Here is a 226,906-nt window from a genome sequence, read left to right as displayed (position 1 = left end):
TCGGGTCCCGCGCCGTCGTCGGGCGGGGTGTCGGGGACGGTGGCGAGCCGGTCCGCGAGCCCGTCGAGCAGCAGCACGGGCGCGTCGGACGCGGTCAGCAGCGACCGCCGTACGGAGGTGGTGACGAGGGCGACCGGCGCGGAGTCGGTCAGCATGTGGGCGAGGCGTTCGCGGGGCTGTTCGGGGTCGAGCGGTACGTACGCGGCACCGGACTTCAGCACGGCGAGCAGACAGACGGCCTGGTCGAGGCCCTGGTCGAGACAGACGCCGACGAGCCGGTCGGGTCCGGCGCCCGCCGTGCGCAGCAGCCGGGCCAGCCGGTTGGCCCGGCGGTCGAGTTCGGCGTAGGTGAGGGTGTGGTCCTCGTGGACCAGGGCGACCGCGTCGGGGGTTCGGGCGGCCTGCGCCGTGACGGCCTCGGCGAGGGTCTCGGCGGCCGGGTGGGCGGTGCCGGAGTCGTTCCACCCGTACAGCACCTGGTCGCGTTCGCCGGGGGTGAGGAGGTCGAGGGCGCCGACGGGGGTGTGCGGCTCGGCGGAGGCCCGGTCCAGGACGCGCTGCCAGTGCCCGGCGAGACGGGCGACGGTGCCGGCGTCCCAGAGGTCGGTGCGGTAGGTGACGAAGGCGTCGAGGCCGTCCTCGGTCTCGGTGCAGTACAGCCCGAGGTCGAGGTGGACGCCGCTGCCGTCGAAGGGGAAGGTCCGCCACTCCAGGTCGTGGGGGCGGACGGTCTGGGCGCGGTGGTTCTGGAGCGCGAAGGAGACCTGGAAGAGGGGCGGACGGCCGAGGTCGCGCGGCAGGTCCAGGGCCTCGACCAGCCGCTCGAACGGGGTCTCGCGGTGTTGCTGGGCACCGAGGGCGGCGGTGCGGACGCGGTCGAGGACCGTGGCGAAGTCGGGTCCGGCACCGTCGTCGGAGACCGCCCCGGCCTCCGCCCCCGCTCCCGGCGCGGACGCGTGAGGGGGCCCGGACTCGGGCTCGGGCGTCGTGAGATCGGCCCGGATCGGCAGCATCGTGCTGAACAGACCGATCAGGCCCTCGGTCGCCTCGGTGGGGCGGCCGGCGAACGGGGTGCCGACGGCGAAGTCCCGCTGCCCCGACCAGCGGCCGAGCACCACCTGGAAGGCGGCGAGCAGGGTCATGAAGAGGGTCGCGCCCCGGGCCCGGGAGAGCGCGCGGACGGCCCGGTACGTGTCGGCGTCGAGCCGGAAGGCGTGGGTCGCTCCGCCGGGGCCGGGCAGGACGGGGCGCGGCCGGTCGGTGGGCAGGTCCAGCGGCGGGACCCCGGCCATGGCCTCGCACCAGTACCGCAGCTCGTCGGTGGCCCGGGGCAGGTTCTGGCGCTCGCGCTGCCAGTGGGCGAAGTCGCCGTAGCGGACGGGCAGCGGGGGCGGGGCGGGGGTGGTGCCCCGGGCCAGTTCCCCGTAACCCGTGAGGAGTTCGTCCAGGAGCAGCCCGGCGGACCAGCCGTCCCCGACGAGGTGGTGCTGGCAGACCACCAGGACGTGGTCGTCGTCGGCGAGGCGCAGCAGCAGGGCCCGCAGCAGGGGCCCGTCCGTGAGGTCGAAGGGGCGCGCCACCTCGGCCTCGACGGCGGCACGGGCGGCGGCCTCCCGCTCCCCGGCCGGAACCTCCGTCAGGTCGCGGGTGCGCCAGGGCACGGTGAAACCGCCCGCGGGCGCGACGCGCACCCGGGGCGCGCCGTCCTCGTCGACGGGGAAGGAACTGCGGAGGGTCTCGTGGCGGACGGCGATCAGGCGCAGCGCCTCGGTGAGCGGTCCGGCCAGGAGCGGTCCGCGCAGCCGTCCGGCGGTGGGCAGGACGTAGGCGGCGGTGCCGGGGGTCAGCTGTTCGACGAACCAGAGGCGCTCCTGCGCGAGCGAGAGCGGCGGGGGCACGTCGTCCGGGCGCACCGGAATGCCGGTGGGCCGGGCGGCGGAGCGTTCCCGCAGTCGCCGGGCGAGCAGGGCACGTTGGTCACCGCTGAGCGCCCGCCGGGGCGCTCGCTCGGCCGACCCGGGCGGCGTGATGGCCGCGGGGGCGGGAACCGTGGCGGCGGGGGGCGGCGGTGGGGTCGCCGTCCGTACGGAGGCGAGGGGCGCGGGTCCGGGCGGGACGAGGTTCGTGGACGCGGGTCCCGTCGGCGCGGGCTCCGTCGGCGCGGAGAGGGGCGGGAACGCCGCGGCGGCCGTGGGCGCGAGGGGTCCCGGGGCGGTGTGCGCCCCCGGGGCGGGGGAGTGCAGGGGGTCCATCACGCCTCCTCCGCCAGCAGTTCGCGCACGACCTCGTCGGTCACCGTGGCCACCGTGGTGGGCTCCTCGTAGAAGACGTGCAGGGGTACGTCGACCCCCAGGCGGTCCCGGATGCGGGCGGCGACCTGGGTGATGGTCAGGGAGTGGGCGCCGAGGTCGACGACGTCGTCGTGCCGGCCGACGGCGGGCAGGTCCAGCACCTCGCACCAGATGGCGGCGATCTCGTCGGCCAGCTCCTCCCATCCGTCGTCCGCGGCCGTGGCGTCGTGCGGGGCCGCGCTCTCCGGGGTGCCCCGGGCCGGCTCGGGCAGGGCCGCGCGGTCCGTCTTGCCGTTGGGGGTGAGCGGGAGCGCCGGGAGCGGGTGGACGACGCCGGGGACCATCGCGTCCGGAAGGGTCCGGGCGAGGAAGGCGCGCAGTGCGGCGCCGGTCGGCACGGCGGCCTCCGGGCGCCAGACCGGGTACGCGACGAGCATCCGGCCGACCGGGTCGCCGTCGTCGCCCCGGACGGCGACGGCGGCGGCCGTCACGGCGGGGTGTTCCTGGAGACGGGCCTCGATCTCGCCGAGCTCGATCCGGTGGCCGCGCAGCTTGATCTGGTCGTCGTGGCGGCCGAGGCAGTCGAGCGCGCCGTCGGACCGGACCCGGGCGAGGTCGCCGGTGCGGTAGTGGCGGGCGCCGGTGACCGGGTCGGTCACGAAGCGTTCGGCGGTGCGTTCGGGCAGGCCGCGGTAGCCCCGGGCGAGTCCCGCGCCGCCGAGGGCGAGTTCGCCGACGACCCCGTGCGGTACGGGGTGTCCCGCCGGGTCGACCACGAGCGCGGTGGTGCCCGCGATGGGGCGGCCGACGGTGACCTCGTCCGGCGCGGGCGGCACCTCGGCGGCGGTGGACCAGATGGTGGTCTCGGTCGGCCCGTAGACGTTCCAGAGCCGGGCGACGCGTGCGCGCAGCCGGCGGGCGAGGGCCAGCGGCAGGGCCTCGCCGCCGGTGAGGGCGGTGAGGGCGGGCGCCGCGAGTCCGCCGTCCAGCATGAGCCGCCAGCCCGAGGGGGTGGCCTGCGCGTGGGTGACGCCGTGCCGTTCCACCAGGGCGGCGAGGGCGCGGCCGTCGCGGGTCTCCGTCTCGCGCGCGATCACCACCCGGCCGCCGGTGACGAGCGGCAGCAGCAGTTCGAGGGCGGAGATGTCGAAGGCCAGGGAGGTGACGGCCAGCCAGACGTCGTCGGGGCCGGCGGCCAGGGTGTCGCGGAAGGCCAGCAGGAGGTGGGCGAGGGCGCCGTGGGGGACTTCGACGCCCTTGGGACGTCCGGTGGAGCCGGAGGTGTAGATGAGATAGGCGAGGTCGTCGGGGGCGGGCAGGGGCAGCGGTGCGCCGTCGGCCCCGCCGGTCGCCTCCCCGGTGAGGAGGTCGTCGAGCAGGAGGACGCGGCCGTGGCCCTCGACCAGGTGGGCGGTGCTCCGCTGGGCGAGCGCGAACGGGGTCCCGGCGTCCGCGAGCACCAGGGAGACGCGCTCCGCCGGATAGGACGGGTCGACGGGCAGGTAGGCGCCTCCGGCGAGGGTGACGGCGAGCACGGCGGCCACCATCTCGGCGGAGCGCTCCGCGCAGACGGCGACCACGGTGCCGGGGGTGACCCCGGCGGCGGTGAGCCGCCGGGCGAGGCCGGTGGCGGCGGTGGCCAGTGCCGCGTAGTCCAGGGTCCGTTCGCCGTCCGTGACCGCGGGCCGTGCGGCGTGCGCGGCGAAGGAGCGGGCGAGCAGCGCGGGGAGCGTGGCGGTGGCGGCGTCGGGGGCGGGCTCGGGTCCGCGCAGCGGGGCGCGTTCCGCCTCGTCCAGGAACGGCAGGTCCGCGAGGGCGGTGCCGGGGGCGGCGGCGATCGAGGCGAGCAGTCGGCGCAGATGGGCACCGACCCGGTCGGCCCGGACGGGGGAGGGCAGGTCCGTACGGTGCGTGAGCAGGACGCGGAGCCGGTCCGGGCCGTCGAGGACGTGGAACCGGAGGGCACCGCGCGCGGTGCCGGGGAAGAGCGTCCAGTCGATGGTGGCCCGTACGCCCGGGAAGGTGACCGGGGCGATCCGGCTGCGGTAGGTCACGATGACGGGCGCGAGGGAGAGGCCGGGCCGCATACCGGGGACGGCGCGGGACAGCGGGACGCGGCGGTGGACCGAGCAGCCGCGGATTTCGGCGCGGACCGCGCGGGCGAACTCGGCGAAGGGCGTGTCCGGTGCGGGGGCGGTGACCACGGGCAGCTCGTTGGCGTGCATGCCGATCCGGTCGGTGGTGCCGAGGGCGCGGGTGCCGAGGCCGATGGTGACGGCGGGGCGCTCGTTCCCGTACCGCAGCAGGAGGGTGTGCACGGCGGTGAGGAGCAGTTCGAAGAACGTGACGCCGAGTTCCCCCGCCGTGTCGGCGAGTTCGGCGCGGAGCGCGGGGTCGAGGTCGAAGTCCACGGCCGCGCCCGGGCCGGCGCCGTCGGCGCCGCCGGGGCCGGCGTCGAGACCGGGCAGCAGCACCGTGGGGTCGGGCAGCGGGCGGCCGGCCCAGTGGGCGGACGCCGCCGCGACCGCGTCGGCGTCGGGTCCGGGAAGGTCGGCGGCGTGGTGGAGGGAGGGCCCGTCGGGGGCGGCCGGGGCCGGTGCGCCGCCGGTGCGGTGGGCGTAGCAGGCCGCGAGGTCGGTCAGGAGCACATCGGTGGAGGTGCCGTCGAAGGCGATGTGGTGCGCGACGACCAGCAGGGTGGCGTGGGTCGGGTCCGTGCGCAGCAGCGTGAACCGTACGGGGGGTCCGGCGGCGAGGTCGAACGGCTCCGCGCTCCCGGCGGCCAGTTCGTCGGCCAGCCGTTCCGGTCTGGTGTCGCGTACCGACAGGGAGGGAGCCGGGCCGGGGGCGAGGAGGGGGACGCCGTCCTCCTCCCCGACGGTCAGGGTCAGGGCCGGATGGCGCTCGGCCACGTCGGCGCAGGCGGCGGCGAGCGCGGTGGTGTCCAGGGGGCCTTCGAAGTGGACGGCGAAGGGCATGTGATGGACGGAGCCGAGCGGCGCGATCCGCTCGTTGATCCAGATGCCCTGCTGGGCGGCGCTGGCGGGGGTGCTGGTCACGGGTCTTCCTCGGTCTGGTCGGCGCCGGGAGGCGTGGCGCGGGTGGCACGGGAGAGCGGGTGGCACGGGGGAGCGGGTGGAACGCGAGAACGGTGGTGCGGTGAACCCGGTGGTGCGGGCACCCGGTGGTGCGGTGGAGGGGTGAACGCGGTGAACCGGTGGGCGGTGAAGCCGTGGAGCTGTGGCGCGCGCGGGAGCGTGGTGGGGCTTCCGCTCCTGCCGGGCGCGGATCGACGCGGGCGGGCAGGACGGGACGGCGGCACGGGGACGGGACCCGGCGTCGGCGCTGACGGCGGGCGGGGTGCGGCGGAGGTGGGCCGCGTCCGTGGGTGGGTGCCGGGTCTTCGGTGTGCGGTGGCCGGTGCCAGGACGGGGGATGTGCCGGGTCTTCGGTGTGCGGTGGCCGGTGGCAGGACGGGGGATGTGCCGGGTGGTGGTCAGCGCGGGGCGCTGGGCATGGCGGGTGTCAGGGGGCGGTGGCCGTGGTGAGGGCCGCGCGGAAGTCGTCGGCCAGTGAGGTGATCACCGGCTCCTCGAAGGCGAGCGCGTTGTACTGGATCCAGCAGTTCAGCGAGCCGTCCGGCTGCTCGACCACGGTCAGTTCGGGCACCCCGAGGTCCCCGCCGGGCAGCGGCCAGGGAACGGTGGTGCCGCGCGGCAGGTCCCACGGCTCGCAGCGCACTCCGGGCAGATGGGCGGCGGCCGCCCAGCTCTCGTACCGCAGCCAGGCCGGGAACGCCACGACGTGCGGCGTGAACTCGGCGTACGGGTAAATCTGGTGGTCCAGCGCGCCGGTGGTGGCCCGGCGGACCCGCTCGGCCAGTTCGGCGAAGCCGGGGCCGCCGGAGCAGTCCACGCGTACCAGCAGGGACTGCACGAGACAGCCGACGGCCTGTTGTGCCTCGGCCCTCGTCCGGCCCGGCACCGGGGTCATGAGGACCAGGTCCGAGCGGTCCGCGCGGGCCGTGAGCAGTCCGCTCCACAGGGCGGCGACGGCCATGAACGGGGTGACGCCCAGCGCGTGCGCCCGCTCCCGCAGCCGTCCGGCGGGACCGGACGCGACGGTGAAGGGGTGCGCGACGGTGTGCACGCGGTCGACGGCACGCCGGCCCGGGAAGGGGTCGAGTGCGGACGGGGCTCCCTCGAGCGCGGTGGTGAAGTGCCGCCGGCCGCTCTCCCACCGGTCGTTGGCCCAGCGCACCAGCTCCGGGTAGGACAGGTCCGGGTCGGGCAGCCGGGGGGCGCGGCCCCGGCGCAGCGCGTCGTAGGCGAGGCCGAGTTCGCGCAGCAGGACGCCGATCGACCAGCCGTCGGCGACCATGTGGTGCACGGCGAGCAGGACGACGTGGTCCTCGGGCCCGCGGGAGACGACGAGCAGCCGCGCCGTCGGGTCGACCGCCAGGTCGGTGAGACGGTCGCGCTCCTCGACGAGCAGGGCGTTCACCTCCTCGTCGGTGGCGCCGGGGGCGTCCCGCAGGGTGACTCGGGCGCGTGGCTCCTCGTCGAGGACGGTGCGGGCGAGGCCGCGTACGCCGACGGGAACGGGGACGAACCGGGTGCGCAGGGCGAGGTGGCGGGCCACGAGCGCGGACAGGGCGCGGCCGAGCGCGGGGCGGTCCAGGGGGCCGGTGACGCGGAAGAGGGCGGTGACGGCGCCGACGTCGCGGCCGTCCTCCTCGGCCATCCAGGCGAGGAAGTTCTCCTGCTGGCTGGTGAGCGGGACCTCGTGGTCCTGGGCCCGCAGGGCGCGCAGATAGGGCGGGAGCTCCGGGCCGGGCGCGCGGCCCCCGGCGGTGAGGTCCTCGGGGGCGCGGGGGGCCCGGTCCCGTCGCCGGGCCGTCTCCTCGTCCAGCCAGGCCGCCTGGGCCCGCAGCGACGGGCGGCCGAAGACGAGGTCGACGCCGGCGTCGACGCCGAACCGGCCGGCCACGGCGCCGGCGAGGTGCACCGCGCGGAAGGAGTCGCCGCCGAGGGCGAAGAACTCGTCGGCCGCGTCCCGCACCGGGCGGCCCAGCACCTCCTGCCAGACGGCGGCGAGGCGCAGTTCGGTGGGTGTGCCGGGGGGCCGGACGACGGCCGGGTCCCCGGCGGCCGTGCCCGCCGCGGGTTCCTGGTCCGTCGCGAAGAGCGGGCGCAGCCGGTGCTTGACCACCTTGCCGGAGGCGTTGCGCGGCAGGTCGTCGGCGAGCAGGACGCGCACGGGCAGTTCGGCGCGGGCGAGGCGGGTGCTGAGGAAGAGCCGGAGCGCGTCGAGGTCCAGACCACTGGCGGCGGGGACCACGACGGCGACCGGCACGGCCCCCATGACCGGGTGCGGCACACCCAGCGCGGCCGCGTCCGCGACGTCCGGGTGCTCGTGCAGCGCGTCCTCGATCCGGAGGGTGGAGACCTTGAGAGCACCGGACTTGATGACATCGCTCTCCCGGTCCACCAGGTGCAGATAGCCGTCCCGGTCGAGCCGTCCGAGGTCTCCCATCCGCACCCAGCCGTCGCGGAAGACCGTGGTGCCGGCGGCCTGGTCACCGGCGTAGGAGCGCGGGGGCCCGGGCTGGCGCAGCCAGATCTCGCCCGTCTCGCCGGTCGCTACGGGGGCGCCGTCCGGGGTGAGGACGCGCAGGTCCCGAGGGTCGGTGGGGCGGCCCACCGCGCCGGGCGGGGCCTGGCCGACGACGGCGGAGAGCTGCGCGGGAGCGGCCTCGGACGAGGTGTAGACGTTGACCACGGTGGCCTTCGGCAGTGCCTCGGTGAGGGCTCGTGCGACGGGGGCGGGGAGGGCGGCGGCGGAGGAGCTGAGCAGCAGGACGCCGGACAGGTCGTACCGGTCGGGCGCACCGGAGTTGAGCAGTTCGATCGCCATCGACGGGACGAGGAAGACGGTGCCGACGCCCAGTTCCTCGATGGCCCGGCCGAACGCGTCGGCGTCGAAACGGGGGAGGACCACGGTGGTGGGGGCGCCGGTGAGCGCGCTGATGAGCATCACCTGACCGGCATTGGTGCCGATGGGGAAGGAGTGCAGCGCATGACGCGAGTGGGCGTAGGGCCGGGGGCGGGGGTTGAGGCTCAGGCCCGCCGTGAGGTTGGCGTGGGAGGCGCGTACGCCCTTGGGGTCGCCGGTGGTGCCTGAGGTGCCCACGACCTGGGCGAGGTCGTCGGGGGCGGGGCCCGTACGCCTGCGGTCGAGCGCCCCGCCGGATGCCGCCCCGGCTGTCTCGACCTCGGCGAGTGACAGGTCCGTCCCGCCCAGGGCGGCTCCCAGCGGCGGCAGTTCGGCCCCGCGCAGCACCGTGGTGGCCCCGCAGATCCCGGCGAGCCGTACGGCCTCCGATGCGGCCAGGTCGGCACGGAGCGGCAGCGCCGCGGCCCCGGCGTGGTGGACGGCGAGGATCGCGACCGCGTAGCCGTCCCACTCCCGGTCGGTGAACCGCAGGGCCACGAGTTCGCCGGGCCTGACTCCCGCGTCCACCAGCCCCCGGGCGGCCCGGACGGCCCGCTCGCGCCAGTCCCCGTAGGTGAGCGAGCCGCCGCCGCGCACCTTGATCGCGACGCGGTCGGGCTGTTTCGCGGCCCGGGCGTCGAGAAGGTCGGGAACGGTCAACGGTGCGGGCTGGGCGTTGATGGTGTCCTCCAAGAGCGTTGTCCCCGGGGGAAGTTGGTCTGGGGATGTGATGGCACAGGAGACGTTCACGGGCATGGCGCGCGATTGTTGCCCTTGGGTATGGTCTGGACCATCGGCGGGGCATGCGAACAATAGCGCGCCTCTGTCGTACTTGTGTCGCAATGATGGAGAGTTCGTGGACATCGGTGGGGATCGGGCGCCTTGGCCGGGCCCCACCGGGACCTGAGCGCGGCACGAAACCCCTCGTCAGGGGGGTGGGGCGGTCAACTCGGCCAGATGGGAAGACCAGTTGATCCTGGTGCGGCTCCGGCTCCCGCCCTCCGCGATACGGAGTCCCTCCGCCCCTCCGCGGTACGGAGAACCCGGCCCAGCGGGAACGGGAACCCCACCGCGCCCGCCCGCGACGGCGCTCCACACCCACCCGTCCGCGCGAGCGGCCCCGGACCCGTCGGCACGCCCGTCCGTCCCACCCCCGTCCCGAGGAGAAGAACCCATGCTGTACGCGGGAATCGCCTGGTCAGCCGATGGCTACGACGTGGAGGTCATCGACACCGACGGGAACCGGGCGGCGGCCCCGACCCACTGGGGCGCGGAGCGCGTACCGGAGCTGGCCGCCTGGCTCGGAGCGCCCGGCCCGTCGACCGGACCACCCCGCGCCGTCGTCGTGGAGAGCACCAACGGCCTCGTGGACGGCCTCCTCACGGCGGCCGGCCTCACGGTCTACCGGGCCGACCCCTGGGTCCTTCCCGAGCGGCCCGACTTCGGCTCCGTACCGGCGCGGGCCCTCGCCGAACGGGCCAGAACCGACCTCGCGTCCCTCTCCCCGCTGACGGCGGAGGGCGGCGGCCAGACCGGCCGCGACGACGACTACCACGGCGGCATCGGACGCAGCGCCGCGCACGAGGCCGAACTCGCCCGGGCGAGGCGCTGGTTCCGCCACGGGCCGCGCGACCGCCACGAGATCGCTCTGACCTTCGACGACGGTCCCGACCCGGTCTTCACCGGCCAGGTGCTCGACATCCTGGCCCGGTACGGCGTGCACGCCACCTTCTTCTGTGTGGGCCTCCACGTGCACGCGCTCCCCGACGAGGTGCGGCGGATCGTGGGCGCGGGACACAGCCTCGGCAATCACACCTGGTCGCACCCGTTCCTGCCGGACCTGAGCCCTCGCCAGTTCCGGCTCCAACTGGAGCGGACCGACGAGGCGTTCGACCGCGCGGTGGGTCGGGTCCCGGCGGTCTTCCGCCCTCCGTACGGCGCGCGCACCCCGGAGGCCCTGGGCGAGCTGCTGCTCGGCGGGCCCGCCCTGGCCCTGTGGGACGTCGACTCCTGGGACTGGGCCAGGCCCGGCCCCGAGAAGATCGCCCGGACGGTGCTGGACCACGCCGGGCCGGGCTCCCTGATCCTGATGCACGACGGCGGCGGTGACCGCCGCCAGAGCGTGGCGGCCCTGCCGGCCGTGATCGAGGGCCTGCTGGAGCGGAACCTGCGCTTCGTGGCGGCGGACGCGCTGGGTGAGCCGGTCGGCGGACGGGCCGGGTAGGCCGGCCGGCTGACGCGGGTGCCCAGCGGGTGAGTTGTCCCGGCGGGCTCCGGTGCTCAGCCGTCCTGTCGGTCCGGCCGGCAGCCGGTGCTCGGCGGTCCTGAGGTTCGGCGGGCTCCGGTGCTCAGCGGTTGAGCCGGTTCGGCCAGTCCTGCGGGACGCGGTCGGCGGGTCCGGGGGCGGGCTGGTCGGCGGGGTGGCTCGTCGGCGGGGCCAGTTCGGGGCCCGCGTCGTACAGGGCGTCGGTGGCGTAGTTCCAGAACCACGCCTCGCCCGGCTCGAAGCTCTGCACGAGGGGGTGCCCGGAGGACTTCCAGTGGGCGGTGGCGTGCTGGGCAGGCGAGGAGTCACAGCAGCCGACGTGGCCGCACTGGGCGCAGCGCCGCAGGTGGAACCACCAGCCGCCGGCCGTGTCGCACTCCGTGCAGCCGGTGCCGCTGGGCGCGGTGCGGGGGTCGATCCCGTCGATGTCGGTCATGTGGGCTCCTCGGCGGTCGTGGTCGTGGTCGTGGGCGACGACGTTGATCGCGTCGACGGCCGCGTCCGTGTCGGCGTAGGCGGTGAGCAGCACGCGGCGCGCCCCCGGGTAGGCGGAGTCGCCGGACTCGGCCCGCACGATTCCGGTACTCGCTGCCGTAGCGGCGCCGAAGGTCACGGGCGATCGCCCGGGAGACTCCCGGCTCCCGGGTCGTCGTCCACCGTCAGGATGACGGTCCGCGTCGCGTCGGTGGCCGGTGCCATGTCCCTCCGCCCTGCGTGGTCGGGGCGACCGGCACGACGGGCTGCTCGCACCGGCTCCCGTCCATCGTAGGTTCGATCGCGGACGACCGCCCCGGCGCGCGGCTGCCGGGGCGGGGGCGGCGGGCACCGGCCCCGCTCCCCGGACCCGTCCTGTTGCCGCGCCCCAGGCCTGTCCTGTATGAGCGTTTCCGCACCGTTTGCGCGTGAGGCGGACCACTCTCTGCAAGGCATTGCGCATGCATCCCGGGGCCCAGGGCATGCGGCCGAACCGCCGGTACTCCCGGCAGGGGGATTCAAGGAACGAAGGGCCGTGCACGACGTGACCGCAGTACAACAGACCATCCATGTCGGCGGAGAGTGGCGCGAGGCCCTCTCCGGCGCCACGCGCGAGATCATCGACCCCGTCGACGCGACCGCCTTCGCGGTCGTGGCGGAGGGCGGTGTCCAGGACACCGACGAGGCCGTGGCCGCCGCGCGCGCCGCGTTCGACGACGGCACCTGGCCGCGTACCCCGATCGCCGAGCGGGCCGCCCTGCTGCGGCGGGTCGCCGACCTCCTGGAGCGCGACCGCGAGCGGATCGGGGCCCTGGAGAGCCAGGACGCGGGCAAGACGCTGGAGGAGGGCCGCGTCGACGTCGACTGCGTCCGCGACGCCTTCCTCTACTTCGCCGACCTCGTGGAGAAGGAGAGCGGCGACCGGGTCGTCGACGCCGGTTCGGACGAGATCCGCAGCGTCGTCGTGCACGAGCCGGTCGGAGTCTGCGCCCTCATCACGCCGTGGAACTACCCTCTGCTCCAGGCCAGTTGGAAGATCGCGCCCGCACTCGCCGCAGGCAACACGTTCGTGGTCAAGCCCAGCGAGATCACCCCGCTGACCACCGTCGTACTCGTCGAACTCCTCCTGGAGGCGGGCCTGCCGCTCGGCGCGGCCAACATCGTCACCGGTCCCGGCGACACCGTCGGCGCCCGGCTCGCCGAACACCCCGACGTGGACCTCGTCTCGTTCACGGGCGGTCTCGTCAGCGGCCGGAAGGTCGCCAGGGCGGCCGTCGACAGCGTGAAGAAGATCGCCCTCGAACTGGGCGGCAAGAACCCCAACGTCGTCTTCGCCGACGCCTGTTCGACGCCCGAGGGCTTCGACACCGCCGTCGACCAGGCGCTCAACGCCGCGTTCATCCACAGCGGGCAGGTCTGCTCCGCGGGCTCCCGCCTCATCGTCGAGGAGTCGCTCCGCGAGCGCTTCGTCGCCGAACTCGCCCGCCGGGCCGGACGGATCCGCCTCGGCCGCGGCACCGACGCGGGCGTCGAGTGCGGTCCGCTGGTCTCCGCGGCCCAACTGGCCCGGACCGAGCGGTACGTGGCCTCCGCCCTCGGGGAGGGCGCCGTCCTGCGGGCGGGCGGCGAGCGGCCGGCCGGCCCCGGCTACTTCTACCGGCCCACGGTCCTGGACCGCTGCCACCGCCGCATGCGCGTCGTCCGCGAGGAGATCTTCGGCCCCGTCCTCACCGTCGAGACCTTCCGCACCGAGGAGGAGGCCGTCACCCTCGCCAACGACACCGAGTACGGCCTCGCCGGAGCGGTCTGGAGCTCTGACGAGGCACGGGCCCGGCGGGTCGCGGCCCGGCTGCGCCACGGCACCGTCTGGATCAACGACTTCCACCCCTATCTGCCGCAGGCCGAATGGGGCGGCTTCGGCAAGTCCGGCATCGGCCGCGAACTGGGCCCCACGGGGCTCGCCGAGTACCGCGAGGCCAAGCACATCTACCAGAACCTCGCTCCGCGCCCGGTGCGCTGGTTCGCGGGCGCCACGGAGCAGGGGGACCGGGCATGAGCGACGAGCGCGTGTACGACTACGTCGTCGTCGGCGGTGGCACCGCGGGCTCCGTGATCGCCTCCCGGCTGACCGAGGACCCGGACGTCTCCGTCGCCGTCATCGAGGGCGGCCCCAGCGACGTCGGCCGCGACGACGTCCTCACCCTGCGCCGCTGGATGGGCCTGCTCGGCGGTGAACTCGACTACGACTACCCCACCACCGAGCAGCCCCGGGGCAACTCGCACATCCGGCACAGCCGGGCACGCGTCCTCGGCGGCTGTTCCTCGCACAACACCCTCATCGCGTTCAAGCCCCTGCCCTCCGACTGGGACGAGTGGGCCGAGGCCGGTGCCGAGGGGTGGGACGCGGCGGCGATGGACCCCTACTTCGCCCGGCTGCGCAACAACATCGTGCCCGTCGCCGAGACCGACCGGAACGCGATCGCCCGGGACTTCGTCGACGCCGCGCAGAGCGCGCTCGGCGTCCCGCGCGTCGAGGGGTTCAACCGACAGCCCTTCCACGAGGGCGTCGGCTTCTTCGACCTCGCCTACCACCCGGAGAACAACAAGCGGTCATCCGCCTCCGTCGCGTATCTGCACCCGTTCCTGGACCGGCCGAACCTGCACATCGCCCTGGAGACCTGGGCGTACCGGCTGGAACTTGAGGGCACCCGCGCCACCGGCGTGCACATCCGCACCAAGGAGGGCACGGAGCACGTCGTACGCGCACGGCGAGAGATCCTCGTGTGCGCGGGCGCGGTGGACACCCCCCGCCTGCTGCTGCACTCCGGCATCGGGCCCCGGGCCGACCTGGAGAAGCTCGGCATCCCCGTCGCGCACGACCTGCCGGGCGTCGGCGAGAACCTCCTCGACCACCCCGAGTCGGTCATCGTGTGGGAGACCCACGGCCCGATCCCCGAGAACTCCGCGATGGACTCCGACGCCGGGCTCTTCGTCCGCCGGGACCCGGAGGCCGAGGGGCCGGACCTGATGTTCCACTTCTACCAGATCCCCTTCACCGACAACCCCGAGCGCCTGGGCTACGAACGGCCCGCGCACGGCGTGTCGATGACCCCGAACATCCCCAAGCCGCGCAGCCGCGGCCGGCTCTACCTGACGAGCGCCGACCCCGAGGTCAAGCCCGCACTCGACTTCCGGTACTTCACCGACGAGGACGACTACGACGGCCGGACCCTGGTCGACGGCATCCGCATCGCCCGCGAGATCGCGGCGAGCGAACCGCTGGCCGGATGGCTGAAGCGCGAGGTGTGCCCGGGGCCGGAGGTGACCTCCGACGAGGAGCTCAGCGCCTACGCCCGCCATGTCGCCCACACCGTCTACCACCCGGCCGGCACCTGCCGGATGGGGGCCGACGACGACGAACTCGCCGTCGTCTCACCCGATCTGAGGATTCGCGGCCTCGACGGCATCCGGATCGCCGACGCGTCCGTCTTCCCGACCATGACCGCCGTCAACCCGATGATCGGCGTCCTCATGGTCGGCGAGAAATGCGTGGACCTGCTGGGAGGCAGCCGACGATGAACGACTCGACGCGGGACCCCGCCGAGACCGTCTTCTCCGTACGCGAACTCTGGAAGGTCTTCGGACCGAAGGCCCGGCGCGTGCCCGCCGACCCGGAACTCCGCACCCTCGACGCCGCCGGGCTGCGCGAGCGCACCGGCTGCACCGCCGCCGTCCGTGACGTCTCCTTCGACGTCCGCAAGGGCGAGGTCTTCGTCGTCATGGGCCTCTCCGGCTCGGGCAAGTCGACGCTCGTCCGCTGCCTGACCCGGCTCATCGAGCCCACCTCGGGCACCCTCACCATCGACGGCGAGGACGTCCTGTCCATGGACACCGGCCGGCTCCGCGAGCTGCGCCGGCACCGCGCGGCCATGGTCTTCCAGCACTTCGGGCTGCTGCCGCACCGGACCGTGCTCGACAACATCGCCTACGGTCTGGAGATCCAGGGCGTGGGACGCCGCGAACGACGCGAACGGGCGGCCCGGTTCGTCACCAAGGTCGGCCTCGAAGGCCTCGAACACCGCAGGCCGAGCCAGCTGTCCGGTGGCCAGCAGCAGCGGGTCGGACTCGCCCGCGCGCTCGCCGTCGACCCCGAGGTCCTGCTGTTCGACGAACCGTTCAGCGCGCTCGACCCGCTCATCCGCCGCGACATGCAGGAGGAGGTCGTCCGTCTCCACCGGGAGGAGGGGCGCACGATGGTCTTCATCACCCACGACCTGAGCGAGGCGCTGAAGCTCGGCGACCGCATCGCGCTGATGCGCGACGGCCGCATCGTGCAGCTCGGCACGCCCGAGGAGATCGTCGGCGCGCCCGCCGACGACTACGTCAGGGACTTCGTCCGGGACGTGCCGCGCGCACAGGTGCTGACCGTCCGCTCCGCCATGCGCCCCGCGCAGGCCGACGAGAGCGAGTCCGGCGCCGCCCTCGCCCCGGGCGCCACCGTCCACGAGGCGATCGACGCGGTCGCCCGTACGGGCGAGCACGTACGGGTCGTCGAGGGCGGCCGGTGCCTCGGCGTGGTCGACCACGCCGGACTCCTCGGCGTCGTCGCCGGGATCCAGGCGGCTCCGGCCGTGACGCGGAAGGCGGTGGCCTGATGTACTCCCACACCACGTGGCCGCCGCCGGGCGGCACGCACGCGGCCGGTACCGACGCCCGGTCCGGTGACGATGCCCGTACCCGGTCCGGTCTCGATGCCCGTACCCGGTCCGGTGTCGACTCCCGTATCCGGTCCGGTGCCGAAGCCGCAGCCCCGAGGCGGTGGGGCCGGTGACCGCCACCGTCACCCCCGCTCCTCCCGGCCGTACGGCCGCCGTCGACGCGGGGCCCCGTGCGCGGCGCGCCCTCGCGCGCCACCGCTCCCGCGTGATCGGCGCGGGCGTCGTCCTCGCGCTCGTCCTCGGCGCCGTGCTCCTGGGCGGCGGCTCCTGGCCGGCGTCGTTCGCCGTCGACCTGTCCGGGCCGCTCGGCCGCACCAGCGACTGGATCATCGACAACCGCGACGGCCACCCGCTGTTCCTCTACTTCCTCGGGCACGTCAGCAACGTCGTGGTCGTCTCCGTCCGCGCGGTGTACCTCGCCCTCCTCGCCCTCGGCTGGGCCGGTGTCACCGCGGCCGCCGGCCTGGTGGCCTGGCGCGTCGCGGGCGTCCGGCTCGCGCTGACCTCCGTCGCCGCCTTCGCCGTGTGCGGAGTGCTCGGCATGTGGGTGCCCACCCTGCAGACGCTCGCCCTGATGGTGGTCGCCGTCGCCGCGTCCGTACTGCTCGGTGGCCTCCTCGGGCTCGCCGCCGGTCTCTCCGACCGGACGCACCGGATCCTGCGCCCGGTCCTCGACACCATGCAGGTGCTGCCGGCCTTCGCCTACCTCCTGCCCGTCGTCCTCGTCTTCGGCATCGGCGTGCCCGCGGCCGTCCTCGCCACCGTCGTCTACGCCGCCCCGCCCATGGCCCGGCTCACCGCCCTCGGACTGCGCGGCGCGGACGCCGGCGTCCTGGAGGCCGTGGCCTCCCTCGGCGCCACCGGCAGGCAGCGGCTGCTGACGGCCCGGCTGCCGCTGGCCCGCAAGGAGCTGCTGCTCGGGGTCAACCAGTCGATCATGATGGCGCTCGGCATGGCCGTGATCGCGTCCGTCATCGGCGCGGGCGGCCTCGGCGACCGCGTCTACCAGGCGCTGGCCTCCGTCGACGTCGGGGCCGCCCTCGCCGCCGGTGTGCCCATCGTGCTGCTCGCCGTTGTCCTCGACCGGGTCACCGCCGCGGCGGGCGCGCGCGTCGGCGCGGCTCCGGCCCGCCGGGCCCGGCTCGGCTGGGCCGTCGCCCTGGGGGTGACCGCCGCCGTCGCCGTGGCCGGCCGGCTGTCCGACCGGCTCACCTGGCCCGCCGGGTGGACCGTCGACTTCGCCGAGCCCGTCAACCGGGCCGTCGACTGGATGACCGCCCACCTCTACTCCGGCGTGCCCCTCGTCGGCGGCACCGCCGACTGGGCCGCCCGCTTCACCACCTGGGTCCTCAACCCCCTGCGCGACGGACTGCAGTGGCTGCCCTGGTGGACGGTCCTGCTGGCCGTCGGCGCGCTCGCCCTGCTCATCGGCACCTGGCGCACCGCCGCGACCGCCGTGCTCGCGACGGCCGCGATCGGCGTGCTCGGCGTGTGGGACCCGGCGCTCGACACGCTGTCCCAGGTCCTGGCCGCCGTCGCCGTGACGCTGCTGATCGGCGTCGCCCTCGGGGTCGCCTCGGCCCGCAGCACCCGCCTGGGGCGAGCGCTGCGACCGGTGCTCGACGTCTTCCAGACGATGCCGCAGTTCGTGTACCTGATTCCCGTCGTGGCCCTCTTCGGCGTGGGGCGCGCCCCGGCGGTCGCGGCCGCCGTGGTCTACGCGCTGCCCGCCGTCGTACGGATCACGGACCAGGGCGTACGCGCGGTGGACCCGGCCGCGACGGAGTCCGCGCGCTCGCTCGGCGCGACCGGGCGGCAGCAGCTCCTCCAGGTCCAACTGCCGCTCGCGCGGCCCGCGCTGCTCCTCGCCGTCAACCAGGGTGTGGTGCTCGTCCTCGCCGTCGTCGTCATCGGCGGCCTCGTGGGCGGTGGCGCGCTCGGATACGACGCGGTCTTCGGCCTCGCCCAGGGCGACCTCGCGACCGGTCTGGTCGCCGGTGCCGCGATCGTCTGCCTCGGCCTGATGCTCGACCGCGTCACCCAGCCGACGGAACGCCGCGACCCCGCCGGAAAGGGGGCCTGAGATGGCTCGTACCCGCTTCGCCGCACTCGCGGCCGCCGTCGCCCTGACGGTCCTCACGGGCTGCGGCGCCGCCGACATGACCCGCCAGGCCTCCCCGTACGCCGACGCGAAGGGCTCCCGCACGGTGACCCTCTCCGTACAGTCGTGGGTGGGCGCGCAGGCCAACGTCGCCGTCGCCCGGTACCTGCTGGAGCACGAGCTCGGCTACCGGGTGGACACCGTCCAGATCGACGAGGTCCCCGCCTGGGACGCGCTCAGCCAGGGCCGGGTCGACGCCATCCTGGAGGACTGGGGCCACCCGGACCAGGAGCGGCGGTACATCGACGACAAGGGGACGATCACCCGGGGCGGCGACCTCGGGGTGACGGGCCACATCGGCTGGTTCGTCCCGACGTACTTCGCCGAGAAGCACCCGGACGTCACCGACTGGAGGAACCTCAACAAGTACGCCGACGCGCTCCGCACGGCGGAGAGCGGCGGCAAGGGGCAGCTGCTGGACGGCTCCCCGTCCTACGTCACCAACGACAAGGCGCTCGTGGACAACCTCGACCTCGACTACCAGGTCGTGTTCGCGGGCTCCGAGGCGGCGCAGATCACGCAGATCAAGCAGTTCGCCAAGGAGCGCAAGCCGTTCCTCAGCTACTGGTACAAGCCCCAGTGGCTCTTCGAGAAGGTCCCGATGACGGAGGTGAAGCTGCCCGCCTACACGGAGGGCTGCGACGCCGACCCGGAGAAGGTGGCCTGCGCCTACCCGCACACCCCGCTGCAGAAGTTCCTCAACACCCGCTTCGCGGACGGCGGAGGCGACGCCGCCGCCTTCCTGAAGAGGTTCCGCTGGACGACGGAGATGCAGAACGACGTCGCCCTGATGATCGCGGAGCAGAAGCTGTCGCCGCAGGAGGCGGCCGGCCGCTGGGTGAAGGAGAACGAGGCCACCTGGCGGACCTGGCTCCCGTCCTGACCTCCCGGCCGGGTACGGCGGGCCGGTGAGAGGGGGGCGGATCGGGCGCGCGCCTGATCCGCCCCCCTCACTCCGCGCCCCGGGGCTCAGGGGCGGTGCGCCGGTGGCGGGCGTAGAGCCGGCCGACGGGCTCGCCGCTCAGGCCGTGCAGCACGATGCTGACCATGACGGTGATCACCATCACCCGGGAGACGAAGTCGCCGCCGCCGGCGGCGGGCAGCTCGATCGCCGCGAGGAGGCCGAAGACCACCGAGGTCACGCCCCGGGGCCCCATCCACCCCAGGAACAGCCGGTCGGACAGCGACAGATCCGTACCGACGAGCGCGAGCAGCACGGGCACCAGGCGCACCAGGGTGACGGCGAGGAGGGCGTACAGGACGACGGAGAGGTGGAAGCCGTCCCAGAACTCGTCGCCGACCAGTTGGCCGAAGAGGAACCACAGGCCGAGCGTCAGCAGGGTGACCAGGTCGTCGGTCATCGTCACGGTGCCCTCCGGCAGCTGCCGCAGCGCCGGGGCGACGCAGACACCGGCGACGAAGGAGGCGACGAAGCCGTTGCCGCCCAGCGCCCCGGACAGGGTATACGCGGCGATGGGCACGCTCAGTACCGCGAGCCTGGTCGCGGCGGGCAGCGTCCAGCCCCTCGCCCACGAACGGCGCAGCACCCGGCCGGTCGCCCAGCCGACGAACGCTCCGGCGCCGACGGCCCAGCCCGCCGCGCCGACGGCGTCGAGGAGGGCCTCGGCGTAGTCGTCGCCCGGCGTGTGGGACTGGGCGGCGGCCGCGACGCAGAGCAGGAACACCGGAGAGACGATGCCGTCGCTCAGGCCGCCCTCGACGTTGAGCACCTCCCGGAGACGCGCCGGGATCCGCCTGTCCCGTACGACGGCCGCGGCGGGCGCCAGATCGAGGGGGACGACGACGGTCGCCAGCACCGCCAGGACCCATCCGGGCCGGTCGGGGAAGAAGACGAGCGCGGCCAGGAACGCGGCGGCCAGGGTCAGCGGCAGCGCCAGGCCCAGGAGGCGGGCGACGACGCGCCGCTCCCGCCGGATGACCCCTGACGGGACCTCGGTCGCGTCGACGAAGAGGAGCAGGGCGAGGACGACCTCCACCGAGCGTTCGAAGCCCGCCAGGTCGCCGAGGTCGAAGACGAGCGGCGGGTCCGAGCCACTGGTGAGGGCGAGGCCCGCCACCATCATGGCGATCGGCGCGGTGACGCTCCACAGCGCGAGCCGGCGCGACAGGACGCACCAGGTGAACAGAATGCCCGCGATGACGGTGACGGCAAGCAAGACCAACCGCGCTTTCGGAGGGTTCCCGGAAAGACGCAGCGTAGGACGCGTGCCGTGCCGACCCGTGCGAGCACGCCGACAGCGGCCCTTCCCCTCACTCCCCGACGCCACCGGGAGCCCGTACCGGGGCCCCGGCCTCCCTCCGCGGGGAGGCCGGGGCGCGAGCGGATCGAGGACCGGGGCCTCCGGGTCGGTCCGCCGGGCCGGCTCGGCCCGGAGGACGCCCGGGTGCGTCAGACCAGGTACACCGGCAGGTCGAACAGGTCGTTCTGCGTGACGACCGGCTTGTTGCGGAGCTCCTCGCGCGGCACCGCGAGACGGAGCTCCGGGAAGCGCGCGTACAGCGCGGGCAGGGCCACCGCCGCCTCAAGCCGGGACAGCGCCGCCCCCGGGCAGACGTGCGGGCCGTGACCGAAGGAGATGTGACGGTTCGGCGTGCGGGTCACGTCGAACGCGCCCGCGCTCGGGCCGTGCTGGGCCTCGTCGCGGCCGATCGCGCCGAACGACACGATCAGGGCGTCGCCCTTGGGCAGGATCCGGTCGCCGACCTCGATGTCCTCGGCCGCGAACCGGATCAGCACGTGCGAGGTCGGAGTCGACCAGCGCAGGGTCTCCTCGACGACGTTCTCCCACGGCACCTCGCCCTTGAGCACGAGGGCGCGCTGCTCGGGGTGGGTCTCCAGGGCGACGACGGCGTTGACGATCAGGCTGATCGTCGTCTCGTGGCCCGCCGCGACCATCAGCTGGAGGGTGTTGGTGATCTCCTCCGTGCTGAGCCGGTCGTCGTCCTCGGCGGCCTCGATCAGGGCGCTGGTGAGGTCGTCGCCCGGGTTCTCCTTCTTGCCCGCCACGATCCCGGCGAACAGGGTGCCCAGGTCCGCCATCATCTGCGGCACCTCCTCGGGCGGCGTCTGCGTCGAGAAGAACTTGTCGAACAGTGCCTTCATCCGGGGATGGTCGGCCTTGTCGACACCCATCAGCTCGCTGACCACGTTCATCGGCAGCGGGTAGGCGAACTCCGCCTTCAGGTCGACGACCTCGCCGGCCGGGCGCTCCGCCGCGACGTTCTGCGTGGGGGTGTCCTCCCACAGGACCTCGTTCATCGCCTCGCCGACGCTGTGCCGGCCGCCGGAGAGGGAGGCCGCGAACCGGTCGTCGGTGAGCATGAGGCGGAGCGAGTTGCCGATCCAGTCGGCGGTGGGCTGGTGGCCGGCCGCCAGCATCACCATGAGGTCCTGGGCGACCTCCTCGACGGTGAAGCCGGCGGTGTTGGCGATCATCCGCGAGGCGACGTCGTCGCCGGGGTTCTCCGCCTTGGCCGCGAGCAGCGCGAACATCGACTCGCCCAGGTGGCGCTGGCCCTCCAGCGCCCCCTCCTGGCCGTTGATCATGTCGTTCAGGGCGGTCACCAGGCCCGGGCCCTGCTCGTCGGCGAATCCGTAGACGCTGGCGAGGACCCTTACCGGCAGCAGCATCGCGTACTCGGCGATGATGTCGCAGGAGCCCCTGGAGCAGAGGGCGTCGATGAGTTCGTCGGCGAAGCGCTCGGCCCGCTCCTTGAGGACGAACGGGTCGACGGCGTCGAGCGCGTCGGAGATGACCCCGGCCCGCTCCCGGTGGCGCTCGCCCACGGTGTACAGGATCGACGGCTGCCTGCGGCCGATCATCGGCAGCAGCGGCCAGTCCGCCGGGATCGCGTCCCACTGGTTCCACAGTTCGGAGTCGCGCGAGAAGAGGACCGGGTCGCTGGTGACCTGGTGCAGTTCGCGGTAGCCGAGGACCAGCCAGGCGGGGATGTCGCCGTCGAGCAGCACCGGGGCGACGGAGCCGTGCTCGCGCCGGATCCGCCGGTACAGCTCGGAGGGGTCGGTCTGGAACAGGGGGCCGCTCAGCGGGACCGGCTGGGGCGCGGGGTGGGTCACGGGGTGTGCTCCGGAATCGGCTGCGGATCCGAGGCGACGAGGGTCTGCAGGTGTTCGACGAGCGAGATGAGGACCTGCTTGCTGGACTCGCGCGACCGGGCGTCGCAGAAGACCAGGGGGACCTCGTCGGCGAGGTCGAGTGCCTCGCGGATCTGGGCGGGGGTGTGGGCGGGCCCGCCGAAGTCGTTGCAGGCGACGACGAACGGGGTGCCGTGGTGTTCCAGTCGGTCGACGGCGTACCAGGAGTCGGCGAGCCGTCGGGTGTCGACGAGGACGACGGCGCCGAGGGTCCCGGAGAAGAGCCGGTCCCACAGGAACCAGAACCGCTCCTGGCCGGGGGCGCCGAACAGGTAGAGGACGTTGTGCGTGTCGAGGGAGATCCGGCCGAAGTCGAACGCCACGGTGGTGGCGGTCTTCGCGGCGACGCCGACGGTGTCGTCGATTCCCTCGCCCGCCTGCGTCATCGTCTCCTCGGTGTTCAGCGGACGGATCTCGCTGACCGAGCGGACGAGGGTGGTCTTGCCGACTCCGAACCCGCCGACGACGACGATCTTCAGTCCGTTGTCGGCGGTGCTGTGCAGGGTCTGGCGCTGTTCAGAGGCTACGGAGTCCAACGAGCACCTGCTCCAGGATGTCGTGATCGGGAAGGCGGTACGTGGGGCGCGGGTGGCGCGCGCTGATCCGGCCGGTGGCCTGCATGTCGGCGAGGAGGATCCGGGTGATCGACACGGGCAGGCCGAGCCCGGCCGCGATTTCGACCACGGCCGTGGGGAAACGGCACATGCGCAGGATCGCGGCGTGCTCGGACTGCATGCCGGGGACGGGGTCGCTCTCGGAGACCACCAGCGTCACCAGGTCGAAGGAGTCGGACCCGGCACGGCTGCGACCGCCGGTCACCGTGTAGAGGCGGTCGGGGGAGTCGTCGCGGCCCGGCCTGGCCCGGCTCATCCCCGGGGCCTGGCGACGAGGTGCTCGCCCAACTGCTCGACCAGTTCCGTCATGTTGTGGCCGACGAGTCCGGCGTCGGCGTCCTCGTCGGCGACCAGGGCGAGATGGGCACCGTCCCCGGCCTCCACGATGAAGAGGATGCCGCCGTAGAACTCCGCCATCGCGGAGCGGACCCCGCCGGTGCCGTCGCCGAACTCCATGGACGCGCCGTGCGACAGGCTCTGGATGCCCGCGGCGATCGCGGCGAGCTGGTCGGCCTGGTCGACGGAGAGTCCGGGGGTACGGCAGAGCTTGAGGCCGTCGCGGGAGAGCACGAGCGCGTGACGGGCGGCCGGGGTGCGTTCCAGCAGGCCCTCCAGGAGCCAGCTGAGCTTCTCGTCGGTGGTGGAGCCGGTCATCGCGGATTGCCTTCCGAATACGGGGAGTTCGAGGACGGCGACGTGTGCGGTGCGGTCGCCCGGTCCTGGGGGTGGGACGGTACGGGGGTCTCGGCGGGGGTGCCGGTGGTCGCGGGTGCGTCGGCGTCTTCGCCGTCGCCGGCGGTCGCGGGTCCGCCCTCCGGCCGGGTGCCCGTCCCGCGTACGGCCCGGTGGAAGCTGCCGAAGCGCGGCGGGGTGGCGGGGGCCGCCTCGGTCCGCGGAGCCGTCCGGCTCTCCTTCGCGGGTGCGTCCGTGGCCTTGAGCTGGGAGGCCAGGGTCTCTCCGCGACGGCGGCGCGGGAGGACGATCGCGTCCGTCTCCGGCTCCGGTGCGCCGGGGCCGGACGCGGGGGTGGGGGCGGACGCGCGCACGGGCAGGGCCACGGGCTCGGGTTCCGGCTTCCGGGGCCCAGGAAGGGTGGCGGCGGGGGCGGTCACACCGCGGCCGGACACGGGGAGCGGCGGTTCGCCGGGCGCGTCGACGGGCTTCTCGGCGGCGTGGCTGATCAGTTCCTGGGGCAGCATGAGCAGGGCGCCGGTCCCTCCGCGCGCGGACGGGCGGAAGGACACGGTCAGGCCGTGCTTGCGGGCCAGCCGGCCGACCACGTGCAGGCCGAGACGGGTCCCGGAGAGTCCGGCGAGGTCCTGGGTCGCCGAGCCGACGGCGGCCTGGGCGCGCCGCAGCTGCACCTCGCTCATGGCCAGACCGCTGTCCTCGACGGTGATGACGATGCCCGCCGGGACCTCCTCCACGTAGACGTGCACCTCGGCGCTCGGCGGGGAGAAGTTCGCGGCGTTGTCCAGGAGTTCGGCCAGCGCGTGCATGACGCCCTCGGCGGCGTGGCCGGCTACGGCCGCCTCGCTGCCGGAGTGGAGCCGCACCCGCTGGTAGCCGCCGATCCGGCCCATCGCGCCGCGCAGGATCGACTCCATGACGATCGGGCGTGCCCAGCGCCGGCCGGAGCGGGCTCCGGTCAGCACGGCGACGGAGTCGGCGAGCCGCCCCGCCTGCGCGGTGCGGTGGTCCAGGTGGAGGAGGTCGGTGAGGACGTCCTCGTCGGCGTGCCGGTGCTCCATCTCACGGAGGTCGGCCATCATGCTCGTGGCCAGGGCCTGCATGCGTCCGGCGGCGTTGGCCGCGGCGGCCAACGCCGCCGACCGGCCGGACTCGGCACGGCGCAGCCGGCTCTCCAGGTCCTTGACGTCGGCGGCCCGTGCCTCGACGAGCCGGGTCGTCTCCGCCTCGTGGGCGCGGACGAGCTCCTCGGTCCGCGCCGTGTGGCCGGCGGCGGCGGCGGTGGCCTCCGCCTCGTGACGTTCTCTCAGCGCGGCGGTCTCGGCCTCGTGACGCTCCTTCAGGGCGAAGGCCTCGCGCTCGGCGGTGGCCTTGAACCGGCCGATGTAGGCCTCGCGGGAGGCGAGTTCGGCGGCGAGGGTCTCGGCCCGGCCGCCGTGCGTCCGCGCGGTGCGCGCGTACCAGGTGACGGAGAAGGCCGCGGCGGACAGCAACAGGACTCCGCAGACGGCGAACCAGCCGAGCGCGGGGCGTACCCCGGCCGGTGCCGCGGCGATCGCCGCCGCGGTGAGCGCACCGGTGGCGGCGGCCGTCAGGAGCGCGGCGATCAGGGCAGGACGGAACGGGGTGGGTGATGCCGACATCAACCAGACTCTCGGGTGCGGGCACGGAAGAAGGAGACGGAGGAAAGTGGTCGCAACGACGGAACTATAGATGCGTTCTTGATCAGTTCGGAACGCTCGTGAGGGGATTGATATGCATACAGAGCATGAATCTTCCAGTCCCGTGCCCAGGAAAGTCGGATTTCAGATGGTCTCTGACCGGTTCTCCGTCCGTCGGTCGTTCCCGCGAAGCGGGGCGCCGGGAGTCGCCGGGAGTCGCCGGGCGGCTCAGTGGCCGTAGCGGCCGGTGTCGATCTCCCAGCGGTGGTAGCCGCCGATCCAGGCCGCGAGGCCCTCGACGTACCGGTGGGCGGCCTCGCGGCCGGCCGGGTCGAGCCCCAGCAGATCGCTGATCCCGGGCACCTGGGACGAGAGCTCCGCGAAGCGGTCGACCATCGCCTGCGCCTCCCGCATCACCTCGACGGCCGCCTCCTCGGGGGTGCCGCCGTGCTCCTCGCGGACGATCATCACCAGGTTGGCGACATCGCCCCGGGCGAGTTCCTGGGCGTAGGAGTGCACGTCGTTGGTGAACGACGGTATGTCGGCGGCGAGCTGGCGCATCCTGCGGAAGGCGGGGTGGTGCAGCACCTCCTGCGGCAGCTCGAACCGGTTGAGCCGCTCGACCATGTCGAAGAGTGTCTCCATGGCGGCCGTGCCCCGGCGGAGCGCCAGGTACTCCTCCCGGTCGGGGAGCCGACCGGAGAGACGGCCCGCGGCCTCGGCGGGATGGCAGGCGAAGTACCACTCCCAGTGGTAGGCGGACCGGGCCCGCCAGCGGGCGGACATGCCGTGCAGGCTGCGCTCCCAGAGGTCGGCGAACGCCCGCTCGACGGGGGTGCGGGCGCCGGGCTCGGGTCCGTCCCCGTGCAGGAGGGACGTCAGGCGGGTGCAGAGCCGCGCCACCTGCGCCGGGGCGCGGCCGAGACCGGTGTCGAACCGGTCGTCGAAGAGGAAGTAGAAGCTGAGCAGGTCGGCGGCGAGGGTGAGGTCGCCGGTGTCGCAGTCGGGGCTGGTGAGCGCGGCGAGACGGGGGACGTCCCACTTGGCGTAGGCCGTCGGGTGGATGGCCCCGGACAGCCCTTCGTGACGGAGGAGCCACCCCTCGTGAGCGCGGGCGATGGAACGCTGGTTCGGGTTGCTGCGGAGTGGAAACGGCAGATCGAGCACTGCGGCGTTGAACACGGGCCCCCCAGGTCTTGATCCCGGGTGATCTTCAAACGCTCCCCGGCGCGACCGAAGAGTACTTGACGTGATCATCAACTGTCAGGAACGTCCAGAAAGTTACTTGTGAGTTGACGGATGATCAGTACCCGGGTCCCCCGCCGCAAAACCCCCCGGGCTCCGCGCCACCGGAGCCCCCGGCGCGGTCCGGAGCGCGCGCCCCGGCCCGCGAGCCCAGGCCCGCGACCGCGCGCGTATCGGTGGAACGACCGATGTGCGGGGAGCGGGCACGCCGCCATAGTCCTCGGGAGATCGTCTCCGGGCGGCCGAGCGCGCCCGGACCCTTCGAAAGGACCCCTCTGTGGACACGTACGCGGACCTGGTGTTTCTCGACGGGCGGGTGGTCACGGTCGACGCCGAGTCCACCGTCGCCTCGGCCCTCGCGGTGACCGGCGGGATCATCACCGCCGTCGGCGGGCGCGGCGACGTGGAGCCCCTCGTCGGTCCCGGCACCCGCGTCGTCGACCTCCGGGGAGCGACGCTGCTTCCCGGCATCAACGACTCCCATCTGCACGGCTGCGCCTTCGGCATGTCGACGCCGCCGCTCTCCCTCGAACTCGGCCATCCCGCCGTGGCCTCCCTCGCGGACGTGGCCGGAGCCGTACGGGAGGCCGTCGGGCGGGTTCCGGCCGGACAGTGGATCACCGGGCACGGCTGGGACACCGGCTACCTCGACGAGTGCGTGGCCGATCCGGCGCGGCTGCCCTCGCGGCACGACCTCGACGCCGTGAGCCCGGACCACCCGGTCGTCCTGTACTCCTTCTCCGGGCACGCCACCTGGGTCAACTCCCGGGCCCTCGCGCTCATGGGGATCGACCGCCACACCGTCGCGCCGCCCGGCGGCGCCGTGGTCGTGGACGAGGACGGCGAACCGACCGGGCTCCTCCACGAGGGGGCCCAGGCCCTCGTCCAGAACGCGCTGCCGCCGCTCAGCCGCCAGGAGCGGACCGACGCGATCAGGTCCACCCTCGCCACCCTCGCCCGGCTCGGCGTCACCAGCTACACCGAGCCCGGGCTCGGCCCCGGCGGCGACGGCATCATGCGGGGCGCGCTCGGCGCGGAGACCCTCGACGTCTACCGCGAACTGCTGGCCGGGGGCGAACTGACCGCCCGCCTCGGTGTCCTCTTCCTGCCCACCGGAATGACCAGCACCGCCGAGGAGTTCGCCGAGGGCCTCACCGCCCTCGGCCGGTCCGGCGTCACGTCCGCATCCGGGGCGGGTGACGTCGATCCGCGCCGCCTCGCGATCCACGGCGTCAAGATCTTCGCCGACGGCATCGTCCCCAACAGGACCGCCTGGATGCACGAGCCGTACGTCGGCGGCGGCTGCGGCTCCCTGTGCGTCGGCGGCGCGACCGACGCCGAGCGGACCGCCGGGATCGACGCCATGATCCGGCACGCCCACGCCGCCGGACACCAGCTGGGCGTCCACGTCACCGGCGACCGGGCCTGCGACGCCGTCGCGGATGCCTTCGCCGCGGCCCTCGCCGCACACCCGAGGCCGGACGCCCGCCACTACGTCATCCACGGCGACTTCCTCACCCCGCACAGCATGAAGGTGCTCGCCGCGCACGGCCTCGGCGTCAACATGAACCCCACCATCAAGTGGACCGTCGCCGACATGGAGGAGGACTTCGTCGGCGCCGAACGGGCCGCGTACGCCTGGCCCTACCGCGATGCCATCGACGCCGGAGTACGGGTCGCCAGCGGGTCCGACGCCCCCGTCACCTTCCCGGACTGGCGGCAGGGCGTCGCCACCATGGTGCTGCGCGAGTCGAAGGCCGCCGGGCGGGTCAGCGGCCCCGAGCAGCGCATCGGCGTGGCCGAGGCCATCCGTACGTACACCATCGAAGCGGCCTGGCAGGACTTCGCCGACGACTGGAAGGGCTCCCTGGAGCCGGGCAAGGTCGCCGACCTCTGCGTGCTCGACGGGGACCTGCTCGGCTCCGACCCCCACGACATTCCGGGGATGCCCGTCGTCCTCACCGTCGTGGACGGAAAGGTCGTGCACGACACCCTCCGTCTTTGACGTACGGCGGACACGTGATCATCCTGGGGGGATGGCAGCGGAACGGAGCACGGCGGACGTCCTGGACGCGGCCCTCCACGTCCGCGAGGCCGCCAGGAGCGCCACGAGCGGCGCGGCCGGCGTCGACGCGGTCCTGGCGGCGCTCTCCCGGGTGATGGAGTACGACCACGCCTCCCTGGTCCGGTGGGATCCGCTGCGCCGGCGCCACACCACGCTCGCCGGAAGCTACCCGGACGACGCCACGGCCTACATCGAGACCCGCCTCCACCGCGACCCGATGTTCCCTGTGCTGCACAGCCCGGCCCGAGGAGGCGTCTGGCTCAGGGACGCCCCCCGGCGGCTCCTGGCCGCCTCCCCGGGGTACCAGGACGTGCTGTCACCCCTCGGCATCGAGGACGGGGTGGCCCAGTGCCTGTTCGCCGCCGACGGCCGGTACGTCGGCATGCTGAACGTCAGCACCCGCCGGCCCCTGCGCACGCCCGACCCGGCGCGCGCCGTGGTCACCCTGCTCACCGAGGCCCTCGCCGCGGCCGTCGACCCCGGCCCCGCCCCGCACCCCGCTCCAGCCCCCGCCGAGGACGAGCGGGGAGCGGCCGGGGGCCGACGGCCCGGCGGCCTCTCCCCGCGGGAACTCCAGGTGCTGGCCGAGCTGACCGCCGGCCGCACCAACCGCGAGATCGCCGAGCGGCTGTACATCACGCCGCGCACCGTGGGGACCCACATCGAGCACATCCTCGCCAAGCTCGTCCTCCCCAACCGCGCGGCCGCCGCCGCCCGGGCCGTCGCATGGGGCATCGAACCCACCGCTTGACTGCGGACCGCCGGCGGCCGGAGCCCCCGGGCCTGACCCGGCCCGGCCGTCACAGGGCCATCACCGTCACCTCGGTCGCCTTCACGCCGGTCCACACGGACACCCCGTCGGCGAGGCCGAGTTCGGCGGCGGCCCCCGGGGTGATCTCGGCGACCAGGTCGGGCGCCCGGTCGGAGGTCACGAGCACCCGCAACCTGCTGCCACTGGCCGTGATCTCGCGGACGGTGCCGGGCCAGACGTTACGGGGGCTTCCGCCGGGCCTCTCGCGGTGGACGGCCACGGCCTCCGGCGCGATGACGGCGAGCGCCTCGGTGCCGGGCGGCAGCGGCTCGGCGGTGATGAGGGTGCCGCCGCCGAGGAGGGCGAGGCCGTCGGCCGTGGCGGTGCCGGCCCAGGCGTTGCCGCCCAGCATCCGGGCGACCCAGGGGGAGCGGGGGTGCCGGGTGACCTCGGCGGGCGTCGCGTCCTGGAGGGCCCGGCCCTCGTCGAGGACCAGCACCCGGTCGGCGAGCGAGACGGCTTCGACGGGGTCGTGGGTGACGATGAGGCAGACACCGCCGAAGCCGGCGAGGTGGGTGCGCAGGGTGTGGCGTACACGGGCGCGGGTGGTCTGGTCGAGCGCGGCGAGCGGCTCGTCGAGGACGAGCAGCCGGGGCCGGGCGGCCAGGGCCCGCGCCAGGGCCACGCGTTGGGCCTGGCCGCCGGACAGCTGGGCCGGCCTGCGCTGAGCCAGGTGCCCCACGCCGAGCCGGTCGAGCCAGGACCGGGCCTCCCGGCGGGCCTCGGCGCGTCCGACACCCTGGGCGCGCAGCCCGTACGCGGTGTTGGCGAGCGCCGTCATGTGGGGGAACAGGGCGCCGTCCTGCGGGACCCAGGCGACCCGGCGCCGGTGCGGCGGAAGGCCGGTGACGTCGGTGTCCCCGAGCGTGAGCTCGGCATGGGCGCGGGGGGTGAGTCCGAGGAGGGCGCGGAGCAGGGTCGTCTTGCCGGCGCCGTTGGGGCCGACGACGGCGATGGTCGTACCCGGCGCGGCGTCGAGGGTGAGGCGGGTGAAGCCGGTGACCTCGGCGTGCAGGGACCAGCGTTCCTCGGCGGGGGCGGGGGCGGGCGGCCGCGCGGCACGGGCCGGTGCCTCCGTCGCGCCCGGGTCCGTCGCGCCCGCGTCCTCGACGGCCGCGTCCGCCGCCAGGGGGACCGAGGGGGGCGTGCTGTCCGCCGCGACCCCGTCCGTCCTCCCCTCCGGGGCCGTGGGCCGAGCCCGGTCCGTCGGGGTGCCCGTCCATCGGCCGCGCAGGGCGACGAGGACGGCCATCGCGATGGCGAGCAGCAGCAGGGAGACGGAGGTGGCGGCCTCGGGTTCGTCCTGGAGGAGCAGATAGACCTGGAGGGGCAGGGTCTGCGTGGTGCCGGGGAGGTTGCCGGCGAAGGTGATCGTGGCGCCGAACTCGCCCAGCGCCCGCGCCCAGGTGAGGGCCGCGCCCGCGACGACGCCGGGCGCCACCATCGGCAGGGTGACGGTGAGGAAGACCCGGACGGGCGAGGCGCCGAGCGAGGCGGCCGTCTCCTCGTAGCGGGGCCGGAGGCCGCCGAGGGCGCCCTCCAGACTGATGACGAGGAACGGCATGGCGACGAAGGTCGCCGCGACGACGGCCCCCGAGGTGTGGAACGGCAGGGTGATGCCGAAGGTGTCCTCCAGCCACGGCCCGAGGAGGCCGCGCCGGCCGAAGGCGAGGAGCAGGGCCACGCCGCCGACGGTCGGGGGGAGCACCATCGGCAGCAGCACGAGGGAGCGGACGAACGCCTTGCCGGGGAAGGACACCCGGGCGAGCAGCCAGGCGAGCGGGACGCCGAGGAGCAGGGAGAGCCCCAGGGCCCAGAAGGAGACGAGGAGCGACAGCTTCAGCGCCTGGACGGTGCCCGGTGAGCTCAGGTGGTCGGAGAGTTCGCCCCACTCGGTCCGTACGAGGATGCCGACGAGCGGCAGCGCCAGGAAGGCCACCGCCGCCAGCGCGGGCAGCGCCAGGGCGAGGGGCGGACGGGCGCCGGTCCTGCGTACGCCTGCTCGTTTCATCGATGACCCCGAAGAGATGACGGCAAGAGGAGAAGGACTGTCCGTACCCCCGAGACGGACAGCCCCCACGATCCGGGTGATCCGGTTCGGTCAGGGCTTCTGGAAGCCCGCGTCCTGGAGGATCTTCTGGCCCTCGGGAGAGGAGAGCCAGGCGACGAAGGCGGCCGCGGCCTCGGCGTTCCTGGAGTCCTTGATCGTAGCGGCCGGGTACTTCGCGATGGCGTTCCGGTCGTCCGGGATCTCGACGGCGTCGACCTTGTCCTTCGCGCTCTCGGCGTCGGTCTTGTAGACGAGGCCGGCGTCGGCCTCGCCCAGCTCGACCTTGCTCAGGACGGCGCGGACGTTGGGCTCCTGGGAGACCGGCTTCACCGTGATCTTCTGGGCGTCCAGGATCTGCTTGCTGTACTTGCCGGCCGGGACCTCGGGCGCGGCCAGGACGACCTTCAGTCTGGTGTCGGCCAGGTCCTTCAGGTCGTCGACCCCGAGCGGGTTGCCCTCGCCGGTGGCGATGACGAGCCGGTTCCTCGCGATGATGCCCGGGGTGCCCGTCTCGGCCTTCACCTTGTCCATGCTCTTGGTGTCGGCGGTGACCAGGACGTCGGCGGGCGCGCCCTGCGAGACCTGGGCGACGAGTTCCTGCGAACCGGCGAAGGAGAAGGTGAGCTTGGTACCGGGGTGGGACTTCTCGTACGCGGCGCCCGCGGTCTTGAAGACGTCGGTGAGCGAGGCGGCGGCGAGGACCGTCAGGTTCGCCCGGGGCGCGGCGCTCGCGGAGCCGGAGGGGGTGGAGCCGCCGGTGTCCTTCTGGGTGTCCTCGTTGCCGCAGGCGGCGAGCGGGACGAGCAGGGCCGCGGTGAGGGCGGCCGTGGCAGCGCGGCGTCCGGTGAGGGTGAGGGACATGGGGCGAACTCCTTGGGGACGAACGGAAGGTGCGGAGTCAGGGGCCGGCCGCGCCGACGGCCGAGGTGTTTCGGTCGTGCGTGAGGGGTGGTCAGGTGCGCTCGATGTGCACGCTGGTCGACTTCACGCGGGCGGTGGCCTGCATGCCGACTTCCCGTCCCGGTTCCTCCCCGGCCCCGCGGGCCGGGGAGGGAGACGATGCGGTCCGCCCCGGATCGCGCACCGTTCCGCGAGTCACCGAGCGTGGTCGCGGTGGCGAGGGCCGGTGCCCGGCAGGCGTGCGGGCCGGCCGGTCGAGTGGGACTGCATGTGCGACACCGTAGGTCGCCTGGCCTCTTATCTGCAAGAAACATGTGGGACTGTCCATCGCGGATGCGAGGGAGCTTGGAGGAACGGACAAGCTCCGCCTCGACCGCCGCGAAGCGGTTCCTGAGGGGCTTCGCCGACGGCGCCGGGGTCGCGTACGGACGGTCGACCGTCCGGCGCCGGGGGTCAGGCGGGTCAGGCGGGTCGCGGGCCGGCTGAGCGGAGCGCCCGTCCGCCACCTGGGAGCCGGGCACCGGATCTCCCTGCGCCTCGCCCGCGGCGGGGCCCGGAACCCGGAGGGGGACGCCAGGATCGTGACGAACGACAGGGCGGGCGAAGGCCTCCAGGCCGGGCGCGGTCGGTGGAGTGGGCCGACGGTCAGGCGGTGACGCGGGCCAGCCAGGCGAGCAGGTCGCCCACGACCTCGTCGCGGTTGGTCTCGTTGAACAGCTCGTGCCGGGCCCCGGGGTAGCTGCGGTACGTGACGTCGGTGAGCCCGGCGTCCCGGTAGCGGGAGACCGCCAGGTCGCTGAGGGAGAGGCCCTGGTTGAGCGGGTCGCGGTCGCCTACCAGCACGTATACGGGCAGGTCGGCCGGGAGGCCCCCGGGGGAGGCGAGACGGGTGGCGGCGGCGGCGAGCCCGGCCATGGACGCCGCGTCGAGGGTGAAGCCGCACAGCGGGTCGGCGAGGTACAGGTCGACCTGGGCCTCGTCCCGGCTGAGCCAGTCGGCGTCCGTACGGGCCGGCCGGAACTCCGCGTTGAAGGCGCCCATGACGTCACCGCCGGCCGCGGCGAGGAAGGCGAACAGCTCGTCCACGGCGCTCGTTCCGCACAGGGCGACCGCGTCGGCGAGGCCGGGGTGGTCGAGCACGTACTGCTGGGCGGCGAACGATCCGAGGCTGTGCCCGAGCAGGACGACCGGGATGTCCGGATGGCGGTCGGCGATGACGCCGGTGAGCGTCGCCAGGTCGTCGACGAGCAGGTTCCAGCCGTCCTCGCCGAGCACGCCGGGCAGCCCCGGGAGCATGGTCAGACCGTGGCCGCGGTGGTCGTCGGCGTACACGGCGTAGCCCTCGGCGGCGAGCCGTTCGGCGAGGGGCGCGTAGCGGGCGCCGTGCTCGCCCATGCCGTGGGCTATCTGGACGACGGCGCGCGGCGGTCCGTCCGGAAGCCAGGAACGCGCATGGACGGTCAGGCCGTCCTTGCCGGTGAAGGTGAACATCGTCTCTCCTGAAGTCGGTCGGTCGGTCGGTGGGTCCGTCGGTCGGTTGTTCGGTTGCTCGGTCGCTCGGGCCGCGATGTCGCGCGCCGCCTCCCGCTCCTCGACGAGCGGACTCGGGTGTGACAAGGCCGGCCCATCGAAACACGCCGTCCCCGCCCGGACCATCGTCGGATCTCCGGCCGTTCCTCCCCCACGGGTGCGGTCGGAGGCACGCGGTGTGGTCCGCTTGACCTTGACACGGTGACAAGGTCTTCACTGACGGCCGAGGAGGTGGTCCCGATGACCATGCCGAAACAGGACACGGACCCGACACGCGCTCTCCAGGGCCTGGCGGACGACCGTTCGTCGGTACGGCTGCGGGCGGCGCTCGCGGTCGGCTCGGCCCCGGACCCGCGGTTCGTCGACAAGCTCATCGAGCGGTGCGCGGTCGAGCCCGATTTCTCCGTCCGTGAGACGCTCACCTGGGCGCTCACCCGCCACCCGGCACCGGAGACGGTCCCGGGGCTGCTGCGGGAGCTCCGCTCGGAGGAGGCCCAGGCACGCAGCCAGGCGCTGCACACGCTGTCCAAGATCGGGGACCGGCAGGCGTGGCCGGCGCTCACCCGGGCGCTGCTGGCCGACGCCGACGACGAGGTGGCGCGGAGCGCGTGGCGGGCGGCGGTCGTGCTCGTACCCGAGGGTGAGGAGTCCGCGCTGGCCGGAGCGCTGGCGACACAGCTGGGGCGCGGCGGGCGGGAGACGCAGCTGAGCCTCAGCCGGGCCCTGATCGCGCTGGGCGAGGCCGTGACGCCGGCCCTGAGTAGCGCGATGACGGACCCCGACCCCGCCGTACGGGCCCACGCGACGGCCACGGAGCGGCTGTCGCGTGACCCGGACGCCGGGTTCGAGTTCGCGATCGAGGAGGCGAAGCGCGTGGTGGCCCTCGGCGGGAACGGGGAGGCGGGGTAACCGTGCTGATCGGAGACGTGGCGCGGCGGTCCGGGGTCAGCGCCCGCATGCTCCGGCACTACGAGGCGCTCGGCCTGGTGCGGCCGACGGGTCGCAGCGGCGCCGGCTACCGCGAGTACGCCGACGAGGACATCCGGCGGATCTTCCACATCGAGAGCCTGCGCTCCCTGGGCCTGTCGCTGCGGGAGGTCGGGAGCGCCCTGGACGATCCGGGCTTCGCGCCCTCGGCGCTCGTCGACGACCTCATCCGCCAGACACAGGACCGCATCGCGCGGGAGACCGCGCTGCTCACGCGGCTCCGCCGGATCGGCGCGGCGGAACCCGCCGACTGGGAGGACGTCCTCCAGACCGTCGCCCTCCTCCAGGCCCTGGGCTCGAAGAGCGCGGGGACCCGTCAGCGCGCGGCCCTGTCCTCCGTGGTCGAGGAGGTTCCGGTGCCGGTGGAGGCGCTGGTCGAGGCCGCGCTGTGCGAGCGGGACCCGCACGTCGCCGGAGCCCTTCGCTGGGCTCTGGCGCGTGCGGGCGACGGTGGGGAGGCGCTCCTCGCGGAGGGCCTCGGCTCGCCCCTGGCCGCGGTCCGCAGACGGGCCGTCCAAGCGCTCGCCGAGCTGACGAGCGGCGAGGCGACCGCGCGACTGCGGGACGCCCTCACCCACTCCGACGTCGCGGTCCGCCGGTGTGCGGCCCTGGCGCTGGGGGGCCGGGGAGCGGCCGACGCGGTTCCGACGCTCCTCGACATGATCGTCGAGGAGGCGAACGACGTCGACGCGGCCGACGCCCTGGGCGCGCTCGCGAGCGATCGCGCGTCGGCGGACCGGATCGCCGCCGGGCTCGTCGAGCGTCTCGCCCGCGCCACCGCCGACGTGCGGGCGCGCCGACGGCTGACGCAGGCGCTCGCGGACATCCCGGGCGCCACGGCGTCGCGCGCCCTCGCGGAGCTGGCACAGGACGAGGACCGTGCCGTCGCCCTGACCGCGACGTACATCCTCACCCTGCGCGAGTCCGCCGACCCCCGGACCTAGAGGGGCGGTCCGTCCCCGTGCCCAGGCGATCGCGGTGAAGGCGGGTGGGCGGGCCGGGGGAGCCGTGCGGTCAGGAGCCGGTCGGCCGGTCGATCCGGTAGACGTAGTGCAGACGGTCGTCGATCGGGTTGTCGGGCTCCAGTTCACCCTCGGCGACCCGTACGAGCCCCGCCTTCTCCAGCGCCCGCCACGACGCCTGGTTCGCGGCCACCACCGGGATGACGACGCACGGGGTACCGGGGTGGTCGAGCCAGGTGCGTTCGATCATGGCGCGGATCATGAGGGGTCCGACGCCCCGGCCGGTGAGCGCCGGATCGCCGACGAGATAGTCGATGGTCGCCGCGGCTCCCGGGACCTCCAGCACCGGCGCGATCTCCGTCAGGTACTCCGGATAGTCGCCCCACAGGCACCGCTGGACCAGCCCCACCGGTACGCCGTCGAGCAGGGCGAGCCAGTCCTCGGCGGGCTCCTCGCCGCGGGCGACCGGGCCGAAGTCGCGGGCCACGGCCGCCGCTTCCGTCTCGTGGTTCCACCAGCGGGCGACGTGCGGCTGGGAGAGCCACCGCCGGAGCAGAGGGAAGTCGTCCTCGGTGACCCGACGCCAGGTGATCATGAACGCTCCTCGGAGGGTGTCGCGGTGCGGCGACGCCAGTCTCCCCGACCCCCCGCGGGTCGTCACCCGTGATGTTCGCCGTGGGTGTGGTCGGTGTCGTGCGGCGGGGTGGGCGTCCGGCTGGGCGACCCCGTCGGCGTCGGCTCCCGTCCCGGCCGGCCGTCGTCCCCCGGGCCGCCCGGTCCGACGGCCGCTCCGAGCCCGTACGCCCCGGCGAAGACGAGCGCCAGGAGCAGGAGGTACCCGCACAGGGTCGCCCGTGGGGAGCGGGTCCGCGGCGCGGCACGCAGCCTCGCGCCCACCCGTGACGAGGACGCTCGGGGTGTGTCCATCGGCCGCCCCTCCGGAGCATCGCGTTCCGCGCCGCTCGGATCGGGCGCGTCCGCCGGAGGAGTCGGATCGGAGGGTCGTCCGGTTCCCCGGTCACGTCCGACGGCAGGAGCGGGGTTGGCGACGGGGCGGGGACGGTGGTGGCGACGGGACTGGGAAGGTGGTGGCGACGGGGCGGGAACGATGGTGGCGACGGGGCGGGAACGGTGGTGGCGACGTCCGGTGGGGGGCCCGGGGCGCCCCGCGAGCCCGCCACCGTCGTCCTGTGACACGGGAGGTCGACCGTCATCCCCCGTGTCCCCTGAGGTCAGGCCAGGGCCGGAGCCCGGGTGAACCTGCTCCGGGGCGCGGACCCCTCGTCGGAGGGGGACGCCGGCCGGGGCGTCTCCTCGCCCCGCAGCAGGTCGACCAGCGAGGCGCGGGCCCGAGCCACGCGCGAGCGGACCGTGCCGACGGGACAGCCGATGGTCTCGGCGGCCTCGGCGTAGGGCAGACCGAGGAGTTGGGTGAGGACGAACGCCTCCTTCCGCTCGGCCGGGATCGCGGCCAGGAGTTCGGCGAGGGCGATGCCGTCCTCGAAGCCGGGAAGCCCCCGGGGCTGGGTGTGTTCGGCCTCCGCCTGCCAGTCGTCCCGGTCGGAGAGCCGGGGCCGGGCGGCCGCGTGCCGCAGGCTGTCGACCACGGTCCTCCGGGCTATGGACAGCAACCAGGTACGGGCCGAGGACCGCCCCTCGAACCGGGGCAGCGCCGGGAGCGCCCGGAGGAAGACCTCCTGCGCGAGGTCGTCGGCCGCCTGGCGGTCGGCGCTGAGGTAGGCCACGTACCGCCAGACGTCGGGGTGCAGGGCGCGTACGAAGAGATCGGTCTTGACGGGATCGCCGTCCCTGGCGGCCAGTGCGAGCAGCGTCGTCGCCGCGTCCGTATCGGCCGAACGCGCCGGGCGGGGCGTGCTCGCCGGCCGCCGGGGGGAGGTGTCGTGGGCAGGAGTCATCGCCACAAGTCCTTACGGGGCAGGGGGAATCCGGCGGCGCGCGAAGGGCGGCGCCGGTGACGGGTACGGCCGGCCGGAAGGGCCTGGCCGATGCCCGAGCGACGGATCGGTGCCGTCGAGCTCGGGGAGCCGGCTGTCAGAGGACAGCGAACACCCGTGGGGGACCCCGGGAGATGACGGAATGGGTGAGCAGGAGGCGTCGCGGAACGCGCTCGTCACCCGCGCGGACCGGCCGGAGAGCGGGCCGCCGCGCCGGTACGGGGACGACGGCGGCGATCAGGAGGCGCAGCGGCCGGAAGAGCCCCAGGGGCAGGGCCCGCAGCAGGCGGAACGCGGCCCGCTCCCCGTACGCCAGCCAGAGCCCGCTGAGGAGCGCGGCCAGCAGGTGCGCCGACAGCATGCCCCACGACGAGGCGATGTCCGTCATGTCGTGGGCGACGGGTGCCTCGGCGATGCCCCGGACGACGTTCGCGCCCGCGCCGACGTTCGCGTCGGCGGCCGGGACGGCCGCTCCGTGGCCCATGGCCGCGTGGGACAGCATGCCGTGGCCCGTGTGCGCGTGGTCCGTCACGGTCCGCGCCGCCGGTGCGGGTACGGCGACGGGTGGCCGGGCCCAGGAGAACACCGTGTGCAGCAGGCCCTGGACGGCCACGGTCGCCGCCGTGACGGCCCACGGACCGCGCTCCCGACCGGCGAGCGCCCAGGCCACCGCCACGGTGCCCGCGAGAGCGAGGAGGAGCGTCCAACCGGGCACGCCCCGGCCCGACATGACGACGTGACCGGTGGCCGCGAGCAGCACACAGACGACCGCGAACATCGCGGCCCGCAGCCCTCGCGAACATCGGCCTGGTGTCATGGCGCGCCCATCCCTGCACCCTCTCCGGAGGCGTGAAGGCGGGAGCGGACCTGCTGAGGCCGCCCCCCTCGACCCTGTCGGGTCATGCCTACGCGACTGTGGCGCGCCCCACAAGAGTGTCTCGGGAACTCAACGGTTCCACGGCACGACTTCTGGATGTCGGCGGTGACGGACCGTCCGACGCCGACGCACGTACGCCGGGAAGGCGGCGGCGCGCGTACGCCGGGAAGGCGGCGGCGCGCGTACGGCGGGAAGGCGGCGGCGCGCGTACGCGGGGTAGGCGGCGGCGCCCCACCGACGGACGCGGTCGGCGAGGGCGGACCGCCTGGCCGATCGCGGCACGGGAAAGGGAGCACCGGGTGAGAACCGAGGGAACGACGGAGACCGGCCCGGCCGATGCCGGACACGGCACGCCGCGCGGGCTGACCGCGCTGCTGACGACCGCGATGGCCTTCTCGATGATGCAGCTCTTCCTGATCGGCGCCCTCGGCCCGCGTCTCGTCGACCGGCTCGGAATCCCTGAGACGGTGCTGGGCCTGACCACCACGGTGGGGTTCGGCACGGCGACCGTCCTCTCGCCCGTCGGCGGCCGGATCGTGGACCGGATCGGCCCCCGGCGCGCGCTGGTGGCGCTGCTCGCGGTGTCCGCGGTGGCGCTCGCGCTCATCGGCGCCGCCCCGGGGGCCGCCCTGCTCCTCGCGGCCGTCGCGCTCGGCGGGCTGCCGCAGGCGCTCGCCAATCCGGCCACCAACAAGGCGATCCTGGCGGCCGTCCCGGCTCCGAGGCGGGGCGCGGTCACCGGTGCCAAGCAGTCCGGGGTCCAGCTGGGCGCGTTCGTCGCCGGGCTGCCCCTCGCGACGGCGGCCGGCCTCCTCGGTTGGCGGGGCGCGGTGTGGGTGGCCGCCGCAGCGGCGCTGCTCGCGGCCGGATGGGCGTGGCGGGTGCTGCCGGCCGACGCGCCGCCGCAGGGCGGCGCCGTCGTCCGTACGCCGTCCCGCCCCGACGGCTCCGTGCCCTGGCTCGCGGCCTTCTCGCTCTTCCTGGGCGCGGGGATCGCCTCCGTCAACACCTACCTCGCCCTGTTCGGCGTCCAACGCCTCGGCTTGGGGCCCGCGGTGGCGGGCGCGCTGGTGGCCGTCCTGGGTGTCGCGGGGATCGCCGGCCGGGTCGGCTGGTCCCGGGCCGCCACGCCCGGCCGGGCCCCCTGGTTTCCGGGTCTGCTGGCGGGTGGGGCGGTGGGAGCGGCTCTGCTCCTGTCCCTGACCGTCCACGTCGAGGCGCTGGTGTGGGTCGCGGCCGTGGCGGTGGGCGTCTTCGCCGTGTCCGGCAACGCGGTCTCGATGGTGCTGGTGATGCAGCGGTCCGCGCCCGGCCGCGCCGGGCAGGACTCGGCGCTGGTCGCGGCGGGCTTCTTCGCCGGATTCGCCCTGGGGCCACCCCTGTTCGGCGTGCTGGCGGAACGCGGCCGGTACGGCCAGGGCTGGCTCCTGGTCGCGGCCGAGTTCGCGGTCGCGGGGGCCGTCGCCCTGGTCTGGGCGCTGCGGGACCGCCGTACGAGGGCGGGCGGTACGGCGTGAACCCCGGGCACTGGGCCGAGGAACCGCTCGAACGACTGCTCCGACGCGTCGGGGAGACGGCCGAACAGGTGGGCACCCGCTTCCCGCTGTACGCGGACCCGGCCGACGGCCGCTGGACGACCACCGGACGAGGATCATGGACCGGCGGCTTCTGGGCGGGACTCCTGTGGCTGCGCGCCCTGCACACCGAGGGCGCCGCGCCCGGCCCGGCGGTGCCCGTCGGCACACGCGACGGCCGCGCCTGCCGCTCGGTGGCGGTGGCCGCGAGGGAGCGGCTCGCTTCCTGGGTCGACGCCGACACCGCGACCCGCGGGCTCATCCTCTGGTACGGCACGGCCCCGGCCGTCGGCGAGGAGGGCGCCGAGGCGCTGCGCGAGCGCGCGGCGACCGCCGTCCTCGCCGCCTGGGACCCGGGCCTCGGGCTCGTCCCGTGGGGCGCGGCGCTCGGCGGTCCCCGGCTGCGGGCGCGTGCGGACGGTGTCCCCGGCCTCGTGCCGCTGCTCGCCTCCGCCGGACCCGAGGGGCGCGCGGCCGCCGCCGCGCACCTCCACCGGCACCTGGACCTGTGTCTGCCGCGGGAGCCCGCAGCGCGGCCCCGCCCGGCCTGGCGCTGGGACGGGACGGGCGGCTGGACGGCCGGAGCGGAACCGGCGTCCGGCTGGACCCGGGGGGAGTCCTGGCTCCTCCTGTCCGTCGCGGACGGGCTCCTGCACCTGGAAGGCGACCCGGACCGTCTGACCGACGCGGCCGAACTGCTCCTCGACCGCTGCGAGTTCCTCACCGGACCGCTCGTCCCACCGGCCGACACCCGCCACCCCGAAGGCCCCCTGGACACCTCCGCCGGGGCCATCGCGGCGGTCGCCCTGCTGAAGCTCGCGCTCCTCCCCGGGGCCGCGTGGGCGTCCGCGTGCGCGCACCGGGCGGAGGCGGTCCTGCGCCGGCTCACCCACGCCCATCTCACCCCACGGGGAGGCCCCCGCCCGCCGGGCATGCTCCTCGACGGCTGCTACGACGCGCACAGCGGGACCGCCGTCCGGCACGAGCTGATCTGGGGCGACTTCTTCCTGGCCCTGGGCCTCTCCGCGCTCCTCGGGCGGGTCGACCTCAGGCGGGTGTGACGCCCGTGCCCGGCGTGCCGCGCAGCACGCGCCGGGCCACCGAGGAGACGTGCTGCTCGTCGGGCCCGTCGAGGATCCGGGCCGTCCGCCCCGTGCGGAACAGCGCGGGCAGCGGTGTGTCCGGGCCGAGCCCGGCGGCGCCGAAGACCTGGACGGCACGGTCCGCGACCTCCTGGAGGGTGCGGGCCGCCGCCGTCTTCGCCAGGCCCACCTCCACCTGGGCGTCGCGCCCCTCCGCGACCAGCGCCATCGTCTCGTACACCAGCGGCCGTGTCGTCCGCAGTGACAACAGCGCCTCGAAGACGTGCTGTTGGACGAGCTGCCGGTCCGCCAGGGGTCCGCGCGCGCCCTGTCGTGCGGTGGCGCGCGCGCACATCAGGTCGAAGGCCCGCTGGGCCTGGCCCACCCAGCGCAACGCCCGCAGGGTGCGCCCGAGTTGGAGCCGTTCACCGGCCACGGCGAGCGCGCGGCCGGGCTCGCCGACGAGCAGGTCCTCGTCGACCTCGACGTGGTCGAACTCGATCTCGTACTGACCGGTCGCGCCGAGGACAGGCAGCTCGCGCACGACCCGGAAGCCGGGGGAGCCGGTGGGCACCAGGAACAGGGACAGCCCCTCGCGGTCCCCGGCCCATCCGCCGGTGCGGGCGAGCACGGTCACCAGGTCCGCGTCCGCCGCGTGCGACACGAACCACTTCCGGCCCGTGACGCTCCAGCCGCCGCCGGCCCGTCGCTCCGCCCGGGTCGAGCAGAGCGTCGGCTCGGTGCCCGGCGTGTCCGGCTCCGTCATCGCGAAACACGTGCGGAGGTCGCCGGAGACCAGGCGCGGAAGGTGTGCGGAACGCACGCCCGGTGAGCCGTGCCGGGCCAGCATGGTCACGTCGAGGAGAGGCGCCGAGCCCACGGCGGCCGGCCCGTGGTCGCTGGCGCCCTCCGCCTCGGCGAGCGCCGCGTACGCGCTCAACGCGACCCCGCCGCCGCCCAGTTCGGCCGGGAGGGGCAGCGCCCACAGTCCGGCCTCACGCGCTTCCGTACGCAGCCGCTCCCGTCGCTCCCTGGCGGCCGGCCCACCGGCGTCGAGCAGCGGCTCGCACGGGAACACCCGGTCGTGGACGAACGCGGTCAGTCGCTTCCGCAGCGGATCGACATCGGCCGCGCCATGATCCTTTACGTCATGATCCGTCATGGTTTCCTCCCTCTTCCGGGAACTCGACAGAACACGCGTCCGACTGCCTGCCCGTGGAAGTGGTCGGACGCACCGGCCCGCCGGTTCCCGCAACCGAGAGAGTCCCCGCGCGCCGGCCACCGCCGCGCCAGGAGAGGAGAGGCATGGCGTCCCCAGCGACCACGCACACCGCGGTCCGCCGCCCGCTCGAACCAGCCCGTCCCCTCGACGCGTTGCGCTGTCACGTCAACGGGCCTCCGGCCGTGACCGCGGTCGTGGCCGACCACCTCCGGCGCCTGGGCGCCCGGCCCTCGGACGGGGACGGGCAGGCCCGGGGAGCCGGCGGGATCACGCTCCACGGCGGCGGGTTCGCGCCCGTCACGGCCCGTACCGCCTGGGGCGCGCGCGGCTCCGGCATCGAGGACGAGGCCACCGCGCAGGCCGCCACCGGCGTGATGGCCGTGCACGGCCGTCGCCACGGGGCCCCGCGCGGCCTCGGCGTCGACTACCTGGCCACCGCCACCGGCGTCCTCACCGTCCAGGGCCTGCTCGCCGCGCTGGTCGGCCAGGCCCGGGGCGGCCGGACCCCTGCGGGTCCGCCCCGGGGCCCCGGCGGTCCGGCGGCCCACGTGAGCACGGCCGTCGACCGTACCGGCCTGCTCACCGTCTCCCAGTACCTCGCCGCCACCGGCGCCGACGAGCCGGAGGCGGTCGAACCCGCCCCCGGCGGACCGCCGTTCACCTCGGCCGACGGCGTCCTCTTCGAGCTGGAGACCCTCGACCCGGGGGAGTGGGCGGCCTTCTGGCGAGCCCTGGAGGCCCCCGCCGACGCGCTACGGGCGGGCTGGCGGCCCTTCCAGTTCCGGTACGCCACCGCCTGCGCGCCCTTCCCCGTCGTGCTCCACGAGGTGACCCGGCTCCACCCGTGGGAGCGGATCCGGCAGGCGGCCGGAGCCTCCGGTGCCGAGGTGTGCCGGCTGCGCACGCTCGCCGAGCGGGCCGGGGAGTCCGACGGCGCCGACCCGTGGACCCTCGCCCCCCTGGGGGCGGGCCACGCGGCGACGACCCCCGTCCCCGCGCCGGGGCGGCCGCTCACCGGCCTGACCGTCCTGGAGGCGGGCCGCCGCATCCAGGCACCCCTCGCCGCGCACCTCCTGGGCCTCCTCGGGGCGCGGGTGATCCGGATCGAGCCGCCGGGCGGCGACCCCCTGCGCGGGATGCCGCCCGCCTGCGACGGGGTCTCCGCCCGCTGGCTCGCGCTCAACCGGGGCAAGGAGGCCGTCGAGATCGACATCAAGTCGCCCGTCGGCCGGAGCGGCCTGCGCGAACTCGCCGCCGAGGCCGACGTGTTCCTGCACAACTGGGCCCCGGGCAAGGCGGCGGAGCTACACCTCGACGCCGAGCACCTGGCCGTCGTGAACCCGTCCCTCGTGTACGCCTACACCGGCGGCTGGGCCGACCGGATCGCCGACCCCCCGATGGGCACCGACTTCATGGTGCAGGCCCGCACCGGCGTCGGCGAGGCCGTCCACCCGGCCGACGAACCGCCCGTACCGTCCCTGATGACCCTCCTCGACCTGATGGGCGGCCTGCACGGAACCGAGGCGGTGCTCGCCGGGCTGCTCCTGCGCGAGCGCACCGGCCACGGCGTACGGGTCGAATCCTCGCTGCTCGGAGCGGCGGACACCCTGCTCGCACCGGCCCTGCGGCGGGCCGCCCGGGGCGAGGACCCGCGCCGCCCGGCCGGCTTCCGCCACCCCCTGCGGACCTCGGACGGCTGGATCGCCCCCAGCGACGCGAGCGCGACGGCCGCCGCCGCGTACGACGTACGGGGGATGTGTACGGAGGACGCCCTCGACCAGCTGCGTTCCCACGGGCTGACGGCCACCTCGGTCACCACCGACCTGTCCGACCTCCACCACGACCCGCGCCTGTCCGGCCCGATCGGCCGGGACGCGCACGGCGCCCCCGCCGTTCCCGACCCCTGGAGCTTCGCGTGACCGTCACCCTGACCGACCTGCTGCCCGCCCGGCTCCGCCGTTCCTGGGCGGTCGACGGCACCTGCCCGGACCTCGACCTGTACAGCCTGTTCCGGGCCCGGCGGATCGCCGACCCGCACCGGACGGCCGTCGTCGACGCCAGGGGCAAGCTCTGTTACACGGCCCTCGACCGCAAGGTCCGATGTCTCGCCGGGGGCCTTCGGGCCCTCGGGGTCGGGGCCGGGGACGTCGTCGCCGTACAACTCCCCAACAACCGCGACGCCGTCGTCGCGGACCTCGCCCTCGCCGCCCTCGGCGCCGTGGCCCTGCCCTTCCCGGTGGGTCGCGGGGTCGCCGAGGCCGAATGCCTCCTTCGCAGGTCCGAGGCCGTGGCGGTGGTCGCCGCCACCGAGCACCGGGGCCAGAGCCACGCGGCCGACCTCGCCGCGCTGGCGTCCGCGCTGCCCGCCCTGCGGCACGTGATCTCCGCCGGACCCGGCAGCGCCCCCGAGGAAACGGTTCCCCTCGCCCGGCTGCTCCGCACCGACCCCCATGGATTCGTCCCGGCCCGGCCGGATCCCGACAGCGCGGCGCGCATCCTCGTCTCCTCCGGGTCGGAGGCGGAGCCGAAGATGGTCGCGTACTCCCACAACGCCCTGGCCGGCGGCCGCGGCAACTTCCTCGCCTCCCTCATGCCCGACGACACCCCGCCCCGGTGTCTCTTCCTCGTCCCGCTCGGCTCGGCCTTCGGCTCGAACGGCACGGCCGTCACCCTCGCGCGCCACGGCGGCACCCTCGTCCTGCTCGACCACTTCACCCCCGAGGCGGCCCTCACCGCCGTACGCGAACACGCCCCGACCCACATCCTCGGCGTCCCCACCATGATCCGGATGATGCTGGAGGCCATGGAGTCGGTGGCCTCGGAGACGCCGACGGAGGTCGGGCCGGCGAAGACGGGGGCGGCGGAGGGAGAGGGTTCCGCGCCGGCGGCTCCCACCGCGCTCGTCCTGGGCGGCGCTCCCCTCGACGAGGTCACCGCGAAGGCGGCGGCGGAGGCGTTCGGCTGCCCCGTCGTCAACCTGTACGGGTCGGCCGACGGCGTCAACTGCCATACCGGACTGGGGAACACCGTCCCGCCCACCGACCGCTCCGGTGTCGTCGCGGGCAGGCCCGACCCCAGGGTCGCCGACATCCGCATCGCCGACCCCGACACCCACGAGCGGCTGCCCGACGGACGGATCGGCGAGATCGTCTCGCGCGGCCCGATGACCCCGCTCTGCTACGTCGCGTCCCCGGAACTCGACGCCCGGTACCGCACGGCGGAGGGCTGGGTCCGCACCGGCGACCTCGGCTTCCTCGACGAGGAGGGCGTCCTGCACGTCGTCGGCCGCCTCAAGGACGTGGTGATACGCGGCGGCGCCAACATCAGCCCCGCCGAGGTCGAACGCGGACTCGTCACCCACCCGCGGGTCCGGGACGTGGTGTGCGTGGGGGTGCCCGACGAGCGGATGGGGGAGCGGCTGGCGGCCTGCCTGGTGGTCAAGGGGCCGGGGGCCCCCACCCTGACCGACCTCGGCCGGCATCTGTCCGAGCGGGGTCTCGACCGGCACAAGCACCCCGAGCACCTGCTCGTGCTGCCGGAACTGCCGCTGACCGCCGCCGGCAAACCCGACCGTGCCGAGCTGCGGCGCCGGGTCGAGGCGGAGCGGGGCGCGGTCGCCCTGGCCCAGGCGTGACGGAGGGGGAGGGACGCGCTCCGCGTCCCTCCCCCTCGTCCTGTCTTCCTCCCCCTCGTCCCGTCTCCGCCCGCCGTCGGCTCAGGCTCCGCGCATGGCCTTCCCGAGTTCGGCCGCGGCGTTCCGGTACACCGCCAGCAGGTCCAGGTCCTCACCCGGGTAGTTGACGATCTTCACCTGCTTCGCGCCCGAGTCCGGCAGCACCTCGCCCGTCGACATGTGCGCGTTGTCGAGCACGTACGCGGGCTTCTTCGCGGAGAGGGCGGCCAGTTGGGCGGGGGTGACGGGCTCGGGGCCGTACGTCCCCACCGTCGTGGCGCCCGCGAGGCCGGCCGCCCAGCCGGTGAAGACCTGCGAGACGACGGCCGGGCTCCTCCCGCCCGGCCAGGCCGACCTGAGCTCGCCGTTCAGCTTCGTGACCTCGGCGTCGAGGCCCTTCTTCCACCGGGCGGCGGCGTCCTTCGTGCCGAACAGGGCGCCGAGGCGGGCGACTTCGGCACCCGCCTTCGCCGGGTCGTTGTCGAGGTTCACCTCGACCAGCCTCGCCTTGGAGCCGGCCGCCTCCTTGATCTTCGCCGCGTACGGCTCGAACGGCGCGTACAGCACGAAGTCCGCCCTCGCGACGGCCGCCAGGTCCGAGGGCTTCGGGTCGTAGTCCGGCGCGTGGTGCACCGACTGCGGCACGATCACCGTGACGTCCTCGGCCCCCGCCGCCTTGGCGAAGGCCCCCTCCCAGGTGGTGGTGGCGACCACCACCGGCCTGTGACCGGCCGCATCGGGACCGGCCGCGCCGGAGGAGGAGGTGTCCTCGCCCCCGCAACCGGTGGCGAGCGGAAGGACCGCGCTCAGTGCGAGGAGGGAAGTGATGCGGGCGGTACGGACGCGGGTGCGCGCCATGAGCTGTTTCTCCGTTCGGGGACGAGATGCGCGGCGAGGACGACAGCCCCCGCCGTGAGGACGAGGACCGGGCCGGGAGGCCAGTCCAGCCACAGGGCCAGAAGGAAGCCCGTCAGGTTGACGGCGACGCCGATGCCGACCGCCCACAGGGTGATCGACCACAGCGAACGCCCCAGGCGCCGCGCGGCCAGGGCGGGCAGCAGGGTCAGGGCGTCGACGAGGAGCGCACCGGTCAGCTTGATCGCCCCCGCGACCGCGACGGCGACCAGCACGAGCAGCGCGGTGGTGAGGAACCGGACCGGTACGCCCGAGCACTGGGCGAGCTCGCGGTCGTACAGGAGCAGCGCCACGTCTCGGCGCCGCCACCAGAACAGGGAGGGGACCACCACGGCGAGCACCGCGAGGACCACGAGGTCGGTGGTGCCGACCGAGAGGATCGACCCCCACAGGAGCGCGAACGCCCCGGAGGCGTTGACGCCGGAGACGGCGAGGACGAGCAGCGCGGCGGCGATCGCCAGGCTCATCAACAGGCCCATCGCACCGGACAGTCCGTCCGGCGTCCGGGCCAGCGGGGCGATTCCCGCCCCGGACAGGGCGCAGGCGACGAGCGCGCAGAGCATCGGGTCGAGCCCGGTCAGGAGCCCGACGGCGATGCCGAGGAGCGCCACGTGCATCATCGCGAACCGGACCGGCATGATGTCCAGGCCGACGATGACCACGCCGATCACCGGCAGTCCGACGGCCGCGAGGAGCAGGGCCACTCCGGCCCTCTGCACGGGGACGAGTTGGAGGACGGCGCCGAGGTCGGCGGCCGCGAGCGCGTTCACCGCACCTCCCGCAGCCGGCCGGCGGCCATCTCCAGGACCCGGTCGCACCGTTCGGCGAGCGCCCGGTCGTGGGTCACGACGACGAGCGTGACCGGCAGCGCGGTCAGGACCTCGGCGGCCTCCTCCTGACCCTCGAAGTCGAGTGCGGCGGTCGGCTCGTCGGCCAGCAGGACCTGGGCCCCGGCAGCGACGCAACCGAGGGCCCGCGCCAGGTACACGCGCTGCAACTGCCCGCCGGACAGGGTGCCCACGGGTCTCGGCGTCAGGGCGCCGACGCCGAGCCGCTCGGCGGCCTCGGCCGCCTCGACCGGTGCCCCGCTGCTCGCCAGGAGCTCGTCGCCGCGCAACGGGAACCGCCCGGCGGCCGGCTTCTGTGGGATCCACGCGCAGGACCGGCGCCGCACCGCCCACTCGGCCGCCGAGCGGGCGCTGCGTCCGCCGACCTCGATGGTGCCGGTCGACTGCCGGTGCAGCCCGAGGACCGCACGGAGCAGCGTCGTCTTCCCCGAGCCGTTCGTGCCGGTCAGCGCAACGCGTTCACCTGCGGCGATCTCCAGGTCCACACCCACGACCGCCTCGCTGCGGCCGTGCCGACAGGCGACTCCGCGCATGCGTATGTCCAGTCCGCCCATCCTCTGCCCTTCGCCGCTGCCGTGCCGGTGCGGTGAAGAAGTCGGACGGAACACCCGCCGGGTTCCCACGACCCGGCGCGTACCTCAGGACGGTGAGTGCGCGGCGGCGGGCCGGGGCGGCGCGGCCGGCCTGACGGGGCCGACGACGGTCAGGGGAGTGCGCAGGCCCTCGCACAGCCGACGGGCCAGGGCGAGCACGCTGAGCGAGGCGGGTGAGGGGTCCGCCGTGGGCAGCTGGATGCGGACGTGGCGCGGCCGGTCGGCGACCAGCAGCATCTCGATCTGCAGGGCGGCCGCCGCGCGGCTCGCGACGTCGAGATCACGCAGGAGCGTCACGTGCAGGACCCGATCTTCGAGAACGTGCCTGATGAGCATGATCCCTCCCGTCTTCACGGCGGGCCACCCGTCCCGAGGGCGGGTGTGCCAGGCGGATCTTCGGTGCTGGGACGACGCCGTGGCCTGCGGTCCTTCCTTGAGAAGCCCGTCGGGGGCGACGTACGAAGAGGTTATGCGTCGTCCGAACAGGTTATGCAGAGGTGGCCGGTGATCGCATGCTTCGGCGGGCGACGGGGTCCTCGGGCGGGACGCGAGCCGAGCCCGCCGCGCGATGGGGCCCGGTCGCGTGCATGGAACCGGCTGCCCGGGGCAGGGGCCGCGTGGGTGCGCACCCGAAAAGCCGCCGCTCGGCCTTCCCCCCCCGCCGGGTGGCGGCGCCGCGCGGGCCCCCGCACAGTGGCGACGCCGGGGGCCGGTCGGCGAGGCGGCGGCACGTACCCGAACCGGCGCCGGCCGGGCGCCGGACCGGGGGCGCGCGGGCGGTCGTCAGCGGCCCAGGACGCCGTCCAGCCACTTCTCGACCTCGGGGGTCACCGGGTCGGTGATGTCGGCGAACTCCCCGTGCTTCGTCAGGAACTTCGCCACGTAGGGGCAGATCGGCACGATCCGCATCCCGGAGGCGCGCACGTCCGTCAGGGCCTGCTCGACGAGGACGGAGGCGAGACCCCGGCCGGCGTAGGCGTCGTCGATCTCCGTGTGGAAGAAGACGCGCCGGTCCTCACGGTCGCGGTACGCGGTGAGGCCGGCGCGCCGGCCGTCGACCAGGATCTCGTAGCGGTGGCGGTCGTCGACGCGCCGGACGACGGGAGTGGATTCCTGCTCGCTCATGGGGGCCTCTCTGGTGAGGTCGGTGCGGTGGGTGAGGTAGGACGACGGGGTGCGGCGTGGGGGCGTCGCGTCAGGCCCGGGGAGGGTTTCGGCGGGGGGCGAGGGTGGCGTTCGGGAGGGCCGGGGCGGGGAGGCGGTCGCCGGGGTAACCGTCGACGTGACCGAAGCGCTCCGAGGCCCGCTCCCACTCCTCCCTGGCCTCGACGATGTCCTGGTGACGGCGGCCGATGAAGTTCCACCACATGACGATCTCCTCGTCGAAGGGCGTACCGCCGAGGAGGACCGTTCGCGCGGGGCTGTCGGACTCGTTCGTCAGGGTCAGGGTGGAGTGTCCGGTTCCGGCGTAGCCCAGTTCGGCCGGGCGCAGGAGCGTTCCCGCCAGTCGGACGTCTCCCGCGTCGACGAGCAGGCCGTGCTCGAAGGCGGGGTCGACGGGGAGGGTGACCGTGGCACCGGCGTCGAGGAGGAGTTCGGCGCCGAGGAGGGGGGTGAAGGTGGGCACGGGGGAGGTCTCGCCCGCGAGCGTGCCGAGGAACACCCGGAGTTCCGCGCCGTCGAGCCGTACGGGCTTCGGGGCGTGGTGCTGGAAGTCGCGTGCGGTGTGGCGGTGTCGCTCGGGCAGCGCCACCCATAGCTGCACTCCGTGGAGGACGGTGGTTCCGGGCGAGGAGACCTCGGTGTGGCTGATCCCGTGGCCGCCGGTCATGAGGTTGAGCTCGCCGGGCCGTACGAAGGCGTGGCTGCCCAGGCTGTCGCGGTGCTCGATCTCCCCGGCGAAGAGCCAGCTCACCGTCTGCAGGCCGGTGTGCGGGTGGGGGGCGACGTCCATCCCGCCGGACGAGGCGACCTCGTCGGGGCCGTAGTGGTCGGCGAAACACCAGGCCCCGATGAGCGTCCGGGACCGCTGGGGCAGGGTGCGCCGCACGGTCATGGCGCGCGGGCCGCCCAGCGGGACGTCCCGGGCGGTGAGGACCTCGACCTCCGTGTCGTCCATGTCCGACCCCTTTCACACCTGGTGGCGAAATGTAGTTGTGATTTCAACTACTGTGATGATCATAGCCTCACGAACCGGCGCGCGCACGGGGCCCGGCGTCCGCGCCGACGCGCTCCGCCGTCAGCCGCTGGAAACGGTAGCGAGCATGAGCGGCCGCGGCGGCGCGTGGGTCGCCCTTCGGCGGAGCCAGCGTGTGGGCCGCGTCGACCAGCAGCTCGCGCGTCCTCGGACGCTCCATGCGTGACGGGGAGGGGGTGCCCCCGGACCCGCCGTCCCCCGGACGCCCCACGGGCGGCGGGCGTCGCGGACAGGGACACGTACCACCCCGTCGCGGTCGGTCCCCCGTGTCGCCACGCGGTGCGGTGGCCGCCGGTCCCGCCCCAGGATGCCGCCCGGCCACCACAGGGGGACGGCCGGCCACCTCGGCGGCGCGCAGGAGCCGCCCGGTGCCGACACCCGTGCGCTATCCCCCTTGGTGGTGCTTTCAGGCGGTGTGGGTGGGGGAGTGGCCGTGTCCGTCGGCGCGGCGGGCCGTTGTGAGGGTGTGACCTCTACACGACGCATCTCCTCGGTCCTCGCCGTCGCCGCCGCCTTCACGTGCCTCGGCGCGTCGGCGCAGGCCGTCGCCGCCACCAGCCCGATCGGCCCGCCGATCAACCCGATCAACCCGATCAGCGAACTCGACGCCCTCACCACCACGGGGATTCCCGAGGAGTCCCGCGCGCAGTTCCCCGGCATCGCCGGTCAGCTGGGCGGACTCAACCGGCTGAACGACCTCCACCAGATCCACCAGCTCACCGACCTCGCCGCCCCGGCCACCGGGCTGCTCCCCGAGATCTCCTGACCGGTCGCGAGTCCTTCCCGCCGGGCTTTCGGGCGGACCCGGCCGGCACCGTGCGCGCGGCGCGGTGCCGGCTTTCTCATGCGCGGCGCAGGTCCCGCGCGCGGTTGTCCTGCGTACGGTGGTCCCGGGCGCGGCGGTCCGGCGCGGGACGGTCCGCCGTGCGGTGGTCCCGGGCGCCGTCCGGGGCGCGGCGGTCCGGGGTCACCAGCCGAAGCGGCGGTCGACGAGGGCGGCGAACTCCTCGAACGACAGGACGCGGTCGCCGTTCTGGTCGGCCGCGTCGAACAGGGCCGAGGCGTCGTCGGCGGTCCCCACGCCCCAGAACGGGATCACTCCCCGCGCGGCCAGGGTCGGGCCCTCGGCCCGCAGGGCGTTGATGACCTCGACGCGCGTCAGGGTGCCGTCGTGGTCGAGGTCGAGGGCGTCGAAGAGAGTGCGGGCCTTGTCGCTCATAGATGTGTCCTGTCCCCTGTGGCCGTGGCGGCCGGTGTGTCCCTGTGAGGGAGGACGCCTGGTTCGCTCCGCAGGTTGCCTCAAGCCTGTCACCGGGCCGGGCCGGGTCGTGCGGGGCGGAACGGAGTCGGTGGGAGGTTTTCCACAGGTCTTCCCGGTGCGGCCGGGGTGTCGGCGGGGGCCGATAGGGTGGGTGAATGGTCCTTTCCGACGGTTCCGCCGTGATCTCCGAAGCCACGAGCTCCGAGGCTGCGCAGGTGCTCCACCGCGTCTTCGGCTACAGCTCCTTCCGAGGCGAGCAGCAGGAGATCATCGAGCAGGTCGTCGACGGCGGCGACGCCCTCGTCCTGATGCCGACCGGCGGCGGAAAGTCCCTGTGCTACCAGATCCCGGCCCTGGTCAGAGACGGCACGGGCGTCGTGATCTCACCGCTCATCGCCCTGATGCAGGACCAGGTGGACGCGCTCAGGGCCCTCGGGGTGCGGGCCGGCTTCCTCAACTCGACGCAGGACCCGTACGAGCGGCAGGCCGTCGAGCAGGCCTTCCTCGCCGACGAGCTCGACCTGCTCTACCTGGCCCCCGAGCGCCTGCGGACCGAGGGCACCCAGCGGCTCCTCGACCGGGGCACGGTGTCGCTCTTCGCGATCGACGAGGCCCACTGCGTCGCCCAGTGGGGCCACGACTTCCGGCCCGACTACCTCGCTCTCTCGATGCTCCACGAGCGCTGGCCGAAGGTGCCCCGGATCGCGCTGACCGCGACGGCCACCGAGGCCACCCACAAGGAGATCGCCGCGCGGCTCGGCCTGGAGGACGCCCGGCACTTCGTCGCCGGCTTCGACCGGCCGAACATCCAGTACCGCATCGTCCCGAAGAACAGCCCGCACAAGCAGCTCCTCGAACTGATCAGGACCGAGCACGAGGGGGACGCGGGGGTCGTCTACTGCCTCTCCCGCGCCTCGGTGGAGAAGACCGCGGCCCTCCTCGTGGAGAACGGCGTCGACGCCGTGCCGTACCACGCGGGCATGGACGCCCGGACGCGCGCGGCGAACCAGTCCCGCTTCCTGCGGGAGGACGGCGTCGTCGTGGTGGCGACCATCGCCTTCGGCATGGGCATCGACAAGCCGGACGTCCGCTTCGTGGCCCACCTCGACCTGCCGAAGTCGGTCGAGGGCTACTACCAGGAGACCGGCCGCGCGGGCCGCGACGGGGAACCGGCCACGGCCTGGCTGGCGTACGGCCTGCAGGACGTGGTCCAGCAGCGCAAGATGATCGACGGCTCCGAGGGCGACGAGCAGCACCGGCGCGCCCTCGCCATGCACCTGGAGGCCATGCTCGCGCTCTGCGAGACGGTCGACTGCCGCCGGGTGCGCCTCCTCGCGTACTTCGGTCAGTCCGGCCTTCCGTGCGGCAACTGCGACACCTGCCTGACCCCGGCCGAGTCCTGGGACGGGACGGTCGCCGCGCAGAAGCTCCTGTCCACCGTGTGGCGGCTGGCCAAGGAGCGGCGCCAGAAGTTCGGCGCCGGCCAGATCATCGACATCCTGCAGGGCAAGAAGACGGCGAAGGTCATCCAGTTCGACCACGACGGGCTCTCCGTGTTCGGCGTCGGTGCGGAGCTGGGGACGGCGGAGTGGCGCGGGGTCGTGCGTCAGCTCCTCGCGCTGGGGCTCCTCGCGGTGGAGGGCGACTACGGGACCCTCGTGCTCACGGAGGAGAGCGGCGAGGTGCTCGGCGGACGCCGCACCGTCACCCTCCGGAAGGAGAAGGCGCCGGCCGCCGCCTCCCGCAAGGAGTCCGGGGCGCGCTCCGGGAAGGGCGCCCGTGTGCCGGTCGATCTGCCGGCGGCGGCCGTGCCGGTCTTCGAGGCGCTGCGCGCCTGGCGGGCGGCGACCGCCCGCGAGCAAGGCGTACCGGCGTACGTCGTCTTCCACGACGCCACGCTGCGGGAGATCGCGACGCGGCTCCCGGGCACGGTCGAGGAGCTCGGCACCATCGGTGGCGTCGGAGAGGCCAAGCTCACCAAGTACGCCGAGGGCGTCCTCGAAGCGCTGGCGGAGTCCGGCGCGGCGGGTGACAGCGCGGCCCCCGCTCCGGACGCCGGTCCGGGTCCCGCTTCGGACGCCGGTCCCGCTTCGGACGCCGGTCCCGCTTCGGCCTCGCGCTCCGGCTCCGCCTCGCGCTCCGGCTCCGCCTCGCGCTCCGGCTCCGGTCGTGCGGCGGCCCCCGCCCGCGCCGCCGCGCCGGTCTCCGTACCGGAGCACGCCGCGCCGTACGACGAGGAGCCGCCCTACGACCTGGACGAGATGGAGGAGCCGCCGCCCTTCGACGACTGGCGGTAGTCCGGACTTCCGGTGTCGGGACGGGTCACGCGGGCTGCGGCGTGAGGCGGCGCAGGCCCCTGCGGTCGTAGTAGTGGGTCATGGCGAAGCCGAACGCCACGGCGGCGGCCATGCCGACCGCGATCATGATCCAGCCGCGGGCCAGGCCGGCGTCGGCGCGGGCGTCGAAGTACAGGATGGACCGCACCCCGGCGCTGAGCTGGTGCATCGGCTCGAAGACGCCCAGGAAGCGGTAGAAGCCGGGGGTGGCCTCCAGGGGGACGGTCGCGCCGGAGGAGGGGAGGGCGAGGGCGATGAAGACGAACATCGACACGAGCTGGCCGATGCCGCCGAAGGCCGCGTTGATGGCCTGGACGCCCAGACCGACGGCGACGGTCGCGCAGTAGGAGAAGAGCCACAGCATCGGCAGGTGCGAGGCGTCCATGCCGAGGACGGTGATCGTGGCCAGCATGACGAGGCTGGTGGTGAGGAGCGAGATGCCCGCCGTCATGAGCATTTTCAGGAGAAGCGTCTGGGTACGGCTGATGGGCACCGCCGGGTGGCGGGAGTGCCAGGGGCCGATCTCGCTGTCGGCGTAGCCGAGCGCGGTGTCGACGCCGCTGTTGACGAGGTTGCCGCCGATGAAGCCGCCGAGGACGAGCAGCAGGGTGTAGTAGAAGGCGGTCAGGCCCAGGCCGCTGTGCCGGCCGATCGGGTGGCCGACCCGGGTGGTGACGGCCACCGGGTCGGTGAGGAGCAGCCGGGTCGTCGGGACGGCGGTGGAGGCCGCGAGCTGCTTGCCGATCGTGAGCGAGGCCCGGTGGGCCGCGCTCTGGTTGATCTGCGCGGTCAGGGAGGAACCGAGGCTGCCGACGCCGGGATTGGTGAGCACGGTGAGCGTCGGCCGTTCCGTGGCCCGGTTCGTGGTCAGGGCCGCGACGGACGCGGTGAAGTCCGCCGGGACGACCAGGGCGCCGAAGACCTTGCCCGACGCCAGGGCGTCCTGGGCCGCCGCGCGGTCGAGCCGCCGCCAGTCGACGTCGGTCCTCGACGAGCCGTCGGAGACGATCGCGTCGGTGATCTGCTTCCCGAGGTTCTCCCGCTGCCCGGGCAGCGGGGCGCCCCGGTCCTCGTCGACCAGGGCGACGGGCAGCCTGTGCAGGTTGTCGGTCGGGTTGAGGATGCCGCCCATGTAGAGGAGCGAGAGTCCCACGGCGACCAGGGCGCTCAGCACGGCCGGTACGAGCCACAGCTTGGGGTTCCGGACGAGGGCCCCGGCGCGGAGCTGGGGGCCGGGGGTGTTCGGGGGGATCGCGGACGTCATGGTGTCATCGTCGGCGCGAGCGCCGCCGTGGCGGGGATTGCGACCCGTAAGGGGAGGGGGCGTGTCGGCCCGGGGGAGGGGGGTGCGCCGTCCGTTCCGCCGGGCCCCGGTGCGCGATTCCGCGGGGTCGGGCTGCCCGCACCGCCGGCCCCCGGCACGTGCTTTCGTGGGGTCGGACTCCGGATTCCTTGGGGCCGGCCCGCCGCTTCTGTGGGGTCGGACTCCGGATTCCTCGGGGTCGGGCCGCTGCTTCCGTGGGGTCCGACTCCGGTTGCGGAGCCATGTCCGTCACGTTTGAGTGGGAATGCCCCCTCATGCGTCTCTGGAGCTGACATGTCGATGGCGTTCGGTTCACCGTTCGGTTCGTCCGATCCGTTCAGTGACATGCTGAATCGATTCTTCGGAATGTCGCCGGCGTCGTCGCCCCCAGCGGTGCAGCGCGTCCCCATCGGGCGCCTGCTGACCGAGTCCTCGCACGAACTCCTCAACCTGGCGGCCCGCAAGGCGGTCGAGGACGGCACCCCCGACCTCGACACGGAACACCTCCTGTGGGCGGCGACCCAGGTCGACCCCTCGCGCCGTCTGCTGTCCCAGGTCGGGGTGGACCCCGAGGCGCTCGCGGCCCAGCTCGACGAGGTGCTGCCCCGGGAGGCCGGCGAGCCCTCCTCGGAGCCCGGGCTCACCCCCGCCGCCAAGCGCACCCTGGCCGCCGCCTACGGCCGCTCGCAGCAGGCGGGTGTCTCGTACATCGGCCCCGAGCACATCCTCGCGGCGCTCCTCGACGACGCCGACTCGGGCGCCACCCGGCTCATGCGCGCCGACGACATGGACGTCAGGAAGCTGCGCGGCCTCACGGACCAGGCGGCACGCTCCGACGGGGACGCTCCGGCCGCCGGGAAGCAACAGAAGCAGCCGGCCACCACCCTGGACGAGTTCGGGCGGGACCTGACGGACGAGGCGAAGGCCGGCAGGCTCGACCCGGTGGTCGGCCGCGCGGACGAGATCGAGCAGACCATCGAGATCCTCTCCCGGCGCTCCAAGAACAACCCCGTGCTCATCGGCGAACCCGGCGTCGGCAAGACCGCCATCGTCGAGGGCCTCGCCCAGCGCATCGTCGCCGGGGAGGTGCCCGACACCCTGAAGGACAAGCGGGTCGTCTCCCTCGACCTGTCGGGCATGGTGGCCGGCGCGCAGTACCGGGGCCAGTTCGAGGAACGCCTCAAGAAGGTCATCGAGGACGTCCAGCAGGCCGGTGGCGAGATCATCCTGTTCATCGACGAACTCCACACGGTCGTCGGCGCGGGCGCGACGGGCGAGGGCTCCATGGACGCGGGCAACATGCTCAAGCCCGCCCTCGCGCGCGGCGAGCTGCACGTCGTGGGAGCCACGACGATCGACGAGTACCGCAAGCACATCGAGAAGGACGCCGCCCTCGAACGCCGCTTCCAGCCCGTCCTCATCCCGGAGCCCACGGTCGAGGAGACCGTGCAGATCCTCGAAGGACTCCGCGACGCCTACGAGGCCCACCACCAGGTCCGGTTCGCCGACGGCGCCCTCACGGCGGCCGCCGTGCTCTCCGACCGGTACATCAGCGACCGTTTCCTTCCCGACAAGGCCATCGACCTGATGGACCAGGCGGGCGCGCGCGTACGGCTGCGCAGCGCCAACCGCTCCACCGAGGTCGTCAGCCGCGAGGACAGCCTCGCCAAGCTGCGCCGCGAGAAGGACCAGGCCGTCTCCGCCGAGCAGTTCGAGAAGGCCTCGGACCTCAAGCGGCAGATCGCCGAGGCGGAGGGCGAACTCGCCGGCATCGAGGAGCGTCGCGAGGGCGTCGTCTCCGTCACCGCCTCCGACATCGCCGACATCGTCTCGCGCCGCACCGGCATCCCGGTCTCCCAGCTCACCGCCAGCGAGAAGGAGAAGCTCCTCAGACTGGAGGAGGAGATGCACGCCCGGATCGTCGGCCAGGACGAGGCCGTCACGGCGGTCTCCGAGGCCGTGCGCCGCAGCCGCGCCGGCATGGGCGACCCGAACCGGCCCGTCGGCTCGTTCCTCTTCCTGGGGCCCACGGGCGTGGGCAAGACCGAACTCGCCAAGACCCTCGCCGACCTGCTGTTCGGCGACGAGGACCGGATGATCCGGTTCGACATGAGCGAGTTCCAGGAGAAGCACACGGTCGCCCGGCTCGTCGGCGCGCCTCCCGGGTACGTCGGGTACGAGGAGGCCGGTCAGCTCACCGAGAAGGTCCGGCGCAACCCGTACAGCGTGGTGCTGTTCGACGAGGTGGAGAAGGCGCACCCCGACGTCTTCAACACCCTGCTCCAGATCCTCGACGACGGGCGGCTCACCGACGGACAGGGCCGCACGGTCGACTTCCGGCACTGCGTCATCATCATGACGTCCAACATCGGCGCCCATCGCATCCTCGCCCACCAGGGCGACGCGGCGGAGCTCAAGGAAGAGCTGATGGAGGATCTGCGCGGCCGCTTCCTGCCCGAGTTCCTCAACCGCATCGACGACATCATCGTCTTCCACAGCCTCACCGAGGCGGACCTGTCGGAGATCGTCGACCACCTCCTGGACCGCAGCAAGCACCGGGTGCACGCGCAGGGCCTGACCCTGGAGGTCACGGACGCGGCGAAGAAGCTGCTCGTGGCCCACGGCTACCAGCCGGAGTTCGGTGCCCGCCCGCTGCGCCGCACGATCCAGACCGAACTCGACAACCGCGTCGCCTCCCTGCTGCTCGGCGGAGAGGCCGACCCCGGGGACACGATCGTCGCCGACGTGATCGACGACTCCCTGCACTGCACGATCCGCAAGGGCGACGGCGGCGGGACCCCCGCGGCGCCCGCCGCCCCCGAAGGCGAGGAGTGACCGATGGCCCATCACCACCACAAGTCGAACGAAGAGGTCGAGGGCGACCCCGACACCGGCCACGGCCGTGGGATGCCCCGCCGCCCGGACGAGGAGGAGGTCGAGGAGCGCCTGGAGGAGGACCGCGAGGACGTGGGCCTTCCCCCGGACGGGGAGAGGCAGGCGGACTAGCCCGGGTCCTCGGAACAGGACGGTCCGGCCGGTCCCGGCCGGCCCGTTCCTCGGGCAGCCGCTCCAGGGCGGCGGCCACATCGGTCCGGCCCGGGATCCCACGGAGAGCGCGGGTACCGTCCGGAAGGTGTCAGGCCACGGGCACCGGGACCGGCTCCGTCCGGAGAGGTCAGGCCACCGGCACCGGGAGCAGCCGCTCGTCACCCGAGTACACGTTCATCGAGGAACCGCGCAGGAAACCGACCAGGGTCAGACCGCTCTCCGCGGCGAGGTCGACCGCGAGCGAGGACGGCGCCGAGACGGCCGCGAGCAGCGGGATGCCGGCCATCACCGCCTTCTGCACCAGCTCGAACGAGGCCCGCCCGCTCACCATCAGGACCGAACCGCGCAGCGGCAGGAGCCCCTCCCGCAGGGCGTGGCCGACGACCTTGTCGACGGCGTTGTGCCGCCCGACGTCCTCCCGGAGGCACACCAGCTCGCCGTCGGCCGTGAAGAGCCCCGCCGCGTGCAGACCGCCGGTGCTGTCGAACACCTTCTGGGCCGCGCGCAGCCGGTCGGGGAGGGCGGCCAGCGCGTCCGTCCCGATCCGCAGCGGGTCCTCGGCGACCGACCAGGCGGCCGTGGTGCGCACCGCGTCCAGGCTGGCCTTGCCGCACAGGCCGCACGAGGACGTCGTGTAGAAGTTCCGCTCGAGGGACGCGTCCGGGGCCGCCACCCCGGGTGCCAGACCGACGTCCACCACGTTGTACGTGTTGCCGCCGTCGGCGGTGGCGCCCGCGCAGTAGCGGATGCCGGCCACGTCCTCGGCCCGGTGGACCACGCCCTCGCTCACCAGGAAGCCGACCGCGAGGTCGAAGTCGTCCCCCGGCGTGCGCATGGTCACCGTCAGCGGGCGCCCGCCGACCCGGATCTCCATCGGTTCCTCGGCGGCCAGGGTGTCCGGGCGGTAGGAGGAGTCACCCTCCCGCACGCGCAGGACGCGCCGCCGTACGGTCACTCGTCCCATGGTTCGCTCCTCTCCTCGGAGCGCCGCTCCGACGGTGTGGTGGTGGTCGTGCCTCTCCGGGCGGCCGTGTACGACTCTGTCACGGGGGCCGTGTGAGGCGGAGTCACGGGTGCGTTCGAGGCGGACCACGGGTCCACGTACCTGCTCCCGGAGCGGCCTCCCGGTCGCGGTCACCGCGACCGGGAGGCCCGGACGGCCCGACCGCCGTGACCGCACGCTGTACGGGAAGGGCCGGGCGCGCGGTCAGGCGGCGGCCGGCTCGATGGTCACCTTGACGTGCTTCATGATCGGCTGGTCGCTCTGGGTGCTGTAGTCGACGAGCGCGCACAGCACGTTCATCTCGGGCATGTACCCGGCCGCGCAGCCGCGGGGGATGTCGTACGGGATCGCGAGGTAGCCGTTCAGGTGCCTCTCGCTCCCGTCCTTCGCGGTCGACGTGATGTCGACCGGTGCCATGTCGGCGATCCCGCGCTCCCGCATGTCGGCCCGGTTCATGAAGACCAGGGTGCGCAGGTTCTTGACGCCCCGGTAGCGGTCGTTGTCCGAGTAGATCGTGGTGTTCCACTGGTCGTGGGAGCGCATGGTGCCCAGGGCCAGGGTGCCGGGCTCGGGCACGACGTCGGGCAGCGGGGCGCTGGAGAACTCGGCGCGCCCGGACGGGGTGAGGAAGACCAGCTCGCGGGCCGGCTGCTTGATGCGGAAGCCGAGCGGCAGGCGCACCCGCCGGTTGAAGTCCTCGAAGCCGTCGAGGGCCTTGGCCATGGTGTCCCGGATGCGGTCGTAGTCCTCGATGTACCACTCCCAGGGCGTGGCGCTGTCGGGGAGCGCGGCACGCGCCATGCCGGCCACGATGGCCGGCTCGGACAGGAGCTGCGTCGACGCCGGGCGCTTCATACCGATCGACAGGTGCACCATGCTCATCGAGTCCTCGACGGAGGTGCTCTGGATCCCCTTGCGCTGGTGGTCCTTCTCGGTGCGGCCGAGGCACGGCAGGATGAGGGCCCGAGCGCCGTGGACGATGTGGCTGCGGTTGAGCTTGGTGCTCACCTGGACGGTGAGGTCGCAGGTGCGCAGCGCCGCGTAGGTGAGCGGGGTGTCGGGGGCCGCGAGGGCGAAGTTGCCCCCCATGCCGACGAACACCTTGATCTCGCCCCGCACCATCGCCTCGATGGTGCGGACGGTGTCCAGGCCGTGCTCGCGCGGCGGCTCGATCTGGCAGACCTCGGCGAGCCGGTCGAGGAACGCGTCGCCCGGACGGTGGTCGATGCCGCAGGTGCGGTTGCCCTGGACGTTGCTGTGTCCGCGGACGGGGGAGGGGCCGGCGCCCTCACGGCCCAGGTTGCCGCGGAGCAGCAGCAGGTTGACGATCTCGCGGACGGTGTCGACCCCGTGCTCGTGCTGGGTGAGGCCCAGACACCAGCTGACGATGGAGCGGTCGGCCTCGCCGTACACCTGGGCGGCCTTGAGGACGTCGGCGCGGCTCAGCCCGGACTGCCGCTCGATCTCCTCCCACGGGGTGGCCTCGCACACCGCGCGGTACGCGTCGAATCCGGCCGTGTGCCGGTCGACGAACTCCCGGTCGAGCGCCTTGGGGTCGGTCGTGGACCGCTCCAGGATCGCCTTGGCCATGCCGCGGACCAGCGCCATGTCGCCGCCGATGCGGGGCTGGAGGTTCAGCGTGCTGGTCTTCGTCGCCTTGAAGAGGGCCATGTCCGTGAAGTCGTGCGGGACGATGGTGCGGGTGGCGGCTGCCTCGACGAGCGGGTTGACGTGCACGATCTGGGCGCCGCGGTGGTGGGCCTCGGCGAGGGCGGTCAGCATCCGGGGCGCGTTGGAGGCGGCGTTCACCCCGAAGATGAACAGCGCGTCGGCGGTCTCCCAGTCCTGGAGGTCGACGGTGCCCTTGCCCGTCCCCAGGGAGGCCTGGAGGGCGCGGCCGCTGGCCTCGTGGCACATGTTGGAGCAGTCGGGCAGGTTGTTGGTGCCCAGTTCGCGGGCCATCAGCTGGTAGAGGAAGGTGGCCTCGTTGCCGAGGCGTCCGGAGGTGTAGAACGACGCCTCGTTCGGGTCGTCGAGGCCGCGCAGGGCCCGGCCGACCACCTCGAACGCGTCCTTCCACGTGACGGGCACGTAGTGGTCGGAGTCCGGGTCGTAGACCATCGGCTCGGTCAGCCGGCCCTCGTTCTCGAGGTCGTAGTCGCTCCACCCGGCCAGCTCGGACACCGAGTGCGCCGCGAAGAACTCGCGGCCGACCCGCTTGCGGGTCATCTCCCAGGTGACGTGCTTGATCCCGTTCTCGCAGATGTCCAGGTGCAGCCCCTTGGTGTCGTCGGGCCACGCGCAGCCGGGACAGTCGAAACCGGTGTTCTCGTGGTTCATCCGCATGATCGCGCGCGGGCCGTCCACCAGGGCCCTCTCGCGTACGAGGAAGCCGGTGACGCCCTTGGCCGCGCCCCAGCCGGCGGCGGGGTGGTGATAGGGGTGGAACTCGGGATCGCCCTCAGGGGTGGGGCCCACCCTGGGCTCCAGGGGTTCCGGCGCGTCCTGGGGGGTCGGGGCTTCCTGGTCGGTGCTCAAGGCGTTCACCCTCTCCCCACGCGGAAGCATGGGACGTGACGGAACGAAAAGGCCCCTTCGGGCAGGCTATGCCCGCCTCACCACCCGTGCCATTCGGTCGGGGCGGGGGTGCGTGACCTGTGCCGTCCGGTCTCGGCGGGGGCGCGCGCCGGGCTGCGTACCGGATCACGCGCGCCTACGCTGACGCTGTCCTTTTCTGCCGTTCTCGGTGTGTACGGGGGAGCCCCATGGTCGTCGTCCAGCCCGTCGTCGCCCCACCCTCGCGGGCGGCCGTGTCCCTGGTGGCCACCGTCAACCCCGGTGGTGAGGCCGAGGTGCGGGAGGTGCTCAAGGACGTGACGGGCCTGACCCGTTCGGTGTCCTTCCGTTCCCCCGACTCCGGCCTGACCTGTGTCGCCGGGATCGGTTCCGAGGGCTGGGACCGGCTCTTCGGCGGCCCCCGCCCCCGCGAACTCCACCCCTTCCCCGCCCTGCGGGGGCCCCGCCACCGCGCCCCGGCCACCCCCGGTGACCTGCTCTTCCATCTGCGCGCCACGCGCATGGACCTCTGCTTCGAGCTGGCCCGGCAGGTCGTGGAGAGGCTGGGCGCCTCGGTGACCGTCGTCGACGAGGTGCACGGCTTCTCGTTCTTCGACGAGCGCGACCTCCTCGGCTTCGTCGACGGCAGCGAGAACCCCGGCGGCCAGGTGGCGCTCGACGCGGTCCACATCGGCGACGAGGACCCCGACTTCCGGGGCGGCAGCTACGTCATGGTGCAGAAGTACCTCCACGACATGCCGGCCTGGGACGGCCTCACCGTCGAGCAGCAGGAACACGTCATCGGACGCGCCAAGGCGTCCAACGTGGAGATGCCCGACGACGTGAAGCCGGCGGACTCGCACGTCGCCCTGAACACGATCGTCGACGAGGACGGCACCGAGCGGCAGATCTTCCGCGCGAACATGCCGTTCGGGCAGATCGGCGACGCGGAGTTCGGCACGTACTTCATCGGGTACGCGCGGACCCCCGACGTCACCGAACGGATGCTCCGCAACATGTTCCTGGGCGACCCGCCGGGCATCACGGACCGCATTCTCGACTTCTCCAGGGCCGTCACCGGCGGCCTCTTCTTCGTGCCGAGCGCCGACCTCCTCGACGACCCGCCCGCCGCGCCGCCGGCCACCGCCCGCCGGGGGGAGTCCCTCGGCATCGGCGGCCTGAAAGGAGCCTGAGCCCCATGACGAACCCCGATGACACGAGCACCCCGCACCGCGGAGGCGGCACGGACAACCTGCACCGCGAACTCGCCCCGATCACCCCCGCGGCCTGGGCCGAGATCGAGGAGGAGGCCCGCCGCACCTTCCGGCGCAACGTGGCGGGCCGACGCGTCGTCGACGTCCCCGACCCGGCGGGGCCGGAACTCGCCGCCGTCGGTACGGGACACCTCAGCGCCATGCACGCCCCCGCCCCCGGGGTCACCGCCCGGCTCCGCGACGCGCGGCCCCTCTTCGAGCTCAGGGTGCCGTTCACCGTCGACCGGGCAGCCGTGGACGACGTCGAGCGCGGCGCGAAGGACTCCGACTGGCAACCCGTCAAGGACGCGGCGCGCGCCATGGCGTTCGCCGAGGACCGCACGATCTTCGACGGCTACGAGGCGGCGGGCGTCGACGGTCTGCGCGCCCGGTCCTCCAACCCCGTCGTCCAGCTGCCCGCCGAGGCGCGCGACTACCCCGACGCCGTCAGCCGTGCGCTCACCGCGCTGCGCCTCGCCGGTGTCGACGGACCGTACGCGCTGCTGCTCGGCCCCGACGAGTACCGGGCGGTCAGCGAGACCTCCGACCACGGCTACCCGATCGCGGCGCACCTGGGCCGCATGCTCGACGGCTCCCCGATCTGGGCGCCGGCCCTCCGGGGCGGCTTCGTCCTCTCCACGCGCGGCGGCGACTTCGAACTCGTCCTCGGCCAGGACCTGGCGATCGGCTACACAGGGCACGACGCGAACAGCGTCCAGCTGTACTTCCAGGAGACGCTGACCTTCCGGGCGTACACCGACGAGGCGGTCGTCGTCCTGGAGGCCTGACCCCCGGCCCGGGCCCCCTGGAGTGCCCGGCCCGGACTCCCTGGAGCGCCCGCCCGGCCTCCTGGGGCGCCGGTCCCCACCCGCGGAGCGCCCGCCGACTCCGGAGCCCCTGGAGCGCCAGCCCCCCACCCGCGCAGCGCCCGCCGACCCCGGACCCCTGGAGTGCCCGCCGTGAACCGTCCGCCGCTGCTCGCCGCCGTACCCCGTCTCGCCGCCTCGGCGGTCGTGGGGGCGGCGGCCGGCGCCCTGGTCGCCGCTCTCACCCACGTGCCCCTGGGGGTCCTCTCCGGGATCGCCGTGGCGGAGACGCTGTTCGTCGTCGCCGGGTGGATCGTCCTGTGGCCGATGGACGCCGCCACCACCCACCGCAACGCACGCCGCGAGGAGTTCCGCCCCGTCGTGGAGGAGCTGGTCGTCGTCGCGACCGCGGTGAGCGGCCTCGTCGGCATCGTGGTGCTGCTCCTGGTCGGCAGGTCGGACCTGAGCCACGCCGCCGCCGCGACGGCGCTCGGCGGGGTCTTCATGTCCTGGGCGGCCCTGCACATGATGTACGCCACCCGGTACGCGTACATCTTCTACCGGGAACCGAGCGGCGGGATCGACTTCAACTCGCAGGCGCCGCCCAGGTACAGCGACTTCCTCTACTTCAGCTACAACCTCGGCATGACCTACCAGGTCTCCGACACCAACGTCTCCAGCACGACGATCCGCTCGGTCGCCCTCCGTCACTGCCTGCTGTCGTACGTCTTCGGCGCCAGCATCCTCGCCACCACCATCAACCTCGTCACCGGGATCGTCACGGGCTGAGGGGCCGGGGCGGCGCGACGGCCGGCGGCGGGCTAGTCGCCGAGGGACAGTACGACCGCGGTCGTCCGTCCTTCGGGAGTCACATACGTGACGGTGTCGCCCACGTGGTGGCCGAGCAGCGCGCTGCCGAGCGGGCTGTCGGCGGTGACCATGGTCCGGTCGAGCACCGCCGCGACCTCGCCGATCTGGACGGTCGTCTCGGTGCCGTCCTCGAACCGCACCTTCACCGTGCTGCCCACGCCGACCGCGTCGGTGGGGGGAGCGCCGGCGGCGTCCGCCTCGCGCAGCCGCCCGTCGATCTCGTCGATACGGCGGTCCAGCCGGGTGAGTTCCGTGGCGCGCTCCAGCTCGTCGGCCTGGTCGGCCCGGTCGCCGGTCTGGTCGCCGCCGCCGCCGCGCAGGGTGACGGCGACGGCTTCGCGTTCGGTGCGCAGGTCGTCGAGCTCCCGCTCCAGTGCCTTGCGGGCGACGGCGCTGATGGGCTCGGGTCCACCGGTCATTCCTGCTCCCGTGGTGCGGCGGCACGGTGACGTGTCGCAGGGCAAATGCGGCATTTCTGACATTATCAGCCCGGTGGTCGCCGTGAGGCCGGAGCGTGCCGGGAGAGCGGCGTGCCCGGACGCCGGCCGGTTCTCGCTCGGGCGCCCCCGGCGGGGTCTGTTACGTTGCGGGCTGCCCGGATCGCGTACGAGAGGGAGACCCGCACGATGGCCGTCGTCCACCGCACCACCCTGCAGCCCACCAAGCTCGAACTGCTCGCCGCGTGGCTCCCCACCCGGGCGTGGTACACCGGCGGCGAGCCGCGGCCCGTGAGGGTCGGCGGGTTCCGGCTCGACGACCCGGCGGGCGAGGTCGGCATCGAGTTCATGGTGGTCGCCGACGGCGAGGGCGACGAGGCCGCCGCCTACCTCGTCCCCATGACGTACCGCGCCGGCCCCCTGGAGGGCGCGGACGAGGCCCTCATCGGCACCTCCGAGCACGGCGTCCTCGGGAAGCGCTGGATCTACGACGGCACCCACGACCCGGTGCTCGTCGCGCGGTTGTACGCGCTCCACACCGGCCGCGCCGAGGCCCAGCACCAGTCCCTGACCGACACCCCCGACCCGACGGTCGCCGTCTCGCCCGCCGCCGGGGCGGGCGCGGCCGACGCGGAGCTCGTACGGGTCACGGAAGGCCCCGACCACTCCGACGTGGTGGTACGCACACCCGGCGCGCCCGCGCCCCTGACCCTGCGCGTCCGGCGCGTCCGGCGCGTGCTCCGCGCGGAGACGGACGCGGACGCGGCCCCGGACGCCGGGGGCCGCGTCACCGCCGAGTGGCGGCGTCCCGACGGGACCACCGCCCGAGGCGTGTACACCGCAGTCCTGACGGAGCGATAACCCGGTGGCGGGACCGTACCGTTCCGGACGATCATGCGACCCATGAGTGACGAAGTGGAGCGGTGGACCCGGGCGACCGTCTACCCCGACATGTGGGCCGACCCCGACGACGACCCCCGTAACAAGAACGGGTCCCCGCCGGACGGCGAGCGCCCGACGCTGGAGGAGTTCCTGAAGGACTACCGGCTGACCCTGAGGATGAAGTGCGACGGCCTGGACCCGGAGCAACTGGCCCGCCGCTCCGTGCCGCCGTCGACGATGTCGCTGCTCGGCCTCGTCCGGCACCTCGCCGAGGTGGAGCGGGACTGGCGCAACTGGCTCGGCGACGCCGACCCGCTGCCGAAGCTGTACGGCACGCGCGACGCGGACTTCGACGGAGCCGTCGCCGAACAGGACGTCGTCGACGCCGCGTTCGCCGACCTGGAGCGCGAACAGGCGGCGACCGACGCCGCCCTCGACGGGTTCCCGGACCTCGGCGCCCGGGTGGGGAGGGACGAGGTCGTGATCCGGGAGCTGCTGGTGCACCGGATCGACGAGTACGCCCGGCACTGCGGGCACGCGGACCTGTTGCGCGAGTGCGTCGACGGCCGAGTGGGCCAGTGACGGGAGCCGGGCGGGTCCCGGCGACGCCCGTCCGGCCGCCCGGCTGAAGGGTCCGGCGCGGTCAGGGGTGCAGCACGATGTCCCCGTACGACTCCAGGCGACGCCACCGTTCCTCGGGCGCCCGCGTCGCCGGCATCACGTCGACGTCCGGCAGCGGCCCGAGCTCCAGCTCCGTGATCTCCGCGACGTCCGCGACCGGCACCTGGTACGTGCGGAACGGACCGAGCGGCGGCGGTGCACCCGACGTCGCCCCCGCGAGCGCCCGCTCCGCGTCCCGGCCCAGGTCGGGACTCTGGTCGAGGACGAACGCGGCGGCGGTGAGCACCCCGTCCCGGAGGAACGCGGCCACCTTCCAGAAGCGCATCGGCACCTGGATCCCCCGGTAGGGCGGGTCGGAGTCCTGGAGCACCGGGCCGGTGAGGACCGCGAGCCGCAGGTCGTCCGCGGCGGCGTGGTCGAGCAGGTGGTGCTCCAGGCCCTGCCAGAGCTGCTTGCCCGCGTTGAAGCCGTCGCCCTGGGGAGCGGCGTTGGTGAAGCGGTGGGTGTCCCCGTTGGCGCGGACCGCCACGGCCGGGGCTCCCCAGACCGGGTCGAGCCGCCGGACGAGATGGCCGCGGTCGAGACTGTTGTTCCGGTAGACCTCCTCGCCCGCCTGCTGCTCCTCGGGCAGCCGGGGGTCGAACTCCCAGACACCGTCCCGGGGTACGTCCTCGTGGAGCTCCCGTCCCTCGACGCACACGGCCGTCGCCGCCGCCAGACGCCGGTCGGGACGGAAGACCACGGTGAAGTGCGTGTACGGCAGGATCACCGTACGGACCGATGCCCGGGCCGGGAGCGGCAGCGGGACGACCGGGCCGAGAAAGGCCTCGTCGTAGCCGGCGCGGTCGGCGAGCGTGTCCGCGCCCGGAGGGGGCGGGGGATCGGAAGGGTTCATACGAGGTAGGTACCGCGCGGACCGGCCTGCGCTCGGCACCCGGGCGCAGGCCACTCGATCAGCCGCTCTCCTCCGCCGCTCGGGCCGATCGCTCGGGCCGATCGCTCAGGCTGACCGCTGGGGCCGATCGCCCGGTCGAATCCTGGGGCCGGCCGTCCGGCTCGGTCGCCCGGTCTGACGCCCCGGCCGCCCGGCCGCCCGGCTACGGCCTGAGCGCCGTCGCCAGCTGGGCCCGTGAACGCACGTCGAGCTTCTGGTAGATCCGGGTCAGCCGCGCCTCGACCGTCTTCACGCTCAGGTACAGCTTCGCCGCCGCCTCCTGGTTGCTGGCGCCCTGGCCCACCAGGCGGGCGAGCCGCAACTCGGCCTCCGTCAGCGAGGAGAGCGCGGGCGGCGACTCCTCGCCCGCCGAACCGCTCCCGGGGTTCTCGCCGGTCACCCCCGCCGGGGTCTCGCCCGCGAGGGCCAGCCAGGGGGCCGCCCCGGCCCGCTCGAACACCGAGGCCGCCGCCTGCAGCGCGCTCTGCGCCGCCGACCGGCGCCGTCTGCGGCGCTCCACCCGGGCGAGGGCGATCAGCGCCCGGCCCCGTTCGAGGGGCAGCCCGGCCCGTCCGAAGGCCTCGGCCGTGCGGGTCAGCAGCTCCGCCGCCTCGTCCGTCCGCCCCTCCGCCGCGAGCCACAGGGCGTACGCCCGGTCGCAGCCCAGCAGGACGGTGGCCCGGCCGAGCCGGGCCGCGACCGGCCGTACCTCTTCCAGGAGTGCCAGGGCCTCGTCGCCCGCGTCGTGGGCGAGCAGCGCCTCGGCCAGCTCCTCGTGCCAGCGCAGCATCGACGGGTCCACGGTCGACTGGGCGCGCTCGTCGGCCTGGACGCGCCGCAGCGTCTCCAGGGCGGCGGCCACGTCGCCGTTGATCAGCTGGACCCGGCCGAGCGCGTACCGGCTGCGGGAGAGGAAGACGCGGTCGCCCTCCTCCTCCGAGGCCTGGACGCTGCGCCGGGCGTAGCTCGCCGCCCGTGCGAAGCTGCCGCCCGCCGTCTCCGCGAGGGCGAGCGCGTACCAGGCGGGGCCGGGGGAGAGGCCCGCCTCCAGGGTGAGCGCGAGGGACTGACCCGCGTGCGCGAGCGCGGCGGAGCAGGGGCCGATGCGGGACTCGACCTCGGCGAGGGTGCGGAAGAGCTCGATCGCGTCCTCGACGGAGCCGCGTCGCTGCACCAGCGGGAGGAGCGCGCCCAGTTCGTCCCGGGCGTCCGTGAGCCGGTCGTCGAAGAGGGCGTGCCGGATCGTCAGGATCTGTGCGGCGTTGCGGATGCCGAGCGGACGCTCGGCCAGCTCCAGGGCGCGGGCCTGCGCGAGCACGGCGTCGGCGTCCGGTGAGCCGAGGGCCCGTTCCATCCGGGCCTGGACGGTCAGGGCCTGCGCCGCCGTGCGCGGATCGCCCATGGAGGCGGCGAGCGCCGCCGATTCGACGGCCGCCGTCCGCGAACGCTGCGGATCGCCGTCCGCCAGCACGTACTTGACGGCGAGCCTGAGCTGTACGGCGGCCCGCAGCGCGGTGTCGCCCTCCGAGTCCTCCATGGCGTGGACGTACATCTCGTCGAGCCCGGTCAGCCCCTGGCCGGCCGTGTCGAGCACGGCGAGCCGCGCCCTGACCCGGTCGGCGGGGGCCGCGTCCCGGGCGAGCAGATCGGTGGCGGCCCGCATCGCCAGGTCGGCGCGGGCCGCCCGGGCGGCCTCCTCCGCGGCGTCGACGAGCCGTGCGATCCGGCGGGTGCCGTGCCGGCCCGGCGTCGACTCGGCTGCGAGGAGGGCCAGTTCGGCGGCGAGCGCGCTGTTCCCGCGCCGCCGGGCCAGGTCGGCGGCGGCCGCGACCTCGGCGGCGAGGTCCTCGTCCGGGCTGTCGGTGGCGAGCGCCCGGTGCCGTACCGCCTCCACGGTGTCGTCCACGACCTCCGCGAGGGCCGCGTGTCCGGCGCTCCGCTCGGCCCAGCAGGCGTCGTGGACCAGGGTGGAGGGCAGCAGTCCCGCGGTGAAGGTCACGGAGCCGTCCTCGGCCAGCGAGACGAGCCCGGCCCGCTCGGCCGCCGCGAGGTCCGCCTCGGCGTTGGGCCGTCCGGCCCGCCGTACCAGCGTCGACGAGGGGCGCAGCGCGAGGGCCGCGAGCAGCAGGGTCTCGCGTACGGCGAGGGGCGCGGCGCCCAGGAGCTGCCGGGCGAGGTCGCGGGCCCGCCCGGAGAGCGTCAGGGCCTCAGCGTGGTGCACCGGGGTCCGCGCGTCGGCGAGGGAGCGGCCGACGGCGAGCGCGAGCCGCGGGTTGCCGCCGCTGGCGCGGTGGATGCGGCCGGCCATCCGGGAGGGGAGGCGGTGGTGGATGAGGAGTTCGGCGATCTCGTCGGCGTGCAGCGGGGGGACGAGCAGCACGTCCGCCTCGGACGGCACCCAGAGGTGGGCGGCCTGCGGGTCCTCGGGGCGGTGGGGTGCGCGGTGGGGCGCGCCCGCCTCGCCGTACGGCTCCGGGGTCTCGACGGCCACCACCCGCAGGGCGGGCGGTGCCAGGTGGAGGGCGAACCGCAGCAGGTCCGCGCTGTCCGGGTCGACGTGCTGCACGCCGTCGACGACGAGGAGGACGGGGCCCCGGCAGGTCAGGGTGCGCAGGATCTGGGCGATGCCGAGCCGGAGCGCGATCGGGTCCCAGCCGCCCGCGTCGATCGGTGCCTCGCGGCAGAGCATGGCGACGGCGGTGCGCTGGGGTCCGGGCAGCTCGTCGAAGACCCAGGACGTCTCCTGCCCGGTGGTGACCGGTCCCGGCCAGGTCACGGTCGCCGCGACCGAGGCCACGAGCGCGGCGGCCGACGCGCCGGGTATCTCGCGGTCGGACGGGAGGGTCGCCAGCCACAGCACGGTCTCGCCGCGCGCCTCGGCGCGGTTCGCCTCGGCGAGCGCGACCTCGGTCTTGCCGACGCCGGCGGGTCCGGTGAGCAGTGCGCGGCCCCGGGTGCCGAGGGCGCGTTCGAGCCGGGCGAGGAGTTCCTCGCGGCCCACCGGCGCGGGGGGACCCCCCATGCCCGCGGGACGCAGGCCGAGGTACGGAGCTGTCGTCACTGTCCACCACCTCCGGCGCTCGGGCCCCCGGCCCATGAGCCCCGTGGGCAGAGAATACGGAGCCCACCGGCGGAGTCCAGGCCCCTTGTCCGGCATACGGACAGCGAGCCCCGCCGGATCGGCTCGCCACCACGCCAGGACGCGCCCGTGGTGTAGACCACGAGCGCGTCGCTGACCAGCAATGATGCTGATGTGGGGGGTGGGTCAGAGGTGGATCAGTGGTGCGTCAGAAGGTGAGGCTCCACGTGTTGATGTAGCCGGTGTCACCCGAGGCCACATCGCGGACCTGGAGCTTCCAGGTGCCGTTGGCGACCTCGCTCGACGCGTCGACCGTGTACGTGGTCACGACGTTGTCGGCGCTGTCCGAGGAAGAGGACGCCTTGAGGTTGCGCACCGTACCGTCCGGGGCGACCAGGTCGATGACCAGGTCCCCGCGCCAGGTGTGCTTGATGTCCACGCCGACCTTGAGGGCGGCGGGGGCGTTGCCGGTGCGGCCTGTGACGGCGATCGAGGACGACACGGTGGCGTTGTCGGCGATCGTGACGTCGGTCGCGTTGGTGAAGACGGTGCCGGTCGGCGGGTTGGTGGTGCCGGTGACGGCGTCCACGGTCTTCGCGGTGTCGGCGATACCGGTGCCGCAGCCGCCGGTGCAGGTGCCGGGCAGCGGGCGGGCGTTGGTCTTGATCGCGGTCTCGATCTCGGCCGGGGTGAGGGTGCTCTTGGCCGACTTCAGCAGGGCGGCGAGGCCGGCGATGTGCGGCGCCGCCATCGAGGTGCCCTGGTAGGGCTTGAAGTTCTCGGCCGACGGGGTCGTCGTGCCCGCGTTCAGCGTGGAGTAGATGCCGTTCTCGGGGGTGGTGACGGTACCGGGCGTGTCGGTGGAGCGACGGGTCTCGCCGCCGGGCGCGGCCACGTCCACGATGGTGCCGAAGTTGGAGTAGTACGACCGGTTGCCCTCACGGCTGGTCGACGCCACGTTGATGACGTTCGCGCAGTTCGCGGGGGTGAAGCCGGAGGCGTTGGCGTTGCTGTTGCCCGCCGCGACGACGACGGTGGTGCCACGCGAGACGGCGCCGTTGATGGCGGTCTGGTAGACGCTCGGGCAGGTGGAGCTGGCGCCGCCCAGGCTCAGGTTGACGACCTTGGACGGGTTCGGGTTGGCGGGGACGCCCGGGACGGTGCCGCCGGAGGCCCAGGTGATGGCGTCGGCGATGTCGGAGGACGAGCCGCCGCACTTGCCGAGCACCCGCACGGGCTGGATCTTCGCGTTGTACGCGATGCCCGCGATGCCCTTGGTGTTGTTCGTGACGGCGCCGATGGTGCCGGCCACGTGGGTGCCGTGCCAGGAGGAGTTGGACGCCTTGGAGCCGAGACCGCACTCGTTGTCGGTGGCGTTCCAGTCGCCCTCGTCCTTCGGGTCCGCGTCGCGGCCGTTGCCGTCGCGGGCGTCTGCGGAGGTCGAGATGAAGTCGTACCCGGAGACGACGTTGGCCGCCAGGTCCGTGTGGGCGGCGTAGCCGGTGTCGATGACGGCGACGGTGACGCCCGAGCCGGTCGTCTTGTCCCAGGCCGCAGGAACGTTCATGCCACCGGTGGGCTCGAAGAGGTCCCACTGCTTGGCGTAGTCGGTGTCGTTCGGCGTGACCGCCATCGCGTAGGCGCGGATGTCGGGCTCGACGGAGGCGACGGACGGGTCGGCGCGGAACGCGTCCATGACCTCCGTCAGGTCCTGCTTGGTGGCGCTGTCGCCCAGGTCGACCAGGGCGCCACCGCCGGCGAGGCGACGCTCGAAGGAGAGCTTCTCGCCCGTCTTCGCGGCCTTCTCGGCCGTGTCGCCCTTCGCGGCGGTGTTGGAGCCGGCCTCGGCCGCCTGGCTCTTGTAGGTGACGATGACCTTCTCGACCGGGGCGCTGGGGAGCGCCCGCATGGTCTGCGAAGCCGGTGCGGGCTTCGGGGTGGCAGCGCCCGGGGCGGCGGCGATCGCCCCGGTCGTGGCAGCGGCGCCGAGGATCGCGGCGCTCGCGACCACGGATATGACTCTCCGCCTGGAACCGTTCAAGGTGTGGCCCTTTCGAGTACGACGTAACTGCGGAGCAGTGGCGGCGGCGCGGGACACACGGGGCGAAGTGGGGTCGCGGTCCGGCAGTCCCTGGGCTTGGGGGGCCCGTGCGCCGCCACCGGCGCGACGGCCCGGGTCAAGGCCGTCACCGGCGGACGCCACCCTCCTCATGCACCTGTCAGGGTGCGTTCGGGGGATGATATCTGCCGGTGCGGAGGACAGTAGGGAACGGGGGGGTGAACCCGATACGGGGAAAACCCTTGTCACCCCTCACAGGGCGGTGGGGGGTCGGTGAGGGGAGGTCCGACCGCGGCGCGCGGAACGGAGGGTTCAGCCCAGTTCGAGCGTCGTCACACCGAAGACGCGCTCGTGCGGCACCGGCCGGACCGGGCCCGTGTACATCCGTGCCGTCTCGAACGTCGGCTCGAGCCCCCGCTCCTCGGCCAGCCGGGCCGCCGCCGGGTTCGACTCCGGCATGTCGACCGCGATCCGGGCCGAGCCGAACTCCCGCGCCTCCGCGGCGAGCGCGTCGAGCAGGGCGGCCGCGTCGGCCGGGGAGTCCGCGAACAGTGGCCCGACCCGCGCCTCGTCCCGCGCGGGGCGGACCACCCCGTATCCGGTCGGCCGCCCGTCCACGACCCTGACCAGCGCGCGGTGGCCGGGCGTGGTCAGCCAGGCGGAGAGGAACCGCGGCCGGTCGGCGTGGTGGCAGGCGCTGTCGTACGCGGCGAGGGCGGCCGGGTCCACCGACGCGGCGGCCACCACACCGGCCGGCGGGCCGTCCGGAGCCGGGACCCCGCCCACGTACCGCGCCGTGCGGTACGCCGTCGCGAAGCCGGAGCGCCGGTAGTTGTCCTGCTGCGCGGGCACCCCGTCGAGCCCGACGGACCGGTCGCCCGCGTGGGCGAGCGCGGCCCGCCAGGTCGCCAGACCGTGACCGAGACCGCGGAGTTCCGGGCGCACGAGGTAGAAGCCGAGGAAGGCGTACGCGTCGTCGTAGGTGACGACGGAGATGGCGGAGACCGGCTCCCCGTCGACCCGGCCGAGGAAGAACCCCCGGGGGTCCTGCGCGAAGAACGCCGGCGCGTCCGAGAGCCCGGGGTTCCACCCTTCCTCGGCGGCCCAGGACCGCACCAGCTCCCACTCCCGTGCCGTGGCGGGGGAGACGGAGAGCGAGCCGGAGGAGACGGAGGCCATGGGGTTCCCTTCGACAGCCGGGAGCGGGCGGGCGCCTGGACGGACAACGGGCCGCGCCCGGACCGAAAACCGGGCAAAGCGCGCCGAGCATAGCGCCGCGCGCGTCCCGGCCCGCCCACGGCCGATCGATTCCGGCCGCGCTCACCGGCGGGCGTGCCGGCCCCGGCGGCGGGGCCAGAGGCCCCGTGCCCTCAGTGGACGAGACGCAGGCGCGGTCCGGCGACCGTGAGGCGGACGGTCTGGCCCCACGTCAGCTCCAGCGCGTCCGACTCGACGCCGTCCCCGAACGCGACCAACCGGTCCGACTCGACGGTCAGGCGCAGACCCTGGCCCGGGTCGAGGAGGCCCTCGACCCGGCTGGTGCCGGTCGTCGGCGAGGGCCAGGCCTCACGGACGAACCAGGCGAGCCGGGCGTCCGCGGGCGCGGGCAGGGCGAGGGAGCTGGAGCGCTGCTCCCACAGGGACCGAAGCCACCCCGTGGCCCCCGTGCCGGTGCCGACGAGCACGCCCGAGGAGGCCTGGGGCTCGGGCGACACCTCCGTCGCGTCCAGCTCCAGCGTGTAGCGCGCCGTCTGGTGCCCGGGCGGCCCGACGTAGATCTCGTTCAGGGCGAGGAGCCGCTGGGCGTCGTCGGTGACGGCCTCCACCATGGTCAGTTCGTCGACCGTGGCCCCGGCCCCCGCCGCGTACGGCAGCAGCCGGCGCGCCCGGTCCGCGCGGTGGCGGACCAGAACGCCCGGATTGCGCCCCGGGTCGGCGTCGATCCCGATGACGGGCTGCCCGGTCAGGTACTTCGCCGCGTTGGCGACGAGACCGTCCTGACCGACCACGACCACCACGTCCTCGGGGCCGAACAGGAACCGGTCCAGGTCGGCCCGCTCGACCCTGGTCTGCCGCCACGTCAGCGGCACCGCGCCCGCCACCTCGGCGAGCGCCCGGCGGGTGCGCTCGTGCCGCTCGCGCACGGCGTCGACCGAGCGGCCGCGCGCGGAGAGGAAGAACGCGGCCTGGCCGTGCGTCCCGTGCCGGGCGAGCAGCTCCTCGTACTCCGTGGTCCGGTGCACGAGCACCGCGCGCGGCGCGAGGCTCACGGTCGCGCACCGCCCTCGCCGAGCCTGGCGAGTAGCCCGGTCAGCACGTCCGGCGAGAGCGTCAGGTGCTCGATCCTCGGGAGGTTCTCGGCCGCGCGGGTCACCGCGAGGGCGTGCAGGGTGGCGGGTTCCACCTCGGTGTGCGCCCGCAGCCACGCGGACTGCGCCCCGGCGCGCGCCTCGCCGACCTCGCGCGCCGCCTCCGCCTCGGCCCGCGCGAGGCGCACCGTGCGCACGGCCTCCGCCTCGGCGCGTACCGCGTCGGCGGCGGCGTTCTCCTCGGCCTCGCGGCGCGCGTTGGTGCCGCGCTGCTCGACGAGCCGCTCCTCCTGCCGGGCCAGCTCGATCTTGCTGGCGAGCTCGTTCTCCGCGATGGCGCGTTCACGTTCGACGGCGACCGCGCGGCGTTCGTACGTCGCCCGGTCGGCCTCCTGCTGGATCTGCTCGCGGGCGGGGGTCCGCAGCGCGCGTTCGACCTCGGGTTCGGGGCGGATGGCCACCACGCGGACGGCGACGACCTCGATGCCGGTGGCGGGCAGGCGCGGCTCGTCCGCGAGTCCCTCCGTGACGCGGTCCCGGACCGCCGCCACCCCGTCGACGAGCGCCTCGGCCAGCGCGGTGCGGGCGAGGACGTGGAGGGCGTGCTGCTGCGCGGTCTCGGTGAGCAGGGTGGCGATCTGCTCCAGCGGGGCGCCGCGCCACGCGCCCGTGTCGGGGTCGATGGAGAAGTCGAGCCGGGTGGCCGCGGCGGCCGGGTCGCCGATCCGGTAGGTGACGGTGGACTGGACGCTGACGTCCTGGAAGTCGGCGGTGCGGGCGTGGAAGGCCATCGCCAGTTCGCGGTCGTTCACCGGGACCTCGGAGAGGGCGGCGGTGAGCGGCCGGAACCAGAAGCTCAGCCCCTCGCCGTCGTGCACGAGACGGCCCCGGCGCTGGAGGCGGATGTGTGCGGTGGGCGCGGAGCGCAGATGGCGCCAGCCGGCCCGCCGGGTGATGTCGGCCATGAGGAATCCCCCTTGTCGTCAGGTTGACGATAGTGGGCTTCCCGGGTTGTCGTCAAGATGACGAATTCAAGGTCATCTCGGCCTCGCGGCCCCTCGGTCCGAGTTCGGCGACCCGGGGCGCCGGTACCGTCCGCACCCCCCAGTGGGCACGCGCGCGGAGGGAGCCCCGGCCGACGGCCTCCGGCGCCGTGGCCGTCGCGGACGGAGCCGGCTCCGGTTCCCTCGCGGGCTCGGCGGGTGCGCCCTTCGTCAGCAGGACTACGCCCCGTGCCGCGACCAGCGAGGCGCCGGCCGCCACCAGCCAGCCCCACGCGCCCGCGCGGAAGGTCTCGCCGAGCAGCGCCACCCCGATGATCGCGGCGGCCGCCGGGTTGGAGAGGTTGACGACGGCGAGCGGCGCCGCGAGGCCACCCCGGTAGGCGGCCTGCGAGAGGAGCAGTCCGCCCGTCGCGAAGCCCGAGATGAGGACCGCGAGCAGCGCGGTCTGCCACCAGACCGGCTGGCGGCCCGGAAGTTCGAGCGCGAGCGCGGCCGTCAGCGTCTGGGTGAGCGCGGAGGCGACGCCCGAGGCGATCCCGGAGGCCGTGGCGTGGCCGAGCCCGCGGGAGGCCCGGCCGCCGGCCCCGTCCGGACCCGCCCCGCGCGCACCGCCGTGCTCGCGTCCGTGCAGCCGTCCCGAGGCGAGCGCGGCGATGAGCAGCGCCGTCGCCGCCGCGACGACCAGGGCCTCGCGCAGGCTGAGCGCCTCGCCCGGTGCGGCCGGTCCGGTCACGGCGACCAGACCGACGAGACCGGCCAGGGTCCACAGCGCCCCGCGCCACTCGGTGCGGGTCACGCGCCGGCGTGCGGCGTAGGCGCCCAGCGGCAGCGCCGCCACCAGCGTCAGCGCGCCGAGCGGCTGGACCAGCGTGAGCGGTCCGTAGTGCAGGGCGGCCACGTGGGCGAGGGCTCCGGCGGCGTTGAGGCCGACCGCCGACCACCACTGGCCACGGGTGAGCAGCGCGCGCAGCGCCCCGCGCCCGTCCTGGGCGGGGGAGGCGGCGGCGAGCCGGGACTGGGCGACGGCGGCGAGCGCGTATCCGGCGGCGGAGACGAGCGAGAGGAGCACCGCGACGACGGTGCCGGTGGCGGGGTTCATCGGAGGGCTCCGACCGGGAGGTGGGCCGTACCGAGCGGGTGGGGTACGGGTGGGGGCGCCGTCCGGCGGCCGGGGGCGCGGACGGCGAGCAGGGCGAGACCGAGGATCGCGGCGGCGGCGAGCGCGTCGAACCAGTAGTGGTTGGCGGTGCCGACGATGACGAGCAGCGTCAGCAGTGGGTGCAGCAGCCACAGGACCCGCCAGCGGGACCGGGTGGCGGCGATCAGGCCGATCGCGACCATCAGGGCCCAGCCGAAGTGCAGCGAGGGCATGGCCGCGAACTGGTTGGCCATCGAGTCGCTCTCCGGGGTGGCCCCGTACACCGAGGGTCCGTAGACCCGGGCGGTGTCGACGAGTCCGCCGGCGGCGAGCATCCTCGGCGGCGCGAGCGGCATCAGGAGGTGCAGGGCGAGCGCGGCGCCGGTGACGAGCGCGAGCACGCGGCGCGACCACACGTAGTGGGCGGGGCGGCGCAGGTACAGCCAGACGAGGAAGGCGAGCGTGGCCGGGAAGTGCACGGCCGCGTAGTACGTGTTCGCTGCCCGGACCAGCGGCTCGCCGTGCAGGAGCAGCTGCTGGACCGTCTCCTCGCCCGGCAGGTGGAGCGCCCGCTCGGCGTCCCAGACGCGGTCGGCGTTCCGGAAGGCGCGGGTCTCGTGGCCGTTGGCGAAGAGCCGGCCGAACTTGTAGACGAGGAAGAGCGCGGTGACGAGCGCGAGCTCGCGCAGGAGGGGCGGTCTGGCGGTCCCGCCGCCGTCCCCCGCTCCGCCGCCGCCGTCCGCTCCGGTGGGGCCGGGGGTAGGCGTCATCCCCGGTCCCGCAGGACGTGTCCCGCGTATCCCGCGTATCCCGGCAGCCATCGCGCGGCCCTCTAATCCGTCAAATCGCCAACAAACGGAGTGAGCCTAGATCCGATTTCATCGAGACGCAAGCGTCTCGATACGTTTGCGTCTCGATTGTGCACCCCCTACTCTCGGATGTGCAGAGACAGAGGTGTCCGGGAGGGATCGATGACCACAGAGGCCGCGACCACCGCAGCCCGCCGCAGCAAGATCACGCCCGAGCGCGAGACGGAGCTGTACGACGCCGTGCTCCGCCTCCTGCGCGAGGGCGGCTACGACTCGGTGACCATGGAGGGCGTCGCGGCCCGCACCAAGTGCGGCAAGGCCACCCTCTACCGGCAGTGGGGCACCAAACCGCGGCTCGTCACCGCCGCGCTCGCCCGGCGGCGCTGCGTCGTCTTCGCCGGCATCGACACCGGCACCCTCGCCGGCGACCTGCGCGAGGCGGCCCGCATCGCCGCCTCCCACCGCGAACGCGACGCCGAACTCATGGAGGCCGTCGCCCAGGCCTTCATCCAGCACCCCGACCTGCGCGCCGCGCTCCGCGAGACCGTCATCGCGCCCGAGGTCGCGGCCATCGAGGCGGTCGTGGCCCGCGCGGTCGAGCGGGGCGAGGTCGACGGCGGCAACCCCGCCATCCCGTTCGTCGCCCCCTGCTTCATGGGCATGCTCCGCATCGAGCGGCTCTTCGAGGACCGCTTCACCGACACCTCGACCATGCGGAGCTTCGTCGACGCCGTCCTCCTTCCGGCGCTGCGCGTCGACGGGTGAGTCCCCGACCCGTCCGGCACCCTGGAGCCATGCCCGCACGCAGCCACGACGTCCGCGTCCGCCGCGTCTACGAGACCCCCTCGCCCGACGACGGCGTACGGGTCCTCGTCGACCGGCTCTGGCCGCGCGGACTCGCCAGGACCGACGCCCGCATCGACGAGTGGCCCAAGGCGCTCACCCCGTCCGCCGAACTCCGCCACTGGTACCACGGACCGGAGGGCGCGTACGAGGAGTTCCGCCGGCGGTACGAGGCCGAACTCACCGCCCCCGACGCGGCGGCGGCCCTGGACCGGCTGCGGCACCTCGCGGCGGAGCGGACCATCACCCTTCTGACGGCCGCCAAGGACCCGTCCGTGAGCCACACGTCGGTCCTCCGTCGCGCGCTCGACGGGACGTAGCCCCCGGGCAGCCGGCCGTCAGGACGGATCCCGCCGCAACCGAGGCGCCTCGGCGACGGCGTCGACCACGACGGGACCCCGACCGGTGGTGCCGGCCGCACCGGCGCCAGGACCGGCGGTGTCGGTCACGTCGGCGCCCCGGGCCCCTCCGTCGGTCACGTCGGCGCGCGGGGACCCTCCGTCGGTCACGTCGGCGCCCCGGGCCCCTCCGTCGGTCACGTCGGCCAACTCCCGTGCCCACGAAACGAGTCCGCCGACGTCGATCCCGTACGGCTGCGTGACGGCGCCCGTCGCACCCCCCGGCCCGCTCGCCAGCCGGTCGGCGCCGCGGCGCAGCAGCCGCGCCCCACCCGCCGTGTTGCCGCGCGCGGCGTGGGTCAGCCCCACGGCGAGCTGCGCGAGGCCCTGCCACAGCTCCCGTTCGGACTCAGGCCCGCCCTTCCAGGCGTCCTCGAAGACCTCGTGCGCGTGGAACGGCATCCCCGCGTCGAACAGCCGCTGTGCCTCGCGCAGGGTCTCCTCGGGGCTCCGGACGACACCCTCGGGCTGCCGGGGCACGCCCTCCGCCCCGTACGGCAGCGGCCGCCCGAGCCCGTCGCGGGGACGGGCGCTACGGGCCCGCCCCTCCTCGTCGCGGTCGCGGCCACGGTCACTCGCTGTCCGGTTCACCCACCCATTGTCGCCCCCGCGACGATCAGGAACGCTAGGCTCGTCGGTCCAGCGCAAACCGGTTCCGCCCCGCCGCGCTGGCCCGCGACGCGCTCGGCGGGCACGCGGACGCGCCGTTCTGCCGCGAACTGTGGACGGTGACCTCAGGGAACCCCTACGAGACCGTCGAACTGCTGGCCAAGGCCCGCGACCGGATGGTCGAACCCGTCGCCGGATCCGCCGGACTGCTCCGCGGTCTCGGCGCGGGTGCGCGCGGCGGCGGCCTCGTCGCCCGCCTGGAGGAGCTCGGGGCCGGACCCACCCGCCTGGCCTGGGCGATAGCCGTCCTCGGCGCCGACAGCACACCGGAACTCCTCGCGGCGCTCACGGGCACGTCCCCGAACGAGGTGGCCGACCACACCGAACGGCTCCGCCGGGCCAGGATCGTGGCCCCGCCGCACCCGTCCGCACCGGACGACCCGCTGGAGTTCGGGCACCCGCTCATCGCCACCGCCGTGTACGGATCGGTGTCCCCGGCCGTCAGGACCGCCCTCCACGGGCGCGCCGCCTGGGCGCTCACCGAGGCGGGCCACAGCCCCGCCGCCACCTCCCGGCACCTCCTCGAAGTGCACCCCGACGAGGACGAGAGCGTCGTCCGGCTGCTGCGGGCCGCCGCCGTCGAGCACCTCGCCGTCGGAGCGCCCGACGCGGCCCGCCGCTGTCTGGACCGGGCCCTCGCCGAACCGCCGCACCCGGACACGTACGCCGCCGTCCTGTACGAGCTCGGCTGCGCGTCCCTGCTCACCGCGCCCGCCGCCACCGTCCGGCATCTGCGCTCCGCGCTCGACCTGCCCGGCCTGGACGACGCCCTCCGGATCGACGCCACCCACCGGCTCGCCCAGGCGCTCGCCCACAACAACCAGCTCCAGGAGGCGGCGAGGACGGCCGCCGCCGGGGCCACCCGGACCCCGCCCGGCACCGGTCGCCGACGCCTCCAGGCCGCGCACTTCATGTTCGAGGGGTTCCAGGCCGCCGAGGAGAACGGCATCGGCCGCTCCCGCCGCCTCGACGAACTCACCGCGGAGTTCACCGGCGCCGACAACTCCGAGCGGGCCCTCATCGCCGTCCGCGCCTTCGACGGGATGCTCCGGGGCGAACCCGCCGCCGAGGTCGTGCGGCTCTGCGACCTCGCCCTCGTCGACGGCGTACCGGCCGCCGGGCTCGGCTGGACCGACCTCATCTGGGGCTTCGAGATCCCCGCGCTCACCGGCATCGCGTACGCGTTCGCCGACCGGCCCGACCGTGCCGAGGCCCTGTTCGGAGAGGCGGTCCGGGCCTTCGAGATCTCCGGCTGGAGCGGCGCCCACCTGGCCTTCGCCCACACCCTCCTCGGCCTCGTCCACCGGAGGCGCGGAAACCTGTCGGGCGCACAGCACTACCTGGAGGAGGGCCTCAGGCTCGCCGACCGGGTCGGCACCGGTCTCCCCGTCCACTGGGACACGGCCTGTCTCCTCGTCGACACGCTCCTCGCCCGGGGCCGTACCGCCGAGGCACGCGGCGTCGCCGACCGGTACGCCTTCGGCCCGCCCTGGCCGGGCGCGGTCGTGCTGCCCGACGGACCGAGCGTCCTCGGTCGGCTGCTGCTCGCCGAAGGCCGGCGCGAGGAGGCCGTCCGTACCCTCGAAGCGGCGGCCGAGGCGCTGACCGTCCGGGGCCGGCACCACGGCATCTGGGCCCCCTGGCCCTTCGAGCTCGCCCGGGCGCTCGCCGGCACGGACCCGGACCGCGCGGCCCGGATCGCCGCAGAGGCCCACGTCCACGCCGAACGCCTCGGCACCCCCACGGTGATGGGCGAGGCCCTCCGCTGCCTGGCCCTCTTCGCCGAGCCCGCCGAGGCCCGCGACCTCCTCACCCGGGCCGTCGCACACCTGGCCGAGTCCCCCTCCCGCTACGAGGAGGCCCGCGCCAGGCTCGACCTCGCGCACGCGACGGGCTCGGCCACCGCCCTCGCCGAAGCGACGTCCCTGGCCGCCGCCTGCGGCGTGGACACCCTCACCTCGGACGCGGTGACAGCCCGTGCGTCATCCCGCCCTCCGGAGTGAGGTAATGTTTTCCCTGCACGCAGCCGCGGGGGCGACCCGGCGGAGACGGGCATCGGGACGTGGCGCAGCTTGGTAGCGCACTTGACTGGGGGTCAAGGGGTCGCAGGTTCAAATCCTGTCGTCCCGACCATGCGGAAACGCGGGTCGGAGGCCGTTCTCTCATCCATGAGAGGACGGCCTTTCGTGCGTCCGGGGCCGTGGTGGTCGCAGTGTGGTCGCACGCCCGCGCCGGGGCTGGTTCGCCGGGGTGCTGGTGGCGGGTGGCGCGGGGGAGCGGAGCTTGTGGAGGGCTTCGCGGAGGCGGTGGAGGTGGTCGCTCGGTGGTCGCAGCCATGCGGGCTGGTCCGTACGGCTGGCCGTCTGCTGGGCGCCGCTGAGGACGTGGTCGATGGTGTCGACGGCCTGGTGCGCGGCTTGTTGGGTGAGGTGGCTGTAGAGGTTCGCGGTGGTCGACAGGGTGGAGTGCCGCAGCGTCTTGGAGACCACGGTCAGCGGGACGCCTGCGGTGATGGTGATGGTGGCGGCGAGGTGGCGCAGGTCGTGGACGGTGACCCGGGGGACGCCGGCTTCCTCGGACAGCCGGTGGAGTCGGTCGAGCACCAGATGCGGGCCGAGCGGGCGGCCGTCGGGTCGGCAGAAGACCAGCCCCGCGAACGGATTGTTGGGGTCTCCGCGGGTCTGGGCTGCCGAGCGTGCCCGGCGGCGGAGGGCTGTGGCGACGCGGGGTGAGATGGCGATCCAGCCTCTGCTCGACCGGGTCTTGGGCGTGGTGATGACGAGGCGGTTGTTGTCGATGGCGGAGAGTGTGCAGCGGATGTAGAGCACGCCCTCGTTGAGGTGGACGTCGTTCCAGTGCAGGCCGAGGGCCTCGCCCTTGCGCATGCCGGTGCCGATGAGGACCTCGAACAGGTCGGCCATCTCCGGGTCGGCCTCGTGGCAGTGAGCAAGGAAGCGGGCCGCCTCCTCTGCGGTCCAGGTCCGTCGTTCCGGTGACGGCGGCCGGCGCAGGACCGGGGGAGTAGCGGGGTTGCGGGGGAGGCGGTGCTGGCGGACGGCGTCGCCGAGCGCGCTGGAGAGGGTGGCCAGGCACCGGTAGAGAGTGGTGCGCCCGCGGCCTGCGGCGAGCTGACCGGTGACGAAGGCCGCGATGTGCCGGTGCGCGAGCTGGTCGAGCTTGAGGGTGCCGAACGCGGGGACCAGGTCGTTGCGCACGTAGTCCCGGTACCGGGCCATCGTCGTCGGCTTCAGCACCAGCGCCTTCGCCGCCAGCCACGCGTCCAGGTAGGCGGCGACAGTCTGGTTCGGATCCGCATCAAACCCGCCAGCCTCACCCTCAAGGAACCGGCGCAGTGCCTCTTCAGCCGAATCCTGGCTGGCGAAACCACCCCGGCGCACCGTCGTCCGGTGACGGTCTGGGGCAGGGACGTCGACGGCGAAGCCCCAGGTCCCGTGGGCCCCGTCGGTAAGCAGGTGAGGACAGCGGGCACCTACCTGGTGACGGTGGGTGTCCCGGCAGCCACACCGACGGTAGACACGGCCTCGGCCGGCACTGGTACGCATGGCGATCGCCTCCACGAGGCGGAGAAAGATCCGACACCCTCAGCGTGCGACCACACGCGACCACCACGCCCGTCAGAGAAACCGTGACCAGCGAATTTCCCTTGTCTGCGCGCCAAGGGACCCGCAGACGCTCAGTAGATTCTTCGTCTGCGGGTTCAGGAGGCGTACCGAGGTATGGAGGTAGCACCCGTGGTAGCGACGGTCACGTCGGCAATGCCGTTCGTGCCGACCGAAGAGCCTTGCGCCGCCTTCGATTGGTCCCGCGAATTGACCACCAGCTCGGCCGGTAGGCTTGCCACCACTGCGGCAGGTACCAGAGGTCATCCCTGACCGTGTCCACGAATGCCCGGTGAGCCTCGCCGACTTGATCGGCTGCCTTCCAGAACTCACCCTCGTCGCCAGAGACTAGGTCGAACATGCCGTTGACTGCGGTGAGCACAGCGTCGGCTGCCTCGAGAGGCTTCGGGTTCGCGACGACTCGCAGGTCCATGTACGTCTGGAGTGTCTCGGTCAGCAACCGGTGAAGGGGCTCCACCATCCCTTGCGCCTTCCTGGGGCTGATCCAGGCGGGGAATACGACCTTCACGAGCAGCCGCTGATGTTGAGCTTCGACCATCGCGGCTACGGTCGCCTGCTGGAAGCGGGCGTAGACCTGGCGCCGTTCTTCCCGGCCCCCGAGCTTGGTCCCTGTCTGCGACATCAGCTGCTTGGTGACGGCGCCTACCAGGGCGCGTGATGCTGCGGAGGCGGCGGCTCCGACTGGTTCGACCATGCCCGCATCAAACACCAGTTCGTCCACAGGGCGCAGCGGAATCGATGATCCATCTGTGGAGCCAGCAGGGGGTATGCCGACTGTCAGTGCCGTAGGGCATGCTGCCTGCTGTCACACTACGTTCAGAGGAGTGCAACGTGACCATGGCCAACACCCAGCCTCAGGGCGGCGGAGGCGGACAGAGTGGAGCCGGCGGTTCGAGCGGGAGCGGCGCAGGAGGAACCTCTGAAACGACCCGGGACTACCCGAGGAAGCTGACACTGAAGAGCCTCACGGCTGGCGCGAATCCGCGCAAGAAGCCGAAAAGTGGCGGCGCGTGACTGCCGGGAAGGTCGCGGCGGAATTCATCTCTCAGCAGCTGACGTATGTCCGGGCGCGCCGCGACAACATCGAGGCGCGGGCGGTTTCGCTCATTACCACGTCGGGTGCTGTGGCCAGTATCGGACTCGCTTTCTTGGGAATCCTGGCGCCGGGACGAAAGCTCTCGACTGCTCAGCTCGCCAGCGCATCCTGCGCGCTCACGGCCTTCATCTTCGCCTGCATCTGCGGACTCTTGGTGGTCAAGCCGCGCACCGCACCCGACGTCATCGAACCGAGTGATCTCCGAGTGATCATCGCTGAGGAACACTGGGAAGCCCCCGAGGGGCAGGCTCAGCGTGTCATTGCGGACGCGCAGGTGGACGTATTCGAGGAGACGACCAAAGCGATCAATGAAAAGGGAGTGTGGTTGCGCCGCGGATTCATATTGGAGGTGGCTGGGATTGCGCTCTTGGGCATTACAGTCCTTCTGACAATCCGCAACCGGTGATGCCCTGCTGCGAGATCCGCGATCCGACACAATGAGGCTGTGATCAAGGAATTGACGGTCATCCGGTGGTCACAACCGCGATGGCCGCCTACTCGCTCAGCATGAAGCCCTTCCCGTTCCGCTCCTGGGCGCGCCGCGGCATGACCGCCGCCGACTACCGCCGTGCTGTCGAGAGCACAGGCAGGCCACTGCCCTCTGGGGTCTCGCTGACCTGCGCAGATCTGCCACGCATCATCGGCTCAATGGTGCAGGTAGTGCGTCACGGGGACCAGCCGTCCGGCTGGCCCTGCGCGTTCGTGAGTTAATTCAGCGAAACGCTTGTTCGATACCGAAGACGAGTTGGTGGGCTTGGGGCCATCCAGCCTCGATGAAGATGTCGCAGATTTCGCGTAGGGCAGTCAGGTTCTCAGGGACCCTCAGAATGTCTCGATGGTCGGCGAGGATGCGTTCCGCAAGCTTGACGCACGTGCTGACAGCGAGGCTGTCTGCCGTGTAGCCGCTTTGGGTTCCTGTCGTGGTGAGGATGTCCCGCACGCCGGTGAGGCCCTGCTGTGGGCGTTGATCCAGGACGTGCTCGTAGACCTGGACGAGATGGTGGGTGACCTTTGCGATAGGGACCGCCATGAGTAGGTGCATCAGTGGCGTGGCTTCGTCGACGAGTCCGACCTGCTCCTCTGTGGGCTGGCCATCACCGGAGTCACCTGGCTTGGTGGCCGCGTAGATCTGGAGAGCGATGGTGTCGGCTAGGAGGAGTTGTGCCCGCAGGTCTTGCTGCTCGGCGTCCGTCAGTGCTTGGGTTCGCTCGAGTAGAGATGTGATCCTGGCCATGGCTGGCTCAGCCAGCTGAAGGTACAGGTCCAGTGCCCGTGTCCTGACTGCGGGATCGCTGTCGACGAGCGCCCCGCGCAGGTTATGGACGCACGTCAACCATGGTTCTGCGCCCGGCCACTGTTCTGCCATGTGCGTGACAGCGCTGCCGGCCTCGGGCAAGGCGTGGTGGACCCACAGGAGCCCGGCTGTTGTTGCACACGTGGCTGCCGCAGAATTCCGGTTGGCCGTTGGGACGATGCGTGCCGTTACGCGGGTGAGCAACTCCATTCCGCGGCCCCAGTTACCCATGGAGCGGCAAGCCGCATCGACTGTCGCGCCGAGTACGGCCTCGTCGTCGTCCTGGTCGGCCAAGCGGTTTAGGAGCTCCCAGGCGAGGGTTGGGTCAGTGTGGTGGAGATAGCTGGCCGCCCGGGCGACGGTGAGTCTGATCCAACCAACGGGATCTGCGGCGAGTTCTTGAAGGGCTGATGTGAGCTGCGGGCCGTACTGCTCTGGCAGGCGGCTGAGCTGGAGCAGGCCGCGTGCGGCGTCGCCGCGGGGGCCTTGGGGGATGAGAGTGTCGAAGTGGGCGTTTTCCGTGGTGGGTTCGGGTCGTCGATGTACAGCGAAGGCCAGCAGCATGTCCCGGGCCTGTGTCAGCATGTGGCCCGGGGTTTGTGTGTTGCGTGTCCAGATTTCCGCGGCTCGCGCCAGGAGGTCTTCCGATTCGTCGCGGACGGTGTCTGGGAGAGCACCGAGCATGCCCCACAGCTCGGTGGCTTCGGGGAAACTGGACGTGATCTCTGATACCTCAGGGACGCCGTTGAGATGGCGGTCGGTGAACTCGCGCAGCACCGTGATGAGGGCCCGGGCAGCCACGGTTGAGGGGGCCTCGTCTGCGCTGGAGCCCGCGGAATTCGGCTCCCATGGGCTTGGGTCTGTGGCAACCCAGCCATCCCAGTCACCCTGCTCGAGTGACCGGTCAGCCGCTGGATCAGGATGGTTCGTGGACAGGGAGTCAGCGAACGCGTGGTAACGCCGGGTCGCTGTGGCCGCTTCGGGGTCATCTGAGCCGACGTCCGTGGGCTTCAGGGCTTGGACGGCGTCCTTGAGAGCGGCTGACTGCTCCGGATCGAGGTCGGGATGGATTGCTCGGATGAGTGTCGCCGCGGCGCCGAAGAGGTCGGGGACGGTCAGGTGCGTCGCCATGGTGGCGGGCTGTTCGAAAAGCGCCTTCCGCAGAGCGGGGTTGTCGGCTGCTGCCAGCAGGATGCGCCGCCACACACTGGCAGCGTGCGGCGCGGATGCTGCGGCTCCGACGCTGGCTTGAGAGTGATCCTCGTTCGCCCCGGAAGCGTGCCTCTGGAAAGTATCGAGTAGTTCCGGAAGATCCCGTCCTGCGGGACTGAACGGGAAGTCCCACCGTCGTGAGTCATCGACGATGATCTCGACAGGGTTGCAGGCGAGTCGAACCGTCACGGTCGGGGCGTCTGGGCGCTCCGTGAGGCTGAGCCTGCTGAGGATCGACAAGGCGACCGCGATGTTCCACCGCAATACGTCCGGGAAGCTTTGGACCAGGCTGTACTTGGATGCGTCGAAGTCCTGTTGTCGGGTGGATTGCAGGGTGAGGACAGCTCCAGAGCCCATACGTGTGGCTTCGGATGACGTCTCCTTGTGGCTCAGCACTGCCACGTACAGGTCCTCGACCATTCCGGGCACCTGATCGATCAGTCGCTCGATGCTGTCCGTCAGGGCGAATAGGTCGTGGTAGCCGCGTTCGGAGAGTTGCTTCGGGTCGATGGCCCGGCGAAGCAGAGCCTCCGTTGCCGCGGGGTCGCTTGCTGCGGTCTGGATGACGGCGGTGATCGCCAGTCGTGCCCCGGATACGGGTGGCTGGCCCCACAGGTACTCCATCAGCCGGCGTGCGGCGAGGCCGCACGCCCGCTGATGCTCGGGCACCAGGGCTTGGTACTGCGGAGCAAGGTTTCGGACCAGGTCTCCCAGAGCCTGGAGGGCCGCCGCGGGATGGTGCGAGAGTCGTTCGGCGATGGCCGCCCATACCCCTGCCCCAGGAAGCGACGGGTCGGCGACTCGGATGGAGACGGCGATGGCCGCTGCCTGCAGGAGGCGCTGCGCCGCGGGGATGGCGCTCGACGTGGCTTCGAGCAGGGGTTCGAGGTCCGCAGTGCTTCGCGTATTGCGGGCCATGACCTCGGCGGCAGCGGTCATGGCCATCGGGCTTATTCCCGGATCGGCGAGCTTCAGGACCAGCTCACAGAACACTGCCGGCCCCTGGTTCCAGGCCATGTCCAGGTACATGTCGATGCTGGGACGCGCGAACAAGAGGAGATCTGGGTCATCCTGTAGGCACTCGGGCAGGCCCCCACTAAATGCTTCGAAGTGCACCAGTGCGACCGCGTAGTCGAAGAGCACATGGTGCGCGAACTGCAGGGGCCCCCGACCGGGTCCGCCCGCGATGCTAGGCGCAGAGGTGAGGACTGACCGAGACAGCAGCGATTGGAGGACGGTGCCTGCAGCAGTGTCGCCGGACAGGATCTGTTGGGCGGGCACAGCCAAGCGCCGTTCGCGCACCGCGTTTGCGCACAGCTTTGCGAGCAGGGCCTCTCGGGCACTCCCATCCTGGCCCTCGCTGATTCGGCTCTGCCAATAGCGGCTCAAGAGATCGAGCCGACTGCCAACGCCAGCGAGCCCGGCAGGAGATACACCGTCCTGGAGCAGCTCGGCGGCCAGCCGTAGATTGAACGGGTTCCGAAGAAGGCGCCGCTGGTGGTCGTCGGAACTGTCGATCAAGTCTCCGAGCTCAGGAAAGATGCTGCTGACCTGTGCGACTTCCTCGTCGTCCAAATCATCCACTTCAGCTGGATCTGCAGGGAATGCCGTGCGCAGCTGAGGAGAGTGGGACAAGTCCCAGGTGCGGATCGAAGCAACGACCCGCCAGTGCGGCAGCCGACGGCCCACGTCCTTGATGATCGACCTCCAGAGCCCGGAGGATGCATCAGTCCGCGCCGCGTCGAGAGCGTCGATGACAAGCAGCCCAACCTCACCTGGGGACCACTGGGCCAGGACATCCAGGAGCGGGTGTTGGAGTCCCAACTCGGACTGCAGGCTTCCAGCGCTGGTCGCTGCAAGGCTGCCCACCTGGAGGAAGAGCACGGGGCGCTGAGCATCACGCGCCGTCGACGCAATCTCGTGGAGGATGACAGTCTTGCCTGTGCCGGGGCCGCCCACAACGAGGAAGGACTCCGCCAAGGACCGTTCGGCAAGCCCCGAGGCCGAACTGCGGCTGATCGATACGGCTCCTCGTGGCGCGGGGACCGTGGTGAGTCCGCTGCTCAGCTGCTCGATGCTCACGTCGGTGACGTGCGTCAGCCGGACCACGTCCGCCCTGAAGTTCAGCAGTGTTGCGAGAGCTACCCCACTCACGATGAGTGACTCCTGCAGTTGCTCCAATCCCGCCGCCCCGTGATTGATGGCCAACTGCCTGCAGGTGCTGAGCAGGACATTCCATGCAGCGGTTGCCTGCCCGGCCTCGGCGATCACAGATGCGCGAAGCCGGTCGAGAACTCCTACTTCAGCTGCGCCCCCCACCTCCACATCGAGAGTCCACACGTAGCACTGTCTCAAGAAGCCTTCCAGCTCAGAAGCAGAAGGCGCTGTGCCGCGCTGCTGTTCCCACTCCCTTGCCACATGAGTAGTGAACGCCTTGTGCGCGGACACCTGTCTTGCGTTGAGCTGGAGAGCGGCGATGTCGGAGCCGACCGGGCTGTTCCTCAGCCGCCGGAGAGCCTGTTCAAGGTCGTTCCTGACTGCCCCGGAAGCCTCTGAAGTTGTCACGAGGACAAGGCGGTCATCATCGTGCCCAGGTAGCAGGTACTGGGCAACGAACTGTCTTACGGTTTTGGCTAGTTCGCTGGTCTTCGTGCTGCCCAAGGTGATGGATCGTTTGGCTTGGAGTGCCAGGGTGATGCCATCGGTGGTGTGTACCCTGCAGTCGTCGACAGGCTCGCCGGTCTCGCACGCGACCTGCTCGACCGCGCCAGTCCACAGGCCCTGCACCGGTGCTGCGGCCTCGCTGGCGAGGGTGGCGACGGCGAACCATGCAGCGACGCGGTCCTGGAAGTCAAAGCCGCCAGCTCCAGCGCTACCACCCGCGTCCGAGCGCGCTGACGAGTTCTCGTTCACAGGCCGCTCCTCGATCTGTTTCACCCGGAGTGTCGACTCTATCTCCGCCGCCAGAAGAACTACCCGGTGCCGGCGTCGAAGGCTGGCAGATCGATGGACCCAACCGTGTGCATCGCCCTGGTCGAGGTTCGTCCAGGAGTGCAAACGCTGACCATCGCCTACCGCAGGGCAACGAGAGCCCGAATTCGGCCATCCTGCCGATTGCCGCATACCAACCCCAGCTTCGCACAGCACACACCGAGCTGGCTGGATACGTGTCGAACTCCTGACCGGCGGCACTGTTCACAGGCAGGGCAGGCAGTTTGGCGCCCAATGAAGTGACTTATTCGAGGCAATGTGTGCGATGTGCTGCGATGCACGCGGCCCTATCCGTTTCCGTCATGCTTCCTCATCTCGCTGCTCTGTGTGCATGAGTGATCGCAGACTGTCCCCTGGCTGTAAAACGACAACGTATGACGAGGGGGAATGGTGGCTTCGGAACTGGACGTGATGGCAGTGGCTGTGCCAGCGGCGAGTGCCGTGGCGGCGGAGATGGCCAGGGGCGGTTGGTTGTCGTTGCGCGGAGCCCTGGCGCGGTTCTTCAGGCGGGACGGGGAGTCGTCTGTGGAGCGGCAGCTGGAGCTGCTGGATGCGGCGGAGCAGACCCTCGCCGAGGCGGCAGAGGAAAACCGCGACGATCTGCGCAGCCGGCTGGAGCAGCGGCTCGTCCTGCAGGTTGCTGCCTATCTGGACCGCTATCCCGACATGGGTGAGGAACTGGCGGTGCTCCTGCCCGCCCCGCAGGACGACGCACCGTCGGAGGGCGCCCCGGTGTTGACCGCGCAGAACAACACCAACAGCCAGATCGTGCAGGCGTTGGGCAACCTGGACGCGGGCAGTGGGGGCATCAACTACGGGGTGCCGCCACGCAACCCGAGGGCGTGAACGGGCCGTGACCTCGTCCACTGTGCCGCCCGACAATCGTGTGTCCCACGGAGGGATTCACGCCGCCAACAACACCTACTCGACTCTGCTGCAAGCTGGGCGGGACATCAACCTGCACCAGCAGGAGCCTTTGCCCACCGAGCCCGTGCCACCGGCGGAGATCGACGCGGTCCGCCGTGCCTGGGTCGCCGAGAACGGCGAGGGCAAGGAGATCGCGACCGCCCCGGAAGTGCTGGCGATGCTCGGCCTGGACGAGCGCGTAGTCGTGATCGCCGGCCCGCCCGGGACGGGCAAGACCGCAGCGGGACTGCGCGCCCTGTCTGAGCTGCGGCCCGTCCTGCCCGGCAACAGCGGGCCCAGGCTACGGCTGCGCCTTGAGCACGTATTGCCGGACTGGGAATCGGTTGAGAAAGACAAGTTCTTGCTCCCCGCCGAGCATGGCCGGGGGTACCTGCTTGACGTTTCGGGCGAGAGCATGCGCTGGGAGAAGCCGGACGTCACGGCCAGGAAGTTCCTCGGACACGCCGAGATCCTGCGGAAAAGAGGTTCCTACCTTGTCGTGGTGGCGGGTGAGCGCGGCTGGCCCGAGAACGACCCGGTCCTGGGGCGCACCGTCGTTCGCGCCGTCCACGCACCCCCGGGGGACCGGATCGCGCGGCGCCACATTGAGCAGATCTATCCGTGGGTCGCACGCCGGGGATGGTTGCAGGAAAGTGTCCGGGACGTCGACAGGCGGGGCGAGGAGAGCGACGGTGAGGACCGTCGAGCCCCGCTCGATGATCTTCTTCGCGCCGACATGCATCCGGGCGACGCCGCGGCACTCGCCCGTGAACTCAGCCGCATCAGTGAATCGGGCGGCACGGTCAAGGACGCCCGCGACCTCGTACTGCGCTGGCGTGAACGAGTCAGCACCGTCTTTCGCGAGACACAGGACAGCGCGGATGATCGGGCGTTGCTGCTGGCGGCCATCATGCTTGAAGGACTCAGCCCCGCCGAAGTGCTGGCCGGGGCGCGTCTGCTGCTCAGGGACCAGAAGACGCGCGGCATCCGGGACATTCTCACGGGCCGTGACCTCGTCACCCGGTTGGAGGCGGTCCAGGCGAAGAGTGACGGGCAGCGCGTCTCCTTCAGCCACCTGCCCGGATACCCGGCCGCGGTGCTGCGGCACTTCTGGCGCCAGCTCAGCGACATCCAGCCCAGCCTGATCCAGTGGGTCAAGCAGCTCACCGCCCCCAAGGGGCTCGGTGCCGGACGGATCCCGCAGATCGCAGATCTGCTCGCCCAACTCGCCGTCGACGAAAGCGATCTGCGTCCCCTGGACGTCGCCCAGTCATGGGCCACCGCGAGCGACGCCGGGCAGGACGGCGCCGCCCGTCTGCTCGCGCGCGTCGCCAGGGACCCCGCCCTCGGGCCGGAAGCCCGTACGAAACTGCGATCCTGGGCCGGCCAGGAATCCCGGGCCAACGCCACCGTGGCCGCGGTGGTGTGCCAGGGGCCCTTCTCCAAGGAATACCCCCGCCAGGCGCTCACCTGCCTGCGCTGGGTCCTGGGCCGTGGCGAACACGACAGCGCCGTATCCCTGGCGGAAGAGGTCCTGCGCGCCATGGGCTCGGACCTCCGGCTGCTGCCGCGCGTGTGGGACACGGTCAACAAATGGCTGACCGAATACAAGCAGCCGGACGATCGCAACCATCTCGCGGCACGCCGCGCAGTCCTGTCTCTGCTCCGTCCTTCCGCCGAGCACCCTGCCGCGATCCTGCTGCTGGCCAACGCCCTGGAGCACTCAGACACAGCCGACGAGCTGGTGCAGGGATGGTCCGCCGCCCTGTCCGTGCCGACGCTGGAAGCATGGTGCGAGGAGGTCCTCACCGCCTGGGCCGAAGCCGTGGCCGACGGCGTTCTCGACGCCGACGCAGTGGTCGAGGTACTCAACCGCGTCATCCGCGAGCACTGGATGACCGGTCCGCTGTCCACCTTCATCGCCGGACGGGCCGGCACGGGATACACCTCACAGTCGGTCGTCGACCTGCGCGAGCGCCTAATCCTGCGATGGAACGACCCCCGGCCGACGCCGCCCGGCGGCCAGATCCAGACGCCGCTGGGCCCCGCAATTGCCTCCGAAGACGATTCCGCCCTTCGCATCGGGACGGAGGACGCGACATGAGGCACGGCTTCAAACGGGCCCGCCGTAAGCGACTCCATCGGGAGATCGACGCCTTCTCCGCAGTGTTGCGCAGCAGCCGACCTGGCATTTACTACACCGCCACCATCCAAGCGACCCTGGCACCGGAGCCCTCAGGCTCCTATGACCCGGACGAGATCGCCGACCGTGTCCGCACCGCCCTGCGTACCACGGCGGCAGCTGCAGTACGCGACCAGGACCCAATCGACCTCCCCGCCGCACAAGACGCCTGCGCACGGCAATTGCGCCAACCTCAGGAACTCGGCCTTCCGGACGGTGCCACCGTCACCGCCTCCGTCCAGCTCGAACTCGCGGACGAGGACCGTGCCGCGGTGAAGGAACTGCTCACTGCCATACGCGCTCAGGCAGCCACAGACACCCTCACGAGGCAGCGCGCGGAAGCCCTCGCCCAGGAACTCGCCCACCCGGCAGCCCTCCTGGCTCGATGGCTCCAGCAGCCCGATGCCCAGATCACCCAGCCGCCCGCTGACGCGGAGCTGGAAGCGCTCGCACGACGGCTGCGCGGCTACCCGAAGGATCACGACGAACCCATGGAGCGGCAACTCCTGACCATCCTGCGAGATTTCCTCGCCGAGTTCCCCAAAGAGGAACAGAAGCGACTGCTGGTGATACTCCTGGCCAACGGGATGCGCGCCGCCCGGAAGCCCGGTCATGCCGACCAGGTCGAAGCCCTGCTGACACCGCCGCCGGCGACCAGTGAGACCAGGCCCACTGCCACGGACGCATCGTGAGCGCCCGGCACACGACGTTGTGGCGTCTCCTTCTGTCCCCGCGAACCAGCTGGCGTGCGCTGCTCCTGATGCGCCGCGCCCGCGCCCGCGCACACGCCTCGCCTCCCCAGCAGCTGTCGTTCGACGCCGCCTGGCGACAGGCCCGGGTCCAGCGCCACCCGGGCGACTCCCACTACCTCCTGCACGGCCACGGAGACCGTGCCTGAACCCGGGCTAGGCGTTCCTGGGTGGGGCTCGACGCTTGCTACACGCCGAATCGGACAGCGCGCACGGCCGCTGCGAGGCATGAGGCTGGGCCCGGACGTGAGTTGGGGACCAGTTGGGGACCACACGGCATGCGCGATGGTGCACGACGGGCCGTTACGTGCACGATATTCGCCCGGATTAAGTCTGTAATATCCAGAAAATGCCCCTGACCCTTACTCCTGGGGGTCAAGGGGTCGCAGGTTCAAATCCTGTCGTCGAGTCGAAGGAGTCGTAGATCTAGGGGCCGCTTCAGAGAGATCTGAAGCGGCCCCTCGATCGTTTTTCGGGATGTTCTGGGACCAGCACCCGACCCGCCGGCCCTCGTGGTGAATCCAGGACGGTCGGAGCCTCACGGCCCGTATGGTGGAGGCGACGGCTCCCGCGTATCAGCGGGGCCGAGCGACCGGACTCGGGGGCCCGATTGCGCGACGTCATCTACTTGTCCGTGAGCAAGCTGCAGCAGTTCCTGCCGGAGCCGCGCCGCGCGCCGCGCGCCGGGGCGGTGCGCCTGTCCACACCGTTCGGCGTCGGGGTCGACGTGGACGCGCAGGCCGCCGACAGCGAGCAGGGACGGGTGCGGCGTCTGCGGCAGGTGCAGAAGCATCTGGAGGGGTCGGCGCTCTGGTACGAGGAGCCTGCCCTCCGCCCCGGCCTGTGGGTGCAGTTCGAGGCACCCATGCGCTGCGTCACGCTCCGGGGGGCCTACCGGGAGCTGCTGCTCTTCGTCGACTCCGGGCCGGGCTCCGGCGGCGGTGGAGGCGCCGGCTGCCGCCTGTTGCTGCACGGCTCCGCCCGCCACCTGCTGGGCTGGACGCCCCAGCTCACCGACGGCCCCACGCTGAACGAGAGCGGCGGCGGCGACAGCGTCGGCGCCGTCTTCCTCACCAGGGCCGGGCAGGTCGTCGAGGCGCTCTCGCCCGGCTCCGATCCCGGCGCCGCCGCGCTCGCCGACGCCGCCTCGGCGTCACCCCTGGCCCCCGCCCTGAGCGCCGCGGGCATCCGCGACCTGCTGCGCGCCCTCGACGCCGGCCACGACGGCATCGATACCACGGCCCCGATGACCGGATACGCCCGCGTCACGGCGCTGCTCCCCGAGCGGAACGGAGCACCTCGCTGTCTCGTGGCGAGCCCGCTCACCGTGGAGTACGTCCGAGAGACGCCCTGATCGACGGCAAGCTCGGAGCACCGTCGCCCGGTCGTGCCGGGCGCCCTGGACTTCACCCCGCCCGGGCCTCCCCTGACGGCGAGGGCGCCCCGTACGGGACGAACCGCCTGTTCACTCCGTGGACAGGCGGTTCGTGACGCGGCTGCCGAGTGCTAGCGTTCCCCCCATGCAGCACACCACCGGTCTCGCCATGATGCGAATGATGCCCCGAACCTCGGAGGCGCTTCGCTAGCGAAGCCGTGTGCGCACAGGATGCGACGGACCCTCCGGAGACGGGGGGTCCTTTTTTGTTGCCCGGACCCCGCCGTCACGGGACCCGTTCGCCCCCGTCGGACCTCTCGGTCACCCCAGCCCCCGCCGTCACTCGACAGAAGGCGAAGAACCCGCCATGACCCGTCCACCGGTCGTCTCCCTCACCGACTGTGCCGACCCCAACGCGCTCGCCCGGCAGTCCACCCGGATCGCCGCCCTCTTCGGTGCCACGCCGACCGTCCTGCCGCTGGGGGGACCGGACCCGGAGGGCGCCGCCGCGCTCACCCTGCTCGACCTGCTCCGCTCCACGGACCTGATCGGCGGGCCGACGCAGCCCGTGGTGGTGCTGGTCAACATCGCCCCCCGCGACGGGCACTGGCCCAACGGTGTGCCGTTCTGCTACTTCCGCCACGGGGACCACCTGGTCATCAGCACCCTCAGCGACCGGGTCCTCGCCCCGCTCGCGACCTACCTGGGCGTGAAGGAGGTCCAGGTCACCGACGTCCGCGAGGTGCTGGAAGCCGCGGCCGCCGGATGGGCCGAACTCGCTCCGGCCGAGGTCGAGGAGATGGTGCGCACCCAGTTCCGCAGCCTCTGGTACGTGCCGCTGCTGGCCCGCTGGCTGGCCGACGGCCGCCCGGTGCCGGCGAGCCCGAGGGCGGTGCACCAGCCCGCCCCGGGCGAGGTGCGGATCGCCGTCGTGGACAACTTCGGCAACTGCAAGCTGGACCGGCCGGCCGCCGAACTGCCCGGCTACGACAGCGCGAAGGGACTTCCCGTGCACAACCGACGTGAAGGCCGCAGCGTCGTCGTCCCCTGTTACGACCGGCTTCCGGACGTCCCGCTCGGCGAGCCCGGAATCACCGTCGGGAGTTCCGGCGTCGGCTTCGCCGAACTCGTCGTCCGAGGCGGTTCAGCGGCCGAGGTATTCGGCCTGAACCAGGGCGATCAGGTATTCCATCTCACCAGCTGACATGTTATCAACGCGTTACCCCGGCGGTGACCTGCGAGATTGACGACGGTCTCCACGGACCGGAATGCTGAAACGCATGTCCGGAACTCTCCCGCTGGTACGCCGCCGCCACGTGGACCACGTGCGCTGCGCCGCCGATCTGTGTCGCTGAGCGCCCCGCACCGGCCTCCCGCCCGTACCCCTTTTCCGGACCCTCCTTCGAAGGACCCCTGATGTCGCGTACCCGAACAGCCCTCGCCACCTCCGCTGTCGTCGTCGTGCTGGCCGCGGCCGCCTGCGCACCCCAGCCGAAGAGCGCCGCCGGAGCGAAGGCCTCCGGCGCCGACTGCACCACCGAGAGCCCCAGCCTCCACAAGCGCGGCCAGCTGACCGTCGCCACCGATTCCCCGGCCTACGCCCCGTGGTTCGAGGACAACACCCCGTCCAACGGAAAGGGCTTCGAAAGCGCCGTGGCCTACGCGGTGGCCGGTGAACTCGGCTTCGCTCGCGATCAGGTGAAATGGGTCGTCGAACCCTTCGCCCATTCCTACGCCCCGGGGGCGAAGTCCTTCGACTTCGACATCAACCAGATCTCCATCACCCCGCAGCGCAAGAAAGCCGTGGATTTCTCCGCCAGTTACTACACGGCCAACCAGGCCATCCTGACGCTGGGCGACTCGAAGTTCGCCAAGGCCTCGTCCCTGGGCGCGTTCAAGGACGCCAGGATCGGCGTCCAGGTCGCCACGACCAGCTACCAGGCCGTGCTCGACCAGATCAAGCCCTCGCGCCGGCTGAGTGTCTTCAACACCACCAAGGACGAGGTCAACGCGCTCAAGAACGGTCAGATCGACGCGATCGTCACCGACACGCCGACCGTCTTCTACCTGGCCGGGGCGGAGCTGGACAACGGGAAGATCGTCGGCCAGTTCGGCTACGCGGGCGGCACTCCAGAGGAGTTCGGTCTGCTCCTGCCGAAGGGCAGCGGCTACACCAGCTGCGTCGACAAGGCCCTGAGCACCCTCAAGGCCGACGGCAGACTCGCCAGGATCACCTCGCAGTGGCTGTCCGCCTCGGCGAACGTGCCCGAGCTGAAGCCGTAACGGGCCGACCGTGGAACTCACGAAGACCACCGTGCCGCCCGCGTCGGCCACGCCGCCGGACGACACCTACCGACCCAGCGACCACGAGCTCGAACGGCAGCGGTTCCGCCGCTCCCGCCGGCGTCGCCACACCTGGACCGCCTCCCTGTGCACCCTCCTCGGCCTGGTGGCGCTGGGGGCGGCGGCCGTCTCCTCCCCGGGATGGGACCGCGTCGCCGAACTGTTCCTCGACGGCGGCGAGTTCCGGGCCGCGTTCCCCGAACTCCTCCGGGGGTTCTGGCTCAACATCCAGATGTTCCTGATCGCCGAGGTGCTGATCCTCGTCCTCGGCCTGCTCATCGCCCTGGTCCGCGTGACCCGCGCACCGGGCCTGCAGCCGCTGCGGCTCGCCGCGACCGTCTACGTGGACGTCTTCCGGGGCGTACCGACCCTGCTGCTCGTCTTCCTCGTCGGATTCGGGCTGCCGGCCCTGGAGCTGCAGGGCACGCCCTCCGAGCCCTGGGTGCTCGGGGTGATCGCCCTGGTCCTCTCGTACTCCGCCTACGTCGGCGAGGTGTTCCGCGCCGGACTGAACTCGGTGCACCCGGCGCAGCGGAACGCCGCGAAGGCGCTGGGGCTCAACGAACGGCAGACGCTGCGGCACGTGGTGCTGCCCCAGGCCGTGCGCAACGTGCTGCCGCCCCTGCTCAACGACTTCATCGCGCTGCAGAAGGACACCGCCCTCGTCGCCGTCCTCGGCCCGCTGGAGGCGCTGCGGGCCGCGCAGATCAAGGCGGACTACGACTTCAACTACACCCCGTACCTGGGAGCGGCACTCTTGTTCATCGCGGTGACCATCCCGTTGACCCGCTTCGCCGACCGGCTCCAGCGGCGAGCTGCGCGGCGCACCTGGGCGGAGACGGGCCGATGACCCAGCCCCTGCTGCGCATCCGCGGCGTCCGCAAGCGGTACGGGTCGCGCCTGGTCCTGCGGTCGATCGACCTGGACGTCGCCGAGCACCAGGTCGTGTGCCTCATCGGCGGCTCCGGCTCGGGCAAGTCCACCCTGCTCCGCTGTGTCGACCTGCTCGACGTCGTCGACGACGGAACCGTCCACCTGGGCGAGAGCGAACTGACCGACCCCCGCGCGGACCCCGACCTCGCCCGCCGGCGGATCGGCATCGTCTTCCAGGCCTACAACCTGTTCCCGCACCTGAGCGTGCTCGACAACATCACGCTCGCACCACGCCAGGTCCACGGCGTCCCGCGCAAACGGGCCGAGGCGTCGGCCCGCGAGCTGCTCGCCCGGCTCGGACTCGCGGACAAGGCGCACGAGCACCCCGACCGGCTGTCCGGCGGGCAGCAGCAGCGCGCCGCGATCGCCCGGGCGCTGGCCACCGGCCCGGAGCTGCTGCTCTTCGACGAGATCACCTCCGCTCTCGACCCCGAACTCGTGGGGGAGGTCCTGGACGTCGTCGCGGACCTCAAGCAGCGCGGCCTGACCATCCTCATGGCCACCCACGAGATGGACTTCGCCCGGCAGGTCGCGGACCAGGTCTGCTTCCTTGAGGACGGCGTCATCGTGGAGCAGGGCACCGCGGAGCAGGTGCTCACCGCCCCTCGGGAGCAGGCCACCCAGCGCTTCCTCGCGCGGGCGCTCGACCGTTCCTAGGCGGCCCGCCGGACCACGGCCGCTTCACCGCTCCCGGCGGGCCAGCAGGTGGGCGTCGAGGAAGCCCCGCTCGGAGGCCGGATCGTGGACCAGCCGGGCGAACGGGACGAGCCCGGATCCGGCCAGCACCTCGGCGAACCGGTCCACCGGCCAGCTGTAGGCGGGCGTCACCCTGTGGTCGAAGCGGACCGGTTCCGGTGCTCCGGTCGCGAAGAACGAGACCAGGAGCAGGCCCCCCGTCGCCAGGACGCGGGCCTGCTCGGCGAGGAGCGCGGGCAGTTCGCCCGGCGGGGTGTGGATCATCGAGTAGTGGGCCAGTACGCCGCCGAGCGCGCGGTCCTCGACCGGCAGGGCCTCCATGCGCGCCTCGGTGAACCGCAGGGCCGGATGGGCCCGCCGGGCGTGGTCGACCATGGCCGGGGAGAGGTCGAGCCCGAAGGCGTCCAGTCCCAGGTCCCGCAGCATGGCCGTCAGATGCCCGGGCCCGCACCCGACGTCGGCCGCCCGCGGATTCCCCGTGCCGCGCACCAGCTCGGCGAAGGTGGAGACCATGGCCCGCGCGAACGGTTGTGTCTCCAGCCGGTCGGCGAACAGCGACGCGTACAGCTCGACGACCCCGTCGTAGGCCGCTCTGGTCCGTTCCTGATGCTCCACCACGGGAGGGAAGCTAGCACGGGCTCGCTCACGTCCGCCCGCGCCCGCGGACCCGGAGCGCGGCCCCACTCCGGTATGAGGTGGGTGTGGGAGGTGGATTCGGGGGCAGGAGGGCGATGAGCGCATGGGACCGCTCCGGCTTCCACGGACCCGCCGCCCCCCCTTCCGGCGGGTCCGTGGGCAGCCGACCGGCCCGCACCGGGCAGGGGCGCGGGCCGGTCGGCATCAGGTCAGGGACCTCGGTGACCACCCCGGGCGATGCGGCCGATCATGACGCCGACGACGCTGTCCGCCGGTACCGGGCCCCACACGCGGGAGTCGGTGCTCAGGTCCGGGTTGTCGCCGAGCACCACGAAGTGGTCGTCGGGGACGGTTCCCCGGCCGCCCGCCCGGAGCGGCACCCGCGCCCCCGGAGCGGCGGCGATCCGCTTGACCAGGAGGTCGTCGCGGCCCGCGGCGGGGATGCGGTCGGAGCGCAGGACGACGATGTGGCGGTCGCGGAGGCCCCGGGCCGGGCGCCGCAGGACGAGGATGCGGTCGCCGGGGGCGAGCGCCGGGGTCATGCTGGCCCCGCGCACGGTGACCACGAGGAGGGCGCGCCGGGCCGCCACGAGCAGCGCGGAGGCGAGACCGAGCGCCGCGAGGACCAGGAGCGCGGCGGTGGTGGCACTGTCGGACATCGGTCGGGGTTCCTTCCTGCGGCGCCGTTACGGGAGGCGGGAGGCGGGTGACGGGGCTGCGGCCGGGTTCGGCGGGTCCTCCGCGTCGGCCGGCTGCTGGTAGCCCGCCGCCTGGAGCCTGAAGAGGCGGGCGTACTGGCCTTCCCTGGCGAGGAGTTCGCCGTGGGTGCCGCTCTCGGTGATCCGGCCGTCCCCGAGGACGACGATGCGGTCCGCGTCGCGCACGGTGCTGAGCCGGTGGGAGATGACGAGGACCGTCGCGTCCGCGCGCAGCTCGCGCAGGCTGTCGTGGATCTCCTGCTCCGCGGCGGCGTCCAGGCCCGAGCTGGGCTCGTCCAGGATCATCATGTCGGCCTCCCGCCGCATGAAGGCGCGGGCCACGGCGACGCGCTGCCACTCGCCGCCGGAGAGGAGCTCGCCCTCGGCGGCACCCGCCGTTCCGGCGGCGGCGAAGATGCGGCTGAGCAGGGTGTCGTACCCCTGACCGAGCCGGGACAGCCGGTCGTGGACGCCCGCGTCGGCCGCCGCGCGGGCGACCAGGTCCGTCCGGTCGAGGCTGCCGACGCGGCCGAGTCCGATGTTCTCCCCGGCCGTGAGGTCGTACCGCCCGTAGTCCTGGAACACCGCTGCCACCCGGTCCCGCAGCGCCTCGGGGTCGAACTCCCGGATGTCGATCCCGTTCCACAGGATCCGGCCGCGTGTCGGGTCGTACAGCCGGCAGAGCAGTTTCACCAGGGTTTTGCCGGTTCCGTTGACTCCGACGAGCGCGGTGACCTCACCCGCGGTGAGGGTGAGGTCGACGCCCCGGAGGATCCACGGCGACCGGGGGGTGTAGCGGAACCACACGTCGCGCAGTTCGATCCGGCCGCTCAGGCCGGGCACGGCGCGCGGCGCGTCCGGCAGGGCGAGGTCCACGGGGACGTCCCGCAGGGTGCGGAAGTAGGTGAAGGTGAGGGACGCCTGGAAGGCGGTCGCGGCGGTGCTGGCGAGCTGGCTGACACCGCGCTGGATGCCGGCGGTGGCGGCGATGAACACGGACACGTCACCGATGGTGAGGTGGCCCTGGCGTGCGGCGCGTACGGCCCACAGGAGGCCGATGCCGAAGATCGCGACGCCGAGCAGCAGGTCGGGGGTGCGCTGCCGGAGGTTGCGCACGTCCGTGGCGCGTTCCGCGCCGACGACGGTGCGCAGCTCGGCGGCGGCGCGGTCCGTGAAGAAGCGCTGCAGACCGTAGAGGCGGATCTCCTTCACCGTGTCCGTGTCGGTGAGCAGGCTGCCGTAGAACATCTCGCGGCGGCTGTTGTGCATGGTGTCGCGCAGCACCTCCGCCCGCCGTCGGCCCGCGGCCAGCTGGGTCCGCAGGGCGGGCAGGGCGAGGAGCAGGGTGGCGGCGCCGAGGACGGGGTTGATGACGGTCACGGTGACGAGGAAGCCGACCAGCATCACGGCCGCCTGCACGCTGCTGACCAGCGAGCCGACCAGCAGGTCGGGGGCGCTGCCGGCGGCCTGCTGGGCGAGCCGGAGCCGGTCCTGGAAGGCGGGATCCTCGAAGTGCCGCATGCCGGGGAGCCGGTTGACGCCGTCGAACAGCTCGTCCTGGACGCGTACGCGCAGCGCCCTGGTGCTCTGGCCCCGAAGGTACTCGCCGAGCGGCGCGGTCAGCGAGATGCCGAGCGTGGCCGCGACGAGCAGCAGGGCCATGGGCAGCAGCGAGCCGGATCCGGGCCGGGTGAGGCCGTCCAGCAGGCCGCTCACCAGCAGGGCGGACGCGGTGGGCAGCAGTCCGCCGGCGATGCTGACGGCCATGTACGCCGTGACGGCGCGCGGGCTCGACCGCCAGGCCAGCGCGCAGGCGGCGACCGCCGAGCGCAGTGCCTCGCGGTACTGGCCCGGCTCTCTCGTACGCGGGGCGGAGATCACCGTGTCCCTCAGACGGTCTGCGGCGCGGAGTCCGCGAACAGCTCGGTGGACGAGTCCCGGTTGGTGACGCGTCCGTCGGCGCCGACCTCGATGTAACTGGGCCAGCGGACGATCCCGAAGGCCTCGGAGGTCAGGCTGATGTCGGGCAGCAGCGTGGGGTCGTTCTCGGTGTCGGACTCGACGACGACCCGGGCCACGGGGGAGAGCAGCTTCACCAGGTCCTCGGCCACCGGGCCGGAGCCGGTGATGACGGCCACGGCGCCGTCGCGTCCGCCGGGGAGGGAGGCGGCGGCGCGGGCGAAGCCGGGCGCCTGCTCGCGGCAGGGGCGGCAGGTGGTGGAGAAGAAGCCGATGGCGGTGGCGCCGGTCAGGTCCGTGGTGGCGAGTGCGCCGTCCTCGCGGGTCGTCACCCGGAACGCGGGGACGGGGGAGCCGTCGGCGAGGCGGTTCTCGGGGACGGTCACCGCGGCCTCGCCGCCGTGCGCGTGCCCGGCGTGCTCGCCACCGGTGATGCGGCGGGCGAGGGCGAGGAGCAGGAACAGGTTCAGTACGCCGATGACGGCGTTGATACAGATGACGACGGTGGCGGTGGTGGACAAGGGGGCCTCACTTCGGTGCGCTGCGTGGGGACGGGCGGGCCGTCGGGCCTGCCGGGGGCCGGCGCGGTCGTGACGGCTGCTCAGGAGGGGCGCGAGAACAGGTCGACCAGAGTGTCGGTGGAGATCAGCAGGGCGCTGACGACGGCGGCGGCGAGCGCGGCGGCGAGCGCGGCCGGCAGCTCCGCGGGCAGGGCGGCGCCGGAACCCCCGGCGGCCGCGAGGGCTCCGAGGACGGCGATCGCCAACAGCGCCCCGTTGCGGACGAGATGGGCGGCGCCGACCGGTGTGCGCGACTGCCCGAAGCAGGCGCAGGACACGTCGGAGCCGCGACGGATCAGGGCGACCAGGACGGCCGTGAAGGCGGCGAGGAGCAGCGCGGCGGCGGCGAACGCGACCGCGCCGAGCCCTCCGGGCAGCCAGACGAGGAGGATCAGGGCCGTCTCGGCGGCGAGCACCGCGCCGGCGACCGGGCCGGCCAGCCGGTCGGGCACGACGTCCATGTCCTGGACGGCCCGGCGGAAGTCGCCGGGGGCGCGGAGCTTGCCGATCGCGGAGGCCGCCAGGGTCACGGCCAGCGCGCATCGGGCGCCGAAGAGCAGGTATTCCATGTCCCTCGTCGTCCCTCGTGCTGGATCACCCGTCCGGTGTCGCGGAGGGTGGTGTGGTGCGGATGCCGGTGGGCCGACGGCGGCCCGGGGCCCCCGCCGACGGCCGGAGCCGTCGACGGGGACCGCGCGGGGGGCTACCGGTGGACGACCGGGTCAGCAGCCGCCGTAGATGACGGTGACGGTGCAGGTCGGTGCGGCCGCACAGTTCCAGGAGCAGCAGAACCGGTGGTACAGGTTCTCGCCGGAGCACCAGCTGGAGCTGCCCGCCGGGCAGGCGCACGCCGCCGCGGCGGTCTCCTGGGGCAGGACACGGGAGAGGGCGCGACCCGCCAGGTTGGACAGAGCCTTGACCATGAGATTCCTCCGGATGATGGAGTGAGGACGACAGTGGGACCGGGAGCTCCCTTGATCGTTCGTGGGACAACGTAATGACGGGTCTCGGGAAACGTCTAGACCAACCGCGTGGAGTGGGCCGGCCGTCGTCCGCCGGTTCGTCCGGGTCCCCGCAGGTCGGATCGGCGCCCCGCAGGTCATGGGACGCGGTGATCAATATTGGTCTAGTCCATATGGTGGGACGCGCGGGAAGGCCCGCATCCCCCGCTGGCCGGTAACTACCGGAAAAGAATGGCTACTTCACGCCAGCGGGGTGAGATCTGCCCACAATGCGGCAGCGTCGGCGGAGAGCGGTACGACCGCCGTCCCGCCCGACGTCACGTCGTCCGCGTCCCACCACACACCCTGGCCGGACTCCAGGACCTGCCCGTCGTCCCCCGCCCGCCAGCCGCCGCGCAGGACGTGGAGCACCCCGGCGTGACCGGCGGACGGCGAGACCGGGCCGACGACCCGGTCCACCCGGGCCGCCCAGCGGCCTTGCCGCACCATGATGTTGAGCACCCGGCAGGGACCGCCCGCCAGTTCGGCGGTCAGCGCGAGGTCGCCGGAGAAGCCGACGGGCTCGCCCACGCCTACCGGCAACCGGTCGAACACCCCGGGGGCGGAGAGCCGTACCCCCTCGCCCGCCACGGGCGTGAACGTCCGGTCGACGCCGGGGTACGCCGAGAACGGCCCGTCCCGCTCGATGTCGGCGACGCTCGCCCGCCACCCGAACTCCTCGGTGCCCGCCGGCCGTGAGGCGATCTCCCTCGTCGCACCGGAGCCGTTGCGCCACCGGCCCACCGTCAGCGTCTCGACATCGAAGCGGTGGTGCATGAGCGGTCTCCCCGGAACGTACGAATGTGCTGGAACGCGTCCTCGGACGCATTCCAGCACATCGTCGTCACACGAACCCCGTCACCGGGGCGGCCTCACTTCCCGAGGAAGGCGTTGTGGATCGTCAGGGTCGAGGTGTTGCCCTGCCTGTCCGCGACCTCGGCGAGGAACGAGACGCCCTTGTCCTTCGCCGGGCTCTTCACGGAGATCCCGCCGTTCACGACCTTCACGGTCTGCCAGGTCTTCCCGTCGTCGTAGCTCACGGACACCGCGAGCGACTTGAGGTTCCTCCCGGCCGCCGAGCCCTGCACGGTCACCGGGACCAGGACCGACGTCCCCGCCGGGGCGCGCGAGGCGAGGTCGACGGGGGCCGCGAAGCGGACCGTGGAGACCGGAAGCGCGGTGGTGGCCGCGACCTGCTGCGAGCGGAACGTGAAGGCGGCGTCGACACGGGTGGAGACGGCGGCGACCTGCGTCGAACGCTCCACGGAGGTCGTCAACCGGTACTCGGCGCCGGAGGCGTCGACCGTGAAGGGCTTCTCGCCGGTCAGCGGGTCGTCGCTCTCGGCGACCTTGACGCCGTCGCGGTACAGCGTCGTCGTCGCCGAGGTGTGCTTCGTGCGCCCCGCGTGGCCCTCGCCGTCGGCGAACAGCGGCAGGGCGCCGACGATCCGCTGCTCACCGGTGGCCGGGTCGGGCGCGGTGCGGAAGACACCCATGTCCTGGCCGAGGAGCGGGCCGAAGACGCCCGTGCCGAACGTCTCCCGGTACGTCCTGCCGGCCGCGTAGCTCTTCGGCCGGCCCATCTCGTACACACCCTCGAAGGCCGGGTAGCCCCACTCGTCGGGCTCGCCGAACTGGTTGAACCTGGTCAGCCAGGAGACGCCGTCGGCGGTGGAGACGAGGAAGGTGCGCGTGCCCGGCGCCGCCTGGAACGCGGAGAACCCGTTGCCCTCCGGCGCTCCCGGCAGATGGGCGTAGGGGGAGGCGAGCACGCGCTTCCCGGGCGCGGACGAGCCGAGACCGACCTTGAGCGTGGCCAGCTCGTTCGCCTTCACGTGCTTGGTGTAGCCGGTCGCGATCCTGTTCGTCCTGCCGCCGAAGGCCACCGAGTACTGGGTGGTGGCGTCCTTGACGAAGTGCGCGTCCCAGGTCTGCAGGAGCGAACCGTCGGTGACGGCGGGGCCCAGGTGGGCGGTGCGGAAGCCGGTGAAGCCGTTGAGGACCCAGCCGTTGCCGACCCGGCCGACGTCGGTGGCGACCTCGTAGTAGGTGCCGGCGTAGTCCGCCGTCTCGATGCCGGGGACGGTCAGGTTCACCGGCTTCGTGGTGCGCGCGTCGGCGACGAGCGCGGTGTCACCGGTGATCTCCAGCTTCGGCTGGGCGATCCAGTCGGTGCCCTTGGTGTAGTCCGACGGGTCCTGGTAGACGGCCGTGTTGAAGGTGTACGAACCCTTCGGCACGCGGATCCGGTGCGTGCCCGGCTCGTTGTCGACGCGGGTCTCGAACCCCTTGGCGGGGCCGCCGACACCGATCAGGGTGCTGGAGAAGTCCGCGGCGTCCGCGCCGTCGCGACCGAGGGTCCGGAGCGTGATGTCGTACGACTCCGCCTCGCGGACGGCGACCGCGGCCGTACGGACGGACTGGCCCGCGCCGGTGGCGGTGACGTAGCCCGAGTAGGTGCCGTCGGCGTCGCCGATCCTCGTGTCGGCGATCAGGTCGACCTCGGCCCGGCCGCCGGCGGGCACGGTCACCCGGGTCGCGCCGAGCGTGAAGAACCCGGCCGGGGCCTGCTTGCCCGTCGGGTCCAGCGTGGACACCGACAGGTCCAGGGTGACGTCGCTGGTCCCGAGGTTGCGGTAACCGACCTTCCTGGTGACGAGCGGGTCGTCGGCGTGGGGCCACCGCGCCTCGCCGAAGCTCAGCGAGACCGGGTCGGCGATCACGCTCTGGGCGAGTGCCCTGTCGACCTGGACGCGGCCCGAGCCCTGCTGGAAGGCGGTGTAGGCGCCGCCCTTGGTGGACGCGACGAGGGCGCCCTTGAGCTCGGTCGACTTCCAGTCCGGGTGCAGCTGCTTCAGGATCGCGGCCGCGCCCGCCACGTGCGGAGTGGCCATGGAGGTGCCGTCGATCTGCAGGTAGCCGGGGGCCGGGTGCGGTGTGCCGGGGCGCGTGTCGATGGCGCTGCCGGGGGCGGCGGCCGCGGTGACGGCCACGCCGGGCGCGGTCACGTCCGGCTTGACGGCACCGTCGTCGAGGCGCGGGCCGATGCTGGAGAAGCCCGCCAGCTTGTCGTCCTTGTCGACCGCGCCGACGGTCAGCGCGGCGTCCGCGGTGCCCGGCGAGCCCAGGGTCGAGTCGCCGAACTCGCCGTCGTTGCCCGCCGCGACGGCGAACAGGATGCCCTTCTCGGCGGTCAGCGTGTTCACCGCCGCCTCCAGCGGGTCGACGCCGGGGCTGTCACCGCTGCCGAGGCTGAGGTTGACCACGTCCGCGCCCTCGGCGGCGGCCCACTCCATGCCCGCGAGGACGGCGGAGTCGTCGCCGAAGCCCTCGTCGTCGAGGACCTTCCCGCTGATCACCTTGGCGCCGGGGGCGACGCCCTTGTACACGCCACCGGACCTGGCGCCGGTGCCGACGGCGATCGACGCGACGTGGGTGCCGTGCCCGACCCGGTCCACCGCGTCGGGGGAGGCCGAGAAATTCTTCTCGCCGACGACCTGGGTCCTGAGGTCGTCGTGGGTCTTGTCGACCCCGGTGTCGAGGACGGCGATCTTGACGCCCGCGCCGTCGTAGCCGGACTCCCACGCCTTGTCGGCGCCGATCTGCCGGACGCCGCTGTCGAGGTTCGCCCTGCGCACCCCGTCCAGCCACACCGTGCCGATACCGGAGGCGGCGGCGCGCGCGCCCGCCTTCGGCTGGTCGGTCAGCGCCTCCCACACCTTGGCGACGTCGTCCGCCGAGGTACGGACGGCGTCGGCGTTGAGGGTGGGGAAGGTGCGCCGCAGCTGGGTGTCACCGGCCGCGCGCACCTCGGCCCGGGCCGCGGCCGCGCCCCCGTCGTACCGCACGATCAGCTTGAGCCCGTCGCGGTGGCTCCGGCGCAGCCGCGGGTCGGAGAGCTCGGTGACGTCGAAGAGCCGCTGGTCGAGACGGCCTTCGGCGATCAGGCGCCGCGCGTCGCTGGGCACCACCAGGGTGCGGTCCTCGACGCGCTGCACCTGGACGGGTATGTGCTCGCGGCCCTTGGCGGCCTCGAAGCCCCGTACCTGGCCCTCGGCGCCGACCACCACGTGGTCGCCGGTGATGAGCTGGATCCGCTGGTCGCCTTGGAGGCGGGCGGGGCCGGGTGTGGTCGCCGTGTTCGCGGCGATCGCGGTCGCGGGGCCGGTCATTCCCGCGACGAGGGCCACCGAGGTGGCCGCTGTGATGGTGAAGGCGCGTGCTCTCTTCACATGTGCGCGCAAAACTCCCCCAGGAGCTTGGGATGAGGTCGAGTGGTCGATTCCGGCCAGGGGGCGCAACGGCGCCCGCCGGCGGTCAGCGCAGTATGTGAGGTGGGGGAGGTGTGATCAACGGCGGTACGGGCCGGTGGAGTTGAACCGCGTACTTTCAGGCCACCCCGGGCTCGGCGAGTTTGATGGGACCACGACAGCACTGTGACGAGCGTGTGACGGCGGAGCGATGCTTCCGCGACACCGGCTCCCGCCGGCCCCTCCGGAGAGCGGTCCGGGGCAGGTCCGAGGCGCTTTCCGGGGACCACGGCGTCCGAGGTCGGAGCGTGCCCCTCCGATTGGCTGTATTCACACCCGGCGCGGACCGCGGAGAGCGTGGCCCGTCAACCGGCCACGGAGACAGGCCGGGTGAGCCCCCGGCGGTGGAAAACCCTTGGACGGCGCACGCGTCCGCACGGAACACTGCCGCCTGTCCAGTTCGCTCCGACAAAGCAGGGTTGGGATGGGAACGCCTGAATCGCGCAAGGGTTCGCCAGGCAGGGGCCCCGTGCTCCTCGCACTACGTCACTACGGAAGGGAGCTGGCCCGCCTCAAACGGCTGACACTGCCCGCGATGCTGCTCCCGGCACTGGGCAACATCGGCATCTTCTACATCGTGCCGCTGGTCGTCGCGAAGCTCGTCGGCCACATCGCGGGGGGCTCCGACTCCGGCATCGGCCCGATGCTGCCCTACGTCCTCGGCTTCGCCGGCGTGCTGCTGCTCGCCGAGGCGCTGTGGCGCGTCGGACTGCACTGTCTGAACCGCCTCGACGCCCTCGGCATCGAGCACCTGTACGTCATCGGCATGGACGAGCTGTTCGCCAAGGACGCCGCCTTCTTCCACGACAACTTCGCCGGCTCGCTGACCAAGCGGGTCCTCAGTTTCGCCTCCCGATTCGAGGAGTTCGTCGACACCCTCACCTTCTCGGTCATGGGCAGTTTCGTGCCCCTGGTGTTCGCGTCGGTGGTGCTGTGGACGTACGAACCCCTGCTCGTCGTCGGCCTCCTGGTGATGATCGCCGTGACCGCCCTGCTCGTACGGCCGCTGATCCGTCGCCGTCAGGCGCTCGTCGACCAGCGCGAGGAGGCGATCGCCCGGGTGTCGGGCCATGTCGCCGACAGCCTGATGAACATGGACACCGTCCGGTCCTTCGCCGCCGAGGAACGCGAGGCGGCCGAACACCGGTCCCGCGTCGCGGAATCACGCCGGCTCACCCTGCGCTCGTGGGACTACGGCAACCTGCGCATCGACACCGTGGTCGCACCGTTGTCCGTACTGACCAACGTCCTCGGGCTGCTGCTCGCCCTCTCGCTCGGCGCGGGCGAACACGGCGTCGAGGCGGTCGTCGTCGCCTTCACCTACTACTCCAACGCCACCCGGATCATGTTCGAGTTCAACCAGATCTACCGCCGGCTGGAGAGCTCGATGACCGAGGCCGCCCAGTTCACCGAACTGCTGCTGACCCCGCCGACCGTACGGGACCCGGAGGTTCCGGAGCGGCTCCTCACCGAGAGCGCCGACGTGCGCTTCGAGAACGTCACCTTCGCCCACGCGGGCGCGAAGCCGCTGTTCGAGGGACTCGACCTGGCCGTGCCCAGCGGGGCGAAGATCGGCTTCGTCGGCCGGTCCGGCGGCGGCAAGACCACCCTCACCCGACTGCTGCTGCGGATGACGGACCTCGACGGCGGCCGCATCACGATCGGCGGACAGGACATCAGCCGGCTGCGCCAGGCCGACCTGCGCAGCCTGATCGCCTACGTACCGCAGGACCCGGCGATGTTCCACCGCACGCTCCGGGAGAACATCGCGTTCGCCCGGCCCGACGCCACCGACGCCGAGATCCGCCGCGCGGCCGAGGCCGCGCACGTCACTGAGTTCGTCGACGGCCTTCCCGAGGGCTTCGACACGATGGTGGGGGAGCGCGGGGTGAAGCTGTCCGGCGGCCAGCGCCAGCGCGTCGCCCTCGCCCGGGCCATCCTGCGCGACGCGCCGATCCTGCTGCTCGACGAGGCGACCAGCGCCCTGGACTCCGAGAGCGAGCTCCTCGTCCAGGACGCGCTCTGGCGCCTCATGGACGGGCGGACCGCGCTCGTGGTCGCCCACCGGCTGAGCACGGTCGCCACGATGGACCGGCTCGTCGTCCTCGACCGCGGACGCGTCGTCGAGCAGGGCACCCACCACGAACTGCTCGCCGCGGAGGGACCCTACGCGAAACTGTGGCAGCACCAGTCGGGCGGCTTCCTCGACGACGAGGCCCCCGCCCGGGTCGATCTCGTGTAGCCGTCCAGCGGGCCCCCGGAGCCGGGCCGGGCCCGGCTCCGGGAACGTCCCCGCGGCCGGTCCTCCGTGACCGGGCCCGACAGCCGTTGTCAGACCCTCGCGAGAGGATCACCCCATGACGACTTCTCCCGCCGTCGAGGCGCTGTCCAGCCTGCCCGTCCTCTCCGACCGCACCGCGTACGAGGCCGCGTCCCAACGCCTGCGCGAGGCCTCGCGGTCGTACTACGCGGACGGCGACAGCGCCATGGACGACACCACGTACGACCGGCTCAGACTGGCCGTCCTGGCCTGGGAGAGCGAGAACCCCGACGAGGTCCCGGCCGACTCGCCCACCGGCCTGGTCGCCGACGGCGCCGCCCCGGTCGGCGACGTGGCACACACCACCCGGCTGCTGAGCCTGGACAACGTCTTCGACGCCGAGGGGCTGGTGGCCTGGGGCGCCTCCGTCCAGCGCCGCCTCGGCCGCGCCCCGGCCGGCGGCTTCTCCGTCGAGCCCAAGATCGACGGCGCGGCCGTGGCCGCCCGGTACCGCGACGGCCGCCTGGTGCAGGTCATCACCCGCGGCGACGGCAGCCACGGCGAGGACGTCAGCCACGTCGTCGGACAGATCGACGGCCTGCCCGAGCGGCTCGCCGCGCCCGTCACCGTCGAGGTCCGCGGCGAGGTCGCCTTCACCCAGGAGCAGTTCGAGACGGCGAACGAGGTCCGGACCGCCCACGGCGCGCAGGTCTTCGTCAACCCGCGCAACGGCACCGCCGGAACGCTGAGGGCGAAGGACCGCCCGTACCGGCTCCGGATGACGTTCTGGGCGTACGGAGTCGTCGAGCTGGACGGCGTGCCCTTCCTGCCCGCCGGCGCGACGCACGCCGAGGCGCTGGCGGCGGTGGCCACCGCCGGAGTGCGGACGACGGCGTCCTCGGCGGCCGGGCTCCTCGTCGTCGCCGACCTCGCCGAGGCGCAGGCGCGGGTCGACGCGATCACCGCGATGCGCGCCGACCTGCCGGTCGGCATCGACGGCGTGGTCATCAAGCTGAACGAGACCGCCGAGCAGGAGGCGGCCGGGTTCGGCACCCGCTTCCCGCACTGGGCCATCGCGGTGAAGCTGCCCGCCGTCGAACGGCAGACGGTGCTCCAGGACGTCGTGTGGGAGGTCGGCCGCACCGGGGTCCTGGCCCCCACCGCCCTCCTCGCCCCGGTCGAGATCGACGGGTCCACCGTCACCCGGGCCACCCTGCACAACCCGGCCGACATCCGCCGCCGCGACCTCCACCTGGGCGACACCGTGACGGTCTACAAGGCGGGGGACATCATCCCGCGCGTCCAGGCGGCCGTCGTACGGCTCCGCCCGGCCGGGGCGACGCCGGTGCCGCTGCCGGAGGCCTGCCCGCGCTGCGGCGGCGAGATCAACGCCACCCAGGAGCGGTGGCGGTGCGCGCGGGGCACCGCGTGCGCGCTCCCGGCGCTCATCGAGTACGCCGCCGGGCGCGAGATGCTCGACATCGACGGGCTCGGCAGGACGTACGTGGCGGCCCTGGTCGAGTCCGGAGACGTCCGTGACGTCGCCGACCTCTTCACCCTCACGATCGAACAGCTCACCGCCGCCTCCGGCAGCGCCAAGCGGGCCGCCAAGCTCGCCGAACAGATCGAGGCAGCCAGGACCCGCCCCCTCAACCGGGTCTTCTGCGCCCTGGGCGTGCTCGGCACCGGGCGCAGCATGTCCCGTCGCATCGCCCGCCACTTCGGCACGATGGAGGCGATCCGCGGGGCGGACGCGGCCGGCATGCAGGACGTGGAGGGGATCGGGCCGGAGAAGGCGCCGGTCGTCGTCGAGCAGGTCGCCGCGCTGGCCCCCGTCATCGACAAGCTGATCGCGGCGGGCGTCAACATGACCGAGCCCGAGGCCGCGTCGGCGGGCCCGGGCGGAGGACCGCTGGAGGGCAAGGTGGTCGTGGTCACCGGAAGGATGGCCGGTCCTCTGGACGGCTTCGGCCGCTCCGAGATGAACGCGCTCATCGAGAAGGCGGGCGGGCGCGCGGGCAGCAGCGTCAACGCGAGGACGTCGATCCTCGTCGCGGCGCCGTCCGCGAACGGGAAGCCGAGCTCGAAGGCGGTCAAGGCCGCCGAACTCGGCGTCGAGGTCCTCACCCCGGAGGACTTCGCCGAACTGGTCGCCGACCAGCTGGCCTCGGGCTGATCACCCGACCAGCCGGCCTGGGGCTGAGTCAGCAGGGGCTGCGCCAGACGTCCAGCTCCAGCTTCTTCCGCATCGACGACAGCCGCAGGGCACGGGCCTGCGGGCAGAAGGCGGCCTTGGGCTCCGTGTACTCCACGTGGAAGACCGCCTTGCCCGCGGCGACGAAGGGGGTCAGCAGCGCGCACTCCTCGAACTGCGCACACTCCTCGTTGACCGCGAAGTCGAAGTGCTTCACCAGCCGGGGGATCTGGGCGAGGTCGTTCTTGAGGCCCACGGCCAGACCCCGTTCGTGCGCGATCTCCGCGATCATGCGGTTGTAACGGAGCTGGTCGTCCGCCGTCAGCGGGAAGCCGGTGTCGCTGTTGTAGCCCTCCATCAGGTCCGGTTCCACCGCGTCGAAGCCCTTGTCACGGCACATGTCGAAACGGCGCTCCATCAGGGGCCGGAGGAGGTCGACGCGGCGGATGTCCAGCCAGCGCTCGCCGTGCCAGCCGTTGGGGCCGCCCAGCAGGGAGCGGGGGAAGGCGTCCCGGTCGGGGCGGTAGTCCTCCCACGCCCCGACGTTGATGTAGCAGATCACCCTGCGGCCGTCCCGGTGCAGCCGGGCCACGTCGGCGGCGCTGTTCTCGAAGCCGTCGATGTCGTACACCGGCACGTCGACGGACGGGTCGACCTTCCCGTCGAGCTGCCACTGCCAGGCCAGACCGGGGCGCGGCCGCCACCGCGTACGGACCGGGGTACCGGTGGGACGGGTGGCGGACGGCCCGGGACCGGTGGACGGGCGGGCCGGGGTGCTCGCCCCGCCGCCGGACGTGCGGTGGGGCGCGCGGTCGGGTGTACGGCCCGGGGACGCGCCGGACGAAGGCGGTGCGGACGAGGGCGCGGCCGTGGCCCCGGTCGGACGGTCCGTCGCCCCGTCGGCCCGCCCTCCGGAGCCGCCGGAGCAGCCGGCGAGGACGGACAGGAGGAGCAGCGCGGTCACCGGCGTCGACCAGCGGCGGGGGCTCACCGCTCCGCCTCCGCGAGGGCGGGGGTCAGCCCGGACCAGGGGTTGGGCGGCTCCCCCGTGACCGGCCCGCACACCTCGGCGCCCCGCTCGCGCGCGGTGCGCACGGCGAGCGGGACGAGCGGTTCCGGCACCCCGTACACCAGATGGCAGAGCCGTTCCGGTGCCAGCCGTGTCGTCCACGACGGGCGGCTGAACGTCGACACGTACGTCGACCAGTGGCCCTCGAAGGTGACCGTCACATCGGCGAGCCGCGCGTACCCGGGGGCCGGATGGACCCCCGGGTTGAGGACCACGGTGGAGGCCCCCGCCCTGCGCAGCGCACGTACGAGCCGTCTGCACTCCGGCAGTCCGTCCCGCCCCGCCGTCGTCCGGTCGAGGAAGCAGCCGTCGACCGCGTACCACTCCCGGTGCCGGAGCGCCTCGGCGGTGATCCGCTCCGCGTCGCGCATGCCGTAGTCCGTGTCCACGTAACCGAGCAGCCGGGCTCCCGCCGCCCGGAGCGCACGGGCGGCGGCGGCGAACGCGGGATCGGGCGCGTCGCCCGGTCCGCTCGCCGGGTTGATCACGACGGCGTACGTGTGCGCGGCACCGGCGATCAGCCGGCGCCACGCGTCCGGATCCTCGGCCGGATGGACGTACAGCGGGATCAGCAGACTCACGGTGCCGCCACCCGGACGGGGTGCGCCGCCCACAGCGCCTCCAGGGAGGCGACGAGGGAGTGGGCCGGCCGCCAGCCGAGCGCGAGACCGGCGGCGGTGATGTCGGAGCACTGCCACGACACCCGCGCGGACCGCGCGGACCCGCCCCCGTCCGCCTCGACGATCCGGCCCCGGAACCCGGCCACGTCGGCCAGCCCCCGCACCAGCTCCCGCACCGGCAGGGCCTCGCCGCCGCCCACGTTGAGCAGGGGCGGCAGCGGCCCCGGCGTGACGGCCGCCAGCTCCACTGCCCGTGCCAGGTCCCGTACGTCCACGAAGTCGCGGTACGCGGACAGGTCGCCGAGCCGCAGCTCGGCGCCCGGTGCGCCCGGGGCCCCGTCCCCGGCCTCGGCGAGCAGCGCGGCGACCCGGCCGGGGAGGCCGGTGGGCGGCGCCCCGGCGCCCACCGGGTTCCCCACCCTCAGCACGACCGCGTCCAGGCCCGACGCGGTCACCGCCACCGTGCCCGCCAGCTTGGTCGCGCCGTACGGTCCGGCCGGCAGGCACGCCTCCGTCTCCGTCACCCGCAGCCCGGGTGTGCCGGGGCCGTACTCCGCGGCCGACCCCAGATGGACGAGCCGGGCCGAGGGAGCGGCCTCGCGGAGCGCCGCGCACAGCACGGCCGGTCCGCGCGCGTTCACCTCCGCGAGGGTGACGGCGTCGCCGCCGGTCGCGCCCGCGCAGTTGACGACGGCGTCGGGCGCGACCTTCGCCAGCGCCTCGGCCAGGCCGTACGGGCGGTCGGAGGCGAGGTCGACGGTGACGTCGGCCGCCGGGGAACGGCCGCCGACGAGCACCCGGGCGCCCGGCACCGCGCGCAGCCGCTCGGTGACGTGGCGGCCCAGGTATCCGCCGGCGCCGAGGACGAGGATCCGCATCGGTGCTCAGGCTCCCTTGAGGAGGAGGGACTTGCGGCTGGTGAACTCCGCGTTGGCCCGGTCGTAGTCGTCGGGACGGCCGATGTCCAGCCAGTAGCCCTCGAAATCGTAGGCGTGCGGCGGCGTCTCGGCGGCGAGCAGGTCGAGGACCAGCTCGTCGAAGCCGAGCGGAAGGCCGGGCGTGTAGGCGTCGAGCGTGTCCCGCGAGACGCCGTAGACGCCCATGGAGACCCGGTAGTCGATGCTGGGCTTCTCGGTGAAGGCGACCACCCGGCTGGCGTCGGTGGTCAGCACCCCGAAGTCGATGTGCACCTTGCGCGCGTAGGTGGCGATGGTCAGGGGCGCGGCCGACAGCTCGTGCCGGCGCAGCACGTCGGCGTAGTCGAGGTCGGTGAGCACGTCGCCGTTCATGACGAGGAAGTGCTCCGGCAGCCGGTCGCGGAGGTTGAGCAGCGGGCCCATGGTGCCGAGCGGGCTCTCCTCGGTGGCGTAGTCGATGGACATGCCCCATTGGGAGCCGTCGCCGACGTAGGCGCGGATGATCTCGCCGAGGTGGCCTATGGCGAGGGTGCAGCTGGTGAAGCCGGCGGTGGCCAGCTGGCGCAGCACGATCTCCAGGATGGCGTGTTCGTCGCCGATGGGGACGAGGGGCTTGGGCAGAGCGGTGGTGTACGGCCGAAGCCGGACGCCCTTTCCACCGGCCAGGATCACAACGTGCATGGCAAACCTCCTGCGGGTCGTGCCGGGTGGGTCAGATGTTGTAGATGCCGGTCTTGTAGCGGGCCAGATGGGCGGGGTCGACGAACCAGTCGGCGGTCCGCGCGAGGCCCTCCTCCAGGGAGTGGCCCGGGCGCCACCCGGTGGCGGCGGTCAGCCGCGAGGCGTCGGCGACGAGCCGCATGACCTCGGAGTTGGCGGGCCGCAGCCGGTCGGGGTCCTCCCGGACGTCGAGCGGGGCGTCCATCACCTTCCCGATCAGCGCGACCAGGTCGCCGACGGAGATCTCCCCGCCCGTCCCCGCGTTGAAGGTGCGGCCGACGACCTGCTCGGCCGGTGCCGTGCCCACCGCGAGGAAGGCCTGCGCGGTGTCCTCGACGAAGGTGAAGTCCCGGGTGGGACGCAGGTCGCCGAGGGTGAGGGTGCGCTCCCCGGCCGCCACCTGACCGATGACGGTGGGGATGACGGCCCGCATGGACTGCCGGGGACCGAAGGTGTTGAACGGCCGCAGGGTCACCACGGGGGTGCCGAAGCTGGCGTGGTAGCTGTCGGCGAGCCGGTCGCCGCCCGCCTTCGAAGCGGCGTACGGGGACTGGGTGTTGATGGGGTGGTCCTCGGTGATCGGCACGGTCTGGGCGGTGCCGTACGTCTCGCTGGTCGAGGTGTGCACGAGCCGGGGCGTCCCCAGCGCGCGGACCGCTTCGAGGACGTTGAGGGTGCCGGTGACGTTGGTGTCCACGTAACTGTGCGGCGCCTGGTAGGAGTACGGGATCGCGATGAGCGCGGCGAGGTGGTAGGCGCAGTCGGCGCCGTCGAGCAGGCCGCGCACGGAGCCGGGGTCGCGGACGTCGCCGAGCACGATCTCCACGTGGTCGAGGACGTCGGGGGAGAGGGTCTCCAGCCAGCCGTAGGAGGAGAACGAGTTGTACTGGGCCATGGCCCTGACCCGGTGGCCGGAGTGGACGAGCGCCTCGGTGAGGTGCGAGCCGATGAAGCCTTCGGCTCCGGTGACGGCGGCGAGCGGTGCGGAGGACAACTCTCTGGATCCTTTCGTCGGTGGGACGTGCGGGTGGTGGGACGTTCAGGTGGTGGGACGTGCGGATGGTGGGGCGCGTGTGGTGGTGCGGTGCGGTGTGGTGGTGGTGCGTGCGGGGGTGGCACGGCGGTGGGCCGGCGAACGGTCGTGCCCCGGTGGCCGTGGGGCGGCGGGTCCGTCAGACGTGCGGGGACGGCCGGCCCAGGACGGTGACGGCGCAGGCCGCGAGGCAGACCGCGGCCGCGCCGCAGACCGCGGGCAGCAGCGGGGCGGGCCCCGGTGGCGGCGCGAGCCCGGCGACGACGCCGGCGGCGCAGGCCGCCGTGAGGCAGATCGCGGCAGGCGGCCAGGCCACGCCGAACGCCTGGAGGAGGAGGGCCGTCCAGAGCACCGCCGCCAGGAGCAGCAGCCCGGCCGGGTCCGAGTCGGTGAGGAGCGCGGCGGGCAGCAGGAGCAGGAGGTACCCGGACAGGCAGAGCGCGAGGACGCCGGACGACCGGAGCAGGAACGCCCTGGGCGTCGCGCTGGCGCGCAGCGCCGCCACCGACCAGCCCCGGTAGCGGTAGAGCAGCCACTCGGCCGGTCCCATGCTCAGCGTCAGGGCGATGACCGCGTACGGGTCCTGCCGGCCCTCCAGCATCACCAGCACCGCCGCCGCCAGCCCGAACAGGCCGTACGGCACGGACAGACGCAGGAGCGGCCGCGGACCCTCGGCGGCGGCCGGTACGGCGAAACCGGCCCCCAGCGCCCGTGCGGCGGCGGCGAGCGTGCCGAACAGCGCGAGCAGCGGCAGGGCGAGCCGCAGCAGGGCGCCCGGCTCCCACCAGGGCAGGACGGTCGCACCGGCGATCAGCGGGCTGAGTGCGGCCAGCAGCAGCCGCTCCCGGCCCAGCACCAGCAGGACGCCCGCCGCCCCGAGGTAGAGCGACTGGGCCGCCGCCACCACGGTGACCGCACCGCCTCCGGCGGGGATCGCGGCGAGCCCCGTCGCCAGGGCGGCCCCGAGCGCGGAGCCGGCGAGCAGGGTGCGGGTCGCCTCCCGGCGTCCTGCCACGAGCCGCAGGTGCGCCCGGTGCCCCAGTGCCTGCCCCCACGCCCACGAGACGACGCCCGCCACGATCAGGACCGGGGCGTGCCGGTCGATCCGCCACAGCGGGGCGGTGAGCAGATAGGCGAGGGCCGGCAGCGCGAACAACAGCCCCCGCAGCAGGCAGCGCACGGTGTCGGGCCGCCACGGGTCGGCGGGGGCGGCCGGCTCGGGGAACGCCCGGGGCACCCGCTCGTACAGCGCCGCCGCGAGGGAGAACAGGTCGGGGTGCCCGTACCGCTCCTTGATGAGGGCGGCGGACAGGCCGTCCGCCTCCAGGAGCGCGGCCACCTCGTAGGGGTGGACGGCGGGGCCGACACCCTCGGCGAGCTCGGCGGCGAGCGCGCTGACCGCCTCCTCGTCGGGTCCCTTCCCCTTCCGTCGCCCGGAGAAGAGCCCGGTCCCGGAGAGCCGGATCGCGAGCGTGGGGTCGTCATGGTGCCGGCGGCGGCGCGGCGCCGCCAGCCGGATCGCGAGGGTGTCCTGCTCCGCGCCGCCGGGTTCGAGGGACATCGGCCCGCTCATCCGGCGAGGCTTCCCGTGCCACTGACCGCCGGAGAGGGCAGGACGATCCGCACGGGCGACTCCCTTACTCCCGAAGCGAGTTCGTGGTAGATGGCGCGGAAGGTGTCGATGGTCTGCCGGAGGGTGAACTGCTCGATCACCCGCAGACGGGCCGCCTCACCCATCGCCCGGCGCCGCTCGGGGTCCCCGAGCAGGGCGAGCGCGGCGCCGGCCATCGCGGACGGATCGCGCGGCGGCACCACCAGACCGGTGTCGCCCACCGCCTCCCGTACGCCCCCGACGTCGGTGGAGACGGTCGCGCGCCCACACGACATCGCCTCGATCAGGGTGAACGGGAAGCCCTCGCTGATGCTGGACAGCATCACGACGTTGCCGGCCGCGTAGGCGTCCTTGATGTCGTCGACACGCCCCTCGAAGGTCACCGCCCCCGCCAGTCCGAGCTCGGCCGCGAGCGCCTCGCAGCGCTCCCGGTACCCCTCGCCGCCCCGTGGCGTACCGCCGAAGAGCCGGAGCCGGACGTCGGGTATCTGGTTCCTGACCAGGGCGAAGGAACGTATCAGGGTCTCCAGGTCCTTGATCGGGTCGACCCGGCCGGCCCAGCTGAGGGTGAGGGTGCCCGGCTCGGGTCCGGCGTGCGGGAAGGCGTCGGGGTCGACGCCGTTGTAGACCGTGCGGATCGACTCCGGATCGGCGCCGCCCTCCTCCTCCCACAGCCGGTTGTAGCGGTTGCCCGGGGTGATGAGCGCCGCCCGGCGGTAGCTCTCCTCCGCGAGGAGCCGGAAGAAGCCCAGGACCACCGCCTTGACCGGCCAGCGGTAGGGAGCGGTGCGGTAGCCCAGGTAGCGCTCGCGCAGGTACACCCCGTGTTCGGTCAACAGCAGCGGTACGCCGTGCCGTTCGAGGGCCGCGAGACCGGGAAGGACCGCCACCCCGCCGCTCACGGCGTGTGCGACCCCGTCCTCGGGCGGCGGCGCCGACAGCGGACGCAGGGCGTGTTCGAGCAGCGCCGTCGCGGTGAGGGCGTCGTGCAGGGTCGGCCGCGCCTCCCGTACGGCGAGTCCCGGCCGCCGCCACACGGCGGTGAGGACCGCGATCGCCGTGTCGCCGCGCAGGAACGGGCCCAGCAGACCGTCCCCCGCGGCGCGGGCGAGGACGTACAGGGCGGGGGCGAAGCCTCCCTCGGCCGCCGGGTCCAGCAGCGCCGTGAGGAACTTCTCGTAGGCGTCCGCGAGCCGCCGCGCGGATCGGCCGCGAGGCGGGTGGCCGGGCGGCGCGGCACCCCACATGGGTACGGAGAGGACGCTGGAGACATGGGCCGGCAGGTCCCACGCGAGCGGCTCCCGGCCGGTGCCGGTGACGGCGACGACGTCGAAGTCGATGTCCGGCATGCCGGTGACGAGCTGGTCGCACCAGACGCTCACGCCACCGTGGCTGTGGGGGTAGGTGCCTTCGGTCAGGAGGGTGACGCGCGGGGCGCCGTGGCGCCGCGCGCCGTGGTGAACGTGCATCGATGTGTGCTCCGCGGCCGTGGTGGGGGTGGTGCCGGTCCCGGCCGCCGCTGGGCGGCCGGGACCTCGCTGCCGGTACGGCGTCAGCCGTCAGAACCGGGCGGGACCGGATCGGCCACGCCCTCGGGCACACGGGCGGCCGGTGCCGGGGCCGACACGGGGCCGCCGCTCCCGATGGCCGGGGAGGGGGCGGGGGTGGCGGCGGGCAGCGTGAGGGTCAGCGGGGCACCCGCGAGGGACGTCCAGCCGGACCGCTTGCCCGCGTAGGCCTCGCCGAAGGCGGAGCCGTCCCGGAGCGTTCCCGCGGTCGCGGTCGCGGGAACCGCCAGACCGCCAGGGCCCTCGATGGTCACGGTCCCGCCGACGCGGTACGCCGTGATCAGGCCGCCCTGGACGGCGGCGCGCCACGCGGCCCGCTGCCGGAGTTCCTGCCCGATGTCCTTCATCCGCAGGTTGACCACGGGGGTGTTCGCGGCGAACAGCGCGTCGTAGCCGTCGAGCACACCGTCGAGGACCGGGTAGGCGATGCGGTCCTCGGCCAGGTTGGACTGGTGGATGAAGTGGGGCTTGGGGTCGTTGGCGAGGACGTGACCGAGGGCGATCTGCCGCTCCAGGGGCACGATGTGGTTCGCGTAGCCGGTGGCCGGGTCGAGCGGGGCGGGCAGGCACGTGGTGGTGGCCGGGTTGTCCTCGCAGATCCCGCTGCCGCCCTGGGCGCGGCTGGTGTAGATCCAGTTGTACTCGTCGACCTGTTCGGCCGCCCGTCCCGCGTTGTAGAAGACGTTCATCGGGTAGCGGGGGACCGTCGTGGCCGGACCGACCTGCCGCTGGCCGGGCTCGCGGGAGTTGTCCGAGGCCAGCCAGGCGATGCCGTTGTCGGCGAGGGCCGGACCCAGGTGGGGGTTGTCGACGGACTGCTGGGGCAGGACGCGCAGCCCGGAGTGCTCGCCGGTGACCAGCTCGTCGTCGGCCAGGGGCAGTCCCGCGCTCTGTCCCCACACGCGGTTGAGGGCGATCTCGTCGGAGACGGCCTGCCGGGTGACCCACTTGACGGAGCCGTTGGGGAGGGTGGCGCAGCGCCAGGGCACCACGCTGGTGTCCTGTTCGCAGCCGAGGAAGGCGTGCGTGTAGGTGTGGTTGATCCAGCGGAACTCGTCGCGTGCGGCGACGAGCCGGTCCGCGAGCGGGTCGGCGCCGTTGTTGTCCTCGCGGAAGTCGACGCTGCCGGCGGCGTTGTAGGCGAGGTCGAGGGTGAAGCCGCGCGTGTCCTGCCAGGTGACGGCGTGGTCGACGTCCGCCGCCGACATCCGGATGGGGTCGGGCGTGGCGTTGGGATCGGTGCAGTCCACGTCGCCGGGCGTGCAGTTGAGCGTGGAGTTCCACCGGTCGTCCGCCGCGAACACGTCGTCGACGTGGACGGCGAAGTAGTTCCGGGAGGCACCGAGGTGCACCCCGCCGGTCATCCACGCGACGATGCCCCGGGCGAGGAGGCGGAACTGCTGCTGGTACTGGTTGTAGACGAAGGTGACGACCAGTTCGCGTCGCCCGTCGTGGCGGTACTCGCCCACCAGGGACCCGCGCTTGGTCGTCCCGGGTATCGCGGCGTCGACGTACGGAGTGAAGTCCGCGCCCGCCACCGGGGTCGAGAGGTAGGCGTAACTCTCGCCCACCGTCGGCGAGTTGTCCTCGAACGGGACGGCGCCTTCGAGGTAGCCGAACGGTCCCGAACGGCCGGCGGCGGTCACCTGGGCCCGGGCCCCGTCGACGCTTCCGGAGTAGCCGCCGTAGACCGGGTACTGGAGTCCTGCCTCGGGCCTGGCGTAGGTGTACGCGTCGACCTGCGGGATGTCGAAGGTCCGCTCGAAGTTCGCGAGCGCGGTCATCTCCGGGGAGTTGGCCGGGAACGGGTTGTCGTTCGGCAGGACGACGGCCTGGAACTTGGCCCGGTCGCGGCCGCCCACGGTGTCCGCGAGGTAGCCGGCGTCGATCACCGGCCGGTCGGCGCGGGTCAGGTCGACCTTCGTGTACGGCGTTCCCGCGGCGTCGAGTTCGGCCGCGATGGCATCGGTGGCGGGGCCGCCGTCGGTCACGACGAGCACCCGCAGATCGACGCGGGGAACCGCGTCGTCGGCGAGGGCCGTCGTGCCCGGCAGGACGAGGGCGGCGACGAGCGCGCCCGTGGTCAGCCCCGTGGTCAGCAGGGTGGTGCGTAAGTTCCGCTTCATGCGGTGGTAAGTCCCTCCCGGGGCAGGGGTGAGCACAGCTCCGAGGAGCGGACGCACCCCCTCGTGCGACGCCGGCATCCCCCTCGAAGGCCGGTCGTCCACGCATCCGTCGCGTCACATGGTGGGGTATCTGTGGAGCTTCTGTGGTCTTGCTGCGAAAGGTGACGGAAAAACGCGGGCGCGCGGGTGGTGGGCCCGGCGTGGCGGTCGGCCCCGGTGGGCCTTCCCGGTTCCTCCCGGCCGCCGTCCTGTCCCGCGCGTCACAGGGCTGACGCGCAGGTGGGAGGGGGACGGGCCCCACCGGCGGACTCGTGAGCCCGCCGGTGGAGTGCCGTGGAACCGCCATTGGTTCAGACCGGTCGGCCGGGAGGGGCGGGGGCCGGTTTCCGGCCGCGTCCCGCCCTGCGCGTGTCCGTCAGGAGCAGAGGACGCGGGTCTCCGGCGTGTAGACCGGGCCGCCGGTGGCGCTGGAGGTGTCGCTGAACTCGGCGTAGAAGTACGAGTAGAAGCCGATGTTGCCGTTGCAGCCGGAGTCCGGGGCGACCTGGAGCGTCAGGGTCACCGTCCGGCTCTGGCCGGGCGGGATGGTGGCTCCGTAGTTGGCGCCGAGGTTGGCCGGGCCGGTCCCGGAACAGGGGGTGCTGCCGCCGGGGCCGGCGAGGGAACAGCCGGCGAACGAGTACTTCAGGTCCGGGCGCTGGGTGGTCAGCCAGGTGGGGTCGATGGTCTGGTAGACGAACCAGACGTCATAGGTCTTGTTGTTCGTGAGCGTCATCGACAGGTTCACCGTGCCGCCGGGGGTGGTGGTCGCGGCGTCGGTGGTGAACGTCAGCTGGGCGGAGGCCGGCTCGGCGGCGCTCGCGGCCGGGGCCAGACCGAAGAGGGTCAGGAGCAGGGCCAGGACGGCGGTGAGACCCAGGCGTCTCATGGGCTGTGATCGCATGGCCGGGAGGCTAGGGACCGGGCCGGTCCCGCGTCTGCCTCGGCGCGGGGGCCCGGATCGACCGGCGGCCGAAAGCGCGCGTCACGTGAAGGCCGTGCGGGGAAAGTGTGGTGGTGGCTGTGGGTGCGCGTCCGCGCACGCTGCGGCGGGTGCGGCGCGTGCGCGGGCGCGGGCTCCGACGCTCCGTGCGCCCCTGGAGCGCGGACGGAGTATTGGCGCGTACGCATCAGTTTTCCGGTCGCCGGGAACCGCTCGCGCGGGCGGACGCCGCCGACTCCCGGCCACGGGGCCGAGATCCGACGCCCGGGCCGCCGACGCGCGAGGGGCGGCCTCCGGTGCAAGGCTGAATGCCTACCTGATCTGCGAAAGGCCACTGCCATGATCACCACCGACTACGTACCCGGCTCCCCCTGCTGGCTCGACCTCGGCGCCCCCGACGTCCCCGCCGCCGCCGAGTTCTACGGCGCCGTGCTCGGGTGGGAGTACGAGTCCATGGGCGAGAGCGAGGACATGGAAGGCGGGATGTTCAAGAAGGACGGGAAGACCGTCGCCGGACTCGGCAGACTCACCGAGGAGGGCGCCCGTTCCGCCTGGATGATCTACTACAGCGTCGCCGACGCGGACGCCACGACCCGGGCCGTGGAGCAGGCGGGCGGCACCGTCCGCGTCGCGCCCATGGACCTCGACGAGTGGGGCCGGATGGCCCAGTACACCGACCCGCAGGGCGGCCAGTTCGCCGTCTGGCAGCCGGGCACGAACAAGGGCGTCGACCTGGTGGACGAGCCGGGCTCGCTCTCCTGGGCCGAGCTGTACACGACGGACGCGGCAGCCGCGAAGGAGTTCTACGGCGGCGTCCTCGGCTGGTGGTACGGCGACATGGAGATGCCCGGCGGCGGGGGCACGTACAGCGTCGTCACCCCGGCCGGACTTCCCGAGGAGCGCATGCACGGCGGCGTCATGGCCATGGCCGAGAAGGACCTCGCCCTGAACGGCGGACGGCCGTACTGGCACCCCGTCTTCGCCGTCACCGACTGCGACGCGGCGGTCGCCGAGGTGGTCGAGAACGGCGGCAGCGTGCAGATGGGGCCGGACGACGTGCCGGGCGTCGGCCGGCTCGCCGTCTGCCTCGACCCGTCGAACGCCGACTTCGTCGTCCTCGCGGCCGAACAGAGCTGACCGGCCACCGTTGCCGGCCACCGATACCGGCCGCCGATCCGGCACCGCCGCCGCGCGGCGCGGGGCGGTTCCCCTGACGGTCGTCGGCGGCAGGAGGCCGGGAGCGGCACCGTACCAGCGTCGCCGCCACCCCGGACGGAGATTCACATACTCTCCGCTCCCGGCCGTGTCCATACGGTAGTCATGGACGCCGGGAGGGAACACCTTGATCTTCAGCCTGAGCCGCCGCCGGAAGTCCGCCCCCACCACGGGGACCTGCCCCTACACGTCCGGGGACCTCGCCCACGCCGCCCCCGCGCCCGAGAGCCGGGTCCCGGTGTCGCACCTCGCGGACCGGGGACAGGCGGAACGGTTCATCCGTCAGTTCCACCACGAGCACCCGGACGCCGGGGACGTGGAGAGCCGCGTCCGGCAGGTCCTCGACGCGATCGACCGCACCGGCGGCTACGAGCACGTCCCGGCCGAACTCGCCTTCGGCGCCCGCGTCGCGTGGCGCAATTCGGCCCGCTGCATCGGAAGGCTCTACTGGCGCAGTCTCGTCGTCCGCGACCTGCGCCACGTGACATCCGCCGACGCCATCGCCGCCGAGTGCTTCGAGCACCTGCGGCTCGCCGGCAACGGGGGCAGGATCCGGCCGGTGATCACCGTGTTCGCCCCGGACCGGCCGGGCCGCCCCGGGCCCCGGATCGTCAACGACCAGCTGGTGCGCTACGCCGGACACCAGGAGCCGGACGGGCGCTGGAACGGTGACCCGCGCGGCGCGTCCCCGACCGCCCGCGCCCGCGACCTGGGGTGGAAGCGGGACGGAGGCCCCTTCCAGGTGCTGCCGCTGATGGTGCGGGAGTTCCCCGACGCGCGGCCGGAGTGGTACGAGCTGCCGGACGACTCCGTCCGCGAGGTGGAGCTCAGCCACCCCGACCACCCCTGGTTCGCGGAGCTGGGACTGCGCTGGTACACGGTGCCGGCGATCAGCGACATGACGCTGGAGATCGGCGGCGTACGGTACCCGGCGGCGCCGTTCAACGGCTGGTACATGGGCACCGAGATAGGCGCCCGCAACCTCGCCGACGCCGAGCGGTACGACCTCCTTCCCGAGGTGGCCGACCGGCTCGGGCTCGACCGGTCGACCGAGCGCACGCTCTGGCGTGACCGGGCGCTCGTCGAACTCAACGTGGCGGTGCTGCACTCCTTCCAGGAGGCCGGGGTGACGATGGCCGACCACCACACCGAGTCCCGGCGGTTCCTCCGTCACATCGCCCAGGAGAGCCGCCACGGCAGGGAGACGCCCGCCGACTGGAGCTGGATCGTCCCCCCGGTCTCGGGCGGGGCCACCCCGGTCTTCCACCGGTACTACGACCCGGTCGACCCCTCACTCCGCCCGGCCTTCCTCGCCCGCACGTGAGTCCGTGAAGTGAGTCCCCGCCCGGCCGCCGGGTCAGCGGCGGCCCAGGACCTCTACGACCCGGGTGAACCCCTCCGTGCCGTGGCCGAGGGCAGCCGTCCGGCGGGCCAGCCCCTCGATGGAGCGCATCACGTTCGCCTCGATGCCATGCGCCTCGGAGGCGTGCACGACGTGCGCCATCGTCGAGATCCCCGAGGTGATCGGGTTGCCCTCGCCGGAGTAGTCGCCGCGCTCCACGTCCTCGGCCCACTCCTGGAACAGCGGCGGCAGGATGGCGCCGATGCCCTGGGCGAAGGGGGCCAGCTCGGTCGGCGAGATGCCTTCGGCGCGCGCCACCGCCAGGGCGTGGACGTAACCCGCCATCGAGGTCCAGAAGATGTCGAGCAGCGCGATGTCGAAGGCCGCGGCCCGGGCGATCTCCTCGCCGAGGTGGGTGTGGGTGCCGCTCAACGCGTCGAGCACCGGACGGTGTTCGGCGTAGAGGGCCTCGGGGCCGCTGTACAGGAACACCCCTTCGGGGTGCCCGATCGTCGGCGTCGGGGTCATGATCGCGCCGTCCAGATAGCCGATGCCGTGCTCGTCGGCCCAGCGCCCGGTGTCCCTGGCCCGCTCGGGGGTGTCGGCGCTCAGGTTGACCAGGGTCCGTCCCTTGAGCGCCCGCGTCACGGCCTCCCGCCGCAGTACGGAGTCGGTGGCGTCGTAGTTGACCAGGCAGACCACGGTCAGCGGGCTCGCCGCGACCGCCTCCTCGGCGCTCGCGGCCGACACGGCACCGGCGGCGACCAGTTCGCCGTCCCGGCCGGGCGTCCGGTTCCAGACGGTGGTCCGGACGCCCGCCGCGAGGAAGGCGGCGGAGAGCGCCCGGCCCATCGGCCCGAGCCCGATCACGGTGACGGCGGCGCCGTCCTGCGCGGAGGAGGCGGACGCGGGGGAAGGGGAAGAAGACATGGGTGAACTTCCTTGTAGACAGAGGTATCGAGAAGTTCCCGGAGGAAGGAGAAGGACGCGGATGTCACGCGCCCGGGCCCAGGACACGAACGTGTGCGGAGTGAGCGCCGCGATCGTGGTCATCGAGGGCAAATGGAAGACCCACCTGCTGTGGCTGCTCGAGTCCGGCCCGCACCGCCCCGGCGAACTGCGCCGGAAGCTGACCGAGATCAGCGAGAAGGTGCTGACCCAGGCCCTGCGCGAGATGGAGGAGGACGGACTCGTGCACCGTGAGGTGTACGACGTCCTGCCCGCGAAGACCGTCTACTCGCTGACCGGCTTCGGGCTCGAACTCTGCGACGCCCTCGCCCCGTTGTCCGACTGGGGGTACCGTCGGATCGACCGGGTCGCGGCCGCGCCCGCCGCCGTCTGAGGCCCTTGGGTTCTCCCTTCCTCCGGGCTGCTCCCAGCTTCGCCCGCAGGCCGCGTCCCCGACAAGTACGCACAAAAAAGTGGGTACCCGGAGGTACGCGAAAGGGGGCCTCCCGGGAAGGAGGCCCCCTTTCGGCGGTCGGCCGCGTCAGTCGCGCGGCTCCCCGAAGGCTTCGAGGATGCGTTCGGCGGCCAGGGTCGCCGTCAGCTCGCCGGCGCGGACCCGCTTCTCCAGGGCGGGCGCGAGCTCCTGCACGGCCGGGTCCGTGTGGAGCCGGCGCAGGAGTTCGTCGCGGACCATGGTCCAGGTCCAGTCGACCTGCTGGTCGTGGCGCTTGGCCGTGAGACGGCCGGTGGAGTCGAGCAGCGCGCGGTGCTGTTCGAGGCGCCCCCAGACCTCGTCGAGACCGGCCGACTCCCGGGCGCTGCAACTGAGGACCGGCGGCGTCCAGAAGGAGTCGGCGCCGTGCATCAGCCGCAGGGCGCCCGCGAGTTCGCGGGCGGCGGCGCGGGCGTCGTGCGCGTGCGGGCCGTCGGCCTTGTTGACGGCGACGACGTCGGCGAGCTCCAGGACCCCCTTCTTGATGCCCTGGAGCTGGTCCCCGGTGCGGGCCAGGGTGAGCAGCAGGAAGGAGTCGACCATGTTGGCGACGGCGGTCTCGGACTGGCCGACGCCCACCGTCTCGACGAGGACGACGTCGTACCCCGCGGCCTCCATCACGACGATCGACTCGCGGGTCGCCTTCGCGACACCGCCGAGCGTCCCGGCCGTGGGGGAGGGGCGGACGAAGGCCGCCGGGTCGACGGCGAGGCGCTCCATCCGCGTCTTGTCGCCGAGGATGGAGCCGCCGGTCCGGCTCGACGAGGGGTCGACGGCGAGCACCGCGACCCGGTGGCCGAGCCCGGTCAGCATCGTCCCGAACGCGTCGATGAACGTCGACTTGCCGACACCGGGCACTCCGCTGATCCCGATCCGCACGGCGTTCCCGCTGTGCGGAAGGAGCTCCGTGAGGAGCTCCTGGGCGAGTGCCCGGTGCTGGGGGCGGGTCGACTCGACGAGGGTGATCGCGCGGGCGACGAGCGCCCGCCTCCCCTCGCGTACGCCCCGTACGTACGTGTCGAGATCGATCACCGCTCGTGCCCGAGGTCGGCCGACAGACGCGTCACCAGGTCGTGGGCCGCGTCGGGGATCACCGTCCCCGGCGGGAACACGGCCGCCGCGCCCATCTCCAGGAGCGTCGCCACGTCCTGCGGGGGGATCACCCCGCCGACCACGATCATGATGTCCTCGCGGCCCTCCGCCGCCAGTTCCTCCCGCAGCGCCGGCACGAGCGTGAGGTGGCCCGCGGCCAGCGACGAGACCCCGACGATGTGCACGTCCGCCTCGACGGCCTGGCGGGCCACCTCGGCAGGGGTCTGGAACAGCGGGCCGACGTCGACGTCGAAGCCCAGGTCGGCGAAGGCGGTCGCGATGACCTTCTGGCCGCGGTCGTGGCCGTCCTGGCCCATCTTGGCGACGAGGATGCGCGGGCGGCGTCCCTCGGCCTCGCCGAAGGCGTCCACCAGGGCCCGGGTGCGCTCCACGGAGGGGGACTCGCCTGCTTCGTTGCGGTACACACCGGAGATCGTACGGATCTGGCCGGCGTGCCGCCCGTACACCTTCTCCAGGGCGTCGGAGATCTCGCCGACGGTCGCCATCGCGCGGGCCGCGTTCACGGCCAGCTCCAGGAGGTTGCCCTCGCCGCCGGCCGCCCGGGTGAGCGCGGCGAGCGCGTCCTGGCAGGCCTGCTCGTCGCGCTCCTCGCGCAGCCGCTTCAGCTTGGCGATCTGCTGGGCGCGCACGGAGGAGTTGTCGACGGCTCGGACGTCGATCTGTTCGTCGGTCGCCACCCGGTACTTGTTGACGCCGATCACCGGCTGCCGTCCGGAGTCGATCCGGGCCTGGGTGCGGGCCGCGGCCTCCTCCACACGGAGCTTGGGGATGCCCGCGTCGATGGCCTTGGCCATGCCGCCGGCCTGTTCGACCTCCTGGATGTGCTGCCAGGCGCGGCGGGCGAGGTCGTAGGTGAGCTTCTCGACGTACGCGCTGCCGCCCCACGGGTCGATGGTCCGGCAGGTGCCCGACTCCTGCTGGATGAGGAGCTGGGTGTTGCGGGCGATGCGGGCGGAGAAGTCCGTCGGCAGGGCGAGGGCCTCGTCGAGGGCGTTGGTGTGCAGCGACTGCGTGTGGCCCTGGGTGGCCGCCATCGCCTCGACACAGGTGCGCGTGACGTTGTTGAAGACGTCCTGCGCGGTGAGCGACCAGCCGGAGGTCTGCGAATGGGTGCGCAGCGAAAGGGACTTGGCGTTCTGCGGGTCGAACTGCTTGACCAGCTTGGCCCACAGGAGCCGGGCGGCGCGCAGCTTCGCGATCTCCATGAAGAAGTTCATGCCGATCGCCCAGAAGAACGACAGGCGCGGCGCGAACGCGTCCACGTCGAGCCCGGCCTCGCGGCCCGCCCGGATGTACTCCACGCCGTCGGCGAGCGTGTAGGCCAGCTCCAGGTCGGCCGTCGCACCCGCCTCCTGGATGTGGTAGCCGGAGATGGAGATGGAGTTGTAGCGCGGCATCCGCTGCGAGGTGTAGGCGAAGATGTCGGAGATGATCCGCATCGAGGGCCCCGGCGGATAGATGTACGTGTTGCGGACCATGAACTCCTTGAGGATGTCGTTCTGGATGGTCCCGGCCAGCTTCTCGGGCGGTACGCCCTGCTCCTCGGCGGCCACGATGTACAGCGCGAGGACCGGCAGCACGGCGCCGTTCATCGTCATCGACACCGTCATCCTGTCCAGCGGGATGCCGTCGAACAGCTGGCGCATGTCGTAGATGGAGTCGATGGCGACGCCGGCCATGCCGACGTCACCGGTGACGCGCGGGTGGTCGCTGTCGTAGCCGCGGTGGGTCGGCAGGTCGAAGGCGACCGACAGGCCCTTCTGGCCGGCCGCCAGGTTGCGCCGGTAGAAGGCGTTCGACTCCTCGGCCGTGGAGAAGCCCGCGTACTGGCGGATCGTCCAGGGCTGGTTGACGTACATCGTCGGGTACGGGCCGCGTAGGTACGGGGCCATGCCCGGACGGGTGTCCAGGAAGTCCAGGCCCTCCAGGTCCTGTCCGGTGTACAGCGGCTTGACGCCGATGCCCTCCGGGGTCTCCCAGAGCAGGTCGTCGCCGCCGGTGGCCTTCTTGACGGCCGACCGCCAGGCCTCGGGGCCGCCGTCGGCGGTGGGCGCCCCGAGCGCGATCCCGGTGAAGTCGGGGATGGACATCAGGACACTCCCATGCGGTCGAGGGCGGTGGAGAGCAGGGCGACGGCGTCACAGCCCGCGAAGAGGTACGTGTCGACACCGGGGTACGCCCCGGGGCGTCCGGCGAGGAGGACGTGCTCGGCGCCCGCCGCGCGCAGCTCGGCCGCGACGGCCTCGGCCCGCTCCTCGTACACCGCGTCGCTGGAGCAGAGGCAGACCTCGCGGGCGCCGCTCTCCTCGAAGGTGCCGTCGGTGACCGGCTCGACGCCGCCCGCCTGGAAGAGGTTCGCGGCGAACGTGACCCGGGCCGAGTGCGCGGCCGCCGGGCCGAGCGCGGCCAGGTAGACCCGGGGCCGGGCCCCGGTCGCCGCCAGGTGTCGGTCGGAGCGGGCGCGCAGGGCCTCGTACGCCTCGTCGCGCCGGACCCTGGGGAGCCCCCCGGCCGGCTGTTCGGGCGCGGGGGCCCGGTCGACCGGCTTCTCGGCGAGGTTCGGGAACTCGCTGACTCCGGTGATCGGTTCGCGGCGGGTGGCGAGCTTCGCGCTGCGCGCGGACCAGGTGGCGGCCAGCTGCTCGCCGATCGCCCCGGACCGCAGCGCGGCCTGCTGACCGCCCGCCCGCTCGATGCCCTGGAAGTACTCCCAGGCGGCGTGGGCGAGTTCGTCGGTGAGCCGTTCCACGTACCAGGAGCCGCCCGCCGGGTCGATCACCCGGGAGAGGTGCGACTCCTCGATGAGGACGGTGGAGGTGTTGCGGGCGATCCGGCGCGCGAACGCGTCGGGCAGGCCGAGCACCTCGTCGAAGGGCAGCACGGTGACGCTGTCGGCGCCGCCCACTCCGGCGGCGAGCGTCGCCACCGTGGTGCGCAGCATGTTCACCCACGGGTCGCGGCGGGTCATCATGACCGGCGAGGTCACCGCGTGCTGGCGCTGCGCGCCCGCCTCCGGGACGCCGCAGGCCTCGGCCATCCGGGCCCAGAGCCGGCGCGCCGCGCGGAGCTTGGCGATCGTCAGGAACTGGTCGGCGGTCGCGGCGTACCGGAACTCCAGCTGCGCGCACGCCTCGGCGACGCTCAGCCCGGCCTCGGTGAGGCCGCGCAGGTAGGTCACGCCCGTCGCGAGCGAGCAGCCCAGCTCCTGCGCTGCCGAGCCGCCGGCCTCGTGGTACGGCAGGGCGTCCACGGTCAGGGCACGGACGCCGGGGTACCGGTCGGCGCAGCGGCGCGCGAGTCCGGCGGCGGAGGCGAGGTCGTAGGCGGCGCGGCCGGTGCGGGCCTCGTGGCCCAGGGGGTCGGCACCGAGGTTGCCGAGGGCCGCGTCGTCGGCGACGCCCCGCTCCTCGTACAGCCGGAGGAGCCGCTCGGCGGCGGCTTCCGTCTCGGCGCCCGCGTCGAGGACCACCGGCGCCAGGTCGAGGTAGACGCCGTCGAGGACCTTGTCGAGCGAGGAGACCGGGATGCCGGCGCCGCCGACACCCAGCCAGAGGGAGGTGACGCCGTTCTCCAGGTCGGAGAGGACCGCGTCGCCGTCGGCGGCGAGGTGTCGCTGGCGTACGTCCCAGCCGCCGAGGGTGTTGCCCTCGGCGCGGCCGCCGCGTACGAAGGGCGCGAAGCCGGGGAGCCCGGTGTCGGGCGCGGTGTCGCGTGCCGTGTACAGCGGACGGGTGTCGAGGCCGTCCTCCAGGAGCGTGGAGAGGGCGTCCTCGGCGGCGTCGCCGGAGACCTCTTTGCCGGACTTGCGCAGCACACCTGCCACAAGGTGTTGCCACTGTTCGTGTGGCGCGTCGGGAAATTCGGACGCCAGGGAGAGCCCGTCGTCAGGCAGGACCGTCATGCTCGGATGCTAGGGGAGATCGACAAAGGAGCAGGAGGGCGTACGACTGTGACCTTCTTCTCTTCGACCTGAGGCGTTCGATGTGGTGGGCACGGTTCGGGGCGTTGTCAGTGGCGGCTGGGACGCTGGGGCCCATGGACAGGGACGAGGAACTGTTGAGAGGCCGGGTCTACGGCCAGGACCACGACGACCCCCGTCCGGGCCCCCGGCCCGGGCGGGTCTACGCCGAGTTGGTCGGCGGCCCGCTCGACGGCCTGCTGCTCGACGTCACCGACCGGGCGCCGGGCGCGCTGGGGGCCGGAGTCGCGCTGGAGACGGAGCTGGGCCGGTACGGCGCGGACGGGCGCTCGCTGTACGACCCGCGCCCCGGTGACGCGCTCCGCTTCGACTGGTCCGGCGACACGCCCTGACACGACCGGTTCGGGGGCATCTGCTCTCCCGGCGTCCCCCTTTCGGCCCTCCCGGCTCGCGAGTTAGCTTAGGCTTACCTAAGTAACAGTGTCTCCGTCACCTGTCCCGGGAGAACTCGGATGCGTCCCTTCAGTACCCGCGTCACACGACCCACCCCCGCCGAGCGCGTGCGATCGGTCCTCGCCGCCGCCCACTCGATGACGGTCGTCTCCGACGGAGTCCACCAGGAGGTGCACCTCCTCGACGGGACCGGGCCCATGGGACACATCCACCTGCACGACCCCTCCGAGGAGAGCCACGCCGGGCACGCCGCGCGCACCCCCGTGCGCCTGGAGTTCACCGACATCGCCCCCACCCCCGTACGCGACCGGCTGCGGGCCCGCGTCACCCTGACGGGACTCCTCGCCGCCCCCTACGAACCCGAGTCGGCCACGAGCGTCTGCGTGGAGTTCGGCCAAGCCCTCCTGGAGGACGCCGAGGGCCGCCACTTCGTCACCCTCGAAGAGCTCCACGCCACCGGCATCGACCCGATGGCCTCCTGCGAGGCCTCCATGCTCACCCACCTCGTCGACAGCCACGGCGAGCTCGTCCCCCTCCTGCTGCGCCTCGTCCGCCCGCGCCCCGAACGGGACATGGTCCGCGCCCTCCCCGTCGCCCTCGACCGGTACGGCATCACCCTGCGCCTCGAACACCCCACCGGCCACCAGGACGTCCGGCTGCCCTTCCCCACCCCCGTCACCGACATCGGCCAGGCCGCTCCCCGGATCCACGCCCTCCTCGCCGCGGCCCGCCGCTCCTCCCACCCCAACCGGCTGCTGACCTGAGCGAACGCCCGCACGCCCCGGCCGAGATGCCGGAGCGGCCCGGCGGGCCAACAATGGACGGGTAGACCCGCGCGCACGGCCGGTGCGGGGGACCGCTCGGGGACTTCCCTACCGGACACGGCCCCGCCATGAACGCAGGAAGCCCGGCCACAGACCGGCCGGCACGGCCCAAGGGCGCCCTGTACCGACTCGGCCACTGGTGCGCCCGTCACTTCATCGTCGTCATCGCCCTCTGGCTGGCGGCGATGGTGGGACTCCAGATCACCGACAGGGCCGTCGGAGGGCAGTACTCCGACGACTTCGACCTCCCCGGCGTGCAGTCGACGGAAGGCCTCGACGTCCTCCAGGCACACGATCCCGCCGTCGGCGGCTATGCCGCCCAGATCGTCCTGAACAGGCCCTCGGGGCCGCTCACGGACGAGGCGTCAGCCGTCAACTCGACCGTCGCCGCCCTTGAGAAACTGCCCGACGTCCTCGGCGCGCAGAACCCGCTGCCGCCGCCGGGCACCACCCCGCCGGCGCCCCCGGCCGGGGTCCCGAACACCGGCCCGCTGTCCACGGACGGCAAGACCGCCTACATCACCGTCCGCTTCAGCGCGCCCCCCTCCACCCTCGGCACCGGCTACCTGCCCGGCGTCGACGCCGCCGTCCAGCCGCTCCGGGACGCCGGCGTCACCGTCGAGTACGGCGGCGCGCTCGGCGAACTCGCCCGGCCGGAGGCCGACGACCGCACCAGCGAGGCCATCGGCTTCGCCGTCGCGATCGTCGTCCTCCTCATCGGCTTCGGCAGTGTCATCGCCGCCGTCCTGCCCCTGATCACGGCCCTCCTCGGAGCGGTCTGCGGCCTCGCGCTGCTCGGCCTGATGGCGGCCGCCTTCACCTTCGGCACGGTCTCACCCACCCTGGCGACCATGATCGGCCTCGGCGTGGGCATCGACTACGCCCTGTTCCTCATCACCCGCCACCGCCAGAACCTCATGAACGGGCACGATCCCGCCGACTCCGCCGGCCTCGCGACCACCACCAGCGGCCGCGCCGTCCTGGTCTCCGGCTGCACGGTCGTCATCGCCCTCTCCGGCCTGTGGGTCTCCGGCGTCAGCTTCATCGGGAAACTGGGCCTGGCGGCCGCCTTCACGGTCGTCACCGCCGTCCTCGCCGCCCTCACCCTCGTCCCGGCCATGCTCGGGCTCGTCGGCAAGCGCATCGACCGCTACCACGTCCGCAAGCCCGTGGCGGAGACCGACGCCGAGCCCGGAGCGCCCGCGCACGGCACCTGGCACCGGTACGCGCAGCGGGTGGAGAAGCGCCCCTGGTGGTTCCTGACCGGCGGAGTCCTGATGCTGCTCGTCCTGGCCTTCCCGCTGCTCTTCATCCAGCTCGGCCACATCGGCGACGGGGCCGACCCCGAGTCGTTCACGGACCGGCGCGCCTACGACCTCGTCTCCACCGCCTTCGGGCCCGGCGCCAACGGGCCGCTGACCCTCGTCGTCGACCAGTCGGCCGTGCCCGCCGCCGACCGGGCGGACCTCGCCGACAAACTCGAGCAGGCGCTCACCGGAGTCCCGGACGCGGCCTCCATCACCCCGCTCCAGACCACCTCCGACGGGGACGTCCTGGTCAGCACCGCCTACTCGGTGGCCTCCCCCCAGGACGAGAAGACCACCCGGCTCACCGACCACCTCGTCCAGGACGTGCTGCCGCAGGCGGTGGCCGGCACCGAGGCGCAGACCTACGTCACCGGCACCACGGCCGCCCAGGTCGACTTCCTCGACCTCGTCTCCAGCCGGCTCCCCCTGATCATCGCCGTGGTCGTGGCGCTCGCCTTCCTCGTCATCCTCATCGTCTTCCGGGGACTGCTCGTGGCGGTGAAGGCCGCCGTGCTCAACGTCCTCTCCATCGCCGCCTCGTACGGCGTGGTCGTGGCCGTCTTCCAGTGGGGCTGGGGCGGGCCCGCGCTCGGTGTCTCCGGCAAAGTACCCATCGAGAGCTATGTGCCGATGATGATGTTCGCCATCGTCTTCGGCCTGAGCATGGACTACGAGATCTTCCTGCTGTCCCGCGTCCGCGAGGCCTGGCTGCGCACCGGGGACTCCAGGGCCAGCGTGGCCCACGCCCTGGAGATCACCGCCCGGGTGATCACCTGCGCCGCACTGATCATGGTCAGTGTCTTCGCCGCCTTCATCGTCTCGGACAACATCGTCGTCAAGATGCTCGGCCTCGGCCTCGCGGCCAGCGTCCTCATCGACGCCACCGTGGTCCGCCTGCTCCTGGTGCCCGCCGTGCTGACCCTCCTCGGCAAGCACGCCTGGTGGACCCCGAGGTGGCTCGACCGGATCCTGCCGCACCTGGACACCGAGGGCGAGGGCGACAGCGAGCCGGAACCGGCCGCGCCGAAGAAGAGCTGAGACCCGGCCGCGCGACGGTGGCGACGCCGGGGCCGGCCGGGTGACCGCGTGGCCGGGCCGGGACTCAGCCGCGCGACAGCTCGCCGAGCAGCTTCCAGGTGCGGCGGCGGTCGTCCTCGCCGCCCAGCTCCGTCGCGGTGAACACCACCTCCGTCACACCCGCCTCGCGGTAGCGCCGTACCTCCGCGGCGACGGTCTCCTCGTCGCCGATCACGGCGAGTTCGGCCGCCCGCGAGACACCGGACAGCTCGATCGCGCGCTGGTACGACGGAATCCGCTCGTACAGCGCGAGCGCCTCGTGCGCCTTCTCCCGTAGGGCCCCGGCGTCTGCCGTGACCACGCCGGGGACCAGAGCCACGATCCGGGGCGCGGGGCGGCCGGCCGCGGTGGCGGCGGCGGTCACGGCCGGCACGATGTGCTCGGCGAGCGCACGCGGCCCCGCCAGGAACGGCAGGATGCCGTCGGCCAGTTCGCCGCTGACGCGCAGGGCCTGCGGACCCATGGCGGCGACCAGGACGGGAACCGGCGGATCGGCGCCCGGCACCGCCGCCGAGTACGGGGTCGTCGCGGTGAGCAGCTCCCCGTGGAAGTCGGCGCTGCCCGTTTCCAGCAGCGGTCGCAGGGCCGTCAGGAACTCCCTGAGCAGACCGATGGGCCGCTCGTACGGGATGCCGAAGCCGGTCTCCGTCAGATGCCTGGTGCCGAGCGCGAGCCCGAGGTGATAGCGCCCGCCGGTCGCGGCCTGCGCCGTCTGCGCCTGGCTGGAGAGGAGCAGCGGATGGCGGCCGAAGACCGGGATCGCGGAGGTCCCCACCTGGAGACCCGGCACCTCGCGCCCCACGATCGCGGCCAGTGACGGCGAGTCGTACGCGAAGGTCTGGCCGAACCACGCCGAGTGCAGGCCCGCGTCGCGCGCCTCCCGCGCGAGCCGGACCGTGCTGTCGATCGTGCGCTGGACGGCGGTCGAACCGAGCGTTACTCCGAGAGTCATGTACCCGGCAACCCGCCCGTCAGGGAACGCCATTCCCGCTCGTGTGTGAAGAGTGTGTTGCACACCCCCGGGTCCGCCCGCCGGTCCGCCCGTCGGTCCGCGCGACGCGGCGGGCGGGGGTCTGTCGGGGGAGACGCGGGGGCGGTCGCCCAACCCCGCGATGATGGTGCGATGAAGACTCTCGCCGAGGTGGACGCGCTCGCCGACCGCGCGCACGCCGGACAGACCGACAAGGCCGGCGTCCCGTACGTCGCACACGTCCGCGCGGTCGCCGCGGGCCTGGCACCGCTCGGCCCGCACCTGGCCATGGCCGGACTGCTCCACGACATCGTCGAGGACACGGAATGGACGACCCGGCGGCTCCGCGCCGCCGGAATCCCCGACCGGGTCGTCGCCATCGTCGACGCCGTCACCAACCGGCCCGGCACGGCGTACGAGGAGAAGATCCGCCGCATCACGGAGGACCCCGACGCCACCCTCGTGAAGATCGCCGACAACGCCCACAACAGCCGCGCGGACCGGTCCGCCGCCCTCCCGCCCGAGCAGCGGGAACGGCTCGCCGCCAAGTACCGGGCGGCACGCGGGGTGTTGTGGGCGGCGGCCGACCCCGCCGACATCGCGACGATCCTCCGCGTCGTCAACCCCGGCCTCCTCGACGAACTCACCCCCTGATGTGACCGGGGTCACGGGAACCCGTCCCCGGGGCCGGACAGACGAGAGACGTGAACATCGACCTGCGCGCACGCATCCGGGACGGGGACCCCTCGGCCTTCGCCGAACTCTTCGACTCCTACGCCCGGAGCGTCTACAACCACGCCTTCCGGCTGACCGGTGACTGGTCGGTCGCCGAGGACGTCATGTCGGCGACCTTCCTGGAGGCCTGGCGGCTCCGGGGCAAGGTGGACCCCGAAGGGGGATCCGTCCGGCCCTGGCTCCTCGGCGTCGCCACCAACGTCGCCCGCAACCACTGCCGCGGCAACCGCCGTTACCGGGCCGCCGCCGCCGCGTACGCCTCGTCGGGACCGCCCGAGGCCTCGGTGCCCGACCACGCCTCCGAGGTCGCCGGCCGCGTCGACGACCGCCGCCGCATCGCGGCCACCCTGCGCGCCCTCGGCACCCTCCGCCGCACCGAACGCGAGGTCCTCGTGCTCTGTCTGTGGGAAGGCCTCGCCTACACCGAGGCCGCCCAGGCCCTCGGGGTCCCCGTCGGCACCGTCCGCTCCCGGCTCTCCCGCGCCCGCACCAAGCTCCGTCTCGGAACCGAGGAGGAACTCGCCCGCGAAAAACGGGAACCCGCCCCCCGCCCCCGACAGACAACAGGTGATCGCGTGAACGCGGTCCGGCCCGCGCAGGAAGGAATCCGATGAACCCCGACCCGAACCAGCCCCGCACGGCGAACCGGCAGGAGACCGGAGTCCTCCCGGCGATCGAGGAACACGACCTTCCTCCGGGCCGCCACCAGTTCCACAAGGAGCGCCTGATGAACCAGATCCACGACGACCGCCTCGCCGCCGCGGCTCGCCCCGCACGCAACCCCTTCCTGCGGAAGGCGATCCTCCTCCCGGCCGCGACCGTCCTCGCCGGCGCGCTCGCCGTCGGCGTCCTCCTCCTCACCCCCGGCGGCGGCGCCGGCCCCGACGACCGCGCCACCGGCCCCGTCCTCACCACCTCGCTCGGCACCGTGGACGCGAAGGGCGCGCCCCGGCTCCTCGACCGGATCTCGCTCGCCGCCGCCGGGGCGGACGCCCCGCACAGCCGCGCCGGCCAGTACGTCTACATCGAGTCGCGGTCCGCCGGCACCCACCTCAGGACCGTGGGCGACGTGACCAGCGTCGTGAGCGTGCCCCTGCACACCCGGCAGACCTGGATGTCCCCCGACGGCCTCAAGGGCTGGCTGATCGAGCCCGGCACCACCGAACCCGAGGGCATCACCCTGGCGGGCCCCGACGAGACGGGCAACACCCCGAAGCCGCACCTCGGCGCGCCGACCCTCGACTACCTCGCCGCCCTCCCCACCGATCCCGACGCGCTGCTGCGGAAGATCTACAAGGAGACCGAGGGACAGGGCCGCACCAAGGACCAGCAGGCCTTCACCACCATCGGCGACCTGCTCGGCGGGAGCTGGCCGTCCCCGAAGCTGACGGCCGCCCTCTACAAGGCCGCCGCGAAGATCCCCGGCGTCGTCCTGGTCGACAGCGCCACCGACGCGGCCGGACGCAAGGGCGTCGCGGTCGCGCGGTACGACGAGACCGGTGGACAGCGCACCGAGTGGATCTTCGACCGCGAGACCTACACGTTCCTCGGGGAACGCACGGTGCAGGTGGGCGACGACGGCCAGGGCGGCCTCATCAAGCCCGGCACGGTCGTCTCCACCAACGCCGTCATGGTCCGGGCCTTCGTCGACGACATCAAGGTCACGCCGTAGGCCGTGTCCGGCCGGCCGACCAGCCGCCCAGCTCCGTCGGGCGGTTGGTGATGATCCCGTCCACGCCGAGCGCCTCCAGGGCGGCCCAGCGGGCGGGGGTGTCCACCGTCCAGACGTTCACCGCCACGCCCGCCGCGTGCAGAGCGCCGACCACCGCCGGACGGGTGGCGAGCGCCGCGTCCGAGACGTTGTACGCGGCGAGGTCCAGCTCCTCGGCGAGCGCCACCGGGTCGGCGTCGAGGGTGCTCCGCAGCAGCCCGAGCGGCAGCTCGGGCGCCAGCGCGCGGGCGTACCGCAGCGACGGGATGTCGAAGCTCTGGACGAAGACCCGGTCCGTCATGCCCTGGCTCCGGATCTCCCGGACGATCCGGGCCACCTCGGCGTGACTGTGCCGGCCCTTGATCTCCAGGAGCAGGTTCCCGCCGCGCACCCGGAGGTCCGCCAGCTGGGCGGCGAGGGTCGGCACCCGGGTGCCGGTGTAGGCGGGCGCGAACCAGGAGCCGGCGTCCAGCGCGTCCAGCTGGGCGGCGGTCAGGGAACGGACCGCGCCCGTACCGTCGGTCGTCCGGTCGACGGTCGTGTCGTGGAGGATGTACGGCACGCCGTCCTTGCTGGGCTGGACGTCGTTCTCGATCCAGACCGCCCCGCCGCGCCGCGCCACCTCGTCGGAGACCAGGGTGTTCTCGGGAGCGGCCGAGGAGGCCCCCCGGTGGGCGATCACGGTCGGCGGCGCCCCGGCGCGGCGCATCCACGGGGTCGCCGGAGCACCGGCCTTCGCCTCCGTCGCGACCTCCGCCGCGGGGCGGGGCGCGGACCGCGAGGGCGGGGCGGCGACGACGAACGCGGTCGCGAGCCCCGCCACGACGGTGGCCACGGCGACCAGGCCGGCGACTCCGCGCCGACGGGACCGGGCGACGGGCGGGTGAGCGTCTCTCATGTCGGCACACCCTAAGGGGCGCCGCCCGGCGACACGACGGGCGGCACGAGCCCTTGGCCGGAATCGCCCGGACTGCGGCATCGTGGGGGTGTGCCCGGAGCCGAGCCATCGGGGACCACGGCCGGGCGTGCGGAGTCGGGGGGACTCATGGAGACCGGAGAGAGACGTGTACCGGGCGGAGACGGGCTCGGGCCGGAAGGCGAAGGACCGGACCCCTGCGGGCGGCCCGGTGGGGACCGGGACCCCGCCACCGGTCCGGAGCGGGGCGGGGCGCCGACGCGCGGGCGGGGAGTGCTCGAAGGCGCCTTCGCGCTGCTCGACGCCCTGCGCCGCAGCGGTGACGAGGCGGGTGTGACCGAGCTGGCGCTCGTCTGCGGGGTGCCCAAGGGCAGCGTCCACCGGCTCCTCGACCAACTGGTCACCCTCGGCGCCGTCGAGCGGAAGGGCAACCGCTACCGGGTCGGACCCCAGCTGTACCGCCTCGGCCAGGCCTGGGAGCCGCACCCCGGACTGCGCCGCGCCGCCCGGCTGCCGCTCCAGCGGCTTCGGGCAGCCACCGGCGCGAGCGTGGTCCTCACCGTGCTGCGCGAGGACATGGCGATCACGGTCGGTTCGGTCCCGGGGGACCTCGAACCGCTCTTCCCCGTACGGGACGGCATGGCGTTCCACCTGGACACCGCCGCCGGGAAGGCCCTCCGGGGGCCGCTCAGGGGAGGCCCAGTCCTCGACCGGGAGGACGTGATGGCCGGCGTGTGCTGCGCCGCGCTTCCGGTCCGCACCCCGGACGGGCGCACGGTCGCGGCGCTCGCCGCCATGGTCCCGGCGAGCCGCCCGCTCGACCCGCTCGCCCGGGGCGTCGCCGAGGCGGGGGTCGCGATCGGCCGGGCGCTCGGCCGGGGCGGGCCCCGGAGGGCCGTCCCGTCGAGAGCGCTCGTGCCCTGAGCCTCTGTCGAGCGGGCCCGTTCCGGCCAGCGGAACACGCGTAGAACCGGCGGGGACCGGCGGGCACAGTAGGTGACGTGCCGAGGGGAACGGCACACCGGCCCCGCCGACAGCGGCGGGCCGGAACCACTGTCACGCGAGTGACCCGATGTGTGGGGGGACCACATGCGTACGAACCGAATCGCCCGAACGGCCGCGACCGCCCTGCTCGCCTTCGCCGGCGTCGCCGCCTTCGCCGGCACCGCGCAGGCCGAGCCGATCGACTACGTGCGGATCGAACTCGTCGAGCTGCACTGCCAGAAGAACAGCGAGGGCGACCACGACGAGGCGTACCTCAAGATCACCGACGCCAACGGCAACGCCGTCAAGGTCTGGCCCGGCAACGGTCTCAAGTACCAGACCATGGGCACCGGTTACGTCCGCTCCATGGGCGACGGCAACGGCAACGCGGCCCTGATCCTGGGCAAGCAGCAGGCCCGCACCCTGACCGTCTGGGACTACGACACGACCAGCCCCGACGACAAGCTCGGCGCCACGCTCGTCACCGGCAGCGAGGTCGGCGCCGAGACCCAGTGGCGCTCCGTCGAGGGCTCCGGCGGCGTCTACGTCATCGGCTACCGCGTGATCGACATCTGATCCGGTCGCCGCACGGGGGTGGGCCGCGCCGGTGCGACCGGCGCGGCCCTCCTCCCTGTGCGGGGATCAGTCCCCTTCGGGGGCTCGCAGCTCGCCCGACCGCGCCACCCGCGCGTACCAGCGGGCGCTGGACTTCGGGGTCCGCTCCAGGGTGTCGTAGTCCACCCGGACCGCGCCGAACCGCTTCGCGTAGCCGTAGGCCCACTCGAAGTTGTCCAGGAGCGACCAGAGGAAGTAGCCGCGGACGTCCACCCCGTCCTCGATCGCCCGGTGCACCGCCTCCAGATGCGCGTGCACGTACGCCGCGCGCTCCGGGTCGTGCACCGAACCGTCCGGGGACACCACGTCCTCGTACGCCGCCCCGTTCTCGCTGATGACCAGCGGGAGCTGGGGGTACTCCCGAGACACCCGGGTCAGCAGGTCGTACAGGGCGCTCGCGTCGACCGGCCAGCCCATCGCCGTCCGCTCGCCCGGCGCCCGGTGGAAGGCGACCGCGTCCGCGCCCGGCCAGGGCGAGTGGTCGCTGTTGCCGTGACCGTCGTCCTGTGGCTTCTCCGCCCCCTCCGGGACCTGGGAGACGAGCGTCGGCGCGTAGAAGTTGATCGCCAGCAGGTCCAGCGGCTGCCGCGCGGTCGCCGTGTCGCCGTCCCTGACGAAGGACCAGTCCGTCACCTGCGCCGTGTCGGCGATCAGGTCCTCGGGGTAGGCGCCCTCCAGCATCGGCCCCAGCCAGATCCGGTTGCCGACGGCGTCGATCCGGCGGGCCGCGTCCCGGTCCTCGGCCGAACCGGTCAGCGGCCGGATCTCGTGCAGGTTGAGGGAGACCGAGAGCTGCCGGTCCGAGGGCAGCGCCGACCGCAGGGCCTGCACCGCGAGCCCGTGCCCGAGGTTGAGGTGGTGGGCCGCGCGGAGGGAGGCCACCGGGTCCGTCCGCCCCGGGGCGTGCACCCCGGAGCCGTACCCCAGGAACGCGCTGCACCAGGGCTCGTTGAGCGTGGTCCAGCGGTTCACCCGGTCACCGAGGGCGTCGGCGACGATCCCCGCGTACTCGGCGAACCGCTCGGCGGTCGCCCGCTCCGGCCAGCCGCCCGCGTCCTCCAACTCCTGCGGCAGGTCCCAGTGGTAGAGGGTCAGGGCCGGCTCGATCCCGGCGGCGAGCAGCTCGTCGACGAGCGCCCGGTAGAAGTCGAGGCCCTTCTGGACGGCCGGGCCGCGGCCGGTGGGCTGCACCCGGGACCAGGAGACGGAGAACCGGTAGGCGTTCAGGCCGAGTTCGGACATGATGCCGACGTCCTCGCGGAACCGGTGGTAGTGGTCCACGGCCACGTCGCCGGTGTGGCCCTCGAAGACCTTGCCGGGGGTGTGCGAGAAGGTGTCCCAGATGGACGGGGTACGGCCGTCCTCCGCCGCCGCTCCCTCGATCTGGTACGCGGCGGTGGCCGCGCCCCAGAGGAAGCCGGGCGGGAACGAGCGGATGGCCGTGAGCGGCCGGGTTTCGGACGCGGTCATAGGAGAGCGCTCCCAACGCGGGTACGGGGTAGGTACGTTCGGTCGTGCGGTACGGAAGAGGGGTGGAGTGCGGGCGGCGGGCGCCGTCAGCTCTTGACGGCGCCGGCCGTGATGCCGCCCACGATGTGCTTGCCCAGGAAGGCGAAGACGAGCAGCAGCGGCACGGTGGAGATGAGGGCGCCGGTCAGCACGACGGCGTGGTCCACGCTGTGGTTGCCCGCGCCGAGACCGGCGAGCGCCACCTGCAGGGTGGGGTTGCCGTCCGGGGTGAGGGCGATGAACGGCCAGAAGAAGTCGTTCCACGCCTGGACGAAGACGAGCATGCCGAGCACGGCCATGGCGGGTCTGGCCACCGGGAAGACCACGTGCCAGATGATCCGGAGGCTGTGCGCGCCGTCCATCCTGGCCGCCTCCACCAGCTCCGTCGGCAGGGCCTCCACCAGGAACTGGCGCATGAAGAACACGCCGAAGGCGGCGACGAGCGACGGCAGGACGACCGACTGGAGCTGGTCGAACCAGCCGAGGTCCGTGATGATCTGGTAGAGCGGGATGACGCTGAGCTGCGGCGGGATGGTCATGGTGGCGACCACGAGCGAGAGCAGCATTCCCCGGCCCCGGAACGGCAGCTTGGCGAAGGCGAAACCGGCGAGCGTGGAGAACAGCACGGTGGACAGGGCCACCAGGCTCGCCACGATCGTGGTGTTGATCAGCGCCTCGCCCATGTCGACCTGGTTCCAGGCGAAGCTCAGGTTGTCCAGGAGGCGGTTGCCGGGCAGCAGCGGCGCAGGGGCCTCCACGACCCGCTCGCCGGTGTGCGAGGCGGCGACCACGTTCCAGTACAGCGGGAAGAGGGAGACGAACGCGGCCCCGACGAGCAGGACGTAGGTGAGCGGTCCCGCGTGGTGCTGGCGGCCTGCGGACTGCCGGAAGCGCCTTCCCGGGCGGTTGGCCGCCGGGGCTCGGGACGCGGTCGTGTCGAGTGTGCGGGCCATGGGTCAGCTCCCCGGCTTCTTGCGGTGATGGCGGGAGACGAGCGCCTGGACGCCGCCGACGAGCAGCAGGAGCAGCAGCATGACCCAGGCGATCGCCGAGGCCTGGCCCAGCGCGCCGGTGATCCACCCCTTCTCGTACATCAGCAGGCTCAGCGTCTGGAACTGGTTGCCGCTGCCGCCGCTGATGCCGACACTGCCGCCGAAGAGCATCGGCTCACCGAACAGCTGGGTGGCGCCGATGGTGGAGACGATGATCGTGAAGAGGATCGTCGGCCGGATGGACGGGATCGTGACGCTGACGAACTGGCGCCAGCGCGAGGCACCGTCGAGCGAGGCCGCCTCGTACAGGTCCTGGGGCACGGCCTGCATGGCGGCCAGGTAGATCAGCGCGTTGTAGCCGGTCCAGCGCCAGGTGACGATCGTCGAGATCGCGATCTGCGCCGGCCACTTGGACGACTCCCAGTTCACCGGGTCGAAGCCGAACCAGCCCAGGACGCCGTTGATCATCCCGTAGTCGGTGTTGAAGAGCTGGGCGAAGACCAGCGTCGCCGCCGCGATCGACGTGGCGTACGGGGCGAGGACCGCGACCCGGAAGAAACCCCGGCCGCGGAGCTTGTAGTTGAGCAGATGCGCCAGGCCCAGGGCCATGAGCAGCTGGGGAACGGTCGAGATGACCCCGATGGTGAAGGTGTTGACGAGCGCGTTCCAGAAGAACTCGCTGGTCGCGAGGTCGGTGTAGTTCTCCAGGCCCTTCCACGTCGGGTCACCGCCGAGCTCGACCCGGTGGAGCGAGAGCCAGCCGGTGTAGATCAGCGGGAAGAGACCGAAGGCGGCGAAGGTGAGGAAGAACGGGGCGACGAAGACGTACGGGATCGCCCTGAGGTCCCAGCGGTAGAGCGTGCTGCGCCAGCGGGGGGAGGAGCGGTGGCCGCGCGGGCCGGGGGAGGAGGGCGGTGCGGCGGGCGGCGGGGAGCCGTCCGGCCTCGCCCGAACGGGGGTGGCCACGGGGGCGTCCTTCCGGGTCGATGCGTGCGGTGGTGCGGACGGTGCGGGTCCGCCGCCCGCGGGCGGCGGACCCGCACACGGCCCCCGCTACTGGTCGATCTTGTCGTCGACCAGCTTCTTGACGTTCTCCCAGGCCTTGGCCGGGTCGGTGCCGCGCTGCTCGATGTCGAGGATGCCGTTGTCGGTGAGGAAGGTCTTCACCTGGCCGTCGTACCGGCTGATCGAGGCGGGCGTGATGCCGGCCGCCGCGCTGGAGAAGATCTTGCCGACCGGGGTGTCGCCGAAGTACGGCAGCTTCGCCTCCTGGACCGTCGAGGACGTCAGCGTGTCCTTCGACGAGGGGATGTTGCCGTTGACCGCGAACACCTTGGCGTGCTGCTCCGGGGCGGTCAGCCAGGCGGCCAGCTCGGCGGCCTCCTTGGTGTGCTTGCCGGCCTTGGGCACGGCGAGGAAGGCGCCGCCCCAGTTGCCGGCGACCGGCGGCGCGGCGATGTCCCACTTGCCCTGGTTGGCGGGTCCGGCCTGGTCCTTGATGATGCCGGTCATCCAGCTGGGGCAGGCGACGGTGGCGAACTTCGAGTTCTTGAAGGCCGCGTTCCAGGTGCCCTTCTCGTCGAACTGGCGGAGCTTGGCGGTGAGTCCGCCCTGGGCCGCCGTGACGGCCGTCTCCCAGGCCTTCTTCACGCCGGGGCTGTTCTCCCAGTCGAGCTTGCCGCTGGTGTCGGCGTACTGCACGGGGTCGCTGGAGATGACGGCGTTGAAGAGTCCGCTCGCCGAGTCGTGGAAGGAGGTGCCCGCGGGGGCGGCCGCCTTGTACTTCTCGCCGGTCTCGATGAACTTGGCCCAGTCGCCCGACCACAGCTTGGCGACGGCGTCGCGCTCGGTGGGCAGTTTGGCCTTGGCGAAGAGGTCCTTGTTGTAGCAGATGGCCATCGGGCCGATGTCGGTGCCGAGGCCGATCACCTTGCCGTCGCCGGTCGTGGCCTGCTTGACCTTCCAGTCGAGGAAGTCGCCGAGGTTCGCGCCGCCCTCCTTGCCCAGGTCGATCCACTTGTTCGCCATGGCCGGGCCGGTCGCCTCGGCGATGTAGCCGACCTCGACGGCCTGGATGTCGGCGACGCCGCTGTTCTGGGAGAGGCGCAGCTTGAGGGTGTCCCAGTACTTCTGACCGTCGGAGACGTTCGACTCCTCGATCTTGATGTTCGGGTGGAGCCGCTCGTACTCGGCGTAGAGCTTGGCGCCGGTCTTGTCGTCGTAGCCGAAGGAACCGAAGGTCCCGACCCGCAGCGTGATCTTCCCGCCCGCCTGGCCGCCCCCGCCGCCCTTGGCGCCGTTGTCGTCGTCGCTGCCGCAACCGGTGAGCAGGGTCGTGCCGGTCACGACGACGGCGACCGCCGCGATCGCCGCACGGCGTCCGCGTCTGCTGCTGGAAGTGCGCATTCCACTCTCCTCGTCCAAAGGTGGTGCTCGTTGTGCGCCAAGAGGTCCGGCCCGCTGATCGCGGCTCGGCGGCGCCGGCCGGGACCTGATGCAAGGCTGTGCGCATCCCGGATGGGAGCGCTCCCACGTCGTTGCCGGAAGGTTGCTGCCTGGCGGGTGGGGGTGTCAAGAGATGAACGCGGATTCGTTACCGGAAGGTTTTCCGGGGGTTTCGCGGCCTCTCGCGGCCGTCGTCGCGTCATCTCCTGAACACACCCTCGTGGCGCGGCCCGGGTCCCGTGGGCTAGTTTGGGGCTCGGTTGGGAGCGCTCCCATGACCTTCGGGCCCAGGGTGAGCTGCGCGTTGTCCTACGAGGGGAGTGCGGGAGCGGTGAACGGACGGCAGAGCGGCAGACCCACCCTGGAGGAGGTCGCGGCCATGGCAGGGGTCGGCCGGGGCACGGTCTCCCGGGTCATCAACGGCTCCCCCCGCGTGAGCGAGCGGACCAGGACGGCCGTCGCCAGAGCCGTCGCCGAACTCGGCTACGTACCCAACCAGGCGGCCCGCGCCCTCGCCGGCAGCCGTACGGACGCGATCGCGCTCGTCATCCCCGAGGCCGAGACCCGGCTCTTCGCGGAGCCGTACTTCCTCGACCTCATCCGCGGGGTCAGCGCAGAACTCGCCGAGGCCGACAAACAGTTGCTGCTCACCCTGGTCCGCAGCGAGCAGGAGCGCCAGCGCTTCGAGCAGTACCTCGCCGCCCAGCGCGTCGACGGCGTCCTGCTCGCCTCCGTCCACGGCGACGACCCGCTGCCCGACCGCGTCAGGGAACTCGGCCTCCCCGTCGTCATGAACGGACGCCGCTCGGAGGCCGAGCCCGTGCCCTACGTCGACTCCGACAACATCGGAGCCGGCCGGGCCGCCGTCGCGCACCTCGTGGCGCGCGGACGGAGCAGGATCGCGACCGTCACGGGACCGCTCGACATGTACGTGGCGCGCGCCCGGCTCGGCGGCTACCGCGCCGGACTCACGGAGGCCGGACTCGCGCCCGACGAGGCGCTGGTCTCGGCGGGCGACTTCACCGAGGAGGGCGGCCGGCTGGCCATGCGGCGGCTGCTCGACCGCAGCCCGGACCTGGACGCGGTCTTCGCCGCCTCCGACGTCATGGCGGCGGGCGCGCGGGCGGCCCTGCGGGAGGCGGGGCGGCGGGTGCCGGCGGACGTGGCCCTCGTGGGGGTCGACGACTCGCCGGTGGCACGGCTGACGGACCCGCCGCTGACGAGTGTGCGGCAGCCCATCGAGGAGATGGGCCGCACGATGGCGCGGATGCTGCTCCAGGACATCGCGGAGGCACCGGAAGAGCCCCGGCGGCACGTGCTGCCGACGGAGCTGATCGTGCGGGAGTCGAGCTGAGCAGGTCGGCGCGGGCACGCGCGCGTGGGGGTGGGCGGGGAGTTCCCTGTGGCGGGCCGGGACCCCGGCCCGCCACAAGGTCGCGCGGGGGTGTTACAGCGCCGGGTGGGCGTTCTTCAGGAGCTCCTGGAACTGGGCCGAGAACCACTGGCCCGAGATCGGGGCGTCCGGCAGCGCGCCCGACATGCTGTTCCCGTTACGGGCGTTGCCCGTGTAGGTCGGATCGCACATCCGGTCGAAGCCCTTGCCCTCGTTGTTCGGGATCTCCTTGCTGGCGCCGTCGGACTCGCCCGGGGGCTTCATCCAGACGTACGCGTCGATGCCCGTGGCGGGCGCCGCCTGCGGCCGCTCGCCGAGACCGGCGCCGGACTGGTTGCACCAGTTGCCGAGGTGGATGCGCCGGTCGTAGCGACCGCCGTTGACGTAGGTGTCGACGCTGGTCGTCGCGCCCGGGGCGGTGGGCCGGGCGGTGCCGCCCCAGCCGTTGCGGGAGGTGTCGATCAGCATGCCGAGGCCGCTGTCGAAGCCCAGCTGGACCAGCTTGGCGCGCATGGCCTGGGCGTACGACAGCTCGTCGGTGTACCGGTTCCAGTCGACCCACTTCGACTGGCGCACGGAGACGCCGTTCACGCTGTCGTTGATCGTGAAGTGGTTCTCCTTCAGGGCGCTGTAGTTGGCGGTGTTGACGATGAAGCCGTGGACGTTGGAGAGCGTGGAGCCCTCGGCGGTGGCCGCCTGCTTGAACAGTTCGGCGGAGGGGCCGAAGTTGTCGTCCCAGCCGAGCCAGCCGTGGTGGCCGGCGTCCACGTAGTTGTAGACGTTGCCGATCGCGCCGAGCTTCTTGAGCGCGTAGCCGACACCGGTGACGTAGTTGCCGTTGGCCTTCATGACGTCGCAGTTGGGCGTGGCGGTCGGGCGGCCGGAGACGTTGGTGACGAGGTTGGGCAGCGAGTCGATCTCGACCGTGGTGACGATCCGCAGCCCCGCGTACTTGGAGTCGGCAAGGATCGCGGCGATCGGGTCGATGTAGTCGGTCTTGTAGCGGCCGATCTCGGTCGGGCCGAGCTCGCCGTTGGAGGCGAGCGCGGCGCAGTCGCGGCCCGGCAGGTTGTAGACGACCAGCTGGACGACGAGCTCGCCGGTGCCCTTCTGCCGGAGGGCCTCGTCGAGGTGGGCACGCAGGCCCATGGAGGTGGCGGAGCCGTTGACGGCGGCGATCCGGTCCAGCCAGACACCGGTGGGCTGGCCGGAGATCTTCGTGCCGCCGGGCTCGGCCGCCGCCTTCGCGGCCCACTCCGGGTTCACGTACACCTTGGCGCCGGCGTACGGGTTGTCGGCCTTGCCGCCGGCCGGCGGCGGGGTGGTGGGAGGCGTGGTCGGGGGAGTGGTGGGCGGGGTGGTCGGGGGCTGGGTCGGCTCGGTGGCGCCGTTGCAGACGACCCCGTTCAGCTTGAAGGTGGCCGGTACGGCGTTGGTGCCGCTGTACGAGCCGTTGAAGCCGAAGGAGGTCGAACCGCCCGTGGCCAGGGTCCCGTTGTAGGAGACGTTCTTGGCGGTGACGGCGGTGCCGGACTGGGTGATCGTGGCGTTCCAGCCCTGGGTGACCTGCTGGTTGCCCGCGTAGGACCATTCGAGGGTCCAGGCGGCAACCGGGTCACCGGTGTTGGTGACGGTCACGTCGGCGCCGAAGCCGGTGCTCCACTGGTTGGTGATCCGGTAGTCGACCCGGCAACCGGGGGCCGCGGCGCCGGCGGTGGCGGTGCCGAGGACGGTGGCGGTGGCGCCGGTGGCCGTGATGAGGCCGAGGGCCGCCAGGAGGGCGGTGCGGCTGGTGCTTCTGGTGCGGCTCATGCGGGTGGGGATTCCTTCCAGGGGGTGGGATCAGGGGGTGAGGCCGCGCAGGTGATCGCGCAGCCCGATGCCGAACGCGGTGGGAGTGCCGTCGTACGAACTGATCAGCGCGGGACCCGAGTTGCAGTTCCAGGTGTTCCAGGTCCAGCCCAGGTACGAGAGGCCGCGGTCGTCGAACCACTCCATGACGCGGTCGACGAACGCGTGTCCGCAGGTGTTCTCGCCGATCTCGCCGGCGAGGAGGGGAACCTCGGCGGCCACCGGGGCGAGGGTGGTGTTCCAGCACGTCTCGTCGGAGCAGGTGTTGAAGTTGTAGACGTGCCAGGCGGCGGCCAGATTGTCCGCCGGGTCGGTGGGGGCGTACGCGAGCCACTGACTCAGGTCGTTGGAGTACGCGATGCCCGGGACGAGGACGAGGTTCCTCGCCCCTGTCGCGCGGACCGCGTCCACCAGGTCCTGCATGCCGGCGACCTCGTAGCCGATGCCCGGGCAGCTGCCGCCGTCGCGCCAGCAGGTCCACGCCTGGGTCGCGGTGGAGGTCGCCCGGTCCGGATAGGGCTCGTTGAAGAGGTCGAAGACGACCCGCCGGTCGTTCTTGAAGGTGTTCGCCACCGAGGTCCAGAACGCCGGGGTGTACTGGGCGCCGGGCATCGGCTTCTGGCAGGAGGCGTGCACGTCGGAGCAGCCCGCCGAGTTGCCCGTGTACAGACCGTGCGTCCAGTGCAGTTCGACCACGGGTGTCATGCCGTGGGCGAGGACCCTGTTCACCAGGTCCCTGACCGCGTCGATGTAGGGCGTGCCGCGGTAGGCGGGCTTGATGTTGTCGAGGCCGAGCCAGCACTCCTCGTTGAGGGGGATGCGGACCGTGTTGGCCTTCCAGTCGGCGATGGCCCTGACCGAGGCGTCGTCGACGGGGCCGTCGAAGAAGCCGTGGCCCTGGACGCACATGAACTCACCGCCGGAGCGGTTGACGCCGAGGAGGCGTCGGGTGGCGCCGTTCTGGTCGGTGAACCTGTTTCCGGACACGCTGAGTTCGGGCGCGCCGGTGACCGGGGCCGGTGTCGGCGGGGGAGTGGTGGGCGGCGTGGTCGGAGGGGTGGTCGGCTCGGTGGGTGTGGGCGTGGGTGTGGGAGTCGGCGTCGGCGTCGGGGGGACGCCGGTGCCGCACGGGGCGCCGTTGAGCGTGAACGCGGTGGGAGCCGTGTTGGCGCCCGACCAGGAGGCGATGAAGCCGCCCGACACCTTCGCTCCCGTGCCGAGCGAGGCGTTCCAGCTCTCGTTCACGACCGTGACGGCGGCCCCGGACTGGGACCACTTCCCACCCCAGCCCTGACTGACGGACTGGCCGGCCGGAAAGTCGAAGCCGAGTCTCCAACCACTCAGCTGCGCACCGTTGTTGGTGATCGTGACGGCGCCCTGGTAGCCGCCGGCCCACTGGCCGGTGACCGAGTACTCCACCGTGCAGACGGGTGCGGCCGCGGCTCCTGAGGCCGTACCCAAGAGGGCGAACGCGGTGCTCGCCATCGTGAGCGCCGCTCCGGAGAGCAGCGCGGACAGACGTGGGGGATGTCGCATGAGCGAGTCCTCGCAGCGAGGGCACACCTCTGGCGGTGTGCCGACCGGACGGATTCGCTCCCACTGGTCGGCCAGACCGTAGCGTCAACTGCCGCCAAGGAAAAGAGGGGTTGGGTAAATTTCCTTGTCCGTTGCCTTCGACTCTTCACGCACCTTGACGCCGCAGCGCCCCAACTGCACAGTGGGAGCGCTCCCACTGGTTCACAGCTTGTCTCCAGGCACGTTCCGCTCTTCGCTCCCCCCGCCCTCACGAGCCGCGAGGAGAACCACCCGCATGCCACGCCTCCGACCGAGAACGAGCCCACGCCGACCGTTGACCGCCCTCGCCGCGGCGCTGTCCCTCTCCCTCGGCCTCCCCGCCGTCGGAGCCGACACCGCCGTGGCGGCCGCCGTCCGGTGCGGCGTCGACTACCGGACGAACGACTGGGGTTCGGGCTTCACGGCCGAACTCACCCTCACCAACCGCGGCGCCGAAGCCCTCACCGGCTGGACGCTCACCTACGCCCAGACCGGCGACCAGAAGCTCACCAACGGCTGGAGCGGAGTCTGGTCCCAGTCCGGCAGGACCGTCACCGTGACCAACGCGTCGTGGAACGGCACCCTCGCCCCCGGGGCCGCCGTCACCACCGGCGCCCAGTTCACCTACACCGGGGCCAACGCCGCCCCGACCTCGTTCGCGGTCAACGGCACCCCCTGCACCGGCGCCCACCAGCCCCCGGTCGCCGTCCTCACCAGCCCCGCCCCCGGAGCCGTATACACCGAGGGCGACGCGGTCCCGCTCGCCGCCACCGCCGCGGCCGCGGACGGTGCCACCGTCGGCAAGGTGGAGTTCTACAGCGACTCCACGCTCCTCGGCACCGACGACACCGCACCCTTCACCTTCAGCGCCACCGGTCTCGCCGCCGGAGCCCACTCCCTCTACGCCAGGGCCCACGACAGCCTCGGCGCCTCCGCCGAGTCGGCCCCCGTCGGCATCACCGTCGCCGCGGGCCCCGCGCTCGTCGCCTCCCCGAGTCAGCTCGGGGTACGGCAGGGAACCACCGGCACCTTCGACCTGAAGCTCTCGACCGCCCCCACGGCGAACGTCACGGTCGGCGTCACCCGTACCTCGGGCAACACCAACCTCACCGCGACCCCCGCCGCGCTCACCTTCACTCCGTCGAACTGGAACACCGCGCAGAAGGTGACCGTCGCCGCCGCGGCCACCGGCACCGGCTCGGCCGTGTTCACCGCAACCGCCCCGGGCCACGCCAAGGCCCAGGTCACCGTCGCCCAGCTGGCCGCCGACTCGACGTACGACGCACGCTTCCTGGACCTCCACGGGAAGATCACCGACCCGGCCAACGGGTACTTCTCACCCGAGGGCATCCCGTACCACTCGGTGGAGACGCTGATCGTCGAGGCCCCCGACCACGGGCACCAGACGACCTCGGAGGCGTACAGCTACCTGATCTGGCTCCAGGCCATGTACGGCAAGATCACCGGCGACTGGACCAAGTTCAACGGAGCCTGGGACATCATGGAGAAATTCATGATCCCCACCCACGCGGACACGCCCACCACCGGCTCCTACAACGCCTCGAAGCCGGCGACGTACGCCCCCGAGTGGGACCTGCCCTCGCAGTACCCCGCCCGGCTCGACTCCGGAGTGACCTCCGGCTCCGACCCGATCGCCGCCGAGCTCAAGAGCGCCTACAGCACCGACGACATCTACGGCATGCACTGGATCCAGGACGTCGACAACGTCTACGGCTTCGGCAACGAGCCCGGCAAGTGCTCCGCCGGACCGACGGCGACCGGCCCCTCGTACATCAACACCTTCCAGCGCGGCCCGCAGGAGTCCGTCTGGGAGACCGTCACCCACCCGACCTGCGACAACTTCACGTACGGCGGGAAGAACGGCTACCTCGACCTCTTCACCGGGGACGCCTCCTACGCCAAGCAGTGGAAGTTCACCAACGCCCCTGACGCCGACGCCCGCGCCGTCCAGGCCGCCTACTGGGCCGATCTCTGGGCCAAGCAGCAGGGCAAGGGGGGCCAGGTCTCCGCGACCGTCGGCAAGGCGGCCAAAATGGGCGACTACCTGCGGTACGCCATGTTCGACAAGTACTTCAAGAAGGTCGGCGACTGCGTCGGCCCGACCGCCTGCCCGGCCGGCACCGGCAAGAACAGCGCGCACTACCTGATGTCCTGGTACTACGCCTGGGGCGGCGCCACCGACACCTCGGCCGGCTGGTCCTGGCGCATCGGATCCAGCCACGCGCACGGCGGCTACCAGAACCCCCTCGCCGCCTACGCCCTCAGCTCCTACGCCCCGCTCAAGCCCAAGTCCGCGACAGGGCAGGCGGACTGGGCGACCAGCCTCGACCGGCAGCTGGAGTTCTACCGCTGGCTCCAGTCCGACGAGGGAGCCATCGCGGGCGGCGCGACCAACAGCTGGCAGGGCCGCTACGCCACCCCGCCGGCCGGCACCCCCACCTTCCACGGCATGTACTACGACGAGAAGCCCGTCTACCACGACCCCGCGTCCAACCAGTGGTTCGGCTTCCAGGCCTGGTCGATGGAACGGGTCGCCGAGTACTACCAGCAGACCGGTGACGCCGAGGCGAAGACCGTCCTCGACAAGTGGGTCTCCTGGGCGCTGTCCAAGACCACGATCAACCCGGACGGCACCTACCGCATCCCGTCGACCCTCCAGTGGTCCGGCAAGCCCGACACCTGGAACGCGGCGAACCCCGGCGCCAACGCCGGTCTGCACGTCACCGTCGCCGACTACACGAACGACGTCGGTGTCGCCGCCGCCTACGCCAAGACCCTCACCTACTACGCGGCCAAGTCCGGCCACGCCGAGGCCAAGCGCGTCGCCAAGGCCCTCCTCGACGGCATGTGGGACCACCACCAGGACCCGCTGGGCGTCGCCGTCGAGGAGACCCGCGCCGACTACCACCGCTTCGACGACCCCGTGTACGTACCGAACGGCTGGACCGGCACCATGCCGAACGGCGACACGGTGAACAACACCTCCACCTTCGCCTCGATCCGCAGCTTCTACCAGGACGACCCGGCCTGGCCGAAGATCGAGGCCTATCTGGCGGGCGGCGCCGCGCCCGTCTTCACGTACCACCGTTTCTGGGCCCAGGCGGACATCGCCCTGGCCATGGGCTCGTACGCCGAGCTGCTCGAATAGCAGCCGCCCCGCAGGGAGCGGCTCGGCGTACGACGAGGCCGGGCGGCCGCCGGAAGGCGCCGCCCGGCCCGCACGCGTACCCGCGCGGTCCGCGGGATCAGGCGCCCGTCGTGGAGCCCGGGCGGACGATCATCAGGACGACGACGACCGCCCAGAGGACGTTGAACATCCCGGTGGTCATGGAGAGCCGGGACGCGATCGGCCGCGCCTCCCGCTCCGCCGCCGCGCCCTCGGCCAGGGCGAGCATGCGCCGCTGGCCCGGCAGGATCGCCAGGCCGAGGAGGGCGGCGGCGACGACGGTCAGCACGAGCGAGACGATCAGCCACGCGTCGGTCAGCACGCCGAGCCGGGCGCCGGTGGCGATGCCGAACACCGGGACGACGACACCCGCGACGGCGTACCCGGTGCAGACCCGGTGGAGCAGCCGGGCCGTCCCGGTCCCGGTGTCCCTCCCGGTTGGGGCCCCCGTCTCCTCGGGGCGCGCGTCGGGCTCCCCGTCTCCGAAGGCCCGTAGCGCGACGCGCGGGAACATCGACGCGGCCACGGTGATCGATCCGACCGTGACGATCGCGACCAGGACGTGGACGGACAACAGGAACTCGGTCACGGCGTGCGCCTCCGTGGGGATGCCGAGCAGAAGCTCGATGGACTGGCTGCCAATACGTTGGCTACCAATACATACACTGCCTACAGCTCTCTTGTGTAGGCTGCCTACCCATGAAGGCGGATGCGGTGCGAGGGCACCTGGACGGACTGCTGCTCGCGGTGCTCGAACCGGGCCCGCTGCACGGTTACGCGATCATCGCCGCGGTCCAGAGCCGCAGCGGGGGCGTGCTCGAACTGCGGACGGGCACGATCTACCCGGCCCTGAACCGGCTGGAGCGGGTCGGACTCCTGAGCAGCAGCTGGCAGTCCTCCGGCGAACGGCGACGGCGCTGCTACGAGCTCACCGACGCGGGCCGGCACACGCTCGCCGGCGAGCGGACCGCGTGGAACGAGTTCACCGCCGCGATCGGCTCGGTCCTGAACCCCGCCACACCGCCCGGGCTCGCCACGTGAACGCCTCCGCCACCGGAGCCGACCCCCTCGCCGAGTACGTCGCCGACCTCGACGCCGCCCTCCACGGACCGACCCGGGCCAAGGCCCGGCTGATCGAGGAGATCCGCGGCGGGCTCGCGGACACGGCGGACGCCCACGTCGAGCAGGGGGTCCCGCGACGGGACGCGATCGGCGCGGCGGTACGGGAGTTCGGCACCGTCGGCGAACTCGTCCCCAGCTGCCAGCGCGAACTGACCCTCGCCCAGGCCCGCCACACCGCCCGCGCCGTCGCCCTCACCGCCCCCTTCCTGGTCGCCTGCCGGTACCTGGCCGGGAGCCCCGACCACGACCTGACGGGGCTGATCCCCCGCACCGCACAGCTCCTCGCCTTGCACCTGGCCGGTGTCGCGATCGCCGCCACCCTGCTCGCCGCCGGGACGCTCGCCGTCACCGGCACCCTCGCCCGCAGGCTGCCCACACCGCCCCGGCTGCCGCTCGTGGTGGCCTGGACCGGGACCACCGCGGGCATCGCCATGGCGGTCACGACCCTCGCGCTCGCCACGGCCTCCGCACTCGCCACGAACTGGCCGCTGCTCGCGTTCGCGGGCGCGCTCGCGGCCGCCTGCCACGCCGTCGTGGCGACCTCGGCCCGCGCCTGCCGCCGCTGCGCCCGCCTCCCGGTCTCCGGAGCGCCGGCCCGCTGACCGCTCCGCACCACCCTTCGCCGCAGGATCCCCCGACGACCGGGTCGCACGGCGGGGGAGACCCTTCCCCGTCCGCCGTCCGCGTGGGAAGCGCGAGATGACGGCCCGGTCGGCCACGATGGAACCATGAGCCACGGATTCGAGACACGCACCCTGGACGTCACCACGGGGAGGGCCGAGACGGTCCACGACCTGACCCAGGAGTGCGCCTCCTTCCTCGCCGAGGTGGCACAGGGGCGGGACGGACTCCTGAACGTCTTCGCACCCCACGCGACCATGGGCGTGGCGCTGATCGAGACCGGATCGGGGAGCGACGACGACCTGCTGGCGGCCCTCCACCACCTGCTCCCCGCCGACGAACGCTGGCAGCACCGCCACGGCAGCCGGGGACACGGCCGCGACCACGTCCTGCCGGCCATCGTCCCGCCCCACGCGACGCTCCCCGTGATCGCCGGCGAACTGGCCCTCGGCACCTGGCAGTCGGTGTGCCTCGTCGACACCAACAAGGACAACCCCCACCGCCAGGTGCGCCTGTCGTTTCTCGGGTGACGGACCCGGCCGTGTCCCGGGCCGACGGATCGGGGCGTGAACCGAGGCCCCCTCCTGTGAGGTCAGGAGAAGGGCAGGCGCGGGTCCCAGTCGCCCAGGTAGGCGGTGCGGGTCGCGGACCGCGCCTCGACGGGGTCCAGTCGGGGGCGGTTCTCCGGGACGGTGATCCGGGCGCCCGGGCCGGTGTTGCGGTACTCGGCGAAGCGCTGTGCCTGCCACGGGTGGGCCGCGCTCATGTTCGCGTACGGCGCGGCCGCGTCGATCCCGGGGCCGAGGACGCTCTCCCGGACCACGAGCGACGGCCTGGCCGTCGGGTCCGAGCTCGGCACCCAGGGACGGGCCAGCTTGTAGAAGCCGTCCGGGGCCGAGCTGGTGACCCGGCACCGGACGGCGAGGAACCCGTTCGGGTTCGCCCCCGCCGTGGACGGCGCGAAGACGAAGCCGTGCGGCGGCGCCGCCAGGTCGGGGCGGAACAGCGTACGGAAACGGCAGCGTTCGAAGACGGCGGTGGCCCGGCCGAAGACGAAGTCGACGTCCCCTTCGACATGACAGTGCGCGAAGTACTGGCGGGCGAAGGCCGACAGAGCCGGGGAGTCGGCGTACAGGGTGTCCTGGTGGCCGAGGAACCGGCAGTGGAAGAACGCCGAGCGGTCCCCCTGCGTCTTCAGGGCGACCGCCTGCGTGCCGGGGTTCCCCGGCAGGTCGGTGCGGAGGAAATCGTTGCCGAAGGTGACCCCCTGGGCGGTGAAGCCGGCCGCCTGGACGGTGGTCGTGGCGGAGCCGGTGGTGCCGTACGTGCCGCCCCCGGGCCGGGGCGTTCCGGCGGCGTTGGCGTACACCACGACGACGTCCCGGGGGTCGCCGCTCGCGCCGATCCAGGTCATGTCCGTACGGTCCGGGCTCACGACGACCGTCTCCCGGTACGTGCCCGGGGCCAGGACCAGGGTCCGGCCGGGGCCGCTGGCGGCGGCGACCGCCGCCCGGACCGTGGTGTGGTCGCCGAGCCCGCCCGGATGCACGTACAGCGTCCGTTCGGTGAGCCGGGCGGCGGGTGAACCGAACCGGCCGAAGGGCCGTCGGCGGGGTGAGGCCGCGGCGGGCGCGGCGGGCGCGGCGAGGGCGGTCAGCGCCGCCCCCGCCGCGCCCAGGAGCAGGGAGCGGCGCCCCGGGGCCGCGCCGGTGGGATGTGCGGGCATGCGGGTCCTCCTGGGGTGTGGGGGCGGGGCTTTCCGGACACGGCCTGGGTTCAGCGGGAGCGGCCGGCGCCCGCACGGTGACCGACCAGGGCGGGGACGGCCCTCGGGTGGTCGACGCGGGTGCGCAGGACCGGGGTCCAGCCCGCGTCCGGCCGCAACAACTCGTCGGGGAACTGCGCGTTGTGGACGGCGAGGAGGTCCACCGGCCTGCCGTTCACGTAGTTGCCCACGGTGGTGACCGGCGCGTCCTTCCACTTCTTCAGGATCTTCCCGGCCGGCACTCCCTCGGCCAGCGTGAACGCGTTCCTCTCCGCGACGAGCTGGGACTCCAGCCCGACCCCGAGGCTGTACGCGTAGGGGGCGGAGGCGCTCGGCACCACGAAGTGGTTGTTGTACGCGTCGACCTGCCCGAACCGGACCCGGGGCGCCCGCTCGACCACGTTCTCGAAGAGGTTGTGGTGGAGGGTGACCCGCAGCTTCCCCCGGTCGGTGGCGCCCGCGCTGTCGCTGTTGCCGATCATCAGGGTCTTGTCGTGGTCGGTGAAGACGTTCCAGGAGACGGTGACCAGGTCCGCGCCCCGCACGATGTCCAGCTCGCCGTCGTGCTGCTGGTAGACCTCCCCGTAGTACGAGGGCAGCGAACTGTCCGGGTGGGCCCCGTCGGTGAAGGTGTTGTGGTCGATCCAGACATGGGTGGAGCCGTACACGACGAGACTGTCGTACTCGGAGTTCCACGCCCCGGTCGCGCCGTCCGTCGGGTCCCACTGCGGGAAGCAGTCGAGCGGGCTCTCCAGCGTGAGGTCACGGATCACGACGTTGTCGACGCCCTGCACCTGGAGGCTGCCGCCGGTGATCCCGGCGTGCCTGCCGACACCGACGATCGTGGTGTTCGCGGGCACCTTGACCTTGATCGCCTCGCCCTGGGCGGTCGCGGACGCGGCCCGCAGTTCCTCCTGGGGGCCGCTGACCACGTCCTCGTACCCCCAGACGGCGGGGTCGTAGTCGGCGAGGTAGCGGGCGAAGTCATAGCCGGGCGCCTCGAAGGCGGCGCAGCCGGCGGCGGTGGCGTTCAGCGTGCCGACCACCTTGACGATCCTGGGCTCGGTGCCGGGCACGGCGAGCGCGGCCCGGAACTCCTCCCAGGTGGTGACGGTGAAGACCCGGGAGGCCCGGGCGGTGGCCCCGCCGGTGGTGCCGGTTCCCGCGGACGCCCAGCCGTCACCGGCCGGCAGCGTCACACGGGCGGGGTCGGCGCTCGGGCGCGGGGCGGCGTGGGCGCCGGCCGCGGGGGCGGTGACCGTCAGGGCGAGGGCGGCCGCGGCCACCGCTCCCCGTCGCGTACGTCGGTTCATGGACGGTTCTCCTCGGAGGGGGCGGTGAGGGGGGAATCGGGTGGGGAGGCGGGTGCGGGCTCGGGTGCGGGCCAGGTGATCAGGTCGGCGGGGATCTCGGCTCCCGTACGGCGCGTCTCGCGCGGCGCGAGGGCCTGGGTGCGGAGCAGCTCGGTGACGACCAGACGGGCCACCGCGATCGCCCCCGGCGGGTTGAAGTGCGTGTTGTCCTGCTCGGTCGCCGTCCAGTTGAAGTACGCCTTCGTGGCCTCGGGACCGAGCCGCTGCCACAGGGCGAACGACAGCGCCTCGATGTCGAGGAGCGGGACGTCCGACGTGCGGGCGGTCTCCCGCATCGCCGCCGGATACGCCCCGTGCGTGCGCAGCGCGGTGCCGTCCGCGGCGAACCTGCGCCGTTCGACGGAGGTGGCGAGCACCGGGAGCGCGCCCCGCGACCGCGCGGCCTCGACGAAGACCCGCAGGTTGTCCTGGTAGGTGGTCCACGGCTCGGTGAAGCGGCTGGGGTCGGCGGCCTTCTGGTCGTTGTGGCCGAACTGGACCAGGAGCAGGTCGCCGGGGCGGAGCGCCGTCAGGAGGGCGTCGAGCCGCCCCTCGTCGAGGAAGCTCTTGGTGCTGCGCCCGTTGACGGCGTGGTTGGCGACCCGCACGCCCCGGTGCAGGAAGAAGGGGAGGGCCATGCCCCAGCCGGTCTCGGGTGCGGCGTCGGAGTACTTCTGGGCGGCCGTGGAGTCGCCCGCGAGGAAGAGGGTGCGCATGCGGGGGTGTCCTTGGGAACGGGCCGGGGGAGCCCCGGCCAGGGCGAGCGCGAGGCCCGCCCCGGCCGTGACCACCGCGCGGCGGCCTACGCTCACGGGTTCTGCTGCTTCCATTCGGCCTGCGCCGCGTTCAGCTGCTCGGCGAGGTGGTCGAGGAACTCCTTGGCGGTGGACGTGCCGAGCAGGACCTTCTGGAAGCCCGACTCGTTCTCGGCCTTGGAGATCGTGTTCCAGTCCGGCAGGTAGTACGGCAGCTCCACGATCGTGGCCTTGCCGCTGAAGAGGACGTCGGCGCCGAGCTTGGTCGGCTCCGCCTCCTGGAGCCACGGGTCCTTGGCGGCCTCCGTGTTGGCGGGGATGGCGCCGGCCGACTTGTTCCACTTGCTGTTGGAGGCGTGCGAGGCCGCGAACTCGATGAACTTCCAGGCGGCGGCCTTGTTCTTGCTGGAGGAGAAGAGACCGAGGCCGTCGACCGGGTTGGAGACCTGCACCCGGGTGCCGTCGTCCAGGGTCGGGTTGGGAATGCCCCGGAACTTCTCCGTGCCGAGCGCCTTCACGTGGTCCTGGTAGGAGCCGAGGTTATGGTTCAGCATGCCGATCTGGCCGCTGTCCCACTGGGCGACCATCTTGGTGAAGTCGTTGTTGACGTCGGCGGCCGGGGTGGTCCGCTTGAACAGTCCGGCGTACTTCTCCAGGGCGGCCACGTTCTCGGGAGCGTTGACGGTGGTCCGGTCGCCGTTCCAGAACGTGGTGATGCCGCTCTGGCCGTACATCGCGTCCAGGGCCTGCGCGATCGAGCCCGCGCCGCCGCGGATGGTGTAGCCGAAACGGTTCTTGTCGGTGGCGGTCAGCTTCTCGGCCGCCGTGTAGAACGCCGACCAGGTGGTGGGCTCCGGCAGCCCGGCCGCCTTGAACAGGTCGGTGCGGTAGTAGAGCACGCCGTTGCTGGCGGAGGTGGGGACGGTGAACAGCTTGCCCTGCCCGCCCGCCGACTTCACGCTCGTGACCATGGCGGCGTTCAGCTTGCCCTTGAGCGAGCTGCCCTCGACCCGGGCGTCGAGCGGCTCCAGCGCGTTCTGCGCCGCGATTCCGGCAAGCATCGCCGCGCCGACACCGCCGACGTCGGGCAGACCGCCGCCCTGGATGGCGGTGTCGTACTTGGACTGGACCTCCTTGGAGGCGATCCCGACGTACTCGACGTCGATGTCGGGGTTCGCCTTCTCGAAGTCCGCGATGATCTCCTTCCACACGTCGGTGCGGACACCGCCGTTGTTGTCCCAGAAGGTGATCTTTCCCTTGCCCGATCCCTCGGTGCCCTTGTCGCCGCCCGCGCCGCTGCCGTCGTCACCGCAGGCGGTGGCGGTCAGGGCGAGGACACCGGACAGGGCGAGGGCGACAGCGGCTCTGCGCCGTCCGCCGGGGAAGATGGTCATCGTCGGCTCTCTTCTCTCGGGGTGGTATGGGGTACGGGGGGTGGTGCGGGGGTGTGGGGGAACTCGGGGGTGGCCGGCCGGACGGGAGGCCGGCCGGACGGGGAGGCAGGTCGGCCGGGGAGGTCGGTCGGACGGTGCGGCCGACCGACCAGGGACGCGGGTCAGCAGGCATGCCGGTCGGCGGGGTGACGGTCAGGCGGGGGTGACGCGGAAGTCGGAGAACACGGCCGTCCCGGCGTGTCCCGCCCCCTCCGGCGCTCCGGCGAAGAGGCCGAGCAGCGCGCCGACCCAGCGCCACGGGGTGGCGGCGAACTCCGGCCCGAGCGGGACCGGACGGCCCTCGCCGGAGGGACCGGTGCCGTCGCCGTCGTCGGGGGCGTACGAGAAACGGCAGCGCGCGTCCGCCGTCACCTCGATCCGCAGCAGGACCCGGTCACCGGAGACCGGCCGGGAGTGCGCCGCGTCCCGTTCCCGGTCCGCGCCCGCCGGGGCGAAACGGTGCACGAGCCGGGCCGTGCCGTCCCGGGCCCGCTCCAGGCCGATCCACGCGTACGCGTCGCCCAGGACGACGAGCCCCGCGCGGGACCCGGGCGCCCCGGAGTCGAGCCGGAGCCCGACCTCGACCCCGCGCGCCCCGGCGGGCAGCCGTTGGGTGAGGACGTGCGGCACGGTCCGCAGATCGCCCAGCCGGTCCGTCCGCACACAGCCGAGCCGCAGCCCGTCGCCCGCGTGCTGACTGGCCCAGCCCTCGGCCGGGTTGGCGGTCCACTGCCACTGGCGGCCGAACCGCCCGCCGGGAAAGGTGTCGTCCACCGCGGGCCGGGCGGGCGGCTGCTCCGGCAGGTCCGGCTTGCGGTGGACCCGGACCGGGGCGCCGCCGTCGCCGAGCACGGGCCACCCGTCCGTGTCCCAGCGCATCGGCTGGAGATGGACGAGCCGGCCGTGCGCGCCCGACTGCTGGAAGTGCAGGAACCAGTCCTCGCCGCGCTGGGTGCGCACCCAGCCGCCCTGGTGGGGGCCGTTGACGTCGGTGTCGCCCTGCGCGAGGACGGTCCGCTCCTCGTACGGACCGAAGAACGACCGCGACCGGAACGCCCCCTGCCAGCCGGTGGCCACACCCCCGGCCGGGGCGAGGATCCAGAACCAGCCTCCGTGCCGATACGCCTTGGGGCCCTCCAGGGTGAACCAGCCCGGTATCCGGTCGGCGTCGACGAGGACCCGGCCCTCGTCGAGCACCTTCGTGCCGTCCGGGCTCATCCGGTGTCCGACGAGCCGGTTGTTGACCCCCGCCCGGGACTTGGCCAGGGCGTGCACGAGGTACGCCTCGCCCGACTCCTCGTCCCACAGCGGGCAGGCGTCGATCAGGCCGAGGCCCGCCTTCACCAGGTGCGGGGGCGTCCACGGGCCGCGTACGGAGGGGGCGTTGACCTGGAAGACCCCGTGGTCGGGGTCGCCCCAGAAGATCCAGAACCGTCCGTCATGGTGCCGGAGGGAGGGCGCCCACACCCCGCTGTCGTGGCGGGGTTCCGCGAACGCGGCCGCCGGTTCGAGGTGTTCCAGGGCGTGACCGACGAGCGTCCAGTTGACCAGGTCGCGGGAGTGCAGCAGGGGCAGGCCGGGGGCGCGGCCGAAGCTGGAGGCGGTCAGGTAGTAGTCCTCGCCGACCCGGACCACGTCGGGGTCGGACCAGTCGGCGGCGAGGACCGGGTTGCGGTACGTGCCGTCGCCTTGATCCCCGGTCGCGTACGGCTCGCCGGTGACCGCTCCGGCCGGCGCAGGCGTGCGCGGCGGCCTCACGAGGTCACCGCCGTGCGGACCAGGGCCGCGGCCCCGACCCGGTCGAGGCGGCCGTCGGCGACGATCGTCACCACACGCCGTACGAGGGTCTCGCCGTCCGCCACCGCGAGGCGTGCCTCGTGGGCGAGGGAGGAGCCGACACCCGGGTACTCGGCGGCGCGGACGAACCACGGGTCCTCGCGGGTCCGCGCGGTCGCCCCGGCGAACACCAGGGTCCAGCCCTCGCCCGCGAGCGCCACCCAGTCGGAGCGGCGTCCGTGCGCCGCCTCCTCGCCGTCCCCCTCCACCGTGAACACCGCGGGGGCCGTGGCCTCCTTCGGCGCGCGCCAGAAGAATCCGCCGTACGCGGCGCCCGGACGGCCGTTCGTCGCGGGGCTGCCGATCGACAGCTCCCGTCCGGACACGTTGGTGAGGGACAAGGTGAGGTCGAGCGCCCACGCGGAGTCGGCGAGCGCGGTGGCCGCCACCGTCCGGTGCTCGCGGAGGAGCGGCTCGCCGGCTGCCGTCCAGGTCAACTCCTCCACGAAGCAGTCCGGTTCGCACCGCGTGAACCCGTCGTGCCGCTGCACGCCGTGGTTGTCGAGGGCGACGGGGCCGCGGTCGCGGACGAAGGTACGGCCGCCCCAGAAGTTGTGACCCGCGACGTCGGGCACGGCCACACCCGCCCCGAGGTGGTGCGGATGGTCCTCGGGCACGCTCTCGGTCACCACCCGCCCGGCGAGGGTGGTGACGGGGTGGAGGTACGGCCGGGGCGCGTGGTCGGGGGCGAGAACGGGCCGGGTCGTACAGCGGGCGACGGCGCGCTCGGCGCAGTACAGGACGACCGTCGCGGATACGGATGCCGCTGCGGAAGGGGAAGGGGAAGGGGACGAGGAGGCGGACGGGGGCGAGGTCGAGGGGCTCATCGGGCCTCCACCCGGGTCGACGGGGCCCAGGGGGCGCCGAGTTCGGAGAACAGCCTGAGTTCGTCGGCGCTGGTGTCCACCAGGGCGTCGATGCCGTCGACGACCCGGCGCGGCGCGCTCTCGCCGGGCGCACTGTGCCAGTGCGCGGCGGGAATCCCCCGGGGGTCGGGAGCCGTCCGCACCGCCTCGACGACCCGCATGAACGCGCCGGTCTCCGCCGGCGGCACCAGGAGCGGCTCGCCGTCCGCGACGTGCGCGACGAGGTTCTCCAGGAGGTCGGTACGGCCGTACACGGTCTCCACCGGGCCGTGCCCGGCACGCTGCACGAGCACCCGGTCCTGCCGGTACCAGAAGGTGATCCGGCCCCGGCTGCCGTGGACGATCACGTACGGCTCCGAGGACGTCTCGGCGCACAGCGTCACCGCCACCGTGACCTGGACACCGGCGGAGGTCACCACCCGTACCCCCGAGGTGTCGTCCGACTCGATGGAGTGGGCGTGCGACAGCTCGGTCTCGATGTGCTCGACGTCCTCGGCCCGGGTGGCGCCGGAGAGCGCGAGGGCCGTCGCGACGGCGTGGGCGAGGGGGTTGGTGAGCACCCCGTCGACGACGTCGACCCCGCCGAGCCGACGCCGTCCGGCCCAGGGCGCCCGCCGGAAGTAGGCCTCGTCGCGGACCCAGGCCCCGGCTCCGCCGACGCCGAGGAGTTCACCGATCGCGCCCTCCCCGACCATCCGGCGGATCGCGGGCACCGCGTGCGAACCGAGCGACTGGAAGCCGATCTGGCAGGCCACCCCGGCCGCCCCGACGCCGTCGGCCATCCGGCGGAACTCCGTGAACGACGGGGCGGGCGGCTTCTCCAGGAGGAGGTGGGCCCCGTGCCGGGCGGCGGTGAGGGCCATCCCGGTGTGGGTCTGGATGGGGGTGCTGAGCACGGCGATCCGGGCGCCGGTGGAGGCGAGCAGGGCGTCGAGGTCGGCGGACTGCTCCGGGTCCCCGAGGCCGTCGAGTTCGGCCGCGTCGAGCGGGCGCAGCTCGCAGATCCCGGCGAGGCGGACGAGTCCCCGCTCTTCGAGCCGGCGGATGTTGAGGAGGTGGCTGCGGCCGTGGCCGCGGGCCCCGGCGAGGACGACGGGCAGCGGCGTACGGGCGGGGGCTGCGGTCGCCGCGGGTACGGTGCTCATCCCTTCACCGCCCCCGCGCTGAAGCCGGTGACCAGCCACTTCTGGATGAAGGCGAAGACGACCACGACGGGCACCGCGGCGATGACCCCGCCCGCGGCGAGCGCCCCGAGGTCGACGCTGTCGGCTCCCATGAGGGTGTTGAGGCCGACCGGGATCGTCTGCTTGTCCTGGCTGCTGAGGAACATCAGGGCGAAGAGGAAGTGGTTCCAGGCGTGCACGAAGGCGAAGGAGCCGACGGCGACCAGACCGGGCCGCAGCAGCGGCAGGACGACGATCCGGAAGGCGTGGAAGCGGTTGCAGCCGTCGACCCAGGCCGCCTCCTCCAGGGAGTACGGCACGTTCCTGATGAAGCCGCTGATGAGGATCATCGAGAGGGGGAGCTGGAAGACGGTCTCGGCGATGATCACGCTGCCCAGGGAGTTGATCATCCGCAGCTCGGCGAAGATCTGGAACAGCGGCACGAGGAGCAGGGCGCCCGGCACGAACTGGGAGCAGAGCAGGGCCAGCATGAAGCCCTTCTTGATCCTGAAGTCGAAGCGGGCGAGCGCGTAGCCGCCGGCCAGGGCGACGACGGTGGTCATCACCAGGACCGCGACCCCGATGAGCAGGCTGTTCTGGAAGAAGACGCCGAAGCTGCGCTCGTTCCAGACCTTCTCGAAGTGCGCCGTCGTCATCGGCCAGGGCAGCAGCGAGGTGGAGCCGGTGGGACGTACGGCGAAGAGCAGGATCCAGTAGAAGGGGATGAGGGTGAAGAGGAGGTAGATCCCGAGGGGCAGGTAGATCTGCCAGCGGGGCACCTCGTCCCAGGCCCGGCGCCGGGCGCGGGCGGTGGCGGGCGGGGTCCGGTCGGGGGGCTGCGCGGCCCGGGGCGGGGTCACGTCGGCCGGGGCCGGGCTCAGGGTGGACTCGGCTCTCACTTGCCGTCGCCTCCGAACTTGCTCAGGCGCAGATAGACCATCGAGCAGAAGAGAAGGATCACGAACGCCACCGTGGTGAGGGCGGAGGCGTATCCGAAGTTGTGGGCGTCGACGCTGGTGTGGGCGATGTACAGCGGCAGGGTGGTCGTCTCGCCCGCGGGGCCGCCGCCGGTCAGCGTGTACAGCAGGTCGACGTTGTTGAACTCCCAGACCGCCCGCAGCAGCGTGGAGAGGACGATCGCGTCCCGGATGTGGGGCAGGGTGATGTGGAGGAACTGGCGGACCCGGCCCGCCCCGTCGACCTCGGCCGCCTCGTACAGGTCCTTCGGCACGGACTGGAGGTCGGCCAGGATGAGGATGGCGAAGAAGGGCACCCCGCGCCAGAGGTCGGCGACGATCGCCGCCGGGAAGACGGTCGCGGTGTCGGAGAGCCAGGACGTGCCGTACGTGCCGAGGCCGAGGTCCGCCAGGTAACGGCTGATCCCGGTCTGGGAGTTGTAGAGCAGCACCCAGATCGCGGAGGTGAGCACGCCAGACACGGCCCACGGGGAGAAGACCAGGGCGCGGCCCAGGGCGCGGCCGACGAAGGTCTGGTTCACGATGAGGGCGAGCGCGAGGCCGAAGAGGAGCTGGAGCGTCACCTCGACCACGACCCACTTGAGGCTGAAGGACAGCGTCCCCCAGAACTTCGGGTCGTCCGTGAAGATCCGGGTGAAGTTCTCCAGGCCCGCGAAGCCGTTCCGCCACGGCTTCGTGGGGTTGTAGTGCTGGAGGCTGTAGTAGAAGACGCTGAGCACCGGGTAGGCGATGAAGCCGAGCATCAACAGGCCGGCGGGGGCGATCAGCAGGTACGGCAGTCGGCGGGGTGTGGCTCCCGTGCGGCGGCGCCCCCGTGACGCGGCGGCTCGGGGTGGTGGGGTCACAGCTGAGGCCATGACGGCGGCTCCGTTCTCGGTGAAGCGCTTCGCGAACGTCGTTCGAGAATTCGGACAAGGCGGTACGGATGGGGCGGGAGATGAGGGAGGGGTCGTTCCCGGCGTACGGACGGCGGGGCGTCGGCCCCCGTGCACACGACGGGTCGTCAGCCCGCGTACGGATCGGGGGTGGCGCCGGGCCGGGCGAGGAACGCGAAGTCGCAGCCGGTGTCGGCCTGGGAGATCTGCTCCATGTACAGCGCGCCGTAGCCGCGCTCGTACCGGTTCGGCGGCGGTGTCCACGCGGCCCGCCGGACGGCCAACTCCTCGTCCGTGACGTGCAGATGGAGCGAGCGCGCCGCGACGTCGAGCGTGATCGTGTCGCCCGTGCGGACCAGGGCGAGAGGCCCGCCCACATGGGACTCGGGCGCCACGTGCAGCACGCACGCTCCGTAACTCGTCCCGCTCATCCGGGCGTCGGAGATCCGCACCATGTCCCGGACCCCCTGCTCCAGGAGGTACCGGGGGATGGGCAGCATGCCGTACTCCGGCATCCCCGGCCCGCCCTTGGGGCCCGCTCCACGCAGCACCAGCACGTGCTCGGGCGTGATGCCGAGCGCCGGATCGTCGATGATCCGCTGCATCGACCGGTAGTCGTCGAAGACGACCGCGGGGCCGGTGTGCTTGAGCAGCCGCGGCTCCGCCGCGATGTGCTTGATGACGGCGCCGTCGGGGCAGAGGTTGCCGCGCAGCACCGCGACCCCGCCCTCGGCGGCCAGTGGCCGCGACCGGTCGCGGATCACCTCCTCGTCGTGGACGAGGGCGCCGGCGAGCTGCTCCCGCAGGGTGGTGTGGGAGACGGTGGGCCGGTCCAGGTGCAGGACGTCGGTGAGCCGGGAGAGGAAGCCCGTCATCCCGCCGGCGAAGTGGAAGTCCTCCATCAGGAACCGTCCGCCCGGTCGCAGGTTCGCGAGGACCGGGACCGTCCGCGCGATCCGGTCGAAGTCGTCGAGCGTCAATTCCACGCCGGAGCGCCCGGCCATCGCGATCAGATGGATGACCGCGTTGGTCGAACCGCCGAGCGCGAGCACCGCGGCGACCGCGTCCTCGTACGCCTCCGGGGTCAGGATCTCCGACAGCCGCAGGTCCTGGCGTACGAGCTCCACGATCCGCAGCCCCGACGCCGCCGCCATGCGGTCGTGCCCCGAGTCCACCGCCGGCACCGAGGAGGCCCCCGGCACCGTCACGCCCAGGGTCTCGGCGGCGGCGGTCAGCGTGGACGCCGTCCCCATCGTCATGCAGTGGCCGGGGGACCGGGCGAGACCGCTCTCCAGCTCGGCCATCTCGCAGTCGCCGATGAGCCCGGCCCGCTTCTCGTCCCAGTACTTCCACATGTCCGTACCGGAGCCGAGGACCTCGCCCCGCCAGTGGCCCGGCAGCATCGGACCCGCCGGAACGAACACGGTCGGCAGGTCGACCGAGGCCGCGCCCATGAGGAGCGCCGGGGTCGTCTTGTCGCAGCCGCCCATCAGCACCGCCCCGTCCACCGGGTACGAGCGCAGCAGCTCCTCCGTCTCCATGGCCAGGAGGTTGCGGTAGAGCATCGGGGTCGGCTTCTGGAAGGTCTCCGAGAGCGTGGAGACCGGGAACTCGAGCGGGAAGCCGCCGGCCTGCCACACGCCCCGCTTCACGGCCTGGGCGCGGTCGCGCAGATGGACGTGGCAGGGGTTGATGTCGGACCAGGTGTTGAGGATCGCGATGACCGGCTTGCCGAGGTGCTCCTCGGGCAGGTAGCCGAGCTGCCGGGTGCGGGCGCGGTGGCTGAACGAACGCAGCCCGTCCGTGCCGTACCACTGGTGGCTGCGCAGCTCCTCGGGGCGCTTCGGGGCGCCGTTCGGGTGGGCCGGACCGACCGGTGCGCTGTCCGTCGAGCTCCGCGCGGGGTGCGTCCCGGCCGGACCGGTGCCGCTCATGCCGGCCATCCGGCGGCTATGGCGGCGACCTCGGCCCGAGCGGCCTCGGGGAGTTCCCGGCTCGGCGGACGGACCGCGCGGCGGCAGAGGCCGAGGGAGGCGAGGGCCTCCTTGACCACGGTCACGTTGTCCGCGTTGCCGTTCGCCGCGCGCAGCTCCTCGAAGCGGCGTATCCGCTCCCAGACCTTCATGGCCGTCGGGTAGTCGCCGGCTCGCAGCGCGTCCCGCATCTCCAGGGAGAGCGCGGGGGAGACGTTGACCAGGCCGGAGGTGAACCCGGTGGCGCCGCTCGCGAAGTAGGCGGGGGCGTACGGCTCGGCGAGACCCGCCACCCACACGAACCGGTCGAGGCCCGCGTCCCGGGCGAACCCGGCGAACCGGGCCGCGTCGGGGACCGCGTACTTCACTCCGACGACGTTGGGGCAGGAGGCGCCGAGCTCGGCGAGGCGCTCCCCGCCGAGCAGCGGGTTGCGGATGTAGGGGACGACGCCGAGTTCCGGGACGGCCTCGGCGATGGCCCGGTGGTAGTCGACCCAGCCGCCCTCGGAGACGTACGGATGGACCGGCTGGTGGACCATCACCATGTGCGCGCCGGTGGCGCGGGCGTGCCGGGCGGCCTCGACGGCGGTCGGCACGTCGTGGCCGACGCCCACCAGGATCACGGCCCGGTCGCCGGCCTCCTCGACGGTCACCTCGGTGAGAAAGCGGCGCTCCTCGGGGGTGAGGGCGTAGAACTCACCGGTGTTGCCGTTCGGGGTGAGGGTGCGGACCCCGCCGTCGAGCAGCCGGCGCAGCAGCGCGCGGTGGACGGCGGTGTCCACGGAGCCGTCCTCGGCGAACGGTGTGACCGGGATGGCCACGACGTCCGCGAGCGCGGCTCTGAGGGTCTCGAACTCGATGGTCACGTGCTGCCCGCTCATTCGCTGTCCAGGGGGGAGTGGGGGAAGGCGCGCTCGACGAACGAGGCGATGTGGTCGTGCACGGCCCGGCCCGCCCCGTCGACGTCACCGCCGGTGGCCAGCCGCAGGATCTCCTCGTGCTCCGCGGCCTCGCGCTCCCACGAGGGGACGGCGGCCCAGGCGACCGTGGAGACCAGCGCGGCCTGGTCGCGCACCTCGTCGAGCATCCGGCCGAGCAGCGGGTTGCCGCACGGAAGGTAGAGCGCGCGGTGGAAGTCCCGGTTGGCCAGCGAGCGTTCGGCCGGGTCCTCGGCACCGGCGGCCCGGCGCAGCGCCTCGTGGGCCGCTTCGAGCGGAGCGCCGGAGGCGACCGCGCGGCGGACCGCCTCGGGCTCCAGGAGCAGCCGCACGTCGTACACGGCGCGGGCCATGTCCGCGTCGACCATCCGGACGGTGACGCCCTTGTACTGGCTCATCACCACGAGCCCACTGCCCGCGAGGGTCTTGAGCGCCTCACGGACCGGGGTCTTCGACACCCCGAAGCGGGCGGCGAGTTCGGTCTCCACCAGGGCCTGGCCGGGTCTGAGCCCTCCGGTGAGGATGTCGTGCTTGATCGCTTCCAGGACGTACTGGGTGCGGGAGGGGATGGGACTGGGGGCGAAGGCCATGGCGCACTCTCAGATCTCATGTATCGCGTCTCATATATGACGTACGAAGTGCAACGGGCATGAAGCTATGGGGACGTTCGTGTTTCGTCAATGCTTCGCGCAAGCGCTTTCTCCCGTGCGTGCCCCCGAAGTGCGTGGATCACGGGAAAGACGGCCCGTAGGGTCGGGTCCATGACGAACGATCCGACGGTTCGCGGTCCCGAACAGCGCAAGAAGGACGTCCTCGCCCGCCTCGCGGAGGAGGTGGACATCTGGGTGGCCTCGGCCGGTGGCGCCGACGCGCCCTACCTCGTGCCGCTGGCCTTCCACTGGGACGGCACCGACGTCTGGCTCTGCACCCGGCTGACCAACCCCACCGGCCGCAACCTCCAGGCCGGGGGGCGGGCCCGGCTGGCGCTCGGGAACACCCGGGACGTCGTCCTGCTCGACGGCGAGGTGACGACCCTCTCCGTCGGGGACGTACCGACACGGGCCGTCGACGGGTTCGCCGCGAAGTGCGGTTGGGACCCGCGCGGTTCGGGCCCCACGTACGCCTGGTTCCGGGTCCGGCCCACCGCGGTGGAGGCCTGGAACGAGGAGCCCGAGATCGCCGGGCGCCACCTCATGCGGGACGGCGTCTGGGTGGTCTGAGGCGGGCGCTTCCCACCAGGCCCGTCAGCCGACGGTCACCAGGACGACTTCGAGCGTCCGGGGGCCGTGGACTCCCTCCACCCGGTCGAGTTCGATGTCGCTCGTCGCCGACGGACCGGAGATCCACGTCAGGGGGCGCGTCGGGACGAGACGGGGGAGCGCCAGCGGCACCGAGGCCACCACCTGCTCCGGGGCGAGGACCACGCAGACGTGCAGATCGGGGACGAGGGTGAGGGCGCGGCGGCCCTGCCCCGGTCCGCCGTCGAGGACGAGGGTGCCGGTCTCGGCGATCGCGAGGGCGCAGCCCGTCACCACGGCGTCGATGCCGTCGAGTTCGTACGGGGTCAGCCGGGGCTCGTCGGCGCGCCGCTCGGCCCCGGTGGAGTCGAGCCAGCCGTCGGGCAGCCCGGGCGGTACGGCGACGCTGCGGGCACCGCGCTCGGCCAGGATCCGGGCGATCAGCCCGGCCAGACCGTCCGGCGCGGTGCGGTGGACGTGGGCGCGGTAGTCGGCGAGGTTCTCGTGCAGCAGGTCCAGGAGCCCGTCGGGGTCGTCCGTGCTGTGGCTCGTCCGGTAGGCGCGGGCGATGTCCGGCGCCGGGGCCACCGGCGCTCCCGAGGCTCCCTGCGCTCCCGGGACTTCCGGGGTGTCCCCGCCGTGCGGGGTGCCCCGGCCATCCGGGGTGTCCTGACCGTCCGCGACCGCGGCACGGATCCGGGCGAGTACGCGCGCGCGGGAGCCGCCCGGGGCGTCGCCGGGAGAGTGGGTGGGAGAGCCGGCGGGAAAGTGGGTCACGTGCGGTTCCTCTTCCACCAGTCGCGGAACGGTTCGGCGGGCAGTTCGGGCAGGTTCCGGTGCGCGGACCACTGGCGGGCGCCGGGGCCGGGCAGCCGTTTCGGGTGCCACGCGCGCGTGGCGGAGGCCAGGCGTTCGCCCGCCACCAGGGCCGTCGGGTGGTCGAGCACCCAGGAGGAGGCCCTGATCGCGGCCCGTTCGAGCCGGTGCCCGCTGCCTCCCTCCCCGGCCACCTTCTCGCGCAGGTGGACCAGTACCTCGGGGATGTCGATGGCGACCGGGCACACGTCGTAGCAGGCGCCGCAGAGGGAGGAGGCGTATGGCAGGGAGGCGTCGATCTCGCTCGTCGTGCCCCGTAGCTGGGGGGTGAGGATCGCGCCGATCGGTCCGGGGTAGACGGAGCCGTACGCGTGCCCGCCGGCCCGTTCGTACACCGGGCAGACGTTGAGACAGGCCGAGCAGCGGATGCAGCGCAGGGCCTGGCGGCCGACCTCGTCGGCGAGGGCGTCGGTACGCCCGTTGTCGAGCAGGACCAGGTGGAAACGGGAGGGCCCGTCGTCGTCGCTCGTGCCGGTCCACATGCTCGTGTACGGGTTCATCCGTTCGGCCGTCGAGGAGCGGGGCAGCGTCTGGAGGAACACCTCCAGGTCCCGCCAGGACGGCACCACCTTCTCGATGCCGACGACGGAGATGAGGGTCTCGGGCAGGGTCAGGCACATGCGGCCGTTGCCCTCGGACTCGACGACGACGAGGGTGCCGGTCTCGGCGACCATGAAGTTCGCGCCCGAGATCCCGACCCTGGCCCGCAGGAACTTCTCCCGCAGGTGCAGCCGGGCCGCCTCGGCGAGCTCGGCCGGGGAGTCGCTCAGCCCCTCGGGCGCCGGCCGCCCCCAACTCCCCATCTTCTCCAGGAAGATGTCCCGGATCTCGGCCCGGTTGCGGTGGATCGCCGGGACCAGGATGTGCGAGGGGCGGTCGTCGCCGAGCTGCACGATCAGCTCCGCGAGATCCGTCTCGTAGGCGGCGATGCCCTCGGCCTCCAGATGCTCGTTGAGCCCGATCTCCTGGGTGGCCATCGACTTGACCTTGACCACCTCCGTCTCGCCGGTGGCCCTCACGAGGTCGGTGACGATCCGGTTGGCCTCGGTTGCGTCCGCGGCCCAGTGCACGGTGCCGCCCGCCGCCGTCACCGCCCCCTCCAACTGGAGCAGGTAGGTGTCCAGGTGACGGAGCGTGCGGTCCTTGATCTCCTTCCCGGTCTGCCGCAGTTCCGCCCAGTCGTCCAGTTCGGCGACCGCGCGCGCCCGCTTGTCGCGGATGGTGTGGGTCGCGTGCCGCAGGTTGGCGCGGAGCGTCGGGTCCCCGACGGCCGCCCGCGCCGCCGTCGGGAAGGCCGGCATGCCGACGAATGTTCCGCTCACGACCAGGGCTCCTCTTCGGTGCTCGCCAGGATGTCCGCCACGTGCACCGCGCGCAGCGGCGACCCCTGGCGGCTCAGCATGCCGCCCACGTGCAGCAGGCAGGAGTTGTCCGCGCCGCACAGGACCTCCGCGCCCGTGGAGAGCGCGTGCGCGATCTTGTCCGCGCCCATCGCCGCCGACACGTCCGGGTTCTTCACCGCGAACGTACCGCCGAAGCCGCAGCACTCCTCGGCACCCGGCAGTTCCAGGAATTCCAGGCCCTTCACCGCCTCCAGGAGGCGCCGCGGCCGCTCCCCGAGCCCGAGGAGGCGAAGTCCGTGACAGGACGGGTGGTAGGTCACCCGGTGCGGGAAGTACGCGCCCACGTCCGTCACGCCCAGCACGTCCACCAGGAACTCCGTCAGCTCGTACACGCGCGGGGCCAGGTCCGCCGCCTCCGCGCCGAACGAGGCGTAGTGGTGGCGGACCATGGCCGCGCAGGAACCCGAGGGGGTGACGACGTACGCGTATCCCTCGAACGCCCGCACGGTGCGGCGCACCAGCGGTGCGGTCTCCTCGCGGTACCCCGTGTTGAACTGCGGCTGCCCGCAGCAGGTCTGCGCGGCGGGGAAGTCGACCTCCACGCCGAGCCGTTCGAGGACCCGGACGGTGGCCACCCCCGTCGCGGGGAAGACGGCGTCGTTGACGCAGGTGACGAAAAGGGCGACACGCATCAGGGTTCCTCGGGGACGGGGCGGTGGCGCCCAGTGTCGCAGGACCGACGTGGCCATGACGGGCCGACCAGCCGACGAGCCGACCCACTGGCGCGTCCGACTCGGCGGGCCGACCCGCCGAGTCGTACGCGCCAGGCTCCCTCAGCGCACCCCGAGCAGGTGCTCCAGGGCCAGCTGGTCGAGGTGCTCGAAGGCCATGGAGCGCGCCGCCGCCGTGTCCGGGTCGAAGGTCTCGTACGCCGTCGGGTCGGCGAGCAGCGCCGCGAGGCCGTCGGCGGCGGTGGGGACCGCGAGTTCGGGGAGCCTGGAGGCGACGAGGGCCGCCGTCACCTCCGGATCGGCGCGGAAGGCCCCGGCGCGCTCCTTCAGGATCAGGTAGTTGCGCATGCAGTTCTTCGCGGACTCCCACACCCCGTCCGCACCGTCCGTGCGCACCGGCTTGAAGTCGAAGTGGCGCGGGCCCTGGTATCCGGCCGTCTCCAACAGGTCCACCAGCCAGAACGCCTGGCGCAGGTCGCCCGCACCGAAACGGAAGTCCTGGTCGTACTTGATGCCGGACTGGCCGTTCAGGTCGATGTGGAAGAGCTTGCCCGCCCACAGCGCCTGCGCGATGCCGTGCGGGAAGTTGAGGCCGGCCATCTGCTCGTGGCCCGTCTCGGGGTTGACGCCCACCAGTTCGGGACGCTCCAGGCGCTCGATGAAGGCGAGGGCGTGCCCGATGGTGGGGAGCAGGATGTCGCCGCGCGGCTCGTTCGGCTTGGGCTCGATGGCGAAGCGCAGGTCGTAGCCCTGCTCGGTGACGTACTGGCCGAGGAGGTCGAAGGCCTCCTTCATCCGGTCCAGCGCGACCCGGACGTCCTTCGCCGCTCCCGACTCGGCTCCCTCACGGCCGCCCCAGGCCACGTAGACGGTGGCGCCGAGCTCGACGGCCAGGTCGATGTTGCGGAGGGTCTTGCGCAGCGCGAAGCGGCGGACGTCCCGGTCGTTGGCGGTGAAGGCGCCGTCCTTGAAGACGGGGTGGGTGAAGAGGTTCGTGGTGGCCATCGGCACCGCGAGCCCGGTGCGGTCCAGGGCGGACCGGAAGCGCTTGACGATCGCGTCGCGCTCGGTGTCCGGGGTGCCGAAGGGGATGAGGTCGTCGTCGTGGAAGGTGACGCCGTACGCGCCGAGGGCGGCGAGCCGCTCCACCGCCTCGACGGGGTCCAGGGCCGGGCGGGTGGCCTCGCCGAAGGGGTCGCGGCCCTGCCAGCCGACGGTCCACAGGCCGAAGGTGAAACGGTCGTCGGGGGTGGGGGAGAAGAGCTCCGGCATGGTGTGTCCTTCTCGGGTGCGGGGGTGCCGAGCGGCACCCAGGTCTGGTCGCCGTATTTGTTTTCTGAGATAACTAATACGCGACGGGGTACCGGGACGCCAGACCCGACGGCGAATCCGCGACACGCTCCACCGGCGCGCCCCGCAGGCGACCAAAGAACAGGGAAGAGGTGAGGGCGTGCCCACGAGCCGCTCCGTCGTGATCGGCGTGGACAGCTCCACGCAGTCCACCAAGGCCGCGGCCGTCGACGCCGACACCGGGGAACTCCTCGCCCTCGGCCGCGCACCGCACACCGTCACCGGCACGTCCGGCGCGCGCGAGAGCGACCCCGAGGAGTGGTGGACCGCCCTCGTCACGGCGGTCCGAGCGGCGGTACGCGACGCGGGTGTCCCGCCCGGCTCCGTCACCGGCATCGCGGTCGCCGGGCAACAGCACGGTCTCGTCACCCTCGGCGCCGACGGACGCCCCCTGCGCCCCGCGCTGCTCTGGAACGACACCCGTTCCGCCCCCCAGGCCGCCGCCCTCGCCACCCGCCTCGGCGGCCCCGAGGCCTGGCCGGCCCGGACGGGGTCGCTCCCCGTCGCCTCGATGACCGCCGCCAAGTGGCAGTGGCTGCGGGAGCACGAACCACGGCACGCGGCGGCCGCCGCCGGGGTCCGCCTCCCGCACGACCACCTCACCGAGCGCCTCGCCGGAGTGGCCGTCACCGACCCGGGGGACGCCTCGGGGACCTGTTGGTACAGGACCGCAGACGGCGCCTACGACCCCGACGTCCTCGACCTCATCGGCCTCGACCCGGCCCTGCTGCCCGCCGTCGCCCCCGGCGGCGCCACCCGCGTCGGCACTCTCACCGCGGCCGCCGCCGAGGCCCTCGGGCTGCCCCGTACGGTCGTCGTCGCCGCCGGAACGGGCGACAACATGGCCGCCGCCGTCGGTCTCGGCCTCGGCGGCGGCGGACTCCTCGACCACCCGGTCGTCAGCCTCGGCACCTCCGGCACCGTCTTCGCCGCGACCCGCGCCCGCCCCGCCGACCCCGAACTCGCCGGCTTCGCCGCCACCGACGGCACGCGCCTGCCGCTCGGCTGCACCCTCAACTGCACCCAGGCCGTGGACCGGTTCGCCACGCTCCTGGGCCTGGACCGGGAGGACGTGGTGCCGGGCGGCGGAGCCGTCGTCCTGCCCTACCTCGACGGCGAACGCACCCCCGACCTGCCGCACGCCTCGGGGCTCGTCACCGGCCTCCGGCACGACACGGACCCCCGGGCGGTCCTCGGCGCCGCCTACGAGGGAGCGGCCTTCACCGTGCTGCGCGCCCTCGACCGGGTCCTCGCCGCCTGCGGCCTCGACCCGGCCGCGCCGGACGTACGGGACCGGCCGCTGCGCCTCATCGGAGGCGGTGCGCGCGGCCGGGCCTGGACCGACACCGTCCGCAGGCTCTCCGGCCGTCCGCTGCTCCTCCCCGCCGCCGAGGAACTCGTCGCGCTGGGCGCGGCGGCCCTCGCGGCGGGGGCGGCGACGGGCACCGACCCGGTGGCCCTGGCGACCGCCTGGGGAACGGGGTCGGGCGAGGCCCTGCCCCCGGTCAGCCGCGACGACGAGACCTGGGACCGCGTCGCCGGCGTCCTGTCCGCCGCGACACCGGCGCTGCTGGACGGCCCCGCCCGGTCGTGAGCAGGCTCTCGGGGTGAGGGGCCGTCCGGTCCGGTCGCCGAGGGCGCTCTCCCGGTGTGAGGGCCGCCCGGCCCGGTCGCCCAGGGCGCTCCCCGCCACCGGACCGGTCATCGCCCCCGGCGTCAGCGGCCGTCGAAGAGATGGGCCAGGCTCGTGGGGGCGAGGCGGATGTCGTCGAACTCGACGCGGCAGCCCTCGCCGACGGGTGACTGCACCTCGATGCCCACCCGTACGGCACCGGGCCCGGCCAGGGCGAACTGCCGTACCAGGCGCCAGGAACCGCCGTCGTCCGAGACGTGGAAGGCGTAGCCCTCCCCGATCCGGCTGACGCGCAGCCACAGCGCGTCTCCCGCAGCCGGGCCCCCGACCGCGTCGTCGGAGCGGCCGCGGGTCACGACCGAGAAGATGCCGGGGACCCCGTCGGGAGCCTGCTCGAAGTTGAGCTTGGCCCAGTGGTCGTCGTCGTACCGGACGATGAGGGCCCCCGCGTCCCAGGCCGCGCGGAAGCCGACGCGAAGCCGGGCCGAGAACTGCCAGTCGCCGTCCGGCGGGGCGGTCAGGGCCACGGCGGCGTCACGTCGCGCCGTCCCGGTGAACGGGTCCGTGAAGACGTCCGTTCGCGGGGCGGCCGTGACGGTGAGGACGCCTGCGGAGAGGGTCCACGCCTCGGGGGCGGTGACCCAGTCGAGGCCGAGCGGAAGCGGGATGTCGACGGTCATGGCGTCATGATCGCGAGCCGGCCGGGGGTGTGCGAGGGATCTCTCCGAGGATCCACGCCCGCCGGGACGAAAGTCCAAGCCGGCGCAGCCGCACCGGGCGGACGGGCGTGTCCACCGCCCGACCGGTCCCCGGCCGATCCGTCACCGCCCGACCCGCACACCGGCCGGCCCGCCACGGCCCGGCCCGTCCCCGGCCGGCCCGCCACGGCCCGACCCGTCCCCGGCCGGCCCGCCACGGCCCGGCCCGTCCCCGGCCGGCCCGGCACCGCCCGGCCCGTTCCCGGCCGGCCCGGCACCGCCCGACCCGCACATCAGCTGGCCCGCCACGGCCCGGCCCGTTCCCGGCCGATCCGTCACCGCCCGCCCCGCACACCAGCCGGCCCGCCACGGCCCGGCCCGTCCCCGGCCGGCCCGTCACGCCCGCCCCGTGACCGCCCGGCCCGTCCCCAGCCGACCCGTCACCCCGATCCGCCACGGTGCGGTCCGCCGCCGCCCCGCCCCCGGGCGACCGAGTGCGACAGGGGGTCAGGCCCCCGCCGCGGGCGCCCCCGTCGTGACGCGCCGCTGGTGCACCCGCAGGTGCAGGGTCGCCAGGTCCAGGAGCGGGGTCGGTACGCCGAAGGCGCGCGCCCGGGCGGTCAGGTCGCCGAAGAGGTGCTCGACCTCGGTGGGGCGGCCCGTCGTGAGGTCGCGGTAGAGGGACGGCACCATGGGCGAACCGGACGCGGACACGACGGCCAGCGTCGCCGCCCGCTCCGCCTCCGCCACGGGGTGCCCCGCCGCGGCGGCCACCGCGGCGGCCTCGTCGAGCACCGCCGGGCCGAGGGCGGGGCCGCCCGGCGCGTCGTACACCTCGCCGACCGTGCCGCGCATCAGGCTCGTCACGGCGCCGAACGTGGTGATGAACACCCACTTGTGCCACATCGCCGTCATCACGTCCGCCGGCACGGATGCGTCGATGCCCGCCCCTTCGAGGACCTCCCGGATCTTCTCGACGCGTGCGGAGACCGTGCCGTCCTGCTCGCCGAAGGCCAGCTGGGCCAGCGGGGCGAGCCGCAGGATGTCCCCCGTGTCGTCGAGCGTGGTGACCACCTTCGCCACGCCGCCGAGGACGGCCGAGGCCCCGAAGCGGGCGTTGAGGGCGTCGACGTGGGCGAGACCGTTGAGGAGCGGGACGACGGCCGTGTCCGGGCCGACGGCCGGGGCTATGTCCTCGATCGCCTGGTCCAGGCCGGTGGACTTCACCGAGAGCAGGACCAGGTCGTACGGGGTGTCGAGCGCGTCGGCCGTGACGAGGCGGGGCGTCAGGACCCACTCCTCGTCCCGGCCCACGACCCGCAGTCCCCGTGCGCGCAGCGCCGCCGCGCGGGCCGGGCGGACCAGGAAGGTCACGTCCTGCCCGGCGCGGGCGAGGAAGGCACCGAAGTAGCCACCGGTGGCACCGGCGCCGACGACCAGGATCTTCATCGTTGTGAACCTCTCGTGGAGCGCCCCGGGGGCGCGGTGGTGAGGAGGGGGGTGAGCAGCCGGTGCGGCCGCGCGAGCGCCGCCGTCACCGGGTCGTCGTCCGGGGACGCGGGGGCGAGCCCCGGGCCGGGGACGACCAGGACGTCCGCGACGGGCACGGCGGCGCCGCACTCCGTACAGCGTCCGTCCGGGGCCAGGGGGGCCTCGTCCCCGGCGTGCAGGAAGGCGCGGCGCGGGCCGCCCTCCGCCGCGTGGAACTCCTCGCCCCAGGCGGTGAGCGCGCGGACGGCCGGCCAGAGGGCGACGCCCTTGGGCGTGAGCGCGTACACCTCGCGGCGCCCCGTGCCCGTCCCGGGGCGGCGCTCCAGGACCCCCGCCCCGGTGAGCGTCGCGAGCCGGTCGCTGAGGACGGCCCGGGGCACGCCCAGGTGCGCGGCGAACTCCCCGAACCTGCGGACCCCGTAGAAGGCGTCGCGCAGGATCAGCAGCGTCCAGCGCTCGCCGACGATCTCCATCGAACGGGCGAGGGCGCAGGTCTGGCCGCGGTAGTCGCGCGGAAGCGTCATGGCCGGACCATAGCGCAGAAGAGTTCGGTGACTGAACCGAAATGGGGTGAGCGCAGCCGTACCCGGGTCATGGAGAGCGGTCTTCGGGTACGCGAAAGGGGACGACTAGGCTCTTGCTCACCATGAACCAGCCCACGGAACCCAAGGCCGACAAGTCGGGTGTGCGCCGGCACAACCTGAGCCTCGTCCTGCGGACCGTCCACGACGCCGGAGAGACCACGCGGGCCGCGGTCGCCGCCCGCGTCGGCCTCACCCGTCCCGCCGTCTCCTCCCTCGTGGAGCAACTCCTCGACCTGGGCTTCCTCGTCGAGTCGGGCAAGACGTTCAGCGGGCAGGCGGGTCGGCCGGGCACCGTCCTGAAGCCCGCCGCCACCGGACCCGCCGGCCTCGGTGTCGAGATCAACGTCGACTACGTGACCGTCTGCGTCGTCGACCTCACCGGCGCCGACCGCGTCCGGCACAGCGAACGCCTCGACAACCGCACCGCCGACGCCCCCGAGGTCCTGGCCCGGGCCGCCCGGATCGCCGCCGGCGCCCTCGACGCGGCCGCCGAGCGGCACCTCGCCCCGGCGGGAGCGGGACTCGCCCTGCCGGGCCTCGTCTCCGGCGGAACCGTCCGGCAGGCCCCCAACCTCGGCTGGCACGAGGTCCCCGCCGAACGCCTCTTCGGCGACGCCCTGACCACCCTGCGCCCCGCCACCGGGGGCCTGGCCCTCACCTCGGACAACGAGGCCAACATGGCCGCCCTCGCGGAACTGTGGTCCGGCGCCCTCGGCGACGTCCGCACCTTCCTGCACCTGACGGGGGAGATCGGCGTCGGCGGCGCGATCGTCGTCCACGGCGAACTCCTGCGCGGCGCGCACGGCTTCGCCGGCGAGATCGGCCACCTGGTCGTCGACGCCGAAGGGCCCCGCTGCCGTTGCGGCTCGCGCGGCTGCCTGGAGCAGTACGCGGGACAGGCGGCCCTCCTGAGGTCGGCCGGGTCGACCGACGTGCCCGACCTGGCGCACCGCGCCGGGGCGGGGGACCGGCGCGCCCTCGCCGCGCTCGCCGACGCGGGCCGGATGCTCGGGCGCGCCCTGTCGGGAGCCGTCAACCTGCTCGACCCCGAGGCGATCGTCCTCGGAGGCGTCTATCCCCAGCTGATGCCGTGGCTCGAACCGGCCCTCGCGGAGGAGCTCTCCGCGCGGGTCGTCTCCGGCCTCTGGACCCCGGACGCGGGCCGCCTGCGCCCCGCCTCCACCGCCACCGACGCCTCCCGGGGCGCGGCTGCCCTGGTCCTCCACGACGTCCTGGCCGATCCAATGACGTACGCCACGGCGGCCGGGGTCTGACGGCGAGTCGGCCTCGTACGCGAGGGTCACCGGGTCCTGTCGCCGAGTCGCCCACGTACGCCACGGCGGCCAGGGGCGGAAGGCGGGTTGTCGGCGTACGCCACGGCCGCCGGGGCCGGAAGGTGGACCCTCGGCGTACGCCACGGCCGGCGGTGCCGTCACGCGAGTCGCCCTCGCACGCCGGAGCCGTGGGCCGCGGCCCCGATCAGGTCCCCGAACCCCGGCAGTTCAGGGGCGTGCGGGTCGTTCCGCGAGGGCCGGTGGTTCGACGAACGGGCGGGTCAGGTGGGCCGTCGCCAGCACCGCCCCGCAGTCGGCGGCCCGCGCGAGCAGCTCCTCGCGCGAGGTCCTGGCGGCGACCGGGTCGCGTTCGTGGGCGTAGGCCACCGCCGGGGCGGCGAGCTGCACGGCGTGGACCAGGAGGTCACCGGTGACCAGGACGTCCCGTCCGTCCGGCCGTTCGACGAGGACGGACTGGTGGCCGGGGGTGTGCCCGGGGGTGGGCAGCAGCGTGACGCCCGGGCGCAGCCGGTGCCCGCCGTCGACCTCGTGCAGCTGCCCGGCGGCACGCAGCGGCTCCACCACCCAGCCCCAGACGGGGTCGAGCCGGTCGAGGGCGGCGGTCTCGGCGCGCTGGACGACATAGCGGGCCAGCGGGAAGAAGGACCGGCCGGCGGCGTCGGCGGCCCAGCCGGTGTGGTCCTCGTGCAGATGCGTCAGGACCACGGTGTGGACGTCCGCACGGTCGATCCCGGCCTCCTGGAGCAGCTCCGGCAGCCGCCCGGCCACCGGACACCACGGCGCCCCCGGCCCCTCGGCGGGACCCACGCCCGCGTCGATCAGCGTCCAGCCCCCACCGACCGGATCGGCGACGGCGAAGCAGCGGAAGTCCAGCCGCCAGACGCCCTCGGGGCCGACCGCGCCCGGATCGAGCGCGGCGGCCGCCGCCCAGTCGGCCTCCACCGCCCCGGGGAAGGCGTCCCGCGCCGGCTTGAAGAACACCCCGGTGGCGTCGAGCAACGCCGTCACCGGTCCCCTCCGCGTCATCCCCGTGCTCTGCGACATGACGCCGACCCTGCCATCCCGGACGCCCGCGTGCCCAGCGATCGCCGCTCTCATCCCGCTCTCACGCGGGCCTTATCCCGTCATCACACGCCGCCCCTACCTTCACGCCCATGTTCTTCACCTACCTCCGGCGCGAACTGCGCCGTCGCAGAAGGGCGGCGCTCGTCGTCGCCTCCGGGCTCGCGCTCGGGATCGCGCTGGTCATCGTCGTCAACTCCGTCTCCTCCGGCATGAGCCGGGCCCAGGGCAGGGTCCTGGAGTCCCTCTACGGTCTCGGCACGGACCTGACGGTGACCAAGGCGCAGGAGCGGCCCGAGGACGGCACGCGGCCGCAGCGTCCCCGGTTCGAGTTCCAGGGCAAGGAGGACGGCGAGGAGCAGAGCGGTGACCGGCTGATGGTCCAGGGCTTCCAGACCCTCGCGGACACCACCGTCGCCACGGTCGCCGGGCAGCCGGGTGTCGACCGGGCGGTGGGCGGACTCAGCCTCGTCAACCTGAGGATCGACGGCGAGTTCCAGCGCGGCCGCATCGAGCGAGGCGGGCCCCAGCCGGACCAACCGGGCGGCGAGAACGGGGGCGGCGGCGGTTCCGGGCCGGGTGACACCGTCACCGGCGGCGGCGCGGCCTTCGACGTCGACTCCTTCACCCTCTACGGCACCGACGTCACCGCGCCCGACCTCGGCCCCCTCACCACCTCCACCGTCTCCCGGGGCCGTACCTTCAAGACCACCGAGACCGATGCGAAGGTCGCGGTCGTCGACAGCGCCTACGCCCAGGAGCAGGGGCTCGCCGTCGGCGGGGAACTGACGATCAGAGGCGTGAAGTTCGAGATCGTCGGCATAGCCACCGCCGACCGCGGCCAGTCCGCCGCACAGGTCTACCTTCCGCTGAAGCGGGCGCAGACGCTCTCCGCCTCCGCCGCCAGGATCACCACGATCTATGTGAAGGCGACCGACTCGACGCGGATCGAGGCGGTCAAGACGGCCATCCGGAAGAACGTCGCCGGCACCACCGTCACCAGCTCGGCCGACCTCGCCCAGACGGTCTCCGGCTCGCTCGACACCGCGGCCGACCTCGCCGCGAACGTCGGCAGGTGGCTCTCGTACGCCGTGCTGCTCGCCGCCGTCCTCGTCGCGGGGCTCCTCACCTCCTCCGCCGTCACTCGCAGGGTCCGCGAGTTCGGCACGCTCAAGGCACTCGGCTGGAAGAGCGGCCGGGTCACCCGCCAGGTGGTCGGCGAGGCCCTCGTCAACGGGGTCATCGGCGGCGCCCTCGGCATCGCGATCGGCCTCGCCGGCGCGTATGCCGTGACCGCCGTCAGCCCGACGCTGACCGCCGAACTCGGCTCCGCCGGAGGTGGGTTCGGCGGCGGAGACGGACGAGGCGGCATGGTCCTCGGCGGCGGCCCCGGTGCCTCGGCCGCGGGCCGGACGGTCGACATCGCCCTCACCGCCCCGGTCAGCGTCACCACCGTGGGTCTAGCCGTCCTCCTCGCCCTCGGCGGCGGACTCGTCGCGGGCGCGTTCGGCGCCTGGCGCGCCTCGCGGCTCCGTCCCGCCGACGCCCTGCGCCGCGTCGAGTAGCCCCCCGAACCCACTCACTTTCCACAGGAGTCGCACCATGTACGAACTCATCGGCGTCACCAAGCGGTACCGGCGGGGGCAGAAGAAGGTCGACGCGCTCGCCGGGGTCGACCTCACCCTCGCGCAGGGCGACCGGCTGGTCATCCAGGGCCCCACGGGCGGGGGCAAGTCGACCCTCCTCCAGATGCTCGGAGGACTCGACCGCCCCACCTCCGGACAGGTCCTGCTCGACGGGACCGACCTCGCCGCGCTCTCCGAACGCAGACTGACGGCCGTACGCGGCCAGAACATCGGCTTCGTCTTCCAGAGCTTCAACCTCATCCCCACGCTCACCGCGCAGGAGAACGTGGAGACCGCGCTCGTCCCGCTCGGTGTCCGCCCCGCCGAGCGCCGGAACCGGGCCGCCGAGGCACTGGACTCCGTCGGTCTCGGCGAACGTCTCGGGCACCTGCCCTCCGAGCTCTCCGGCGGTCAGCAGCAGCGCGTGGCGATCGCCCGCGCCCTGGTGAAACGGCCGAAGGTGCTGCTCGCCGACGAACCCACCGGAAACCTCGACGAGTCGATGCGCGACGAGATCGTCGACCTGCTCGAAGGGCTCTGGAAGGAGCACGGTCCGACCTTCGTCATGGTCACCCACGACAGCGCGATCGCCCGCCGGGCGCCGCGCCTGGCCACGATCAGGAAGGGCCGGATCACGATCACGGAGAACCTCCCGGCGGCCTCACCGGACCCGGTCGAGGCCTGAGCGAGGCCTCCGAGCGGCCTGAGCAGGGGCGTTGATGTCCGGGGCGAGGCCTAGACGGGTACGCCGTGGGCCCGGAGGTAGGCCAGCGGGTCGACGTCCGAGCCGAAGTACGGTGTGGTCCGCACCTCGAAGTGCAGGTGCGGACCCGTCACCCGCCCGGTCGCCCCGGAGCGCGCGATCCGCTGTCCGGCCGACACGCTCTGCCCGGGGGACACCTCGATACGCGAGAGGTGCGCGTACTGGGTGTGGCGGCCGTCGGGATGACGGACCACCACCTCGTAGCCGTACGAGCGGCCGTACCCGGCGGTCACCACCCGGCCGGGTCCGACCGAGCGGACCGCCGTTCCCGTCGGCACCGCGAAGTCCTGCCCCGTGTGGTAGCCCTTCGACCAGGTGCCGGTCTGCCCGTAGTACCCCGTGAAGACGTACGAGGAGACCGGCGCCGTCCAGCCCCGGGAGGAGCCGGACGGCGGTGCCGTCGACCCGGAAGGCACGGAAGGCTTGGAAGTGTTCGAGGGCTTGGACGGCTTGGACGGCTTGGACGGTCCGCTCTGTCCGCTCTGTCCGTTCGGACGGCCGGGGTGCCTCGGGTCGTCCCGCTCGGACGTGTCGCCGGGCAGGCCCGTCCGCTGCCGGTACTTCCACGCGTGGCCCGTCCAGTACCAGTGGCCACCGGACTCGTACCAGTACACGTGGTCCCGGGCGTCCCAGCCCCGCCGCCCCCGGAAGACCGGCTCGCCCCTGCTCGCGGGGGCGGCGGCCGCCGCGCGGCGGCGCTCGTACACCGTCGCGTGGCTGGTCCAGCGCCACTCGCCGGCCTCGCTCCGGAACCAGTACTTCGAGCCGTCCCAGCCCGCGTGCGCCGGGGCCGGTTCGGCGGCTGCCGTGCCCGCGCCCGCGCCGGCCAGGGCGACCGCGCCCACGGTCGCGACGACCGCGCGGCGCACCCCGTGCAGGGCGGGCGCCGTACGCGCGCCGTCCGTGCCCTGGTGACGGACGGCGTCGGCGCAACCCGCGCAGCCGCAGTCAACGGACGTCTCCTCGGTGAATCCGGGGGTGTCCACGATCCTCCTCACTCCTGACCCGGGTCGGCGGGGACGCCGCTCCGGGTGTAGAAGGCCACGGTCAAGTCCTTGACCAGAGCCTGGCGTTCGAAGTCGTCGAGCTCGACGAGTCCTCGCGTGGTCAGCCGCGTCACCGTGTCGTCCACGGCGTCGATCACGCCGGTGAGGACCGAGTCCCGGTGCTTCGCGTCCAGGACGGCGATCTGCCGCCGTCGCATGGCGGCGGCGACCTCGGGGGCGTACTCGATCCTGGTCGGCTGCGCGGAGAACACGGCGATGCCGACCGGTCGGCACTCGGCCGCGAGCAGGCGGGTGAGCGCGTCCCCGACCGCCTCGGCGTCCCGCAGGGTCGGCGCGTCGCCCCGGAAGGCGTCGGCGGGGAGCTGCGAGAGGACCCGCGCGGTCGCCGCCTCCACCTGCTCGCGCAGATAGCCGAGATGGTCGTCGACCGCGAGCAGCGCGCGAGCGCTGTCCCGCACCGACCACACGATCAGGACGACCACGCGCAGCGCCGAGCCCTCGGCGTCGACGACGGCGATCGGCTCGCTGCGCCAGTGCCTCAGCCGTACGTCGATCCGGCGGCGCAGGACGAAGGGGCTGATCCAGACGAGACCGGTGCGGCGCACGCTGCCCCGGTAGCGGCCGAAGAGCGAGAGCACCCAGGCGGAGCCGGTCCGTCCACGGGTCAGCCCGCCGAAGGAGACGACGGCGACGACGACACAGCCGGCGAGCGCCGCGCACTGCCAGGGCGACAGATCGACGTCGCGGAGCGGCCGTGCACGCCACAGCGTCGTCGTCACTCCGGTGAGCGCGGTCAGTCCGGTCAGGACGGCCACCCAGCCGGGCAGGGCGGGGCCGGGGCGCTCCGCGAGGTCGGGGTCGGCGGGCGGAGGACGGCGGGGGAGCGGAGCGGAGTCCCCGGCGGCGCGGTCGGGTGCGCGCCCGGCCTCCCGCTCCGCGGCGGCGGTCGGGGTTCGCGTCGACCGGGCGGGACCCGACCGGAAGAGGTCGTCCATGGGTATACCGTCGCCGTGCCGCCGGACACGGACGGGCAGGGGCCGCTTCTGTTCCTCGATCGTCATGAGGCCCTTCCGGCCGTTCGGCCGCCCGGCCGTTCCCGAGGTGACGGCGCGTCGGATGATCTTCACGCACCATCGTCACAGGGGTGTATGTCCGGAATGCCGCGACGAACGTCCCGAATGCCGAGGACTTAGGTCCCCTGGCCAAGGCTTCACCGAAGGCCGTTGTCAGTGGCTGCCCCTACCGTTTCCACCATGACGACGACCTACCTGGAGCTGTCGCAGGACGACGGCGCTGCCCACAAGTTCTACGAAGTGACCGTCGACGACCTGACGGTGTCGGTCCGTTACGGCCGGATCGGCGCGGCGGGCCAGACGCAGCGCTCCACGTTCCCGACGCAGGCGAAGGCCCAGGCCGCCGCGGCGAAGAAGATAGGGGAGAAGGTCCGCAAGGGATACGCCCCGGCCGTGCGGGGACAGCGGGCCGCCCGCGCCGTGACGCGCCGTGCGGTGACCTCCGCGCCCTCCACGGCACGCGCCGTCGCCCCCGTGCTGTGGCGCTTCCGGACCGGTTCGGCAGCCTTCGGCATCCACGTCGACGAGGAGCGCTGCTGGGTCGGCAACCAGGCGGGGGACGTGTTCACGCTCGACCGCTCCGGCGAGGTGCAGGCCCGGTTCAGCCTGCCGGAGGGCGTCAAGTGCCTGGTCGCCGACGACTTCTGGATCTACGCGGGCTGTGACGACGGCAAGGTGTACGACCTGTCGTCCAAGCTGCCGTTCGCCGCCTACGACATCGCCACCGACGTCGACATCTTCTGGCTCGACATCCACGAGGGCGTCCTGCACGTCGCCGACCGCTCGGGCCGGCTCACCGTCATCGACCACGAGGACGAGCACCAGTGGGCGCGGGGTGGCCAGGGCGAGCACGCCTGGATGGTCCGCGCCGACGGTGACGCCGTCTACTACGGGGACACGCGGGGCGTCGCCGCCCACGCGCCGGACGGCGGCGGGGAGCTGTGGCACACGGCCACCGAGGGCGGGGTCCTCTTCGGCTGGCAGGAGGACACCGCCGTCTACGCGGGCACGGCGCGGAAGAAGGTCCAGCGGCTCGCGAAGAAGGACGGGCGGGTCGAGGCGGTCTACGCCTGCGACAGCCCGGTGTACTCCTGCGCCACCTCGCCCGGCGGCCGGTTCGTCTTCGCCGCCGACTCGGCCTCCTCCGTCTACTGCTTCGCGGAGGACGGCACCCGGCTGTGGAAGCTCGGCACGGGAGGCGGCTCGGCGCTCTCCATGCAGTACCGCGACGAGCGCCTCTACCTGGTGACCACGGACGGTTCGCTGGTGTGCGTGGACGCGAGCGAGGCGGCGATCGAGGCGGCCCAGGAGGGCACGGTCCCGGTCGCCCGGGACATCAAGCTCGCCGCGGCCCTGCCGGTGTACGAACCGGCGACCACCGTCACCGCCGTGACCGCGATCAGTGACGCTCCCGCCGGTTCGGTGGTCGTGGAGTGCGTGAACGAGTCGGGCAGGACCCGGGTGCGGGTCATCTCGCAGGGCTACGACTCCGCGTGGAACGTCCAGTTCCCGCGCGCGATCAGGCAGCCCGGCGCGCGGTACGTGGTGGACGCCCTGCACGCCGCGGCGGGCGGCTTCTACCGGGTCCGCGGGGACATCCGGCGGCTGCTGTGACCGGCGGCACCGGAAGCGGGGGTCTCGGAGGTGGCCGGTCCGCGTGCGGTGGCACCTTCGAGGCGGCCACCGGCGACGGCCCGGGGGTGGCTCCGGCCGAGATCGAACAGCGATCGCGGGATGTGCGGGCGGCGCTCGACGGGCTGCTCCAGATCAGACGGCTGACCCTCCACCAGGGCGGGGGCGACCCCAAGGCTGTGCCGGCCGAGTGGGAGCGCCGGCAGCCGGTCCGCGCGGTGGCGCTCGCCCTGGAGTCCGGCGGGCTCACGCCCTCGTCGGTGGACGCCTCAGGCGCGCGGATCACCACCGGCTACCGGGTCCGGGCCGGGGACCGGCCCGGGACGACCGTGGTGGAGTGGCTGGGCCCGCCGGGCTCGGGCGCCGCCCAGGAGGAGACGGCTGCCCTCGGCGCCTGCGTGCTGGCCCTGGCACGGCTCGGCTGGGAGGCCCTGCTCTACAAGGGGCCGCGCGGACGCCGCTTCCTGGAGGTGGAGCCCCTGGAGAGCTGAATCCCGGCTTCCGTCGTCAAGGGCTCCGTCGGCGGGCCTCTGCCGTCAGGCCTCCGTCGGCAGGCCCCTGCCGTCAGGATGCGGTCGTCAGGCGATCGAGGCGGAGACGATCGCCGAGACCGCGATGTTGCAGGAGGCGGTCACCCAGACCGCCGGGTGCGGCTCGGGGTCGACCAGGGTGGCGCCGAGCTTGCCCGGCGTGACCAGGTCCACGACGAGGAAGGCCACGGCCATCATCACCAGGCCCAGGAGTCCGAACGCGGCCGTGGAGACCAGGCCCTTGCCGAAGTTCTCGTACGTCGTCCAGATCGAGGTGAAGACGATGCCGCCTATGCCCAGGAGCGCGGAGCTCAGCAGGATCGCGGCGTTGCGGTTGCGGTCCTCCCAGATCTGTCGCCCGAGCTTTCCCGGGGTCAGCAGGTCCACGAGCACGATGCCGAGGATCAGCAGGACCACGCCGAGGGCGCCGTAGGCGCCGGCGCGGCCGAGGCCGTTGACGATGTCGCTCATGGTGTGCCGGTCTCCGGAGGGGTCGCGATCGCGGGGGATCGGTGGTCGAGGACCGGCAAAATGTAGCGCACGCGTCAAACGAGCCCACCGCCCGCCCGTGAATCGGGCGGACGGCGGGAGAACCGAGGGACCGGCGGAGGACCGGCGGAGCGCCGACGGAGGACCGACGGAGCGTCTGCGGAGCGCCGACGGAGCTTCGGCGGGTTTTGGGTGGAGAGGCGGCGGACGGGTCGGCCGACCGGACGCGGAGGCGGGGGCGCCCTGTTCAGGCTCCCGGCGGCAGGTTCCTGGCGCGGGAGCGGACCCGGAAGGCCGTGACGATCTCGATCGCGCCCACGGCGACGAGCCAGATGCCGCCGAGGAGCATCAGCACCGCCGCCGACTCCAGCGGCGACACGATGAGCACCACCCCGGCGAGCGCGCTGACGACGCCGAGGAAGATCTGCCAGCCGCGCGCCGGGATCGTGGCGTCGGAGGCCGCCGCGATGATCTCGGTGATGCCCCGGAAGAGCCAGCCGATCCCGATCCAGAGCGCGAGCAGCAGGATCGACTGCGTCGCGCCCCGGAAGCAGAGCAGGCCGAGCAGGATCGACAGGGCACCGCTGATGAACGCCATCACCCGCAGCGCGGTGTTCGCGTGTGTGCCGAAGGCGGCGACCAGCTGCATCACACCGCTGAAGAGCAGGTAGAGGCCGAAGAGCACACCGGCCACGAGCAGCGAGGCGCCCGGCCAGACCAGAACCAGGACGCCGAGGACCAGCGACGCGACGCCGGCGACGAGCAGGGCCTGCCAGGCCGCGCCCGCGAGCATGCCCAGCGGGCCGGGCGGTATGTCCCGCCGCGGGGGATGGTCATGAGTCTGCGTCATGGACGGACTCCGTCCTTTCCTGGGTGGGGAGGTCCTGGGCGGGGAGGTCCCTGGGTGGGGAGGACCCGGGGTGGGGAGGACTCGGGGGCAGGCGGTTCCGGGAACGGGAGACCTTGGGGCGGGGAGGGGCGGAGAGCGTCAGAGAGGGGTCGCGTACGTGCTGAGGAAGAGCGCCTCGGCCAGCGCCATGTACTCGATCTCGGAGGGGTCGACGCTCTCGTTGGGGGCGTGGATGAGACAGCCGGGCTCCTCGACCCCGATCAGGGCGATCTCCGCGTCGGGGAAGTGGGCGCCCAGCACGTTGCACAGCGGGATCGAACCGCCCTGCCCCGACTGGACCATGTCCTTCCCGTACGCCTCGCGGAGCGCCGTCGCCAGCGCCCGGTAGGCGGGGCCGTCGGTGCGTGCCCGGAAGGGCTGACCGGCGCTCTCCGGCTCGACCTCCACCCGCGCGCCCCAGGGCGCGGCCGAGACGAGGTGGTCGGTGAGGGCGCGCAGGGCGTCGTCGGCGTCGACCCCGGGCGGGATCCGCAGGCTGACCCTGGCGCGTACCTTCGCCTGCACCGCGGCCGAGGAGCCCACCACCGGCGGGCAGTCGATGCCGAGGACGGTGACGGCGGGCCGGGCCCACAGTTCGTCGGCGACCGAGCCGGTCCCGACGAGGGACACGCCGTCGAGGGCGCCGACATCGGTCCGGAACTGCTCGGCGGGGTACTCCACCCCGTCCCAGACGCCGTCGCCGGGCAGCCCCTTGATCGCCGTGTTGCCGTGCTCGTCTCGGAGGCTGTCGAGGATCCGGACCAGCGCGGCCAGCGCGTCGGGCGCGGGACCGCCGAACATGCCGGAGTGCATCGCGCCCTTGAGGGTGGAGACGGTGACGACGACGTTCGTGAGACCGCGCAGCGAGGTGGTAGTGGTGGGCAGACCGAGCGCGAAGTTGCCGGTGTCGCAGATCAGCAGGGTGTCGGCGGCGAAGAGTTCGGGCCGCAGGGGCACGAGCTGCTCCAGACCGCCCGTCCCCTGCTCCTCCGAACCCTCCGCCACGAACTTGATGTGCACGGGGAAGCCCCGGCCCTCCGGTCCGCCCAGGGCACGCAGGGCCGTGAGGTGCATGGCGATGTTGCCCTTGCAGTCGGCCGAACCACGCCCGTACCAGCGTCCGTCGCGTTCGGTGAGCTCGAAGGGCGGGGTCTCCCAGGCGTCGTCGTCCAGCGGCGGCTGGACGTCGTAGTGGCAGTACAGGAGCACGGTGGGCGCCCCCTCGGGGCCCGGCGCGTGCCCCACGACCGCGTCGGTGCCGTCCGGGGTCGTCACCCGCCGCATGTCGCGGAGTCCGGCCTCGGTGAAGGCCCGTACGAGGAAGTCGGCGGTCTTCGCGCACTCCTCGGGTGGGAACTGGCGCGGGTCGGCGACGGAACGCATCGCCACGAGCGCGGTCAGGTCCTCCTTCGCGCGGGGCATCAGCGCCCGGACCTTCTCCCGCAGGGCTGCGGTCTCGGTGGAGTCGGTGGACCCGGCGGACCCGGTCGACCCGGTGGACTCGGCGGTCATGCGTACCCACTTCCCTCGGCCGCTGGGGGGTCACGGCTCGCGAAGCCCCGGCACGGCGACAGCCCTCCCACCCAAGCACCCGCAAGCAAGCGCCGCAAAAGGTGACACAAGTGGAGTAGTCGTCCTGGTTCCGGGCGGCGCGGGCCGGAGCGGGCGACGACAGTGGAGGGCGTACGTGTCCGCGCCCCCGCCCCTCACCTGGAGGAATCCATGGGTCAGAGTCACCCCAACCGACGCGATCTCGGGCTCCTCGTCCTGAGGGTCGGCACCGGCGCCGTGCTCGCCGCGCACGGCACACAGAAGCTCTTCGGCTGGTTCGGGGGAGGCGGCGTCGAGGGCACCAGCAAGGCCATGGAGGCCATGGGCTTCCGGCCGGGCCGGGAGAGCGCCGTCGCCGCCGGACTCGGAGAGGCGGGCGGCGGACTCCTGCTCGCCCTGGGCCTCGCCACCCCGGCCGCGGGCGCGGCCGCCGCCGGAGCCATGACCGGAGCCGTCGCCGTGCACGCCCCGGCCGGCTTCTTCGCGCAGGGCGGCGGGTACGAGTACCCGGCGTTCCTCGGGTTCGTCGCCGCCGCGATCGGCGTCACCGGCGCCGGACGCTACTCGCTCGACCACGCCACGGGGCACGTCCTCGACCGTCCCTGGGTGGTCGCCACCGCCTTCGTCGGCACCGCGCTCGCCGCCGCGGCCGTGATCGGCCGCCGCGCCGAGGAGCAGGCCGCCACCGAGGACGCCGGGCCGGATCCGGAGCCGGAACCGGCCTGAGTGCCCCCCGCGCCGGGGCCGCACGCGTCCGACGGTGGGGGCCCGCACGCGCGCGCTCCGGGGGAGGGTTAGGCTCGCCGCAGAGGAAGGGACGGCCGCCGCGCATGAAGATCGATCTGACGGACACCGATTCCAGCAAGATCAACAAGGCGATCCTGGAAGGCCGCAGGGCCGTCGGCACACCCGCCGTCGGCGCCGTGCTCACCCTTGTCGTCGTCACCGACGAGGAGAACGCCTACGACGCGGTCAAGGCCGCCAACGACGCCTCCCGGGAACACCCTTCCCGCATCCTCGTCGTCATCAAGCGCCACGCCCGCACCCGCCGGGAGCGCCACGAGACCCGGCTCGACGCGGAGATCCGCATCGGCACCGACGCCGGTTCGGGCGAGACGGTCCTGCTCCGGCTCCACGGCGACCTCGGCGCCCGCGCCGACTCCGTGGTCCTGCCGCTGCTGCTGCCGGACGCGCCCGTCGTCATCTGGTGGCCCATGGACGCGCCCGAGGTGCCGTCCCTCGACCCGTTGGGCGCACTCGCGCAGCGCCGCATCACCGACATGTACGCGGTCGAGGACCCGCTCGCCGCCCTTGAGGCCCGAGCCGCCTCGTACGCCCCCGGTGACACGGACCTCGCCTGGACCCGGCTCACCCCGTGGCGTTCGATGCTGGCCGCGGCGCTCGACCAGGCCCCGCTGACCGTGACCTCGGCGGCCGTCGAGAGCGAGGCGGAGAACCCCAGCGCCGAACTCCTCGCCCGCTGGTTCGAGGTCAGGCTCGGCGTGACCGTCGAACGGATCGTCAGCGGCGGCCCCGTCGTCACGGCCGTCCGCATGGGCACCGCCGACGGCGAGATCCGCATCGACCGGCCCGAGGGGCCGGTCGCCCGGCTCGCGATCCCCGGCCAGCCCAACCGGGTGCTCGCCCTGAAGGTGCGGACCACCGCCGAGCTCATCGCCGAGGAACTGCGCCGCCTCGACCCCGACGAGGCCTACGAGGCCGCCCTGCGCGGCGGCGCCTGAAGAGGCCGGGGCCGCCCCGGCCCGGTGGTCCCGGTCCGGCCGGGCTTTCGGTCAGGCCTTCGGCCGGGCCTCTGGCCGGGCTTTCGAGAGGGCCTTCGGCCGGGCTGTAGGCCGGCCGAGCCCGGTCCCCGTCGGTGTCGGCCGGGTCAGCCCTCGGGCGTGAAGGCCACGGGCAGCGTCGCCATGCCGCGCAGGATGCCCTCGCGCCGGCTCAGGTCCGCGTCCGGGTCGGCCAGCCGCAGGTCCGGGAAGCGGCGCAGCAGGGTGCCGATGGCGATCCTGGCCTCGGCGCGCGCCAGCGGGGCACCCAGGCAGAAGTGCACGCCGTGACCGAAAGCGAGCTGTTGCGGCACCTCTCGCCGCGCCACGTCGAGGATGTCGGCGCGGTCGTAGCGGGCCGGGTCGCGGTTGGCGGCGGCGAGCCCGATGATGATCATCTCGCCCGGCGGGACCGTGATCCCGCCGATCTCGTACGCCTCCATGGTGAATCGGGCGACGCCACGGCTCACCGGGCCCTCGTAGCGCAGGAGTTCATCGATCGCCCCCGGCAGCAGCGAGGGGTCGTCGCGCAGCGCGGCGAACTGGTCGGGGTGGCGCAGGAGGGCGTGGACGCCGTTGGCGATGAGGCTGGCCGTCGTCTCGTGTCCGGCGAGCGTGAGCAGGATCGTCATGGCCGTCAGCTCGCGGTCGCTGATCCGCTCCTCGGCCTGCGCGGCGCAGAGCGCGCTCAGCAGGTCGTCCTGCGGTTCCTTCTTGCGCTGGGCTATCAACGGCTCGAAGAACTCGGTGAGTTCGGCGCGCGCCCGGGCACCCTTGGCGAGGCGCTCCGGAGTGTTGGGCGGCATGATGAGGCCGACCGCGAGACGGGCGAAGTCCGGCTGCCCCTCGGCCGGGACGCCGATGAGTTCGCTGAGCACGGCCATGGGGAGCGGCAGGGCGAACTCGGAGACCAGATCGGCGGTTCCGCGCGCCGCGATCGCGTCGAGGAAGGCGTCGGTGTGCGCCTGGACGCGGGGCGCGAGCTGTTCCACGCGGCGGGCCGTGAAGGCCTTCGAGACGAGGTTGCGCAGACGGGTGTGGTCCGCGCCGTCGGCGACGAGCATGCTGGCCATCAGGACGTTGGTGCGCTCCTGGTGGGCCATCTCCTCCTCGAGTCCGGTCACCCCGACGGGGCTGCTGCTGAGGCGGGGGTCGGTGAGGGCGGCCACCGCCTCGTCGTAGCCGGTGACCATCCAGACTTCAAGGGTGGGATTCAGCCGTACGCGCTGGACGACCCCGTGCTCCCGGATGCGCTCGAAGAGCGGGTAGGGGTCTGCCTGTTGGGCAACGTCAACCGGGACATCGTGAACGATTGTCTGGTCTTGACCGGTCATCTTCCGTAACTCCCCGCCGCTTTGTGAAAGATCTCGTGCAAGTAGTCATACCAGCAGCCCCGGTTGCGTGGTAGCGTCACCGGCGCTCGGCTCGGATGAGGTACGGGGAAGGACCGGCGAACAGCCGGTGACAAGATCAGCGAGGCGGCTCCACCCACCGGTGGCCGGCGTCTCGTGTCGCTCGACTCGGTAGCGGTCAAGGCCTCAACCAGGCCCTATGCGCAGGGGGAGACGTCTCGTGGAGCAAGCGGCAGCCGTGGACCCGATTCTGGATCTGGCCCGCCCGTCGATCCTGCGGAACCCCTACCCGTCCTACGACCGGATGCGCGAGACCGCCCCCGTCTTCTGGCACGAACCGCTCGGCTCCTGGGTCCTGACCCGGCACGCCGACTGCCTCGCCGTGCTCACGGACAGCAACCGCTTCGCCTCCGACTGGCGGCGCGCCGGAGAGGACGTCCCCGCTCCGCTGCTGAGCGTGCAGACCCTCGACCCGCCGGAGCACACCGCCATCCGGCACCTCCTGCTCGACGGATTCCGGGCCCAGGACCGCCGGGCGCTCCACGACGACCTGGAGGGGCAGATCGCGGACCTGCTCGCCGAGTTGGCCCGGCGGCCCTCGTTCGACCTCGTCGGGGAGCTCGCGGAACCGGTCGCCCTCCGCTTCGTCACCGCCTTCCTCGGCGTTCCGGCCCCGGGGCTCGACTGGTTCGTGCCCATGTCCCGTACCGTCGTCGACGGCATGGACGCCGGCCTGTGGCCCGAGAAGCACGAGCCGGCCGTCGCCGCCCGGGCCCGGCTCGCCGAGTACGCGGGCGGGTGGCTCGCCGACCCGCCCGAGACGGGTCTCATCGCCCACGTGGCCGAACACGCGGCGGACAGCGGTGTGGCAGAAACGGTTCTGCGCAACAGTCTGCGCGCCGTCCTCCACGCCGGCTACGAATCCGCCTCCCGGCTCCTCGGCAACGCGGCGGCCGCCCTCCTCACCACCCCCGGCGCGCTCGAAGCGTTCCGGGCGACCCCGTCCACGGCCGTGGACGAACTCATCCGGTACGACGCACCGGTCCAGGCGGACGCCCGGGTCTGCGTCACCGACACCGCACTGGGTGGCGTCGCGATGAAGGCGGGTGATCCGGTCACGCTCCTCCTCGGCGCGGCCAACCACGACCCGCTCCGCTTCGACCACCCCACAGAGCTGCGACTCGACCGCGCGCCCAACCCGCACCTCGGGTTCGGCCGCGGGGCCCACGCCTGTCTGGGCGCGTCCATGGCGATCCGTCTCACCGGATCGGTCCTGGGGACCCTGGCCAAGGAGCACCCCGAGGCACGGGCGGTCGCGGAACCGCACCACCGGCGCAACCTGACCCTTCGCGGTCTCGACCGCTTCGAGGTCACCCTGCGTCCAGACACGGGGGAGGAGGTACGACCATGAAGTACTGGCACTGAGACCAGTGAGCGTGCGGCCCGTCCTGGAGGCGGGCACCATGCCGGTGCGCGACACGCGCACCCCGCCGGAGCCCGAGCCCGCTGCACGGCTCGGGCTCCGGCCCGTCAGCGGCACGGCGGCGCGCGCCGCTCGTCAGCAGGCCGGCCGTACGGGTGCGTCGTCGACGAACAGTGCCAGCGACCCGTCGGCCACACACCGCAGGCCGACCGACAGGCGCTCGACGCGCCCGTCCGCTCCGAGTCCGTACGCTGCCGCCACCTGGAACAGGTCGTGCCCCGTGGAACACCTGACCATGTCCGTGGCGGCGCCCCACGCCGCGGTCGCGGACGGTGCGAGCCTCCAGGACGCGTCCTCGGCGTGGATCTCCCCGTCCTGTACGCCGAGCGGCAGACAGCAGCCCACGCAGAAGCACTCCAGCGCGGTCACCTCGTACTCGTCGTGCGCGCAGTAGCGGCAGACGAGGGGACCGGTCACGATCCGCCGGTCCGCCGCTCCGGGTCCGTGCCCGGCCCCACCGAGCAGCCACAGCAGGCCGCCGCCCCCGGCACCGCCGCCCACCGGCCCGTCACGCCACACCCTGACCCCGCCCACGCCGTCCACCCCGACCTCGTCCAGGCGGCCCACGCCGTCCACCCCGGCCCCGTCCACCCCGTTCGCGCTCATCGCGCTCTTCACGGCATGGATCCTTCCATCCCCGCGGTGAGCTGGGGCTCCACCGGGTGGGTCCCGCTCCGGACACTCCGCGGCGTCGGAGCCACGAGAGCGCCGCCGGGCCGGATCCCATGACATCCTCGGACGAACCGCCCACACCGTGTCGAGTCGTGGGCCCTCGTCGTCCTGCGCGGAGGGACACCATGCTCATCACCCACGCCGTCCGTCAGCACGTCCTGCACGTGACCCTCCTCCGCGACCTGGACGTCACCAACCGGGCCGCGGCCGCCCTTCAGGTACAGGCCCTGGTCCAGACGCACCGGCCGACCCGGGTGGTCATCGCCGTCCCGACCGTCGACCCCACCCCGGCCACCCTCAGCGCCCTCGCCCGCGCCCACCGCATGTGCCTGAGCCTGGGCATCCCGCTCACCCTGACCGGCGCGAGCGCCCGCACCCGCAGACTCCTCGACGCGACAGCGGAATGAACCGCGCGCTCCGGCCCGGAGGCCGGCGTCGCGGCATGTCCGTTCCGGCGGTGCGGTGACGGTGATGACGGAGTGACTCCACGCGGCTTCGCGTGGGCTTGCGTCTCCGACCCGCAGCAAGGCGCCTGAACAGGGTTCTTGGGCTGAAACCGATGGTGCGTCACATGGCCCGACAGCCAGCCCGCGGCATGGGGTCCCTCCTGAACGACTGCGGCGGTCCACCGCCGCGGTGTCGGCGAAGTCGGGTACGAGGACGTCGACGAGCTCGGTGCACGTGGCGTCCAGCTCCAGCGTGCGCCCCACGCGTTCGCGGACAGTGCCGAGGTCGCCGCGCGGCCCGAGGCGCTCCCCGTCGTCCCCGCCCGGAGCCGAACTCGGATCACCCTTCGCCGTGATCATAGGGACGCCTCGGGCGCGGAACGGTCACATGCTCGGCCGGTCACGTCCGACATGCCGGGTGATCAGCGACCAGAGCCGCTCGGAGTCCTCTGCCGAACCGAGACCACTCTTCGGCAGGACCATCACTCCAGTTCCCCACACGTCCGGGGTGATCAGCACGAATACTCGCCGACCCTCGACGCCGCGCCCGTAGAACCCCCAACCAGTGTGAAGCGTGTGTCGCGCGGAAACGGTCTGGATCCCTGACTCATCGACTGTCACGCGGTGTTCGCCGAGATGTCGGGCGTAGGCGAGCAGAGCCAGGGCCATCAACCAGCGGAAGGCGACCAAGGCGAGGTAGGCAATGGCCAGGAACTTCCACAAACCGATGCCCGGGGCGTCCACGCCTCTGGTCACCAGGTTGGCGACGATCACCATGCCGAGGAGAACCGCGGCTGTCCACAGGACGCGATACAGCCATCGGCCGGCCGGACTGTGTCGCAGCTGAATCTTCAACCCGTCAGATATCTCCCGCCATGTCACCACGTAGGTCAGCTGTACCGGCACGTCAACGGCCATGTGTCCTCCCTGGATTCTCTGGGGCCGGGACTGTACCGCCTGGTGATCAACAGCGTCGACGACCGGTAGACCGAGCGCGCCACCCGGCCAGGCGTCCATGCGTCGCCTCGTCTGAAACGTTTTCGACGTGGGTCAGGAGCACCCGTATGTGCCCCGAAGGGTAGGGGTCGGTGGTGCCCTTCGCCCCGGGCAAGCGCACCGCCCCCTTCCTGCCTCCCGTATGACGGCGGGAGGTGAGGACGCAGTGACGTGTCATCAAAAAATTTTTGTCGCCTTTAGGTTGACGGCCCGTCAGGTGATGGCCGGGTCAAGGTCGGTTGTAAGTCCGGCGCTTCGGGTGCTTGGGCCTGGGCGCGTTTGACAACCTCTATTCTCTGAGCGAATAGTGTGCGACATGTCAACGGCCCACGTCCTTCTCGGTCTGCTCACTCCGCAGGCTCTGCACGGGTACGAGCTGAAGCACGCTCACGACGAGCGCATGCCCGGCGCCAAGCCACTGCCCTTCGGCCAGGTGTACGCGACGCTCAAACGGCTGGTCCGTGACGAGCTCGCCGTCGAGGTGCGCCACGACCGCGAAGGCGGGCCCGACCGCACCGCCTTCGGTGTGACGGAACGCGGCCGCCAGGAGCTGGACGAATGGCTCGCGACGGTTGAACCACCAGCCCCCCATCTGTCGAGCATGCTGCTCGCGAAAGTGGTGATCACGCTCCTCGTGGCCGACGAGAACACCGCTCGTCACCACCTGGCCGCCCAACGGGCCGCGCATCTCGCCCGGATGCGCGAACTCACGGCGCTCAAGATCGAGACCGACGCCGCCCTCGCGGACGTGCTGGCGGCCGATCTGCTGATCGCCCATCTCGACGCGGACCTGCGATGGATGCAGAACGTCCTGGACCGCGTGACCGAACTGCGCCTGGAGGTGCACCAGTGATCCTCGAAACCCAAGCACTCACGAAGTCCTACGGACCGGACCCCGCTCTGCGCGGCGTCTCCGTCGGAATGGAGGAAGGCAAGATCCTGGCTGTCACGGGCCCCAGCGGCTGCGGCAAGTCCACCCTCCTGCACCTCATGGCCGGCATCATGCGCCCCGACAGCGGTGAGGTGCGCTACCGGGGGCAACGGATCGACGACTGGAGCGAGACACGCCGTTCGGTGCTCCGTCGTACCGAGTTCGGGGTGCTCTTCCAGTTCGGTCAGCTGGTCGCGGAGCTGTCGGCAGGGGAGAACGCCGCGCTACCGCTCCTGCTCGGCGGCGCACGGCGCCACGAGGCCATGGCGAAGGCGCATGACTGGCTCGACCGACTCGGCGTCGCCGAGGTCGCGGGCCAGCTGCCGGGCGAGATGTCCGGCGGACAACAACAGCGTGTGGCCCTCGCCCGCGCCCTGGTGACCGAGCCGGCGGTACTCGTCGCCGACGAACCGACCGGTGCCCTGGACACCCTCGCCGGCGAGGTGGTCCTGCGGCACCTGGTCCGGGCGGCCCGCCATCAGCGGACCACGGTGGTTCTGGTGACGCACGACGCGACCGTCGCGGCGTACGCCGACCGGGAGATCCGGATGCGGGACGGCGTCCTGGACGTCGACGGCTCCGCCCTGCTCGGCCCGGCCCCGGGGCGTCTGCCCGCCGGTACGGAGGTGCCGCGATGAGGCCGCTCGTCATGCTGCCGCTCGCGCTGGCCGGCGACCGGCTCGACCGCGCCCGCGTCGTGCTGACCGCCCTCGGCGCCGCCCTCGGCACGGTGGCGTTGCTGGCCTCGGCCACGGTGCTCGCCATCGACGCCTCGCGAGCGGTCAACTACACCAGCGACGTGCTGAACGAGTCCGGACTGCGGCCCGGTGTCGCGTTCGGCATGGTGCTGATGACGATTCCCGTGCTCACCTTCGTCGCCCAGTGCAGCCGACTGGGGGCACCCGCGAGGGAGCGCCGGTTGGCTGCGTTCCGGATGGCGGGGGCGACTCCACGCCAGGTCGTCCAGTTCACCGCGGTGGAGACCGCTCTCGCGGTGCTGCTCGGAGTGGCATCCGGATTCGGTGCCTACTTCGCCGGACGGGCCCTGCTCGACGCGCCCGACGCGCAGGGGCGGCGGCCGCTGCCGACGGACGTCCTGCCCGGTGTGCTCTCCATGGCCGGGATCGCCACCCTCGTACCGCTGTTCATCACGGGACTCGCGGTGCTGACGATGCGACGGGTGGTGATCTCCCCGCTGGGAGTGGTCCGCGACGTCTCACGGTGTCGCCCCCGCGCCTGGCCCGGGGCGCTGCTGCTGGTCGGCATCGGCGCCTGCGCCCTCGTCGAGCCGGTCTTCCGGTACTTCGCCGATCACCCGCGCGGCGACGATCTTCCCGCGATCGTCATGGGCGTCCTGATCGTCATGGGCGTTCTGTCGGTCAGCGTGGGTCTCGTCGGAGGTACGGGGTGGATCACCTACGAGACCGGAAGGCTCCTGCACCGCTGGGCGCGTCGCCCCGCCGGCCTGCTCGCCGGGCGGCGCCTGATGGCCGACCCGTGGGCGGGCAGCCGGACCTTCGCGGCCCTGATCGTGGCCCTGCTCGTCGGCTCCGCGGCCGCCGGGCTGTCAGAACTGACCGTGGCGACGGTCTCCGCCCAGCAGGAGAACGCCCGCAGGCTGGCCGGTCTGCTCGGCGAGAGCTACGAGTCCACGGGAACGGCCTTCTACGAACGTACCTATGACATCGTGGGCTACGCAGTCGCCGTGTCCATGGTGATCGCCGTGGCCGGGCTCCTTGTCGCCCTCGCGGAGGGCGTGCTGTCCCGGCGGCGGACCCTCGCCTCTCTCCTCGCCGCCGGCACACCACGGGGGGTGCTGTCGCGAGCCATGGCCTGGCAGGTCGTCACCCCCGTCGTGCCCGCCGTCGCGCTGGCCGTGATCGTCGGTGTCCTGCTGCCGCGGTTCGCGGTCACCGGCGGCCCCGCATCGGCGAGCATCGAGGTACGGCGCTGCGTCCCGTCGCCCGGCGACCCGGCCGACTCGTGTCTCGACGCCGCGTACGACGCCACTCACCAGGTGCTCCTCACCGCCGAGCGGATGCCCGTCACCGTACACATCCCCTGGGGTCAGGTGGGACTGCTGGCAGGCGGCGCGATCGCCGCGACGGTCGCCATGACCGTGGTGGGCCTGGCCTTTCTGAGGACAAGCACACGCATGACAGAGCTGCGCGCGCCCTGACCCGCGGGGCTGCTCGGAACCCGCCGCCCGCCGCCTCCGGAGGAGGTGCTCTGACGGCACGCCGCGCAGGGACCGGGGCGCGGGGGAGCTCTTCACCGGCCCGGCGATCGGACGGCCGCAGGGACCCCAAGGAACCTGCTGGGCCGGGGTCGAATCGCGAGCCCGCGGAAAGTCCGGGGCGCCCAGCCGCACCGGGAGCTGCGACAGGACCGGGCTCCCGCCCGAACCGTGCTGGAGCCCGCATCGCGACGGATCGCCCCCATAAACCCCCACGGGACGTCCTCGTCCCCACGGAACCCGATATCAGGAGAAGACATGGCTGGATCGCCCCCGGCGATCAGGCGCCTCTGGACGTGGCTCATGGCCGCGGTCGTCGCCGCGACAGTGCTGGTGATAGTCGAACCGGCGCCGCCCCGCGCACAAGCCGCTCCGTTGAACCAGACGCCCTTCATCACATGGAACATGCAGGGCTCCAGCAACGGCGCCAAGTGGACGGACACCGTCGCGCACTACCTTCCGCAGGTGCCGCTCATGATGCTCCAGGAGGTGGGGCCCACACCGCCGCCCCACTCCCGTCGACCCGGCACCCCGCCGGTACAGAACATCACCGTCAACGGGGAGACCGTCACCCACACCCGGTGGGACTACGGCACGGGACGGACCCAGCCGGAATCCGCCCACCTCTACTTCCTGCAGACCGACGACAACGGCGGAACCGCGGTCGGCGGCCGGGTCAACACCGCGATCGCCACACACCAACAGCCGGACCAGGTACACGTGGTGACCAACCCGAACGTAGCCGGGCGCACCGCGCTCGGCGTCCGGTTCGGCGACGACTGGTACTTCAGCTTCCATGGTCTGTCCGGCGGCGGTGGCGACTCGCCGGGGATGGTCGACGCGATCGCGTCCGACGTCGCCTGGCTGGGCGTCTTCGCGAACCGAACGTACACGTGGACGGTGGCCGGTGACTTCAACGTCTCGCCGACCGACTTCCAGGACAGGGGTACCAACACCCTCGCCTTCATCTACGACAGCGGAGAGTCGACGCACCAGGACGGAGGCGAGCTGGACTACGCGGTGGCTTCCCTCAACGCCGGTGACGACTACCCGGTCTACCGGCTCAACGGCGCCGGATCGGACCACTTCCCCGTGCAGGTCGGCGGCATCCGGGCCCAGGGGGAGGCCGAGCCGCCGCTGCTGCGCGAACACATCGCGCTGGGCCCCGGAGGAGACTCGACCACTGCCGGCGAGAACAGCACAGACAAGAACGGCTGGCGGCTCCCGCTCTTCGAGGACATCACCCCCTCACCGCTCGATATCGGCGCCCTGCCCTACATCGACATCGACGGGACGCTGTACCGGCGCGATTTCGTAGGTGATCAACGATCCGGAGACCTGCCGGATCCTGACCACGACGGTGTCTCCGGTGAGAGAATCGACCAGATCGCGGCGCGGTTGGACTGCACCGTCCCCGCCTATCGCCCGAACATCGTCACGCTGCATGTCGGCCTGAACGACATGAACCAGGATTGGCACCTGCCCGACGCGCCCCGACGGCTGGGCGCACTGATCGACCAGGTTCTCGCGGACGCGCCTGAGACCGTCGTCATCGTCGCAACGGTCATTCCGGTGTCGAAGGCGGGCCTGCAACCCCTCGTCGACGCGTTCAACGCCGAACTCCCCGACCTGGTGAAGCAGCGGCAGGACCAGGGGAAGCACGTTCTGCTGGCGCCCATGGACATGGTCCCCGTCAGCGAGGTCGACGGAGCGCACCCCAACGACGCCGGGTACCGCAAGATGGCGGATGTGTTCGGTAACGCGATCTGGCAGGCCCACTACCTCGGCTGGCTCAAGGACCCCGTCCCCGGCAACGGACAGGACTGCCCGGTCGAACCGGACCCCGGCCCCGGCTGGCGCTCGCTGGGAGTGGTGGCCCCCGGCATGAGTGTTCCCGGCGGGCGCACCGACCTGGCCGACTTCGACGGCGATCAGCGCGCGGACTACGTGCGCATCCCGGACAGCGGACCGATGCGCATCGCCCTGAACATCCAGGACAAGCCAGGGAAACCGCACTGGAGGGAGCTGGCCGGCCCCGTGGAAATGCGAAGCCCCGGCGAAGCCGAGCGGCTGCGGTTCGCAGATCTCAACGGCGACGGCCGCGACGACCTCGTGTGGCTCGATGGCAGCTACGACGGGTGGATTCACTACCGGGAGAACAAGGGCATTCAGGACGGCGTCATCCTGTGGAACGAACACGTCAATCCGATCCAGCTGGACGCATCCCTCGGCGTTCCCGCGGAAGCCGTCCGGTTCGCCGACGTCAACGGAGACGGCCGCGATGACTACCTGAGGGTCGGCGAGAGCGGAGCCGTTCACGCGTACCTCAACCTTCCGACGGACGACCGTTGGTTCCGCTGGGAGGAACACCTGAACTGGGCTCCCGGGGTGTCCTACGGCTCCCGCGCAAAGCTTCGCCTCGCCGATGTGAACGCGGATCGCAGGGCCGACTATCTGATGGTGGGCGGCGACGGCACGGTGCACGCCTACATCAACAACGGCCTCGAAGGGGTCGGTCCTGAGAGACGTCGCTTCACCGAGCGGCTCAACTTCGTGAACGCCACGGGCTACCCGGGAGACAAGTCGACGTTCCGGGATATCAGCGGGGACGGGAAGGCGGACTACGTGCTGGTCTACGACGGCGGCTCCGTCCGCGCGTGGCACAACCTGGGAGGCAACCCCTGAGCCGGCGCACCTTGCCGGGGGAGCATTGGGCGATGGGTCGCCGAATCCGCACCACCAGCCGTTCGCCGCAGTGGAACGGGACGTCGTCGACGAGCCGGCCGGTGGGCGGGGCCACCTCCTGGAGGCCCGTCTCACACCGATTCGCCGCGTCTCACGTCGATTCGCCGCACTCCCCACCATCCCGATCACACCGCAACGCCCCCCGCATGGAAGCAGGCATGCTTCGGCGGGGCCGGTGAGTCCCCCGTAACTCAGCTGACGACCGGGGCTCATCGGAAAGGATGGGGCGGGAGCGCAGAAGCTCCCTCATACTGCGGCGTGCGCTCCGACCGCCTGTCGGTAGGCCACGTGCCCGCCCAGCGCGCCGCTGACGGCTACGGCAGACATCCCACTCAGCGCCCACAGCCGGCCCCGCGCCGAGCGACCGCGGAGCCGAGCGGCCAGGGACGCGGTGTAGCAGGCCACCGCGAAGACGTTGGAGGCCGCGTGGACCAGGCCGACCCGGGCCTGCTCGGGCGGCAGGTCCGCCCAGTCCGCCCAGCCGGCGACCGCGGCTGGTGCGACACCGACCAGTCCGACGGCGGTCAGGGTGGTCGCCGCGTGGTGGGTCCCGGGCACGAAGTCGAGTACCGAGGCCGACAGCCAGCATCCGATGGGCACCTGCACGAGCACGGGGTGTACGGGGTGGCCCAGCGGCCTGCCGCGCAGCAGATCGCGCATGCCCCCCAGGGGGAGGGAGCGGATTCCCCGCTGCAGCGCCCTGATGGCCGGATCGGCCACCGTTGTCCGTTCGAGCCGGTCCAGGGTCTTCAGCCAGCACGCCGAGGCAGTGTCGAGAGCTGCGGTCGGCCCGGCCATGGGCGAGGTGTCCAGGGTGCGTGAGTTCATACACGACGCCTACCCGCCGGCACGCCGTCATCCCGGCCTGGCGCCGACTGCACCCGAACGACAGGCCCGCCGGATGGGGGAGCGGCCATGAGCACGACGAAACAGCAGACGGCCGAGAAGGTCTCTCTGCTCGCCGACCAGTTCCGTGAGCCGGGGGGACGAGCCGCCCAGCTGGTGCGGGACAGGGCCCCGACCCGGACCTGGACCAGACCGCCCAAGCCGCCGCGCAGGTGTAGGACGGCGCGACCCGCGTCGCTCACCACGCGGCGGGAATCCCCACGGGCCGCTGCTGGAGAAGACTGGCCGGGCCGACACGGTCGCACGTGGCAACCGCACTCCGCTCCTGGTCGCCGACGCTGTGATGATCGCAGCGGTCGAGCCGACTGCCGTGCGCCGAGGTGCCGTAGAGCCGGGCACGCGCGAGCCTAGGAGGAGTTTTCCCTCGCGTACGACTCGGAGGTTCTCCGCAGTGGACCAACCTCGCCCCCCTCGCCCGCCCGGATGGCTCACCCGGGTGAAGGACGGCGCCACACGCCTCAGCGAGCGTCGGGCGCGGCTCCAAGCCCAACGGGAAGCAGACGACGAAGGAGCGGGGGAGGACTCGCTCCCGTCGGAGCTACGACCCGGGGACGCCACCCGCGCACGGGGCCCCGCGGATGCGGTGCCCTGGGCCGTTCGAGTGGCTGCGGAGGCCGGTTGGCGCTTCCTGGTCCTCGCTGCGACTCTCTGGGTTCTGATGCGGGTCATCGGCGCGGTACGGCTCGTCGTCCTTGCATTCGTCGTCGCGCTTCTGGTCACGGCGCTGCTCCAGCCGACGGTCGCCCGGCTGCACCGAAGCGGGCTCTCCCGTGGCGCCGCCACGGTGGTGACGGCGACCTGCGGATTTGTGCTGCTCGGACTGGTGGGGTGGTTCGTCGTCTGGCAGGTGCTCGACAATCTCGGCAACCTCTCCGAACGCGTCCAGGAGGGGATCGACGAACTCAAACAGTGGCTGCTCGACAGCCCGCTCCACGTCACGGAAAAGCAGATCAACGACATCGCTGACAACCTGAGCGACACCATCGGCAGTAGCACGAGTGAGATCACGTCCGCGGGACTTCAAGGTGTGACCGTGCTGGTCGAGGTAATCACCGGGCTCTTGCTGGCCATGTTCGCCACGCTGTTCCTGCTGTACGACGGCAGGCGCGTATGGCAGTGGACGCTCAAGCTCGTCCCCGCAGCGGCACGTCCCGGCGTTGCCGGCGCAGGCCCGCGAGCCTGGCGGACCCTCACCGCCTACATCCGCGGCACCATGATCGTAGCCATGATCGACGCGGTCTTCATCGGTGTGGGGATCCACTTCCTAGGCGTCCCACTCGCGGTCCCCATCGCTGTGGTGATCTTCGTGTCCTCCTTCGTGCCCCTGGTGGGCGCCGTCGTCTCGGGAGCGCTGGCCGTTGTCGTCGCACTCGTCACCGAAGGCGTCTTCACCGCGCTGATGGCATTGATGGTCGTCCTCGTGGTGCAGCAGATCGAAGGGCACGTGCTGCAGCCGTTCATCCTGGGCCGGGCTGTCCGGGTCCACCCGCTGGCCGTCGTCCTGGCCGTTGCCACGGGAGGCACGGTGGCGGGTATCGGGGGAGCCGTCGTGGCGGTCCCGCTCGTCGCGGTGGGCAACACCGTGGTCGGCTACCTCCGAGCCCACCCCCCGGGGGGGGCGCGACGGTTGCGATCCCCCACGGTTCCCCGGCTGGCGGTCAGGAGGCGAAGAGCGAGAACGGCGATGCCACCGACAGCGCCAGTGAACTCTGACGACCCGGTGCTTCAACGACGGTCACCGGTTCACTGCCTCAGTCCGCTCGCGGCAGCAACGGGCCGAGTGGCCCGAGGTCGAGATTGAGGTCGTCGATGGTGTAGCCGTGCTCGGCACAGAGGTCGGACAGCGCTCCGTGAAGAGCCATCAGCGTGGCGCCCAACTCCTCCTCCTGGTCGTCGGTGAGGTCGCCTGCGTCGACGCGCCGCAGTGCCTGCTTCTCGATGAGTTGACGCAGGAGCTCCACCAGAGTGAGGACCAATTTGAGAAGGTCCTCCTCCATCGACTCGCGATCGGCACGGATGCGATGCGCCGGGCGCGGGGGTTCGCCACCTCGGCCGGGCGGTGCCTGGACAAGACGGAAGGCGTCGCTCAGGGGGGCGCCGACGCTACGCAGGGGCGCGGGAGCCCCCGGCCGGGAGGGTGGGGGAGCGTTGGGCCGCCCGCCCGGGGACGAGTGCCGGGAGGCGTCCTGCTCGCCGCGCGGCGCGCTCTCGTTCGTCACGGCTGCCGCTGCCCAGTCGTGGTGAACGGGTCCGACTCGGAATCGACCGACACGATCAGGGCCCGGAGTGAGATGCGAACCAGGTCGATGTCGGCGATGGACAGGACGATGTCGCCGGAGAGGACCACACCCCCACTGAGCAGCCGGTCGAGAAGGTCGACCAGCGCGACCTGGCGGCCGGGCAAGGATTCGGTAGGCCGTGAGACGGTCATGGCGCTCGTCCGTCCCCGCCGACGGTAGGCGGTGGTGTGGGGTAGGTCGCCGGTTGCGCCGGTTGCGCCGGTTGTGGCGGCGGTGGCGGCATGGCGAACGAATACGGGGCCCACGGCCCCGTGACCTCGACCCGTACGCCCTCGGCGTCCTGGACGGCATCGGCGAGCGCCTTCCGGAACGCCTCCGCCTGCTCGGCGGCGACGAGGTAGGCGTCGTTGAGGACGTTCTCCTCCGGGCCGCCCGCCAGCTCTCCTCGCTGAGCGGGGTGGCGCACGCGGTGCCTGGTGAAGCGCGCAGCCAGGTCGTCGACGCGCTCGGCGACGCGCCCGGCCCGCTGGTAGCGGGTCTCCCGCTCACTGTGCTGGGCCCGGCGGCTTCGGAGGTACGCCTTCCCGGGACTGAGCGGTGCCGCGTCGGTGATCTCTGGAGACTCAGGGCCGCCCGCCGGGGCCTGGCCGGGTGTGACGTACAGCTTGACGCCCATCTCGCTCCTCCCGCGCAGCAGAGAGAGTCTCTCGACGAAGACGCCCCGCTGGGCGGCGAGGGCTTGGCGCGCGCGGTCGTCGCTCTGGTACACGGTCGCCATACGCAGCGGCAGGACAGTGTCGTGGGCGGCGATGGTCTGAACGACCTCATGATGGGCGCGGGCGACGCCCTCCAGCCATTCCAGGTCCTCGAACCGCCGCTTCAACGTCGGTTCGTCGAACTCCTGCCGTGACACCCGGCCCGCGACGAACGCGATGATGTCAGGACCGTCTGGAACCGTGCCGGCTGCTCCGGTCGGTTCGTTCTCGCCAAGGAGAAAGACGGGCGAGCCAGAGATGCCGTGGAGACCGGACAGGAAGTCGCGCAGCGCCCTCGTGTCCCGAGCCACGGCGTACACGTACGTGAGGCCGACGTCGGTGTTCATGGCTCGCGCTTTCGAGGCCCTCGGCGGCGAGGCTCCGGCCGGTCCACGGCCTCCGGGCTCGTGTCCTCCTCCACGCTCTCCCCTTCCGGGAACTCGCTGCCCGCGTCCGCGGCCCAGAACTCAGCGGTTTCGCGCGGCCCGCGGCCGGAGTCGAGCGAGTCACGCCGCAACGCGTCCAACTCCGCACGGAGCCGCCTGTTCTCCTCCGCCAGAGGACCGCCCGTGTGCTTCGAGGAGAGCGACGGGTCGTGCTCCCACCAGTCGATGCCCATCTCCTTCGCCTTGTCCACGGAGGCGACCAGGATCCGCAGTTTGATCGTCAACAGCTCGATGTCCAGCAGATTGATGCGGATATCGCCCGCGATCACGATCCCCTTGTCGAGGACACGCTCAAGAATGTCCGCGAGATTGGCGGACGAACTCGGCGGCCCGTACGGCATGGGTGCCGCTCGGGAGGGAACAGACCCGAACCGGTCGGGCAGGGGCTCAGACACACCGTCCTCGATTCCGCATCACGGCATCCGCTGCCTGTAGGCGGTGATCTCCGTCAGCCGGTCGATGAGCTCGTCCTCGCGCTGATCGAAGGCCTCCTGATCGATTTCGCCCCGCACCAGCCGGCCCTCGAGCTCGGCGAGCTCGCGCCAGATGGGAGCGGGGTCGTAGTACTCCTCCTCCGCCTTCTCCGTGACGCGCTCGGCGACCCAGACGACACCGCGCACCGGGGCCAAGGGGAGGGTGAGCAACTGCGTCAACAGTCCCATTCCGACGCTCTCCTTTCAGCTTCGTCCTGCGTTACCACGGAGGTTTCAGCTCCGTCTCGCGTTATCGCGGAGGCCGTCACTGTACGAAGCTGTACGGTGGCAGAGGGCCGGTCAGCCGGCACTCGACCCCGCCGTCGATCTCGCGAGCGAGGTTCGACTCAGCCGTCAGGAAGTTCTCCACGTGGTCGTGGGGCACGAGCAGTGACAGGTTGAGGAAGTCGTTACCGGACGACGGCCGGACGCTGTGCTCGCGGGCGAACGGCAGGAGCGCTTCGACCAGCCCGGCAGCCAGCGCGTCCTGCCGTCTCTCCACCTCTGCCGCGACCAGCTGACCCAGGGCCATCGGCAGCTGGGGGGCTTGATCACCGGCCAGGATCCGCTCGTTGAGTTCTCGGGCCTCGGGGGTGTCCAACAGAATGTTGCTCAGCAGCTGTTCCTCGTCCTGGGAGGCCCGTAGGTGGTATTCGGCGCATCCGGCGAGCCGTTCGAGAGTCGCGAGGTAGGCGGCCGAGTCCCTCTCCAGCACTTCTGCCACCGACGAGTCGTCGGCGGCGGTGTAGCCGAACTGCAGAGGCAGGACCGTACCGCCCCGCATGAGACGTTCCTGCACCTCTTGGTGCGCCAACAGATCCCGGCGCTTGGGCCGAATCTCCTCGGAGATATCGCTGACCACGGCTGCCAGGGGCCCTGAGGCGATGGCGCGAATCCGGGAAGGCTCGGAGCCGACAGCGGAGAGTCCCTCCAGGTCGAGCGGGTGGCTCTGCCCAGTGATCGCATAGACGTACAGGACCATCGGTCACTCCTTCTCTCGGCGCGCCGCTCGTCGGGCCGGCCGCCGCCTGGGAGCGGGCTCCTCCTCCGCTTCCTCCTCCGGTTCTTCTTCGCTGCGCGACTTGCCGCCCAGGGTCTCGGTCACCGCGTCGACCGCTCCGCTGAGCGCGCCCTTGGACTTGCCATGGGCACCGCCCTCCATCATGTTTCCGACGACCTCGGGGAGCTGGGCCGGAGCCTTCCGGCCGGCTTCGAGGTCGAGCCGGTTGCACGCTTCGGCGAAACGCAGGTAAGTGTCCACGCTCGCCACGACGATCCGGGCGTCGATCTTGATGATCTCGATCCCCACCAGTGAGACGCGAACGAAGACGTCGATCACCAGGCCGCGGTCGAGTATGAGTTCCAGGACGTCGTAGAGACTGCCTGTGGAGCCGCCGCTCCTGCTGACGGACCCGCCGCTCTGCGGCACCATGGTCATGGCGCCTCCCTTCACGGCCAACCGGTTTCAGATCGGCCGATCGATCATTCCGCGGTTGTAGCGACGCGTCCGCTCGAAGGAGATCAACGCGCCTTCCTCATCCAGTGCGACCTTGTAACTGGCCAACACACTTGTCGTGTCGGGGATGCGTTCGAGTTCAACCACCTCTACCTGTGCCTCCCACCCCGACTCCGTGGGTTTCAGCGAGGAGACGGACTCCGGCGGCCTGCCCAGCAACTTCGCCAGCTGGGTGGCGGCCGAACCCATCGCCGAGGCAGCGTCGACGGTCCTTCCGCGGCTCGAAGCCGCTCGCCTACGAGTGGCAGGGCGCTTCGGGGGCCCGTCGTCGGAGGCGCGGGGGGCCGCCCGTCGTGGACGAGCCGGATCTGCGGCCATAGGTCACTTCCAGCCAGAGAACTTACCGCCAGTAGAAGCTAGAATTCCATCTTATAGGGCGAAATGTCACGCCCGGGAGCGGAGGCTCCCTAACCGCCCGAGCGGGCGGCCTTTGCGGGCGACGGTGCGGATGCGCGGCCCGGGTCGGGAGCCCCGTAACGAGGGGCAGCCGAGGCCGCTGGTGCCCGGTGAAGGGATAGGTCATGGAGGACACGACCAAGATGGCCCTGGCGGCCGCGGTGGCCGGGGGCTACGTACTGGGACGGACGAAAAAGGCTCGCCTCGCCTTCACGGTGGCGACCTATCTGGCGGGGCGTCGGTTCGGGCTGGACCCGAAGCAACTTGCGACGGAGGGGCTGACCAAGCTCAAGGACATGCCGCAATTCGCCGATCTGACCGAGCAGTTGCGGGGCGAGGCCTTGGACGCCGGCCGGAAAGCGCTCAGCGCGGCGGCCAACCGCAAGCTCGCGGACTTCGCCGACTCACTTCACGAGCGCACGCTGGGACTCGGCAGCGGCAAGGAAGACGAAGGGCGCTACGAGGACGAGGACGAGGACGAGGAGGGGTACGAGGACGAGGAAGAGGACGAGGACGAGGGAGGGGCGGTGCGGGGCGAGGAACCCGAGGAGGAAGACGAGGAGCAATGGGAGGAGGAAGAAGAACCTCCGGAGGAGGAGGAGCCCGAGGAGGAGCCCGAGGAGGAGCCCGAGGAGGAGGAACCCGAAGAGGAGGAACCCGAAGAGGAAGAGTCCGAGGAGGAAGAGCCTGAAGAGGAGCCCGAGGAGGAGCCCGAGGAGGAAGAGCCCGAGGAGGAGCCTGAGGAGGAAGAGCCCGAGGAGGAAGAGCCCGAAGAGGAAGAGGAGCCTAAGCCCGAGCCCGAGAAGCCGCGGTCCGGCAGAACGCGTGCGCCGTCCCGGGCTGGTAAGCCATCCCAGGGGCGTGGTACGGACAGGTCGGCTGCCCCGGCAAGAAAGACGGCGGCTAAGAAGACGGCGCCGAAGAAGGAGACGAAGGAGCAGCCGGCCAAGGGCAGGGCTCCTGCGAAGAAGTCCGCTCCTGCCAAGAAGGCGGCTCCCGCGAGGAAGTCCGCTCCTGCCAAGAAGTCCGCTCCCGCCAAGAAGGCGGCTCCCGCCAAGAAGGCGGCCCCCGCGAGGAAGACCTCCAGGTCCGGGCCGGCGAAGAAGACGGCAGCGCGCAAGACGACGGCCGCCAAGAAGTCGCCCGCGAAGAAGTCCGCGGCGAAGAAGACCACGGCGAGCAAGAGCCCGGCACGCAAGTCGGCAGCGAAGAAGACGGCATCGCGCAAGCCGTCGACGCGGAGGTAGGTCATGGCAACGGAAGACCGTAGCCAGGAGAAGGAATCCAGCTCTGGGATGGACCGACTGCTCAGCGAACTGAGCGACTTCCTCTCGGCCCAGGTCGGTCAACTGGCTGACAAGGCAACGGACAAAGTCGGCGACGTAACCAGCCAGCTGACCGACGTGGCGGAAAACGGCGGCAAAATCACGGATATCGGCGGCCGCATGCTCAAAGGCGACTCGCCGGTCAAGGCGATGCTGGGCAGCACGTTCGGTGGACTGAAGGACAAGGTCACCGATGCCGCCTCGAACCTGTTCGGTGGCTCGGGCAAGGGCAAGCGCAAGAGTGGCACCCAGAAGATGACCAGCATCGTCGAGACCGTCGATGTGGGTGCTCCACTCCGCCAGGTCTACGACCACTGGACCCAGTACGAGGACTTCAGTGGATTCACCAAGGGCGTGCGACACGTCTCGCAGGGCGACGAGGTTTCGAGTGACTGGAAGGTCAAGGTGGGTCCCTCCACGCGTAGTTGGAAGGCGACCGTCCAGGAGCAGGTTCCTGACAGCCACATCATCTGGACCTCCGAGGGAGCCAAGGGCTCGACACGAGGCTGTGTCAGCTTCCACGAGCTGGGCCCGTCACTTACCCGGATTCTCCTGACCGTCGAGTACTACCCCTCGGGCTTGTTCGAGAAGACGGGCAATCTCTGGCGCGCACAGGGCCGCCGTCTTCGGCTGGACGCGAAGCACTTCCGCCGTTTCGTCACTCTTACCGACGACGAGCCGGAAGGCTGGCGTGGAGAGATCCGCGACGGCGAAGTAGTCCGCACGCACGAAGAGGCGCTTGAAGAAGAGGAAGCGGAGAGGGAAGAGGGCGAATCCGAAGAAGAGGACGGCGACTACGAGGAAGGGCAGGAACCTGAGGAGGGTTACGAGGACGAGGACGAGGACGAAGACGAGGACGAGGACGGAGCCGAGCCCGAGGACGAGTACGAGGAGGGCGGCGAGGACGGAGAGGGGTACGCGGACGAGGATGAAGACACGGACGCGGAAGCGGACGAGGACGAGAACGACGAGAACGACGAGGACGACGACGCGGAAGACGATTACGAGACCGCTGGTCGTCGTCAGCGTAGGCGCTGATGCACATGGCAGAGGAGCGGCCTCGGGAGGCCGCTCCTCTGCCATGTGTGCCGAGCCCGACGGCATTCGACACAGGGCGGGGGGTCAGTGCTTCAGCGTGTCCTTGGCCTTCTGGACAGTCTGCTTGGCGTCACCCTTCATTTGCTCGGCCCGGCCCTTTGCCTCAAGGCTCTCGTTTCCTGTCGCCTTGCCTGTGGTTTCCTTGGCCTTGCCCTTGGCTGTCTGCGCCATGTTCTTGGCTTTCTTGCCTCCGGCCATGTCCCTCACCTCTCTGAGCCGCCCCTTGTGCGCCCGATGTCCGGCGGGCGCCCCGTCTTGCCCGTACCCTGAGCTCTCTTTCGCATGCCCGTTTCGCGTGCATTTCTAGGTTGATGGTGACGTGCCGGATGTGGGTATGACGTGCTTCGAGATCAGCGCTTGAAGACGTCCTTGCCCTTCTCCTTGGTCTCGCGAGCCTTGCCTCGAGACTCCAGGGCTGCGCCCTTTGCCGCCGTGGTCTCGTCGCCCCTTGCGTGAGCGACCTTCCTCAGGGCCTTGCCCGCGAGCTGCTCTGCCTTGGCTTTGGCCTTCTCCTTGGCGCTCATGTCGATCCTTTCGCCACTGCTCGCTTTCGCGGCTCCCCCCCCATCACGGGATCGGGTGGGCCGCAGCCGGTGAAGCCGCCCACGGTTGCCGGTTCGTTGGCGACCCCCGTGCTTGTGCGCGCGAGGAACAGTGGATCTTCGCTTGCGCGCGCGAGGAACAGTGGATCCTCGGGCCGCCCTGGTGGGCGTTGCGGCTCGTGCGGTGGATCCTTCCAGCGGGCCACGCGCTCTTCGGGAGCGCCCGGCGCTGCTGCGCCTCGCGTCTCGCTCCCGGGCGACTGCCGTCTACCAATAGTGACGGCGCCCGCCGACCGCGTGACCGACCGCCCCGAGGATCCAGAGGATGACTCCGATGACGACCAGGATGATCCCGATGGTCCACAGGATGGAGATGCTGGCCACAAACCCGATGACGAGCAGAATGACTCCGAGAATGATCATGACGACCTCCGACTTCGCGGGTGTCTCGATTTCAGAGTAGGCGTGCGCCTCTGAGTGAGCGCACGGAGGGCGCGAGCCTGTCACGTGGCCTTTACCCCCCAGGCGTCCCGTCAGTCACGCGACGATTCCTGTTCATGGGAGCGGTCGTCGATGGGGGAGTGACGCGGGCCGCGAGCGTGGGCGGCATTCCTCTCGGGTTGCCGGAAAGGACCGCGGCGCCTCAAAGGTGTGCGCGGCGGATGCGGAGACGCTCGGCCGTGTTGTCGCGCGCACGAGGTCGGTCCCGCTTGCCGCTTGACTGCCGCGCGGCAGGTCTGCGGATCGTCGACCGGCTCATCGACGGTTTGCGGCAGGGGGTGCCGGGCGGGAGCGTGCGAACGGTGCGCTGACCGCACCCGGGGCGTACGTCGGGGAGGTGTTGGCGCGTCAGGCCGGAGTGGTGTGGGCGGACCTCCCGCCGGGGGATCGTCTCCGTTCCGACAAATGCCCGGGCGGCTCGGCGGCGCTCCTGCCCCGGACCGCGTCTGAGTGCCGGACCGCGCCTTCCCGCTCTCCGTTGCGCTCTGTGCGGAGTGATGCCAGACGGGTAGGTGTGACGTTGAGCAGGCTCCTTCCAGTACGACTGCACCCGGCCACTCGCCGCTGGCCTCATCGTCGAGTTCCGGCACTCGCCCGTTCACGTGGGTGTTGCGGCGGGCCGATCGTCGTCGTCCCCCTGGCGTGAGCTGCGAGAGAGGCCTGAGTCGGCTGTTCAGTTCGCGCTCCCCACGCCCCCTTGCACAGCGCCCCCGGACCTCCCCCTGTTACCGGGGCACGGCCACGTCCACCCCGGGGCGCCGACACCCGCCACGCTGAGTGTGTGCCGCGCCACCCCAAGCACCCGGGTCGCGTGGCGCCTGCCTCCGCCGCATGACGATCTTCGTCCTCGTCGTGCATCACGAACAGCCGGGTCGCCGTCGACCGGCCTCCAGCCCGGTCCCTCGCACCCGGCCCGCAGGGCTCACCCCTGCCGCCGACCGGCCACCGGCTCCGCCTGCGAAGGCTTCGTGGTGACGACGGAATCACCTCTCGCGAACGCAAGAGGCCCGTGGCATGGCTGACGTCTGTCAGCCCGGGACGGGTCGTAGACAATGCACGTCAGCCGGCGTCTTGCTGTCGACGTCTGTGGGCTGTCCCATACCTGGGCGGTGCTGCCTTGTCTCTCCCCGATCGGACCGTGTCGGTGGCTGGTGACAGGATCGCGGGGTGCTGATCAAGGGATATGACGTCGGCCCGTTGGTGGCAGGCGAGTCACTGCTGGTCCACCCGGGCTTCTGGTCGAACTACCTTCTGGCGATGTGCGGAGACGGGGGGTGTGCTGAGCGGCCGGTTCCGGAGTGGTTCGGTGAGGATGGCGCCGATGTCGATGCCCTGTCCGAGGTCCTCTTCGATCCTGAACGCTGGCCGGTGTTCCGGGTGCCGGCAGAAGACGACCCCGGAGCCGTGGTGATCTACCGCAACCTGGAGGGCGAACACGGCATCGACTACCTCCTCACCCATCCAGGCAGAAGCTACGTCGAGCAGATCGCCAGCTGGGACGGAGACCTCTCCGGCACTGGGCTGACATGGCGCGAACTGATCCGGATCGCCGACAGCCCGCCTTTTGCGGCCGAAGGCGTCCAGGAGGACACGGCCATCCGCTTCCTGCTGCTGCTTCCCCTCCTCACCGACCCGGACGTGCCGGAAACAGCGTCGGCGAGGATTATGGCCGCCCTGGCCGTAGTCGGCGCGCCGCAAGACACCGCCTCGATCACGGCGGAGCACCTGCTGGCCCACCTCACGAGGAGATCTCGACACGACCCCACGTGGGCGTCTCCGCTGAGTGGCAGCTGAGAGGTGGGACGGTCGCCGGTCACCCCATGGAACGATCTTGGTGCGGCTGGTGTGATCACGGGGTCGGAGCCGTCCTGGACAGCCCCGTTCTCCGGGCTGAGCCCTCGCGCCTTCGGGAAGCTGCCTTCGGGAAGCTGGTGACGACTCTGCGGCGCCGAGGTGCGGACCCTGTCCGCAGGGGCCGATCGGCCGTGGAGCCTTCCACTGGAGGACCGGGCACTGCTGGTTGCTGCGTACTGGCGAACGAACCTCACGATGCGGCAGCTTGGCCCCGCTGTTCGGGGTGCGAGTCGGCGGCGGACCGGATCATCGACCACCTTGGGCCGATGCTCGCCCTCCAGCCCCGAAAGCGGTACGCGAAGGACGCCGCGCTCATCGTCGACGGCACCCCGGTCCCTGCCCGAGACCACGCCATCGCCGAGCGGACGAAGAACTACCGGTACTCCACCGACAGCGCCAGGTCGTCCTCGACGCCGCCACCCGCCTGGTCGTCGTGGTCGGTCGGCCGCCGGCCGAGAACCGCAACGGCTGCAGGGCATGGGGGAATCCGGCGCCAAAGCCGCCGTTGGCAAGACTTTCACGATCGCGACGGCGGCTACCAGGGCACCAGACCTGTCATCAGGAGATCAGCGTGTCTGCCGCTTTCTGGCGGCCCGCCGGATCCAGTGTCTCCACCGGGCGAGAATTTCGCCGGGTGTCCGGGCCGGCGGTGGCTTATCCGCTTGTTCGACTCCGTATCCGGGAGGGTGCGCGACTGGCATGAGGTAGCGCATCCCTTCCATTTCCAGCACGCACAGCAGGGCGTCGTCGCGAGAGGAAGGCGGCCTGAGGCGGATGACGAACGGCCCGGCGGGATCGGTCGGGATTTCGCCTTGCATGAAGGTGATCCTGCCGTGAGCCGTGGGTGTCACCGCGACGGTTTTTCCGTCGACCCAGGTTTCGGCTACGCGGCGTCGCTGGTCATACACGACGGTGATTGAGTGCCCGCTGTGTTCCAGGTGATGCCTGTGGTAGGTCGCAGCCATAGGAACCCCCTCAAGACCCTGTCAGCTCTACTGCAAGTCTGCGCCCGTCGCACGGTGGCCGAATGGCTGCTCGCGTAGGCAGGTCAAGGGGCCCAGGTGATCGAAGGCGGGGGCGCCGATAGGGCTTCCGCCGGAGGCCGTCCCCTTCCACATGGCGCCTTGTTGCTGCCGTGCACCCGCTCTCGGACTCAGAGCTGCGGACCGGCTCACCCTCCGCATCCGCGGCCGCCTACACGCGAATAGCTGCGCGCGCACCGACTGGCGAGGTGCCCAGAGGGTAGGGACGATATGACGGATAGCGGCATTTTGCTCGCACGGTCGCAAGACGAAGGGTTCGCCCATGTCTCCTGAGGCGATCATCCCGACCGGTGCGCTCGACGACGAGCACGAGGCCAGGCGGCCACCGGGCCGTGGGCTGACGGTGGGGGTGGAGGAGGAGTTCCTGCTCGTGGACCGGCGCACCTGCGAGCCGGTTCCCCGCGGCCCGCAGGTCGTGAAGGCCGCGCGTACCGTCCTGGGAGGCAGGGCGCAGATGGAGTTCTTCGGCCCGCAGGTCGAGGTGTGCACCTTCCCTACCGTCTCCCTGGCGGAGTTGAGGGCCGAGCTGGCCCTGCTGAGGCGTGTGATGGCCCAGGCCGCCGCCGACGCGGGGTGTCTCCTGATCGCCACCGGCACGCCGGTGATCCCGTCGGCACACCCGACGGTCGTGAGCCCCTGCGACCGATACGCTCGCATGGCAGTCCACTGGCCATCCCTGGCGGCTTCGTACGACGGGATGGTGTGTGGATGCCACATCCACATCGGGGTGACCGGGCGGAACCAGGCGCTCGCACTGGCCAATCACCTCCGCCCCTGGCTGCCGATCCTGCAAGCGCTCGCCGCCAACTCGCCCTTCCTCCGGGGCCGCGACACCGGCTGGGCCGACCGGAGGTCCGTGGAACACACCCGCTGGCCCGGTGTGGGGCCCGCCCCCCTGCTGAACGAGATCGGCTACGAGCGCGTCGCCGACCACCTGGTACGTACAGGGGCCCTGCTGGACCGGCGGATGATCTACTGGCACGCGCGCCCGTCCGAGCACGTACCGACGCTGGAGATCCGCCTCTGCGACGTGAACGCCGACCTCGACGTGGTGGTCCTGCTCGTCGCCCTGGTGCGGGGCCTGGCCGAGGTCCTGCTGTGCGACATCGCCCAGGGACGGCCCCTCCCTCGTGTCCCTGAGCGCACCCTTCGGGCAGCGCACCGGCTTGCCGCGTCGCGGGGGCTGGAGGGCGAGATCCTTGACACCGCGCGCGGGGAGTACGTACCGGCGGAGACGAGTGTCGAGCTGTTGCTGGCGCGGGCGACACCCGGGCTGGTGGCGACCGGCGACCTCGAACTCGCGGAGGTACTTTTCGACCGGGTCCGACGCACCGGCGGCGGAGCGGCCTGTCAGCGTGCCTCCCTTCTACGGCGGGGGCTTCTGCAGGACGTGATCCGTGATCTGGCCCGCACGACCCTTGTCCCTGCGACGTGACAGCACGCACCGAATCTGAACTCCAGCAGAACAGCCGACCGATGTGACAGCTCGGACGCCCCGGTGCGCAAGGGACATCGACAACTCCTCATCTCCTCGTGTCGGCCTTCAGACGGCGGTGGGTCGGTCTCTCGGTGGGCGTGACGGTAGGACTTTCGCGGCACGTGTTCGATCATCCGTCGCTTGGCGCAGTCCTCCCTGGCCATCCGGGCCAGAGAACCTCGCGAGACGAGATAGGAACGGGGCGTGGGGGTAGTGGGTGGTCATGAATGCCTCTGAAACCACGCCTCTGCGGGCCGTCGCCCTCGTCTGTACGTTGTCCCCCTCCCCGGCCCCGTCGAGTTCGCAGCTGCTCGCCGAGCAGACCATGGCGGCTCTGAGCGAGCACGGGGTGAGCGGCGAGGTGATCCGGATCGCCGACCACGACGTGCGGGCCGGCGTGAAGACCGACATGGGCGACGGGGACGCCTGGCCCGAGATCAGGGACACCGTCCTGGGCTGCGACATCCTCGTGCTGTCGACCCCGATCTGGCTCGGTCACCCCGCGAGTACCGCCCAGCGGGTGATGGAGCGGCTGAACGCCGAGATGTCCGAGACCGACGAGGAGGGCCGGATGCTCACCTACGGCAAGGTCGCCGCCGTCTGCGTCGTCGGCAACGAGGACGGGGCGCACAAGGTGAGCGCCGACCTCTTCCAGGGGCTCAACGACGTCGGCTTCTCCCTCGCCCCGAACGCGGTGACGTACTGGGTCGGCGAAGCCATGCACAAGACGGACTACCAGGACCTCGACACGACCCCCGAGGCGACCGCGGACGCGACCGCGACCCTGGCGGCCAACACCGCACACCTCGCCCGCCGCCTCAAGGCCTCCCCGTATCCGGCCACGGCCTGAATCGCATCGGAACCCGTCCACCAGAACCATCCCGGAGGCCTCGATGTCCCCTCAGGAGCAAGCACACGTGCCCGATCCGGAGACCGCCTACCCGCGTCCCCCGTTTCCCGAGCAGGAGCAGGACCACCCCGGCTCGACGGGCTTGATGCGGCCCCGCCCGGACCATGGTGAGGATTCGTATCGTGGTCATGACGTCCTCGTCGGCCAGGTTGCGGTCGTCACGGGTGGCGATTCCGGCATCGGCAGGGCGGTCTGTCTCGCCTTCGCACGCGAAGGCGCCGACATCGTGTTCACCCACTTGCCCGAGGAGGCCGACGAAGCCGCGGAGACTGTGCGTCTGATCCGTGGAGCAGGCCGAAAAGTCCTGCCTGTCGTGTGCGACATCCGCGACGAGAGCCAGTGCGCGGCCCTGATCGACCGCGCGGTCAGCGAATACGGGCACATCGACATCCTCGTCAACAACGCCGCTTACCAGATGGCCCAGCCGGACGGAATCGAGGCGATCACCACAGACCAGTTCGACCGGGTGATGAAGACCAACCTCTACGGAATGTTCTGGCTCACCCGGAACGCGCTGGCCCACATCCCCCGCGGTGGCTCCATCATCAACACCACCTCCGTCCAGGGCTACCAGCCCAGCCCTCACCTGCTCGACTACGCGATGACGAAATCAGCGATCATCTCGTTCACCCACAGCCTGGCGCAGATGCTCGCCGAGCGAGGCATCCGCGTCAACGCTGTCGCCCCCGGCCCCGTGTGGACGCCGCTGATTCCCGCGACGATGCCGGACGTGAAGGACTTCGGCAGCCAATCGCCCCTGGGCCGGCCCGCCCAGCCGGCGGAGATGGCTCCCGCGTACGTGTTCCTGGCCTCGCCCCAGGCCAGCTACATCACCGGAGAAATCGTCAACGCGACCGGAGGCACCCCGCTGCCGTAGACCGAAGGCCCCTTCCCTCGGGTCGAACGGGGCGGGGAGACCCCGGCAGTCGCCGCAGGTCCGCGGGTTCAGGCCCTCACGCGGCGGCGGGCTCGGCGGAGACGCCGGGTTGTGCTGTCGTGGGGCCCTCGGCAGCAAGGGGGATGCCGAGGCTCGCACACATTCTGCGGGCCCGGGCGAGCGTGCTCAGCGAAGCGGACGTCGGGTCGGTCCCGCCCAGCTTCACCTGGACGAGCCTGGGGCGATGGGCGCGGACGAGCGCCTCAGTCTCCAGGGCGGCCGCGGCCCGGTTGGTGACATCGAGGTCGCACGGGAGCGTCACGCGCAGGACCCCGTCAGCAAAGGCGTGGCTGATGATCATGACGGTCTCCTTCCGTACCGGTCGGGACATCAGGTCGGCGCCGCAGCGGATTGCCAGGACCTGTGACCATTATGCGAAGAGAACGCCCCTTCAGCACGCCGCTGAACTGGAGCTTTACCGAAAAGTGGCACGGGCCGCCCGCGCGGCCCCGTGTTTCGTGTGCGCCGCCGTCCGGCTGGAGCCATCGTGCGGTCTCAAGGACCCGGGGCGAACCCCCGTCGTCGGGCGGTTCGCGGTCGAACCAGCCGTCCGGCCGGTTTCCTGCGGACATGCCTGAGGAGGACCAGCGTGCGAAGGTCGAAATAGCGGGTAGCGGCATCCCATGAACACCCCCGCTCCTCCGGCGGCCGCTCATGCGCCACCTGGATTCGTCCGGACCGCCAGGATTCTCGGCGGTTCCCCGCTGACGTGGGGACTGTCCTCACGTCACCCGGCGCCCCTGAGGTCGTGTCTGCCGCAGCCCCGTCTTCGCCGGTCGAACGAGTCGACCAGGAGGTATTCAGTGCCGAGTACTGCCATGACCCGCTACGACTTCCTGCCGCGCCTCGTCGCCCTACCGGGTGTGTACCGCCCCCAGGCCGACACCCGGCTGCTCGCGGCCGCTCTCACCCAGGAACCCCTCCGCTCAGGCGCGAAGGTGGTCGAGATCGGAACAGGCACGGGAGCTCTCGCCCTCCAGGCGGCTGCCCGGGGTGCGGACGTCACCGCGATCGACGTGGCGTGGCCGGCGGTCCTCGCGGCCCGTCTGAACGGATGGCGTCACCGTCTTCCAGTACGCGTCCGGCACGGCGACTTCGAGGCCCGGACCCAGGGACTGCGGTTCGATCTGGCCCTGGCGAACCCGCCGTACGTGCCGTCTCCCGACGCCCGGCTGCCCACCAGAGGCGCGAGGCGCGCGTGGGACGCGGGAACAGACGGCAGGGCCGTCCTCGACCGGATCTGCGAGGCCGCACCGTCGCTGCTGCGCCCTGGAGGCGTGCTCCTGATGGTGCACTCGGGGATGTGCGGGGTCGAGAAGACCCTGGAGCTGCTGGGCCGTGAAGGAATGTCCGGACAGGTCACGGAAAGGGCGCTGGTGCCGTGGGGGCCCGTACTGCGCTCACGCAGGGCGTGGCTGCGCAATCAGGGCCTCGCGGGAGACAGCCACGAACAGGAGGAGCTGGTGATCGTTCGTGCCCAGAAGTCCTGAACCCGACCGGACGCCGCCGACGCCCTCGTCGGAGAGCACTCGCCCCCGGCGGCTGCGCGTGGACCGATCCGGCCCCGTCCTCGTGGAGGGACCCGTCGAGATCGTCCTCCCCGACGGGACCACGGCCCGGTCGGACCGGTTCATGGTCGCTGTGTGCACCTGCCGCCGCAGCCGCACCTATCCCTGGTGCGACACCAGCCACCGGCCCCGCGAACGCACCCCACCGCCGCCCGAGGACAGGAACGAACGATGACCGCACCCGCCTCCACCACCCGGATGCCCAGTGCCGGGCCCGCGCTGGCCGAAGGCCGAGGGCCGCTGTCCCACGCCGTGATGACCGCCTTGCGCGGCGGCCGACTCCCCGACACGGCGGCAACCTACGCCCGAGAAGCCCAGGTGTGGGGCGAAGACCTCCAGCTGACGCTGTACGTGCTGTACGAGCTGCACTACCGCGGCTTCGAGGGCGTCGACGACGCCCTCGAATGGGACCCGGATCTGCTGCGGCTGCGCAGGATCCTGGAGGACCGGTTCCTCCGGACACTGAGGGACGGCACTGCCGACGCCCCCGCGACCGTATCGGGCGCGTTCGGCCCCCTCCTGGTCGAACCCGTCGACCTGAGTGGCAGCCTGAGTCACTTCCTGGAGACCGACGGCGAACTCTGGCACCTCCGCGAATACGCGGCTCTGCGCTCGCTCTACCACCTCAAGGAGGCCGACCCGCACGCCTGGGTGATTCCCCGGCTCACCGGGCGGGCCAAGGCCGCGATGGTCGCCATCGAATACGACGAGTTCGGCGCAGGCCACGCCGAACGCGTCCACGCCCGACTCTTCGCCGGCCTCATGGCCGACCTCGGCCTGGACACGACCTACGGCCGATACGTCAACCAGGCCCCCGCCCCCCTGCTCGCCACGGTCAACCTCATGTCTCTCCTGGGTCTGCACCGGGCCCTACGCGGGGCGCTCGTCGGACACTTCGCCTGTGTCGAGATCACCTCGTCGCCCGGATCCCGTCGGCTCGCCAAGGCCATGCACCGGTGCGGCGCGGGCCCGGCCGCCGAACACTTCTACGCCGAGCACGTGGAGGCCGATGCCGTCCACGAACAGGTCGTCCGCCACGAGGTCGTCGGCGGTCTCCTCGACGACGAACCGCACCTGGAGGCCGATGTCGCCTTCGGCTGCGCGGCCACCGTCTTCACGGAGGACCGTCTCGCTGAACACATCCGGACAGCGTGGGCGCGAGGAGCGTCGGCCCTGCGGGTGCCCCTGGCAGACTGATGCGGCCTGGGGCACCGGATCCTCACCCGTCTCCAGTCCCCGGCCGTCGCGAAAGACGCGATCGTCTGGGAGCTGAGCGTCGACTCCTCGGTGTGCCGCGTCCCTCGGCACGCGGCCGGGTCCGCAAACGGGTTCACCTGCAAGAGGATCACCGGGCGGCATCTTCACCGACTCTGGCGATCACAGCCTTGGGACGCTCGCGCGGCGGGGCCACCACCACGCCGCACTTGGCCGGCGAGCTGGGTCGAAAGCCGATGTCCCGCGGGACGGGTTCTGGTCGCGTGGCGCATCTCATGGGGAACGCGTGAGAACGCCCGGCCGGGGCGGTGGGAACCATGAGGGGAACCAACCCGGGGACCCCCGCCGTTGCCCCGGCATGAGCTCCATACGGGAAACCCCCGACGTCCTGCGTTACACCGCCTTCTCCGACGATCCCGAGGGAGGCAATCCCGCCGGAATCGTTCTCGACGCCACGGGCCTCAGCGACGAGGAGATGCTGGCGATCGCCGCCGAAGTCGGCTACAGCGAGAGCGCGTTCCTGACGGCGTCGCCCGAGGGAGCGGGCTCTGGCACGTCGGACGCCGGGCGCGCCTACGCCATCCGCTACTTCAGCCCCAAGGCGGAAGTACCCTTCTGCGGTCATGCCACCGTCGCTACGGCCGTGGCCCTCGGCGAGCGCATCGGCCCCGGAGACCTGGTGTTCACCACGCAGGCGGGGACCGTGCCGGTCACCGTGACGCGCGAGGGCGGGACGCTGCGGGCCACGCTCACGAGCGTCGAGCCGTACATCGAGGAGGTCGCGGCCGATGACCTGGCAGAGGCACTCGCCGCGCTCGACTGGCCGGCCGGCGACCTCGACCCCGCACTGCCTCCCCGCATCGCCTTCGCGGGCGCCCGCCATCTGATCCTTGCCGCCGCAAACCGAGACCGCCTGGGTCGCCTGGCGTACGACTTCGCCCGCCTGGAGGCCCTGATGCACCGGCTCGACCTGACGACGCTGCAGTTGGTCTGGCGCGCCTCTGCGGAGGTCTTTCACGTCCGGGGGCCGTTCCCGGTGGGCGGTGTGGTCGAGGACCCGGCGACCGGGGCGGCGGCCGCCGCCTTCGGCGCGTACGCCCGTGAACTCGGACTCGTGCCCGAGGCGACGGTCCTCACCCTCCACCAAGGGGAGGCCATGGGACGCCCCGGCGTCCTCACGGTGGAACTGCGGGCGGGCGACCGACGGATCAGGGTCGGCGGCGCAGGGACCCGCATCCCGGCCTGATCCCCACGACAGGTCCTTACGACCTGAGTCGGAGATTCGGTGGCAGTGGGCGGCGGCTTTGTCGAGGATCTCGTCGGCGGCCTTCGTCCGGGCGGGGGACCGGGGTTGGTCGTTCCAGTCGGCCAGCCAGATGCGGACGTCGCGTTCGAGGGCCTGGACGGAGCGGTGGACCCCGCGCTCGGGCTTCTTCTGGATGAGCTCGGCGAACCACCGCTCCACCAGGTTCACCCAGGACGCGCTCGTGGGTGTGACGTGCAGGTGGAAGCGCGGGTGCGTCGGTCCGCGCCTCTCCGGGGGCAGAAGTCCGCGATCCTCCGCATCCAGGCCGGCGGGGAGGCGACCGGGCAGCCCATGTCCCTCGAAAGCCCAGGTGGGGAACCCGTATCGCCCGACCGGGAGCGACGTTCCTCACAAACACCGGACGGGGGTGTCGGTGTAAAGTCGGGGCCGCCCTTGACCTGCAGGAAGCAGGCAGGGAGCCGTCTTCGAGGAGTCCACAGTGCTGCGCACTCTGTTCAAGTCCAAGATCCACCGGGCGACCGTGACCCAGGCGGACCTGCACTACGTCGGTTCGGTCACCGTCGACGCGGAGCTGATGGAGGCGGCCGACCTGCTTCCCGGTGAGCTCGTGCACATCGTCGACGTCGACAACGGCGCCCGCCTCGAGACCTATGTCATCGAGGGCGAGCGGGGTTCCGGTGTCATCGGCATCAACGGTGCCGCCGCCCATCTGGTGCACCCCGGGGACCTCGTGATCCTCATCAGTTACGCGCAGGTCGAGGACGCCGAGGCCCGGACGTTCGTGCCGCGCGTCGTGCACGTCGACGGCGACAACCGCATCGTGGAGCTGGGGACGGACGCGTCCGCGCCCGTCCCGGGCAGCGACACGGTGCG

At 72.6% G+C, this 226,906-nt stretch carries 193 protein-coding genes, 1 tRNA gene and 6 pseudogenes (2 of these 200 only partly in view); 83 read left to right on the top strand and 117 right to left on the bottom strand.

The window, feature by feature from the left end; translation table 11 throughout:
* From ACRRSS_RS23540 to ACRRSS_RS23530, 3 genes are all read right to left on the bottom strand, one after another.
* On the bottom strand, positions 1-2,252 hold the 5' end (the start) of the coding sequence (locus tag ACRRSS_RS23540; RefSeq protein ID WP_435973112.1) for a non-ribosomal peptide synthetase/MFS transporter. Its footprint begins 3,802 nt before the window's first position; 2,252 of the gene's 6,054 nt are visible here — the first part of the coding sequence; its start codon is at positions 2,250-2,252; its stop codon lies beyond the left edge, outside the window.
* Positions 2,252-5,350 (bottom strand): non-ribosomal peptide synthetase, encoded by a 3,099-nt coding sequence (locus tag ACRRSS_RS23535; protein WP_435973111.1) that lies wholly within the window; start codon positions 5,348-5,350, stop codon positions 2,252-2,254. Before ACRRSS_RS23535 ends, ACRRSS_RS23540 begins: the two co-directional genes overlap by 1 nt.
* Before the next feature lie 466 nt (positions 5,351-5,816).
* Positions 5,817-9,041 (bottom strand): AMP-binding protein, encoded by a 3,225-nt coding sequence (locus ACRRSS_RS23530; RefSeq protein WP_435973110.1) that lies wholly within the window; start codon positions 9,039-9,041, stop codon positions 5,817-5,819.
* Positions 9,042-9,459: 418 nt separating this feature from the next.
* On the opposite strand from ACRRSS_RS23530, the gene ACRRSS_RS23525 reads away from it, so the two are divergent.
* Entirely contained in the window at positions 9,460-10,509 is a 1,050-nt protein-coding gene (locus ACRRSS_RS23525) for a polysaccharide deacetylase family protein (RefSeq protein ID WP_435973109.1), read from the top strand.
* Between the two features lie 124 nt (positions 10,510-10,633).
* Here ACRRSS_RS23525 and ACRRSS_RS23520 read toward each other — a convergent pair whose 3' ends face one another.
* The gene (locus tag ACRRSS_RS23520; protein ID WP_435975406.1) at positions 10,634-10,987 is read right to left on the bottom strand and encodes a UBP-type zinc finger domain-containing protein; all 354 of its coding nucleotides are present in this window, start codon (positions 10,985-10,987) and stop codon (positions 10,634-10,636) included.
* Between the two features lie 24 nt (positions 10,988-11,011).
* Positions 11,012-11,250 (bottom strand): annotated as a pseudogene (locus tag ACRRSS_RS23515) (fused response regulator/thioredoxin-disulfide reductase); the annotation flags it as partial.
* Between the two features lie 319 nt (positions 11,251-11,569).
* Between ACRRSS_RS23515 and ACRRSS_RS23510 the strand changes: the two are divergent.
* The 5 genes from ACRRSS_RS23510 (at position 11,570) to ACRRSS_RS23490 (ending at position 18,787) form a co-directional block, all read left to right on the top strand.
* On the top strand, positions 11,570-13,081 hold the full coding sequence (locus tag ACRRSS_RS23510) for an aldehyde dehydrogenase family protein (protein WP_435975405.1): 1,512 nt from the start codon (positions 11,570-11,572) through the stop codon (positions 13,079-13,081).
* Entirely contained in the window at positions 13,078-14,604 is a 1,527-nt protein-coding gene (locus tag ACRRSS_RS23505) for a GMC family oxidoreductase (protein ID WP_435973108.1), read from the top strand. The genes ACRRSS_RS23510 and ACRRSS_RS23505 overlap by 4 nt, the downstream gene beginning before the upstream one ends.
* Positions 14,601-15,680 carry a quaternary amine ABC transporter ATP-binding protein gene (locus ACRRSS_RS23500; protein WP_435973107.1) on the top strand — a complete coding sequence of 360 codons (1,080 nt, stop codon included), beginning with the start codon at positions 14,601-14,603 and terminating at the stop codon, positions 15,678-15,680. The genes ACRRSS_RS23505 and ACRRSS_RS23500 overlap by 4 nt, the downstream gene beginning before the upstream one ends.
* A gap of 172 nt (positions 15,681-15,852) precedes the next feature.
* Positions 15,853-17,826 (top strand): ABC transporter permease subunit, encoded by a 1,974-nt coding sequence (locus ACRRSS_RS23495; RefSeq protein ID WP_435973106.1) that lies wholly within the window; start codon positions 15,853-15,855, stop codon positions 17,824-17,826.
* Position 17,827: 1 nt separating this feature from the next.
* The gene (locus ACRRSS_RS23490; protein WP_435973105.1) at positions 17,828-18,787 is read left to right on the top strand and encodes an ABC transporter substrate-binding protein; all 960 of its coding nucleotides are present in this window, start codon (positions 17,828-17,830) and stop codon (positions 18,785-18,787) included.
* A gap of 67 nt (positions 18,788-18,854) precedes the next feature.
* Here the strand turns inward: ACRRSS_RS23490 and ACRRSS_RS23485 are convergent, their stop codons facing one another.
* From ACRRSS_RS23485 to ACRRSS_RS23450, 8 genes and pseudogenes are all read right to left on the bottom strand, one after another.
* A complete protein-coding gene (locus ACRRSS_RS23485; RefSeq protein WP_435973104.1) occupies positions 18,855-20,081 on the bottom strand; it encodes a cation:proton antiporter domain-containing protein in 1,227 nt (408 codons plus the stop codon).
* Between the two features lie 233 nt (positions 20,082-20,314).
* Positions 20,315-21,139: pseudogene (locus tag ACRRSS_RS23480) on the bottom strand (cytochrome P450); the annotation flags it as partial.
* Positions 21,140-22,003 (bottom strand): annotated as a pseudogene (locus tag ACRRSS_RS23475) (cytochrome P450); the annotation flags it as partial.
* Complete coding sequence (locus tag ACRRSS_RS23470) at positions 22,000-22,617, bottom strand: GTP-binding protein (RefSeq protein WP_351910551.1); 618 nt, start codon at positions 22,615-22,617, stop codon at positions 22,000-22,002. The pseudogene ACRRSS_RS23475 and the gene ACRRSS_RS23470, both read right to left, overlap by 4 nt.
* Complete coding sequence (locus ACRRSS_RS23465; RefSeq protein WP_435973103.1) at positions 22,598-22,951, bottom strand: DUF742 domain-containing protein; 354 nt, start codon at positions 22,949-22,951, stop codon at positions 22,598-22,600. The genes ACRRSS_RS23470 and ACRRSS_RS23465 overlap by 20 nt, the downstream gene beginning before the upstream one ends.
* Positions 22,948-23,349: a roadblock/LC7 domain-containing protein gene (locus ACRRSS_RS23460; RefSeq protein WP_435973102.1), complete on the bottom strand. Its 402-nt coding sequence runs from the start codon at positions 23,347-23,349 to the stop codon at positions 22,948-22,950. Before ACRRSS_RS23460 ends, ACRRSS_RS23465 begins: the two co-directional genes overlap by 4 nt.
* Complete coding sequence (locus tag ACRRSS_RS23455) at positions 23,346-25,028, bottom strand: ATP-binding protein (protein WP_435973101.1); 1,683 nt, start codon at positions 25,026-25,028, stop codon at positions 23,346-23,348. The genes ACRRSS_RS23460 and ACRRSS_RS23455 overlap by 4 nt, the downstream gene beginning before the upstream one ends.
* Positions 25,029-25,274: 246 nt before the next feature.
* Positions 25,275-26,228 (bottom strand): terpene synthase family protein, encoded by a 954-nt coding sequence (locus ACRRSS_RS23450; protein ID WP_435973100.1) that lies wholly within the window; start codon positions 26,226-26,228, stop codon positions 25,275-25,277.
* A gap of 340 nt (positions 26,229-26,568) precedes the next feature.
* On the opposite strand from ACRRSS_RS23450, the gene ACRRSS_RS23445 reads away from it, so the two are divergent.
* Both ACRRSS_RS23445 and ACRRSS_RS23440 read left to right on the top strand, forming a co-directional pair.
* Positions 26,569-28,296, top strand: coding sequence for an amidohydrolase (locus tag ACRRSS_RS23445; protein ID WP_435973099.1), 1,728 nt, complete (start codon positions 26,569-26,571; stop codon positions 28,294-28,296).
* Between the two features lie 31 nt (positions 28,297-28,327).
* Positions 28,328-29,107, top strand: coding sequence for a LuxR C-terminal-related transcriptional regulator (locus ACRRSS_RS23440; protein ID WP_435973098.1), 780 nt, complete (start codon positions 28,328-28,330; stop codon positions 29,105-29,107).
* A gap of 49 nt (positions 29,108-29,156) precedes the next feature.
* On the opposite strand, the gene ACRRSS_RS23435 is transcribed toward ACRRSS_RS23440, so the two are convergent.
* From ACRRSS_RS23435 to ACRRSS_RS23425, 3 genes are all read right to left on the bottom strand, one after another.
* Positions 29,157-31,178 (bottom strand): ABC transporter permease, encoded by a 2,022-nt coding sequence (locus ACRRSS_RS23435; protein ID WP_435973097.1) that lies wholly within the window; start codon positions 31,176-31,178, stop codon positions 29,157-29,159.
* A gap of 90 nt (positions 31,179-31,268) precedes the next feature.
* Positions 31,269-32,078, bottom strand: coding sequence for a molybdate ABC transporter substrate-binding protein (gene modA, locus ACRRSS_RS23430; RefSeq protein WP_435973096.1), 810 nt, complete (start codon positions 32,076-32,078; stop codon positions 31,269-31,271).
* 684 nt (positions 32,079-32,762) lie between these two features.
* The gene (locus ACRRSS_RS23425) at positions 32,763-33,608 is read right to left on the bottom strand and encodes a lysophospholipase (RefSeq protein ID WP_435973095.1); all 846 of its coding nucleotides are present in this window, start codon (positions 33,606-33,608) and stop codon (positions 32,763-32,765) included.
* A gap of 279 nt (positions 33,609-33,887) precedes the next feature.
* Here ACRRSS_RS23425 and ACRRSS_RS23420 point away from each other — a divergent pair, with 279 nt between their 5' ends.
* Positions 33,888-34,556: a HEAT repeat domain-containing protein gene (locus ACRRSS_RS23420; protein WP_435973094.1), complete on the top strand. Its 669-nt coding sequence runs from the start codon at positions 33,888-33,890 to the stop codon at positions 34,554-34,556.
* A 2-nt stretch (positions 34,557-34,558) separates the two neighbouring features.
* Complete coding sequence (locus ACRRSS_RS23415) at positions 34,559-35,578, top strand: HEAT repeat domain-containing protein (RefSeq protein WP_435973093.1); 1,020 nt, start codon at positions 34,559-34,561, stop codon at positions 35,576-35,578.
* A gap of 70 nt (positions 35,579-35,648) precedes the next feature.
* Here ACRRSS_RS23415 and ACRRSS_RS23410 read toward each other — a convergent pair whose 3' ends face one another.
* The 4 genes from ACRRSS_RS23410 to ACRRSS_RS23395 form a co-directional block, all read right to left on the bottom strand.
* The gene (locus ACRRSS_RS23410) at positions 35,649-36,191 is read right to left on the bottom strand and encodes a GNAT family N-acetyltransferase (RefSeq protein WP_435973092.1); all 543 of its coding nucleotides are present in this window, start codon (positions 36,189-36,191) and stop codon (positions 35,649-35,651) included.
* Between the two features lie 62 nt (positions 36,192-36,253).
* Positions 36,254-36,523 (bottom strand): hypothetical protein, encoded by a 270-nt coding sequence (locus tag ACRRSS_RS23405; RefSeq protein ID WP_435973091.1) that lies wholly within the window; start codon positions 36,521-36,523, stop codon positions 36,254-36,256.
* A 305-nt stretch (positions 36,524-36,828) separates the two neighbouring features.
* Positions 36,829-37,512, bottom strand: a complete 684-nt coding sequence (locus ACRRSS_RS23400; RefSeq protein ID WP_435973090.1) for a sigma-70 family RNA polymerase sigma factor — start codon at positions 37,510-37,512, stop codon at positions 36,829-36,831.
* Between the two features lie 136 nt (positions 37,513-37,648).
* Positions 37,649-38,368: a hypothetical protein gene (locus ACRRSS_RS23395; protein WP_435973089.1), complete on the bottom strand. Its 720-nt coding sequence runs from the start codon at positions 38,366-38,368 to the stop codon at positions 37,649-37,651.
* A 359-nt stretch (positions 38,369-38,727) separates the two neighbouring features.
* On the opposite strand from ACRRSS_RS23395, the gene ACRRSS_RS23390 reads away from it, so the two are divergent.
* Together ACRRSS_RS23390 and ACRRSS_RS23385 are read left to right on the top strand one after the other, a co-directional pair.
* On the top strand, positions 38,728-39,945 hold the full coding sequence (locus ACRRSS_RS23390; RefSeq protein ID WP_435973088.1) for an MFS transporter: 1,218 nt from the start codon (positions 38,728-38,730) through the stop codon (positions 39,943-39,945).
* Positions 39,942-41,063 (top strand): sugar ABC transporter permease, encoded by a 1,122-nt coding sequence (locus ACRRSS_RS23385; RefSeq protein ID WP_435973087.1) that lies wholly within the window; start codon positions 39,942-39,944, stop codon positions 41,061-41,063. Before ACRRSS_RS23390 ends, ACRRSS_RS23385 begins: the two co-directional genes overlap by 4 nt.
* On the opposite strand, the gene ACRRSS_RS23380 is transcribed toward ACRRSS_RS23385, so the two are convergent.
* The gene (locus ACRRSS_RS23380; protein ID WP_435973086.1) at positions 41,050-42,246 is read right to left on the bottom strand and encodes an acyl-CoA dehydrogenase family protein; all 1,197 of its coding nucleotides are present in this window, start codon (positions 42,244-42,246) and stop codon (positions 41,050-41,052) included. The two genes, ACRRSS_RS23385 and ACRRSS_RS23380, sit on opposite strands and share 14 nt — an antisense overlap.
* Positions 42,247-42,389: 143 nt before the next feature.
* On the opposite strand from ACRRSS_RS23380, the gene ACRRSS_RS23375 reads away from it, so the two are divergent.
* Positions 42,390-44,225 carry a CoA transferase gene (locus tag ACRRSS_RS23375; protein WP_435973085.1) on the top strand — a complete coding sequence of 612 codons (1,836 nt, stop codon included), beginning with the start codon at positions 42,390-42,392 and terminating at the stop codon, positions 44,223-44,225.
* On the top strand, positions 44,222-45,940 hold the full coding sequence (locus ACRRSS_RS23370; protein WP_435973084.1) for a class I adenylate-forming enzyme family protein: 1,719 nt from the start codon (positions 44,222-44,224) through the stop codon (positions 45,938-45,940). The genes ACRRSS_RS23375 and ACRRSS_RS23370 overlap by 4 nt, the downstream gene beginning before the upstream one ends.
* An 81-nt stretch (positions 45,941-46,021) precedes the next feature.
* Here ACRRSS_RS23370 and ACRRSS_RS23365 read toward each other — a convergent pair whose 3' ends face one another.
* The 7 genes from ACRRSS_RS23365 to ACRRSS_RS23335 form a co-directional block, all read right to left on the bottom strand.
* A complete protein-coding gene (locus tag ACRRSS_RS23365; protein ID WP_435973083.1) occupies positions 46,022-46,837 on the bottom strand; it encodes a metal ABC transporter solute-binding protein, Zn/Mn family in 816 nt (271 codons plus the stop codon).
* A complete protein-coding gene (locus tag ACRRSS_RS23360; protein ID WP_435973082.1) occupies positions 46,786-47,664 on the bottom strand; it encodes a metal ABC transporter permease in 879 nt (292 codons plus the stop codon). Before ACRRSS_RS23360 ends, ACRRSS_RS23365 begins: the two co-directional genes overlap by 52 nt.
* On the bottom strand, positions 47,661-48,296 hold the full coding sequence (locus ACRRSS_RS23355; protein ID WP_435973081.1) for a metal ABC transporter ATP-binding protein: 636 nt from the start codon (positions 48,294-48,296) through the stop codon (positions 47,661-47,663). Before ACRRSS_RS23355 ends, ACRRSS_RS23360 begins: the two co-directional genes overlap by 4 nt.
* 84 nt (positions 48,297-48,380) lie before the next feature.
* Positions 48,381-48,671, bottom strand: coding sequence for a hypothetical protein (locus ACRRSS_RS23350; protein WP_435973080.1), 291 nt, complete (start codon positions 48,669-48,671; stop codon positions 48,381-48,383).
* Between the two features lie 447 nt (positions 48,672-49,118).
* Positions 49,119-49,460, bottom strand: a complete 342-nt coding sequence (locus ACRRSS_RS23345; protein ID WP_435973079.1) for a GNAT family N-acetyltransferase — start codon at positions 49,458-49,460, stop codon at positions 49,119-49,121.
* Positions 49,461-49,530: 70 nt separating this feature from the next.
* Positions 49,531-50,454, bottom strand: coding sequence for a pirin family protein (locus ACRRSS_RS23340; RefSeq protein WP_435973078.1), 924 nt, complete (start codon positions 50,452-50,454; stop codon positions 49,531-49,533).
* 67 nt (positions 50,455-50,521) lie between these two features.
* Entirely contained in the window at positions 50,522-50,692 is a 171-nt protein-coding gene (locus tag ACRRSS_RS23335; protein WP_435973077.1) for a hypothetical protein, read from the bottom strand.
* A gap of 306 nt (positions 50,693-50,998) precedes the next feature.
* Between ACRRSS_RS23335 and ACRRSS_RS23330 the strand changes: the two genes are divergently transcribed.
* Complete coding sequence (locus ACRRSS_RS23330) at positions 50,999-51,298, top strand: hypothetical protein (RefSeq protein WP_435973076.1); 300 nt, start codon at positions 50,999-51,001, stop codon at positions 51,296-51,298.
* A 201-nt stretch (positions 51,299-51,499) separates the two neighbouring features.
* Here ACRRSS_RS23330 and ACRRSS_RS23325 read toward each other — a convergent pair whose 3' ends face one another.
* Positions 51,500-51,751 (bottom strand): EF-hand domain-containing protein, encoded by a 252-nt coding sequence (locus ACRRSS_RS23325; RefSeq protein WP_435973075.1) that lies wholly within the window; start codon positions 51,749-51,751, stop codon positions 51,500-51,502.
* Positions 51,752-51,948: 197 nt separating this feature from the next.
* Here ACRRSS_RS23325 and recQ point away from each other — a divergent pair, with 197 nt between their 5' ends.
* The gene (recQ, locus tag ACRRSS_RS23320) at positions 51,949-54,090 is read left to right on the top strand and encodes a DNA helicase RecQ (protein ID WP_435973074.1); all 2,142 of its coding nucleotides are present in this window, start codon (positions 51,949-51,951) and stop codon (positions 54,088-54,090) included.
* Between the two features lie 25 nt (positions 54,091-54,115).
* On the opposite strand, the gene ACRRSS_RS23315 is transcribed toward recQ, so the two are convergent.
* Complete coding sequence (locus tag ACRRSS_RS23315) at positions 54,116-55,393, bottom strand: YhgE/Pip domain-containing protein (protein WP_435973073.1); 1,278 nt, start codon at positions 55,391-55,393, stop codon at positions 54,116-54,118.
* A 333-nt stretch (positions 55,394-55,726) separates the two neighbouring features.
* Here ACRRSS_RS23315 and ACRRSS_RS23310 point away from each other — a divergent pair, with 333 nt between their 5' ends.
* Entirely contained in the window at positions 55,727-58,267 is a 2,541-nt protein-coding gene (locus ACRRSS_RS23310) for an ATP-dependent Clp protease ATP-binding subunit (protein ID WP_435973072.1), read from the top strand.
* 3 nt (positions 58,268-58,270) lie between these two features.
* On the top strand, positions 58,271-58,438 hold the full coding sequence (locus ACRRSS_RS23305; RefSeq protein WP_435973071.1) for a hypothetical protein: 168 nt from the start codon (positions 58,271-58,273) through the stop codon (positions 58,436-58,438).
* Between the two features lie 169 nt (positions 58,439-58,607).
* Here the strand turns inward: ACRRSS_RS23305 and fdhD are convergent, their stop codons facing one another.
* Positions 58,608-59,444 carry a formate dehydrogenase accessory sulfurtransferase FdhD gene (gene fdhD, locus ACRRSS_RS23300; protein WP_435973070.1) on the bottom strand — a complete coding sequence of 279 codons (837 nt, stop codon included), beginning with the start codon at positions 59,442-59,444 and terminating at the stop codon, positions 58,608-58,610.
* Positions 59,445-59,687: 243 nt separating this feature from the next.
* A complete protein-coding gene (locus ACRRSS_RS23295) occupies positions 59,688-62,021 on the bottom strand; it encodes an FdhF/YdeP family oxidoreductase (RefSeq protein ID WP_435973069.1) in 2,334 nt (777 codons plus the stop codon).
* A gap of 227 nt (positions 62,022-62,248) precedes the next feature.
* On the opposite strand from ACRRSS_RS23295, the gene ACRRSS_RS23290 reads away from it, so the two are divergent.
* From ACRRSS_RS23290 to ACRRSS_RS23280, 3 genes are all read left to right on the top strand, one after another.
* The gene (locus tag ACRRSS_RS23290; protein ID WP_435973068.1) at positions 62,249-63,232 is read left to right on the top strand and encodes a Dyp-type peroxidase; all 984 of its coding nucleotides are present in this window, start codon (positions 62,249-62,251) and stop codon (positions 63,230-63,232) included.
* Positions 63,233-63,237: 5 nt separating this feature from the next.
* Positions 63,238-64,080 (top strand): family 1 encapsulin nanocompartment shell protein, encoded by an 843-nt coding sequence (locus tag ACRRSS_RS23285; protein ID WP_435973067.1) that lies wholly within the window; start codon positions 63,238-63,240, stop codon positions 64,078-64,080.
* A 171-nt stretch (positions 64,081-64,251) separates the two neighbouring features.
* A complete protein-coding gene (locus tag ACRRSS_RS23280) occupies positions 64,252-64,887 on the top strand; it encodes a DUF1345 domain-containing protein (RefSeq protein ID WP_435973066.1) in 636 nt (211 codons plus the stop codon).
* Between the two features lie 32 nt (positions 64,888-64,919).
* Here ACRRSS_RS23280 and ACRRSS_RS23275 read toward each other — a convergent pair whose 3' ends face one another.
* Positions 64,920-65,387 (bottom strand): GreA/GreB family elongation factor, encoded by a 468-nt coding sequence (locus ACRRSS_RS23275; RefSeq protein ID WP_435973065.1) that lies wholly within the window; start codon positions 65,385-65,387, stop codon positions 64,920-64,922.
* A gap of 207 nt (positions 65,388-65,594) precedes the next feature.
* On the opposite strand from ACRRSS_RS23275, the gene ACRRSS_RS23270 reads away from it, so the two are divergent.
* Both ACRRSS_RS23270 and ACRRSS_RS23265 read left to right on the top strand, forming a co-directional pair.
* Positions 65,595-66,266: a maltokinase N-terminal cap-like domain-containing protein gene (locus ACRRSS_RS23270; RefSeq protein WP_435973064.1), complete on the top strand. Its 672-nt coding sequence runs from the start codon at positions 65,595-65,597 to the stop codon at positions 66,264-66,266.
* A gap of 42 nt (positions 66,267-66,308) precedes the next feature.
* The gene (locus tag ACRRSS_RS23265; protein ID WP_435973063.1) at positions 66,309-66,869 is read left to right on the top strand and encodes a DinB family protein; all 561 of its coding nucleotides are present in this window, start codon (positions 66,309-66,311) and stop codon (positions 66,867-66,869) included.
* Positions 66,870-66,930: 61 nt separating this feature from the next.
* On the opposite strand, the gene ACRRSS_RS23260 is transcribed toward ACRRSS_RS23265, so the two are convergent.
* From ACRRSS_RS23260 to ACRRSS_RS23225, 8 genes are all read right to left on the bottom strand, one after another.
* Entirely contained in the window at positions 66,931-67,803 is an 873-nt protein-coding gene (locus ACRRSS_RS23260) for a DNA/RNA non-specific endonuclease (protein ID WP_435973062.1), read from the bottom strand.
* Positions 67,804-68,005: 202 nt separating this feature from the next.
* Positions 68,006-70,864: an AAA family ATPase gene (locus tag ACRRSS_RS23255; protein ID WP_435975404.1), complete on the bottom strand. Its 2,859-nt coding sequence runs from the start codon at positions 70,862-70,864 to the stop codon at positions 68,006-68,008.
* A 265-nt stretch (positions 70,865-71,129) separates the two neighbouring features.
* Complete coding sequence (locus ACRRSS_RS23250) at positions 71,130-72,830, bottom strand: S8 family serine peptidase (protein WP_435975403.1); 1,701 nt, start codon at positions 72,828-72,830, stop codon at positions 71,130-71,132.
* Between the two features lie 462 nt (positions 72,831-73,292).
* Entirely contained in the window at positions 73,293-74,159 is an 867-nt protein-coding gene (locus ACRRSS_RS23245; RefSeq protein ID WP_435973061.1) for a GNAT family N-acetyltransferase, read from the bottom strand.
* Positions 74,160-74,350: 191 nt separating this feature from the next.
* Positions 74,351-75,250 (bottom strand): hypothetical protein, encoded by a 900-nt coding sequence (locus ACRRSS_RS23240; protein WP_435973060.1) that lies wholly within the window; start codon positions 75,248-75,250, stop codon positions 74,351-74,353.
* On the bottom strand, positions 75,247-76,254 hold the full coding sequence (locus tag ACRRSS_RS23235; protein WP_435973059.1) for an SPFH domain-containing protein: 1,008 nt from the start codon (positions 76,252-76,254) through the stop codon (positions 75,247-75,249). Before ACRRSS_RS23235 ends, ACRRSS_RS23240 begins: the two co-directional genes overlap by 4 nt.
* A 52-nt stretch (positions 76,255-76,306) precedes the next feature.
* Positions 76,307-77,392 carry a DMT family transporter gene (locus tag ACRRSS_RS23230; protein WP_435973058.1) on the bottom strand — a complete coding sequence of 362 codons (1,086 nt, stop codon included), beginning with the start codon at positions 77,390-77,392 and terminating at the stop codon, positions 76,307-76,309.
* Positions 77,389-78,201, bottom strand: coding sequence for a phosphatase PAP2 family protein (locus ACRRSS_RS23225; protein WP_435973057.1), 813 nt, complete (start codon positions 78,199-78,201; stop codon positions 77,389-77,391). Before ACRRSS_RS23225 ends, ACRRSS_RS23230 begins: the two co-directional genes overlap by 4 nt.
* 201 nt (positions 78,202-78,402) lie before the next feature.
* On the opposite strand from ACRRSS_RS23225, the gene ACRRSS_RS23220 reads away from it, so the two are divergent.
* The gene (locus tag ACRRSS_RS23220; RefSeq protein ID WP_435973056.1) at positions 78,403-79,005 is read left to right on the top strand and encodes a TetR/AcrR family transcriptional regulator; all 603 of its coding nucleotides are present in this window, start codon (positions 78,403-78,405) and stop codon (positions 79,003-79,005) included.
* Between the two features lie 29 nt (positions 79,006-79,034).
* Positions 79,035-79,403, top strand: coding sequence for a DUF488 domain-containing protein (locus ACRRSS_RS23215; protein WP_435973055.1), 369 nt, complete (start codon positions 79,035-79,037; stop codon positions 79,401-79,403).
* Positions 79,404-79,607: 204 nt separating this feature from the next.
* On the opposite strand, the pseudogene ACRRSS_RS23210 reads toward ACRRSS_RS23215, so the two are convergent.
* Positions 79,608-80,072: pseudogene (locus tag ACRRSS_RS23210) on the bottom strand (DUF309 domain-containing protein); the annotation flags it as partial.
* A 137-nt stretch (positions 80,073-80,209) separates the two neighbouring features.
* Here ACRRSS_RS23210 and ACRRSS_RS23205 point away from each other — a divergent pair.
* Both ACRRSS_RS23205 and ACRRSS_RS23200 read left to right on the top strand, forming a co-directional pair.
* Positions 80,210-82,153, top strand: a complete 1,944-nt coding sequence (locus ACRRSS_RS23205; RefSeq protein ID WP_435973054.1) for an ATP-binding protein — start codon at positions 80,210-80,212, stop codon at positions 82,151-82,153.
* Positions 82,154-82,206: 53 nt separating this feature from the next.
* Positions 82,207-82,283, top strand: a tRNA-Pro gene (locus ACRRSS_RS23200).
* Positions 82,284-82,312: 29 nt separating this feature from the next.
* Here the strand turns inward: ACRRSS_RS23200 and ACRRSS_RS23195 are convergent.
* Both ACRRSS_RS23195 and ACRRSS_RS23190 read right to left on the bottom strand, forming a co-directional pair.
* Positions 82,313-83,713, bottom strand: a complete 1,401-nt coding sequence (locus ACRRSS_RS23195) for a tyrosine-type recombinase/integrase (RefSeq protein ID WP_435973053.1) — start codon at positions 83,711-83,713, stop codon at positions 82,313-82,315.
* A 202-nt stretch (positions 83,714-83,915) separates the two neighbouring features.
* Entirely contained in the window at positions 83,916-84,512 is a 597-nt protein-coding gene (locus tag ACRRSS_RS23190; RefSeq protein WP_435973052.1) for a hypothetical protein, read from the bottom strand.
* 289 nt (positions 84,513-84,801) lie between these two features.
* On the opposite strand from ACRRSS_RS23190, the gene ACRRSS_RS23185 reads away from it, so the two are divergent.
* The gene (locus ACRRSS_RS23185) at positions 84,802-85,293 is read left to right on the top strand and encodes a hypothetical protein (protein WP_435973051.1); all 492 of its coding nucleotides are present in this window, start codon (positions 84,802-84,804) and stop codon (positions 85,291-85,293) included.
* 306 nt (positions 85,294-85,599) lie between these two features.
* On the opposite strand, the gene ACRRSS_RS23180 is transcribed toward ACRRSS_RS23185, so the two are convergent.
* Positions 85,600-90,306, bottom strand: a complete 4,707-nt coding sequence (locus ACRRSS_RS23180; protein ID WP_435973050.1) for a hypothetical protein — start codon at positions 90,304-90,306, stop codon at positions 85,600-85,602.
* Between the two features lie 603 nt (positions 90,307-90,909).
* Here ACRRSS_RS23180 and ACRRSS_RS23175 point away from each other — a divergent pair.
* From ACRRSS_RS23175 to ACRRSS_RS23135, 9 genes are all read left to right on the top strand, one after another.
* On the top strand, positions 90,910-91,230 hold the full coding sequence (locus tag ACRRSS_RS23175; protein ID WP_435973049.1) for a hypothetical protein: 321 nt from the start codon (positions 90,910-90,912) through the stop codon (positions 91,228-91,230).
* 7 nt (positions 91,231-91,237) lie between these two features.
* Positions 91,238-93,394: a hypothetical protein gene (locus ACRRSS_RS23170; protein WP_435973048.1), complete on the top strand. Its 2,157-nt coding sequence runs from the start codon at positions 91,238-91,240 to the stop codon at positions 93,392-93,394.
* Positions 93,391-94,164, top strand: a complete 774-nt coding sequence (locus ACRRSS_RS23165) for a hypothetical protein (RefSeq protein ID WP_435973047.1) — start codon at positions 93,391-93,393, stop codon at positions 94,162-94,164. Before ACRRSS_RS23170 ends, ACRRSS_RS23165 begins: the two co-directional genes overlap by 4 nt.
* Positions 94,161-94,370 (top strand): hypothetical protein, encoded by a 210-nt coding sequence (locus ACRRSS_RS23160; RefSeq protein ID WP_435973046.1) that lies wholly within the window; start codon positions 94,161-94,163, stop codon positions 94,368-94,370. Before ACRRSS_RS23165 ends, ACRRSS_RS23160 begins: the two co-directional genes overlap by 4 nt.
* A gap of 461 nt (positions 94,371-94,831) precedes the next feature.
* Positions 94,832-95,575, top strand: a complete 744-nt coding sequence (locus ACRRSS_RS23155) for an SAVMC3_10250 family protein (protein ID WP_435973045.1) — start codon at positions 94,832-94,834, stop codon at positions 95,573-95,575.
* A gap of 388 nt (positions 95,576-95,963) precedes the next feature.
* Positions 95,964-96,800 carry an SAM hydroxide adenosyltransferase gene (locus ACRRSS_RS23150; protein WP_435973044.1) on the top strand — a complete coding sequence of 279 codons (837 nt, stop codon included), beginning with the start codon at positions 95,964-95,966 and terminating at the stop codon, positions 96,798-96,800.
* Positions 96,801-97,012: 212 nt separating this feature from the next.
* Complete coding sequence (locus ACRRSS_RS23145; protein ID WP_435973043.1) at positions 97,013-97,879, top strand: ABC transporter substrate-binding protein; 867 nt, start codon at positions 97,013-97,015, stop codon at positions 97,877-97,879.
* Between the two features lie 10 nt (positions 97,880-97,889).
* On the top strand, positions 97,890-98,789 hold the full coding sequence (locus ACRRSS_RS23140; RefSeq protein ID WP_435973042.1) for an amino acid ABC transporter permease: 900 nt from the start codon (positions 97,890-97,892) through the stop codon (positions 98,787-98,789).
* Positions 98,786-99,529, top strand: a complete 744-nt coding sequence (locus ACRRSS_RS23135) for an amino acid ABC transporter ATP-binding protein (protein ID WP_435973041.1) — start codon at positions 98,786-98,788, stop codon at positions 99,527-99,529. The genes ACRRSS_RS23140 and ACRRSS_RS23135 overlap by 4 nt, the downstream gene beginning before the upstream one ends.
* A gap of 24 nt (positions 99,530-99,553) precedes the next feature.
* Here ACRRSS_RS23135 and ACRRSS_RS23130 read toward each other — a convergent pair whose 3' ends face one another.
* The 8 genes from ACRRSS_RS23130 to ACRRSS_RS23095 all read right to left on the bottom strand — a co-directional run bounded on the left by ACRRSS_RS23130 (position 99,554) and on the right by ACRRSS_RS23095 (position 108,654).
* On the bottom strand, positions 99,554-100,186 hold the full coding sequence (locus ACRRSS_RS23130; protein ID WP_435973040.1) for a class I SAM-dependent methyltransferase: 633 nt from the start codon (positions 100,184-100,186) through the stop codon (positions 99,554-99,556).
* 227 nt (positions 100,187-100,413) lie between these two features.
* Positions 100,414-100,863, bottom strand: coding sequence for a S26 family signal peptidase (locus ACRRSS_RS23125; protein WP_435973039.1), 450 nt, complete (start codon positions 100,861-100,863; stop codon positions 100,414-100,416).
* 27 nt (positions 100,864-100,890) lie between these two features.
* Positions 100,891-102,783, bottom strand: a complete 1,893-nt coding sequence (locus ACRRSS_RS23120; RefSeq protein WP_435973038.1) for an ABC transporter ATP-binding protein — start codon at positions 102,781-102,783, stop codon at positions 100,891-100,893.
* An 8-nt stretch (positions 102,784-102,791) separates the two neighbouring features.
* Positions 102,792-103,382, bottom strand: a complete 591-nt coding sequence (locus ACRRSS_RS23115; RefSeq protein ID WP_435973037.1) for a TlpA family protein disulfide reductase — start codon at positions 103,380-103,382, stop codon at positions 102,792-102,794.
* A gap of 80 nt (positions 103,383-103,462) precedes the next feature.
* Positions 103,463-103,990 carry a MauE/DoxX family redox-associated membrane protein gene (locus ACRRSS_RS23110; RefSeq protein ID WP_435973036.1) on the bottom strand — a complete coding sequence of 176 codons (528 nt, stop codon included), beginning with the start codon at positions 103,988-103,990 and terminating at the stop codon, positions 103,463-103,465.
* 153 nt (positions 103,991-104,143) lie between these two features.
* Positions 104,144-104,344, bottom strand: coding sequence for a hypothetical protein (locus ACRRSS_RS23105; protein WP_240449782.1), 201 nt, complete (start codon positions 104,342-104,344; stop codon positions 104,144-104,146).
* Positions 104,345-104,623: 279 nt separating this feature from the next.
* The gene (locus tag ACRRSS_RS23100; protein ID WP_435973035.1) at positions 104,624-105,199 is read right to left on the bottom strand and encodes a HutD/Ves family protein; all 576 of its coding nucleotides are present in this window, start codon (positions 105,197-105,199) and stop codon (positions 104,624-104,626) included.
* A gap of 95 nt (positions 105,200-105,294) precedes the next feature.
* A complete protein-coding gene (locus tag ACRRSS_RS23095; RefSeq protein ID WP_435973034.1) occupies positions 105,295-108,654 on the bottom strand; it encodes a S8 family peptidase in 3,360 nt (1,119 codons plus the stop codon).
* A gap of 502 nt (positions 108,655-109,156) precedes the next feature.
* On the opposite strand from ACRRSS_RS23095, the gene ACRRSS_RS23090 reads away from it, so the two are divergent.
* Positions 109,157-110,974 carry an ABC transporter ATP-binding protein gene (locus tag ACRRSS_RS23090; protein ID WP_435973033.1) on the top strand — a complete coding sequence of 606 codons (1,818 nt, stop codon included), beginning with the start codon at positions 109,157-109,159 and terminating at the stop codon, positions 110,972-110,974.
* Positions 110,975-111,089: 115 nt separating this feature from the next.
* On the top strand, positions 111,090-113,168 hold the full coding sequence (gene ligA / locus ACRRSS_RS23085; RefSeq protein ID WP_435973032.1) for an NAD-dependent DNA ligase LigA: 2,079 nt from the start codon (positions 111,090-111,092) through the stop codon (positions 113,166-113,168).
* Between the two features lie 28 nt (positions 113,169-113,196).
* Here the strand turns inward: ligA and ACRRSS_RS23080 are convergent, their stop codons facing one another.
* From ACRRSS_RS23080 to ACRRSS_RS23040, 9 genes are all read right to left on the bottom strand, one after another.
* Positions 113,197-114,177: an endo alpha-1,4 polygalactosaminidase gene (locus ACRRSS_RS23080; RefSeq protein WP_435973031.1), complete on the bottom strand. Its 981-nt coding sequence runs from the start codon at positions 114,175-114,177 to the stop codon at positions 113,197-113,199.
* Positions 114,174-114,836 carry a spherulation-specific family 4 protein gene (locus tag ACRRSS_RS23075; RefSeq protein WP_435973030.1) on the bottom strand — a complete coding sequence of 221 codons (663 nt, stop codon included), beginning with the start codon at positions 114,834-114,836 and terminating at the stop codon, positions 114,174-114,176. The genes ACRRSS_RS23080 and ACRRSS_RS23075 overlap by 4 nt, the downstream gene beginning before the upstream one ends.
* Positions 114,833-115,753, bottom strand: coding sequence for an NAD-dependent epimerase/dehydratase family protein (locus tag ACRRSS_RS23070; protein WP_435973029.1), 921 nt, complete (start codon positions 115,751-115,753; stop codon positions 114,833-114,835). The genes ACRRSS_RS23075 and ACRRSS_RS23070 overlap by 4 nt, the downstream gene beginning before the upstream one ends.
* Positions 115,754-115,759: 6 nt before the next feature.
* A complete protein-coding gene (locus tag ACRRSS_RS23065) occupies positions 115,760-116,473 on the bottom strand; it encodes a nucleotidyltransferase family protein (RefSeq protein ID WP_435973028.1) in 714 nt (237 codons plus the stop codon).
* 31 nt (positions 116,474-116,504) lie between these two features.
* On the bottom strand, positions 116,505-117,506 hold the full coding sequence (locus ACRRSS_RS23060; protein WP_435973027.1) for a GDP-mannose 4,6-dehydratase: 1,002 nt from the start codon (positions 117,504-117,506) through the stop codon (positions 116,505-116,507).
* 178 nt (positions 117,507-117,684) lie between these two features.
* Entirely contained in the window at positions 117,685-119,118 is a 1,434-nt protein-coding gene (locus tag ACRRSS_RS23055) for a hypothetical protein (protein ID WP_435973026.1), read from the bottom strand.
* A complete protein-coding gene (gene pelF / locus ACRRSS_RS23050) occupies positions 119,115-120,626 on the bottom strand; it encodes a GT4 family glycosyltransferase PelF (protein WP_435973025.1) in 1,512 nt (503 codons plus the stop codon). Before pelF ends, ACRRSS_RS23055 begins: the two co-directional genes overlap by 4 nt.
* 83 nt (positions 120,627-120,709) lie before the next feature.
* The gene (locus ACRRSS_RS23045) at positions 120,710-122,851 is read right to left on the bottom strand and encodes a hypothetical protein (RefSeq protein WP_435973024.1); all 2,142 of its coding nucleotides are present in this window, start codon (positions 122,849-122,851) and stop codon (positions 120,710-120,712) included.
* A gap of 415 nt (positions 122,852-123,266) precedes the next feature.
* The gene (locus ACRRSS_RS23040; protein ID WP_435973023.1) at positions 123,267-123,794 is read right to left on the bottom strand and encodes a hypothetical protein; all 528 of its coding nucleotides are present in this window, start codon (positions 123,792-123,794) and stop codon (positions 123,267-123,269) included.
* Between the two features lie 378 nt (positions 123,795-124,172).
* Between ACRRSS_RS23040 and ACRRSS_RS23035 the strand changes: the two genes are divergently transcribed.
* Positions 124,173-124,970, top strand: coding sequence for a VOC family protein (locus tag ACRRSS_RS23035; protein WP_435973022.1), 798 nt, complete (start codon positions 124,173-124,175; stop codon positions 124,968-124,970).
* Positions 124,971-125,175: 205 nt separating this feature from the next.
* Positions 125,176-126,372: a nitric oxide synthase oxygenase gene (locus ACRRSS_RS23030; protein WP_435973021.1), complete on the top strand. Its 1,197-nt coding sequence runs from the start codon at positions 125,176-125,178 to the stop codon at positions 126,370-126,372.
* 33 nt (positions 126,373-126,405) lie between these two features.
* On the opposite strand, the gene ACRRSS_RS23025 is transcribed toward ACRRSS_RS23030, so the two are convergent.
* Positions 126,406-127,320 carry an NAD(P)-dependent oxidoreductase gene (locus tag ACRRSS_RS23025; protein WP_435973020.1) on the bottom strand — a complete coding sequence of 305 codons (915 nt, stop codon included), beginning with the start codon at positions 127,318-127,320 and terminating at the stop codon, positions 126,406-126,408.
* Between the two features lie 61 nt (positions 127,321-127,381).
* On the opposite strand from ACRRSS_RS23025, the gene ACRRSS_RS23020 reads away from it, so the two are divergent.
* On the top strand, positions 127,382-127,732 hold the full coding sequence (locus ACRRSS_RS23020; RefSeq protein WP_435973019.1) for a winged helix-turn-helix transcriptional regulator: 351 nt from the start codon (positions 127,382-127,384) through the stop codon (positions 127,730-127,732).
* Between the two features lie 147 nt (positions 127,733-127,879).
* On the opposite strand, the gene meaB is transcribed toward ACRRSS_RS23020, so the two are convergent.
* From meaB to ACRRSS_RS23005, 3 genes are read right to left on the bottom strand one after another with little or no spacing between them, the layout of a single operon-like run.
* Complete coding sequence (gene meaB, locus ACRRSS_RS23015; RefSeq protein ID WP_435973018.1) at positions 127,880-128,863, bottom strand: methylmalonyl Co-A mutase-associated GTPase MeaB; 984 nt, start codon at positions 128,861-128,863, stop codon at positions 127,880-127,882.
* On the bottom strand, positions 128,860-131,034 hold the full coding sequence (gene scpA, locus ACRRSS_RS23010; RefSeq protein ID WP_435973017.1) for a methylmalonyl-CoA mutase: 2,175 nt from the start codon (positions 131,032-131,034) through the stop codon (positions 128,860-128,862). The genes meaB and scpA overlap by 4 nt, the downstream gene beginning before the upstream one ends.
* The gene (locus ACRRSS_RS23005; RefSeq protein ID WP_435973016.1) at positions 131,034-132,845 is read right to left on the bottom strand and encodes a methylmalonyl-CoA mutase family protein; all 1,812 of its coding nucleotides are present in this window, start codon (positions 132,843-132,845) and stop codon (positions 131,034-131,036) included. The genes scpA and ACRRSS_RS23005 overlap by 1 nt, the downstream gene beginning before the upstream one ends.
* 134 nt (positions 132,846-132,979) lie before the next feature.
* Here ACRRSS_RS23005 and ACRRSS_RS23000 point away from each other — a divergent pair, with 134 nt between their 5' ends.
* The 3 genes from ACRRSS_RS23000 to ACRRSS_RS22990 all read left to right on the top strand — a co-directional run bounded on the left by ACRRSS_RS23000 (position 132,980) and on the right by ACRRSS_RS22990 (position 136,485).
* Entirely contained in the window at positions 132,980-133,255 is a 276-nt protein-coding gene (locus ACRRSS_RS23000) for a hypothetical protein (protein ID WP_435973015.1), read from the top strand.
* Positions 133,256-133,375: 120 nt separating this feature from the next.
* Positions 133,376-134,080 carry a DUF2470 domain-containing protein gene (locus ACRRSS_RS22995; protein ID WP_435973014.1) on the top strand — a complete coding sequence of 235 codons (705 nt, stop codon included), beginning with the start codon at positions 133,376-133,378 and terminating at the stop codon, positions 134,078-134,080.
* A 128-nt stretch (positions 134,081-134,208) separates the two neighbouring features.
* Complete coding sequence (locus ACRRSS_RS22990) at positions 134,209-136,485, top strand: MMPL family transporter (RefSeq protein ID WP_435973013.1); 2,277 nt, start codon at positions 134,209-134,211, stop codon at positions 136,483-136,485.
* A 64-nt stretch (positions 136,486-136,549) separates the two neighbouring features.
* Here ACRRSS_RS22990 and ACRRSS_RS22985 read toward each other — a convergent pair whose 3' ends face one another.
* Entirely contained in the window at positions 136,550-137,476 is a 927-nt protein-coding gene (locus ACRRSS_RS22985; protein WP_435973012.1) for a TIGR03564 family F420-dependent LLM class oxidoreductase, read from the bottom strand.
* A 171-nt stretch (positions 137,477-137,647) separates the two neighbouring features.
* Between ACRRSS_RS22985 and ACRRSS_RS22980 the strand changes: the two genes are divergently transcribed.
* The 3 genes from ACRRSS_RS22980 to ACRRSS_RS22970 are packed head-to-tail and all read left to right on the top strand — an operon-like array spanning position 137,648 to position 139,901.
* Entirely contained in the window at positions 137,648-138,148 is a 501-nt protein-coding gene (locus ACRRSS_RS22980) for an HD domain-containing protein (protein WP_435973011.1), read from the top strand.
* A 50-nt stretch (positions 138,149-138,198) separates the two neighbouring features.
* A complete protein-coding gene (locus tag ACRRSS_RS22975) occupies positions 138,199-138,843 on the top strand; it encodes an RNA polymerase sigma factor (RefSeq protein WP_435973010.1) in 645 nt (214 codons plus the stop codon).
* Positions 138,840-139,901, top strand: a complete 1,062-nt coding sequence (locus ACRRSS_RS22970; RefSeq protein ID WP_435973009.1) for a CU044_5270 family protein — start codon at positions 138,840-138,842, stop codon at positions 139,899-139,901. Before ACRRSS_RS22975 ends, ACRRSS_RS22970 begins: the two co-directional genes overlap by 4 nt.
* Here ACRRSS_RS22970 and ACRRSS_RS22965 read toward each other — a convergent pair.
* Positions 139,891-140,838 (bottom strand): glycerophosphodiester phosphodiesterase, encoded by a 948-nt coding sequence (locus ACRRSS_RS22965; protein WP_435973008.1) that lies wholly within the window; start codon positions 140,836-140,838, stop codon positions 139,891-139,893. The two genes, ACRRSS_RS22970 and ACRRSS_RS22965, sit on opposite strands and share 11 nt — an antisense overlap.
* 291 nt (positions 140,839-141,129) lie before the next feature.
* Between ACRRSS_RS22965 and ACRRSS_RS22960 the strand changes: the two genes are divergently transcribed.
* Complete coding sequence (locus ACRRSS_RS22960; protein WP_435973007.1) at positions 141,130-141,780, top strand: IclR family transcriptional regulator; 651 nt, start codon at positions 141,130-141,132, stop codon at positions 141,778-141,780.
* Between the two features lie 165 nt (positions 141,781-141,945).
* The gene (locus ACRRSS_RS22955; RefSeq protein WP_435973006.1) at positions 141,946-142,416 is read left to right on the top strand and encodes a hypothetical protein; all 471 of its coding nucleotides are present in this window, start codon (positions 141,946-141,948) and stop codon (positions 142,414-142,416) included.
* A 66-nt stretch (positions 142,417-142,482) separates the two neighbouring features.
* On the opposite strand, the gene ACRRSS_RS22950 is transcribed toward ACRRSS_RS22955, so the two are convergent.
* From ACRRSS_RS22950 to ACRRSS_RS22935, 4 genes are all read right to left on the bottom strand, one after another.
* Positions 142,483-143,925 carry a GH1 family beta-glucosidase gene (locus tag ACRRSS_RS22950; RefSeq protein ID WP_435973005.1) on the bottom strand — a complete coding sequence of 481 codons (1,443 nt, stop codon included), beginning with the start codon at positions 143,923-143,925 and terminating at the stop codon, positions 142,483-142,485.
* A gap of 86 nt (positions 143,926-144,011) precedes the next feature.
* Complete coding sequence (locus tag ACRRSS_RS22945; protein WP_435973004.1) at positions 144,012-144,917, bottom strand: carbohydrate ABC transporter permease; 906 nt, start codon at positions 144,915-144,917, stop codon at positions 144,012-144,014.
* A gap of 3 nt (positions 144,918-144,920) precedes the next feature.
* A complete protein-coding gene (locus ACRRSS_RS22940; RefSeq protein ID WP_435973003.1) occupies positions 144,921-145,922 on the bottom strand; it encodes a carbohydrate ABC transporter permease in 1,002 nt (333 codons plus the stop codon).
* Positions 145,923-146,009: 87 nt separating this feature from the next.
* Entirely contained in the window at positions 146,010-147,362 is a 1,353-nt protein-coding gene (locus ACRRSS_RS22935) for an ABC transporter substrate-binding protein (RefSeq protein WP_435973002.1), read from the bottom strand.
* A 313-nt stretch (positions 147,363-147,675) separates the two neighbouring features.
* On the opposite strand from ACRRSS_RS22935, the gene ACRRSS_RS22930 reads away from it, so the two are divergent.
* Positions 147,676-148,755, top strand: a complete 1,080-nt coding sequence (locus tag ACRRSS_RS22930) for a LacI family DNA-binding transcriptional regulator (protein WP_435973001.1) — start codon at positions 147,676-147,678, stop codon at positions 148,753-148,755.
* Between the two features lie 93 nt (positions 148,756-148,848).
* Here ACRRSS_RS22930 and ACRRSS_RS22925 read toward each other — a convergent pair whose 3' ends face one another.
* Positions 148,849-150,606 carry a glycoside hydrolase family 6 protein gene (locus ACRRSS_RS22925; RefSeq protein WP_435973000.1) on the bottom strand — a complete coding sequence of 586 codons (1,758 nt, stop codon included), beginning with the start codon at positions 150,604-150,606 and terminating at the stop codon, positions 148,849-148,851.
* Between the two features lie 30 nt (positions 150,607-150,636).
* Positions 150,637-152,181 (bottom strand): cellulase family glycosylhydrolase, encoded by a 1,545-nt coding sequence (locus ACRRSS_RS22920; RefSeq protein WP_435972999.1) that lies wholly within the window; start codon positions 152,179-152,181, stop codon positions 150,637-150,639.
* Positions 152,182-152,455: 274 nt separating this feature from the next.
* Between ACRRSS_RS22920 and ACRRSS_RS22915 the strand changes: the two genes are divergently transcribed.
* Positions 152,456-155,368 carry a glycoside hydrolase family 48 protein gene (locus ACRRSS_RS22915; RefSeq protein WP_435972998.1) on the top strand — a complete coding sequence of 971 codons (2,913 nt, stop codon included), beginning with the start codon at positions 152,456-152,458 and terminating at the stop codon, positions 155,366-155,368.
* Positions 155,369-155,465: 97 nt separating this feature from the next.
* Here ACRRSS_RS22915 and ACRRSS_RS22910 read toward each other — a convergent pair whose 3' ends face one another.
* Positions 155,466-155,975: a hypothetical protein gene (locus tag ACRRSS_RS22910; protein WP_435972997.1), complete on the bottom strand. Its 510-nt coding sequence runs from the start codon at positions 155,973-155,975 to the stop codon at positions 155,466-155,468.
* A 110-nt stretch (positions 155,976-156,085) separates the two neighbouring features.
* Between ACRRSS_RS22910 and ACRRSS_RS22905 the strand changes: the two genes are divergently transcribed.
* The 3 genes from ACRRSS_RS22905 to ACRRSS_RS22895 all read left to right on the top strand — a co-directional run bounded on the left by ACRRSS_RS22905 (position 156,086) and on the right by ACRRSS_RS22895 (position 157,659).
* On the top strand, positions 156,086-156,427 hold the full coding sequence (locus ACRRSS_RS22905; RefSeq protein WP_351904343.1) for a PadR family transcriptional regulator: 342 nt from the start codon (positions 156,086-156,088) through the stop codon (positions 156,425-156,427).
* Positions 156,424-157,110 (top strand): permease prefix domain 1-containing protein, encoded by a 687-nt coding sequence (locus ACRRSS_RS22900; protein ID WP_435972996.1) that lies wholly within the window; start codon positions 156,424-156,426, stop codon positions 157,108-157,110. Before ACRRSS_RS22905 ends, ACRRSS_RS22900 begins: the two co-directional genes overlap by 4 nt.
* A gap of 126 nt (positions 157,111-157,236) precedes the next feature.
* Positions 157,237-157,659, top strand: coding sequence for a secondary thiamine-phosphate synthase enzyme YjbQ (locus ACRRSS_RS22895; protein WP_435972995.1), 423 nt, complete (start codon positions 157,237-157,239; stop codon positions 157,657-157,659).
* Between the two features lie 62 nt (positions 157,660-157,721).
* Here the strand turns inward: ACRRSS_RS22895 and ACRRSS_RS22890 are convergent, their stop codons facing one another.
* The 12 genes from ACRRSS_RS22890 to ACRRSS_RS22835 all read right to left on the bottom strand — a co-directional run bounded on the left by ACRRSS_RS22890 (position 157,722) and on the right by ACRRSS_RS22835 (position 171,652).
* On the bottom strand, positions 157,722-158,855 hold the full coding sequence (locus ACRRSS_RS22890) for a pectinesterase family protein (RefSeq protein WP_435972994.1): 1,134 nt from the start codon (positions 158,853-158,855) through the stop codon (positions 157,722-157,724).
* 50 nt (positions 158,856-158,905) lie between these two features.
* A complete protein-coding gene (locus tag ACRRSS_RS22885; protein WP_435972993.1) occupies positions 158,906-160,207 on the bottom strand; it encodes a pectate lyase family protein in 1,302 nt (433 codons plus the stop codon).
* Positions 160,204-161,058 (bottom strand): rhamnogalacturonan acetylesterase, encoded by an 855-nt coding sequence (locus tag ACRRSS_RS22880; protein ID WP_435972992.1) that lies wholly within the window; start codon positions 161,056-161,058, stop codon positions 160,204-160,206. Before ACRRSS_RS22880 ends, ACRRSS_RS22885 begins: the two co-directional genes overlap by 4 nt.
* Positions 161,055-162,395 carry an ABC transporter substrate-binding protein gene (locus ACRRSS_RS22875; protein ID WP_435972991.1) on the bottom strand — a complete coding sequence of 447 codons (1,341 nt, stop codon included), beginning with the start codon at positions 162,393-162,395 and terminating at the stop codon, positions 161,055-161,057. Before ACRRSS_RS22875 ends, ACRRSS_RS22880 begins: the two co-directional genes overlap by 4 nt.
* 192 nt (positions 162,396-162,587) lie before the next feature.
* Positions 162,588-164,192 (bottom strand): family 43 glycosylhydrolase, encoded by a 1,605-nt coding sequence (locus ACRRSS_RS22870; RefSeq protein WP_435972990.1) that lies wholly within the window; start codon positions 164,190-164,192, stop codon positions 162,588-162,590.
* Complete coding sequence (locus ACRRSS_RS22865; RefSeq protein WP_435972989.1) at positions 164,189-165,097, bottom strand: PmoA family protein; 909 nt, start codon at positions 165,095-165,097, stop codon at positions 164,189-164,191. The genes ACRRSS_RS22870 and ACRRSS_RS22865 overlap by 4 nt, the downstream gene beginning before the upstream one ends.
* Positions 165,094-166,281: a Gfo/Idh/MocA family protein gene (locus tag ACRRSS_RS22860; protein ID WP_435972988.1), complete on the bottom strand. Its 1,188-nt coding sequence runs from the start codon at positions 166,279-166,281 to the stop codon at positions 165,094-165,096. The genes ACRRSS_RS22865 and ACRRSS_RS22860 overlap by 4 nt, the downstream gene beginning before the upstream one ends.
* On the bottom strand, positions 166,278-167,159 hold the full coding sequence (locus tag ACRRSS_RS22855) for a carbohydrate ABC transporter permease (RefSeq protein WP_435975402.1): 882 nt from the start codon (positions 167,157-167,159) through the stop codon (positions 166,278-166,280). The genes ACRRSS_RS22860 and ACRRSS_RS22855 overlap by 4 nt, the downstream gene beginning before the upstream one ends.
* A gap of 35 nt (positions 167,160-167,194) precedes the next feature.
* Positions 167,195-168,133, bottom strand: coding sequence for a carbohydrate ABC transporter permease (locus ACRRSS_RS22850; RefSeq protein ID WP_435972987.1), 939 nt, complete (start codon positions 168,131-168,133; stop codon positions 167,195-167,197).
* A 146-nt stretch (positions 168,134-168,279) separates the two neighbouring features.
* Positions 168,280-170,085 (bottom strand): L-arabinonate dehydratase, encoded by a 1,806-nt coding sequence (gene araD / locus ACRRSS_RS22845; protein ID WP_435972986.1) that lies wholly within the window; start codon positions 170,083-170,085, stop codon positions 168,280-168,282.
* A complete protein-coding gene (locus tag ACRRSS_RS22840; RefSeq protein WP_435972985.1) occupies positions 170,082-171,005 on the bottom strand; it encodes a dihydrodipicolinate synthase family protein in 924 nt (307 codons plus the stop codon). Before ACRRSS_RS22840 ends, araD begins: the two co-directional genes overlap by 4 nt.
* Positions 171,002-171,652 carry a GntR family transcriptional regulator gene (locus tag ACRRSS_RS22835; protein ID WP_435972984.1) on the bottom strand — a complete coding sequence of 217 codons (651 nt, stop codon included), beginning with the start codon at positions 171,650-171,652 and terminating at the stop codon, positions 171,002-171,004. Before ACRRSS_RS22835 ends, ACRRSS_RS22840 begins: the two co-directional genes overlap by 4 nt.
* 171 nt (positions 171,653-171,823) lie before the next feature.
* On the opposite strand from ACRRSS_RS22835, the gene ACRRSS_RS22830 reads away from it, so the two are divergent.
* Entirely contained in the window at positions 171,824-172,282 is a 459-nt protein-coding gene (locus ACRRSS_RS22830; RefSeq protein WP_435972983.1) for a pyridoxamine 5'-phosphate oxidase family protein, read from the top strand.
* A gap of 24 nt (positions 172,283-172,306) precedes the next feature.
* Here ACRRSS_RS22830 and ACRRSS_RS22825 read toward each other — a convergent pair whose 3' ends face one another.
* The 4 genes from ACRRSS_RS22825 to xylA all read right to left on the bottom strand — a co-directional run bounded on the left by ACRRSS_RS22825 (position 172,307) and on the right by xylA (position 176,522).
* A complete protein-coding gene (locus ACRRSS_RS22825) occupies positions 172,307-173,077 on the bottom strand; it encodes a LutC/YkgG family protein (RefSeq protein ID WP_435972982.1) in 771 nt (256 codons plus the stop codon).
* Complete coding sequence (locus ACRRSS_RS22820) at positions 173,074-174,498, bottom strand: lactate utilization protein B (RefSeq protein WP_435972981.1); 1,425 nt, start codon at positions 174,496-174,498, stop codon at positions 173,074-173,076. The genes ACRRSS_RS22825 and ACRRSS_RS22820 overlap by 4 nt, the downstream gene beginning before the upstream one ends.
* The gene (locus ACRRSS_RS22815) at positions 174,495-175,211 is read right to left on the bottom strand and encodes a (Fe-S)-binding protein (RefSeq protein WP_435972980.1); all 717 of its coding nucleotides are present in this window, start codon (positions 175,209-175,211) and stop codon (positions 174,495-174,497) included. Before ACRRSS_RS22815 ends, ACRRSS_RS22820 begins: the two co-directional genes overlap by 4 nt.
* A 141-nt stretch (positions 175,212-175,352) precedes the next feature.
* The gene (gene xylA, locus ACRRSS_RS22810) at positions 175,353-176,522 is read right to left on the bottom strand and encodes a xylose isomerase (protein WP_435972979.1); all 1,170 of its coding nucleotides are present in this window, start codon (positions 176,520-176,522) and stop codon (positions 175,353-175,355) included.
* A gap of 178 nt (positions 176,523-176,700) precedes the next feature.
* Here xylA and xylB point away from each other — a divergent pair, with 178 nt between their 5' ends.
* Entirely contained in the window at positions 176,701-178,194 is a 1,494-nt protein-coding gene (gene xylB, locus ACRRSS_RS22805) for a xylulokinase (RefSeq protein ID WP_435972978.1), read from the top strand.
* Positions 178,195-178,316: 122 nt separating this feature from the next.
* Here the strand turns inward: xylB and ACRRSS_RS22800 are convergent, their stop codons facing one another.
* The 3 genes from ACRRSS_RS22800 to ACRRSS_RS22790 all read right to left on the bottom strand — a co-directional run bounded on the left by ACRRSS_RS22800 (position 178,317) and on the right by ACRRSS_RS22790 (position 180,946).
* On the bottom strand, positions 178,317-178,913 hold the full coding sequence (locus ACRRSS_RS22800) for a DUF1349 domain-containing protein (protein ID WP_435972977.1): 597 nt from the start codon (positions 178,911-178,913) through the stop codon (positions 178,317-178,319).
* A gap of 525 nt (positions 178,914-179,438) precedes the next feature.
* On the bottom strand, positions 179,439-180,380 hold the full coding sequence (locus ACRRSS_RS22795; RefSeq protein WP_435972976.1) for a ketopantoate reductase family protein: 942 nt from the start codon (positions 180,378-180,380) through the stop codon (positions 179,439-179,441).
* Positions 180,377-180,946, bottom strand: coding sequence for a winged helix-turn-helix transcriptional regulator (locus ACRRSS_RS22790; RefSeq protein WP_435972975.1), 570 nt, complete (start codon positions 180,944-180,946; stop codon positions 180,377-180,379). The genes ACRRSS_RS22795 and ACRRSS_RS22790 overlap by 4 nt, the downstream gene beginning before the upstream one ends.
* A 122-nt stretch (positions 180,947-181,068) precedes the next feature.
* Here ACRRSS_RS22790 and ACRRSS_RS22785 point away from each other — a divergent pair, with 122 nt between their 5' ends.
* The gene (locus ACRRSS_RS22785; RefSeq protein ID WP_435972974.1) at positions 181,069-182,280 is read left to right on the top strand and encodes an ROK family protein; all 1,212 of its coding nucleotides are present in this window, start codon (positions 181,069-181,071) and stop codon (positions 182,278-182,280) included.
* A gap of 228 nt (positions 182,281-182,508) precedes the next feature.
* Here the strand turns inward: ACRRSS_RS22785 and ACRRSS_RS22780 are convergent, their stop codons facing one another.
* Positions 182,509-183,345 carry an MBL fold metallo-hydrolase gene (locus ACRRSS_RS22780; protein ID WP_435972973.1) on the bottom strand — a complete coding sequence of 279 codons (837 nt, stop codon included), beginning with the start codon at positions 183,343-183,345 and terminating at the stop codon, positions 182,509-182,511.
* 110 nt (positions 183,346-183,455) lie between these two features.
* On the opposite strand from ACRRSS_RS22780, the gene ACRRSS_RS22775 reads away from it, so the two are divergent.
* Both ACRRSS_RS22775 and ACRRSS_RS22770 read left to right on the top strand, forming a co-directional pair.
* Positions 183,456-184,928 (top strand): ABC transporter permease, encoded by a 1,473-nt coding sequence (locus ACRRSS_RS22775; RefSeq protein ID WP_435972972.1) that lies wholly within the window; start codon positions 183,456-183,458, stop codon positions 184,926-184,928.
* Between the two features lie 37 nt (positions 184,929-184,965).
* Complete coding sequence (locus ACRRSS_RS22770; protein ID WP_435972971.1) at positions 184,966-185,673, top strand: ABC transporter ATP-binding protein; 708 nt, start codon at positions 184,966-184,968, stop codon at positions 185,671-185,673.
* Positions 185,674-185,723: 50 nt separating this feature from the next.
* Here ACRRSS_RS22770 and ACRRSS_RS22765 read toward each other — a convergent pair whose 3' ends face one another.
* The gene (locus ACRRSS_RS22765; RefSeq protein WP_435972970.1) at positions 185,724-186,737 is read right to left on the bottom strand and encodes a M23 family metallopeptidase; all 1,014 of its coding nucleotides are present in this window, start codon (positions 186,735-186,737) and stop codon (positions 185,724-185,726) included.
* 8 nt (positions 186,738-186,745) lie between these two features.
* Positions 186,746-187,627 (bottom strand): annotated as a pseudogene (locus ACRRSS_RS22760) (SPFH domain-containing protein); the annotation flags it as partial.
* Positions 187,628-188,011: 384 nt separating this feature from the next.
* On the opposite strand from ACRRSS_RS22760, the gene ACRRSS_RS22755 reads away from it, so the two are divergent.
* Positions 188,012-189,445: a WGR domain-containing protein gene (locus ACRRSS_RS22755; protein WP_435972969.1), complete on the top strand. Its 1,434-nt coding sequence runs from the start codon at positions 188,012-188,014 to the stop codon at positions 189,443-189,445.
* The gene (locus tag ACRRSS_RS22750) at positions 189,442-189,954 is read left to right on the top strand and encodes a hypothetical protein (protein ID WP_435972968.1); all 513 of its coding nucleotides are present in this window, start codon (positions 189,442-189,444) and stop codon (positions 189,952-189,954) included. Before ACRRSS_RS22755 ends, ACRRSS_RS22750 begins: the two co-directional genes overlap by 4 nt.
* A gap of 87 nt (positions 189,955-190,041) precedes the next feature.
* Here ACRRSS_RS22750 and ACRRSS_RS22745 read toward each other — a convergent pair whose 3' ends face one another.
* The 3 genes from ACRRSS_RS22745 to ACRRSS_RS22735 all read right to left on the bottom strand — a co-directional run bounded on the left by ACRRSS_RS22745 (position 190,042) and on the right by ACRRSS_RS22735 (position 192,883).
* Complete coding sequence (locus ACRRSS_RS22745) at positions 190,042-190,464, bottom strand: DUF350 domain-containing protein (RefSeq protein ID WP_383860019.1); 423 nt, start codon at positions 190,462-190,464, stop codon at positions 190,042-190,044.
* A gap of 265 nt (positions 190,465-190,729) precedes the next feature.
* Positions 190,730-191,332, bottom strand: coding sequence for an HdeD family acid-resistance protein (locus ACRRSS_RS22740; protein ID WP_435972967.1), 603 nt, complete (start codon positions 191,330-191,332; stop codon positions 190,730-190,732).
* A 138-nt stretch (positions 191,333-191,470) separates the two neighbouring features.
* On the bottom strand, positions 191,471-192,883 hold the full coding sequence (locus ACRRSS_RS22735; protein WP_435972966.1) for a dipeptidase: 1,413 nt from the start codon (positions 192,881-192,883) through the stop codon (positions 191,471-191,473).
* Between the two features lie 210 nt (positions 192,884-193,093).
* Between ACRRSS_RS22735 and ACRRSS_RS22730 the strand changes: the two genes are divergently transcribed.
* Together ACRRSS_RS22730 and opcA are read left to right on the top strand one after the other, a co-directional pair.
* A complete protein-coding gene (locus tag ACRRSS_RS22730; protein WP_435972965.1) occupies positions 193,094-193,648 on the top strand; it encodes a DoxX family protein in 555 nt (184 codons plus the stop codon).
* 104 nt (positions 193,649-193,752) lie between these two features.
* Positions 193,753-194,664, top strand: a complete 912-nt coding sequence (gene opcA, locus ACRRSS_RS22725; RefSeq protein ID WP_435972964.1) for a glucose-6-phosphate dehydrogenase assembly protein OpcA — start codon at positions 193,753-193,755, stop codon at positions 194,662-194,664.
* A gap of 146 nt (positions 194,665-194,810) precedes the next feature.
* Here the strand turns inward: opcA and ACRRSS_RS22720 are convergent, their stop codons facing one another.
* Positions 194,811-196,037, bottom strand: coding sequence for a cytochrome P450 family protein (locus tag ACRRSS_RS22720; protein WP_435972963.1), 1,227 nt, complete (start codon positions 196,035-196,037; stop codon positions 194,811-194,813).
* 256 nt (positions 196,038-196,293) lie between these two features.
* Between ACRRSS_RS22720 and ACRRSS_RS22715 the strand changes: the two genes are divergently transcribed.
* Positions 196,294-197,466 carry a cytochrome P450 gene (locus ACRRSS_RS22715; RefSeq protein ID WP_435972962.1) on the top strand — a complete coding sequence of 391 codons (1,173 nt, stop codon included), beginning with the start codon at positions 196,294-196,296 and terminating at the stop codon, positions 197,464-197,466.
* Positions 197,467-197,613: 147 nt separating this feature from the next.
* On the opposite strand, the gene ACRRSS_RS22710 is transcribed toward ACRRSS_RS22715, so the two are convergent.
* The gene (locus ACRRSS_RS22710; protein WP_435972961.1) at positions 197,614-198,156 is read right to left on the bottom strand and encodes a hypothetical protein; all 543 of its coding nucleotides are present in this window, start codon (positions 198,154-198,156) and stop codon (positions 197,614-197,616) included.
* A 179-nt stretch (positions 198,157-198,335) separates the two neighbouring features.
* On the opposite strand from ACRRSS_RS22710, the gene ACRRSS_RS22705 reads away from it, so the two are divergent.
* Positions 198,336-198,617, top strand: coding sequence for a hypothetical protein (locus ACRRSS_RS22705; RefSeq protein ID WP_435972960.1), 282 nt, complete (start codon positions 198,336-198,338; stop codon positions 198,615-198,617).
* Between the two features lie 423 nt (positions 198,618-199,040).
* Here the strand turns inward: ACRRSS_RS22705 and ACRRSS_RS22700 are convergent, their stop codons facing one another.
* Positions 199,041-199,574 carry a hypothetical protein gene (locus ACRRSS_RS22700; protein WP_435972959.1) on the bottom strand — a complete coding sequence of 178 codons (534 nt, stop codon included), beginning with the start codon at positions 199,572-199,574 and terminating at the stop codon, positions 199,041-199,043.
* 394 nt (positions 199,575-199,968) lie between these two features.
* Between ACRRSS_RS22700 and ACRRSS_RS22695 the strand changes: the two genes are divergently transcribed.
* The 4 genes from ACRRSS_RS22695 to ACRRSS_RS22680 all read left to right on the top strand — a co-directional run bounded on the left by ACRRSS_RS22695 (position 199,969) and on the right by ACRRSS_RS22680 (position 205,504).
* Complete coding sequence (locus ACRRSS_RS22695) at positions 199,969-200,505, top strand: PadR family transcriptional regulator (protein ID WP_435972958.1); 537 nt, start codon at positions 199,969-199,971, stop codon at positions 200,503-200,505.
* On the top strand, positions 200,448-201,221 hold the full coding sequence (locus ACRRSS_RS22690; RefSeq protein ID WP_435972957.1) for an ABC transporter ATP-binding protein: 774 nt from the start codon (positions 200,448-200,450) through the stop codon (positions 201,219-201,221). The genes ACRRSS_RS22695 and ACRRSS_RS22690 overlap by 58 nt, the downstream gene beginning before the upstream one ends.
* Complete coding sequence (locus ACRRSS_RS22685; RefSeq protein WP_435972956.1) at positions 201,218-202,762, top strand: FtsX-like permease family protein; 1,545 nt, start codon at positions 201,218-201,220, stop codon at positions 202,760-202,762. Before ACRRSS_RS22690 ends, ACRRSS_RS22685 begins: the two co-directional genes overlap by 4 nt.
* A 360-nt stretch (positions 202,763-203,122) precedes the next feature.
* Entirely contained in the window at positions 203,123-205,504 is a 2,382-nt protein-coding gene (locus ACRRSS_RS22680) for an FG-GAP-like repeat-containing protein (protein ID WP_435972955.1), read from the top strand.
* Positions 205,505-205,810: 306 nt separating this feature from the next.
* Here the strand turns inward: ACRRSS_RS22680 and ACRRSS_RS22675 are convergent, their stop codons facing one another.
* Entirely contained in the window at positions 205,811-206,392 is a 582-nt protein-coding gene (locus tag ACRRSS_RS22675; protein ID WP_435972954.1) for a DUF2231 domain-containing protein, read from the bottom strand.
* 469 nt (positions 206,393-206,861) lie between these two features.
* Here ACRRSS_RS22675 and ACRRSS_RS22670 point away from each other — a divergent pair, with 469 nt between their 5' ends.
* The gene (locus ACRRSS_RS22670; RefSeq protein ID WP_435972953.1) at positions 206,862-208,271 is read left to right on the top strand and encodes an AI-2E family transporter; all 1,410 of its coding nucleotides are present in this window, start codon (positions 206,862-206,864) and stop codon (positions 208,269-208,271) included.
* Here the strand turns inward: ACRRSS_RS22670 and ACRRSS_RS22665 are convergent.
* The 8 genes from ACRRSS_RS22665 to ACRRSS_RS22630 form a co-directional block, all read right to left on the bottom strand.
* Positions 208,222-208,581, bottom strand: coding sequence for a gas vesicle protein K (locus ACRRSS_RS22665; protein WP_435975401.1), 360 nt, complete (start codon positions 208,579-208,581; stop codon positions 208,222-208,224). The two genes, ACRRSS_RS22670 and ACRRSS_RS22665, sit on opposite strands and share 50 nt — an antisense overlap.
* Before the next feature lie 104 nt (positions 208,582-208,685).
* On the bottom strand, positions 208,686-208,901 hold the full coding sequence (locus ACRRSS_RS22660) for a gas vesicle protein (protein ID WP_435972952.1): 216 nt from the start codon (positions 208,899-208,901) through the stop codon (positions 208,686-208,688).
* The gene (locus tag ACRRSS_RS22655) at positions 208,898-209,812 is read right to left on the bottom strand and encodes a GvpL/GvpF family gas vesicle protein (protein WP_435972951.1); all 915 of its coding nucleotides are present in this window, start codon (positions 209,810-209,812) and stop codon (positions 208,898-208,900) included. Before ACRRSS_RS22655 ends, ACRRSS_RS22660 begins: the two co-directional genes overlap by 4 nt.
* Complete coding sequence (locus ACRRSS_RS22650; RefSeq protein WP_435972950.1) at positions 209,809-210,252, bottom strand: gas vesicle protein; 444 nt, start codon at positions 210,250-210,252, stop codon at positions 209,809-209,811. Before ACRRSS_RS22650 ends, ACRRSS_RS22655 begins: the two co-directional genes overlap by 4 nt.
* Positions 210,253-210,324: 72 nt before the next feature.
* Positions 210,325-210,573, bottom strand: a complete 249-nt coding sequence (locus ACRRSS_RS22645; RefSeq protein WP_435972949.1) for a gas vesicle protein GvpG — start codon at positions 210,571-210,573, stop codon at positions 210,325-210,327.
* Positions 210,574-210,649: 76 nt separating this feature from the next.
* Positions 210,650-211,366: a GvpL/GvpF family gas vesicle protein gene (locus ACRRSS_RS22640; protein ID WP_435972948.1), complete on the bottom strand. Its 717-nt coding sequence runs from the start codon at positions 211,364-211,366 to the stop codon at positions 210,650-210,652.
* A 3-nt stretch (positions 211,367-211,369) separates the two neighbouring features.
* Positions 211,370-211,822, bottom strand: coding sequence for a gas vesicle structural protein GvpA (locus ACRRSS_RS22635; protein ID WP_435972947.1), 453 nt, complete (start codon positions 211,820-211,822; stop codon positions 211,370-211,372).
* Between the two features lie 27 nt (positions 211,823-211,849).
* Positions 211,850-212,218, bottom strand: coding sequence for a gas vesicle protein (locus tag ACRRSS_RS22630; RefSeq protein ID WP_435972946.1), 369 nt, complete (start codon positions 212,216-212,218; stop codon positions 211,850-211,852).
* Between the two features lie 203 nt (positions 212,219-212,421).
* On the opposite strand from ACRRSS_RS22630, the gene ACRRSS_RS22625 reads away from it, so the two are divergent.
* Positions 212,422-213,543, top strand: coding sequence for a histone protein (locus ACRRSS_RS22625; RefSeq protein WP_435972945.1), 1,122 nt, complete (start codon positions 212,422-212,424; stop codon positions 213,541-213,543).
* A 3-nt stretch (positions 213,544-213,546) separates the two neighbouring features.
* The gene (locus ACRRSS_RS22620) at positions 213,547-214,659 is read left to right on the top strand and encodes an SRPBCC family protein (RefSeq protein ID WP_435972944.1); all 1,113 of its coding nucleotides are present in this window, start codon (positions 213,547-213,549) and stop codon (positions 214,657-214,659) included.
* Positions 214,660-214,743: 84 nt separating this feature from the next.
* Here the strand turns inward: ACRRSS_RS22620 and ACRRSS_RS22615 are convergent, their stop codons facing one another.
* The 3 genes from ACRRSS_RS22615 to ACRRSS_RS22605 form a co-directional block, all read right to left on the bottom strand.
* Positions 214,744-214,917 carry a CsbD family protein gene (locus ACRRSS_RS22615; protein WP_435972943.1) on the bottom strand — a complete coding sequence of 58 codons (174 nt, stop codon included), beginning with the start codon at positions 214,915-214,917 and terminating at the stop codon, positions 214,744-214,746.
* A 152-nt stretch (positions 214,918-215,069) separates the two neighbouring features.
* Entirely contained in the window at positions 215,070-215,243 is a 174-nt protein-coding gene (locus ACRRSS_RS22610) for a hypothetical protein (RefSeq protein WP_435972942.1), read from the bottom strand.
* Between the two features lie 285 nt (positions 215,244-215,528).
* Complete coding sequence (locus ACRRSS_RS22605; protein ID WP_200429637.1) at positions 215,529-215,684, bottom strand: DUF6131 family protein; 156 nt, start codon at positions 215,682-215,684, stop codon at positions 215,529-215,531.
* Positions 215,685-216,929: 1,245 nt separating this feature from the next.
* Here ACRRSS_RS22605 and ACRRSS_RS22600 point away from each other — a divergent pair.
* The gene (locus tag ACRRSS_RS22600) at positions 216,930-217,556 is read left to right on the top strand and encodes a hypothetical protein (protein WP_435972941.1); all 627 of its coding nucleotides are present in this window, start codon (positions 216,930-216,932) and stop codon (positions 217,554-217,556) included.
* Positions 217,557-217,559: 3 nt separating this feature from the next.
* Positions 217,560-218,176 (top strand): annotated as a pseudogene (locus ACRRSS_RS22595) (helix-turn-helix domain-containing protein); the annotation flags it as partial.
* 6 nt (positions 218,177-218,182) lie between these two features.
* Here ACRRSS_RS22595 and ACRRSS_RS22590 read toward each other — a convergent pair.
* Complete coding sequence (locus tag ACRRSS_RS22590; RefSeq protein ID WP_435975529.1) at positions 218,183-218,581, bottom strand: hypothetical protein; 399 nt, start codon at positions 218,579-218,581, stop codon at positions 218,183-218,185.
* A gap of 340 nt (positions 218,582-218,921) precedes the next feature.
* Between ACRRSS_RS22590 and ACRRSS_RS22585 the strand changes: the two genes are divergently transcribed.
* The 3 genes from ACRRSS_RS22585 (at position 218,922) to ACRRSS_RS22575 (ending at position 221,923) form a co-directional block, all read left to right on the top strand.
* Positions 218,922-220,094, top strand: a complete 1,173-nt coding sequence (locus ACRRSS_RS22585; RefSeq protein ID WP_435972940.1) for a carboxylate-amine ligase — start codon at positions 218,922-218,924, stop codon at positions 220,092-220,094.
* Positions 220,095-220,359: 265 nt separating this feature from the next.
* Positions 220,360-220,986: a flavodoxin family protein gene (locus ACRRSS_RS22580; RefSeq protein ID WP_435972939.1), complete on the top strand. Its 627-nt coding sequence runs from the start codon at positions 220,360-220,362 to the stop codon at positions 220,984-220,986.
* A 67-nt stretch (positions 220,987-221,053) separates the two neighbouring features.
* Entirely contained in the window at positions 221,054-221,923 is an 870-nt protein-coding gene (locus ACRRSS_RS22575; RefSeq protein ID WP_435972938.1) for an SDR family oxidoreductase, read from the top strand.
* 76 nt (positions 221,924-221,999) lie between these two features.
* Here the strand turns inward: ACRRSS_RS22575 and ACRRSS_RS22570 are convergent, their stop codons facing one another.
* Entirely contained in the window at positions 222,000-222,284 is a 285-nt protein-coding gene (locus tag ACRRSS_RS22570) for a hypothetical protein (RefSeq protein ID WP_435972937.1), read from the bottom strand.
* Between the two features lie 517 nt (positions 222,285-222,801).
* Between ACRRSS_RS22570 and ACRRSS_RS22565 the strand changes: the two genes are divergently transcribed.
* From ACRRSS_RS22565 to panD, 5 genes are all read left to right on the top strand, one after another.
* The gene (locus ACRRSS_RS22565) at positions 222,802-223,473 is read left to right on the top strand and encodes a HemK2/MTQ2 family protein methyltransferase (protein ID WP_435975400.1); all 672 of its coding nucleotides are present in this window, start codon (positions 222,802-222,804) and stop codon (positions 223,471-223,473) included.
* Positions 223,457-223,726 carry a CDGSH iron-sulfur domain-containing protein gene (locus ACRRSS_RS22560; protein ID WP_435972936.1) on the top strand — a complete coding sequence of 90 codons (270 nt, stop codon included), beginning with the start codon at positions 223,457-223,459 and terminating at the stop codon, positions 223,724-223,726. The genes ACRRSS_RS22565 and ACRRSS_RS22560 overlap by 17 nt, the downstream gene beginning before the upstream one ends.
* Positions 223,723-224,748, top strand: coding sequence for an iron-containing redox enzyme family protein (locus tag ACRRSS_RS22555; protein ID WP_435972935.1), 1,026 nt, complete (start codon positions 223,723-223,725; stop codon positions 224,746-224,748). The genes ACRRSS_RS22560 and ACRRSS_RS22555 overlap by 4 nt, the downstream gene beginning before the upstream one ends.
* A gap of 376 nt (positions 224,749-225,124) precedes the next feature.
* On the top strand, positions 225,125-226,012 hold the full coding sequence (locus tag ACRRSS_RS22550; RefSeq protein WP_435972934.1) for a PhzF family phenazine biosynthesis protein: 888 nt from the start codon (positions 225,125-225,127) through the stop codon (positions 226,010-226,012).
* Between the two features lie 499 nt (positions 226,013-226,511).
* Positions 226,512-226,906: the 5' portion of an aspartate 1-decarboxylase gene (gene panD, locus ACRRSS_RS22545; protein WP_435972933.1), read on the top strand. It continues 31 nt past the right edge of the window; the window shows 395 of its 426 coding nt (coding positions 1-395); its start codon is at positions 226,512-226,514; its stop codon lies off the right edge, out of view.

It is taken from the genome of Streptomyces sp. Qhu_M48, from assembly GCF_051305195.1.
In the GTDB taxonomy this organism is placed as follows: domain Bacteria; phylum Actinomycetota; class Actinomycetes; order Streptomycetales; family Streptomycetaceae; genus Streptomyces.
This window is presented reverse-complemented; position numbering and strand designations above follow the sequence as displayed.

Bases quoted from the DNA above. Each gene is read 5' to 3' on its own strand.
- ACRRSS_RS23530 (WP_435973110.1), bottom strand. From the start codon at position 9,041: ATGCCCGTGAACGTCTCCTGTGCCATCACATCCCCAGACCAACTTCCC.
- ACRRSS_RS23525 (WP_435973109.1), top strand. From the start codon at position 9,460: ATGCTGTACGCGGGAATCGCCTGGTCAGCCGATGGCTACGACGTGGAG.
- ACRRSS_RS23520 (WP_435975406.1), bottom strand. From the start codon at position 10,987: ATGACCGACATCGACGGGATCGACCCCCGCACCGCGCCCAGCGGCACC.
- ACRRSS_RS23505 (WP_435973108.1), top strand. From the start codon at position 13,078: ATGAGCGACGAGCGCGTGTACGACTACGTCGTCGTCGGCGGTGGCACC.
- ACRRSS_RS23500 (WP_435973107.1), top strand. From the start codon at position 14,601: ATGAACGACTCGACGCGGGACCCCGCCGAGACCGTCTTCTCCGTACGC.
- ACRRSS_RS23490 (WP_435973105.1), top strand. From the start codon at position 17,828: ATGGCTCGTACCCGCTTCGCCGCACTCGCGGCCGCCGTCGCCCTGACG.
- ACRRSS_RS23465 (WP_435973103.1), bottom strand. From the start codon at position 22,951: ATGAGCCGGGCCAGGCCGGGCCGCGACGACTCCCCCGACCGCCTCTAC.
- ACRRSS_RS23460 (WP_435973102.1), bottom strand. From the start codon at position 23,349: ATGACCGGCTCCACCACCGACGAGAAGCTCAGCTGGCTCCTGGAGGGC.
- ACRRSS_RS23455 (WP_435973101.1), bottom strand. From the start codon at position 25,028: ATGTCGGCATCACCCACCCCGTTCCGTCCTGCCCTGATCGCCGCGCTC.
- ACRRSS_RS23440 (WP_435973098.1), top strand. From the start codon at position 28,328: ATGGCAGCGGAACGGAGCACGGCGGACGTCCTGGACGCGGCCCTCCAC.
- ACRRSS_RS23435 (WP_435973097.1), bottom strand. From the start codon at position 31,178: ATGAAACGAGCAGGCGTACGCAGGACCGGCGCCCGTCCGCCCCTCGCC.
- modA (WP_435973096.1), bottom strand. From the start codon at position 32,078: ATGTCCCTCACCCTCACCGGACGCCGCGCTGCCACGGCCGCCCTCACC.
- ACRRSS_RS23425 (WP_435973095.1), bottom strand. From the start codon at position 33,608: ATGTTCACCTTCACCGGCAAGGACGGCCTGACCGTCCATGCGCGTTCC.
- ACRRSS_RS23420 (WP_435973094.1), top strand. From the start codon at position 33,888: ATGACCATGCCGAAACAGGACACGGACCCGACACGCGCTCTCCAGGGC.
- ACRRSS_RS23410 (WP_435973092.1), bottom strand. From the start codon at position 36,191: ATGATCACCTGGCGTCGGGTCACCGAGGACGACTTCCCTCTGCTCCGG.
- ACRRSS_RS23405 (WP_435973091.1), bottom strand. From the start codon at position 36,523: ATGGACACACCCCGAGCGTCCTCGTCACGGGTGGGCGCGAGGCTGCGT.
- ACRRSS_RS23400 (WP_435973090.1), bottom strand. From the start codon at position 37,512: ATGACTCCTGCCCACGACACCTCCCCCCGGCGGCCGGCGAGCACGCCC.
- ACRRSS_RS23395 (WP_435973089.1), bottom strand. From the start codon at position 38,368: ATGACACCAGGCCGATGTTCGCGAGGGCTGCGGGCCGCGATGTTCGCG.
- ACRRSS_RS23380 (WP_435973086.1), bottom strand. From the start codon at position 42,246: ATGACGGATCATGACGTAAAGGATCATGGCGCGGCCGATGTCGATCCG.
- ACRRSS_RS23375 (WP_435973085.1), top strand. From the start codon at position 42,390: ATGGCGTCCCCAGCGACCACGCACACCGCGGTCCGCCGCCCGCTCGAA.
- ACRRSS_RS23365 (WP_435973083.1), bottom strand. From the start codon at position 46,837: ATGGCGCGCACCCGCGTCCGTACCGCCCGCATCACTTCCCTCCTCGCA.
- ACRRSS_RS23355 (WP_435973081.1), bottom strand. From the start codon at position 48,296: ATGGGCGGACTGGACATACGCATGCGCGGAGTCGCCTGTCGGCACGGC.
- ACRRSS_RS23350 (WP_435973080.1), bottom strand. From the start codon at position 48,671: ATGCTCATCAGGCACGTTCTCGAAGATCGGGTCCTGCACGTGACGCTC.
- ACRRSS_RS23345 (WP_435973079.1), bottom strand. From the start codon at position 49,460: ATGAGCGAGCAGGAATCCACTCCCGTCGTCCGGCGCGTCGACGACCGC.
- ACRRSS_RS23340 (WP_435973078.1), bottom strand. From the start codon at position 50,454: ATGGACGACACGGAGGTCGAGGTCCTCACCGCCCGGGACGTCCCGCTG.
- ACRRSS_RS23335 (WP_435973077.1), bottom strand. From the start codon at position 50,692: ATGGAGCGTCCGAGGACGCGCGAGCTGCTGGTCGACGCGGCCCACACG.
- ACRRSS_RS23325 (WP_435973075.1), bottom strand. From the start codon at position 51,751: ATGAGCGACAAGGCCCGCACTCTCTTCGACGCCCTCGACCTCGACCAC.
- recQ (WP_435973074.1), top strand. From the start codon at position 51,949: ATGGTCCTTTCCGACGGTTCCGCCGTGATCTCCGAAGCCACGAGCTCC.
- ACRRSS_RS23315 (WP_435973073.1), bottom strand. From the start codon at position 55,393: ATGACGTCCGCGATCCCCCCGAACACCCCCGGCCCCCAGCTCCGCGCC.
- ACRRSS_RS23310 (WP_435973072.1), top strand. From the start codon at position 55,727: ATGTCGATGGCGTTCGGTTCACCGTTCGGTTCGTCCGATCCGTTCAGT.
- ACRRSS_RS23305 (WP_435973071.1), top strand. From the start codon at position 58,271: ATGGCCCATCACCACCACAAGTCGAACGAAGAGGTCGAGGGCGACCCC.
- fdhD (WP_435973070.1), bottom strand. From the start codon at position 59,444: ATGGGACGAGTGACCGTACGGCGGCGCGTCCTGCGCGTGCGGGAGGGT.
- ACRRSS_RS23290 (WP_435973068.1), top strand. From the start codon at position 62,249: ATGGTCGTCGTCCAGCCCGTCGTCGCCCCACCCTCGCGGGCGGCCGTG.
- ACRRSS_RS23285 (WP_435973067.1), top strand. From the start codon at position 63,238: ATGACGAACCCCGATGACACGAGCACCCCGCACCGCGGAGGCGGCACG.
- ACRRSS_RS23275 (WP_435973065.1), bottom strand. From the start codon at position 65,387: ATGACCGGTGGACCCGAGCCCATCAGCGCCGTCGCCCGCAAGGCACTG.
- ACRRSS_RS23270 (WP_435973064.1), top strand. From the start codon at position 65,595: ATGGCCGTCGTCCACCGCACCACCCTGCAGCCCACCAAGCTCGAACTG.
- ACRRSS_RS23265 (WP_435973063.1), top strand. From the start codon at position 66,309: ATGAGTGACGAAGTGGAGCGGTGGACCCGGGCGACCGTCTACCCCGAC.
- ACRRSS_RS23260 (WP_435973062.1), bottom strand. From the start codon at position 67,803: ATGAACCCTTCCGATCCCCCGCCCCCTCCGGGCGCGGACACGCTCGCC.
- ACRRSS_RS23255 (WP_435975404.1), bottom strand. From the start codon at position 70,864: ATGGGGGGTCCCCCCGCGCCGGTGGGCCGCGAGGAACTCCTCGCCCGG.
- ACRRSS_RS23250 (WP_435975403.1), bottom strand. From the start codon at position 72,830: ATGCGGGCGCTCCCCAGCGCCCCGGTCGAGAAGGTCATCGTCACCTAC.
- ACRRSS_RS23245 (WP_435973061.1), bottom strand. From the start codon at position 74,159: ATGGCCTCCGTCTCCTCCGGCTCGCTCTCCGTCTCCCCCGCCACGGCA.
- ACRRSS_RS23235 (WP_435973059.1), bottom strand. From the start codon at position 76,254: ATGGCCGACATCACCCGGCGGGCCGGCTGGCGCCATCTGCGCTCCGCG.
- ACRRSS_RS23230 (WP_435973058.1), bottom strand. From the start codon at position 77,392: ATGAACCCCGCCACCGGCACCGTCGTCGCGGTGCTCCTCTCGCTCGTC.
- ACRRSS_RS23225 (WP_435973057.1), bottom strand. From the start codon at position 78,201: ATGACGCCTACCCCCGGCCCCACCGGAGCGGACGGCGGCGGCGGAGCG.
- ACRRSS_RS23220 (WP_435973056.1), top strand. From the start codon at position 78,403: ATGACCACAGAGGCCGCGACCACCGCAGCCCGCCGCAGCAAGATCACG.
- ACRRSS_RS23215 (WP_435973055.1), top strand. From the start codon at position 79,035: ATGCCCGCACGCAGCCACGACGTCCGCGTCCGCCGCGTCTACGAGACC.
- ACRRSS_RS23195 (WP_435973053.1), bottom strand. From the start codon at position 83,713: ATGCGTACCAGTGCCGGCCGAGGCCGTGTCTACCGTCGGTGTGGCTGC.
- ACRRSS_RS23165 (WP_435973047.1), top strand. From the start codon at position 93,391: ATGAGGCACGGCTTCAAACGGGCCCGCCGTAAGCGACTCCATCGGGAG.
- ACRRSS_RS23150 (WP_435973044.1), top strand. From the start codon at position 95,964: ATGACCCGTCCACCGGTCGTCTCCCTCACCGACTGTGCCGACCCCAAC.
- ACRRSS_RS23145 (WP_435973043.1), top strand. From the start codon at position 97,013: ATGTCGCGTACCCGAACAGCCCTCGCCACCTCCGCTGTCGTCGTCGTG.
- ACRRSS_RS23135 (WP_435973041.1), top strand. From the start codon at position 98,786: ATGACCCAGCCCCTGCTGCGCATCCGCGGCGTCCGCAAGCGGTACGGG.
- ACRRSS_RS23125 (WP_435973039.1), bottom strand. From the start codon at position 100,863: ATGTCCGACAGTGCCACCACCGCCGCGCTCCTGGTCCTCGCGGCGCTC.
- ACRRSS_RS23110 (WP_435973036.1), bottom strand. From the start codon at position 103,990: ATGGAATACCTGCTCTTCGGCGCCCGATGCGCGCTGGCCGTGACCCTG.
- ACRRSS_RS23105 (WP_240449782.1), bottom strand. From the start codon at position 104,344: ATGGTCAAGGCTCTGTCCAACCTGGCGGGTCGCGCCCTCTCCCGTGTC.
- ACRRSS_RS23100 (WP_435973035.1), bottom strand. From the start codon at position 105,199: ATGCACCACCGCTTCGATGTCGAGACGCTGACGGTGGGCCGGTGGCGC.
- ACRRSS_RS23090 (WP_435973033.1), top strand. From the start codon at position 109,157: ATGGGAACGCCTGAATCGCGCAAGGGTTCGCCAGGCAGGGGCCCCGTG.
- ligA (WP_435973032.1), top strand. From the start codon at position 111,090: ATGACGACTTCTCCCGCCGTCGAGGCGCTGTCCAGCCTGCCCGTCCTC.
- ACRRSS_RS23070 (WP_435973029.1), bottom strand. From the start codon at position 115,753: ATGCGGATCCTCGTCCTCGGCGCCGGCGGATACCTGGGCCGCCACGTC.
- ACRRSS_RS23065 (WP_435973028.1), bottom strand. From the start codon at position 116,473: ATGCACGTTGTGATCCTGGCCGGTGGAAAGGGCGTCCGGCTTCGGCCG.
- ACRRSS_RS23055 (WP_435973026.1), bottom strand. From the start codon at position 119,118: ATGAGCGGGCCGATGTCCCTCGAACCCGGCGGCGCGGAGCAGGACACC.
- pelF (WP_435973025.1), bottom strand. From the start codon at position 120,626: ATGCACGTTCACCACGGCGCGCGGCGCCACGGCGCCCCGCGCGTCACC.
- ACRRSS_RS23045 (WP_435973024.1), bottom strand. From the start codon at position 122,851: ATGAAGCGGAACTTACGCACCACCCTGCTGACCACGGGGCTGACCACG.
- ACRRSS_RS23040 (WP_435973023.1), bottom strand. From the start codon at position 123,794: ATGCGATCACAGCCCATGAGACGCCTGGGTCTCACCGCCGTCCTGGCC.
- ACRRSS_RS23035 (WP_435973022.1), top strand. From the start codon at position 124,173: ATGATCACCACCGACTACGTACCCGGCTCCCCCTGCTGGCTCGACCTC.
- ACRRSS_RS23025 (WP_435973020.1), bottom strand. From the start codon at position 127,320: ATGTCTTCTTCCCCTTCCCCCGCGTCCGCCTCCTCCGCGCAGGACGGC.
- ACRRSS_RS23020 (WP_435973019.1), top strand. From the start codon at position 127,382: ATGTCACGCGCCCGGGCCCAGGACACGAACGTGTGCGGAGTGAGCGCC.
- scpA (WP_435973017.1), bottom strand. From the start codon at position 131,034: ATGTCCATCCCCGACTTCACCGGGATCGCGCTCGGGGCGCCCACCGCC.
- ACRRSS_RS23005 (WP_435973016.1), bottom strand. From the start codon at position 132,845: ATGACGGTCCTGCCTGACGACGGGCTCTCCCTGGCGTCCGAATTTCCC.
- ACRRSS_RS23000 (WP_435973015.1), top strand. From the start codon at position 132,980: ATGGACAGGGACGAGGAACTGTTGAGAGGCCGGGTCTACGGCCAGGAC.
- ACRRSS_RS22995 (WP_435973014.1), top strand. From the start codon at position 133,376: ATGCGTCCCTTCAGTACCCGCGTCACACGACCCACCCCCGCCGAGCGC.
- ACRRSS_RS22990 (WP_435973013.1), top strand. From the start codon at position 134,209: ATGAACGCAGGAAGCCCGGCCACAGACCGGCCGGCACGGCCCAAGGGC.
- ACRRSS_RS22985 (WP_435973012.1), bottom strand. From the start codon at position 137,476: ATGACTCTCGGAGTAACGCTCGGTTCGACCGCCGTCCAGCGCACGATC.
- ACRRSS_RS22980 (WP_435973011.1), top strand. From the start codon at position 137,648: ATGAAGACTCTCGCCGAGGTGGACGCGCTCGCCGACCGCGCGCACGCC.
- ACRRSS_RS22970 (WP_435973009.1), top strand. From the start codon at position 138,840: ATGAACCCCGACCCGAACCAGCCCCGCACGGCGAACCGGCAGGAGACC.
- ACRRSS_RS22965 (WP_435973008.1), bottom strand. From the start codon at position 140,838: ATGAGAGACGCTCACCCGCCCGTCGCCCGGTCCCGTCGGCGCGGAGTC.
- ACRRSS_RS22955 (WP_435973006.1), top strand. From the start codon at position 141,946: ATGCGTACGAACCGAATCGCCCGAACGGCCGCGACCGCCCTGCTCGCC.
- ACRRSS_RS22950 (WP_435973005.1), bottom strand. From the start codon at position 143,925: ATGACCGCGTCCGAAACCCGGCCGCTCACGGCCATCCGCTCGTTCCCG.
- ACRRSS_RS22945 (WP_435973004.1), bottom strand. From the start codon at position 144,917: ATGGCCCGCACACTCGACACGACCGCGTCCCGAGCCCCGGCGGCCAAC.
- ACRRSS_RS22935 (WP_435973002.1), bottom strand. From the start codon at position 147,362: ATGCGCACTTCCAGCAGCAGACGCGGACGCCGTGCGGCGATCGCGGCG.
- ACRRSS_RS22930 (WP_435973001.1), top strand. From the start codon at position 147,676: ATGACCTTCGGGCCCAGGGTGAGCTGCGCGTTGTCCTACGAGGGGAGT.
- ACRRSS_RS22925 (WP_435973000.1), bottom strand. From the start codon at position 150,606: ATGAGCCGCACCAGAAGCACCAGCCGCACCGCCCTCCTGGCGGCCCTC.
- ACRRSS_RS22920 (WP_435972999.1), bottom strand. From the start codon at position 152,181: ATGCGACATCCCCCACGTCTGTCCGCGCTGCTCTCCGGAGCGGCGCTC.
- ACRRSS_RS22915 (WP_435972998.1), top strand. From the start codon at position 152,456: ATGCCACGCCTCCGACCGAGAACGAGCCCACGCCGACCGTTGACCGCC.
- ACRRSS_RS22905 (WP_351904343.1), top strand. From the start codon at position 156,086: ATGAAGGCGGATGCGGTGCGAGGGCACCTGGACGGACTGCTGCTCGCG.
- ACRRSS_RS22895 (WP_435972995.1), top strand. From the start codon at position 157,237: ATGAGCCACGGATTCGAGACACGCACCCTGGACGTCACCACGGGGAGG.
- ACRRSS_RS22890 (WP_435972994.1), bottom strand. From the start codon at position 158,855: ATGCCCGCACATCCCACCGGCGCGGCCCCGGGGCGCCGCTCCCTGCTC.
- ACRRSS_RS22885 (WP_435972993.1), bottom strand. From the start codon at position 160,207: ATGAACCGACGTACGCGACGGGGAGCGGTGGCCGCGGCCGCCCTCGCC.
- ACRRSS_RS22875 (WP_435972991.1), bottom strand. From the start codon at position 162,395: ATGACCATCTTCCCCGGCGGACGGCGCAGAGCCGCTGTCGCCCTCGCC.
- ACRRSS_RS22865 (WP_435972989.1), bottom strand. From the start codon at position 165,097: ATGAGCCCCTCGACCTCGCCCCCGTCCGCCTCCTCGTCCCCTTCCCCT.
- ACRRSS_RS22860 (WP_435972988.1), bottom strand. From the start codon at position 166,281: ATGAGCACCGTACCCGCGGCGACCGCAGCCCCCGCCCGTACGCCGCTG.
- ACRRSS_RS22850 (WP_435972987.1), bottom strand. From the start codon at position 168,133: ATGGCCTCAGCTGTGACCCCACCACCCCGAGCCGCCGCGTCACGGGGG.
- araD (WP_435972986.1), bottom strand. From the start codon at position 170,085: ATGAGCGGCACCGGTCCGGCCGGGACGCACCCCGCGCGGAGCTCGACG.
- ACRRSS_RS22840 (WP_435972985.1), bottom strand. From the start codon at position 171,005: ATGAGCGGGCAGCACGTGACCATCGAGTTCGAGACCCTCAGAGCCGCG.
- ACRRSS_RS22835 (WP_435972984.1), bottom strand. From the start codon at position 171,652: ATGGCCTTCGCCCCCAGTCCCATCCCCTCCCGCACCCAGTACGTCCTG.
- ACRRSS_RS22830 (WP_435972983.1), top strand. From the start codon at position 171,824: ATGACGAACGATCCGACGGTTCGCGGTCCCGAACAGCGCAAGAAGGAC.
- ACRRSS_RS22815 (WP_435972980.1), bottom strand. From the start codon at position 175,211: ATGCGTGTCGCCCTTTTCGTCACCTGCGTCAACGACGCCGTCTTCCCC.
- xylA (WP_435972979.1), bottom strand. From the start codon at position 176,522: ATGCCGGAGCTCTTCTCCCCCACCCCCGACGACCGTTTCACCTTCGGC.
- ACRRSS_RS22800 (WP_435972977.1), bottom strand. From the start codon at position 178,913: ATGACCGTCGACATCCCGCTTCCGCTCGGCCTCGACTGGGTCACCGCC.
- ACRRSS_RS22795 (WP_435972976.1), bottom strand. From the start codon at position 180,380: ATGAAGATCCTGGTCGTCGGCGCCGGTGCCACCGGTGGCTACTTCGGT.
- ACRRSS_RS22790 (WP_435972975.1), bottom strand. From the start codon at position 180,946: ATGACGCTTCCGCGCGACTACCGCGGCCAGACCTGCGCCCTCGCCCGT.
- ACRRSS_RS22785 (WP_435972974.1), top strand. From the start codon at position 181,069: ATGAACCAGCCCACGGAACCCAAGGCCGACAAGTCGGGTGTGCGCCGG.
- ACRRSS_RS22780 (WP_435972973.1), bottom strand. From the start codon at position 183,345: ATGTCGCAGAGCACGGGGATGACGCGGAGGGGACCGGTGACGGCGTTG.
- ACRRSS_RS22775 (WP_435972972.1), top strand. From the start codon at position 183,456: ATGTTCTTCACCTACCTCCGGCGCGAACTGCGCCGTCGCAGAAGGGCG.
- ACRRSS_RS22770 (WP_435972971.1), top strand. From the start codon at position 184,966: ATGTACGAACTCATCGGCGTCACCAAGCGGTACCGGCGGGGGCAGAAG.
- ACRRSS_RS22755 (WP_435972969.1), top strand. From the start codon at position 188,012: ATGACGACGACCTACCTGGAGCTGTCGCAGGACGACGGCGCTGCCCAC.
- ACRRSS_RS22745 (WP_383860019.1), bottom strand. From the start codon at position 190,464: ATGAGCGACATCGTCAACGGCCTCGGCCGCGCCGGCGCCTACGGCGCC.
- ACRRSS_RS22740 (WP_435972967.1), bottom strand. From the start codon at position 191,332: ATGACGCAGACTCATGACCATCCCCCGCGGCGGGACATACCGCCCGGC.
- ACRRSS_RS22735 (WP_435972966.1), bottom strand. From the start codon at position 192,883: ATGACCGCCGAGTCCACCGGGTCGACCGGGTCCGCCGGGTCCACCGAC.
- ACRRSS_RS22730 (WP_435972965.1), top strand. From the start codon at position 193,094: ATGGGTCAGAGTCACCCCAACCGACGCGATCTCGGGCTCCTCGTCCTG.
- opcA (WP_435972964.1), top strand. From the start codon at position 193,753: ATGAAGATCGATCTGACGGACACCGATTCCAGCAAGATCAACAAGGCG.
- ACRRSS_RS22720 (WP_435972963.1), bottom strand. From the start codon at position 196,037: ATGACCGGTCAAGACCAGACAATCGTTCACGATGTCCCGGTTGACGTT.
- ACRRSS_RS22705 (WP_435972960.1), top strand. From the start codon at position 198,336: ATGCTCATCACCCACGCCGTCCGTCAGCACGTCCTGCACGTGACCCTC.
- ACRRSS_RS22700 (WP_435972959.1), bottom strand. From the start codon at position 199,574: ATGGCCGTTGACGTGCCGGTACAGCTGACCTACGTGGTGACATGGCGG.
- ACRRSS_RS22695 (WP_435972958.1), top strand. From the start codon at position 199,969: ATGTCAACGGCCCACGTCCTTCTCGGTCTGCTCACTCCGCAGGCTCTG.
- ACRRSS_RS22690 (WP_435972957.1), top strand. From the start codon at position 200,448: ATGGATGCAGAACGTCCTGGACCGCGTGACCGAACTGCGCCTGGAGGT.
- ACRRSS_RS22685 (WP_435972956.1), top strand. From the start codon at position 201,218: ATGAGGCCGCTCGTCATGCTGCCGCTCGCGCTGGCCGGCGACCGGCTC.
- ACRRSS_RS22680 (WP_435972955.1), top strand. From the start codon at position 203,123: ATGGCCGCGGTCGTCGCCGCGACAGTGCTGGTGATAGTCGAACCGGCG.
- ACRRSS_RS22675 (WP_435972954.1), bottom strand. From the start codon at position 206,392: ATGAACTCACGCACCCTGGACACCTCGCCCATGGCCGGGCCGACCGCA.
- ACRRSS_RS22660 (WP_435972952.1), bottom strand. From the start codon at position 208,901: ATGACCGTCTCACGGCCTACCGAATCCTTGCCCGGCCGCCAGGTCGCG.
- ACRRSS_RS22655 (WP_435972951.1), bottom strand. From the start codon at position 209,812: ATGAACACCGACGTCGGCCTCACGTACGTGTACGCCGTGGCTCGGGAC.
- ACRRSS_RS22650 (WP_435972950.1), bottom strand. From the start codon at position 210,252: ATGCCGTACGGGCCGCCGAGTTCGTCCGCCAATCTCGCGGACATTCTT.
- ACRRSS_RS22645 (WP_435972949.1), bottom strand. From the start codon at position 210,573: ATGGGACTGTTGACGCAGTTGCTCACCCTCCCCTTGGCCCCGGTGCGC.
- ACRRSS_RS22640 (WP_435972948.1), bottom strand. From the start codon at position 211,366: ATGGTCCTGTACGTCTATGCGATCACTGGGCAGAGCCACCCGCTCGAC.
- ACRRSS_RS22635 (WP_435972947.1), bottom strand. From the start codon at position 211,822: ATGACCATGGTGCCGCAGAGCGGCGGGTCCGTCAGCAGGAGCGGCGGC.
- ACRRSS_RS22630 (WP_435972946.1), bottom strand. From the start codon at position 212,218: ATGGCCGCAGATCCGGCTCGTCCACGACGGGCGGCCCCCCGCGCCTCC.
- ACRRSS_RS22625 (WP_435972945.1), top strand. From the start codon at position 212,422: ATGGAGGACACGACCAAGATGGCCCTGGCGGCCGCGGTGGCCGGGGGC.
- ACRRSS_RS22620 (WP_435972944.1), top strand. From the start codon at position 213,547: ATGGCAACGGAAGACCGTAGCCAGGAGAAGGAATCCAGCTCTGGGATG.
- ACRRSS_RS22615 (WP_435972943.1), bottom strand. From the start codon at position 214,917: ATGGCCGGAGGCAAGAAAGCCAAGAACATGGCGCAGACAGCCAAGGGC.
- ACRRSS_RS22610 (WP_435972942.1), bottom strand. From the start codon at position 215,243: ATGAGCGCCAAGGAGAAGGCCAAAGCCAAGGCAGAGCAGCTCGCGGGC.
- ACRRSS_RS22605 (WP_200429637.1), bottom strand. From the start codon at position 215,684: ATGATCATTCTCGGAGTCATTCTGCTCGTCATCGGGTTTGTGGCCAGC.
- ACRRSS_RS22590 (WP_435975529.1), bottom strand. From the start codon at position 218,581: ATGGCTGCGACCTACCACAGGCATCACCTGGAACACAGCGGGCACTCA.
- ACRRSS_RS22585 (WP_435972940.1), top strand. From the start codon at position 218,922: ATGTCTCCTGAGGCGATCATCCCGACCGGTGCGCTCGACGACGAGCAC.
- ACRRSS_RS22580 (WP_435972939.1), top strand. From the start codon at position 220,360: ATGAATGCCTCTGAAACCACGCCTCTGCGGGCCGTCGCCCTCGTCTGT.
- ACRRSS_RS22570 (WP_435972937.1), bottom strand. From the start codon at position 222,284: ATGATCATCAGCCACGCCTTTGCTGACGGGGTCCTGCGCGTGACGCTC.
- ACRRSS_RS22565 (WP_435975400.1), top strand. From the start codon at position 222,802: ATGACCCGCTACGACTTCCTGCCGCGCCTCGTCGCCCTACCGGGTGTG.
- ACRRSS_RS22555 (WP_435972935.1), top strand. From the start codon at position 223,723: ATGACCGCACCCGCCTCCACCACCCGGATGCCCAGTGCCGGGCCCGCG.
- ACRRSS_RS22550 (WP_435972934.1), top strand. From the start codon at position 225,125: ATGAGCTCCATACGGGAAACCCCCGACGTCCTGCGTTACACCGCCTTC.